General features: G+C 35.4%; 202 protein-coding genes and 3 pseudogenes (1 of these 205 running past the window's edge). 107 read left to right on the top strand and 98 right to left on the bottom strand.

Annotation, left to right across the window (positions count from 1 at the left end; all coding sequences use genetic code 11):
• Positions 1–249 precede the first annotated feature (249 nt).
• The gene (locus ACPUVN_RS05060; RefSeq protein ID WP_426357712.1) at positions 250–639 is read left to right on the top strand and encodes a hypothetical protein; all 390 of its coding nucleotides are present in this window, start codon (positions 250–252) and stop codon (positions 637–639) included.
• Between the two features lie 26 nt (positions 640–665).
• Positions 666–1,019, top strand: coding sequence for a DUF4870 family protein (locus ACPUVN_RS05055; RefSeq protein ID WP_426357713.1), 354 nt, complete (start codon positions 666–668; stop codon positions 1,017–1,019).
• A 480-nt stretch (positions 1,020–1,499) separates the two neighbouring features.
• Here the strand turns inward: ACPUVN_RS05055 and ACPUVN_RS05050 are convergent, their stop codons facing one another.
• From ACPUVN_RS05050 to ACPUVN_RS05005, 10 genes are all read right to left on the bottom strand, one after another.
• Positions 1,500–1,931, bottom strand: a complete 432-nt coding sequence (locus ACPUVN_RS05050; RefSeq protein WP_426370104.1) for a hypothetical protein — start codon at positions 1,929–1,931, stop codon at positions 1,500–1,502.
• 50 nt (positions 1,932–1,981) lie between these two features.
• Positions 1,982–2,179 carry a hypothetical protein gene (locus ACPUVN_RS05045; protein WP_426357715.1) on the bottom strand — a complete coding sequence of 66 codons (198 nt, stop codon included), beginning with the start codon at positions 2,177–2,179 and terminating at the stop codon, positions 1,982–1,984.
• A gap of 495 nt (positions 2,180–2,674) precedes the next feature.
• A complete protein-coding gene (locus ACPUVN_RS05040; protein WP_426370103.1) occupies positions 2,675–2,893 on the bottom strand; it encodes a hypothetical protein in 219 nt (72 codons plus the stop codon).
• Positions 2,894–2,917: 24 nt separating this feature from the next.
• Positions 2,918–3,115 (bottom strand): CPXCG motif-containing cysteine-rich protein, encoded by a 198-nt coding sequence (locus ACPUVN_RS05035; protein ID WP_426357717.1) that lies wholly within the window; start codon positions 3,113–3,115, stop codon positions 2,918–2,920.
• Positions 3,116–3,242: 127 nt separating this feature from the next.
• Positions 3,243–3,536, bottom strand: coding sequence for a hypothetical protein (locus ACPUVN_RS05030; RefSeq protein ID WP_426357718.1), 294 nt, complete (start codon positions 3,534–3,536; stop codon positions 3,243–3,245).
• A gap of 128 nt (positions 3,537–3,664) precedes the next feature.
• Complete coding sequence (locus ACPUVN_RS05025; protein WP_426370102.1) at positions 3,665–4,501, bottom strand: TIR domain-containing protein; 837 nt, start codon at positions 4,499–4,501, stop codon at positions 3,665–3,667.
• 363 nt (positions 4,502–4,864) lie between these two features.
• On the bottom strand, positions 4,865–5,533 hold the full coding sequence (locus ACPUVN_RS05020; RefSeq protein WP_426357720.1) for a hypothetical protein: 669 nt from the start codon (positions 5,531–5,533) through the stop codon (positions 4,865–4,867).
• 29 nt (positions 5,534–5,562) lie between these two features.
• Entirely contained in the window at positions 5,563–6,786 is a 1,224-nt protein-coding gene (locus ACPUVN_RS05015; protein WP_426370101.1) for a glycoside hydrolase family 43 protein, read from the bottom strand.
• A 123-nt stretch (positions 6,787–6,909) separates the two neighbouring features.
• Positions 6,910–8,304, bottom strand: coding sequence for a sugar porter family MFS transporter (locus tag ACPUVN_RS05010; RefSeq protein WP_426360568.1), 1,395 nt, complete (start codon positions 8,302–8,304; stop codon positions 6,910–6,912).
• 155 nt (positions 8,305–8,459) lie between these two features.
• Positions 8,460–9,428 carry a Gfo/Idh/MocA family protein gene (locus ACPUVN_RS05005; RefSeq protein WP_426357722.1) on the bottom strand — a complete coding sequence of 323 codons (969 nt, stop codon included), beginning with the start codon at positions 9,426–9,428 and terminating at the stop codon, positions 8,460–8,462.
• A gap of 186 nt (positions 9,429–9,614) precedes the next feature.
• Between ACPUVN_RS05005 and ACPUVN_RS05000 the strand changes: the two genes are divergently transcribed.
• Both ACPUVN_RS05000 and ACPUVN_RS04995 read left to right on the top strand, forming a co-directional pair.
• Entirely contained in the window at positions 9,615–10,397 is a 783-nt protein-coding gene (locus tag ACPUVN_RS05000) for a ThuA domain-containing protein (protein ID WP_426370100.1), read from the top strand.
• A 330-nt stretch (positions 10,398–10,727) separates the two neighbouring features.
• A complete protein-coding gene (locus tag ACPUVN_RS04995; protein WP_426357724.1) occupies positions 10,728–11,123 on the top strand; it encodes a universal stress protein in 396 nt (131 codons plus the stop codon).
• 175 nt (positions 11,124–11,298) lie between these two features.
• Here ACPUVN_RS04995 and ACPUVN_RS04990 read toward each other — a convergent pair whose 3' ends face one another.
• Both ACPUVN_RS04990 and ACPUVN_RS04985 read right to left on the bottom strand, forming a co-directional pair.
• A complete protein-coding gene (locus ACPUVN_RS04990) occupies positions 11,299–11,925 on the bottom strand; it encodes a methyltransferase family protein (RefSeq protein ID WP_426370099.1) in 627 nt (208 codons plus the stop codon).
• A 138-nt stretch (positions 11,926–12,063) separates the two neighbouring features.
• On the bottom strand, positions 12,064–12,300 hold the full coding sequence (locus tag ACPUVN_RS04985; protein WP_426357726.1) for a DUF2789 family protein: 237 nt from the start codon (positions 12,298–12,300) through the stop codon (positions 12,064–12,066).
• A gap of 411 nt (positions 12,301–12,711) precedes the next feature.
• Here ACPUVN_RS04985 and ACPUVN_RS04980 point away from each other — a divergent pair, with 411 nt between their 5' ends.
• The 9 genes and pseudogenes from ACPUVN_RS04980 (at position 12,712) to ACPUVN_RS04940 (ending at position 28,610) form a co-directional block, all read left to right on the top strand.
• Complete coding sequence (locus ACPUVN_RS04980; protein ID WP_426370098.1) at positions 12,712–13,803, top strand: alpha/beta hydrolase; 1,092 nt, start codon at positions 12,712–12,714, stop codon at positions 13,801–13,803.
• A 492-nt stretch (positions 13,804–14,295) separates the two neighbouring features.
• Entirely contained in the window at positions 14,296–17,304 is a 3,009-nt protein-coding gene (locus tag ACPUVN_RS04975) for an endo-1,4-beta-xylanase (RefSeq protein ID WP_426370097.1), read from the top strand.
• A 543-nt stretch (positions 17,305–17,847) separates the two neighbouring features.
• Positions 17,848–19,306: pseudogene (gene xylB, locus ACPUVN_RS04970) on the top strand (xylulokinase).
• Positions 19,307–19,397: 91 nt separating this feature from the next.
• On the top strand, positions 19,398–20,717 hold the full coding sequence (gene xylA / locus ACPUVN_RS04965) for a xylose isomerase (RefSeq protein WP_426357730.1): 1,320 nt from the start codon (positions 19,398–19,400) through the stop codon (positions 20,715–20,717).
• 156 nt (positions 20,718–20,873) lie between these two features.
• Positions 20,874–21,821, top strand: a complete 948-nt coding sequence (gene tal / locus ACPUVN_RS04960) for a transaldolase (RefSeq protein ID WP_426357731.1) — start codon at positions 20,874–20,876, stop codon at positions 21,819–21,821.
• A gap of 138 nt (positions 21,822–21,959) precedes the next feature.
• Positions 21,960–23,978 carry a transketolase gene (tkt, locus tag ACPUVN_RS04955; RefSeq protein ID WP_426357732.1) on the top strand — a complete coding sequence of 673 codons (2,019 nt, stop codon included), beginning with the start codon at positions 21,960–21,962 and terminating at the stop codon, positions 23,976–23,978.
• A 131-nt stretch (positions 23,979–24,109) separates the two neighbouring features.
• On the top strand, positions 24,110–25,765 hold the full coding sequence (gene pgi / locus ACPUVN_RS04950; protein ID WP_426357733.1) for a glucose-6-phosphate isomerase: 1,656 nt from the start codon (positions 24,110–24,112) through the stop codon (positions 25,763–25,765).
• A 72-nt stretch (positions 25,766–25,837) separates the two neighbouring features.
• Entirely contained in the window at positions 25,838–26,812 is a 975-nt protein-coding gene (locus ACPUVN_RS04945) for an aldose epimerase family protein (RefSeq protein ID WP_426370096.1), read from the top strand.
• 496 nt (positions 26,813–27,308) lie between these two features.
• Entirely contained in the window at positions 27,309–28,610 is a 1,302-nt protein-coding gene (locus ACPUVN_RS04940; protein ID WP_426370095.1) for an MFS transporter, read from the top strand.
• A 101-nt stretch (positions 28,611–28,711) separates the two neighbouring features.
• Here the strand turns inward: ACPUVN_RS04940 and ACPUVN_RS04935 are convergent, their stop codons facing one another.
• Positions 28,712–30,061, bottom strand: coding sequence for an MATE family efflux transporter (locus ACPUVN_RS04935; RefSeq protein WP_426370094.1), 1,350 nt, complete (start codon positions 30,059–30,061; stop codon positions 28,712–28,714).
• A 135-nt stretch (positions 30,062–30,196) separates the two neighbouring features.
• Here ACPUVN_RS04935 and ACPUVN_RS04930 point away from each other — a divergent pair, with 135 nt between their 5' ends.
• A complete protein-coding gene (locus ACPUVN_RS04930) occupies positions 30,197–31,087 on the top strand; it encodes an AraC family transcriptional regulator (RefSeq protein WP_426357737.1) in 891 nt (296 codons plus the stop codon).
• Between the two features lie 226 nt (positions 31,088–31,313).
• On the opposite strand, the gene ACPUVN_RS04925 is transcribed toward ACPUVN_RS04930, so the two are convergent.
• Entirely contained in the window at positions 31,314–32,354 is a 1,041-nt protein-coding gene (locus ACPUVN_RS04925; protein WP_426357738.1) for a LacI family DNA-binding transcriptional regulator, read from the bottom strand.
• Between the two features lie 523 nt (positions 32,355–32,877).
• Between ACPUVN_RS04925 and ACPUVN_RS04920 the strand changes: the two genes are divergently transcribed.
• The gene (locus ACPUVN_RS04920) at positions 32,878–33,846 is read left to right on the top strand and encodes an AEC family transporter (RefSeq protein WP_426357739.1); all 969 of its coding nucleotides are present in this window, start codon (positions 32,878–32,880) and stop codon (positions 33,844–33,846) included.
• A 128-nt stretch (positions 33,847–33,974) separates the two neighbouring features.
• On the opposite strand, the gene fbaA is transcribed toward ACPUVN_RS04920, so the two are convergent.
• Positions 33,975–35,048 carry a class II fructose-bisphosphate aldolase gene (fbaA, locus tag ACPUVN_RS04915; RefSeq protein ID WP_426357740.1) on the bottom strand — a complete coding sequence of 358 codons (1,074 nt, stop codon included), beginning with the start codon at positions 35,046–35,048 and terminating at the stop codon, positions 33,975–33,977.
• A 663-nt stretch (positions 35,049–35,711) separates the two neighbouring features.
• Positions 35,712–36,764, bottom strand: coding sequence for a 3-deoxy-7-phosphoheptulonate synthase AroG (gene aroG, locus ACPUVN_RS04910; RefSeq protein WP_426357741.1), 1,053 nt, complete (start codon positions 36,762–36,764; stop codon positions 35,712–35,714).
• A gap of 382 nt (positions 36,765–37,146) precedes the next feature.
• On the opposite strand from aroG, the gene add reads away from it, so the two are divergent.
• On the top strand, positions 37,147–38,160 hold the full coding sequence (gene add, locus ACPUVN_RS04905) for an adenosine deaminase (protein WP_426370093.1): 1,014 nt from the start codon (positions 37,147–37,149) through the stop codon (positions 38,158–38,160).
• Positions 38,161–38,327: 167 nt separating this feature from the next.
• On the top strand, positions 38,328–39,032 hold the full coding sequence (gene deoD / locus ACPUVN_RS04900) for a purine-nucleoside phosphorylase (protein ID WP_426370092.1): 705 nt from the start codon (positions 38,328–38,330) through the stop codon (positions 39,030–39,032).
• Positions 39,033–39,494: 462 nt separating this feature from the next.
• Here the strand turns inward: deoD and ACPUVN_RS04895 are convergent, their stop codons facing one another.
• Together ACPUVN_RS04895 and ACPUVN_RS04890 are read right to left on the bottom strand one after the other, a co-directional pair.
• A complete protein-coding gene (locus ACPUVN_RS04895) occupies positions 39,495–41,816 on the bottom strand; it encodes a TonB-dependent receptor (RefSeq protein WP_426370091.1) in 2,322 nt (773 codons plus the stop codon).
• Positions 41,817–41,891: 75 nt separating this feature from the next.
• The gene (locus ACPUVN_RS04890) at positions 41,892–43,109 is read right to left on the bottom strand and encodes a phosphopentomutase (RefSeq protein ID WP_426370090.1); all 1,218 of its coding nucleotides are present in this window, start codon (positions 43,107–43,109) and stop codon (positions 41,892–41,894) included.
• 422 nt (positions 43,110–43,531) lie between these two features.
• Here ACPUVN_RS04890 and udk point away from each other — a divergent pair, with 422 nt between their 5' ends.
• The 4 genes from udk to ACPUVN_RS04870 all read left to right on the top strand — a co-directional run bounded on the left by udk (position 43,532) and on the right by ACPUVN_RS04870 (position 46,919).
• Positions 43,532–44,173, top strand: coding sequence for a uridine kinase (gene udk / locus ACPUVN_RS04885; protein ID WP_426357745.1), 642 nt, complete (start codon positions 43,532–43,534; stop codon positions 44,171–44,173).
• A gap of 30 nt (positions 44,174–44,203) precedes the next feature.
• The gene (locus tag ACPUVN_RS04880; RefSeq protein WP_426370089.1) at positions 44,204–45,454 is read left to right on the top strand and encodes a NupC/NupG family nucleoside CNT transporter; all 1,251 of its coding nucleotides are present in this window, start codon (positions 44,204–44,206) and stop codon (positions 45,452–45,454) included.
• Positions 45,455–45,523: 69 nt separating this feature from the next.
• Complete coding sequence (gene deoC, locus ACPUVN_RS04875; RefSeq protein ID WP_426370088.1) at positions 45,524–46,297, top strand: deoxyribose-phosphate aldolase; 774 nt, start codon at positions 45,524–45,526, stop codon at positions 46,295–46,297.
• A gap of 43 nt (positions 46,298–46,340) precedes the next feature.
• On the top strand, positions 46,341–46,919 hold the full coding sequence (locus ACPUVN_RS04870; RefSeq protein ID WP_426357748.1) for a thymidine kinase: 579 nt from the start codon (positions 46,341–46,343) through the stop codon (positions 46,917–46,919).
• Between the two features lie 78 nt (positions 46,920–46,997).
• Here the strand turns inward: ACPUVN_RS04870 and ACPUVN_RS04865 are convergent, their stop codons facing one another.
• The gene (locus ACPUVN_RS04865) at positions 46,998–47,678 is read right to left on the bottom strand and encodes a Fe2+-dependent dioxygenase (RefSeq protein WP_426357749.1); all 681 of its coding nucleotides are present in this window, start codon (positions 47,676–47,678) and stop codon (positions 46,998–47,000) included.
• A 92-nt stretch (positions 47,679–47,770) separates the two neighbouring features.
• Positions 47,771–49,951 (bottom strand): TonB-dependent receptor, encoded by a 2,181-nt coding sequence (locus ACPUVN_RS04860; RefSeq protein WP_426370087.1) that lies wholly within the window; start codon positions 49,949–49,951, stop codon positions 47,771–47,773.
• A gap of 421 nt (positions 49,952–50,372) precedes the next feature.
• On the opposite strand from ACPUVN_RS04860, the gene ACPUVN_RS04855 reads away from it, so the two are divergent.
• From ACPUVN_RS04855 to upp, 7 genes are all read left to right on the top strand, one after another.
• Entirely contained in the window at positions 50,373–51,164 is a 792-nt protein-coding gene (locus tag ACPUVN_RS04855) for a DUF3450 family protein (protein ID WP_426370086.1), read from the top strand.
• On the top strand, positions 51,164–52,609 hold the full coding sequence (locus ACPUVN_RS04850; RefSeq protein WP_426370085.1) for a MotA/TolQ/ExbB proton channel family protein: 1,446 nt from the start codon (positions 51,164–51,166) through the stop codon (positions 52,607–52,609). The genes ACPUVN_RS04855 and ACPUVN_RS04850 overlap by 1 nt, the downstream gene beginning before the upstream one ends.
• The gene (locus ACPUVN_RS04845) at positions 52,602–52,985 is read left to right on the top strand and encodes a MotA/TolQ/ExbB proton channel family protein (protein ID WP_426357753.1); all 384 of its coding nucleotides are present in this window, start codon (positions 52,602–52,604) and stop codon (positions 52,983–52,985) included. Before ACPUVN_RS04850 ends, ACPUVN_RS04845 begins: the two co-directional genes overlap by 8 nt.
• A gap of 1 nt (position 52,986) precedes the next feature.
• Complete coding sequence (locus ACPUVN_RS04840; protein WP_426357754.1) at positions 52,987–53,391, top strand: ExbD/TolR family protein; 405 nt, start codon at positions 52,987–52,989, stop codon at positions 53,389–53,391.
• A gap of 100 nt (positions 53,392–53,491) precedes the next feature.
• Positions 53,492–54,091 carry a hypothetical protein gene (locus tag ACPUVN_RS04835; protein ID WP_426370084.1) on the top strand — a complete coding sequence of 200 codons (600 nt, stop codon included), beginning with the start codon at positions 53,492–53,494 and terminating at the stop codon, positions 54,089–54,091.
• 30 nt (positions 54,092–54,121) lie between these two features.
• Entirely contained in the window at positions 54,122–55,624 is a 1,503-nt protein-coding gene (locus ACPUVN_RS04830; RefSeq protein ID WP_426370083.1) for a tetratricopeptide repeat protein, read from the top strand.
• A 171-nt stretch (positions 55,625–55,795) separates the two neighbouring features.
• A complete protein-coding gene (gene upp, locus ACPUVN_RS04825) occupies positions 55,796–56,422 on the top strand; it encodes a uracil phosphoribosyltransferase (RefSeq protein WP_426370082.1) in 627 nt (208 codons plus the stop codon).
• A gap of 826 nt (positions 56,423–57,248) precedes the next feature.
• On the opposite strand, the gene deoA is transcribed toward upp, so the two are convergent.
• The 3 genes from deoA to ACPUVN_RS04810 all read right to left on the bottom strand — a co-directional run bounded on the left by deoA (position 57,249) and on the right by ACPUVN_RS04810 (position 62,512).
• Positions 57,249–58,562, bottom strand: coding sequence for a thymidine phosphorylase (deoA, locus tag ACPUVN_RS04820; protein WP_426370081.1), 1,314 nt, complete (start codon positions 58,560–58,562; stop codon positions 57,249–57,251).
• 44 nt (positions 58,563–58,606) lie between these two features.
• Positions 58,607–59,023 carry a cytidine deaminase gene (locus ACPUVN_RS04815; RefSeq protein ID WP_426370080.1) on the bottom strand — a complete coding sequence of 139 codons (417 nt, stop codon included), beginning with the start codon at positions 59,021–59,023 and terminating at the stop codon, positions 58,607–58,609.
• A 360-nt stretch (positions 59,024–59,383) separates the two neighbouring features.
• Positions 59,384–62,512, bottom strand: a complete 3,129-nt coding sequence (locus tag ACPUVN_RS04810; RefSeq protein ID WP_426370079.1) for a TonB-dependent receptor — start codon at positions 62,510–62,512, stop codon at positions 59,384–59,386.
• Positions 62,513–63,252: 740 nt separating this feature from the next.
• On the opposite strand from ACPUVN_RS04810, the gene ACPUVN_RS04805 reads away from it, so the two are divergent.
• The 6 genes from ACPUVN_RS04805 (at position 63,253) to ACPUVN_RS04780 (ending at position 69,818) form a co-directional block, all read left to right on the top strand.
• Positions 63,253–63,933 carry a TetR/AcrR family transcriptional regulator gene (locus tag ACPUVN_RS04805; protein WP_426370078.1) on the top strand — a complete coding sequence of 227 codons (681 nt, stop codon included), beginning with the start codon at positions 63,253–63,255 and terminating at the stop codon, positions 63,931–63,933.
• Positions 63,934–63,956: 23 nt separating this feature from the next.
• Positions 63,957–65,150: an endonuclease/exonuclease/phosphatase family protein gene (locus ACPUVN_RS04800; RefSeq protein ID WP_426370077.1), complete on the top strand. Its 1,194-nt coding sequence runs from the start codon at positions 63,957–63,959 to the stop codon at positions 65,148–65,150.
• Positions 65,151–65,178: 28 nt separating this feature from the next.
• Complete coding sequence (locus ACPUVN_RS04795) at positions 65,179–66,585, top strand: alkaline phosphatase (RefSeq protein WP_426370076.1); 1,407 nt, start codon at positions 65,179–65,181, stop codon at positions 66,583–66,585.
• A gap of 550 nt (positions 66,586–67,135) precedes the next feature.
• Positions 67,136–68,011, top strand: coding sequence for an AraC family transcriptional regulator (locus ACPUVN_RS04790; protein WP_426370075.1), 876 nt, complete (start codon positions 67,136–67,138; stop codon positions 68,009–68,011).
• A 196-nt stretch (positions 68,012–68,207) separates the two neighbouring features.
• Positions 68,208–69,242: a YHYH protein gene (locus ACPUVN_RS04785; protein ID WP_426370074.1), complete on the top strand. Its 1,035-nt coding sequence runs from the start codon at positions 68,208–68,210 to the stop codon at positions 69,240–69,242.
• Positions 69,243–69,506: 264 nt separating this feature from the next.
• Positions 69,507–69,818, top strand: coding sequence for a hypothetical protein (locus ACPUVN_RS04780; RefSeq protein ID WP_426370073.1), 312 nt, complete (start codon positions 69,507–69,509; stop codon positions 69,816–69,818).
• Positions 69,819–69,961: 143 nt separating this feature from the next.
• Here the strand turns inward: ACPUVN_RS04780 and ACPUVN_RS04775 are convergent, their stop codons facing one another.
• The 7 genes from ACPUVN_RS04775 to ACPUVN_RS04745 all read right to left on the bottom strand — a co-directional run bounded on the left by ACPUVN_RS04775 (position 69,962) and on the right by ACPUVN_RS04745 (position 77,251).
• Positions 69,962–70,147: a helix-turn-helix domain-containing protein gene (locus ACPUVN_RS04775; RefSeq protein ID WP_426370072.1), complete on the bottom strand. Its 186-nt coding sequence runs from the start codon at positions 70,145–70,147 to the stop codon at positions 69,962–69,964.
• A gap of 46 nt (positions 70,148–70,193) precedes the next feature.
• Positions 70,194–70,637, bottom strand: a complete 444-nt coding sequence (gene tnpA, locus ACPUVN_RS04770) for an IS200/IS605 family transposase (RefSeq protein ID WP_426369983.1) — start codon at positions 70,635–70,637, stop codon at positions 70,194–70,196.
• 598 nt (positions 70,638–71,235) lie between these two features.
• The gene (locus ACPUVN_RS04765) at positions 71,236–71,994 is read right to left on the bottom strand and encodes a putative 4-mercaptohistidine N1-methyltransferase (RefSeq protein ID WP_426370071.1); all 759 of its coding nucleotides are present in this window, start codon (positions 71,992–71,994) and stop codon (positions 71,236–71,238) included.
• A gap of 229 nt (positions 71,995–72,223) precedes the next feature.
• Complete coding sequence (locus ACPUVN_RS04760; RefSeq protein ID WP_426370070.1) at positions 72,224–73,405, bottom strand: cystathionine beta-lyase; 1,182 nt, start codon at positions 73,403–73,405, stop codon at positions 72,224–72,226.
• Between the two features lie 253 nt (positions 73,406–73,658).
• Positions 73,659–74,111 (bottom strand): DUF302 domain-containing protein, encoded by a 453-nt coding sequence (locus ACPUVN_RS04755; protein ID WP_426370069.1) that lies wholly within the window; start codon positions 74,109–74,111, stop codon positions 73,659–73,661.
• Between the two features lie 125 nt (positions 74,112–74,236).
• The gene (locus ACPUVN_RS04750; RefSeq protein ID WP_426357771.1) at positions 74,237–74,473 is read right to left on the bottom strand and encodes a hypothetical protein; all 237 of its coding nucleotides are present in this window, start codon (positions 74,471–74,473) and stop codon (positions 74,237–74,239) included.
• Positions 74,474–74,647: 174 nt separating this feature from the next.
• A complete protein-coding gene (locus ACPUVN_RS04745) occupies positions 74,648–77,251 on the bottom strand; it encodes a DNA polymerase II (protein ID WP_426370068.1) in 2,604 nt (867 codons plus the stop codon).
• Positions 77,252–77,342: 91 nt separating this feature from the next.
• On the opposite strand from ACPUVN_RS04745, the gene dinG reads away from it, so the two are divergent.
• From dinG to ACPUVN_RS04725, 4 genes are all read left to right on the top strand, one after another.
• Entirely contained in the window at positions 77,343–79,421 is a 2,079-nt protein-coding gene (dinG, locus tag ACPUVN_RS04740) for an ATP-dependent DNA helicase DinG (RefSeq protein WP_426357773.1), read from the top strand.
• A 325-nt stretch (positions 79,422–79,746) separates the two neighbouring features.
• Entirely contained in the window at positions 79,747–80,316 is a 570-nt protein-coding gene (locus ACPUVN_RS04735; RefSeq protein ID WP_426357774.1) for an MBL fold metallo-hydrolase, read from the top strand.
• A gap of 12 nt (positions 80,317–80,328) precedes the next feature.
• On the top strand, positions 80,329–80,913 hold the full coding sequence (locus ACPUVN_RS04730) for a hypothetical protein (RefSeq protein WP_426357775.1): 585 nt from the start codon (positions 80,329–80,331) through the stop codon (positions 80,911–80,913).
• Positions 80,910–82,160: a DUF1566 domain-containing protein gene (locus ACPUVN_RS04725; RefSeq protein WP_426370067.1), complete on the top strand. Its 1,251-nt coding sequence runs from the start codon at positions 80,910–80,912 to the stop codon at positions 82,158–82,160. The genes ACPUVN_RS04730 and ACPUVN_RS04725 overlap by 4 nt, the downstream gene beginning before the upstream one ends.
• Before the next feature lie 159 nt (positions 82,161–82,319).
• On the opposite strand, the gene nirK is transcribed toward ACPUVN_RS04725, so the two are convergent.
• From nirK to ACPUVN_RS04705, 4 genes are all read right to left on the bottom strand, one after another.
• On the bottom strand, positions 82,320–83,441 hold the full coding sequence (gene nirK / locus ACPUVN_RS04720) for a copper-containing nitrite reductase (RefSeq protein WP_426370066.1): 1,122 nt from the start codon (positions 83,439–83,441) through the stop codon (positions 82,320–82,322).
• A gap of 86 nt (positions 83,442–83,527) precedes the next feature.
• The gene (locus tag ACPUVN_RS04715) at positions 83,528–83,689 is read right to left on the bottom strand and encodes a hypothetical protein (protein ID WP_426370065.1); all 162 of its coding nucleotides are present in this window, start codon (positions 83,687–83,689) and stop codon (positions 83,528–83,530) included.
• Between the two features lie 315 nt (positions 83,690–84,004).
• Entirely contained in the window at positions 84,005–84,136 is a 132-nt protein-coding gene (locus ACPUVN_RS04710; RefSeq protein WP_426370064.1) for a hypothetical protein, read from the bottom strand.
• Positions 84,136–84,441 carry a hypothetical protein gene (locus ACPUVN_RS04705; RefSeq protein ID WP_426370063.1) on the bottom strand — a complete coding sequence of 102 codons (306 nt, stop codon included), beginning with the start codon at positions 84,439–84,441 and terminating at the stop codon, positions 84,136–84,138. The genes ACPUVN_RS04710 and ACPUVN_RS04705 overlap by 1 nt, the downstream gene beginning before the upstream one ends.
• A 94-nt stretch (positions 84,442–84,535) precedes the next feature.
• On the opposite strand from ACPUVN_RS04705, the gene ACPUVN_RS04700 reads away from it, so the two are divergent.
• Positions 84,536–84,931, top strand: coding sequence for a hypothetical protein (locus ACPUVN_RS04700; protein ID WP_426370062.1), 396 nt, complete (start codon positions 84,536–84,538; stop codon positions 84,929–84,931).
• A 174-nt stretch (positions 84,932–85,105) separates the two neighbouring features.
• On the opposite strand, the gene ACPUVN_RS04695 is transcribed toward ACPUVN_RS04700, so the two are convergent.
• From ACPUVN_RS04695 to ACPUVN_RS04685, 3 genes are all read right to left on the bottom strand, one after another.
• Positions 85,106–85,354 carry a DUF3297 family protein gene (locus tag ACPUVN_RS04695; protein WP_426357781.1) on the bottom strand — a complete coding sequence of 83 codons (249 nt, stop codon included), beginning with the start codon at positions 85,352–85,354 and terminating at the stop codon, positions 85,106–85,108.
• 186 nt (positions 85,355–85,540) lie between these two features.
• Positions 85,541–85,972, bottom strand: coding sequence for a hypothetical protein (locus ACPUVN_RS04690; RefSeq protein ID WP_426357782.1), 432 nt, complete (start codon positions 85,970–85,972; stop codon positions 85,541–85,543).
• A 143-nt stretch (positions 85,973–86,115) separates the two neighbouring features.
• Positions 86,116–86,391, bottom strand: a complete 276-nt coding sequence (locus ACPUVN_RS04685; protein ID WP_426357783.1) for a putative quinol monooxygenase — start codon at positions 86,389–86,391, stop codon at positions 86,116–86,118.
• A gap of 497 nt (positions 86,392–86,888) precedes the next feature.
• Here ACPUVN_RS04685 and ACPUVN_RS04680 point away from each other — a divergent pair, with 497 nt between their 5' ends.
• Positions 86,889–87,581, top strand: a complete 693-nt coding sequence (locus ACPUVN_RS04680; RefSeq protein ID WP_426370061.1) for a VC0807 family protein — start codon at positions 86,889–86,891, stop codon at positions 87,579–87,581.
• A gap of 68 nt (positions 87,582–87,649) precedes the next feature.
• On the opposite strand, the gene ACPUVN_RS04675 is transcribed toward ACPUVN_RS04680, so the two are convergent.
• From ACPUVN_RS04675 to pdsO, 3 genes are all read right to left on the bottom strand, one after another.
• On the bottom strand, positions 87,650–88,063 hold the full coding sequence (locus ACPUVN_RS04675) for a DoxX family protein (RefSeq protein ID WP_426357785.1): 414 nt from the start codon (positions 88,061–88,063) through the stop codon (positions 87,650–87,652).
• A gap of 128 nt (positions 88,064–88,191) precedes the next feature.
• Complete coding sequence (locus tag ACPUVN_RS04670; RefSeq protein ID WP_426357786.1) at positions 88,192–88,728, bottom strand: peroxiredoxin-like family protein; 537 nt, start codon at positions 88,726–88,728, stop codon at positions 88,192–88,194.
• A gap of 404 nt (positions 88,729–89,132) precedes the next feature.
• A complete protein-coding gene (pdsO, locus tag ACPUVN_RS04665; protein WP_426370060.1) occupies positions 89,133–89,981 on the bottom strand; it encodes a sortase-associated OmpA-like protein PdsO in 849 nt (282 codons plus the stop codon).
• 234 nt (positions 89,982–90,215) lie between these two features.
• On the opposite strand from pdsO, the gene pdsR reads away from it, so the two are divergent.
• The 6 genes from pdsR (at position 90,216) to ACPUVN_RS04635 (ending at position 96,374) form a co-directional block, all read left to right on the top strand.
• Positions 90,216–90,962, top strand: coding sequence for a proteobacterial dedicated sortase system response regulator (gene pdsR / locus ACPUVN_RS04660; protein ID WP_426357788.1), 747 nt, complete (start codon positions 90,216–90,218; stop codon positions 90,960–90,962).
• Positions 90,963–91,001: 39 nt separating this feature from the next.
• Positions 91,002–93,350 (top strand): proteobacterial dedicated sortase system histidine kinase, encoded by a 2,349-nt coding sequence (gene pdsS, locus ACPUVN_RS04655; protein WP_426370059.1) that lies wholly within the window; start codon positions 91,002–91,004, stop codon positions 93,348–93,350.
• Positions 93,351–93,999: 649 nt separating this feature from the next.
• Positions 94,000–94,347 (top strand): ArsC family reductase, encoded by a 348-nt coding sequence (locus ACPUVN_RS04650; protein ID WP_426357790.1) that lies wholly within the window; start codon positions 94,000–94,002, stop codon positions 94,345–94,347.
• Positions 94,344–95,483, top strand: coding sequence for a succinyl-diaminopimelate desuccinylase (gene dapE / locus ACPUVN_RS04645; protein WP_426357791.1), 1,140 nt, complete (start codon positions 94,344–94,346; stop codon positions 95,481–95,483). Before ACPUVN_RS04650 ends, dapE begins: the two co-directional genes overlap by 4 nt.
• A 5-nt stretch (positions 95,484–95,488) precedes the next feature.
• Positions 95,489–96,169 carry a M15 family metallopeptidase gene (locus ACPUVN_RS04640; RefSeq protein ID WP_426357792.1) on the top strand — a complete coding sequence of 227 codons (681 nt, stop codon included), beginning with the start codon at positions 95,489–95,491 and terminating at the stop codon, positions 96,167–96,169.
• A gap of 1 nt (position 96,170) precedes the next feature.
• Complete coding sequence (locus tag ACPUVN_RS04635) at positions 96,171–96,374, top strand: hypothetical protein (RefSeq protein ID WP_426357793.1); 204 nt, start codon at positions 96,171–96,173, stop codon at positions 96,372–96,374.
• A 187-nt stretch (positions 96,375–96,561) separates the two neighbouring features.
• On the opposite strand, the gene bamC is transcribed toward ACPUVN_RS04635, so the two are convergent.
• Positions 96,562–97,650 carry an outer membrane protein assembly factor BamC gene (gene bamC, locus ACPUVN_RS04630; protein WP_426357794.1) on the bottom strand — a complete coding sequence of 363 codons (1,089 nt, stop codon included), beginning with the start codon at positions 97,648–97,650 and terminating at the stop codon, positions 96,562–96,564.
• Between the two features lie 567 nt (positions 97,651–98,217).
• On the opposite strand from bamC, the gene ACPUVN_RS04625 reads away from it, so the two are divergent.
• A complete protein-coding gene (locus tag ACPUVN_RS04625) occupies positions 98,218–98,760 on the top strand; it encodes a glycine cleavage system protein R (protein WP_426357795.1) in 543 nt (180 codons plus the stop codon).
• Between the two features lie 58 nt (positions 98,761–98,818).
• Positions 98,819–99,283 (top strand): thioredoxin-dependent thiol peroxidase, encoded by a 465-nt coding sequence (gene bcp, locus ACPUVN_RS04620; protein ID WP_426357796.1) that lies wholly within the window; start codon positions 98,819–98,821, stop codon positions 99,281–99,283.
• Between the two features lie 463 nt (positions 99,284–99,746).
• Here bcp and ACPUVN_RS04615 read toward each other — a convergent pair whose 3' ends face one another.
• The 21 genes from ACPUVN_RS04615 to lrp form a co-directional block, all read right to left on the bottom strand.
• Positions 99,747–100,619, bottom strand: coding sequence for a hypothetical protein (locus ACPUVN_RS04615; protein WP_426370058.1), 873 nt, complete (start codon positions 100,617–100,619; stop codon positions 99,747–99,749).
• A gap of 476 nt (positions 100,620–101,095) precedes the next feature.
• Positions 101,096–101,347 (bottom strand): hypothetical protein, encoded by a 252-nt coding sequence (locus ACPUVN_RS04610; RefSeq protein ID WP_426357798.1) that lies wholly within the window; start codon positions 101,345–101,347, stop codon positions 101,096–101,098.
• Positions 101,348–101,499: 152 nt separating this feature from the next.
• Complete coding sequence (locus tag ACPUVN_RS04605) at positions 101,500–102,147, bottom strand: LysE family translocator (protein WP_426357799.1); 648 nt, start codon at positions 102,145–102,147, stop codon at positions 101,500–101,502.
• 60 nt (positions 102,148–102,207) lie between these two features.
• Complete coding sequence (locus tag ACPUVN_RS04600) at positions 102,208–102,594, bottom strand: TfoX/Sxy family protein (RefSeq protein ID WP_426357800.1); 387 nt, start codon at positions 102,592–102,594, stop codon at positions 102,208–102,210.
• A gap of 17 nt (positions 102,595–102,611) precedes the next feature.
• Positions 102,612–103,496, bottom strand: a complete 885-nt coding sequence (bla, locus tag ACPUVN_RS04595; RefSeq protein ID WP_426357801.1) for a class A beta-lactamase — start codon at positions 103,494–103,496, stop codon at positions 102,612–102,614.
• Positions 103,497–103,598: 102 nt separating this feature from the next.
• Complete coding sequence (locus ACPUVN_RS04590) at positions 103,599–104,204, bottom strand: HD domain-containing protein (RefSeq protein WP_426370057.1); 606 nt, start codon at positions 104,202–104,204, stop codon at positions 103,599–103,601.
• Positions 104,205–104,469: 265 nt separating this feature from the next.
• Positions 104,470–104,910: a hypothetical protein gene (locus ACPUVN_RS04585; RefSeq protein WP_426370056.1), complete on the bottom strand. Its 441-nt coding sequence runs from the start codon at positions 104,908–104,910 to the stop codon at positions 104,470–104,472.
• A 190-nt stretch (positions 104,911–105,100) separates the two neighbouring features.
• On the bottom strand, positions 105,101–105,508 hold the full coding sequence (locus tag ACPUVN_RS04580; protein ID WP_426370055.1) for a GFA family protein: 408 nt from the start codon (positions 105,506–105,508) through the stop codon (positions 105,101–105,103).
• Between the two features lie 375 nt (positions 105,509–105,883).
• Entirely contained in the window at positions 105,884–106,240 is a 357-nt protein-coding gene (locus ACPUVN_RS04575) for a hypothetical protein (protein WP_426357805.1), read from the bottom strand.
• Positions 106,241–106,686: 446 nt separating this feature from the next.
• A complete protein-coding gene (locus tag ACPUVN_RS04570) occupies positions 106,687–109,491 on the bottom strand; it encodes a DUF349 domain-containing protein (protein ID WP_426370054.1) in 2,805 nt (934 codons plus the stop codon).
• Positions 109,488–109,763 (bottom strand): YeaC family protein, encoded by a 276-nt coding sequence (locus ACPUVN_RS04565; RefSeq protein ID WP_426357807.1) that lies wholly within the window; start codon positions 109,761–109,763, stop codon positions 109,488–109,490. Before ACPUVN_RS04565 ends, ACPUVN_RS04570 begins: the two co-directional genes overlap by 4 nt.
• A 185-nt stretch (positions 109,764–109,948) precedes the next feature.
• Positions 109,949–110,275, bottom strand: coding sequence for a hypothetical protein (locus ACPUVN_RS04560; protein WP_426357808.1), 327 nt, complete (start codon positions 110,273–110,275; stop codon positions 109,949–109,951).
• A 90-nt stretch (positions 110,276–110,365) separates the two neighbouring features.
• Positions 110,366–111,850: an alanine/glycine:cation symporter family protein gene (locus ACPUVN_RS04555; protein ID WP_426357809.1), complete on the bottom strand. Its 1,485-nt coding sequence runs from the start codon at positions 111,848–111,850 to the stop codon at positions 110,366–110,368.
• Positions 111,851–112,053: 203 nt separating this feature from the next.
• Positions 112,054–113,178, bottom strand: a complete 1,125-nt coding sequence (locus ACPUVN_RS04550; RefSeq protein WP_426357810.1) for a M14 family metallopeptidase — start codon at positions 113,176–113,178, stop codon at positions 112,054–112,056.
• 64 nt (positions 113,179–113,242) lie between these two features.
• The gene (locus tag ACPUVN_RS04545; RefSeq protein ID WP_426357811.1) at positions 113,243–113,728 is read right to left on the bottom strand and encodes a TlpA family protein disulfide reductase; all 486 of its coding nucleotides are present in this window, start codon (positions 113,726–113,728) and stop codon (positions 113,243–113,245) included.
• A 142-nt stretch (positions 113,729–113,870) separates the two neighbouring features.
• Complete coding sequence (gene serS, locus ACPUVN_RS04540) at positions 113,871–115,151, bottom strand: serine--tRNA ligase (RefSeq protein WP_426357812.1); 1,281 nt, start codon at positions 115,149–115,151, stop codon at positions 113,871–113,873.
• A 17-nt stretch (positions 115,152–115,168) separates the two neighbouring features.
• Positions 115,169–115,570 carry a fluoride efflux transporter CrcB gene (crcB, locus tag ACPUVN_RS04535; RefSeq protein ID WP_426357813.1) on the bottom strand — a complete coding sequence of 134 codons (402 nt, stop codon included), beginning with the start codon at positions 115,568–115,570 and terminating at the stop codon, positions 115,169–115,171.
• Positions 115,551–116,912, bottom strand: coding sequence for a replication-associated recombination protein A (locus ACPUVN_RS04530; protein ID WP_426370053.1), 1,362 nt, complete (start codon positions 116,910–116,912; stop codon positions 115,551–115,553). The genes crcB and ACPUVN_RS04530 overlap by 20 nt, the downstream gene beginning before the upstream one ends.
• Positions 116,899–117,600, bottom strand: coding sequence for an outer membrane lipoprotein chaperone LolA (gene lolA, locus ACPUVN_RS04525; RefSeq protein WP_426357815.1), 702 nt, complete (start codon positions 117,598–117,600; stop codon positions 116,899–116,901). Before lolA ends, ACPUVN_RS04530 begins: the two co-directional genes overlap by 14 nt.
• On the bottom strand, positions 117,593–120,079 hold the full coding sequence (locus ACPUVN_RS04520; protein ID WP_426370551.1) for a DNA translocase FtsK: 2,487 nt from the start codon (positions 120,077–120,079) through the stop codon (positions 117,593–117,595). The genes lolA and ACPUVN_RS04520 overlap by 8 nt, the downstream gene beginning before the upstream one ends.
• A gap of 151 nt (positions 120,080–120,230) precedes the next feature.
• Positions 120,231–120,698 (bottom strand): leucine-responsive transcriptional regulator Lrp, encoded by a 468-nt coding sequence (gene lrp / locus ACPUVN_RS04515; RefSeq protein ID WP_426357816.1) that lies wholly within the window; start codon positions 120,696–120,698, stop codon positions 120,231–120,233.
• Between the two features lie 148 nt (positions 120,699–120,846).
• Here lrp and ald point away from each other — a divergent pair, with 148 nt between their 5' ends.
• From ald to infA, 6 genes are all read left to right on the top strand, one after another.
• Positions 120,847–121,968, top strand: a complete 1,122-nt coding sequence (gene ald, locus ACPUVN_RS04510) for an alanine dehydrogenase (RefSeq protein WP_426357817.1) — start codon at positions 120,847–120,849, stop codon at positions 121,966–121,968.
• A 172-nt stretch (positions 121,969–122,140) separates the two neighbouring features.
• Positions 122,141–122,980: an isopenicillin N synthase family dioxygenase gene (locus ACPUVN_RS04505; protein ID WP_426357818.1), complete on the top strand. Its 840-nt coding sequence runs from the start codon at positions 122,141–122,143 to the stop codon at positions 122,978–122,980.
• A 306-nt stretch (positions 122,981–123,286) separates the two neighbouring features.
• The gene (gene trxB / locus ACPUVN_RS04500) at positions 123,287–124,243 is read left to right on the top strand and encodes a thioredoxin-disulfide reductase (protein WP_426357819.1); all 957 of its coding nucleotides are present in this window, start codon (positions 123,287–123,289) and stop codon (positions 124,241–124,243) included.
• Positions 124,244–124,283: 40 nt separating this feature from the next.
• A complete protein-coding gene (gene aat / locus ACPUVN_RS04495) occupies positions 124,284–124,988 on the top strand; it encodes a leucyl/phenylalanyl-tRNA--protein transferase (protein WP_426357820.1) in 705 nt (234 codons plus the stop codon).
• 48 nt (positions 124,989–125,036) lie between these two features.
• The gene (locus ACPUVN_RS04490) at positions 125,037–125,738 is read left to right on the top strand and encodes an arginyltransferase (RefSeq protein ID WP_426357821.1); all 702 of its coding nucleotides are present in this window, start codon (positions 125,037–125,039) and stop codon (positions 125,736–125,738) included.
• A gap of 129 nt (positions 125,739–125,867) precedes the next feature.
• Positions 125,868–126,086 (top strand): translation initiation factor IF-1, encoded by a 219-nt coding sequence (gene infA, locus ACPUVN_RS04485; RefSeq protein ID WP_011043571.1) that lies wholly within the window; start codon positions 125,868–125,870, stop codon positions 126,084–126,086.
• A gap of 144 nt (positions 126,087–126,230) precedes the next feature.
• Here the strand turns inward: infA and clpA are convergent, their stop codons facing one another.
• Both clpA and clpS read right to left on the bottom strand, forming a co-directional pair.
• On the bottom strand, positions 126,231–128,489 hold the full coding sequence (gene clpA / locus ACPUVN_RS04480; protein ID WP_426357822.1) for an ATP-dependent Clp protease ATP-binding subunit ClpA: 2,259 nt from the start codon (positions 128,487–128,489) through the stop codon (positions 126,231–126,233).
• A 30-nt stretch (positions 128,490–128,519) separates the two neighbouring features.
• Positions 128,520–128,840 (bottom strand): ATP-dependent Clp protease adapter ClpS, encoded by a 321-nt coding sequence (gene clpS, locus ACPUVN_RS04475; protein ID WP_426357823.1) that lies wholly within the window; start codon positions 128,838–128,840, stop codon positions 128,520–128,522.
• Positions 128,841–129,055: 215 nt separating this feature from the next.
• On the opposite strand from clpS, the gene cspD reads away from it, so the two are divergent.
• Positions 129,056–129,280: a cold shock domain-containing protein CspD gene (gene cspD / locus ACPUVN_RS04470; protein WP_304368159.1), complete on the top strand. Its 225-nt coding sequence runs from the start codon at positions 129,056–129,058 to the stop codon at positions 129,278–129,280.
• Between the two features lie 448 nt (positions 129,281–129,728).
• On the opposite strand, the gene ACPUVN_RS04465 is transcribed toward cspD, so the two are convergent.
• Positions 129,729–131,948, bottom strand: a complete 2,220-nt coding sequence (locus tag ACPUVN_RS04465) for an NADP-dependent isocitrate dehydrogenase (RefSeq protein WP_426357824.1) — start codon at positions 131,946–131,948, stop codon at positions 129,729–129,731.
• Between the two features lie 160 nt (positions 131,949–132,108).
• Between ACPUVN_RS04465 and ACPUVN_RS04460 the strand changes: the two genes are divergently transcribed.
• The 5 genes from ACPUVN_RS04460 (at position 132,109) to purB (ending at position 136,649) form a co-directional block, all read left to right on the top strand.
• Positions 132,109–132,819: a pseudouridine synthase gene (locus ACPUVN_RS04460; protein WP_426357825.1), complete on the top strand. Its 711-nt coding sequence runs from the start codon at positions 132,109–132,111 to the stop codon at positions 132,817–132,819.
• 46 nt (positions 132,820–132,865) lie between these two features.
• Positions 132,866–133,354, top strand: coding sequence for an NUDIX hydrolase (locus ACPUVN_RS04455; protein WP_426370052.1), 489 nt, complete (start codon positions 132,866–132,868; stop codon positions 133,352–133,354).
• Positions 133,355–133,417: 63 nt separating this feature from the next.
• The gene (gene mnmA, locus ACPUVN_RS04450; protein WP_426370051.1) at positions 133,418–134,572 is read left to right on the top strand and encodes a tRNA 2-thiouridine(34) synthase MnmA; all 1,155 of its coding nucleotides are present in this window, start codon (positions 133,418–133,420) and stop codon (positions 134,570–134,572) included.
• A 41-nt stretch (positions 134,573–134,613) separates the two neighbouring features.
• Positions 134,614–135,231: a high frequency lysogenization protein HflD gene (gene hflD / locus ACPUVN_RS04445; protein WP_426370050.1), complete on the top strand. Its 618-nt coding sequence runs from the start codon at positions 134,614–134,616 to the stop codon at positions 135,229–135,231.
• Between the two features lie 47 nt (positions 135,232–135,278).
• Positions 135,279–136,649, top strand: coding sequence for an adenylosuccinate lyase (purB, locus tag ACPUVN_RS04440; protein WP_426357828.1), 1,371 nt, complete (start codon positions 135,279–135,281; stop codon positions 136,647–136,649).
• 166 nt (positions 136,650–136,815) lie between these two features.
• On the opposite strand, the gene ACPUVN_RS04435 is transcribed toward purB, so the two are convergent.
• Together ACPUVN_RS04435 and ACPUVN_RS04430 are read right to left on the bottom strand one after the other, a co-directional pair.
• Positions 136,816–137,901: an AI-2E family transporter gene (locus tag ACPUVN_RS04435; protein ID WP_426357829.1), complete on the bottom strand. Its 1,086-nt coding sequence runs from the start codon at positions 137,899–137,901 to the stop codon at positions 136,816–136,818.
• Positions 137,902–137,909: 8 nt separating this feature from the next.
• A complete protein-coding gene (locus ACPUVN_RS04430) occupies positions 137,910–138,131 on the bottom strand; it encodes a sulfurtransferase TusA family protein (RefSeq protein WP_426357830.1) in 222 nt (73 codons plus the stop codon).
• A 461-nt stretch (positions 138,132–138,592) separates the two neighbouring features.
• On the opposite strand from ACPUVN_RS04430, the gene ACPUVN_RS04425 reads away from it, so the two are divergent.
• From ACPUVN_RS04425 to ACPUVN_RS04405, 5 genes are all read left to right on the top strand, one after another.
• The gene (locus ACPUVN_RS04425) at positions 138,593–139,108 is read left to right on the top strand and encodes a M48 family metalloprotease (RefSeq protein WP_426370049.1); all 516 of its coding nucleotides are present in this window, start codon (positions 138,593–138,595) and stop codon (positions 139,106–139,108) included.
• On the top strand, positions 139,068–140,045 hold the full coding sequence (locus ACPUVN_RS04420; RefSeq protein ID WP_426370048.1) for a tetratricopeptide repeat protein: 978 nt from the start codon (positions 139,068–139,070) through the stop codon (positions 140,043–140,045). The genes ACPUVN_RS04425 and ACPUVN_RS04420 overlap by 41 nt, the downstream gene beginning before the upstream one ends.
• 70 nt (positions 140,046–140,115) lie before the next feature.
• Positions 140,116–140,457: an arsenate reductase (glutaredoxin) gene (arsC, locus tag ACPUVN_RS04415; protein WP_426360571.1), complete on the top strand. Its 342-nt coding sequence runs from the start codon at positions 140,116–140,118 to the stop codon at positions 140,455–140,457.
• Between the two features lie 16 nt (positions 140,458–140,473).
• Positions 140,474–140,875, top strand: a complete 402-nt coding sequence (locus ACPUVN_RS04410) for a DUF2069 domain-containing protein (RefSeq protein WP_426370047.1) — start codon at positions 140,474–140,476, stop codon at positions 140,873–140,875.
• Between the two features lie 121 nt (positions 140,876–140,996).
• Positions 140,997–142,949, top strand: a complete 1,953-nt coding sequence (locus tag ACPUVN_RS04405; RefSeq protein WP_426357833.1) for a hypothetical protein — start codon at positions 140,997–140,999, stop codon at positions 142,947–142,949.
• 46 nt (positions 142,950–142,995) lie between these two features.
• On the opposite strand, the gene hda is transcribed toward ACPUVN_RS04405, so the two are convergent.
• Together hda and ACPUVN_RS04395 are read right to left on the bottom strand one after the other, a co-directional pair.
• Positions 142,996–143,718: a DnaA regulatory inactivator Hda gene (gene hda / locus ACPUVN_RS04400; RefSeq protein WP_426357834.1), complete on the bottom strand. Its 723-nt coding sequence runs from the start codon at positions 143,716–143,718 to the stop codon at positions 142,996–142,998.
• On the bottom strand, positions 143,715–144,812 hold the full coding sequence (locus tag ACPUVN_RS04395; RefSeq protein WP_426357835.1) for a DUF2066 domain-containing protein: 1,098 nt from the start codon (positions 144,810–144,812) through the stop codon (positions 143,715–143,717). The genes hda and ACPUVN_RS04395 overlap by 4 nt, the downstream gene beginning before the upstream one ends.
• Before the next feature lie 161 nt (positions 144,813–144,973).
• Between ACPUVN_RS04395 and purM the strand changes: the two genes are divergently transcribed.
• From purM to ACPUVN_RS04380, 3 genes are all read left to right on the top strand, one after another.
• Positions 144,974–146,020, top strand: a complete 1,047-nt coding sequence (gene purM / locus ACPUVN_RS04390; protein WP_426357836.1) for a phosphoribosylformylglycinamidine cyclo-ligase — start codon at positions 144,974–144,976, stop codon at positions 146,018–146,020.
• 6 nt (positions 146,021–146,026) lie between these two features.
• A complete protein-coding gene (purN, locus tag ACPUVN_RS04385; protein ID WP_426370046.1) occupies positions 146,027–146,671 on the top strand; it encodes a phosphoribosylglycinamide formyltransferase in 645 nt (214 codons plus the stop codon).
• Between the two features lie 93 nt (positions 146,672–146,764).
• Complete coding sequence (locus ACPUVN_RS04380; RefSeq protein ID WP_426370045.1) at positions 146,765–147,625, top strand: DUF3108 domain-containing protein; 861 nt, start codon at positions 146,765–146,767, stop codon at positions 147,623–147,625.
• A gap of 110 nt (positions 147,626–147,735) precedes the next feature.
• Here the strand turns inward: ACPUVN_RS04380 and ACPUVN_RS04375 are convergent, their stop codons facing one another.
• A complete protein-coding gene (locus ACPUVN_RS04375) occupies positions 147,736–148,527 on the bottom strand; it encodes a class II glutamine amidotransferase (RefSeq protein WP_426357839.1) in 792 nt (263 codons plus the stop codon).
• A gap of 596 nt (positions 148,528–149,123) precedes the next feature.
• On the opposite strand from ACPUVN_RS04375, the gene fadE reads away from it, so the two are divergent.
• A complete protein-coding gene (gene fadE, locus ACPUVN_RS04370) occupies positions 149,124–151,544 on the top strand; it encodes an acyl-CoA dehydrogenase FadE (RefSeq protein ID WP_426370044.1) in 2,421 nt (806 codons plus the stop codon).
• 379 nt (positions 151,545–151,923) lie between these two features.
• On the opposite strand, the gene ACPUVN_RS04365 is transcribed toward fadE, so the two are convergent.
• Complete coding sequence (locus tag ACPUVN_RS04365) at positions 151,924–153,399, bottom strand: sensor histidine kinase (RefSeq protein WP_426357841.1); 1,476 nt, start codon at positions 153,397–153,399, stop codon at positions 151,924–151,926.
• Positions 153,396–154,109: a winged helix-turn-helix domain-containing protein gene (locus ACPUVN_RS04360; protein WP_426357842.1), complete on the bottom strand. Its 714-nt coding sequence runs from the start codon at positions 154,107–154,109 to the stop codon at positions 153,396–153,398. Before ACPUVN_RS04360 ends, ACPUVN_RS04365 begins: the two co-directional genes overlap by 4 nt.
• Positions 154,110–155,564: 1,455 nt before the next feature.
• On the opposite strand from ACPUVN_RS04360, the gene ACPUVN_RS04355 reads away from it, so the two are divergent.
• Positions 155,565–156,005 (top strand): hypothetical protein, encoded by a 441-nt coding sequence (locus ACPUVN_RS04355; RefSeq protein WP_426357843.1) that lies wholly within the window; start codon positions 155,565–155,567, stop codon positions 156,003–156,005.
• 350 nt (positions 156,006–156,355) lie between these two features.
• Here the strand turns inward: ACPUVN_RS04355 and ACPUVN_RS04350 are convergent, their stop codons facing one another.
• Positions 156,356–158,032, bottom strand: coding sequence for an ABC transporter ATP-binding protein (locus tag ACPUVN_RS04350; RefSeq protein ID WP_426357844.1), 1,677 nt, complete (start codon positions 158,030–158,032; stop codon positions 156,356–156,358).
• A gap of 239 nt (positions 158,033–158,271) precedes the next feature.
• On the opposite strand from ACPUVN_RS04350, the gene ACPUVN_RS04345 reads away from it, so the two are divergent.
• A complete protein-coding gene (locus tag ACPUVN_RS04345; RefSeq protein ID WP_426357845.1) occupies positions 158,272–159,432 on the top strand; it encodes an OmpA family protein in 1,161 nt (386 codons plus the stop codon).
• Positions 159,433–159,560: 128 nt separating this feature from the next.
• On the opposite strand, the gene ligA is transcribed toward ACPUVN_RS04345, so the two are convergent.
• The 3 genes from ligA to smc all read right to left on the bottom strand — a co-directional run bounded on the left by ligA (position 159,561) and on the right by smc (position 166,600).
• Positions 159,561–161,621: an NAD-dependent DNA ligase LigA gene (gene ligA, locus ACPUVN_RS04340; protein ID WP_426357846.1), complete on the bottom strand. Its 2,061-nt coding sequence runs from the start codon at positions 161,619–161,621 to the stop codon at positions 159,561–159,563.
• A 120-nt stretch (positions 161,622–161,741) separates the two neighbouring features.
• Positions 161,742–163,064, bottom strand: coding sequence for a cell division protein ZipA (zipA, locus tag ACPUVN_RS04335; protein ID WP_426357847.1), 1,323 nt, complete (start codon positions 163,062–163,064; stop codon positions 161,742–161,744).
• A gap of 8 nt (positions 163,065–163,072) precedes the next feature.
• A complete protein-coding gene (smc, locus tag ACPUVN_RS04330; protein ID WP_426370043.1) occupies positions 163,073–166,600 on the bottom strand; it encodes a chromosome segregation protein SMC in 3,528 nt (1,175 codons plus the stop codon).
• Positions 166,601–166,943: 343 nt separating this feature from the next.
• Between smc and cysZ the strand changes: the two genes are divergently transcribed.
• Both cysZ and ACPUVN_RS04320 read left to right on the top strand, forming a co-directional pair.
• Positions 166,944–167,693 carry a sulfate transporter CysZ gene (cysZ, locus tag ACPUVN_RS04325; protein ID WP_426357850.1) on the top strand — a complete coding sequence of 250 codons (750 nt, stop codon included), beginning with the start codon at positions 166,944–166,946 and terminating at the stop codon, positions 167,691–167,693.
• A gap of 134 nt (positions 167,694–167,827) precedes the next feature.
• Positions 167,828–168,193, top strand: coding sequence for a hypothetical protein (locus ACPUVN_RS04320; protein ID WP_426357851.1), 366 nt, complete (start codon positions 167,828–167,830; stop codon positions 168,191–168,193).
• 182 nt (positions 168,194–168,375) lie between these two features.
• On the opposite strand, the gene ACPUVN_RS04315 is transcribed toward ACPUVN_RS04320, so the two are convergent.
• Positions 168,376–170,223 (bottom strand): M1 family metallopeptidase, encoded by a 1,848-nt coding sequence (locus ACPUVN_RS04315; protein WP_426370042.1) that lies wholly within the window; start codon positions 170,221–170,223, stop codon positions 168,376–168,378.
• Positions 170,224–170,313: 90 nt separating this feature from the next.
• Positions 170,314–171,180 (bottom strand): flagellar protein MotY, encoded by an 867-nt coding sequence (locus ACPUVN_RS04310; RefSeq protein ID WP_426357853.1) that lies wholly within the window; start codon positions 171,178–171,180, stop codon positions 170,314–170,316.
• 175 nt (positions 171,181–171,355) lie between these two features.
• Here ACPUVN_RS04310 and rnt point away from each other — a divergent pair, with 175 nt between their 5' ends.
• Positions 171,356–172,036, top strand: a complete 681-nt coding sequence (gene rnt / locus ACPUVN_RS04305; protein WP_426370041.1) for a ribonuclease T — start codon at positions 171,356–171,358, stop codon at positions 172,034–172,036.
• Positions 172,037–172,284: 248 nt separating this feature from the next.
• Here rnt and ACPUVN_RS04300 read toward each other — a convergent pair whose 3' ends face one another.
• Together ACPUVN_RS04300 and grxD are read right to left on the bottom strand one after the other, a co-directional pair.
• The gene (locus tag ACPUVN_RS04300) at positions 172,285–172,890 is read right to left on the bottom strand and encodes a peroxiredoxin (protein ID WP_426357855.1); all 606 of its coding nucleotides are present in this window, start codon (positions 172,888–172,890) and stop codon (positions 172,285–172,287) included.
• 109 nt (positions 172,891–172,999) lie between these two features.
• Positions 173,000–173,335, bottom strand: coding sequence for a Grx4 family monothiol glutaredoxin (gene grxD / locus ACPUVN_RS04295; RefSeq protein ID WP_426357856.1), 336 nt, complete (start codon positions 173,333–173,335; stop codon positions 173,000–173,002).
• A 402-nt stretch (positions 173,336–173,737) separates the two neighbouring features.
• Between grxD and ACPUVN_RS04290 the strand changes: the two genes are divergently transcribed.
• On the top strand, positions 173,738–174,319 hold the full coding sequence (locus ACPUVN_RS04290) for a Fe-Mn family superoxide dismutase (RefSeq protein WP_426357857.1): 582 nt from the start codon (positions 173,738–173,740) through the stop codon (positions 174,317–174,319).
• Positions 174,320–174,418: 99 nt separating this feature from the next.
• On the opposite strand, the gene ACPUVN_RS04285 is transcribed toward ACPUVN_RS04290, so the two are convergent.
• The gene (locus tag ACPUVN_RS04285; RefSeq protein ID WP_426370040.1) at positions 174,419–175,351 is read right to left on the bottom strand and encodes a LysR family transcriptional regulator; all 933 of its coding nucleotides are present in this window, start codon (positions 175,349–175,351) and stop codon (positions 174,419–174,421) included.
• 190 nt (positions 175,352–175,541) lie between these two features.
• Here ACPUVN_RS04285 and ACPUVN_RS04280 point away from each other — a divergent pair, with 190 nt between their 5' ends.
• On the top strand, positions 175,542–176,474 hold the full coding sequence (locus ACPUVN_RS04280) for a sodium-dependent bicarbonate transport family permease (RefSeq protein ID WP_426357859.1): 933 nt from the start codon (positions 175,542–175,544) through the stop codon (positions 176,472–176,474).
• Positions 176,475–176,565: 91 nt separating this feature from the next.
• Positions 176,566–179,133, top strand: a complete 2,568-nt coding sequence (ppc, locus tag ACPUVN_RS04275) for a phosphoenolpyruvate carboxylase (protein WP_426370039.1) — start codon at positions 176,566–176,568, stop codon at positions 179,131–179,133.
• Between the two features lie 213 nt (positions 179,134–179,346).
• Here the strand turns inward: ppc and ACPUVN_RS04270 are convergent, their stop codons facing one another.
• A complete protein-coding gene (locus ACPUVN_RS04270; RefSeq protein ID WP_426370038.1) occupies positions 179,347–180,585 on the bottom strand; it encodes a DUF2254 domain-containing protein in 1,239 nt (412 codons plus the stop codon).
• A gap of 1,033 nt (positions 180,586–181,618) precedes the next feature.
• Here ACPUVN_RS04270 and ACPUVN_RS04265 point away from each other — a divergent pair.
• The 17 genes from ACPUVN_RS04265 to ACPUVN_RS04185 all read left to right on the top strand — a co-directional run bounded on the left by ACPUVN_RS04265 (position 181,619) and on the right by ACPUVN_RS04185 (position 196,873).
• Positions 181,619–182,095 (top strand): hypothetical protein, encoded by a 477-nt coding sequence (locus ACPUVN_RS04265; protein WP_426357400.1) that lies wholly within the window; start codon positions 181,619–181,621, stop codon positions 182,093–182,095.
• Between the two features lie 514 nt (positions 182,096–182,609).
• Entirely contained in the window at positions 182,610–183,344 is a 735-nt protein-coding gene (locus ACPUVN_RS04260; RefSeq protein WP_426370037.1) for an HNH endonuclease, read from the top strand.
• Between the two features lie 127 nt (positions 183,345–183,471).
• The gene (locus ACPUVN_RS04255) at positions 183,472–183,873 is read left to right on the top strand and encodes a hypothetical protein (RefSeq protein ID WP_426370036.1); all 402 of its coding nucleotides are present in this window, start codon (positions 183,472–183,474) and stop codon (positions 183,871–183,873) included.
• 113 nt (positions 183,874–183,986) lie between these two features.
• Entirely contained in the window at positions 183,987–184,616 is a 630-nt protein-coding gene (locus tag ACPUVN_RS04250; RefSeq protein ID WP_426369861.1) for a hypothetical protein, read from the top strand.
• Between the two features lie 1,098 nt (positions 184,617–185,714).
• Positions 185,715–186,068 (top strand): hypothetical protein, encoded by a 354-nt coding sequence (locus tag ACPUVN_RS04245; protein WP_426370035.1) that lies wholly within the window; start codon positions 185,715–185,717, stop codon positions 186,066–186,068.
• A gap of 178 nt (positions 186,069–186,246) precedes the next feature.
• The gene (locus ACPUVN_RS04240; RefSeq protein ID WP_426370034.1) at positions 186,247–186,864 is read left to right on the top strand and encodes a hypothetical protein; all 618 of its coding nucleotides are present in this window, start codon (positions 186,247–186,249) and stop codon (positions 186,862–186,864) included.
• A 112-nt stretch (positions 186,865–186,976) separates the two neighbouring features.
• Entirely contained in the window at positions 186,977–187,324 is a 348-nt protein-coding gene (locus ACPUVN_RS04235; RefSeq protein WP_426370033.1) for an Imm8 family immunity protein, read from the top strand.
• A gap of 718 nt (positions 187,325–188,042) precedes the next feature.
• Positions 188,043–188,333: a hypothetical protein gene (locus tag ACPUVN_RS04230; protein ID WP_426357864.1), complete on the top strand. Its 291-nt coding sequence runs from the start codon at positions 188,043–188,045 to the stop codon at positions 188,331–188,333.
• Between the two features lie 815 nt (positions 188,334–189,148).
• Positions 189,149–189,622: a hypothetical protein gene (locus ACPUVN_RS04225; RefSeq protein WP_426370032.1), complete on the top strand. Its 474-nt coding sequence runs from the start codon at positions 189,149–189,151 to the stop codon at positions 189,620–189,622.
• A 119-nt stretch (positions 189,623–189,741) separates the two neighbouring features.
• A complete protein-coding gene (locus ACPUVN_RS04220) occupies positions 189,742–190,206 on the top strand; it encodes a hypothetical protein (RefSeq protein ID WP_426370031.1) in 465 nt (154 codons plus the stop codon).
• 105 nt (positions 190,207–190,311) lie between these two features.
• Positions 190,312–190,608, top strand: coding sequence for a hypothetical protein (locus tag ACPUVN_RS04215; protein WP_426370030.1), 297 nt, complete (start codon positions 190,312–190,314; stop codon positions 190,606–190,608).
• Positions 190,609–190,800: 192 nt separating this feature from the next.
• Positions 190,801–191,016 carry a hypothetical protein gene (locus ACPUVN_RS04210; RefSeq protein ID WP_426370029.1) on the top strand — a complete coding sequence of 72 codons (216 nt, stop codon included), beginning with the start codon at positions 190,801–190,803 and terminating at the stop codon, positions 191,014–191,016.
• Positions 191,017–191,135: 119 nt separating this feature from the next.
• Complete coding sequence (locus ACPUVN_RS04205) at positions 191,136–191,588, top strand: hypothetical protein (protein ID WP_426370028.1); 453 nt, start codon at positions 191,136–191,138, stop codon at positions 191,586–191,588.
• Between the two features lie 729 nt (positions 191,589–192,317).
• Positions 192,318–193,040: a hypothetical protein gene (locus ACPUVN_RS04200; RefSeq protein ID WP_426370027.1), complete on the top strand. Its 723-nt coding sequence runs from the start codon at positions 192,318–192,320 to the stop codon at positions 193,038–193,040.
• A 410-nt stretch (positions 193,041–193,450) separates the two neighbouring features.
• Positions 193,451–193,717, top strand: coding sequence for a hypothetical protein (locus ACPUVN_RS04195; RefSeq protein ID WP_426369406.1), 267 nt, complete (start codon positions 193,451–193,453; stop codon positions 193,715–193,717).
• A gap of 726 nt (positions 193,718–194,443) precedes the next feature.
• Complete coding sequence (locus tag ACPUVN_RS04190) at positions 194,444–194,725, top strand: hypothetical protein (RefSeq protein WP_426370026.1); 282 nt, start codon at positions 194,444–194,446, stop codon at positions 194,723–194,725.
• 1,665 nt (positions 194,726–196,390) lie between these two features.
• On the top strand, positions 196,391–196,873 hold the full coding sequence (locus ACPUVN_RS04185; protein ID WP_426370025.1) for a hypothetical protein: 483 nt from the start codon (positions 196,391–196,393) through the stop codon (positions 196,871–196,873).
• 756 nt (positions 196,874–197,629) lie between these two features.
• Here the strand turns inward: ACPUVN_RS04185 and ACPUVN_RS04180 are convergent.
• The gene (locus ACPUVN_RS04180) at positions 197,630–198,583 is read right to left on the bottom strand and encodes an IS110 family transposase (RefSeq protein WP_426357271.1); all 954 of its coding nucleotides are present in this window, start codon (positions 198,581–198,583) and stop codon (positions 197,630–197,632) included.
• A 334-nt stretch (positions 198,584–198,917) separates the two neighbouring features.
• Here ACPUVN_RS04180 and ACPUVN_RS04175 point away from each other — a divergent pair, with 334 nt between their 5' ends.
• Positions 198,918–199,295: a hypothetical protein gene (locus tag ACPUVN_RS04175; protein ID WP_426370024.1), complete on the top strand. Its 378-nt coding sequence runs from the start codon at positions 198,918–198,920 to the stop codon at positions 199,293–199,295.
• A 507-nt stretch (positions 199,296–199,802) separates the two neighbouring features.
• Here the strand turns inward: ACPUVN_RS04175 and ACPUVN_RS04170 are convergent.
• The gene (locus ACPUVN_RS04170) at positions 199,803–199,979 is read right to left on the bottom strand and encodes a hypothetical protein (protein ID WP_426370023.1); all 177 of its coding nucleotides are present in this window, start codon (positions 199,977–199,979) and stop codon (positions 199,803–199,805) included.
• A gap of 1,163 nt (positions 199,980–201,142) precedes the next feature.
• Here ACPUVN_RS04170 and ACPUVN_RS04165 point away from each other — a divergent pair.
• The 4 genes from ACPUVN_RS04165 (at position 201,143) to ACPUVN_RS04150 (ending at position 203,394) form a co-directional block, all read left to right on the top strand.
• Entirely contained in the window at positions 201,143–201,496 is a 354-nt protein-coding gene (locus tag ACPUVN_RS04165; RefSeq protein WP_426370022.1) for a hypothetical protein, read from the top strand.
• 687 nt (positions 201,497–202,183) lie between these two features.
• Entirely contained in the window at positions 202,184–202,411 is a 228-nt protein-coding gene (locus ACPUVN_RS04160) for a hypothetical protein (protein WP_426370021.1), read from the top strand.
• A 124-nt stretch (positions 202,412–202,535) separates the two neighbouring features.
• Positions 202,536–202,823, top strand: a complete 288-nt coding sequence (locus ACPUVN_RS04155) for a hypothetical protein (RefSeq protein ID WP_426370020.1) — start codon at positions 202,536–202,538, stop codon at positions 202,821–202,823.
• A 112-nt stretch (positions 202,824–202,935) separates the two neighbouring features.
• Positions 202,936–203,394 (top strand): DUF3592 domain-containing protein, encoded by a 459-nt coding sequence (locus tag ACPUVN_RS04150; protein ID WP_426370019.1) that lies wholly within the window; start codon positions 202,936–202,938, stop codon positions 203,392–203,394.
• 29 nt (positions 203,395–203,423) lie between these two features.
• Here ACPUVN_RS04150 and ACPUVN_RS04145 read toward each other — a convergent pair whose 3' ends face one another.
• The 3 genes from ACPUVN_RS04145 to ACPUVN_RS04135 all read right to left on the bottom strand — a co-directional run bounded on the left by ACPUVN_RS04145 (position 203,424) and on the right by ACPUVN_RS04135 (position 205,534).
• A complete protein-coding gene (locus ACPUVN_RS04145; protein WP_426357271.1) occupies positions 203,424–204,377 on the bottom strand; it encodes an IS110 family transposase in 954 nt (317 codons plus the stop codon).
• Between the two features lie 624 nt (positions 204,378–205,001).
• A complete protein-coding gene (locus ACPUVN_RS04140) occupies positions 205,002–205,295 on the bottom strand; it encodes a type II toxin-antitoxin system RelE/ParE family toxin (RefSeq protein WP_426370018.1) in 294 nt (97 codons plus the stop codon).
• Entirely contained in the window at positions 205,295–205,534 is a 240-nt protein-coding gene (locus tag ACPUVN_RS04135; protein WP_426370017.1) for a type II toxin-antitoxin system ParD family antitoxin, read from the bottom strand. Before ACPUVN_RS04135 ends, ACPUVN_RS04140 begins: the two co-directional genes overlap by 1 nt.
• 273 nt (positions 205,535–205,807) lie before the next feature.
• On the opposite strand from ACPUVN_RS04135, the pseudogene ACPUVN_RS04130 reads away from it, so the two are divergent.
• Together ACPUVN_RS04130 and ACPUVN_RS04125 are read left to right on the top strand one after the other, a co-directional pair.
• Positions 205,808–207,388: pseudogene (locus tag ACPUVN_RS04130) on the top strand (transposase).
• Positions 207,389–207,609: 221 nt separating this feature from the next.
• Positions 207,610–207,951 (top strand): PDZ domain-containing protein, encoded by a 342-nt coding sequence (locus ACPUVN_RS04125; RefSeq protein WP_426357877.1) that lies wholly within the window; start codon positions 207,610–207,612, stop codon positions 207,949–207,951.
• 331 nt (positions 207,952–208,282) lie between these two features.
• Here the strand turns inward: ACPUVN_RS04125 and ACPUVN_RS04120 are convergent, their stop codons facing one another.
• From ACPUVN_RS04120 to ACPUVN_RS04100, 5 genes and pseudogenes are all read right to left on the bottom strand, one after another.
• A complete protein-coding gene (locus ACPUVN_RS04120) occupies positions 208,283–208,819 on the bottom strand; it encodes a type II secretion system protein (RefSeq protein WP_426370016.1) in 537 nt (178 codons plus the stop codon).
• 218 nt (positions 208,820–209,037) lie between these two features.
• Entirely contained in the window at positions 209,038–210,585 is a 1,548-nt protein-coding gene (locus tag ACPUVN_RS04115) for a GNAT family N-acetyltransferase (protein WP_426357879.1), read from the bottom strand.
• Between the two features lie 517 nt (positions 210,586–211,102).
• Positions 211,103–214,999 (bottom strand): response regulator, encoded by a 3,897-nt coding sequence (locus tag ACPUVN_RS04110; RefSeq protein ID WP_426370015.1) that lies wholly within the window; start codon positions 214,997–214,999, stop codon positions 211,103–211,105.
• Positions 215,000–215,239: 240 nt separating this feature from the next.
• Positions 215,240–215,507 (bottom strand): annotated as a pseudogene (locus ACPUVN_RS04105) (potassium transporter TrkG); the annotation flags it as partial.
• A 330-nt stretch (positions 215,508–215,837) separates the two neighbouring features.
• Positions 215,838–217,931: a sensor domain-containing protein gene (locus ACPUVN_RS04100; RefSeq protein WP_426370014.1), complete on the bottom strand. Its 2,094-nt coding sequence runs from the start codon at positions 217,929–217,931 to the stop codon at positions 215,838–215,840.
• Between the two features lie 329 nt (positions 217,932–218,260).
• On the opposite strand from ACPUVN_RS04100, the gene ACPUVN_RS04095 reads away from it, so the two are divergent.
• Both ACPUVN_RS04095 and ACPUVN_RS04090 read left to right on the top strand, forming a co-directional pair.
• Positions 218,261–220,048, top strand: a complete 1,788-nt coding sequence (locus ACPUVN_RS04095; RefSeq protein ID WP_426357882.1) for an aminotransferase class III-fold pyridoxal phosphate-dependent enzyme — start codon at positions 218,261–218,263, stop codon at positions 220,046–220,048.
• A 1-nt stretch (position 220,049) separates the two neighbouring features.
• A complete protein-coding gene (locus tag ACPUVN_RS04090) occupies positions 220,050–220,703 on the top strand; it encodes a PHP domain-containing protein (RefSeq protein ID WP_426370013.1) in 654 nt (217 codons plus the stop codon).
• A gap of 25 nt (positions 220,704–220,728) precedes the next feature.
• Here the strand turns inward: ACPUVN_RS04090 and tnpA (ACPUVN_RS04085) are convergent, their stop codons facing one another.
• Complete coding sequence (tnpA, locus tag ACPUVN_RS04085; RefSeq protein WP_426370012.1) at positions 220,729–221,187, bottom strand: IS200/IS605 family transposase; 459 nt, start codon at positions 221,185–221,187, stop codon at positions 220,729–220,731.
• A 452-nt stretch (positions 221,188–221,639) separates the two neighbouring features.
• Between tnpA (ACPUVN_RS04085) and ACPUVN_RS04080 the strand changes: the two genes are divergently transcribed.
• From ACPUVN_RS04080 to ACPUVN_RS04065, 4 genes are all read left to right on the top strand, one after another.
• A complete protein-coding gene (locus ACPUVN_RS04080; RefSeq protein WP_426370011.1) occupies positions 221,640–223,514 on the top strand; it encodes a glycosyltransferase in 1,875 nt (624 codons plus the stop codon).
• A 3-nt stretch (positions 223,515–223,517) separates the two neighbouring features.
• Positions 223,518–224,405, top strand: coding sequence for an archaetidylserine decarboxylase (gene asd / locus ACPUVN_RS04075; protein ID WP_426370010.1), 888 nt, complete (start codon positions 223,518–223,520; stop codon positions 224,403–224,405).
• A gap of 59 nt (positions 224,406–224,464) precedes the next feature.
• Positions 224,465–225,085 (top strand): hypothetical protein, encoded by a 621-nt coding sequence (locus tag ACPUVN_RS04070; RefSeq protein ID WP_426357885.1) that lies wholly within the window; start codon positions 224,465–224,467, stop codon positions 225,083–225,085.
• A gap of 151 nt (positions 225,086–225,236) precedes the next feature.
• Positions 225,237–225,590, top strand: a complete 354-nt coding sequence (locus ACPUVN_RS04065; protein WP_426357886.1) for a Fis family transcriptional regulator — start codon at positions 225,237–225,239, stop codon at positions 225,588–225,590.
• 26 nt (positions 225,591–225,616) lie between these two features.
• On the opposite strand, the gene ACPUVN_RS04060 is transcribed toward ACPUVN_RS04065, so the two are convergent.
• The 5 genes from ACPUVN_RS04060 to ACPUVN_RS04040 form a co-directional block, all read right to left on the bottom strand.
• Positions 225,617–226,744, bottom strand: a complete 1,128-nt coding sequence (locus tag ACPUVN_RS04060) for a HupE/UreJ family protein (protein ID WP_426370009.1) — start codon at positions 226,742–226,744, stop codon at positions 225,617–225,619.
• 2 nt (positions 226,745–226,746) lie between these two features.
• Positions 226,747–227,772: a tetratricopeptide repeat protein gene (locus ACPUVN_RS04055; protein ID WP_426357888.1), complete on the bottom strand. Its 1,026-nt coding sequence runs from the start codon at positions 227,770–227,772 to the stop codon at positions 226,747–226,749.
• Positions 227,773–227,836: 64 nt separating this feature from the next.
• A complete protein-coding gene (locus ACPUVN_RS04050) occupies positions 227,837–228,343 on the bottom strand; it encodes an Ig-like domain-containing protein (protein WP_426357889.1) in 507 nt (168 codons plus the stop codon).
• Positions 228,344–228,354: 11 nt separating this feature from the next.
• Entirely contained in the window at positions 228,355–229,947 is a 1,593-nt protein-coding gene (locus ACPUVN_RS04045; protein WP_426357890.1) for a DUF4331 domain-containing protein, read from the bottom strand.
• A gap of 406 nt (positions 229,948–230,353) precedes the next feature.
• On the bottom strand, positions 230,354–230,686 hold the end of the coding sequence (locus ACPUVN_RS04040) for an anti-sigma factor (RefSeq protein ID WP_426370008.1). It continues 351 nt past the right edge of the window; 333 of the gene's 684 nt are visible here — the last part of the coding sequence; its start codon lies beyond the right edge, outside the window; the stop codon is at positions 230,354–230,356.

Raw genomic sequence — 230,686 nt, 5'->3', positions numbered from 1 at the left:
TCTTTGAGCCTAAATAAAAGTAAAATAAACATAAAAAACTATTATTCTCTTTGCTCTAATAAAAGCATAAAGGGAAATAAGCCGATAACTTTACCGCTTACACTTGATGAGTATTTCCCATAAATAAATTTTTCTTATTGCCAGTAATACCTTAGGCAGCTTAATATACCTTTAGTCATATAAAATTCAGCAATGAATGCAGTTTAATATGACATTCAAAATAATCATTAAATAAAAAGGATAGTATTTATGAACGTAAAATTGATCTCGTGTGCAGCCCTAGTTAGCTTGTTTTTATCAGGGTGTGCATCAGTTGCATCCTCATCAGTTCCTTATGTAGAAACCGGTAAACAAGTTACAGGTTCTATCTACATGACCACAGCTACAGTTCCAGAAAGCGTAGGTTATACCGTTATTGGGCATGTTAAGGCAAACGATCGCCAAGGCTATGCAAAAGTAGAATCGCTATATCCAATGCTTGCTGAAGAAGCGAGAAAAGTTGGCGCAAATGCCGTTATAAACGTTCAGGGCGGCAGAACAGTTGCTGCATTTTCTTGGGCTGCCCCTTTTGTTGGTGGTACTGCAATTAAAATTGACGACGTAAGTAAACTAGAAAGCTATAAAGGCAAAGTTCAGTAAAAAGTTGATAACCCAAAGGAGAAAACATGAACGATGAAATAATAGAAAATGAACCAACCAATACGAATTCAGCCAAAATGGTATATATACTTTATTTGGTAGGACTGTTCTTTGGTATAACAGGTATCATTGGTGTAGTTATGGCTTACATCAATAAAGACGGTGCCCCTGAATGGTTAAAAACTCATTATCAGTTTCAGATAAGAACATTTTGGATTGGCGCACTTTATTTAGTACTAGGTTCTATATTGTCGCTAATTATCGTTGGCTGGTTTGTTCTTTTATTTTGGGTCGTTTGGTTAATTATTCGCTCAGTAAAAGGTATGAAAGCACTTGATGCTAATAGAGCGGTTGAAGATCCAGAACGTTGGATGTTTTAATAACGAATGAGTGAATGTTAGGGTTTAATTTTTAGTACATTACTTTAAATAGTTTACAAACCTAATACTAACTGCATTATAAACGAGCAGCTAGCTTTGATTGTGATTAACGAGAAAAGCTAGCTGTAACTGACAGATTAATCGACGAGTTATGTTTTAATAGTTCGATATAAAAATCTTATAAAAACGATTACACAAGAAATAATAAAAATGCTTATTGGTATTAAAATCAATATTGATAACAAAGGAACATGAGGATGACTTTCATTAATTAAACATATAAATACACTTGATATGATAGATGTAATCATTCCCGTCTTAAAAATCGCTTTAGTAGTAAATGATTTAAAAACACCAACACTAATAACAATTATAGGTAAGGCTATTAAAAATAGATTTACCCAAAAGATATCTAACAATTCCATTCATAATACCTTATTCAAAAACATAACATCATGTTAAGACTGAGCAATCCAAATATTATCTCTTAGATAACTTTATAAAGTCACTCCAATGCAGTGTAAGTACACCAACAGCATCATTATTTTGTATTGCATTCATTGCAATAGCGGTTCCCAACGTCTCGGCAGAGATACTCTTATACTTATTGAAAGATCCTATAAGAATGGGATCAAGCCATGGCATAACTTTAAGAGTAAGCGCTTGCGATAAACCATAACGGTTTGTAGGAGTCATGATCATTGAAGGGTGAAACAAGCTCAACCGCTCAAAGCAAAGATCTTTTAAGCCCTCTTCAAGCTCGCCTTTAGTGCGTAAATATAAAGATGATGATGTAGCACTCACAGCAACTGAACTTAATAGCTCAAAATGACTAACTCCGGCTTTTTTACATGCCGTTGTAAAATCTAAAACTGCATCTTCATCTATTTTAATGAATTCTTCTTTACCCATTTTTGATGGCTGACCAACACCTAATGTACAAATTGCCGTGTCATGTCCATTTAAAAATGTTCGTATGATCCTGGTGAAAAAATATCAACTTCATATTGAGAAACACAAGCACCAACAACATTATCAGCGGGTCTTCTACCAAGTAAAGTGAGTTGAGTAACTGATGGCATTTTAGATAAAACTAAAGCCGTGTGATTTCCCACTGCGCCTGTGGTGCCAAGCATAATGATTTTATTGCTGTGAGACATAAAGTCCTTAAATGATAGTTAACGCCCCATGAAGAGACAAGAAGTTGTTGATTACTAAGAGAGGAGAAATAAACAGCCTGCGGTTTAAATAATGATACTTTCCTTACGCCATTTACTTTTCATCAGGCACATCGTTAATAATTTCGATAATACTATAAAAGAGCGTTACCAAAACACTAACTATACACAATATAGAAACAGCTAACATTGGAAAGAACACCAAACCAAAAGAGCCCTTATAACTAACATAAGCAAATACAGCGCTAATAAAAGCGACCACAAGTTCTCAAGCATTAGTTTCAAATGTATTACTGGCAATAGTTTTTAACGGTTTAACATAAAAATTAACTTTCAAAGCAACTCCATTGCTAAAGATAAATGTAATACTCAAAGAATGAGTTAAAGTTATGAGAAAATCAGTTAGAAACGAACACAACCATATTTTTTGTTCGTTTAATAAATAGTTTGAGTTCTTTATTGAAGCAACTATTTACTTTACACGAAGTAACGTTTAAGTTTTTTCAGAAATAAAATATATAACATTGCGATAATCACGATATAAATCACTAAAGATAATATTAAATATATTGGACCTGAAATATTATTCGAAATTAAAAACAATCCGTATAACGCTAACACCCAATATATAAAACCAACTAAATCATCAAGTAAAGTAAACTTAATTAACGCCTTTAAGGAGTTTTTAAGCTTCATATAAACACCTTACTTGTGTATTTATTAAAACGTATCATCGTCACTGTAAACATTAACGGATAGTTCGCCATCCATGCTTTCAGAAACGATGAAGTTTATGGGTTTACAACATACTTGGCAATCTTCAATATACTGTTGGTCCGAATCGGATGGATCAAGCAACACTCTAATGTTTTCACCACAGTAAGGACAGCCAATGGATTTCTCGGATAATTGATTCAAGCTCTACAACTCCTATGCTGATTTATATACACAAAGCCTCAAACAACGGCTAATAATAGTTAACTAAAGTTATGAATGTAGTGAACAAATAAAATTAATTTGTCCTTTGCTGAGCGTCTTATTAAGTTTAAGGAATTTCAAAGTACGGATTACCCTCTGAATCCACAATACAAGAATAGAATTTATCAGTAAAAATCTTTAGCTCTTGTTCACTTTCTTGATTATTTAAGAACTTACGCCAATCACTTGAAACCATACATTGTTTTATTTGATTCTCAACACCTTCTATACATTTTAGGTCTTCACCGCATAGGTCAATTAATTCGTATTCCAATACCTTTCGAAATGCTAACTCTTCTACGTCAATATCACTACATGACGTTAATAATATTACTGCTGCTAATGATACAACTAGTTTCATACCGATAACCTTTTTGAATATATAATGCCTTCTAAAAAGGCTTAATGGCTAAATAAAATAGTTAGAAATTAAGTATAAACAACTGTTTTGTCTGTTTAAGTAATTAATTAACTTCACTTTAAGTTATATCAAAGCTTTGGAGCTTTCTGTATATAACCTTGATGTGATTTAGGTGCAAAAAGTTCAGTGATTTTTCTTTCATTTTTTAAACAAATATCGACACCATAATCTGTTAATCGATAAGTAAAATAATCATTGCCATTAAAGTCACTACCATTTTCCTTTTCAATTAAACCAACTCTTTGTAGTTTAACTATTGCAAGGTTCAAACTTGCTGATGGTATATCCTGTTGAATCTTATTTGGTAAATCCCAACTTATACAGCCCTCTACATCGTTATTATAACTTTCTAATAACGAGCCTAAAATAATGAGATCTTTCTCTGACAACTCATTTAACACATTATTTAAATCAAGTTTTTGAACTTTAGGTGTATTAATTTCATGAAACACTCCCTTATTATTCATTTCCCTTTTTATTTGAGTTGAAGCATAGGTTAACGATGAAGTTAAATTATCATCGGAACGGTTTGGATCATAATCGGTAGGAGTTATACCAAGTAAGTAACTTGGAAAGTGTAACTCTACATTTCGAGGCTTTATGATAAAGCATCTATCCTTGCCAATAGAACCAATAAATAATCCAAGTTCAAAAAGTACATTATCTCTAACAACGTACTGTTCCCTTGAACGCATAATTGCCAAGTCATCAGGAGAAAATATAAAAGCGGAAAAATCTACAGATTTAGATTTTAAAATAAGATCATCTAACGTGTTACTAGACAGGTTAAATGTGCCGCTGCGCCAGATAGTAACTTCAGCATCAAACTCTAAGTTTTCACCTATTGCATCAGCTATAGGTAAACTCTCTACTGAAGAGCCTATGAATATTCTAGGTTTACTCATCTTTCACTATATCTCCATGTCTGTTGACAACTAACAACTTAATAAAAGGCTTAAAGTCACCTTTCAACAAAGGTTTCCTCACCCTATTCTTTTTCATTGTTATCGAGACTAAATTAATTCTGATTACTAATCAATCATTTAAAAACACAACAACATTAATTGTTTAACTTATTTATGAATTATTTTAAGTAGTAGTTTTATAGATAATTAAGAGGTGGCTATATAGAAAGATATTAGAAGTAGCTGCTTATTAGCTAAACCAAAACCATGATAAAAACATTGGTTATGCTCAAAATAATAAACAGCTTTTATATGTAGTTTTACGATTACTTTCTTAAAAAATTAACTAACGTGAACAGAAGATTACTTCTCGCCCGTTATTAAAGTAACGGCTCTCCATCGTCCTCTTGCCCAAGCGTAAGCTCCATCTTCAGGTATTAAACCATTTGAGGCAACAATGGCTTCAACTTTTATTTCGTCGCCCGCTTTTAAAGAAAAAACTGTTCCTGTTTTGAAATACACTTCATGAAAATCTAGCTCTGTTCTTGGATTGGTAAAATCACCGACTAACTCATCATTTAAAAACAGCTTGTAGTGACTTTCGCCATCAAATTCAGATAAAGATACGAAACCAAGTTCGAATCTACCCTCTTCTTCCGCACCTAAAGTGTAAGTCGCTATTGCATATTGTGTTCTGAAATCTAGATTAGCGGCATCTATTCCTAGTGAGTCAGTTTTTGGGTCATCATAAAATGTTGCATGGCTTAAGCTTTGTTTATGTAAAGTAAAGTCGCTATTGGCGATAAGTACTTTTTCTACATTAGGTAAATTTATAATATCGCTTAGATCCGTTAACGCCTGACTATTCATTGTATAAGCATTAGTGGCTATTTCAGCTTTCCCTGTTTTAGTAAGAGCTTGGGTTTGTAAACTGATTGTTGACTCTTCTTCTACTTTGCTAGTTGCTTTCTCAGCTTGTGAACAACCAAAGCCAGCTAAAATAATTACAGCCATTAAAAGTGAACTCTTCATTTGCTTTCCTCGTGTTTCATTAAAATAAATCATTCGCTGATCTCTCCTAAATAAGCATCAACCGTTTGAATAGTTCCGTCAGGATTATGAATTAACTCAACCATTTTGATATTACGTAAATGGGTTTTTCCGCCACTTAGCGAGGTGTCATGAAAGAATAAATACCATTTACCTTCGAACTCGGCGATTGAGTGATGATTAGTCCAACCTAAAACCGGCTCAAGTACTTTGCCTTTCCAAGTAAATGGTCCGTATGGGCTTTTTGATGTGCCGTATTGAATAAAACGTGAATGACCTGTTGAATAGCTAAAATAGTAGGTGTTTTTAATTTTATGTACCCAAGCAGCTTCAAAAAACTTGCGATCAAAGTCACCTTGTAGAATAGGTTTGCCAAATTCGTCTTGAAGCACAACGTCTTGTAATGGTTGCGCTAAGCTTTTCATATCAGCATTTAACTTAGCTATTTTAGGCATATAAACAGGTTCGTTATCAGCAGGATATTTATCTTCTTCAACGTAACTGCCTGTTTGCCAACGTTGTAATTGTCCACCCATAATACCGCCAACGTATAAGTAATATGAGCCATCGTCATCTTGAAACACAGAAGGGTCAATACTGTAAGCATTTTCAATTGGCTCAGCTTCTGGCACAAATGGACCTGTTGGCGTATCGGCAGTTGCTACACCTATTCTAAAAATGTCGTCTTTGTCTTTGGCTGGAAAATATAAATAATACTTACCGTCTTTTTCAGCAGCATCTGGCGCCCACATTTGTTTAGTTGCCCAAGGAACTTGATCTACATGTAAGGCTTGTCCGTGATCAACAACTTTAGATTGAGTGTTTTCATTCACTGTATCAATTGAGAACACGTGATAATCACGCATATCAAAATGTCCGCCAGATGAGTTTCTAACCACACCACTCTCAATATCGTGAGACGGATAAATATATAACTTACCGTTAAATACATGAGCGGAAGGATCTGCCGTATACATGTGTGTAACTAGCGGCTTTTGAGGGAATAAGGCTTCAGGCAGATGACTTTTAAGCTGATGATGCATACTTTTTTTATGTGCGTTATCGGCTTCAACTAAAGGTTTTTCAGTGCTCATAGCGTTTGAATTAACACTTAAGCTTATTGTTAAAGCTAATGTTAGTCCTACTGCTAATTTAACAGGAATAGTGTGTGCAACTGTTTGAGACAAAACAGCTATTTTACTAAAAGGTTTAACGGGATGGTTTTTTATTTTCATACGTTCCTCCGATTTTTGGGCGAAAAAATCTAGTAGACATAAAAATTAATTTACTCATTTTTATGTCTTACTAAGTTATTTAATAAGGGTTTTTAAAGGCTGATAAAGCTTTTCAAAAAGAGGTTATAAGCCATCCATTTGTTCTAGCTCTTTACCTTTGGTTTCGTTCACAAATTTAAGAACGAAGATAACTGAAAGGCCAGCAAACAGAGCATAAAAGCTATACGCTGCAGCTAAGCCAATTGAACCAAGCATGATAGGAAACATCATGGTTACAGCGAAGTTGGCTGTCCATTGAGTAAATCCACTTACCGCTAAACCTAAGCCACGCACTTGGTTAGGGAACATTTCACCTAACAATACCCACATTACGGGGCCCCATGAAAGATTGAAAAAGAACACATAAGCGTTTGCTGAAACCAAAGCAACAACACCCATAGAGCCTAAAATCAAGTTACCTGATGCATCTACATCCGCTGTAATGAAAGACGCAACTAAAGTAGTAAGAGTGATGGTCATACCTATTGAACCAATAAGCAGTAAAGGTTTTCTGCCTATTTTGTCGATGTAGTACATAGTGATAAAACATGCGGCAATACTTACACCACCACTTAAGATGTTAATCAGTAAAGCGTCTGACTCTGAAAAACCAACAGCTTGCCAAAGTATTGCACCATAATAAAATACAACGTTAATGCCTACTAGCTGCTGTAATGTGGCTAAGCCAAGTCCAACCCAAACAACTTTACGAACTCCACCCGTTTTTTTATTTAATAAGTCTTTAAAAGTTGGTTGATGATTATGTTCGTTAAATGACGCTTGAATTTCGCTCAGTTTATGTTGTGCGTATTCTGCACCATATAAACGTTTTAGAACGGTTAAAGCTTGATTGTCACGTTGTTTTAATACTAAAAAACGAGGGCTTTCAGGTATAAATAATAAAGCGAATAAAAACACTAAAGCGGGTAATAGTTCTATCCAAAACATCCAACGCCAAGCTTCAAATTTCATCCATAAAACAGCCGTTGAAACACCAGCAATATCAGCTAAATAATAGTTACTAACAAACGCCGAAAACAAACCAGAAATAATAGCCACTTGCTGAATAGTTGTTAACGTACCGCGATACTTCGCAGGTGCAATTTCACTAATATAAGCAGGAGCTAATACAGATGCCGCACCTACAGCAAAACCACCAATAATACGGTAAATAACAAACTCGAAAGAGCTAATTGAAACACCTGAACCATAAGCACTTACAATGAATAATACCGCGGTAATAATCAGTATAGTTTTACGACCTAACTTATCAGCCAAGCTGCCTGCAACAAAAGCACCAATAGCACAACCTAGCAACATACTTGCTACGTTAAACCCTGTGCCCACACTATCTGAATTAAAAGCTAACCTTAATCCGTCAACAGTACCATTAATAACACCACTGTCGAAACCAAAGAGAAAACCACCTATGGTTGCAACAACACAGATTAGAAAGATAAAGAACTTATTTTCTTTCATCACAAGTTCTTTATCGGCAAAACCTTCAACACCATTTGACGTTTGGTTATTGTTTAACATTTAAATATCCCCGATCGTTAATCGATCTTTTTTTAAACTTTTATAATTGTTATTAGTGGCTTTAGCGCCAGCTTATTTTTATGATCTGTTTATTACTATTTTTTATATGTACTTCTTATGGCTTCCATTTGTTTTTGTAATTGTTGGCTAACTGCGTGAGGCATATTTGGATGTTCTAACTTATTAGCTAAAACCGCTTCACCTGCCGCTTGTGCTTCGTAATTTAAACCGATACTTTGGCGATCATCTTGAAAGCTATCAACTAAATTATCTGAATGATATAGCTCGCAAGTCTTAGCTCGCCAAAAGTCAGGGATAACTACCGAGCCTTTTTCACCAATAATAATAGCCCAGTTATGTAGCTTACATTGGAACGATGTACCTAGTGTTAGATGAACATCACCGGCGTTCGCTAACATCACTAAATCATCTTCAACGCCATTAGGGGCAAACTGTGGTTTAACATAAAAGTTATCTAGTTCGGCGTCTGTAAACAAGGTTGAAATAGCTAAAGGATAAATGCCCATATCTAACAAACAACCGCCAGCTAAGTCTTCTCTGTAAACTCGTGACTCTAGTTGATACGGCATAGGGTAACCAAAGTCAGCTTTGATCTGTTTAACTTTACCAATGCGCCCTTCTGCTATCCATTGTTGTGCTTTGATAATGGCAGGGAGAAAATATGTCCACATGGCTTCCATTAAAAATACTTGTTTTTGTTTTGCTAAATCGAATAGTTGCTGACTTTCTTCACTACTTACCGTGATAGGTTTTTCGCAAACAACATGTTTACCCGCCATTAATGCATCACGTACATTTTCAAAATGAAAGTTGTGAGGCGTTGCTATATAAATAATATCAACGTTAGGATCATCATAAACAGACTGGTAATCAGCATAGGCATTAGTAATGTTGTATTTGTCGGCAAAAGCATGTGCACTATCAATATTTCTTGAACCTACAGCAGCAAGTTCTCCGTTTTCAACAAAAGCCATATCAGCACAAAAGTCACTGGCTATGTTGCCAGTACTGATAATTCCCCAACGTAATTTTTCGCCTTGCATACTATTTCCTCTACTGCACATAAATAGAACGTAAATATATAACCCAAATTCAGGTTAAGCTAATATTGATTAAAATCTTTAGTATATATTTTTAATCATTAACAATGACTTGGTTTTAAAGTCATGTTATTGTCAAAATAACTATAACATTATTTATTAAATAAGAAACTATAAGGTGCTAAAAATATGAAAACAAGTGGGATAAAAATTCAATGTCTAATACTCATCTTTATGTTTGTAAGCTTATTTTCAGCAGTAACAGTTGCACAACAATTTAACGTATTACTTTTTACTAAAACTAGCGGCTGGCACCATAAAGCAATACCTGCAGGTGTCGCCAATATTGAAGCACTCGCAAAAGAACATCATTTCAATATGGTATGGCACGAAGACGCTTCGCATTTTAATGATAAGTTTTTAGCTGACATAGATGTGGTTATTTTTATGATGACAACAGGTGACGTGCTTAACGAAGAGCAACAAGCAGCCTTTACGCGTTACATACAATCAGGAAAAGGTTTTGTGGGGATTCATAGCGCTTCAGATACTGAATACGAGTGGCCTTGGTTTCAAAAATTAGTCGGCAGAACATTTGTTATTCATCCTATAGTTCAAACCGCTAGACTGAATGTCGTTAACACTAAATTCCCTGGGATGAACCAAGTACCCAATAATATTTTATGGACAGATGAATGGTACGATTTCGGCGATGAAAACAGCAAAAATTTAAACTACCTGCTAACGGTTGATGAGAAAAGCTATAGCGCCCATTCAGATTGGGGAAATGGTGGAACAGGCGATGGCATGGGAGAGTTTCACCCTATCGCTTGGTATCAAAATTTTGATGGTGGTCGTTCGTTTTATACTGCTTTAGGGCACATAAACGCAGTTCATAATAACCCTATATTTAAACAGCATTTGTACGGCGGAATATATTGGGCAGCGACAGGTAAAGGGATATTGGAGTAAGGCTGATCTAGAAACATCATGATCCAAGCTCATTTTTAATACCTTACTTTATCGGTAAGGTATTAAAATTAAACCATCAACCTCTCGAATAGTTAGATGTAGATCAAACATCCTGCGAGTTTATCGGTCTACCCCTTTCTAAAACTTTAGCTTTATGGAATATTAAACGCATCGGTTATTTATTATAAAAAACGCTCGAAAACCTAACATGTATTAATCGTTTAGTTATGTATTATCTGTTTACATCTATTCGTTTTATCTAATACGTTTTTTGTGTCTATACTTTATAAGTAACCTGAATCCAACAGAAATTAATTAAGGAAAAAGTCTATGTATAAAACGATTATTTGCGCAATTGAAGCGAGTAAAGAAGGTGAAGCCGTGCTTGCAAAAGCTCAAGAATTTGCACTTTTATGTGATGCTAAATTGTTTGTTACTCATATTATTCCTTATGCCTTACTACCTAAAGATTATCAAAAAGAATTAAAAGAAAAAACATTACCTAAGATGGAGTCAATGACTGAAGCTTTAGGTATTTCGAAGAAAAATGTATCGGTTAAGTTTGGTAAACCTTATGAACAAATTTGTATGTTGGCCGAGAAGAAAGGTGCTGATTTAATTATGTTAGGTACGCATTCTAAAAAAGGTATTCAGGCGTTAATCGGTTCTACTGCAAATGGTGTAGCTAACTATGCGAAATGCGATGTGTCGTTGTTAAGAATTTAGTTAAGGCAAGATAACTTAAGTGCAACTCATTAAAAGCTAAGTGTAATAAAATAATAAGAAACTATTATGATGATAGTTTCTTATTACATGTTAAGTATTTAAATCCCTTCTCCTACTCATACAAACATCACAAGCCTGCATAAACACCATAAGTCTTATAGGCAGTGACATTCAGTTAAAACCAACGACGTACATCCGTAGCATATGTTTTATATTCATTAGCAAATAGCGTTGTTAAGTGCTGTTCTTCAGACAGGATTTGTCTGTGCAACATAAGTACACCTATCAATAAACAAATTAAGGTGAAAACAGAAGGTAGAGCTAGGAAGAAACCAATTTGAGAAACAACGATACATGCAAAAATAGGATTACGCGAACGTTTAAAATAGCCGTCAGTGATGAGTTGTTGAGGCCCAGCAGTGTCTATTCCTGATCGCCATTTATTTCCCATGCTCAGGTGAATAACAACTGTCATACTAAAACCCACCGTCATTAAGATAAGTCCTAGTAAAATGATAGGGAAAGCTTGTAAAGGCGTTAATATGATTAAGTAATTATCAAGTCCCTCATAAAATACTCTACTTAAACATATCAACCATATACTCGCTCTAAAGAAACGGAACGTCATATGATTCCACCAAGTTGAGGAAAATCGCTCACCAGAGTGTACCAATTCCACTAATTCATTCTTCTGAGTAATAATAATTTTTACCGTATAAAAAAGAGCAACACATGAATAAAATATAGCAAGATAAATACGTGCAAATTCGATGATTGCTGAAGGTGATTCAATAAAATTCATTAATTATCCTTAACGATGAATTAGCTTTAAGCTAATGTATAGAATGAAGCTGTGATTGTTGACTATAGTAGTGCAAACAACAAAAATCACTTAGTATTTCAGTAAAGTAGCGAGAAAATGGATTACTAGAGGCTTTTACTATGGATCACGTAGCAAAATATCTAATTGTGCTACTATTTCAGCCCAGTTTGAATCATCATCTTTTGATTTTTTTATAAAAGCAGATTGATACGGTGTCCAAAATTCAGCTTGGCTAAGTGCAACATCACTATCTAATGGTGCATGATTTGTAATAAAAGTTTCCATGGCTTCTTTGGTACTGGCTAAACCTAGTTGTTCAAATAAATTATGTAAAGAACGATTATGTGCTTTCATGATAAATCCCCAAATATTCTTATAATTTCTTTTTATTAATAAGTTGATAGCATCAAAAACACATTAATTTGAAACTTGTACAATATTAAGTCCGAAAAGCGCTAAGCAACAACCTACCATTTCATAACTGACTAAACATGGAAAGCCTTAACGTCACTGTTATTATCGTTACCTTGATTTGTAATAAGTTTTTATACCTAATTTTATATCAATAGCATGGTTAATTAGGCGTAAACGTTATCAGCTATTGTTTTTTAAATATTGACGGTAGATTATATCTACGCATTGGTTAATTTTATTTAGAAAATATAATTAACAACAAAATTAAGATCTATTCCAATAACTGATAATAAGTACTTGTTTTACGGTTGATGTATGGGAAATTAGACACTCAACTCAATGGTGAACACTATGTATTTAATAACAAACAGAGTCATTAAAAAAGGCAAAGGATTAAGTGTTTTTGGTAAAACACCTAGCCCATTTGGTCCCAATGAATTACGCGCAATTGAAGTTTCTAAACAAGGTACGGGTTGGTCTACCAACAGTGTAGACGACAAGCTTTCAGTACAAGAAGTAGAAAGACTTAAAAGCAAATATCATTTAAATATTGATACCTCCAAAGACTGGTACGGCTCGTTAACGGTTGCCTGTAACTTATTTGAACAAGCCCGCACCGAACGTAAATCTATTTTATTTTTTATTCATGGTTATAACAACGATGTGGGCGATGTATTAAAAACCGCTGATGAAATTGAAAAGCTATACAATGTTATTGTTGTACCTTTTACTTGGCCAGCTAACGGTGGTGGCGCTATTTCAGGTACTGCTTCATATCTTAGTGATAAATCTGACGCACGCGCATCTTCTGGTGCCATCAATCGATTTGTAGGAAAAATCAGTTATTATCACGCCCTACTTACCGAAGCTGCATTAACTGAAATTAGAACTAAGGTAGATGCTAAATATCACGATAATGCTAACCCTATGGCAGCCGCTTCTCTTTACAGTGAATTAGTTAATAAGTCTTGTGTCGTTAAAATAAACTTACTGTGCCACAGCATGGGTAACTATTTACTAAAACATTCGTTAATGACCAGTGATAATGCCACGTCAGATCTTGTATTCGACAACATCTGTCTTGTCTCTGCAGATACCAATAATGAAAATCATGCCAACTGGGTTGAAAGTCTTGATGTACGTAAACGCGTATATATTGTAATTAACGAAGATGATTCAGCTTTAAAAGCCTCAAGAATAAAACCAGGCAAGCAGCAACGCGCACGTTTAGGTCATTATCTTAAAAAACTAAATAGTGGAAATGCTGTTTATATAGATGTAACAGAAGCTGGCGAAGTTGGATCAAATCACAGTTATTTTAAAGGCAGCAGTGTAAATAAAAATGCAAAACTTAAAGCGGTTTTCCACCAAATGTTTAACGGGCTAACAGTTGAGAGAGACTTAGAATATATAAGCAGTATTAATTGTTACCGCTTGCTTTAGTAATTCTATTATAAAGTTTTAATACATAATTTTGATTCCTGAACTTGAGCTAAATTGAATGTGATCTGAACTCACTAAAGCCAACTCAATTAATGCCAGTTCAGTGGATTGATTTTTAAAACCTAGAGATCCACAACTTCAATATTGACTCGCCTTATTACTTATTTCCTTTGTTACTTATTCTCTCTTAAACCTTAACACCCCTAAACATTAATATAACTCAACGCATTGATATAAATATAATTCCTGCACTTTCAACGTTCCCTAAAAGCTGTATTAATTAACTATAAATCACCTCTGATTTATAACCAATCCTTTCGTTTCTTCAGCATTTAAATAACTAATTATATTGTCAATCAATACCAAATAGTCTAGTTTACAATTAGGTTATGGTTTATTCGACCAAAACCTAATTAAACATAAATACTATAAATAAAAAGTTACTTTTCTATAAATAACAAATTCTTCAATAATGTATTTCAGGAAATATAAATGAATCTAATAAATAATAAAATGAAGTTCTTTAAGTCTACCGCATTAAAGACAACGCTCTTCGTTACGCCAGCGCTATTACTATTGTCGGCGTGTGATGATGATAAAAAGCAGCCAACACCACCAGCAGTAACTCCGCCAGTTGTAGAGCAACCACCAACGCCTCCAGAGCCATTAATTACTAATTTAATTGAAGCGGCAAATAAAGCGAATAAAAGAGTGGGTGCGGCAGTAAGTCATGGTGTTTTAACTAATAACGAAACTGATTACATCAACATTCTTAAAGCTGAGTTTAATTACATAACACCAGAAAACATTGGTAAATGGGGCTCTATACAAAACTCAACAGCTGATGTGTGGGACTTTAGTGCATTAGACAGCATGATAGCTTTCGCTGAAGAAAATGAAATGGCGTTTAAAGGTCACGCCTTAGTTTGGCATCGCCAAGCACCAAACTTTGTAAATAGTGATGTAACACCTGAAGAGTTAACTACTCTGATCAATGCTCACATCGACGCTACGGCTCCTCGTTATAGCGGACAAATTTATGCATGGGATGTAGCAAACGAAGTTATGGGTGACGATGCAAATTATCGTGACTCAATATTCTTCGAAAAGTTAGATAAAGACTATATTGGCGATTCTTTTATTAGAGCTCACGCAGCAGATCCAGAAGCCAAATTGTTCTATAACGATTACAGCATAGATAACATTAATGCGAAGTCTGATGCTGTATTTACTATGGTAACTGAACTAATAAATGCTGAAGTGCCTATTCATGGTGTTGGTTTTCAAATGCATTTAGATGCATCAAATGCGCCTTCAACTCAACAAATGACAGATAACTTTCAGCGCTTTGTTGATTTAGATTTAGACGTAAATATTAGTGAGATTGATGTACGTTTATCTTCTTTACCTTGGGACCAAGTAACTAAACTAGCGATTCAACAACAGGTTTACCATCGTGCCGTTAATGCATGTATGAACATTGAACGTTGTGACGCTGTTACTGTTTGGGGCTTTACAGATAAATACAGCTGGATTGATGGCGAGTTTGGACCTGATGATCCACTTTTATATACCGCTGATTACGAAAGAAAGCCTGCTTACTTTGCTTTAGCTGATGGTTTTGTAGGTATTGCAGCTGATGCTTCAGGTGTTATGCCAAACTTAATTGCTAATGGTAATTTTGAAGTGGCTACAGATGGCTGGACGACTTTAGATGAAACAGCCCTAAGAACAACCGTTAACAAACAAAACGGCATAACTTCTCTTATTGCTTCAGCAACAGATGAAGCTAAAGCTACAGCAAGTATTGATATTACAAGCTTGCTTAAGGCAAACAACGTATACGACGTTGAAGCTTGGGTAATGTCGGCTAATGAATCAACACTAGAAAGCTCAATCAATGTAATGCTTGAATGTGTAGGTGAAGAAGCCCAAACAATTGTTATAAATTCAGCGGTTGCTAGTCATACAGAATTTACACAATTATCGGGTACATTAACCATTGCTGAATGTGATTTTGTATCAGCTACTCTAGTTATCGAAGGCCCTGCGGCAAGTGAAGATATTTACTTAGATGCGGTAAGTCTTCGCCCACAAGCGTTAATACCTGATACTGAAGGTTTCAGCGACAACATTTTAACTAACAGCGACTTTGAAGTTGATGCTTCTGGCTGGGAAGGTTACGACTCATCTGAAGTTGCCATAACAACCACTAAAGTATTTGCAGGTTCACAAAGCTTAGTTGGCACTTCTCGTACTCAAGAATTCCAAGGCCCTTCAACTAACATTTTAAGTTTGGTTGAGTCAGGTGCAACTTACCAATTATTTGCAAGAACGGCAGTCAGCGAAGGTTCAACTCAAGTAAAAGCAACAATAAGTGCGACCTGTTCAGATGGTGTTAAATACTTAGGTACGGGTGCTACAGAAGCTAACGCAACGGACTGGTCGTTAATAGCCGGACAAGTCACTCTACCTAACTGTGCAATGAGCGATGCTATACTTTATTTTGAAGGCCCTGCTGTTGGTATCGACATCTATGTTGATAACGTAACTTTTCATAAAGAAGAAAAGAACTTAGGTCCTAATTTAGTATCAAACAACGACTTTGAAGAAAACACGGACGGCTGGGTAGTTTGGGGCGGTACTTTATCTAGCTCTACAAATTATGCAAACACAGGTAATAGCAGCGCTTTACATAGTAACAGAACAGGCACTTGGCAAGGACCTGTATTTAACTTACTGCCTTATGCTGAAACCGGTAAAACTTATGAAATCACTACCTATGCACGTATTGAAAACGCAGCAGAAGATCTACTAAACATTACTTTAAAAACCTTATGTGAAGGCGATATTGAAGAAGATGCCTCTTACACACAACATGGTGCGATAACAGCTACGAATGGCGATTGGACTAAGTTAAGCGGTAGTTTAGTTTTACCTGATTGTGTTCTTACTAGCGCAGTTGTTTACTTTGATGGCCCTGCCATTGGTGTAGATATTTATATTGATAGTGTTTCTATTACGAGTGAAATTACTGTTGATGCTGATAATCTATTTACCAACTCAACGTTTGAGTCAGGTGTAAATGGTTGGGCAACGTGGGGAGCAAATATTGAAGAAAGTACTGAGTTTGCTCATACGGGTGAAAAGTCTGCATTAGTTAATTCACGTGCAAACAACTGGCAAGGACCTGTATATGACTTTTTTGGAACAGGCACAGCAAATACCACTTACGACATGAGCGGTTGGATAAGAGTTGCAGGTTCTGAAAGTGAAGATATTAGCGTTAATATAAAGCAAACTTGTGAAGGTGAAGAAGCAGTATATATTGATGGTGGTCCGGCAGTTACGGTTTCAGATAACGAATGGACTGAAGTGAGTGGCACTTTCACTACACCTGATTGTAACTTAACTGAGTTATCTGTTTATTTTTCTAACGCGGCTGTTGGCGTTGATATGTATTTAGATGATGCTTCAATTAAGCTTGCTTCTGTAGAGTAAATATTAACATTTTAACCGTGCGACTAAGTTAAGCTAGGTTAGTCGCACTAAAAACACATATGGGCTGGTATAAAACTGGCCCATACTTATATTTAGCGTTTGTGTTTTCTTCTACCTTTTGTCCACACTTACAAATAAACCATCTATAAAATACATCCCACACTCTGCCAAAAATTTAAATCACTACAATCATTAATAAACCCTCTAAGCATTAACCATTTTTGCAGTTTACTAATAACCTTATGACAATAAATGTTAGCGCTACCCTAAAACACATATAAAAACATTTATTCTGTAAAAAAAATGTATTATTTATGCCTGATAAATTAAGAAATAATCACAAAGATAAATTAACTAACCTAAACAACAAATAGTCAAACAAACAACAAGTTACAACCTAAAATCTTTTAAATACTAGATAAAACTACACTTTAAGGCATAAAAACCTTCAATTAATTCGTGATCAAAGCATTGCCAAATGATTTTCTCGATGTTAATGTTAGCGCTAACAAATAAACAAATATATTTCATTAGAGAGTTTTTATGTACTTGGGAATTGATTTAGGTACTTCGGGTGTAAAAGTTATATTACTCGATAACAACGATAAGATTGTTGATCAAGCATCAGCTTCACTAGAAGTTAGTCGCCCTGCACCGTTATGGTCTGAGCAAGAACCGAGTGATTGGTGGCAAGCAACTAACGATGCTATAGCAACATTAAAAGCTAAAAACAGCGAAGCACTATCTTCAGTTCTAGCGATTGGCTTATCGGGTCAAATGCACGGTGCAACTTTACTCGATGATAAAAACGCGATTATCCGCCCTGCTATTTTATGGAATGACGGACGCAGCGAAGCACAATGTAAAACCATTGAAGCACGCGAACCTAATACGCGTTCTATAACAGGCAACATTGCTATGCCTGGTTTTACTGCACCTAAGTTAGTTTGGTTAAAAGAAAACGAGCCAGAAAACTTTAACAAAATAGCTAAAGTATTATTACCTAAAGATTACTTACGCTTTTTAATGACAGGCGATTTTGCATCAGACATGTCTGACAGCGCAGGTACTCTATGGCTTGATGTTGAAAAAAGAACAATGGTCTGAGCAAATGCTAGCAGCGACAGACTTAACGATTGATCAAATGCCTACGTTATTTGAAGGTACAGAAATTACTGGTTACCTCAATAAAGATATCGCAGCGCAATGGGGTGTAAATGAAGTACCTGTTATTGCTGGCGGTGGTGACAATGCCGCAGGCGCTGCAGGCATAGGTGTTATTAACCCAAATGAAGCCTTTTTATCTTTAGGGACTTCGGGCGTATATTTTGTAGCAAACGAAACTTACAACCCAAATCCAGATAGTGCTGTTCATACTTTCTGTCATTGTATTCCTAATACTTGGCATCAAATGTCAGTTATTTTAAGTGCAGCAAGTTGTTTAACTTGGGTGACACAGTTGACAGGTTTCAAAGACGAAAAAAGCTTACTTGACGAAGTTGAAAAACTTGATTTTTCAGTGCCCTCTTCAGTGATTTTCTTACCTTATTTATCAGGTGAACGCACACCTCACAACAATCCAAATGCTCAAGGTGTTTTCTTTGGCTTAAGCCATAACACAGATGCAGCGGAACTAGGTCGTGCCGTATTAGAAGGTATTGCGTATGCCTTTAACGATGGCCAAGAAGTATTAATGGCAGCAGGTACTCAGATAGATTCAGTATCAGTTATCGGCGGTGGATCTCGAAGCAAGCTATGGGGAAAAATCCTCGCAAGCGTTTTAAATAAACCATTAAGTTACCGCAATGGCGGTGAAGTAGGTCCCGCTTATGGTGCTGCACGTTTAGCAAAAATTGGCGCAAATAAAGTCGATGCAAGTAGTGTTTGTGTCGCTGGTGAGCTTGTTCATGTTATTGAACCGGATAAAACCATGAGTGATTACTATCAAGCGCAAAAACGTAAATATCAGCAACTTTACCTTAGCTTGAAAGAACATTTTTAGACTGAGTTTAACGCTTTAAATTAACAAACTTATTTTACATAACTGATTTACACAAAAGATTTTATATAACAAATTTAATTAGGAGAAAACCATGACTGAACAATTCTTTAACAACGTAGACAAAATCAAATTTGAAGGTGCTGATAGCACTAACCCACTAGCTTTTCGTTACTATGACGAAAACCAAGTAGTACTTGGCAAAACGATGAAAGAACATTTACGTTTTGCTGCATGTTACTGGCATAACTTTTGTTCAACTGGTTTTGATATTTTTGGTGAAGGTACGTTTGATCGTCCTTGGATACAACCAACAGGTAACCAATTAGAGCTTGCTGAACAAAAAGCGAAAGTTGCATTTGAATTTTTCGAAAAACTAGGTGCACCTTACTTTTGTTTTCATGATGCAGATATCGCGCCTGAAGGCGATTCATTACAAGAGTTCCACGACAATGTAGATCACATTGTGGGTATTTTTGAAAAAGAAATGAAACGTACTGGTATTAAGCTTTTATGGGGTACAGCTAACTTATTCTCAAATGCACGTTTTTGTGCAGGTGGTTCAACTAACCCTAACCCAGATCTTTATGCTTATGCTGCTGCACAAGTTAAACACGCTATGGACGTTACACACCGTTTAGGTGGTGAAAACTACGTACTTTGGGGTGGTCGTGAAGGTTACGATACATTATTAAACACAGACCTTGCACAAGAAGGCGAGCAATACGCACGTTTCCTTAAAATGGTTATTGAACACAAACATAAAATTGGTTTTAAAGGTAAATTATTAATAGAGCCTAAGCCTCAAGAGCCTACTAAACATCAATACGATTACGATACAGCGACAGTTGCTGGTTTCTTACACAAGCACGGTATTGCTGGTGAAGTTCATGTAAACATTGAAGCTAACCATGCAACACTTGCTGGTCATAGCTTCCATCATGAAATTGCAGTTGCATGTGCAGAAGGTGTTATGGGTAGTATTGATGCTAACCGTGGCGATATGCAAAACGGCTGGGATACAGATCAATTCCCTAACGATGTCGCTGAATGTACTTTAGTTATGTATGAAATTTTGAAAAATGGCGGTTTAGATACTGGCGGATTCAACTTTGATACTAAACTTCGTCGTCAATCATGTGAACGTGATGATTTATTTATTGGTCACATTGGTGGCATGGATACTATGGCTAAAGCGTTACTTAACGCAGCTAAGCTAATTGAAGAAGCTCCATTAACTAAATTTGTTGACGAGCGTTATGCTGGTTGGAAAGGTAAACTAGGTCAAAGCATCATGTCTGGTGAGCAAAGCCTTGAAAGTTTATCTAAGTTAGTACTTGAAGAAAAAATTAGCCCTAAACAGGTTTCTGGTCGTCAAGAATTACTTGAAAACATTGTTAATCGTTACGTTTAATACTTACGCTTACTTATCGTAAGAATAAGCTGTAATGAGTTTACCACCGGCTTTCCCCGGGTCGGTGGTAAATACAATTAAATACTAGCAATAAACTATAAATACATTAAACATGAGGTAACCCGCGCTCTTTAATGTTCGCTGGTAAAAAACAAAATGAACCTACTTGAACAACTAAAACAAGTCACTAAAGTGGTAGCAGATAGCGGTGATGTAGACTCTATCAAAGCATTAAATCCTGTTGATGCAACCACTAACCCATCGCTTATTTTACAAGCTGCAAAACTTCCACAATACAAACATTTAATTGATGACGCTATTTCAAAGTCAACAGTCAAGGGTAAAGCCGATATTGACGATGTTTGTGATCAACTAATTGTTAACTTTGGTTGTGAGATTTTAAAGCATGTACCAGGCCGAATTTCTTCAGAAGTTGACGCTAAACTATCTTTTGATACAGAAGCGAGTATTGAAAAAGGTCGTAAGTTAATTGCCCTTTATGAAAAAGCAGGCATTTCTAAAGAACGCGTTTTAATAAAACTAGCTTCTACTTGGCAAGGTATTAAAGCGGCTGAACAATTAGAAAAAGAAGGCATTGCTTGTAACTTAACTTTATTGTTTAGTATGGCTCAAGCGGTAGCCTGTGCTGAAGCTAATGTAACCCTTATCTCTCCTTTTGTTGGTCGTATTTTAGATTGGTACAAAGCCAAAGAAGGTAAAGATTTTACTGGGGCAAACGATCCAGGTGTTCAATCTGTTACTAAAATTTATCAATATTACAAAACTTATGACTACAAAACCGTCGTTATGGGTGCAAGTTTTAGAAACACGTCAGAAATAATTGAACTCGCAGGCTGCGATTTATTAACTATTTCGCCAGCACTATTAACTGAATTACAAAATACTGAAGGCAAGCTGCAAACAAAGTTAGACGCTACTACAGTACAAGTTAAATCACGTCATGCAATTACCCCTTTAACCCAATCAACTTTTGCATGGCAACATAATGAGGATGCTATGGCGACTGAAAAGTTATCTGAAGGTATTCGCAACTTTGCAAAAGACCAAAACATCTTAGAAGCAATGGTTACAGAACTGTTATAAGTTTAACCATTCAATCATTTAATGAAGCTAACCTGGATATACCCCACATTTTATATTCAGGTTATTTCACTATTTCAAAAAGTTATGTGGTTTCATTTGCGAAACTAATTAACAAGACACCTATTTAAGGAATTCATCATGACGTCTTCAAGACAGCATTTAGCGAATGCTATCCGCGCATTATCTATGGACGCAGTTCAGCAAGCAAAATCCGGCCACCCAGGCGCACCAATGGGCATGGCAGATATTGCAGAAGTATTATGGAATGATCACCTAAAACACAACCCAACAAATCCAAATTGGGCAGACAGAGATCGCTTCGTTTTAAGTAATGGGCATGGCTCAATGTTAATTTATTCATTACTGCATTTAAGTGGATATGATTTACCGATTGATGAATTAAAACACTTTAGACAATTACACTCAAAAACGCCGGGACATCCTGAGTATGGTTATACGGTTGGCGTAGAAACCACAACAGGGCCATTAGGTGCTGGTGTTTCTAATGCTGTAGGTATGGCGATTGCTGAAAAAACCTTAGCGGCGCATTTTAACCGTCCTAATATGGATATTGTTGATCATTACACCTACTGCTTTTTAGGTGATGGTTGTTTAATGGAAGGTATTTCTCATGAGGTATGTTCGTTAGCTGGAACTTTAGGTTTAGGTAAGTTAATTGCCTTTTGGGATGACAATGGTATTTCTATTGATGGTCATGTTGAAGGTTGGTTTACTGACAATACCCCTGCCCGTTTTGAAGCTTACAACTGGCATGTGATCAGCGATGTTGATGGTCATGATCCTGTTGCTATTAATAAAGCCATTGAAGAAGCTAAAAGCGTTACCGATAAACCAACGATGATCTGTTGTAAAACCACGATTGGTTTTGGCTCGCCAAATAAATCAGGTTCACACGACTGTCATGGCGCACCTTTAGGTGATGAAGAAATTGCAGCAACACGTCAGTTTTTAAACTGGCCACATGCACCTTTCGAGATTCCACAAGACGTTTACAAAGCTTGGGATAACAAAGAAAAAGGCACCATTTCAGAACAAAATTGGAGCATGGCTTACGCCGCTTACTCAGCTGAATATCCAGAGCTTGCTGAAGAATTTAATCGTCGTGTACTTAACAACGCACTTCCTGAGCAGTTTGAACAAAAAGCTGATGAATATATTGCCCTTTGTCAGAAAGAAGCTCAAAACATAGCAAGTCGTAAGGCTTCGCAAAATGCTATTGGTGTATATGGCGCTTTATTACCTGAGTTATTAGGTGGTTCGGCTGACTTAGCTGGGTCTAACTTAACCTTGTGGTCTGGCTCTAAAGGCATTTCAGCTGAAGATGCTGACGGTAATTACCTGTATTACGGTGTTCGTGAATTTGGTATGAGCGGCATTATGAATGGCTTATCTTTACATGGCGGCTTCATCAATTACGGTGCGACTTTCTTAATGTTTATGGAATACGCACGTAATGCAGTTCGTATGTCGGCATTAATGGGTATTCAGAACATTTTTGTTTATACCCACGACTCTATTGGTCAAGGTGAAGATGGCCCAACTCATCAACCTATTGAGCAAATAGCTAACTTACGCATGACTCCAAACTTAACAACTTGGCGCCCATGTGATGCTGTTGAATCAGCAGTTGCTTGGAAAGCTGCAATTCAGAAGCAAGATGGCCCAAGCGCATTAATTTTTAGTCGCCAAGGTTTACCTCATCAAAACCGTAACAATGCACAAGTTAAAAGTATTGAACAAGGTGGTTATGTATTAGTTGATTGTGCTGGCACACCAGACGCTATTCTTATTGCAACAGGATCAGAAGTTGGTATTGCTGTTGAAGCCGCTACAACGTTAACTGGACAAGGTAAAAATGTGCGAGTTGTGTCAATGCCAAGTACTAGCGTATTTGATCAACAATCTAACAGCTATCAAGAAAGTGTATTACCTAGCGCAGTTAAATCTGTTATTGCTATCGAAACGGCTCATGTTGATTTTTGGCATAAATATACGGGTAGAAATGGCGCAATCATTGGAATGAAAACCTTTGGTGAATCTGCACCTGGTAGCGAATTATTGAACCACTTTGGTTTTACTACCGACAATATTGTTAAAACCACGTTAGACGTAATAAGTAAAAATACAGCCGTTTAATCATGTTGTTTTATCTATAGAAATTACAACTTATTTTTCTTTATGAAAGATAGGTTGTGGTTTCTTTTTTAATCTGAGATCAGGTTTTTTAAATAAGCTGTTAACGCTTAAAAGAAAATTGGAAATACACTATGCAATCAAGAACATCATTAGCTAGCTGGCAAACATTAGTCGAGCATGCACAAGACATGAAGCAAGCACGGATGGGTGACATGTTTAAACAAAACCCTAAAAGATTTGAAGAATTTTCTCTCAAGTTATCTCCATTTCTATTGGATTATTCAAAAAATCTTATCAATGAAAATACCATGGAAAATCTTTTCGATTTGGCCAGAGAGTGTGACATTGAAGGCTGGCGTGAAAAGATGTTTTCTGGAGAGCGTATTAATCCAACGGAAGATAGATCTGTATTGCATATCGCTTTACGTAATCAATCTCAACAAGCCATTATTCTTGATGGTCAAAACATTAATGAAGATGTTCAACAAGCTCTAAACCAAATGAAGTCATTTTCAGATAAAGTGCGCCAAGGTATTTGGAAAGGTTATTCAGGTAAAAGTATTACTGATGTAGTAAGCATAGGTGTTGGTGGTTCTAATTTAGGCCCACAAATGGTAACTGAAGCCTTAGAGCAGTACAGCGATAAAAGTGTGAATGTACATTATGTTTCTAATGTTGATGGTACTCAAATAGCTAACGTTTTACGCCCATTAACGCCAGAAACAACGTTATTTATTGTTTCAAGTAAAACCTTTACTACCACTGAAACCATGACAAATGCTAAAACAGCCATGCATTGGTTAGTAGCTTCTTCATTTGACCCTGCGGCAATTGCTAAACATTTTGTTGCAGTATCATCTAATAAAGAAAAAGCTAAAGACTTTGGTATTGAAGAAGAAAATATTTTTGATATGTGGGATTGGGTTGGCGGTCGTTTTTCATTATGGTCAGCTATCGGTTTACCGATTGCAATAAGCTTAGGTTTTGAAAACTTTGTAGAAATGTTAGAAGGCGCGAACGAACTAGATGCTCATTTTTATCAAGCTCCATTAGAACAGAATGCACCCGTTATTTTGGCATTACTCAGTTTATGGAATTGCACTTTCTTAGGCGCTCAATCACAAGTTATATTACCTTACGATCAATCACTACATATGCTGCCAGCTTATTTACAGCAAGCTGAAATGGAAAGTAATGGTAAATCAGTTAATTGGCAAGGTGATTCAATCGACTACCCTACTGTTCCAACCATTTGGGGTGAGATTGGCATTAATGGTCAACACGCTTTTTATCAATATTTACATCAAAGTAATAATATAGTGCCTGCTGACTTTATTGGCTCGGTTGAAAGCACAACTCCTGTTAAAGGTCATCATCAAACCTTAATGGCTAACTTTTTTGCTCAAACTCAAGCCTTAATGCAAGGGGTTGATGAACCACAAATTCGTGAAGAATTAAAAGCTAAGGGTAATACCCAAGAATATATCGATAAAGTTGCACCTCACAAAGTTCATAAAGGTAATCGTCCTTCAAATACAATTTTAATGCAGCGTATAGCACCACGTACTATCGGTAGTTTAATTGCGTTATACGAGCATAAAATATTTACCCAAGGCATTCTTTTACAAATATGCTCTTTCGACCAATGGGGTGTAGAATTAGGGAAAGGCTTAGCTAATAATATTGAAGCTGAATTAGCTAAAAATATGGTGAGTGAAAACCACGACAGCTCAACACAAGGTTTGATGAGTTATTTCCAGGAAAATAAACCGAAAACTCTCTCTTAGCCCATTCAAGTTGGGTTTAGTTGAATTGAGTTGGGTTTTAGTCGTCTTTAAGAAAACAAGGTAAATTAGCAAATGGTTCAAATTACAACTTATGAAATAACGGGTCAGCAAGGCGATAACATCAATGATCGTCTTTGTATTAGTAATTATGGCGCTCGTTTAGTCAGTTGGCACACACAAGTAGATGACGAGATCCGTAATATTGTTTTAGGCTATTCTAACCTCGAAGATTACTTTACTGATGAGTCTTACTTGGGCGCTATTGTTGGACCCTATGCTAATAGAATTGGAAATTCGCGTTGTAAAATAGACGGTAAAGAAATTAACTTAGCCGCTAATGAGGGTCATAACCTACTTCATAGTGGCGCAAATGCTTTTGCTAATCAATTTTGGCAATGTATTGAGCATACACAAAACTCAGTCACATTAATTTGTACTTTGACTAATGGTTTTAACGGTTTCCCTGGTGATATAAATATTGAAGTAATCTATGAAATATCAGCTGAGAGTGAGTTAACTATCAGTATTAAGGTGAACTCAGAACAGCTGACTATTGCAGGGCCAACGGCTCATCCATACTTTAATTTAAACAAAGAGCAAAGTACGACTCTACACAATTTACAAATTTTTAGTGAGCATTACACTCCTGTTAATAACCAATGTATTCCAACAGGTGAGATAACAGTTGTAGATGATACCCAATACGACTTTAGAACGGCAAGAGAAGTATCGTCAAAAAACAATACTCAGCAGCTAGATCATAACTTTTTGCTTTCATTAACCGATAGCACCACTGAGTTAACAAGCTTTCCTCATGCTTCTATAGAAAGTAGTGATAAGAAGTTAACATTACACGCGAGTTCTAACTATCCTGCAGTGCAAGTTTATACGGGGTTACACTTAACAGCTCCTTTTAAGCCTAATCAAGGAATATGCTTAGAACCTCAGTTTTGTCCTGATAGCCCTAATCAAGCTAACTTCCCTTTTCATTTCACAAGTCCTCAACAACCTTTAGCAACGGTGATTTGTTATAAGTTGTCTAAATAACCGCTCTATAATTTTGTTTTATATAAAGAAGTGTAAATAGTAAAAAAAGACTTCGTAATAAAATAAACATCAAGCATAATGAATTATTGATAAAATATCGTGATGGATATCAGTTACTTCGTTATGTTTGTCTTTTGTGATACTTAAAGAGCTATTAAGTATATTTATAGTGTTATCAGCTTTTCATGCTAATTAACCACATGAATATGACTCTAGTTTTATAAATAACGTGTATAAGCAATTTACATAAGATTATTTAATCTATCACTACTTTATATCCCCTTATTATAAACTTCATTTCTACTTCCCTATTAAGTAATTATTTTTATATTTGAGTCATTGTTAATTTGATTGTTATATAATTATATGTTTATATGTTATTTAAAATAAAATTGTAGTAACAAGATTGTAAAAAATGCAAAGCCACACTTAATAAGAGCAACACATTTAATTATTACAATCTAAGCTAAAAACAAATTCAAAGTAGGAAAGTTATATGGCTAACGTAAAAACTGAGACTGAAGTCGCTGGTGAGTTTAAACGAAATTGGCAGTTACTTGTGGCAGCATTTGTTGGTGTTACCGTAGGTTTAACCGCAGTACCTTTTTATTCTTATGGACTTTTTGTTGCTCCCCTTGAAGCTGAGTTCGGTTGGACACGCCAACAAAGTCAATTACCTATGATTTTTCAAACCTTAGGTGTACTTATCGCCATACCATTTTTAGGTGGTATTTGTGATAAGTTCGGCGCACGTCGAGTCGCTCTAACCTCCCTCGTTTTATTCGCTTTAGCCTTTGCTAGCTTTGCCTTACAAACAGGTCCAGTTTGGCAATATTGTACTATTGCTTTAGTTTTAGGTATTACAGGCGCAGGTACACTTCCAATTACTTGGACGCGTGTGATCGTTGGCGCTTTTGATGTGCATCGCGGTAAAGCTCTAGGTATTATTTTAATGGGTACCGGTTTAACAGGTTTCCTTGTTAGCAAGTTTGTTCCAGAGTTTATTGAAGCAGACGGCTGGCGTATGACGTTTGTATGGCTTGCCTGTTTGCCTATTTTAATAGGTTGGCCTGTTGTTTACTTTATGTTTAAAGATAAGTCTGGTGATCCTGTTGATACTAACAGTGCCGATAGCCCGTATGTTTATGGCCCTTCGATAAAAGAAGCGATTTCAGACAAACGTTTCTGGTTAATCGCTATCGCCTTTATGGCAATCTCATGTGGTATTGGTGGCTCTATTCCCAACTTGCCCGCTTTTTATGCAGGAGCAGGCTTTACGGGACCTATGATCGGAGCAGTAATGTCGACTATTGGTTTGTCTGTTATTTTTGGACGTATAGCTACAGGTTTATTATTAGACCGTTTTTGGGCTCCTGGTGTTGCTGCAATCCTAATGTCATTACCGGCAATATCTTGTTTTTTACTTGCATCGGGTACACCTTCGATAGAAATAGCTTACCTTTCATCAATTTTAATCGGTTTAGCCGCTGGTGCAGAGTTTGATATTATTGCTTATTTAGCGTCTCGTTATTTTGGTACCCGTAATTACAGCAAAATTTATAGTTACCTTTGGGCTGCATTTGCCATAGGTGCTGCTGTAGCTCCGAGCATTTTAGGTGCGGTTTATGATGCAACTGGCGGATATGAAACAGCATTTGTTGCCTTAGGTGTTATCTTTATTGTAGGCAGCTTGATGTTACTTCCACTTGGAAAGTACCCTGTTTTCGCTACAACAAAAGCTGAGGCTGAAGCACAAGAAAATAAGAATAAAGGTGAAGCTGTAGCTGTAGCTAGCTAGCTAACTTATACATTCTAAAAATAGAAAAAGGTTTATAACAGAAGCTGATTGCTGGTTATAAACCTTTTTTTTATACCTGAAAAACAGAAGTGAGAACAATATTAATCGACAGCTAAATTTCTTAACCAGCGTTTCTGACGCATTCGAATAGTAAACATTACAGCCTTACATATCTCTTCTGAATAAGCGGTTACCACGACCCAAAATAAAGGTAAGTTGAAGTAAAACGCCGCTAAAAAAGTCAGTGGAATACTAATGACCCACATACCAACAAAGTCGATTAATAAACAATGTTTAGTATCGCCTCCAGCACGTAAAATCCCCATAGACATAGTCATGTTGAAAACTTTGATACTGGTACCAAAAATAATCAGTAAGAAAATTTCTGTCGCTAAAATAATGGTTTCTTCAGTCATTAACTGAAAAGGCATGAAAACAAAGTCTTGTAATGAATAAAGCACGATAGCTAAAACAAAAGTAGTAATAGGTGCGCCAATAGAGAAAGTGACAGAGGTTTTCCACGCACTCGTGAAATCATCGGCACCTAACATGTTCCCCACTAAAATAGAGCAAGCAGACGAAAACCCTATAAAGAAAGCAATAAGCACACCTTCAATTGGCGTTAACATACTCATTACGGCAAGTTCCGTTGTGCCCATTTGCCCATATATAATTTGATAAACAAAGGTTCCTAACGACCAAACACCAAAGCTGATCATGATAGGGAAAATCAGTTTAATAAACTTCTTCCATGATTTTCGATTGTTAATTTCAGTAAAGCTTTCACGCTTTGGAAATACAGCATGAGAAATGATCTTCAAACAATATACAATAATACATAAATGAAACAGTCGAGATATTGTCGTCGCCCAAGCAGCCCCTTCAACACCCATAGCCTCAACACCTAAACCACCGTTAATTAACCAATAATTTAAAACGATATTCAACCCTATGGCCAAAATACTAAACACCATAGGTAATTTAACTTGCCCCGTACCACGTAAAGCATTTTCAAAGATGATAATAATAGCGATGAAAAATAAACTAGGCATGGTGATCCATAAATAATCCTCGCCAAGCGCAATAACAGAATCATCAGCACTAGCAAGCGCAACAACATCTGCAGCATAGAAAAAATTAAGAACAACGATAGGCACAACAACACATAAAGCAAAAGCAATGGCCATGATGATAGTGCTTTTTATTTTATTAGTTCGCCCTGCCCCATAATATTGAGACGACAGCACTCCAACACCTGAAGCAATACCAGTAACTATCACTAAAAAGACAAAGAATATTCGGTTACTTACACCTACTGCCGCAACTGATGTGTCACCTAAGTGCGAAACCATAATAATATCGATCATACCTAATAAGGTGACCAAAATACTTTGCACAGAAATAGGCCAAGCAAGCTTGGAAGCTTTTTTAATAAAAGTAGCGTCAAACATAATGAGTAAAAACCGTTATAAAAGGAGATGTATTTAGAGAGAATTACAAGGGCGCTATTCTATTTTAATTAATAAGTAATAACGATAAGTACAAATATCATCTATTATGTCTAAAACTATCACTTAGGCTTTATTATGTGGAAAGATATATTAAACATTCATCAAGACTGTGAAGAGTATTTTATCAACTTTGATAAAATACCTGGCAATGCTGATTCACTTATAGCGTGTGCTGGTATATCAAAATTAAGAACTGAATACCAAATTGGAAAAAATGGTACAGGTGAAGTTTTTGATAATAAACAAAGTGATAGGAAAGATGTTCATTACTTACTAGCCACTCAATCAGGCTGTGGAAAAATACGTTTAGAAAGTGGTGAATATTTAATCCCTGAAGGTAGTGTTGTGCTTTTACCCGTTGGCACCCCTTTCGTTTATGAATTAGCAGATGAACATTGGAGTATGTGTTGGTTTTTATTACACGATTGCCCAAAGTTTAAATATATCCATAAACTCAGTGCTTCCGTATTCCAATCAGATAAAGCTCAGCCTATTTATAAAACTATGTCTTTGTTGCAAGATTTTAATTATGTTTCAGGACAACACCAAGCTGAGATCATGTCTGGCTTAATGGATGTTTTGATTTTCCAGATTGAGCAAGCTACCAATGTCAATGTGAATTTAACGCCACAACAAGATAAGTTTAATGCTTTGATTAAGTCGGTGATCAAACAATTGCAATATCCATGGACAGTCGCATTACTCGCTGAAAAAATGCATTTGTCAGAACCACAATTTTACCGTTTATGTAAAAGAGAAAGCGGTCTATCGCCTTTAAAACTCATCACTAAATATCGCCTTGAATATGCTTGTAACTTACTACGCTATACACAATATAATTTAGAACAGATAGCCTTTACCATAGGTTATGCAGACAGTATTAGTTTTGCTCATCGGTTTAAATTATTTTACGGTATTAGCCCCGGTAAATGGCGAACTTTAGAGAAGAAGACCTTGGTTAACTAGGATGTGATCAATGATGGTTAATATGTTCTGATTTATTCTTATCTAGCTTGATTTGTTATGAGTGTCTTGATTTACTTCAACTGATTTTTTTAATATTACTTACTGATAATGACTAACAGAGAGTGACTTACAAAGCGTTATTTGCTTTTGCTCTGATAAGATCAGAGCGTTATTTGGCAAACCTTCTTGTTAAGTATTTTTTAACTGGGTCTAATTCACTCAATGCTTAATTAACTGGTGCGTTGGCAGTAGAATCCCTTTCGATAATTTCAAAATCGAGTACATTCCTAAACTCTCGCGTATTAGCTTTCGACAAATCTGAAAACTTACCTGAAGCAATAATATCAATAGCTAACTCGGCCATTTGATGAATCGGCTGCCTAACCGTAGTTAAGTTTGGCGATACGGTAACAGCAACATTACCATCATCGAATCCAGATATAGATAATTCTTCAGGCACATTAATCCGCGCTATATTTGCGGCAGCCAAAACAGCAGCAGCCATTTCATCGTTAGCCGCAACAATGGCTGTTGGTCTTTCATCAAGTGCTAGTAATTTTTTAGCCGCAATTAAACCAGAATCATAACTAAATAAACCTTGTTCAATATATTCAGGTGGCGTGTTTATTTGATGAGAGCGTAAGGCGTCTAAATAGCCTTGATAACGCAGTCGACTAACACCTTGATTGGGATTACCAATAATATGGCCAATTTTTGTATGACCTTTTTTGATAAGTAATTCAGTCATTTCAAAACTGGCCTGATAATCGTCCATACAAATATAGGGTGATAAGCTTAGTTGAGTATCAGGAGCAATACGCACAAAAGGGATATTAGCAGCTTTCAATACAGCTAATAATTTAGCGTTGTCACATACATGAGGTAATAGAATTAAGCCATCAACACGGGTTTCTTCTATTAATTCATCTACTGATGCTAAAGACTTCTCAATATCATCATCAATTTCGTCAACAACGAGGTGATGTCCTGTAGTTCGGCACACTTTCAAACCTCGTAATAAGAATTTGCTCACGTAAGAAGTGTCTAAATCAAAGTAAAGTAAGCCAATAAAAAAAGATTTATTACTCGCTAAACGTCGAGCTGAAACATTCGGGCGATAATTTAAAGCTTTAACAGATTCTACAACCAAAGCTCTTTTAACATCGCTTACTTTAGGATCTTGATTTAAAACACGAGAAACAGTCATGCTTGAAACGCCAGCATGTTCGGCTACATCTTTAATGCGCGCTCTTTTAGAGGTTCTCACTCAATTAATCCCTTACGTTAACATCGATATTGATGTTAACACTTTAACAAAAATTGGTAGCGATATCATCGTATTAATTACCTATGTATATAAAAAGAAAATCTATGAAATATTATGTTAAAAAACATTATAATCGAGAGTCATGCTTTTATAAGTTTGTGACACAATGAACAGCTCACAATTTCTCTCAATTCATTATTAAATTTGAGTTTATAATTATCCCATTCAAGTTAATTAGCTTTCTTGTATTTGCAATGTAAATAGGAGGAAGTTAACCCCAGTAAAACAATAAGCTTTAGTGCTGTTATTTATAAGTTCCTGTATAATATTTAACGATTGAACAATACGTATTGATAATATAAATGGTAGGCTTTACTGAGCTTATTAATAGTGCTAAACCTTTAGATTTCGTACTTTAAAGGAGGTATTACAATCAATATAAAAACATTGAGCATATCAAAGAAAATAAGTAAAAATCATTAGAACTAAACCATTTTAATTTACATAATAAAAGTTAACCATAATGTCTCAAAATCAAGATTTCTTTTCATTAATACAAGTTGCTCTTAATGTTTCAGCCCCTATTTTTTTAGTTATTACCTTAGGTGTGTGGCTGAGCCATAAAAAATTCATTAATGAAAATTTCATACAGGTATCTTCAAAGCTTATTTTTAATATTGGCTTACCTGTAATGCTCTTTATGAGTACGGCAACTCGCGACTTTCAACAATTAATAAATCTACAGCACATTGCTTTACTGGTTATTACCACTCTTGTGGTGTTCTTCTTGAGTACTTTTACCGCTAAAGGCGCAATAAATGCGGATGCAGATAAAGGTGTTTTTGTTCAAGGTGCTTTTCGAGGGAATTTGATCATTATAGGTTTAGCACTTGCCGCTAATGCTTATGGTGAACAAGGTGTAGCTATTGCGACTTTGCCAATGGCAATTGTGATTATTCTGTATAACTTACTTGCCATTTACACGCTTAATGCGAGCTTAGGCCAACAAAGTTTTTCATTAAAAAAGACAGTGCTCGATATCATCAAAAACCCATTAATTATTGGTATTGTTGCAGGTTTGTGCGTTAACTTTATTAGTTTGCCTATCCCAGACATTATTCTTCAAACAAATAATTATTTAGCTAAGATGACACTACCGCTAGCGCTTATTGGCATTGGTGGTTCATTAAATATGTTGCAACTAAAAGATAACCTTCGCCCTGCTGTGATTTCAAGCATTTGGAAGTTATTAATAAGCCCAATTGTATTAATAATTTTATTAATAATTTGGCCTATTGAACCGATTGCTGCAGGTGTTTTATTTTTGTTGGTTTCTGCACCTACCGCAACAGCAAGTTTTGTTATGGTAAAAGCAATGGATGGAAATAGTGATTTAGCCGCTAAAATCATCATTGTATCAACATTGCTGTCGTTATTTACAATCACACTAGGCTTTGCCCTACTTGTATCATTTGGGCTTATTCATAGCTAACTGACGACGTTTAAGCAATATCATTATGATTTGATAGCGTTGCGATACAAATTACAGACAATAAAAAAGAGACTAAGTGCGAACCTAGTCTCTTTTTTTGTATTTGTTTAACCTTGTTTGAAACTGAATTAGCTACGGTTTAAACAATTTAAATCTTTAAAGCCTTCTTGCAAGCGTAATTGCATGCTTTCTTCAGATTTACGTAACCAAACTCTTGGGTCGTAATATTTTTTGTTAGGCTTATCAGCACCGTCAGGGTTACCAATTTGTTGCTGTAAGTAACCTTCATTTGCTTTGTAGTAGTTTAATACACCTTCCCAACTTGCCCATTGAGTATCAGTATCAATGTTCATTTTGATAACGCCGTAACCAATAGCTTCTGTTATTTCTGATTTAGCTGAACCAGAACCACCATGGAAAACAAAGTCTAAGCTGTTTTCAGGTAAGTTAAATTTCTCAGAAACATAGCGTTGAGAATTTAATAAAATAACAGGAGTAAGCTTAACATTACCTGATTGGTAAACGCCATGGACATTACCGAATGAAGCAGCAATGGTAAATTTATTACTAATAGCACTTAGTTTTTCGTAGGCGTAAGCCACATCTTCAGGCTGAGTGTATAGCATGCTTGAATCAAGATGAGAGTTATCAACACCATCTTCTTCGCCACCTGTACAACCCAATTCGATCTCAAGGGTCATACCAATTTTAGCCATACGCTCAAGATATTGACAACAAATATCAATGTTCTCTTCTAAAGATTCTTCAGACAAATCGATCATATGAGAACTAAATAACGGCTTACCTGTTTGTTCAAAATGACGTTCGCCTTCATCAAGCAATCCGTCAATCCAAGGTAATAATTTTTTAGCTGCATGATCCGTATGCAAAATAATAGGTACAGCGTAAGCTTCAGCAACTGCATGTACATAACGAGCAGCAGCAATACCACCAGTTATAGACGCATCGTCACCACTTAAGTTTGAACCTTTACCTAGAAAAAATGACGCCCCGCCATGAGAAAGCTGGATAATCACTGGAGAATTCACTTTATTTGCGGCTTCTAAAGTCGCATTTACTGAACTTGTTCCAACAACATTAACTGCTGGGTAGGCAAAAGCACCTTTTTTAGCTTGCTCAAATAATGCCTGAACTTCACTACCGCTCACAACTCTACCTAGAGGTGAATGATTGTCTATCATTTTTTATATTTCCTTTAATAATTATTCAGCTAAGTCATTCATTATATTATATCGAGATGTTCTACAGCATGAAAATTGTACAGCTCGATATAGCGAAATGGATGAAGTACATTAGGTAACTTAATGACGTTTTAATGTACATTCAGTAACTTTAGCCAATCAGATTTTTTGAATACTGAAAACTAAAGCCTAAACACAAACTTAATAAAGCTTGAATTCGAGTGCAAGCTTAACTTAAGTACCAATTTAAGAAAAGTTAAAGGTGAACTGACAAATACCGTAATAATTATAATTCTCACTAAAAAAACAATCTAATACATTGAAAATAATCGCCTTAATTTTAAATAACTTAATTAAAATTAAAATGAAATTTTATCTCAGTTGAGCATTTTTCATGGTTTTTTGTGCTCTAGTCTTATACATCTAAGATAAACCCTTTAAAGGACGATTATTAAGTCAATTAATGTGATTTAATCGGATTATTCACTGTTACCGAGAACATAAAATATTATTTTTGTAACAGTGAGTTTTATAAAGTTATTTATTATTTCATTTATAAATTCGTTTAATTATAAATTTTATAATAAAAAACCCGCGAAAAACGGGTTTTGTTTTTATGCACACAAAGTGCATATTTATGAAGTTATTCGGTGTTGTGTGATATTATGAACGACGAGCTTCAACGGCTTCACTAAGTTGAGCTAACATAGTTTCTGTTGCGTCCCATCCGATACAAGCATCAGTGATACTTTGTCCATAAGTTACAGCTTTACCATCAACAAGATCTTGACGACCTTCAACTAAATGACTTTCTACCATCACACCAAAAATGTTGTGATTACCGTCACTTATTTGCTGGCTAACATCAGTAGAAACAAGCATTTGGTTTTCAAACTTCTTACTGCTGTTGGCATGACTGAAGTCAATCATGATGCGCGTATTTAATTTAGATTTCTCTAATAAGCTGGTTACTTCATTTACACTATCGCGATCATAGTTTGTTGTTTTGCCACCACGTAAAATAATATGGCAGTCTTCATTACCTGTAGTTTCTACAATGGCAGAGTGACCAAGTTTTGTTACTGATAAAAAATGATGTGGCGCAGAAGCAGAACCAATAGCATCTACAGCGACTTTAATTGTTCCATCAGTACCATTTTTAAATCCTACAGGACAAGATAAACCAGAAGCAAGTTCACGATGAACTTGGCTTTCAGTAGTACGCGCGCCAATCGCCCCCCAACACATAAAGTCAGCCATGTATTGTGGTGTGATCATATCTAAAAACTCACCTGCCGTTGGTAAACCAAGTTCATTCAAATCAAGTAATAACTTACGGCCTATACGTAAACCATCATTTAACTGAAAACTTTCATCCATGTAAGGGTCATTAATAAGCCCTTTCCAACCAACAGTTGTACGTGGTTTTTCGAAATAAACACGCATAACAATTTCTAAACTATTTTTATATTTTTCACGTAGTTTAACTAAACGTTGCCCATATTCTATTGCCGCTTCAGTATCATGAATTGAACATGGACCAATAACCACTAATAAACGGTCATCTTTGCCTTCAAGAATATTATGAATTGCATCTCTACCTTCTAGAACCGATTTTGACGAATTTTCAGATGATGGAAATCGCTCAAGTAATGCGATTGGAGGTAATAAGTCTTTAATTTTGTTGATGCGCACATCATCGGTTTGGTTAAACATAATAAGGTTCTCTTAACTTTAAATTTAATAATCAGGACGAAGCTACGAAAGCTCTATTAAATATAACAAAATAATAGAATGACTCGCGGAAAACAGTCAGTAAATGTATCAACTATCTATAGGGTTTACTAGAACTAAAGACAATAATAAATGAATTAATAACGATATAAAATGACTTATGTCGCTCTGATTTCAACTGTTAGGTATGTACTTGTATACGTAATTATATCTGTACTCACGTCAACACCCATATCAGGTGATAACAAATGGAGTAAATCATTTAGTATTTATCAAATATTTACTATAATAAACTCTAGGATTAGTGGAGCTTTTTACTGTTCTACAAGACCTGCACATTTAAAAAAACGGAGACGCTATTTTAATGATAAACCCAGACTTACCACTGATAGATTTACACCGTCATTTAGACGGAAACATACGAGCAGAAACCATATGGGAACTGGCTCAACAAAATAATATAACTTTACCTGTTAAGCAGTTTGAGCAATTTATTCCACATGTTCAAATTATAGAAAGCGAACCTGATTTACTCGCCTTTTTGAAAAAGCTTGATTGGGGTGTAAACGTTTTATCTAGCTTAGATGATTGTAAACGTATTGCTTTTGAAAACGTTGAAGACGTATTTACTGCTGGTATTCATTATGCTGAGTTAAGATTTTCGCCTTATTACATGTCAATGGCTTATAAATTACCGATTGCAGATGTTGTTGCCGCCGTTATTGATGGCGTAAATGAAGGCATGAAGAAGTACCCTGTAAAAATTAAGTTGATTGGTATTTTAAGTCGTACTTTTGGTGTTGAACAATGTCAGCAAGAATTAAATGGATTATTAGCCCATAAAGAACAACTGATTGGTATTGATTTAGCGGGTGATGAATATAACTACCCTGGCGAGTTATTTACAGAACACTTTAAGCAAGTTTCTGATGCAGGTTTACATGTTACTGTTCATGCGGGTGAAGCTGCAGGTCCAGCAAGCGTATGGCAAGCGATTAACGATTTAAAAGCTGAACGTATTGGTCATGGTGTTAAAAGTTATCAAGATGAATCGTTACTTGAATATATGCATAAACATAATATTGCTATTGAGTCTTGCTTAACGTCTAACTACCAAACGGGCACAATCAGCGATTTAAGTAAGCACCCTATTACAACATTTTTAAAACATGGATTACGTGTTTGTTTAAATACCGATGATCCTGCGGTTGAAGGTATAGAGCTAAAAGGTGAGTTTGAACTTGCTCGCAGCTTACTTGGCTTTACCGATACAGAAATAAATATTTTACAAGAAAATGCCATTGCAGCAGCATTTATGTCTGAAAGTGAAAGAAAAGCATTAAGACAAAGCGTACTAAATAACCTGAACAAAGGTTAAACAAATAAAACTTTACTCAGGTTAAACTGGATTTACTTTCTAACTTTAAGTAAAATTTATACGAATTAAAAACTAAAAACACATCAGTAAAATACCCTTGATAGCAGGTTTTCAATACACTGGCTAAAAACTTACTGAGATTTTAACAACTAAAAAGGTTATCTCTCATGGCAACTCCTCATATTGAAGCAGCATCTAATGAATTCGCAAAAACGGTACTAATGCCTGGCGATCCACTTAGAGCAAAATTTATCGCTGAAAATTTTCTAGACGACGCAAAGTGTGTAACACGCGTTCGTAATATTTTGGGCTACACAGGTACATATAAAGGACAACCAATTTCAGTAATGGGTTCTGGTATGGGCATTCCATCAATATCTATTTACGCAACCGAATTATATAAAGACTACGGTGTTGAAAATATTATCCGCATCGGTTCTTGTGGCGCAGTTCGCGACGATATAAATGTAGGTGACGTTATTGTAGGAATGTCAGCAAGTACTGATTCTAACGTAAATAGAATGCGTTTAAACCAATGTGATTTTGCTGCGACAGCAGATTTTGGTTTATTACAAAAAGTAGCAAATACTGCAGATAAACTGAATAAAAAAATTCGTGTTGGTAATGTTTTTACTGCTGACTTATTTTACACGCCACAACCTGAAATGTTCGCGTTAATGGAAAAATACGGAATTTTAGCTGTAGAAATGGAAGCTGCGGGTTTATATGGCGTTGCTGCTGAATACGACAAAAAAGCGTTAGCCGTATTTACAGTAAGCGATCATATTAAAACAGGCGAAAGCATGTCTGCAGATGAACGTGAAACATCGTTTAAAGATATGATGGAATTAACACTAGAAAGTGTTTTATAAGAAGTAAGTAGATTGGAGTGAGGCTGAGTTAAATAAATTCAGTCCTACCATTACTTATTTCAAGTTTATTTTAACTTAAATAACCTGAGTTCTGGATAATGAATTTTTAAGACCATGAAAATTAATCAATATTTCAGTTAACGTCACAATGATGATAGTTTATTCGTTATCAAGGCACTTTTACGTACTCAATAACGGGTTATTGATAATAAAAGTAACGCCGAGAACGTTTAAAATAGCGTTATTGTGGAATATTGCTTATCCAGAATTCAGGTTAAATATCACTTTCAAATAAACATAAAAAAACCAGTGATATAGTCACTGGTTTTTTATTGCTTAAAACTAATGGTTATAGATTTTAAAAAGAATAACTGAACCTATTAAAGCTCAGTTTATCTAGGATTAACCTATTACTCTTTAACTTCTAGCTATTTAACTTATGAAAGTTTAAAGCTTATCCGCTTAGAAAAATGCTACTTTAAATTCAGCACCAACAAAACGCTCTTCATTAACAATAGCGGTGTTGTTACTAAAATCTACTGCACCAATAGCTTGTTGTTCGTCTGTAATGTTACGTACGAATAAAGCAACTTCGTATTCTGTATCGTCTCCATCCCACTTATAACCTGTACGGAAGCCACCTTCAAATAACGACTTACCAGTAAATTCTTCAGACTCATATAAGAAGAAGCTAATTTCATCTCTATAAGACCAATCTGTATAAGCGTAAAATTCACCATCACCCAATTCTTGGCTATAACGAGCAGTGAATGAATAAATCCATTCTGGAGCATGAGGTAAGCTATTACCGTCTATAAACGCTCGTCCATTTTCATTAGTCTCATCAAGTACAGTACATTGAACACAAACAGGAGCAGTTAAGTCATCTTGTTTTATTTCAGTTTTGTTATAACTCGCGCTTGCTGTTACTGACCAATTGTCGTTTAGCATGAATTCAGAGTTAACTTCTAAACCATAACCTGTCGTTTTATCTGCGTTAAGTAAACGCGCAGTATTACCATCAGCACCACCAACAGAAGTTAATTGTTGGTCATCCATATCAAAGTAAAATACGGTTGTATTTATACGACCAAAACCATCTAAAATGTCAGCTTTAATACCCGCTTCATAAGACATAATCGTTTCAGATTCAGCTATGGATACTCCATCACCAAAAGCAAATAATGAACGTCCCTGAATACTAGGTGCGCGGAATGTATCTGCAATGCGAGCATAAATATTCACATCGTCAGTGTACTTATAGGTAGCACTTAAATCCCAACTAACATGTGAATCGTTAGGGTTCACGGTTACAGGATCATTAGATCCATTACCTATTGGTCCTATAAGTCGTTGAGAAGTTAATTCTTTGTCATCATCAGAATAACGGAGTCCTGCAGTTACCTGTAATTTATCAGAAAAATCATAATCAAAAGAACCAAATATCGCCCAAGCAGTAGTTTCTTGATGCTGTACAGAATAACCAGTTTGTCGACCACGTTCTGCGGCATCATAGCCAAACGTTACAGGATTAAAAGCTAAACCTAATGGATCATAAGAAAAACTTTCTATATCTAAATCTTCATTAAAGTAGAATGCACCTACTTGGTAGTTAAAATTACCATCAAAATTAGAACTTAAACGAATTTCTTGTGTTAACTGTTGATGATCAGGGATACCATCAGCCGTTTCCGACTCAACCAAAATATCACCAGGTCCTGTAGGTATATCTGAGGCGCAAAACTCCCCATTACATCCATAGCCACCATCAACATCAGAACGAGAGAACAATTCAGCGCTTTCATAACCACTGATTGATGTTAATACATAATCACCTAAGTCAAATTCTAACTTTAAGCTAGCGCCTTCAGTTTCTACTTGCTGTGTTGAACGAGATGCAGAGTCATGTTGCACAGTATCACGATCAAAATCATCCGCTAGATCATTACTTCCATCTTTAAATGCATTTGCATAAAAGGCTACTGGCTTACCATCTAGGTCACGCATGTGATAATTAAATAAAGCACTAAAGTCATCATCTTCGTATAAAAACTGAATTCGAGCAGCTTGATCTGTATAACCACCTAAAACATCATTTTGTTCAAAACCAGGTGCTGTATTGTCAATATAACTATCACGGTCTTGACGCAAAACAGAAATTCGTGCTGATAACTTATCTGTTAAACCACCGCCTACTGCTGCTCTCAAATCAGTTGTGTTTTTACTACCGTATGACAGTGAAGCAAAACCTTCAAAATCTTGAGAAGGTTTAACAGAGTCAAATTTAACAAGACCTGCAGGTGTATTTCTACCAAATAAAGTGCCTTGTGGACCACCTAGTACTTCTACACGCTCTACATCAAATACAGGAAAACCTTTTAAAATAGGATTTTCTTGAACTACATCGTCAACAACTAAAGATACAGGTTGAGAAGCGTTCAAATCGAAATCTGAGTTACCTAAACCACGCATGTAAAAACGAGGAAAAGTACGCCCAAATGATGATTCAACAGTCAAGCTCGGTACACGTGCATTTATGAAACGAATATCCATAGCTGCTGAACTAAATGCATCTAGGTTATCGCCTTGTAATGCTGAGACTGCTACAGGAACTTCTTGAGCATTTTCAACTCTTTTACGTGCCGTAACTTCAATAACTTCTAAGCCTTTTACTTTAGCTTTAGGAGCTTCTTCAGCAGACACAGCTTGTACAGCCAATAAGCTACTTGCAGCAACGATTGCTTGAATACAAATGGCTAAAGAACTTTGTTTAAATTTTCGCATTAACATGTTTCCTCTCTAATGATTTTTAAAATATTTCATGTTTAAGATTTTAAATATAGTTATCTTTAATTATTATTATTTTTTTAAATTCAATTCTTGATAAAAACTTGTTCCGTACTCCATCGCTTCTACATCTAAAAGCTCAGCAATGGTTTGTCCTAAATCAGCAAACGTAGTTCGTTCACCAAGATTTACTGACTCAATATTGTTGTGATACGCGATAATAGGAACATATTCACGTGTATGGTCATTACCTGGCCAAGTTGGGTCACAACCATGATCAGCAATAAAGAACACAACATCATCGTCATTTAACTGATTAAAAATATCAGGTAAACGTTTATCTAAATATTCTAAAGCTTCGGCATAACCTATTGGGTCACGTCGATGGCCAAAGTCTTGGTCAAAATTTACAAGGTTAGTAAAAATAAGACTATTGTCTTTTGCCGTATTGATATGATCAATTGTTGCATCAATTAATGCAGGAATACCTGTCGCTTTAGTGTTTGTGCTAATACCTTGATGAGCAAAAATATCAGCTATTTTACCAACACTGTGCACTTCACCACCGTTTTCAGTATGTTTATCTAATACTGTTTTTGATGGTGGTAATACAGAATAGTCTCTACGATTACCTGTACGAACAAAACTAGAAGAGTCATCACCAACAAAAGGTCTGGCAATAACGCGACCTATATTGTGATCATCAAGTACGGTTCTTACTTTTTCACAATAAGCGTATAAGTTATCAAGACCAAAATGCTCTTCATGAGCGGCTACTTGAAACACACTGTCTGCAGAGGTATAACAAATCGGCAGGTTAGTTTTAATATGATCTTCACCTAATGCTGCAATTATAGTGGTACCTGAAGCATGGCAATTGCCTAACATCCCATTGTAACCCGTTTCAGCATTGATAGTCTCAATTAAAGATGGCGGAAAACTATTTTCACGTTCATCAAAATAAGTCCAATCAAATAAAACAGGAACGCCCATCATTTCCCAATGGCCGCTTGGTGTGTCTTTGCCTGTACTTATTTCAGCAGCATAAGCAAAAGCGCCTTTAGTAGGCTCGCCACCTATATAAGGAAAGCTTCTACCAGAAGCTTCTTCACAAGCTTTAACTAAACCGAGTGATGAAAAGTTAGGAATATTAATCGCTGTTTTCTTTTGGTCAAAAAACTCTTGCGATAAATTAGCAAAAGTATTTGCATTTACATCACCAAATTTCTCGGCATCTGGTGCGTGACCAATACCAAAGCTGTCTATTACAAATATTATTGCTCTTGCCATTTTATTTCTCAGTCATTCTAAAGTCAGTTAAATACTCGTCGTGCGATGATTAATATGTATCAGTTCAAATATCATCCTATACCTTATTATATAAGGTTTAAGATAAGTACCAAGCCATTAAATTTAGCCTAAAAATCCTATCTGATATTAATAATCGTACATAAATTACATTATATACTAGTTTAAACATGACCAATTGGTCAATATGTGATAATTTATATAAATAGATAACGATCAATAGCACTACAATGGTAAATTTACATTTATATCCCAAATGTGAATCTGAATTCAGTTTATTGAGCTAATATTACTCTTTTTAATTGCAACAGTTTGTTATACTCACTGGTTGACAAGTATAGAATTCGCCATGTTATTAATAACATCAACATTATAATGAATACGTAAACTTTAAAGGCACCGTTTTGATACAAAACAAACCTACTATCATAGCAATCGCTGGAGCCTCTGCTTCAGGAAAAACCCTATTTGCTCAAACTATTTATAAAGAGTTATTACCTGAATTAGGTCGTGAAGGTATTTCAATCCTCAAAGAAGATTCGTATTACAAAGCTCAAGACCATCTCAAAATGGAAGATAGGGAGTTAACTAATTACGATCACCCTAATGCCTTTGAACATTCTTTGATGAGTGAACATCTTCATCAGTTAGTAGAAAACAACGATATAGAATGTCCTATTTATTGTTATAAAACCCATACAAGAACAACTGAGACTATACCTGTTTCTCCAACACCTATTATTTTAGTTGAAGGTATATTGTTGCTCTCAAACCCAGAATTACGTGATAGATTTCATATAAAAGTATATATGGATACCCCGCTCGACATTTGTTTGATCCGCAGAATTAAAAGAGACACAGTAGAACGTGAACGCAGTATAGAGTCTATAACTAATCAATATTTAGAAACCGTTCGTCCGATGTATAATCAATTTATTGAGCCTTCAAAACTTTGGGCTGATATTGTTATTACTCGTGGCGGTAAAAACAGAATGGCAATTGAAGTAATTAAAGCAAAAATACGTCAATTAATAAGCCACAAATAATTAATAACAATAAAAAAGTAGAGGGTTTTTATGGATCTTGGTGCATTTAAAGGTATTTTTGGGATAGTATTTCTCATCGCTGTTGCAATATTCCTATCTCATAATAGAGCAAAAATTAATTGGAGAACCGTAGGTTTTGCTTTTGGTTTACAAGTCCTCCTAGGTGCATTTGTACTCTACATTCCTTTTGGTAAAGACGCATTAGTTACAATAACGGGTGGCGTTCAGCAAGTTATTGATAGTGCTAAAGCCGGTATTAACTTCCTGTTTGGTGGTTTAGGCACCGATGCTATGTTTTCTAATGGTGTAGGCTTTGTTTTTGCTATTCGTGTATTACCCGTTATTATTTTCTTCTCTTCTTTAATCGCTGTTTTATATCACTTAGGTGTTATGCAGTGGGTTATTCGAATTATTGGTGGCGGTTTACAAAAACTTTTACACACCTCTAAATCTGAATCCCTTTCTGCTACTGCCAATATTTTTGTTGGTCAAACTGAAGCCCCTCTCATTGTTCGCCCTTACATTTCAAAAATGAGTCAATCTGAATTATTCGCTATTATGGTGGGTGGTTTAGCCTCTGTAGCTGGCAGCATAATGGCGGGTTACGCTGGTTTAGGTATCGACCTAAAATACTTGATTGCCGCTTCTTTCATGGCAGCTCCAGGCGGTTTATTAATGGCTAAAATCATTATTCCTGAGACTGAAAAGCTTCATACAGAAAATAATGATAATGAAATAGAAGAACTTGCAGAAGACGAAAAACCAGTCAATGTCATTGATGCCGCAGCAACAGGCGCAACATCAGGCTTAAAACTAGCGGTAAATGTAGGTGCAATGCTTCTTGCTTTTATTGCCTTAATCGCTTTATTAAACATGCTTATTGGTGGTATTGGTTCTATATTTGGTTACGACCACATTACGATCGAATGGATGTTGGGCTACATATTTGCACCTATAGCTTACGTCATAGGCGTACCTGCTAACGAAATGTTACAAGCAGGTAGTTTCATTGGACAAAAAGTTGTTGTGAATGAATTTTTTTCCTACGTAAACTTTGTTGAAGTTAAAGACTCATTAAGTGTTGGCACACAAGCTATTGTGACTTTCGCTTTATGTGGTTTTGCTAACTTATCATCTATCGCTATTTTATTAGGTGGCATTGGTTCAATGGCGCCTAATCGTAGACCAGATATAGCTAAACTTGGCTTAAAAGCTATGATTGCAGCAACACTTGCCAACTTAATGAGTGCAGCTATTGCGGGTATATTCATTACATTGTAATGAAGAAGCACTACAATAATTTAAATAAAAAATTAACATAAACAATTTTAATATTAAGAAGCTACTAACATGACAGATAAAAAAGAAATTGCCGCCCTATCGTTATCATTAATTGATTTAACTACGTTAACGAATAATGAAAATGACAGCGACATTATTGCTTTATGCCAACAAGCAAAATCGTCTGTTGGTGAAACAGCTGCCATTTGTATTTACCCTAAATACATACCTGTAGCGAAAGCACAATTAGCAAAACAAAACACACCTAATATTAAAATTGCTACGGTAACTAACTTCCCGCATGGTAATGACAATGTAGAATCTGCGGTAAATGAAACACTTGAAGCCGTAAACCTAGGTGCTGATGAAGTTGATGTGGTTTTTCCATACAAAGCACTCATTGCTGGCAACGCTGATATAGGTTTTGAATTAGTTAAAGCTTGTAAAGCAGCTTGTGGTTCAAACGTATTACTTAAAGTTATTATTGAAACAGGCGAACTTTCAACGCCAGAGCTTATTAAACAAGCGAGCGAAATATCGATTAATGCAGGTGCAGACTTCATTAAAACGTCTACAGGTAAAGTTGCTGTAAACGCAACACCTGAAGCAGCAAAAATTATGCTAAATGTAATAAACGACTTAAACCCTAACGTTGGCTTTAAAGCTGCTGGTGGTGTTAAAGATGTTGATGATGCAGAAGTTTACCTGAGCTTAGTATTTGATATTTTAGGTGCTTCTTGGTTGAGTAAAACTCACTTTAGATTTGGCGCAAGCAGCTTACTAGGTAACTTATTAATTACCCTAGACCAAGATGTAGAAAAGCCTGATGCTTCAGCATATTAATTAATACCTATTTGGTATAACACTCTTTTAGGTAAACAATATCATGGCACAGCTTTATTTTTATTATTCAACGATGAATGCAGGTAAATCAACAGACCTATTGCAATCTGCCTATAACTATTCAGAAAGAGGCTTAACGCCTCTTTTATTTACTGCACAAATAGATGACAGATTCAAAGAAGGTGAAATATCATCTCGCATCGGCTTACATGCTAAAGCATCTGTTTTTAATCAAGCCACTCAGCTATTTGATGAAGTAAAAACCCGTAACGACAATAAGAAAGTAGATTGTGTATTAATTGATGAAGCACAGTTTTTATCAAAAGCTCAAGTCAAACAATTAACGGATATTGTAGATAGTTTACATATTCCTGTGCTGGCTTATGGTATTCGAACTGACTTTTTAGGTGAAACATTTTCAGGTAGCGCAGCCCTGCTTGCTTGGGCAGATAAATTGATTGAACTGAAAACTATTTGTCATTGCGGTAAAAAAGCTAATTTTGTTATTCGTACCGACGAAAATGGTCTTGCGGCAACCGTTGGTGAGCAAGTAGAGGTTGGCGGAAATGAGCGATATGAACCCTTGTGTCGAGCTCATTTCAAACAACTTGTTTGGCAATAAGTTATAAACCAGCATACAAGAATAGTTAAATCAGCCCGTCACCTTTAAACCTATAACACTTATCTGTATAACTGCTGATTAAGTGTTAGACCATTCTCTAATTAAATTATGATAAACGCCTGTTAACTTAATAATTTCAGGACTATCTTTTACTTGTTCATGTAACGTTTGAATAGAACTATCTAAATCAAACAAAATTCGACGTTTTTCATCGCTATGTACCATGCTTTGTAACCAAAAGAATGATGCTAAACGACGACCTCTGGTTACCGCTGTAACTTTATGTAAACTCGTTGATGGATAAAGTACAACACTGCCTGCTGCAAGCTTTACTTCATGAGAGCCGTAAGTATCTTCAATCACTAATTCGCCACCATCATAATCATCAGGATCATTAAGAAATACAGTCATCGATATATCAGTACGAATTTTTACGGGAGTTCCAGGCACCTGCCTAATCGCATTATCAACATGTATACCAAATGAGTGTCCGCCTTGATAACAATTAAATAGTGGAGGAAATATTTTCAAAGGTAATGCTGCCGACATGAACAAATCACTTCGCGCTAAAGCAGCCATTATAATGTCACCTAATTGGCGAGCTTCTTGGCTATTTTCTGGTAACTGTATATTATTTTTTGCTTGTGATGATTGATAACCAGCCGTTACATTACCATCAGTCCACTGAGCGGCTAATAACACTTGTTGACATAAAGTTAGTTCATCACTCGTTAGCAAATTAGGTATTTTTAATATCATGGTTTTTCCTGAATAAACAGACAAACCAGCAATTGCTGGCTTGTCTTAATAAAGTAATATATATCTTTAAATATATTCTACTAGATCATTATTTAAAATGAATAAGTACCCGTTAACGTTATGTAACGACCTACACCAGGAATAAAATGTCCACCGCCTAAATCATCTTCATAATCTTCGTCGGTTAAGTTTTCCGCATTTAACTGAATACTGACTCTTTCAGAAGCTTGGTAAGCAACCATCACGTCAAAAATCAAATAATCATCTGCAATTTCTCGACTTAATGCATTGGTATTATTGTAGCGTTCATCCACAAACTGAGCACCAAAACCAGCAGACAGCTTATCGTTAAACTGATATTTAGCCCACAAGTTAGCGGTATGATTTGGTGTTCTTGCAAGCTCTTGGCCTAATGCACCAATATTGTATTCACTTTCTTCAGATACTTCACTGTCTTGGTAGGTATAAGCAAAAGTTACTGACAACTCAGGAGTTACTTGCCCAATAGCACTAAATTCAATGCCTTGTACTTCATTTTTACCTGTTAGTTCAAAAGTATCAGCATCTACTTGCGAGCGAGCATTATCTTTAATCGTTTTAAAAATAGCGGTGTTAAGAGCTAATTTGTCATCTAACAATAACCATTTAGCACCCATTTCATAACTCGTTGTTTCTTCTGGATCTAAATCGGCTTCGTTTCTACGTGTTGATACCGTTAAATCCTCTGCTGATGGGCTATGGGAATTACCTGCACCAAAGTAAACACTTGAATTTTCGCTTGGCTTATAAACAACATCAAGGTTCCAACTAAATAATGAATCGCTTGTATCAAGGCTTAATGAAGGATCTGAATAATCATATTGGTAATCAACATCAAATTGATCAAAACGTAAGCCAGCTGAAACTTCCCACTGTTTATTTAAAGTGACTGTATCAAAAACATAAATAGCTGTATTTGTACTTTTAGCTTCAATACTTGTTCCGTCTCGACCATAAGCTCCAGTAAAAGCTATCTCTGCATTAGGGTTATATAAGTCATTTAGCTCAGGTGTGCTGTCTAAGTTATCATCAATAAGATCAACGAATGCCCAACGTTTATGGTCTTCTTTAGCAAGTTCCACACCTGTTACTAAATTATGTGTAAAACCTGCAACGTCATATTCACCGATTAAATCAAATTGTAGTGCTGTTAATGAGTCTTTCGTATCACGTGTTTTTTCATCACTTAAACGTACATCAGTTGAAGTAGTTAAATCAATGAATCGTGGAGCTGTTACAACAGATTCACGACTTACTGCGCCTACACGGGCTTGTGCTCGTAAAGTGGTACTTTCAGACATATCATATTCATATCGCGCTGTTGCTGAATAAACTTCAATTTCTTCGTAATCACGATTGATATTTCCGTAAAAATTATCAAAATCAACAGGAGGTGCTGAACCTTCATAATCAGCTAATTCTGCAACAGGATCACTCGTTGCACTATTAGAAACCCAAGGGATGCCGTAATCAGGAATATTATCTTGATCTTCATAATCAACATTAAGTGTAAATCTACTCTTAGTACCCAAACCTGTTGCTAATGAACCTGCAATAGCTTTTTTACGGTTTTCTATTTCATCACGACCTGCAACATCGCCATCATCAACCAATACATTCACACGTAATGCAGTTGTCTCGTCTATCTGTAAATTACTGTCTACTTGTATACGAACATCACTTGCATTACCTATACGAGCTGATAAATCGGTAAATTGGTCTAATGTTGCCGTTTTTGTTTCTAAGTTAATACTGCCACCTGTAGAACCACGACCTGAAACCGCCGAACTTGGCCCTTTTGATACTTCTATTGATTCAACATTATAAGTATCACGAGAATAACCAGCGATATCTCTCATACCATCAACAAAAATATCAGTTGTCGCACTAAAACCACGAATAGTTAAACTATCTCCAGGAGGAGCACCACCTTCACCAGCGGCTAAAGAGATACCTGAAACACTTCTAAGTGCATCTCCTAAGCTATCTATATTTCGATCTTTCATTAATGCTTTGTTAATAACTGTAATTGTTTTAGCCGTGTCTAATAAAGGTTGGCTATATTTATGAGAGCTAGATTTTTCAACTACGTAACTCGAATCAGACTGAGTTGTTGCTTTCGTAACATCTAATTCTTTAATGTCTTGAGCTTGTGTGTATGTTGATAAAACAGCTGTTATTGCAGCAGCGATAGGCTTGCTAGAAAACTTATTTTTTGAATGTTTAAGAGTCATTGTATTTCCAATAAAAGATTAATCATGTTTAAAGTGTGTGTTTCATTTATAAAACATCTTCCATGAGAGTTTTTAACGTTGCAGAAGACATATTTCTATAATAAAAGCGAAAAAGAGCATAGCATCAAATAACAATAAAGCAAATGATAATCATTATCATTTGCTTTATTGTTATCTTTTACTCATAATAGCTCCATAAATCAATAGACATAATTATGTTTAAAACAGAGAAAGAGCGATTTATTAATTAATACATTAGTTATAACAAGTGATTTAGTTAACGCTTTTTAAAACTAATGTACTGCGTTCTTATTGCTCGCTTAACATGTAAGGTTCAATTTAACTAATGTATACAAACGTCTGTAAAAGAATTTCCGCGTTACTGCCCTGCCTAACTTATAGCGCTAACGTATTAATTATTATGATAGTTTTTTGTATTTTTTTATTTAACGTAAATAATGCACAAGCAAGTACAAATCAATTAATGTCTCAACACAGTAGTCCGGTTAATGAGCTAGAGCAGTTAGTGCAACGTTGGTTGCAAATTGAGCGACAAATAAGTGAATTAACTGTGGACGGAATTCAGCAAGAAAGCAGCATGAAGCAAACGCTACAATTGCTCGAAATTGAATATCAACAACTCAGTGCCTCTAATAAAAGTGGTCAGAAAAACCATAGTGAATTAACAGAAAAACGTACCGAGTTGATTACTCTGCAAAGCGAATTAGAAACCTCTCAAGACTTATTGTCAGCGCAATTAAAGAAAATTAATCAGCAACTTATTTCTCTACAGGTTCAATTGCCACCTCCCCTATTAACAAGCTGGGAAAATGTTGGTGATCTAAATAATGATTCTTTAGAAACAACTGAAAAATTACAAATTGCGTTAGACGTATTAACACGGTTGATTGATTTCCAAAACCGTATATCTATTCACGAAATGGCTATTAAGCACCCTAATGGCAGTGAAATATGGGTTACTCAACTCTATTTAGGCGCCGCACAAGCTTGGTTTGTTAGTAACGATTTAACTTATGCCGGCATTGGTTACCCTGATGTTTTGGGGTGGCAGTGGGAGTTTGACGAAAATATTGATGCTGACCAAATAGCAAAAGGTATTGCCGTACATAAAAAACAACGGGCTGCCCAATGGATCAAACTGCCTATTTACACACATACCAATAACATTGCAGCTCATGGGGCTTCAGAATAATGATAATTTATCTACCGCGTTTAAATTTGCTTGAACGAACAAAACAAAGCCTTTATTTAATCATTAGCCTATTTATATTAATTACTGTAACGAGTGTTAATGCTGCTGAAACTAATAGTAATTCACATACAAAGGTCGTGAGCAGTTTATTAACCGATATTAAAACAGCAGAACGTCAGTTAAACACTAAACAGGTCGCGTTAGCTAAACAACAAAAAACGTTGTCTAATAAAATATTTAAACAACAACAAGCATTATCTGCATTGCGTAAGCAAGCCTCGTTAAATAGACGATTAGCTGATGAAGACACCTTGAGTTTAGATAAACTACAAACACGTTTAAATGAATGGCAGCAACAGCAACAATATCAATTAAATTTACTTAATCGTTTTGTACGTCAGTATGGTGATAAAAGCAGTACTCAGCAAAAAACGAGTAATAAACAGAACGAATTGCTACAACAGGTTGTAACCTTAATAGAACAGCAATCAACCCACTTATATCCTTCATTCCAATCACAATCTGTTGTATTGGAAAATGGCGAGTTAACTCCTGCTCATACTTTACAAGTTGGACCTGTTGCTTGGTTCACTGTAGATAATACTAATACTATGGGTTTACTCGATTTAGAAAGTGATAGTAATGTGGCAAAAGTCGCTTTGATCCAATCAGATTCTAATGAACATTCGCTAAGTACAGCCTTAAAAACATTAAACAATAATAGCCAACCACAAAAAATAATCGCTGACCTTACTTTTGACCCTAGCTTAAACCATATGGTTGCAAGCCAGTCTCAAGAAGAAAATGCATTTGAACATTTACAAAAAGGTGGTTTGTGGGCAATTCCTATTATTGCTTTTGCATGTTTCGCACTCATTATTGCACTTTTAAAATCAATTCAATTAATACGTTTAGCAAAAATTGACGTTTATTCACAAATACATCTGGTATCACTGTATAGCCAAAATAAGCTAAGTCAGTTTAAAGGTATGCAGCGTAATTTATTCCAATTATCGATTGATAATAAAAAAGGCGACTTACGAGACGATCAATTATTTAATCAATTATCTCGCGATAAACATACATTAGATAATTGGGTAGGCGCTATTGCAGTAACAGCAGCTGTAGCACCTTTATTAGGTTTGTTAGGTACAGTTAGTGGCATGATTGAAACATTTAAAATGATGACATTATTTGGTTCTGGCGATCCAGAAGTAGTGTCTGGAGGTATTGCTCAAGCATTAATAACCACAGAGTTAGGTTTGGTTGTAGCGATCCCAGCATTGATATTAAACGCTTTATTGTCACGTAAAGTTAAATCTTATTACAGCCAATTAGAAGCATTTTCTATTCAACTTAGCCAAGTAGAAAGTAATACCGACACCAATGTTCACCCTATAAATTGTCATAAATTAAATAACAAAGTCGAGGAAGACCATGTTTGAACAACTATTAAGTAACCCCATTTGTTGGTTTATCATCATTTTGGCGCTATTTGTTTATCAATTAATTTTTAATGACATTCTTTATTTACGTAGCTATCAAACACAACGTAAAGGTTATTGGCAAGAAGTTAGCTCTATCTTAACTGCTGCATTACCCTTATTGGGTTTGTTAGGGACTATTATTGGCTTACTTGATACCTTTAAAGTGATGTCACTTGGTCAAAATGAATTAATGAGTGAAGCCATAGGACAAGCATTATTAACCACACAATTAGGTTTAGTTTGCGCTATACCTGCATGGTTAATGCAGTCGTATCTGGTTAATGCTCAGCGCAGTTCTACATTACTTACTCATAAGTCGGCAACAGGTAGTTAATATGCAAGGTCGATTAAAACAAAGATTAGAACAGCAAAACAATCAACATATCGATATGTCGCCCTTGTTAGATGTTGTTTTTATTCTGTTAATATTTTTTATTGTTACTACCGTATTTGTGAAAGAAAGTGGTGTTGAAGTAGACAAACCACAAGCTGTTTCAGCAAGTAGACTAGAACAACAAGTTATATTTTTAGCGATTACAGATGCTCAGCAAGTGTATTTTGATGGTAGTCAGATTGGTGTAGCGGGTGTGCGCAGTAGTGTTGAGCAAATGTTAAAACAACAACAACGTCCAGTCGTTATACAAGCAGATAAAACAGTACCTACCGAATTGCTTGTACAAGTTATTGATGAAGCTAAGCTCGCTGGTGCGGCTCAAGTTAATTTAGCGACTAAACAATAATATTATGACAATGAACATAAACAATACACTAACCTCCTCTGCTAAAAGTGACAAAAAGACGAGTCATTTAAAGCTACCAATTTACTCTTTTGCATTAAGTATGTTGGTATTAGGATTTGCGTTATTACTATTATGGCTAGGTCAATTAGCTGAAAGCATAATAGAAGATAAAGTTATTGTACGTGAGGTCGCGTTAGTCTCTTTACCACCGCCTCCTCCACCATCAGTTTCTCAAGCAGCCTCATCAAAACCCTTACCTAGTTTAATGGTACAAGGTGCAGGTGTTGCCATTCAAGCGGTGGAAATTCAAATTGAAAGCTCATTAGATTTAACAACACCAGATGCTCCTAATGTTAAAATGAGTACACCACAGTGGCAACCCATGTCAGTTAATTTTGATGCGTTTAGTTTAGATCAACTGGATGGACTTCCAACGTTATTAACTAAAGTAAAAGCAAAGCTTCCAAAAAGTTTGGCTCGCGAATTGAGCTTACAAAATATAGACACATTTGTTGTAAAACTTGATGTACTTATTGATGAAAGTGGCAATGTAAGCCTTATTGATATTGTACAAAATCCTTATTCGGAATTAACACCACAAATCAATCAAATTATTCGCAGTAGCCGATTTAGTTCACCTAAAAAAGAAGGTGAAATAGTAAGTGCTCGTTTTATTTGGCCAATTGAATTTACGCCTTAATTACTCTATTTTTTATCGAAAGTGAATCACATGAAAACATATAAAAATAAATCACCATTTAAACAGTCTTCAGGGCTATTCAAATGTATAATATTTAATACGCTTATATTAAATACCGTATTACTTAATGGTGTTTCGTTTAGTGCAATAGCCAAACCCGTTTCTACAACATATAAAACAGAACCACTACAAGTATCTTTAGCCTTGAAGAAAAGTGAGTGGACGCTAGCAATAAACAATGAAATATTAAGCCCTTTTGAAGCAGAAATTGCTTCTCATGAAAAAGGCTTTGCACGACAAATTCAGCCTCTGCTTTCTAATAATCAATATCAAGAAATTGCTACGTTATTTAATAGTCGACCATTAGCTGATGACAGTACGGCACTACAGCTTTTAAGAGCACAAATATTATTAGTATTGAAGAAATTACCTGACGCTGAAAAAGCATTTAACAGTGCATTACAAAAGATGCCTGATTTAATAAAAGCTCATCAAGGTCTAAGCTTGCTTTATATGCAACAGCAAGAATATAACAAAGCACAGCCACACTTAATTCGCTCAATAGAATTAGGTCATGCCGATGATCAAATATATGCGCAACTCGCTTTTATTCATGTTAAAAATCATCAACCATGGAGTGCTATTGCAGCATACCGACAAGCATTAATGTTAGCGCCAGAACAAAGCCAATATCAACAAGGATTATTATATGCGTTGATCGCTGCAGGTGATTTATCACAAGCTAATATTTTATTAAATGAACTGATCAATCAAACCCCTAATGATGCCCAACTATGGTTGCAACGCGGACAAATCGCGCTACAAAGATCCGATAATAAACAAGCATTAGCAAGTATTGAAATTGCACTAAAGTTAAAACCTAACGATACTAATAATCAATTATTAGCGGCTCAATTACACATAGCACAAGGCAGTAGCGAAAGAGCTGTAGAGTTAATAAAACAAAGTTTATTGCACATACAAAAAAATGCTAACGAACACACAAATCAAGATGAAGTTGCCAATATAACCTTACAGACTATTGCATGGTTAATCACTAAACAGCAATGGAACTTAGTTTCAGAATTAATAGATAAAACCAAGCCTTTTCTCAAAAAGCGTTTTAACGATTCAAATAGCAATAACGCTATATTTTCTAAAAATCAGCAAGCTCAATTTTCAGTTTATACCGCTCAACTATTAATGAATAAAGGACAAACTACGCAAGCAATAAAAAGCTTAAAACAGGCACTTGCCGTTGATCCAACCTTAGGTGATGCATTAATAAGCTTAGCGAACTTATATAAAGAAAAGCAGCAATTAACTCAAGCAAGACTCATGTATGTTCGTGCTCAAACATTACCTGAATATCAGTTACCGGCTTGGTTAGGACTTGCTCAAATTGAAATTGATGCTCAAAACTATAAAGCGGCATTAACATTACTTAAAAAAGCTTTTAGCGCTGAACCATCAAGACAAGATTTACTCACGAATATTAATGCCCTAGAAAAACTTGTTCTTCAGCAGAGTTAATGAACAACCTATTTCTGTTATAAATTTAATGTTTATGAGGGAAATAGGACGTTATGTGAACGTTTAATACAATTAAGTTTTTATTCAGCTTTTTATTGTAGTTAGGTTACTCTGGTTATTGATATATAATCATAAGATAAAACCTTCACACGCGAACAAATAGAGGAAAGCATGAACATTTTCGAAAGCACTCACCCACTTGTTAAACATAAAATAAGCTTATTAAGAAAAGATGCGATATCGGTAAAGTCTTTTAGAGAACTAACTAAAGAATTAGCCACCATGCTAACCATGGAAGCAACAACCACTTTAACCTTGTCTGACCAAGCTGTTGCCTGTTGGTCGGGCGATATATCTGTTCCTATGTTGGCAGAAAAACAACCAACATTGATTCCGATATTAAGAGCAGGTTTGGGTATGTTAGATGGTGCTTTAACCATTCTACCTTGTGCAAAAATAAGTGTTGTTGGTTTACAAAGAAATGAAGAAACGCTTCAACCTGAAAGCTATTACGAAAACGTAGTGGCTGATGTTAATGTGCGTACAGCTATTATTATTGATCCTATGTTAGCGACAGGTGGTACAGCTTTAGCAACAATAGAGTTATTAAAAGCATCTGGTTGTAAAAAAATTAAAGCAATTTTCTTAGTTGCCGCACCTGAAGGCATAGCGCTATTACAAAAAGACCATGCTGATGTTGATTTATTTATTGGGGTTATTGACGATAAATTAAATGAAAATGGTTATATTTTGCCTGGATTGGGCGATGCGGGTGATAAAATATTTGGTACTTTGTAATTCAAATTACACATCTAAATATATTAGGGCCTGTTGATCTTTCAGGGTTAAATTTTATTCAATTTAAAACGGATTTAATCGCGATGTGAGCTTTGTCTAATAGTCATTCTCGGCTTTGTCTCCTGAGTCGCCCTACCTTCTGCATCCATGCAGTCGTATTAAAAAAGCGAACACGGGTTATACGTTCCAACATAACCCAAGTACCTACATCCATGTAGGCAGCAATGAGTAAATTCGTTTTAAATGAACCCAAAGGGCAGCATGTGTTTGAAATTCCTAACTTTGGGTAGACAGGGCGTTATCGTCTGTTCGAGTAGGCAGCTACACGTCACATACTCTGCCTTGTCTAAATATCAAACACCTTGCTGTAAAAATAATCTCGAAAGATAAACAGACCCTAGGTTTAATGCCATTTATCTGTTCACATAAAGCTAAATTAATTTAAATAACCTGAACTCTGGATAATGGGTTTTGTAATGTATTGATTATCAATGCTTTATAAGTAAAGTATTGCAAAACCATTTGTTTAAATGATTTATTACTCTCCTAATGTTGGAATTTAATTCTATAACAAGGCATTTTTCTTGACTAATAGCTGGCTATTAGCAATAAAAATACAGTTTTTTTATTCCCGATAAAAACTAAGTACCTGCATCCATGCAGGCAACGACGTTAGAGGGTTAAATAACAATATTAGGCATAACTGCTTATCCAGAGCTCAGGTTAAATATTATAAAACAGATACTAAAAGAAAGGGCGCTATATACATAGCGCCCTTCTTATTTGTACTGCGTATGATTATGCTCATACATAAGCTGTCTGTAGATTAATCGATAATCTTATAAATGACAGGTACTGCTTCTGGTTTAGTTTCACTAATAGATAAAGCCGTTAAGTACTCTTGGCTCGCTTTAGCTGCTTGGTCGTCATCAGCAGCATGAATTCTAGCAACTACATCACCTCTGTTGATCACTGTGCCTACAGGTAAAATACGATCAAAACCTACGGTGTGATCTATCATCTGACCATTCGCTGTTCTTCCACCTTTCATACCAACAATCGACATACCAATATCGCGTGTTTGCATTGCTGAGATGTAACCTGAATGTGTAGCAACAACATCTTTAATCACTTTAGCTTTATTCATTGATTCCCATGGCGCTTCCATCAGGTTGCTTGGTCCGCCTAAAGCAGCAATCATTTTAGAGAATATTTCTGCCGCAGCACCACTTGATAATGCATGGTTAATTTTAGTTTTCGCTTCCTCTTCAGTAGCGGCAACTTTAGCGCTGATTAACATAGAGGTAGCTAATGCCACAACAACCGCATGTAATCTTGGCTCTCTTTGTTTACCATTTAAGTATTTAACTGTTTCATACATTTCAACCGCGTTACCTGCCGACGTACCTAACACTTGATTCATATCGGTAATAATCGCTTGCGTTGGAACACCTGCTCCGTTAGCAACGTTAACTATGCTTTGCGCAAGTTGGGTAGCTTTTGTCATATCAGACATCATAGCGCCGTTACCCATTTTAACATCCATCACTAATGAATCTAAACCAGCTGAAAGCTTCTTAGACAAAATAGAGGCAGTTATTAAAGGAATAGACTCAACTGTACCGGTTACATCTCTAATGCTGTACAAACGCTTGTCTGCTGGTGCTAGGTTATCTGTTTGCGAGATAATAGCGACACCTACATCTTTAACAATACGTTTAAATTCTGCAATGCTCGGTTGAACATTAAAACCTGCAATACTTTCTAACTTATCTGATGTTCCGCCTGTATGACCTAAGCCACGTCCTGAAATCATAGGAACATATGCACCACAAGCTGCAACAATAGCAGCAAGCATAAAGCTAACTTTATCGCCCACTCCGCCTGTTGAATGCTTATCAACTACAGGTCCATCAAGTTCAGGCCAAGATAAAACATCGCCTGAATTCATCATCGCTTTAGTAAAAGCAACAACCTCTTCAATTTCCATTCCTTGTTGAAAAATAGCCATTGCCATAGAACCTACTTGCGCGTCATTAAAGGTTCCGTTAACTAAGCCATCAACAAAGCCTTGAATTTTATCTTCAGACAAAATCAAACCATCGCGTTTTGTTCTAATAATCTCTTGTGGTAATAACATATGTTTTCCTTAATCTTTTATAATTATTGGGCAAAGCCTCTGAATTAAATGTCTAATAAACTCTTGGGTGTAAAAGCGTCTGGTAATAACTCTGCAACGCTCCACAACTGGTAATCACCTAAATGATTAGTAGACATAACCTCAGCTTCTTGAGATAAAAATTCAGCAATAACTTGCCTACACGCGCCACATGGCGGTGTTAATTTAACTTGTTCCGTGTAAACAACTATTGATTTTATATTTTGCTCGCCTTGTATAACGGCATTAGCAATACAATTACGCTCTGCGCATACAGTTAGTCCATAAGATGCATTTTCAACATTGCATCCATTAACAACCTTTCCTGAATCTGTTAATGCTGCAGCACCAACATGAAATTGACTATATGGAGCATAAGCTAAAGCATAAGCATGTTTTGCTGCTTCAACTTGTTGTACCCAATATTCTGGAATTTGTGACATGACCGCACCTTTTATTTGACCATCTAGTCAACTTATTATATTTAAATAAAAAATAAGTGCTAGCTTTTTATTTAACCAAAGCTTAAATAACAAACGTAATTAGCTACAAGTACTAATTCTTCTTCGTTACATATATAACCATATCATTAAACAAAGATGATTATTTTCTTTATTTATAGAGCTTAATCAGTGAAATATACTTAAGTGACACTCTTCAAAAGCTATTAATTGATGTTTTGATGATTCAGTAACCTAAGAGCTAGTTTCATATTTAAATTTTTAAGTACGTTAAAACAAAAAAACACTAAATAACAATGTTATTTAGTGCTTTTATTAAGCGATGATTTTACGAAATTTTAATTAAAATTCGTAACTTACACCCACTTTAATTCTCCACGTTGAATCTTCTGCGTAGAATTTATCATTCACATAAGAACCATCGTTATTTGCGCTGATTGGGCTCGTATAAACATATTGACGATTACTAGGGTCAATAGTGAACTCGGCTAATTCTTGAGTACCAAAATCGTTACCGTAAACTTTACCTTTACTACTATCAAGTAAGTTTAATAAGTTATCTACTGTGAAGTAGAATATACCTTTATGTCCTTCCATTAATCCTGGGATTTCTTGACGAACACTTAAGTCTAATGTAGTAACCCAAGGAGTAGTGTAAGTTCCTTTAGGTGAGTAACCACCAGCATATTGATCTAAACCTAAGCTATTAATAGCTGAGTAAAAATTAGCGCTATCTTCTGCAGAAGCAAATGTTACGTTTGTATCGCCTACTGTAGGGATATAAGGTAAGAATGAATCAGAAGTAGTACCAGGGCTTAATAGATCATATGGGTCATCTAAACCAGCGAAATCGTCACCATCTATGTAAAAAGTAACTGGTTTTCCTGATTTACGCTCAAAGAATAGGTTGATGTTTGTATTATAACCTTCAAAAATCTCAGTTTTGTAACCAAGGTTCAATACTAGTCTATGTTCTGTTTCAAACGTTGAACGACCAACAACAGATTCATTTCGGTTAATTGCAGTATTAAAGCCATAGTTACTACCAGCAGTAGATGAAGTACTTGTATGCGAATCAGTAATATCTTGATTAGTGTAAGAAGCAGTCATGCTTACACCGCTATCCCAATTTTTATTTAATACAAAACTAAATATTTTAGAACGACCATCGTCATCAGCATTTGTAAGCATCAAGTCATTGGTGTCACCATCGGCATCATTATAAATGATACGTCCGCCATCAGAAGTGAAACCATCTTCGTCTCCAAATAATGATGCGTCTTGCCAAAATGCAGTATTTTCAGCTTTTTTGTATAAATACTCAGCTGTGAATAAGAAGTTATCACCTACACCTGGGATATCAAACGTATAATCCGCTGCCAATTGGAAGCGCCAATCTGAAGGGATTTCAAAATTTGGATCTGTAAAGTTAGTACCAGAAAACTCTGTAGAGTTAGCTACTGTAGCTTCATCTTCAGCACGAGGACCATTAATATCTACATTTTCAAAACTACCGTTTAAGAATACATCACCGATACCAACACCAGGATTTGAGTAGGCATTAGAAATCCATACAGTTGGTGAGCCACCAGCAAATCGACCAGCACCACCACGTACAACTAAATCATCACTAGCATCCCAGTTAAATGCAAAGCGTGGTAAGAAAATATCTAAGCCATCTAAATTTTCGCTGTTGTCAAAGCCTGTACGATCAAACATTTGTTGGTTAAATGTAGGTTTATCGCTAGAAGTTAATCGTTCATATCTTAAACCAAAATCTAATGTTAGATCATCAGAAAATGCCCATTCGTCATGAATATAAATTGCATGTTCGTCTCTCACAAATTCAGCAGCTGCATCATTAGGATCTAAACTTGTAGCATTTTGATAGATAATACGTTCAGCAACTTGGTTTTCAAAATCTTCAATACTATCGAATACATAGTCACCTTTAGTATTTTGTAAAAACAAGTTAAAAATATCTAAACGTTTGAATTGATAACCCGCAGTAATGCTGTGATCACCGATAAGGTAATCCGCATCAAATGCCATGATAAATGTTTTCTTCTCTAATTCGTTAGAATGACGAGAGTGATCTGAACCTAGAGTGATGTTACCCGACTCTGCTTGAACAGTTACATCTGAGTAATCACTTAATGATGCTTGAGTTGTAGGGTTTTTTGTATAAGTTAAGCTAAACTGTGTTGATAAGTCGTCTGACCAATCTGAATATAGTTTAAATGCGTAACTATTTAATTCTTCAGTTCTATCGTACCAGAATGAAGATAAACGTAACTCAAAGTCAGCAGTTGATTGGTTACTTGTACTGTTACCTTTATTGTATTGGTAAGTAAATGCAGCACGATGTTCATCATTAATGTTCCAATCTAATTTTAATAAGATTTTTTCATCTTCTACAGGTGGAGCTAAGTTCCAGTCGCCCGCGTCAACGCCATAAACATCTCTTGCTATACGTTGAACTTCAGCAACGTCTGCAAGGTTAGCTTGGGTTTGGTTTGAAACGTTAGCGCCAGCAGGTCCCCACTCGACTGAAGATGTTGCATCGTAATATTCATATGAAGCAAAGAAAAATAATTCATCTTCAAGGATTGCTCCACCTAAAGTACCGCCCCAAGTTGTTTCATCAAACTCTAATGGAGCTTCAATACCATTATTATTAGCTTTTCCTGCCATGCTATCGTTTTGAGTTTCGTAAAAGAAACTACCTGATAACTCGTTAGTTCCTGACTTAGTTACCGCATTAATTTTGGCACCTTGGAAACCACTATCTTTTGCATTAAATGGAGAAGTATCAATAGTAACTTGATCAATTGCACCTAAAGAAATTGGTGAGCGAGTGGTTGGGTAACCGTTTGCATTAAGACCAAAATCATCGTTTTGAGCAATACCATCAACACTAATACTGTTAAAACGAGGGTTAGTACCCGCAACACTTAGCTCTCCGTCTTTAGAAGAAAGAACCGCTAGAGGGTTATTACGAACGATATCTTTAATGTCGCGGTTAAAACTAGGAGCATTAGTTATATCGTCAGAACCGAAGTAACTATTACCGCCTGTATTACCACTAAATATTTGACTACCTGTTACTGTGATAGTTTCTGTTTGTTGGTTTTTACTAAGCTGAGTGTTCAACTTAAAGGTTTCACCTAATGTAAGGTAAATATTATTCTGTGTACTAACACCATTAGCACCAGTAATAACAACTGTATATGGACCACCAACACGTAAACCTTTGCTTGAGAATGAACCCGAGCTATTGGTAGATGTTTCTGTTTTAGTACCTGATGGGATGTGCGTAATTTCAACTTTAGCGTTTGCAGATATTTCACCTGCTGGGCTTAATATGCTTCCTCTAATTGCAGAAGAAGTATCAGCAGCCATAGCTGATGTTGACAAACCAAGTGCTAAAATTACCGCACCTGTAAGTGTTGAGAGACGATGAGCTTTCATCATGTAATCCTTGTTTAAGTTTAAATTTTTGTTTTTTTAATGTTTACGTAAAATCTTGTGCAATTAGTTATATTTATTTTTATTATTATATTTTCGAGTCTGATTAAAGCAAAGTTTCGTTACATTTTCATTACATGTTTTTATACCAGCCTCAGTTTGAGATAAAAAAAAGTTAGGTTGTTCTATAATAAAAAACAAAAGCAAAGGATAATAGCATTAAAAAACAATAAGATAACGCAAAGTAACGAGAAAAAAATAAAAATTTAAATGTTCAATATTGATATTAAAAATTTATTTTTTAAAACAAAAAAATATAGTAAATACACACAATTATTTACAAACCAACTGGTCAACTTCTTAAAATAAATTTTCAAATCCTATTTATAATCAGTTATTTCACTCTTATATAAAATAGACCTTAAGAACAATAAAATAAAAATATGATATTTATGGGGTAATAATCTACAATATTTATTTCTATCATTAATATTTATTTCTATCATTAACAAAAGTATTTTAATTATGACTAAAGTGCTAAATTAGCCTTTAGCCTGATAAAATTAAATTCATATTTCTGTCATTAAATTGTTTTAAAATAGTAACCATGATAAAAATCTATTAGCTAAAAACAAACCAATTAGTCAACTGTATTTAATCGATAGATATATTAATAGTAGTCATATAATAAGAAAAATAAAGGTCTTCAATTCACTACTTTGATTAATGGAGTATTCAAAAGAATGAAAAATAATAATAATATCAAGCAAAATCACTTTGAAAAACATGAGCAGAACATCAAAACGACAAAACAAGGCAGTATCAGAGAAAAAAGCCAAGATAAAATATTAGCTGCCGCCCAAGAAGAATTTATAATACAAGGCTATAAAGGTGCGACAGTTCAAGCTATTGCCGATCGTGCAAAGTTGCCTAAAGCGAATGTACTTTATTATTTTAAAAATAAAGAAAACATTTATCATGCTGTGTTAGAAAGAACATTAGCTATGTGGGATGACGCGATTGGTGATATTGATCCCGATCATGGTCCTGCGGTTGCTATTGAAAAATTTATAGCTTCAAAAGTGCAATTATCTTTTAAAGAACCTGATGCTTCTAAAATTTATGCTATGGAAATCATTCAGGGCGCACAACATTTAAAAGATTTTACTCGTACTTATTTACGTAAGTGGGTGAGAGAGAAAACAGCATTGTTTCAGCATTGGATAGATAAAGGTGAGATGAATGATGTTGACCCGGTACATTTGATTTTTCTTATTTGGTCTACCACTCAGCATTATGCAGATTTTAACAATCAAATATTAACAGTTATGAATCAAGCTGATTTTGAAGATGAAGATTGTGAACGTGTTACCGCATTTTTAACTGATTTTATACTTCGCGGTTGTGGTCTTAAAAAAGACTAATCTTCTAGCATTTAGGAAAAACATTGAAAAGAATATCTCTACTGTTAACTATTGTAACTCTACTCACTTCAGGTTTAAGTATGGCTAACGAAAATCAATCACTTCAACAACTTCGTATAGCAACATTCAATGTAAGTATGGAAGCGCTAAATTACCTTCCATATGTTAAGGGGCAAACTCCTTCAGTTAAAGGCAATGAATTAAGTACGCAATTAAAAAACAATCATCAACAAATTAAAAATATTGCTGAAATTATTCAACGTGTAAATCCAGATATTATTTTATTAAATGAATTTGACCGTGAAGATGACTCTCATCAAGCCATTAAATTATTCTTATCTCAGTATTTAAATAAAAGCCAACATAGTCAAACAGCAATAAACTTTCCCTACTTTTATCAAGGTGCTGTAAACACAGGTGTACCAACTCCATTTGATTTAAATAACGATAAAATAAGTGGCGACCCCGTTAACGATACTTACGGCTTTGGATACTTCCCTGGACATTTTGGTATGGCACTATTATCAAAATATCCAATCAATGAAAAAGACATTAGAACTTTCCAACACTTTAAATGGAAAGATATGCCAAACGCTTTGAAACCCGTTGATCCTAAAACCAATAAAGCATGGTACAGCGACGAAGCTTGGAATAATTTCAGACTATCATCTAAATCTCATTGGGACATACCTGTAACCATTGACGGTAAAACACTTCACATATTAGCAAGTCACCCTACTCCACCGGTTTTTGATGGACCTGAAGATAGAAATGGAAAACGTAACCACGACGAAATTCGCTTATGGACCGATTATATAACACCAAATAAAAGTAACTACTTATACGACGACAAAGGCGTAAAAGGTGGAATAAAACCTAATAGTGCTTTTGTTATTATGGGCGACCAAAACTCTTCAAATGTTGATGGCGATGCCATTAAACAAGGTATCACCAATTTATTAGCGCATCCTAATATCCAAGATACTAAGCCTCGTAGTAATGGTGGTAAAGCTCACAATGTAAATAACCCGTACAGTGAGAATCATACGGCACATTGGGGTATGCGAGCAGATTATGTTTTACCTTCAAAAAACCTTATTACCGTAATTAACTCAGGTGTATTTTGGCCACAGCCAAAAGAAGATGAATTTAGGTTAGTTAAAGACCGAGCAGCATCTTCAGATCACCGTTTAGTTTGGGTCGATATTAACCTATAACCTTTAAAAATATATTGGATTACCTTTAATGAATAAAATATTAATAGCATTAACTATTGCTGGTTTAACCATTTCGTGTGGCAAAGAAACACAAGAAGTTGTAACTCAAGAAGTTCAACCAGCTCCTGTGGTATCAACACCTAAAAACATTATTATGATTGTAGGTGATGGTATGGGCCCAACTTATACAACGGCTTATCGCTACTTTAAAGATGACCCATCAACACCAAGAGTTGAAAACACGGTATTTGATAGACATTTAGTGGGTATGAGTAGTACTTACCCTGATACGCATCACAATTATGTCACTGATTCTGCGGCGGCGGCTACCGCTCTTTCTAGTGCTATTAAAACTTACAACGGCGCTGTTGCTGTTGATATGGATAAACAAAACGTTGAAACCGTATTAGAGCGTGCTAAAAGTCTTGGTATGAAAACAGGTGTTGTTGTTACTTCACAAATTAACCATGCAACGCCAGCGTCTTATTTATCTCATAACGATTACAGATATAACTACAATGCGATTGCAGATAGTTATATTGATAATGGAATTCAAGCTGACCTTTATCTTGGTGGTGGTTGGAAGTTTTTTATCAGAGAAGATAGAAACCTTGTAGAAGAGTTTGAAGACAATGGTTTTAATTACATCGATAGTTACCAATTGCTAGATAGTGTTTCAACAGACAAACCTCTTCTAGGTTTATTTGGTGATAAAGGTTTACCTTGGGCGTTAGACGATACTAATAAACATCGTTTATCAGCTATGACTAAAACAGCCACTAAACACTTAGAGAACGAAGACGGTTATTTTCTTTTAATTGAAGGTAGTCAAATAGATTGGGCTGGTCATTCAAACGATATAGCTTCAGCGATGGGCGAAATGGATGATTTAGCTAAAACGTTAGAATACTTAGAGACTTATGTGAAAGAACATCCTGATACTCTAGTTGTTATCACCGCAGATCACAGCACAGGTGGTGTTACTTTAGGTGTTGATGGTGTTTTCCAATGGGATCCAAAAGTATTAAGAACAATGAAACAATCACCTAATTCAATTGCTAACCTACTTGAAAAAGTTGATATCACCACTGAATATGCGAATTCTTTGTTTAACTTTGAATTAACTGACGAAGAAATATCTAAACTTATTACAGTGAAAAACGATACTGCAACAGCAATTAAAATTGCTGAGGTAACTGGAATCGAAGATGCGAGAAGTGGAAAAGAATATGACCCATTCACGGTTAATAATGAACTATACAAAGCGATTAAAGAAGTTATAAACGCTCGTACATTTACAGGTTGGACATCGTCAGGACATACCGCTGCAGATGTACCTGTTTTCGCAATGGGTAATAACAAAGCTTTATTTAATGGCTACCAAGACAATACTGATATTGCTAAAAAGATATTCACTTTGTTAGATAATAAATAAACATTCAAAAGCGCTAGCTTGTAAATAACGAAAATAAATTAAAAGCTGAATAGAAATATTCAGCTTTTTTTATATCTAAAAAACAGCATTAAATAGCAAGAACTGTCAGGTAAGGCTTAATTATTTATGGCATCATCAAGTTTCATAAAACATCTACTTAACCTGAACTCGGCTTAACAAATGTTTCTCTAGCATCTATTTTTCCTTATACCAATTTGATTAACTAAGTGATCTACTTTTTCATGAGGGAAAATGGATAATTACAAGGCATAAAATTTAGTAAGTAGTTATTCTACTTATAAATTTTATAACGCCGTCATTATTAATTTTAACCGTTAAAAATGAGTAGTTAATTAATCAACTTGGTATTACTTCTGAGTTAAATTTACTTGCAATAGGCTTGCTATTGACGCGAAATTTGCCTTGAATTAAGAAAAACTATTAAGCTAGAGAGTCAATTAAAAAATGATTACTTATTTTTAAATTTGTTAAATATCTATTAAACCGAGTTCAGGTTACTTATTAACACCTAATAAAAGAACAATATTATATGAATATGAACAAAGTACCCTTTCAAAAAGTCTGCGAGTATATCGATCAACATTTAGATCAGAAACTAACTTTAGATTTACTTTGTCAAATTGAGCATTTATCTAAATATCACTTTCATCGATTGTTCCACCTAGAAATTGGCTTACCTGTTTTTCAGTATATTCAAATACAACGAATGAAAAAATCAGCTAACCAAATATATTACCATCATCATTTATCCATCACTCATATTGCTTTCGATGCAGGTTTTGAAAATACAGAATCTTTTTCTAGAGCATTCAAAAAAATATTTAACGTAACACCAACACAATTTAAAAAATCGCCCAATTGGACGCCTATTTTACCAAAGATAACGAGAAGGAAATCATCTATGCAAACGTCAATAGTCACTGATGTCAAAATACAATGGTTTGATAAAACAAAAATAGCCAGCTTACCTCACAAAGGCTCACCTCAGAACCTTCATATGAGTATTAAGCGCTTTATTGATTGGCGAAAAGCACACCATACTCCACCGGGAGTAAGTAGAACTTATAATATTTTGCATAACGATCCGCATACAACACCAGCAGATGAATATCGATTGGATATAGCGACGAACATCACAAAAAAAAATTTAACCGCAGAAAACAAACTAAAAGAAAATGAACAAGGTGTTGAACTTGATGAAATTCCAGGGGGCTATTGCGCTGTTTTAAGAACCACTGGAAGTGATGATAATTTAGGTGAGCTGATAAACGCACTCTACAGCCATTGGTTGCCGCAAAGTAATAAAAAGTTACGCGACTTTCCATGTTTTATAGAACGCGTAAAGATGTTCCCTAGCGTTAATCAAAATGAAGCGGTTACCGATATTTATTTACCAATTCAATAAACGAATATGTAAAAAGATCAATTATAAAGCGCGCAAAACTTACAAGTTTGCTAATATACGTAATAGTATTTATACCTATATACTATTTCTACTGAACGCTTTATTCTTAATCAGGTCTGTTAGATCCCATCCTTATTTAATAATTAATTGACTTACTATTAGAACCATCAAATACTGGATCACAAGGACATAATTTATGACTCTTCTAAAATATAGCCAAATAACGGGTATTGCTTTTTGCATTTCCGTATTAGCAGCCTGTAATGATACCGAAATAAAAGCAGAAAGCTCAGCATCACCTCAACCCGTTAAACAATCTGCTAATCTAGGCATTGATTTATCTGTTTTCTCACAAGGCGCATTCAGCCAAACGCCTAAAATTGTAGACTGTGAAACGGCTCAAGGCACAAAAACAACGTGTTATGAAATAATTACAACTGGCGCACCAGCAGGTAGAGTTCCAGGTCCATTTTGTCCTCGCACTACAACCGATGGAGCTGAAGTCGCAGGTAAATGGTTCAGCAAAGAAGGTAAAGGTGATCTTGTTGATCTAACAGGACAATTTATTCTTAGCCTTGACGAATATTATGGTGATGAAAAATGGGTACTTTACGATGCAGAAACCAATACAATTCGCTATACAGCAACTAAAGAATCTTGCTCTGGTGCTGCTCGCCCTGACGTAGAAGAACAATACAAACAAAACTGTATAGAGTGTGAATTATCTTATCTTGAAGATGACTTCAGCTTAACTTATCTTATTCCAACAACACCTATTCCTGCGGAAGAAACAGGCAGAGTATCAACTGTAGGCTTAGCGCTTGACGGAACTGAGTTATCAGCTCCGGCTCCAATAGAAGCTATATTAGGTAGTTATACCATTGCTGCTTTTGATGACTGTGGTGGTCATATTAATTTACATCAAGGTTATCATTATCATTCCACAGCAGGATGTACCGATACTCAAACATCTAAAGATGGTCATGCACCACTTATAGGTTATGCGGTAGATGGTTATGGCATCTACGCGATGAAAGATATACAAGGTAACGAAGAATCACTGGATGAATGTCGTGGTAATACTGATGATGCACGAGGTTACCATTACCATGCAGCAAGCCCAAGCGAAAACCTGTTTATTGGTTGCCTTCATGGAGAATCAATTAGTGCTGGCGGACCTCCAGGTGGTGGTGATGGAAAGAAAGGACCTCCTCCAGGTCATAGCCACTAGATAAAAAGGCACCTAAAAAGGTTAGTTAACCGGAACTCGGGATGATGGATTTCGTAAGGCATAGATTTATAATGCCTTACCTCTAAATTATGAGGGTTAACTTATCTAAATGATTTTTACTTCCCTAATGTTGGTATTTAGTCCGTATACCAAGGCCTTTTTATTCCCGATAAAAACTAAGTATCTACATCCATGTAGGCAACGACGGTAGTCGGTTAAATAACAATGTTAGGCATAATCGCTTATCCTAAGTCCAGGTTAGTTATGACAATTAAATTTAGAAAAGCTCTTACGCTGTTAGCATGCAGTGCTTTATTTTTTACCTTAGGACAAGCTAATGCTCATTCAGGACCACTGAATGAAATTGCAGTAAAAGCTTGTACGAGTAAAGAAAAGTCACAAATGTGTCAATATGAAGGAGGTCATAACGACCTTTATCTAGGCACCTGTCAATACATGGCAGATGAACTTATGTGTGTTAGAAATCAGCCTATTCAGTTGATTAAGCCCGTTGAAGAGAAAGATAAAACACAACATACACATCAGCATAGTGACAATCAATATGGGTTTAACTAAGCTAAGTTAAGTTAAACCTAACATATATAAAATAAACTAGCTGAGCATAGTTATGACTAATTATTCTCAGCTCAAATTCATCAAGTCCTGCTTAGTTCAACCTTTACTTAATCAAAATAATATAACGTAATTCCCTATTTCATTTATTTAAATTTATAGCCAACACCATAAACAGCAGAAATAGGATTTAAACCGTCTTCAATGTGGTTTATCTTTTTACGTATATTTTTAATATGGTTATCTATATTGCGATCCGACATATCTAACGCTTGGTTATAAAGTGTATTAATAATATCTTCACGCGTAAACACTCGCCCAGCGTGACTCACGAATAGCAGAAATATTATAAAATTCTCGGCCGCAAGCGACCGAGTTTCAAAACAAGTTCAGTGGATCGCTATTAATTTCTTTACCATCTAATTCGATTAACTGTTCTTGAACATATTTCCTGATAACTTCTTCTGTTGCGTTACCAATCGTTTCAACAAAAAAGCTTTGTGTCCATAATTTACCGCCCCAGAAATACTGCTTTTTAATTTCAGGATAACTTCTAAAAAACTCACAAGCAGTTATACTTTTAATTATTTGCATAACATCGCTTGGCGACTGTTTAGGGATCCCTCTAATAACCATATGAATATGGTCACTCGGAATTTCTAACTCTACGATATCAATATCGTAGTCATATCCTACTTTTTGAATAATTGCTTTCATTGTTGAACGATAAGGTTCAATGAAGACTTTGTGTCGATACTTTGGTATCCACACAAAGTGGTACATTAATCTAAAGACATGATGTGTATTTCTTTGAAGTTCCATATGAAGAATAGCATTTACTGGGGTCCCCCCAGTATACACTATCCAGCACGGGGGCAAGCCCCCGAGATTTACGCTTCGCTAGTTAAAAGCCTGATAATTTATAGAATAAGGTGATAAATAAGCACCTTATTAGCTCTAGACCTCTTAGTTTCTCGACCCTAAAGGTAAAACATAAAAGCGCTAACTAAATACAAAATTTCAGGAGTTAATCCGAAGGCGAATAATACTTATTTAATTGCAGTAGCTGATTGTTCTAAGCCTACTACTACTCGATATGAATCCCCCCCCTTGAAAGTACAATACCCACTAAAAGTGTATCGTCCAAACCAAAACCTATTTTATCAGCAGCTAGCCATACCGAAGAATAAAGACTCGCTCGAGTTTAAGTTACTTACCATTTATTTTATTCAGTGCCTTTAATTTATTAATTTGTTATGGCACTTGTATTTACATTAATGAAATGGGAAGTAATCAAGTGCTCTGATATAAATACCAGTACAGAAAAACACTAGCACGGAGATAAACCCTACCAGCACCAATGCTTAGCTTAACCTTTGAAATGTAAAATATAAACTAACAACTCAAGGTATTAATTCGTTTAACGTATACGTTTCCATATCGTCATTTGAGCTAATGTATGTTGATATTTTCTCGCCGTTTCACGAATAACAAAAGGTACATCTCTAGGGGCCTCTAACATTTCAAAATTCGCACCTAACGTTTCTTTCAAACCATCTAGTGACGTTATTTCATCGCCATGAGCATTTTGATAACCACCTAACCAGTTTTCCTTTTTTGTATAATCTTCTAACCAGGTATAAGGAGAAGTTAAGATAAAAACACCTCCAACATTTAACCGAGAATGAATATTTAACAAAAATTGTTCAGGTGAATGAAGACGGTCAATCAAGTTCCCTGCAAAAATAAGATCATACCCTTTATACATATCGTCAAGATCACAAGCATCACCTTGTTTGAATGAACATTTGTCTGCATATTCCGTATAACCTAAATCAGCTAATTGAACAGTTTTATGTTCAACTAAATGTCCTTCTGTTTTGACATGATAATCTTTACACCCTTTTGTTTTTAGCTCTATAGCTGTAGTGATAAATTGGTGAGAGTAATCAACAGAATCAACTTTCTCAAAATATTTTGCTAATTCAAAACTAGTACGACCCACAGCACAGCCAATATCTAACGCTCGTCCCGTCTGCTTTTGCTCTTGAGCAATACTTCCGCATATTTCGCCACAGACTTGGGCAAAGTTATCAACACCAAAATAAGTGTCACCATAATGAAAATCTATATATTGAGAGACCAATTCTTCGGCTTCATAAGGGTTAATAATATCCACGCAATATCCTGTAATTAAATAACTTAGTATAGATTAAGAACGGATTAAGCCAATTTAGTTTTCAATTAAAATATTTAAGATGAATGGCATGACTAAAAATGAAGTGAGTTACTGATTGAATAAACATTTAAGCTTGTAGTAAAGATGTGAAATAAGAGCTCAAATAAAGACATTTGAATAAGTCATTATTCGAGCTCTTATGAAAGGATATAGTGAGATTTAAATAAAATTAAGCTTGATCTAAAACCGCGTTAAAGCGTTCGAAACCTTTGGTTAAATCTTCAATTAAATCGTCTACATCTTCTAAACCAACATGTAATCTAATTAATGGAAATTCGTATTTCCATTTGGTTTGAGTACGCATAGATTGCACGTTTGAAATCGCTAAAATTAAGCTTTCAAAACCACCCCACGAATAGCCCATTTTAAAATGCTCCATATCGTCAAGTAATGCAGTAATTGCAGCTTGTGTTCCCTTGTTTAATACAAAAGAAAACAAACCATTTGAACCATTAAAGTCACGTTCAAAAAACTCATGACCAGGGCATGAAGGTAAAGCTGGATGAAGTACTGTTTCAACTTCTGGACGAGTCGCTAGCCATTTAGCAATTTTAAGCGAGCTGGCTTGATGCTGCTTTAAACGAACACTTAACGTACGAATACCACGTAAAGCTAAGTATAAATCGTCTGGCGAAGTGCACTGCCCCATGATGTAACTATTCTCACGAACTTGTGGCCAGTATTTTTCAACAGCTGTTGCTGTGCCCAACATAACGTCTGAATGACCAACAATGTATTTAGTCGCCGCTTGTACTGAAATATCAACACCATGATCGAATGGCTGAAAGTTAACCGCTGCACCCCATGTATTATCAAGCATTACAATACAGTCATGTTTATGAGCAACTTCCGCAATACCTGGAACATCTTGGATTTCCATGGTGATAGAGCCTGGAGACTCTAAAAATATCAGACTCGTATTTTCTTGAATAAGCGCTTCAATACCTATACCAATTAACGGATCATAATAAGTGGTTGTAACACCCATTTTAGCAAGAATTTTTTCACAGTAATCACGTGTAGGTTCGTAAGCGTTATCGACCATTAAAATGTGATCACCCGTTTTAACAACCGAGATAATAGCGTTAGTAATAGCTGCGGTACCTGAAGGATATAAGGCACAGCCAGCACCACCTTCTAGTTCAACCATAGCGTCACTAAATGCAAACGAAGTCGTAGTGCCGCGACGACCATAAAATAAGGTTTGATTGGTTTTATTAACCGCCGCTTCTTTCATTTGTTTAACAGACTCGAATACCACGGTTGAGGCACGTTGTACGGCTGGGTTTACCACACCATTTGTCCATTTTGCAGCGCGTCCTGCTGATACGACTTTTGTTTCAGTTTTCATTTATATGATCTCACTTATTCAAAGCTTATAGCTATCTAGCCATCTATAATGTATTTATAACCTGATTAGATCAAAGGTGCACTAACTTTATCAAAATTAAGTTATCTGGAGCGTACGTAACACTGAGTAAAAAAACTAGGTAGACAAAATTGTTTAGCTTAAAAATTTTAGTGAAAATTGTTAAAACTAATAAATCAAAGAAGCTTACCTTCATCTGTCTTATAGATTAAATACTAAATTTATTAATCGTTATCTATTTAACTACAACAGCCTCAGACAACTTACTCAACACATCTAAAACCTTATTAATAATGGCATCACAACCATTCATATCATGTCTTTTTTGTAAATAATCAGGGTTATTGTATGTTAACCAAACTTTATTATTCGCGCCTTCACTCACCATAACCTTTTGAGGTAAATCGATCGCTACGCTTTGAGCACATACCATTAAAGGTGTGCCAACTTTAGGGTTTCCAAAAATAATCACTTCTGTTGGTCGCAACTCTAAATTCACACTTTTCGCATTTTTTTGATGATCAATTCTCGCGAATAAAGTTAACCCTTTTTCCTTAACAATATTTTCAAAACGATCAGCGGTAACTTTTACTGAATAAGGACTTTCGTATTTAACTAAACCATTATTAGCAATAACAGAAAATGATGTACTAATTATGACTAAACCTAGTAATAATAACTTTTTCATTGGTATGCCTCTATGGATTAATGTCTTTTATGAATATATAGCTTAACGACTTGCTGCTAATAATTTATTCATTATTTGTTACTAAACATTTTTAGATGATTAAAAGTAAATGACTAAACAATAAACTAATCATTACAAGCTGTAACTGCTGGAATATATGTAAGTTTACTTTGCTGAAACATTGTAAATACCAAGCTGAGCTTACTTTCAACATATAAAACAAGATCAGCTTCACTATCTGGATAAGCACTAACTATATTCTCATGTAACCAGCCACCATACCCAAAACCGACTAATGGTAAATCATTAGGTTCAATCGCATGTTCTTCCGCAATTTCTACAATCCATGATTTTGCCGTCAATTCAAAATACCATGCATGACTATGGACTCGGCCATTCGCTTTGACATTACCATTTATGTATAAACTTCCAGACCAATTTATTCCTGACAATATAATCATATAATGATCTCAATAAAATTAACGTTGTACCTATTTTACATACTTGCTTAGGGTTATTTATTTTTAGGCACGTAACTAAAACAACCCCATTTGCTTATTTGTCACTTCATTAAAACTCGATCCAACAAAAGGTAAAATACCATCGGCTACCGCTTCTAATTGTCGGTCTATATAAAACTGATAATCTAACGGCGCGGTTAGGTATTCTTTTGCCTGAGGTCCATTTAAGGTGATGTAGTATTCGATCCTGCCTTTGTTCTGATAGCGTAAAGGTTTACCCTGCTCTTGATTGATCATATCAGCCAAGCGTGCGGCTTTTACATGCGGAGGAACGTTTTTAACGTATTCATTTAAACGACGGCGTATACGCTTTCGATAAATTAATTTCTCATCAAACTCCCCTGCTAAGGTGCGCTCTACAATATCGAGTATGTAATCAGCTGTTGGTTCATCATTAAACACTTTTAAATACAAAGCTTGCTGAAATTCTTTTGCAAGGTCTGTCCAATCGGTTCTTACAGTTTCTAAGCCTTTGTAAACCATTTGCTGACGTTCGATGCCGGTTGCTTCATCACGAACTAATATCATGCCTGCGTAGCGTTTTTTGGTGCCTACATCCAATCCTCGGATTGTTGGCATTAAAAATTTACTGAAGTGAGTTTCAAATTCAATTTCTAATTCGCTATGCACACCATGTTCGTTTAACAATAACTGATCCATCTTAGTATTAATCAGTTTTTGTAGCTGTTTACCTAAAACCAGACTTTGCTCTTGGGTTTTGTCTAAGCCAACATGTACAAATATAGAATCTGTATCGCCGTAAATCACCTTATAACCTTCAGTTTCAATCCACTTTGAGGTTATTTTTAACAACTCGTGGCTACGTTTTGTAATTGAGCCTGCTAAGCGTGGATCGAAAAATCGACAGCCCGTTGATCCTAAAATTCCATAGAACGAATTCATGATGATTTTTATCGCTTGAGATAAAGCAGCGTTTTTCTCAACTTTCGCTTTATCACGTTCTAACCATAGAGATTGAATAATGTCAGGCAAGAAGTGATTTTCTCTTGAGAAATAAGCACCGTCAAAGCCTTTTATCGGATTATTACGTTGATGTTTGTCGTCTTCTAAACCTTCAATTAACCCCATAGGATCTACATTAAAAGTACGAATAATACTTGGATATAGGCTTTTATAATCAAGCACTAAAACGTTGTCGTATAAACCTGGCAACGAATCCATAACAAAGCCACCTGGCGATACTAAACCCGACTCGCCATCACCCATATTCGGCGCTACATAACCACTTCGATGAAGCTTAGGTAAATACAAATTCGTAAAAGCTGCAACCGAGCCGCCAATCCTATCTATAGGTAATCCCGTCAGTTGGGCACGTAATATGGCAAATTCAAGCAGCTGTGTTTTTTCAAAAATCAACCAAACTAAACGGCAATCTTCAAGGTTATAAATAGCGAGGTCTTGTTTGTTGTTATGAAAATTATCGGTAATTTCTTGAACACGGTTATCTACGTCTTTTACTTTTTTACCGGTATTTAGTAGTGTATTTGATACATTTTCGAGGGAGAAGCTCGGAAAGTTATAAGTCGCAGTTTTTAATAAGTCGATACCATCAAGTACGACTCTACCCGCTATTTCTATAAATTTTTGGTCACTGTTAGCATTTTCTCGCCAATAAGGTTCACTGCCATCTCTGCCGATTGATAATTTGATACCGAGTAAATCGCAGCGTTTTTGAAACAAACTAAAGTCAAAGTTAATCACGTTCCAACCGATCATAATGTCGGGATCATAAACCCGTATCCATTCAATAAAAGCGCTCAGTAAAGCTGATTCAGATTCAACCCAGTGAATATACTCAAGCTCGGTTTCTTCTGGCTCGCCAATCATAAATACGCAATTTATATCTTTACCGTTTTCTTTTGCATATAAACCTATCGAATATAGCTCACCTTTCATCGAGCATTCTAAATCTACCGACACCATAGTTAAGGCGATATTTTTATCGGCTTGGTGATATGGCAAGGCTTTACATTTTGCTTTTGAATACGCTTTGTAATTAGTCCTGTTCGTTTGATCTGAAGTTGCTTGAAAGTTCGCTTTTTCCATACCGATAAAACTTAAGTTAGCGGTAATGAAGCGTTCCATTAAAAAACGATCGTCAGGTCTAAAATCGTCTTCATAACATTTAATTTTGTGATGTTTTAATCTATCGCGTGCGGCATAAAAATCTCGCATCGATTTAAAATAAATGCCTGTAACAGGTTCTTGAGTAAACGTTTTCAGCTGTAAAGGAGATACTTTTTCAACCTTTATTGAAGCATCGCTTAGCGCTTTAATCGCTTCACCTTGTTGTAACTGAGTAACAAAAAACACCGATAGCTCGTCAAGTACTTCTAATTTCACAGGACCAGTGGATGTTTTTAACCATAAAGTAATACAAGTTCGTCCGAAACGATCTTGCGATTGACGAGTTAAAATGAAACCTTGGTTAACTTCTTGCTGAATATTTGTGTTTTTTGAATGAGGTTGTGCACTTAACCCAGCCTTAGCTTTAAGTGCTGAGTTTGTTTGAGAGGCTATTTCAAAACCAACGGAAGAGCCAGTTGATGTGCCGACTGAAGCGTTGTTTGCAGAATTATCTATGTAATTACTCGTCATTACTAAAAAGAATACTCGAAAAAGGCACAGTAAAACTGTTAATATATACAGCAGTGTAAATGATACCGCCCATTATGGAAACCTCCTTCCCATGTTAAGTGACAAAATAAAGCAAGTTATACGCACCAGCTATAAAGCCATTGGCGAAAATATGACGAACTTTAACCCGCGTAAACAGCAAACCTTTTTAATTGCTGAAATAGCTAAAACCCTTGCAGGCGAATACGATAAAAACCGAAAAATTATTGTTATTGAAGCTGGCACGGGTACAGGTAAGTCACTGGCATATTCATTGGGCTCTATTCCGCTAGCTTTATCTCGCGATAAAAAAGTATGTATTTCAACCGCTACTGTTGCGTTACAAGAACAGTTAGTTGATAAAGATTTACCCTTTTTGAAAAAGCATTCAGGTCTCGATTTTTCATTTACGTTAGTTAAAGGTCGTCAACGTTATGTTTGTCGACAAAAATTAAGTGCTGCCGTTACTAATGGTGACGACCCACAAGCTGGTTTTACTTTCGCACAAAAACCTAGTGCTACCGATATTAGAATACTCGCCGATATGCATAAAAAGTTGGGCGATAATAGCTGGCAAGGCGATTTAGATTCATGGCCTGATAGCGTGCCTCATTACATTTGGCAGCAAGTACAATGCGACAAACATAGCTGCTTAAAACACTTAGCTGAACACACACATTGTCCGTTTCATAAAGCCCGAGAAACCATGGATATGAGTGATGTATTGGTGATTAATCACAGTTTATTATTAGCCGATTTAGAACTAGGTGGTGGTAAGATTTTACCTGCACCAGAAGACGTTTTTTACATAATTGATGAAGCGCATCATTTACCAAAAGTTACGCGTGACCACTCTAGCGCCAATATTTCCGTGAAGGGAGCCATAGAATGGCTTACTAAGCTCAAAGAAACTGGCGATAAGATGGCTAAGCTCATTAAGTCACAACGCGCTATTTCTCCAGCCTTAAAGTTGGGTGACGATTGCCAAGATTTATTAGTAGAACTACAAAAAGTTTATACCTTTATTGAAAACAATAAAGAAGTGTATTTTCCGAAAGAAAAACAGTTCAGATTTGAAAATGGCATCATTCCAAAATCATTAAAAAATTGGGCAGAAGACATCAGCGAGCTCAGCAAAAAATGTCTCGCTCATACCAATAAGCTTTATAACTTATTAATGGAGTCTACCAAAGATGGCGAAACCCAAATGTATTTGGCAGAGCCATTATTAGCTGAGTCAGGATTTATGATCCAACGACTCGAAAACCTTCATTCTCTTTGGCAGATGTACGAAAAAACAGATAACGAAAAAGGTGCCCCTTTAGCACGTTGGGTTGAAATTTCAGAAGGTAAACGTTCCGACTACGTGCTTTCAGCTTCACCTATTGAAGTTGGTTTTACCCTTGAAGATAATTTATGGAGTAAATGCGACGGTGCGGTTTTATGTTCAGCCACTATTTTAGCGTTAAACTCTTTTGAACATTTTAGATTTCAAGTCGGTCTGCAAAAAAACGACGGGACTCAATATCAGCAAGTGAACTCGCCTTTTGATTATCAAAACAATGCTGAGCTGATTATTCCACAAATGAAGTATGAGCCAAGTGCCGACCAATTTACTGATGAAATAATTGAAAAGCTACCAGAGATAATAGATCAAGGTTTCTCAACACTCGTATTGTTCTCATCTTATTGGCAAATGGAAAAAGTTGCTGCGGCTTTGCGTGAAAACAACAAGTTAGAGATTCAAGTACAAGGCGAGCAATCACGCCAGCAGATTATTGAGAAACATAAAAAGAATTGTGACAGCGACAAACAAAGTATTATTTTTGGTACACAAAGTTTTTCTGAAGGATTAGATTTACCCGGTAAATACCTAAACAACTTAATAATTACCAAGCTACCTTTTTCAGTGCCAACGTCGCCTGTAGAAGAAGCTCAAGCAGAATATGTTACCGCGAAAGGTGGTAATCCGTTTATGTCGTTATCTGTGCCTGAAACTTCTAAAAAGCTCATTCAAGCAACAGGTCGATTACTACGTAATGAAAAAGACGAAGGTACAATTACCTTGCTCGACAGACGCGTAGTAAGCAAGCGTTACGGTAAGCAACTACTCGACTCGTTACCGCCTTATAAACGCACCGTAAAATACTAGCTACCTCTTAGCCTTTTTAAAACAGCATCAACATATTATTTTCAAAACAATACTTGATGCTGTTTGATTTTCTCTTCTTAAAAGCTCAACACTCATTATCTTAACTAAGTCATTCAGTAAGTCATTCATCTGAACCTTTCACTACTCCATTCAGCAAGCATTAATCTTAGCTCTATAAACTAGCCTAAAGATTTGTAAATTCGTCTAAGAATACACAGCCGAATTTGTACAATGACTATATGATATTCATACCACTTTAAGATTCGAATTTCAGGTGGCATGAGTATTTAACTCCATAATGGTTAATCAAAGTTTAGGTTTTACTATGAAAAAAATTATCACTGTATTGTTGTTATCAACGTTACTCGTTTCAACAACATCATTCATTAATGTGGCTAAAGCAGCAAACCAACTTACAGCCACCATTATTGGTTCAGGCTCGCCTATTTTTAATGAAAACAGAGCCAGCGCTAGTACTTTGGTTTCAGCAGGTAATACGCATATTTTGGTGGACATGGGCAACGGCACACAAGCTAATTTGAATAAGTTAGGTTTTGATCCGAGAGACTTATCAGCATTAGTTTTCACTCATCATCACCTTGACCATAATGAAGAGTTTGTTCCTATGTTTATCCGCTCGATTTTAGGACGAAATAACTTCTCTATCATAGGTCCACCTAACACAGTTAAGCTTGCCGAATCTAATCTGGAGCTTTATAACGAAGATATTTCATACCGTTTAGGTAAAACTCAACGCACTTTAGCTGAACGTGAAAAAGCATTTGATGTAAGAGATTTACAAGGTGGTGAGTCATTCAAAATAGATGACATTCTTGTTACTACTCTACAAGTTCCACATGCTATTCATACCATTGCTTATCGCTTCGACTATTAAGGTCAATCTATTGTGATTACAGGTGACCTAACTTATTCAGACGATTTACCGACTCTCGCTAAAAACGCCGATTTTATGATCATTGATTCAGGCGGTATGGTAATGGAAGACGGACGTCAAAAAAACAAAGGTAAGGCAGGCAATAAATCAACTAAAAACAAAGACAGCAGTAATAGAAAGAAGAAAGGTAATGCGCATCTCAACCTAGCAGAATCAAGCAGTATGGCTAAACAAGCAAACGTTCAAAACTTAGTTTATACCCACTTCAATTCTACAATTGTTGATACGGCAGCAAGCTTGAAAGAAATTCAAAAGAATTACCGTGGTAATGTGATTTTTGCTGAAGATTTAATGGTAGTAAATAAAGAAGCGACTAAAACATCAGCAACTCGCTCATCATCAGCTATAACCTCTGCCCTCCCTATAATAGAAAACAGCTACGCCATAGTTGATTCAGGACAACGTATTTCTTACAGCAACAATAGCGCTATTTCATTGCCTAAGCAGGGAGATGATTTTTCGGTCAAGATGCTAGTTATATTATTAACCCACCTTCTTACACCGACAATCAAAATGGCACAATTACAGATAACGTGACAGGACTTGTTTGGCAAAAAGACATGGGACAAAAGCTTACCTTTGAAGAAGCCTTACAAAAAGTTAATAGCACGAATACAGGTGGCTATAACGACTGGCGTATACCTACCATTAAAGAGCTTTATTCTTTAATGCAGTTTTCTGGCACGGTTAAAGGTGACAAAGCGCTAACGCCTTTCATCGACACAACTTACTTTAATCAACCTATTGGTGATACCAGCACTAAAGAGCGAGAGATTGATGCACAAACATGGTCAAGTACTGAGTATGTTGCAAAAACCATGAAGAACGACGATACGGTTTTTGGTGTTAACTTTGTAGATGGTCGTATCAAAGGTTATCCAAAATATAATCCGCGTAGTTCAGCGCCTAATAAAATGTATTTCAGATTTGTTAGAGGCAATACCGACTACGGCAAAAACAGTTTTGTAGACAACAACAATGGCACGGTTTCAGATAAAGCAACGGGCTTAGTTTGGCAGCAAAGTGACAGCCTAAAAGGTTTAAACTGGCAACAAGCTCTGCAATACGCTCAAGAGTCAACATTAGGTGGCTACAACGATTGGCGCTTACCTAATGCCAAAGAGCTACAAAGTATTGTTGATTATACGCGGTCGCCAGAAACATCAAACTCAGCAGCGATTGATCCTATCTTCAATGTATCATCTATTAAAAATGAAGGTGGCGAAAAAGATTACCCATACTACTGGAGTTCAACAACTCATCTTGATGGTCCCGTACAAGCCGAAGGCGCTGTATATGTAGCTTTTGGTAAAGCCATAGGCGAAATGCGTGGAAAAACCATGGACGTTCATGGCGCAGGCTCACAGCGTAGTGATCCTAAAACAGGTGAACCAACATCGAGAGGCCCACAAGGCGACATGATCCGAGTAGACAATTATGTACGTTTAGTTAGAGGCGGAAACCTTGAGATAGCCACAGGCGAGCTACAAGAAAATAGATATGAATATACCGATATTAGTACCTCAGCTGCAGGTTATGTAACTACAAGTAGAGCGAGTAATACAAAAAGCAATACGCAAAGTAATACACAAAGAAATCAAACGACAGTTAGAAGTACTAATGGTAATAAATTCATCAATCGTTTTGATAAAAACAAAGATGGAAAAGTAGCACTATCTGAGTTTAAAGCTGGAGAGACTCGCTTCAATCATTTTGATAAGAATAAAGATGGGTACATCAGCGAAGATGAAGCACCCACTGGACGACTTAAAAATGAGCGTTGATTGGCTTAGTTAATTAAGTAAGTTAGTTAAGTTTGATTGTTTTAACAGAAAAGGAGCTTATGAAAATAAGCTCCTTTTTACTTCAAAAATCAGATCACAATACGAAGATTTAACCTAATTCACTTTTATATAAGCACTTTAGCAATGTTTTCTAGTTACTCATTTAATAGGACTAGGTTTAGAAAGCTGTTCCATTAAGTCATTATTCCATTTTCCTTCTACCGATACTTCAGCTAAAGCACCCAACATAACGGCTTCAATTAAGTTATGGTTAACATAGGCATAAGTACCAGGTTGTTTAAAGGTGTACATTACTGCAGCACCTGCTCCTCCAAGTACTGACCATGTTTCTTGGTTCGTGAGCGGTCTGTCATCAAATGAACCTCCTGGCCAAACAAGATCGCCATGACCACCAATCAAATGGATACGAGTGTCACGATTCGCTTCTGAATGTAGAAATAAAACCGTTTCACCCACTTTGGCTGTCATCACATTTTCTCCCGTTAAAGCGCCTACTTTTCCATTAAAAGTAATATGTGTCGGAATTAAACCTCGCATTACAGCCATAGTGTCAGCCATACTTTCTGCAGGTGAGTTATAACGTTTGTATTTACCACTCTCATCTTTAGGCAAATACCAATCTTGCTCACCGACGTAATAGGCTTTGTCATAACTTACAGATTGACCCTTCTCATCTTTTAAACCTTCACGAGGTAAAACCATAATAGCGCCATTCATACCTGAAACTATATGGAATGGGATCATTACGCCACCTGGCGCACAATGATAAACAAACACACCAGCTTTAGTGGCTTTAAAACGAAGTACAACTTGTTCACCAGGAGATACATGGGTTAAAGTCCCTCCACCCAAGGCACCTGTCGACGCATGAAAATCTATGTTATGGAGAAGTGTATTTGTTTTAGGATTTTTCAGCGTTAGTTCCACATAATCACCTACATGCACGACAATCATTGGACCAGGGTTTGAACCATCAAAGGTCATTGCTTGAACAAATGCCCCTGGTGATATTTCAATTTCTTTTTCAACCACTTCCATGGACATGGCAATAATTTTAGGGCCGCCTTTAGCCACTTGATCATGCTCAGGTAAAAATGGTGGGGCTACTAATGTTTGTGTTATCCGTTCAAGTCCTTGCGCCTTTGATGCAATGCCTACTTTAGCAGTATCAAGTGTCTCACCAGCATAGGACCCTACTGAAAAGGCTACAAGTATTGTAGCAAGTGCGATATTTAGGGCTGATTTTTTAAAAGGATTCATCGTTATGTCCCCAAGGTTTGTTATCAATTACGCTCTAACCAACGCGAAGTCGTCATCATACCTTAAAGCATTTATGCCTCATTGATTCAGATCAACAGAGCAACGGATAAACCTAAATCATTTAAACGACATTGATAATGCATTTCACAACGTCTAAATAACAAACTAGGTAAGTATTGGGTGATATGTCTTGTTTTTACTGGCTTGCCTGTAAGATGTAACATTGCAGTAGTGTAGCTATTAGACATACTGAATATTTTTAATGTTAACTGTCCTTTAATATACCTCTAAAATTAGCCACACTTTGAGTATAAGTAATATAAATAGCCTATCCGATATATGTAATCCATAGTGTTAACAGAAAAATATTTGCTTATAGCGAAGACATCAAAGCAAAAATATAATGGCTTCATTTTCGGATATAGCAGACGTTTAGTTTAAAGTACCTATTACTTCTTTGGTGGCCGCTTTATTGGGGGAGGATGACGACTATGTTACGAATGATTGTTATGGAATAACTCACGTTATTAACTACTCATGTCATAACAATTAACTGGGTCTACTTATAGATATTTCCCACTAACTAACGCTTGTATTTTATTAAGATTATTCACAGTAGACTCAATAGCTTTGTTACCAAGTTGTTGATTAAGGATCTTATCCATATCTGCCAACAGCTGCCTTGCATCAGACATTAACAACTCGCCTGTTTGAGTAAATACAATTTTTTTTGTTTACCTACATCATCTAGCTGCTCTAAATATCCTGCTAAACATAATTCTTTAACGGTTTTAGCTGCCATTTGACGTGAAACACCTAAATTTCTGGCTATTTCAGACGCATAATTAACGCCGCATTCTAATGTACTTAAAAAGTTTAATGCTGAAGGTGACGCAAATTTATAACCTTTTTCTTTTAAAGCATTAGATAAATATTTTGATATTAAATCATTAACTTGGCTAGCACCAAGAGCCAGCTTTAGTGACTGACTTTCTACCATGGGGGTACCTTTACTTGTCAACCTTATTGACATAAATAACTCTCTACTTTAATCTACTCACGTCTATGTCAACCTAGTATACATGAGAGTAAATATGTTCACACTTAAAAACGTCTTAATGGCAAATGCCATAAGTTGCATAATATTTGGATTGATATTTATATGCTTGCCAATAAAAGTCGCTGTATTTTTAGGAGGTGATACCCACTTTCCTGAATTGATATTACAGATTCTAGGTGTTGTGTTAGTAATAAATGGACTTCATCTAATTTGGGCTTCATTGCAACAAACACCAAACAAATGGTTAATCTTGTACTTCTCATTTGGTGATTTTTTATGGGCTATTAGCTCTAGTTTTTTGTTGCTTATGCGACTTTGGATAACGACTATGGCAGGGATTATTACTACGATATTAGTTGCTTTAATGGTTACAGTATTTGGCATTATGCAAATAATAAAAAGCAGAGAAATGTGTAACTTTCATGATTAGAGTTAAAAAGCATATTTAAAGAAATCACCTACAGAAAAATAAGTAACTTATTAAACGCCTTAAGTCAGAAGATACATAATTTAGGCAAAAAAATACCCAGTATCGAAACAACTCGTTATTGGGTATTGTATTTTTGGTTGAACTAAATTCTAGCTAAACCTTCTCAGGTATTGATTACTTATAAAAAGCGTCAACAGTACCTTTAAGTTTTATCAACATAGGTTGTCCGCGACGATCTAATGCTTTAGGTGAAGGGATTTTTACCCAACCTTCGCTGATGCAATACTCTTCAACATTGAAATGTTCTTTGCCGTTAAGTGTAATACCAATCGTATGCTCAAAAATTTCAGCTACATGATGTGGGCTGCGAGGATTCCCCGAAAGTTGATCTGGTAAAGCTGGTTTTGAATTAGTGTCGGTCATTTTAACGTTCTAACGTAAATAAAAAAGTGCGTTATTGTAGACAATAAAATCCTAACGCTCAAGAAAGACAGTTAAGTTTAGAAGATATATTTTAAGCTTTTGTTTATTCTTTATTAAATCAATATTGTAAAACAATATTTAAAAACATAGAAACCAACAGTTGATGATTCAGCTTGAAGCTTTAGTTTAAGCGACTCTAACGGCTAATTTAATATGAACAGCTAATAAAGTATCTTCACCTATTAACTCAGCCGTGTGACCATGAATTTCATCGTTAAAGATTTCATTATCTTGTAAATAATCTTCAGCAACAAACATATCTCCCGCAGAAAAGTCGCGGTATTCCCCATTTCGCAGTGTCATACGTAAAGTACCTGAGCGAACAACAATAAGAGTTGCATCGCCAGCCACATGCCAAGAGCTAAAGTATCCAGGTTCACTCATACGATGACGAAAGTTTTGAGCTCCAATTCTGTCAGTAATAAATAAGCCGTTATAATCTTCAATCGAATATTCGATGTCGTTAAATACGGAACAACCTGTGTTTATTGTTGTTTCGCTTCCATCTTTGTTTTCAATTATTGGTGAACTTAGAACTGCTAGGCTAATAGTTTTCAATTTACATTACTCTAAAGTATGAGGAAGGATAATATGCTTAATTAAAGCTAGGGTTTAGTTTTACTTACTTATATTTATTCACTCGTTATCACTATGTTTTGATTAGCAAAGTCGCGTGATGCCGATTATTGAGCCTTTATCGACTAACTCTCTATTTCATACTCATTAACTTGAAAAGATTCGACCATAGCGAATAGATCGTTTGCTGGAATAGCAACTCTGAAAGCATCTAAAGCTTCAAGTGAATTCCATTTTTCAAAGATGTTTACTCTGTTTTCTTCTAAAAGATCGGGAGATACAGAAAAGTCTTCACAGCTTTTATTATCTCTTGCTATTGATACCGACTCTAACGATTCAATAATAAATCTATCTCGTAAACCCTCTTTAATAATGAGTTTTCCTGCAACAATAATTGGCATGTAATTTTCCTGAAAATAGATAAATAGTTCGATGATAACCTCTAATACAGACAGTATCTCATAAACTATACTTTATGATAAAGATGCTAGTAGGGTCTGTTGATCATTAGTGTTAAATTTAAAACGGATTTAATCGAGGCATGGCTTGTCTATAATAGTTATTCTCGGCTTTATCTCCTGAGTCGCCCTACTTTCTATATCTATGCAGCCCGATTAAAAATAGCGAGCATGGGTTATAGGCAGCAATGATAAAATTCGTTTATAATGAAGCCAAAGGGTTGCGCTTGTTTGAAATCCCGAACTTTCGATAGACAGAACGTTATTTTGTGTTCGAGTTACAAGCTACATATCACATAACCGCCTTGTCCATATATTGATAAAGCTACTGTAAAAGCAATATTGATAGATTATCAAACCCTATGTAATCGTTAAAATTTCAGAACAACTTAGCTTGATAAAACCGCAATTAAATTTAAAACACAGAGTAGAAATAAATAATGGCCACGGAAAAACCAAAAAACAAACCCTTTATAGAAATCATTTTTAATGTAGCTTTACCTTCGTGGATCCTAATGAAGTTTTCCAGCCCAGAATATTTTGGCGTTGTCGTGGGATTGATTGTCGCTTTATCATTTCCGCTTGGCTATGCCATTTATGATTACTTAAGAACTAAAGAAATGAACCTGATATCTGCATTCGGTTTTTTTAGTACCTTATTAACGGGTGGAATTGCACTGTTTGAGTTAAGTGTACAATGGCTTGCTATAAAAGAAGCATCTATACCTACGCTAATAGCATTATTCACAATATTTACAGGTATGTATGGTAAGCCATTAATTGCAAAGCTATTGTTGAATGAATATATGTTTAAGGTAGGATTGGTATATGAAAAGTTAACTGAAAACGGTAAAACCGATGTATTTAGAAACAAGATAGGTTTTGCTAACAAATTATTAGCATTAACATTCATCTTTTCTGCTGTAATGAATTATGTGCTAGCAAAGTGGCTTGTAACAAGTCCTGCAGGAACAGTAGAGTTTAATGAAGAACTTGGTCATATGACCTTAATGAGCTATCCAGTTATTGTAATACCATCAATGTTAATGCTTGCAGCTCTTATGTACTATGTTTCCACAGTAATAAAGGATTTAACGGGTTATAAGCTTACTCAGTTATTGGTAGAACAATAATTATTTAAAAAAATAGAGACAATGAGTTATGAGTACCCATATAACTCATTGTCTAAAGATTTAGTTTTTTAATCAGTCCAACGACCAAATAAATTCTTTGATGGACGACCTCGTACTTTATTACCCAATAAATACGAAATAGGGATAGCAATCATACCCGCCAGTGCATGTCCGTAAAAGTCGCCATAAACAATATGCCCTACTAGCGCCATTGCCATATTAAGAAAATAAGCAGCATAAGCCATATCTCGTAAGTCGTTAAATTTATGACACACAATAACCAAAATAGCGGCTATTTTTAGATAAGCTAATGGATAAACTAAATAAGTTGGGTATCCGAATGCTGTAAAATATGAAGCTTGTGCATCATGCATTACGTGGTATGAAATAGCTGCAAAGGTTAGTAAAAATAAAACAATACCTGTACTTAACCAATATAATATTTTGATAAATAAATGAGGGCTGTGTTCTGAGTCTGACATGATGATTCTCTATATGAAAAATAACTTAGGTATAACTTCCCGCATTATCTTCTTTTACTGAATCAATACTCAAGTTAAACGTTTGTTTTTCTTCTATCAAGATTACGCATGTCAGACTACTTATCTAATTAATAAGCTAACGTTCCGCGAATTGGGTAGTTATTTTCTGGATTACGTATAAAGCCTATTCCATTAATGACTGATATAAGATTAGGTCTTAAGAAAGGTGCGTTTGAAATATCAATTAATTGAATTTCTTTTGACCCATTAATAACAAAAAAACCTGGTTCAGCAAACGGATGGTCGGTTTCTGCTTCAGATCTCGGGTTTGAAATATATAAGCCGAGTGTTTGCATTTGTTCAAGTGTTAAACCATAACCTACATCGAAACTAGGATTGATTTTGTTTATTTGTGTATGTGCTTGTTCTTCTGAGTCGCCAGAAATTGCAACAACACCAACACCTAATTCTTGAAACTTAGGTAATAGTTCATTTAATTCTGTTAGATATTTCGTACAAAGAGGACAATGTTGTCCTCGATAAGCCACGACTAAAAGCCAATCAAAATTACCTTTAGGGTTCAAAAAATCTATCTTCCCGCCATCAAGCTTGTTAACTGATAATGTCGGAAATTTTTGGCCTGCACTTAATTTTTCATTCGTCATTTTATTATCTCTTCAGTCTTATCGTACTAATAATAGTGATGGCGAAAAGTTAAGAATCAAGCTTATGTAATAAACAATTACAAAGTTACAAAGCATGAGCGCTTTGAGTTTTATAAAGCGAAAGTTCTAGATAGAGGGACATAGGCATTAATGTTAAGTGTTTTTCTTGTGTGAGTATCAACGGTATAACTGAGGTCGGTAATATAGAAAGCTATTATGAGGGTAAGCTTTACTTAAAATAAAAAAATTCTAGTTGATGATACTCAACTAGAATTTTTGAATTTCACCTATCTCCATCGAGGCTAACTCTACTTAAACTGATAACTATAAAATTAAATCACCTCCTTAGAATATTTCTATATTCTGTTAATTAATCATGAAAAGCTTACAGCAGTAAAAACCACTTAAAAATTTTGTGCCGTTTGCCCTTCTTCTGTTTGATGTAATTTAATCACTACTCTTCTGTCATAAAAGCTGATTTCTTTTTCTGTACTTGCTACTACAGGTTCTGATTCACCCAAAGCAAATATTTTAATACGGTCGCTTTCAACACCACCATCTATTAAGGCATTTTTAACAGCGTTTACACGAGCTAACGATAAAGCGTGATTTAATATTTCATCACCTTGTAAATCGGTATAACCAGAAAGGTCTACAGACAAGTCTGGCGATTGCTCTAACATTTTGGCCAGTGACACTATTTGTTGTTGATAATGCGGTTTAACTTCGCTTGAACCTGTTGAAAACTGTAAGCTCATTAATAAGTTCTCTGCTTGCAGTTGCGCTGACTGTTTATAGTTACTTTCTAGTGATAACAACTCGGCTTGGTAAGATTGCTCAGTTGCTTGTAACGACTTTTGATGCTGCGCTATTACTTTATCTATATTTTGTTGTGTACTTACTAAATTAACTTCTAAATCGTCGATGGTGTTGCCAGCATTTACATTTTTAGCAATAAGACTTCCCACTAAACCCGCTACGAATGCACCTACTGGACCAGCAACTACAGCACCGATAAGAGCACCAGAACCAAAGCCAATTTCTACGTTAGTATTGGCTTGTTCTACTTTTTCTTGTGGCGTTATTGCTGTGCTTGTTTCATCAAAAGCATAACTTGGTGCTGCCATTAATGAACCAATCACTAACAAGCTCATCACTGATTTTTTAGATTTAGATAATTTGGTATGTAATGAGCCATTAATGTTAGTTGATTGAGCTGCTGTATTTTTAGAATTAATTTGTAAAGAGTTCATGTTTATTTCCTTAAGTGGTTTAGTTTGTTTTAATTTCAATCGAATGACTTCATCCGTTTGGTGTAGCTATTAAACAAAACAAGTCGGACTAAATACCGACGCAAAAAAGGAAAATCGACGAACAAATGTGGCAACAATATGGCAATATCAATAAAAGCGCGAACTTGGGTAAATAATTAGATATATTTACCTCATAAAAACAGGCTTAGTTTAAATAGAAAGGTAAAAGCAGAAATGAGTAAACGTATTGCGATAGTTGAAGATGAAGCAGCTATCAGAGAAAACTATGCTGATGTGCTTCGTAGCCAAGGGTATCAAGTTCAAACTTATGCCGATCGCGAAAGTGCTACCCAAGCATTTACTTTACGCTTGCCCCATTTAGTTATTTTAGATATTGGTTTAGAGGAAGAATACGACGGTGGCTTTATTTTATGTCAGTGGTTAAGAACCTTATCGACTACTTTGCCTATCATCTTTCTAACCGCTCGAGATAACGACTTTGATACCGTTTCGGGTTTACGAATTGGTGCTGATGATTATTTAACAAAAGACATTAGCTTGCCACATTTAAGTGCCAGAATATCAGCATTGTTTCGTCGACAAGATGCGATGAAAGAACCTCAACAAGTTGATCATCTACTTAATGTCGGCTCAATGACAATAGACAGCCAACGCATGAGTGTGATGTGGAAAAACCAGCTAATTGATTTAACTATTACAGAGTTTTGGATGGTTTACGCTTTAGCTAAACACCCAGGACATGTGAAGAATAGAACGCAATTAATGCAAGATTCTAATATCTTTGTTGATGACAGCACCATTACTTCTCATATAAAGCGTATTCGTAAGAAGTTTATAAAAACAGATTCAGCCTTCGATTACATAGAGACGATTTACGGCATGGGCTATCGCTGGAATGAAGACTTTCCTACTGAAGCTAACGGCTCAACAAATAATACAGGTTCAACCCATAATGCTTAATAAAGTGAGCAAGCAAAAATTAAGCGTGAAGTTGTAACTATGCCCAATAAAAGTAAGTCTTTTTTTAGATTTGGGTTACGTATTAAATTACTTTTACTCTCGTCGTTTTTATTCAGCCTACCTTGGTTTGGTTATCAATACGTATGGGAAATGGAAAAGTACCTACGTTATGGACAAGAGCAAACCATAGTAGGAACCGCTCGTGCTTTAGCGACCGCTTTACATGAACGCCCTAACCTTTTTAATAACCAAGCGAGTTTTCTACCTAATGTAGAAAAAGGTAAAGACCTATATAGCTACAAGTTAACTACAGCGATTCAATTAGACGGATTGCCAATCGATTGGCCTTTGTTTAACTCACGCGCTCATTATTATGGTGAAAAAAATCAGTTAGTTAAACCGTCATCACTGCTAGTTACAAAGTCAGGTACAGAGTTAAAGTCTTATACGAACTCGACTTCAAACTTATCAGCTAACAAAAGCTCATTGCACTTTAATGCAACGGTTGGTCAGTATGATAAATATCTATACATGATGTTTACTGTTGTTGATAACAAACTGGTATATAGAAATAAAAATGCACGCGGCATATTTAAAAATGATCATTTAGAAATAGGCTTAAGCGATCCGCAAAACAACTTTAACCGCTTTATTATCAGTAACAAAAAGTCAGGCTGGTTAGATGCTTATAAAGTTGAAACACAAGTAGTTGAAACTGCTGGTGTTGAAATAAAGAGTTTTGATTACTCAGCACAGAACCCAACTATTAAAGAAATTATCACCGTAGCCCCTAAAATACAGGGGCATTGGTTAGAAACACCTCAAGGTTACAATGTAGAATTACGTATCCCTATGGAGATAGTAGGCGACAATATCGCGTTCGCTTTTCATGATGTGGATACCGAGTTTACCGATGCACTAAGTATTGTAGGTTCAGCTGATCCGAGTACTGCACAAACCTTAGGTACGGTATTAGTACCCTCGCCTGAAATTGAACGTATCGTTAAAGGAATGAGTTACACCAACTCAAGTGTTTGGGTTGTCGATCAACATCAACGGGTTTTAGCAAAAGCTGGTAATTTAAAACAAGCCAGCGGTGTGTGGAATAAAAGAACGGCTTCAAATTATTCTGGTTCGAATGACTCAAACGACTCAATGATTACCTCTTTATGGAATTCAATTGAAGAAAATTGGCTTTTACCTTTTTATTATAAATTCCTTACCAAGCCTCCTAAAGACTTTATCGATGAGCTTTACGATGCGCAACATTTAACAGGTAAACATATTAAGAGCGCGCTGGAAGGTAATGCGCATTCACAATGGCGTTTAACCACAGATCAGCAAGCTGTTGTGCTTTCAGCCGCTTATCCTATTTATATTAATAACCAGGTACACGGTGCTGTTATTGTAGAAGAAACCACAAATGGCATTAGAACACTACGAAATCAAGCCCTTGAAAAGCTCTTTACTTCCATAATCGCCATTATGTTATTGGGCGCAACCTGCTTCTTTTTGTTTGCTTCACGTATATCTAACCGCATAAGAACATTACGCAATCAGGCAGAATCAAGTATTGATGAAAATGGTCGTATCAATAATCAACTGGTTGCTTCAACAGCTAACGACGAAATTGGCGACTTATCACGTAGTTTTTCGACGGCAGTTAATCGCCTTAGCCAATATAACCATTATCTTGAAGGTATGTCGTCACGCTTATCACACGAGCTTAGAACACCGATTGCCGTTGTTAGAACATCACTAGAAAACCTAACGATGCAGCAACTACCTGAAAGTACCACGCCTTATCTAGAACGCGCACAAACAGGTATTAATACTCTAAATTTGATCTTAACGAATATGAGTGAAGCAACAAACTTAGAACAGATGTTAGCCACCACTGAACGCGTGCCATTTAACTTACAACAAGTACTGGTAGGCTGCGTACAAGGTTATAAACAGATTTACACAGATGTAGAGTTTTCACTTAATGGTTTAGTGAGCGAAGATAGCCACCTAAATGGTAAACAATCGCCCAACATACAAGGCTCGCCTGAACATATTGCACAGCTGCTTGATAAGGTATTTGCCAATGCAGTGGAGTTTAGTAACGATCAAAAAGTGAGTATTAGCTTGCAAGAAACCCAATCGACCTTTTTGATCCATATTAGTAATAACGGTAAACACCTACCTGAATTAATGAAAGACAGATTATTCGATTCGATGGTGTCGATGCGTGACACTAAACGACAAGCCCAACCGCATTTAGGTTTAGGACTTTATATCGCAAGGTTAATTGTAGAGTTTCATCAAGGAAGTATTAGCGCTAATGATCATCATAATCCAGCAGGTGTAACGTTAAGTATTACTTTGAATAAAACGGGTGTTTAACAAGTTACTTTTCATTTCTACTATTTTTATATAAATGAAAACCTTTATTCATGGCTAATCTACATCAAGTCATAATGCCTTAAAAGCAGTCATGTAAACGGACTTATACGCCAATCTAAATACAATTATTATCAAATAATAATTGAATCGATAAAGATCATTAGATCCAAAGTTTATATGGGTAAATTATTTAATTTTCGAATAATTACACTAAATCAAGACTGGGCATGAATGGCTATTTTGTTCATAAGTTCGATATTTAATCCACAAGCCTGCTCATTTTTCTTCTACGTAGAGGATATTGAATACAATACTTGTTGATAAAACAGGCAAAACCATAAGCGTTCAAAAACAACACAACTAGATAAATCAACTTTATAACAGTTACTTACAACAAATATAAAGACTTGCTAACAATGATATCCACAGGTTTTGTGGATATCATTGTTATATTGATGAATAACTAGATATTTTTATACTCAAAATAGATCCCTTTATATCTTTTAGATCCTTATTAACACTTTAGTACCCTACCTTTTGTTAAGGCTTTAATGCTAAAATAATTCCATTAAATAACGAGTTATTAGCTTATCTGAACTCTGATTGATTAATAACTAGGTTTAAATTTTAAAATACAAAGCAAGGGTTAATGATGACTACCATCTACGGCATAAAAAACTGTGACACAGTGAAGAAATCACTTAAATGGTTAGATAAAAACAGCATAAAATTTACATTTCATGACTTTAGAGTAGATGGTTTAACACCTGAATTACTTTCTTCTTTTGTAGAACGCAGTGGTTGGGATGTATTATTAAATAAACGCAGCACAACATTTCGTAATTTGCCTGCTGAAATTAAAGATAACTTAACCGACGACGTTATGTTTAAAGCAGTTTTAGAACAACCTACCTTATTAAAGCGCCCTATACTGATCAAAAATAACGTAACGTGTGTTGGCTTTAAAGACGATTTATATCAGGAAAATTTATTATGAGTAACAACACACCAGTAATTGAATTAACTAAAGACCTTATTTCAAGAAAGTCAGTAACGCCTGAAGATGCTGGTTGCCAAGATCTAATATCTACTCGTTTAGATGCTTTAGGTTTTAATAACGAAAGCATGGTTTTTGAAGACACAACTAACTTATGGTCAAGAAAAGGTACACAAGATCCTGTATTTTGTTTTGCTGGCCATACTGATGTTGTACCTGCTGGTAATTTAGATTTATGGAATACGCCGCCGTATGAGCCGACTATTATAGACGGTATGTTATATGGTCGTGGCGCTGCTGATATGAAAGGTAGTTTAGCTGCCATGATAATAGCGACAGAACGTTTTGTAGCTGATTATCCAAATCATAAAGGTTCAATCACTTACCTCATTACAAGTGATGAAGAAGGTCCTTTTATTAATGGTACAACTCGCGTAATCGATACTTTAGAAGCACGTGATGAAAAAATCACTTATTGTATTGTGGGTGAACCATCAAGTACTGATCAAGTAGGCGACATTATTAAAAATGGTCGTAGAGGTTCTATCTCAGGTGAATTAACAATTCATGGTAAGCAAGGACATGTTGCTTATCCTGAACACGTAAAAAACCCGATTCATAGTGCAATGCCAGCTTTAGCTGAACTGAGCCAATGTGAGTGGGATAATGGTAACGATTTTTTCCCTGCTACGAGCTTTCAAATTTCAAATATTAATTCAGGTACTGGAGCAACTAACGTTGTACCAGGTCATATAACGGCTTTATTTAACTTACGTTATAGCACTGAATTAACCGATCAGAAGATTGTAGATAAAGTTCATGCATTACTTGATAAGTATGATTTTGAATACAATATTGATTGGACTTTCAACGGAAAACCTTTCATTACAGAGCCTGGTTCTTGGTTAGGCGCAGTAACAGATGCAATAGAAACTACTATGGGTAAACCAACTGAGTTATCTACTGCTGGTGGTACATCTGACGGTCGATTCATAGCACCAACAGGCGCTAAAGTTATTGAATTAGGTCCATGTAACGCGACTATCCATCAAGTAAACGAAAGTGTTTCTTGTGACGACTTAAACAACTTGGTTGAAATTTATTATCAAACACTTGTAAATGTTTTAGGTAAATAAAGAGTATGTCACTTGATCACCAACAACTTTGTGGGCTAAATGATTCACACATCATTTGGCTTTCAGACAACCTTGGTATTCATAAAGAAATGCAATTAGCGTGGCAATCACTGAGTGATGCTGCGCTAGCAAAAGGCTTCGATTTAAAAATTGCCAGTGGCTACCGCAGCTTCGACCGACAGTTATCTATTTGGAATAGAAAATTCAAAGGTGAACTTGCTACCAGAAATAAAAACAATGAAATTGTTAACCTTAGTCAATTATCTGATGATGAAAAAGTTGATGCTATATTAACTTACTCAGCCTTACCTGGAACTAGCAGACATCACTGGGGAACAGATATAGACATATATGCTGAGAACTTACTGTTGGCAGATAAGAAGCTTCAATTAGAACCTTGGGAATATCAACAAGGTGGTCCATTTGAACCGTTAAGTTTATGGATTGAAGAGTATGCAAAATCGTTTGGTTTCTTCCTTCCTTACGACAAAGACCGAGGTGGAGTTGCAATTGAACCTTGGCATTTATCATATGCGCCATTAGCACAACCTTGCTTATGCGATATTTCGATTGAAACATTAGCGCAAACTATCCAGCAAGCAGATATACTAGGCAAACAGGCTATTTTAAATAAATTACCGACAATTTTTTCGCAATATGTACAAAACATAAATAAAGGAACATAAAATGGGTGAATGGCTTATTCCTATCGTAATTATCGGTGTGGTGTTATTTTATATAGGTAACTTAAGTACCTTACAAAAAAATGCGAAAACACCTTTACGTAAAAAAGGCTTAAATGATCTTAAAGAAACCCTACCGCGTAATAAGAAAACCGAACATAAATTACCAACTGTTGAAAGTAAGCCAAGCTCGCCTTATAAAAAATAACCAACAATTTATATTACCCCTTCTTATTTATCATTGTCTCTAAGTATCTATCTAAAATATTCTTCATAGCTAGGTCTAACTCTAGTTAGATTCAAACCTAGCCTGAAGTTTTTCTTCTTCACAAACAAAAAAGCTCTACCGAAGTAGAGCTTTAAATAAGTCGTTAATTTACCGAATGACTAAAACTTTAAAATAAGCTGTCGAAAGATAAACCTGTTTTAATTGCTGGTAAAATTATATTTAATGTCGTTGATGATAATGGCTCACCGTCTTCATCTAATATCGTAACGATTGTTTTATCTTCTGACTCATTAAATAAGAACTTATACTTTCCATCAGGAATGTTAAGTGTTGTTTCTTCATCATTCCATAAGTTATCCCAGAAGCTAGGCTCAGGTCGCTTATATGTAGTGAAGTAAATATTCTTACTTTCATTTAAATCAGTTACTTCAAAATGATTTTCTCTGAAGAAAGTTGGAACATTTGTCCAAACAGAATCTAAATCCATATTGACTAAAATAGCTGGCTCATTTTCACCATTTGTACTTAATGATGCATCTATTTGCTTAGCTTTAGATTGCAATAACTCATGAGAGTAAATACGGTATTGGTAATCAACTTCACCAATCAAAGTATTTAACATCGACATTTCTGCACGATGCTTTTCAATTGAGTTAATGTCAGTGGTAGAATTTAGTAAGTCTTCTTTCTTGTAATCAATGAGTTCAACACTAATTGCCACACTACGACCATGTGATTTTTGTTCAAGTGTATATCTAAAACGTTTAGATTCAGTTTCTACAACACTTTTAAAGAACCAATAACCACCCTCTTTTTCTTTAATGAACCAACCAGAGTCAAATACCAGATTGTCGTCACCTACTGAGGTAATTTCAACACCATCTGTTTTTAGCTGAGACTTAACAGCATCTCTTATGAAATCTAATAAAACTTGATCATCAATAACCTGATCAAACCAAACTTGAGGGTTGCCATCATTCCCTTCAATTCTTGAAGAGGCAGCCATTGGAATAACTAATGATGGCGCTCTAATATCCATTTTTTCTCCAACAGGAGAATTTGTATCAGGTACTTCAGGAATATAAAATTCATGTTTTTGTCTAGGTTCAACTAAACCAACAGGTGTTATTAAAGACTTTGCTTCTTCTTTATTTGCGTAATCAAAATTACCTTCGGCTTGGGTTCTGCTAACATTAGTACTACACGCTGTTATAGTTAAACTTAATAGCGATAAACAAAATAATTTACGATTCATTAAAACTCCTGCGGATACCATCTGAATCTTTACAGTAACGGTCAATTAAATAATATGATGTTAACCGAATAGAAATATATGTTGATAAGTAAGTGGAATAATATTTATTGAAACCTACTTATTATTTAATAATTTATATTTTCGAACTAGAGCTTGGATAACAAATAAAGAATTAAGTTCAAACAAAAACTCAATCTATTCAGCCATTCAAAATAATACAACATGGTACTTGCCTGATTTTACAAACACAAGAAACCATATTAATAATATGTTAAATAACTCTAAAGAGATCTCACTAAGTGGAGGTAGATTTTATATAAAGGTTAAAATTCGTTCAATTTAATCAAAAATAAACAGATTAGTTATATTGATGACATTTTCTTAACCTAAAACACGTCATCGAGACAAATGATAATGTATCCAGCATTAACTGAATAAATATAAATCTATTCGATGAAAAAACCTCCCCCTAATGTATTTCTCCTAGTGTTTAATGAAAATGATATGGGATACAATACCTATCTGAAAAACGATTAAACCATAAAATATTAAAAGGTTACTTCATTAATGTCTCAATATTTAGTGCTAAACGCTATGGGATCAGATCGTACTGGTAGTGTTAGCGAAATCATAAAACTTGCGAGTAAATGTGGCTGTAATATTATTGACAGTAGAATGGCAATTTTTGGTGAAGAATTTACGATAATTATGTTGTTAGAAGGCAGTGCAAAATCTATTAATTTAATTGAGTCAAAGTTTCCTATTATGTCTCAAAAATTAGAATTAATAACCATGATGAAACGCACTTCTGGTTATAAGTCGCTTGATTTCACTCACCATTATGAAGTTGAATATGCAGGTATAGATCAGCCAGGAATACTTAAATCAATCACGGCTTTCCTTACAGCCCGTAAGATTGATATTTCGTCGTTAAAATCTAAAATCAATCCAAAAGATAACACCACTAATGCCACCATTTTAATAGCGTTAACAGAAGATACGAGCATTGACGCTATTGAAAGTGATTTTATTGAATTATGCGCACAAATTGGTGTTCAAGGTTGCATAAAACCTGCAAATGTAAATCTCTTAAAATACTTTTCTTCTTAATTTTTTATGTAAAATAAAGCACGCAATTCTTTACATTTTAACTATATAAAGGTTTCTTATGAACACTCTTACTGTTGGTGATAAAGCACCACAATTTACTCTACTTGATCAAAATGGTTCAGAAGTAGCTTTAGACTCATTTAAAGGTAGAAAAGTACTTATTTACTTTTACCCAAGAGCTTCTACGCCTGGTTGTACTGTACAAGCATGTGCATTAAGAGATAGTAAATCAGAACTCGATGCCTTAAATGTTGTTGTATTAGGTATTAGCCCTGACACTCCAAAGAAGCTGACTAATTTTATTAATAAACAAGAGTTGAACTTCACATTACTATCTGATGAAGATCATGCGACCTGTGAAGCCTACAATGTTTGGCAATTAAAAAAGTTTATGGGACGTGAAAGTATGGGCGTTGTAAGAACGTCTTTCCTTATCGATGAAGACGGTAACTTAGAACATATTTTTAATAAGTTTAAAACTAAAGATCACCACGAAGTTGTTCTTGATTTTATTAAAAACTAATTATTTATTTTCTAATAAATAACCTTATAAAATAAACATATAAAAAGCAGTCTTTACTCTATAAGTAAGACTGCTTTTTTATCTAGGGTCTGTTGATCTTTCAGGGTTAAATTTTATTCAATTTAAAACGGATTTAATCGCGATGTGAGCTTTGTCTAATAGTTATTCTATTAAAAATAGCAAACAGCAATGAGTAAATTCGTTTTAAATGAACCCAAAGGGCAGCATGTGTTTGAAATTTATACCACGTTATCGTCTGTTCGAGTAGCTAGCTACACGTCACAGACTCCGCCTTGTCTAAATATCAAACACATTGCTGTAAAAACAATTTCGAAAGGTCAACAACCCCTAATCAAAGGCTATTTTTTTTCGTTATATATCCAAAGCTTGTTATAAAAGTATCTATTAGCTGCAAAGAGATTTTACCTCTATTTAAAACTCTTACAGCGTTGTAAGGAATTAACTAAAAGTAATGAATAGCAGAAAGATCACCAAAAAATGTTTCAACATGTCTTCCTTTCTTTTGCCAACCTCTTAAAAGAAATACAGTTTTCTTTGATGCCATAGTCCAAGAAATACCAGCCCCAAGAGAATAAATATCTTCATTACCAGAACGTTTGAGTTGTTCATTTTCTTCTAAATTACGAAAGTAACCTTTACCAAATTTGGCTTCTGCAAACATATGTATGTTATTTTTTAAATTAACAGATAGAAGTGGTCCAATAGAAACATCAAATGATTCAGCTCTAATACGATCAACTGTGCCGATACTATTTAAGTAATCTGGTTTAAAGAGTAAATTATCTTCACTTTCTAATAATAAGTTTTTATATGACCAACCACCCGTTAAGCTTAAACCGAAACCAATTGATTGACTCAATTTAGGACGGTTTAAAAAGAAATGATCAAATAGTGATTCACCATAAAATGTATGTAAATCATGAATACCAAGCAGTTCAAATTTAGTTGATTTAGTGCCTGAAGAAAAACGTGATTCTTGTTGCGACTCATTAAGTAGATTGAGTGCATTTGTTTCAAATCCCTCAAGTGTTTGGTAATTGAATGTAATTTTAGAGTGTTTAAAGCCTTTATAAGAAAAGAGAAAATCTTCAGTTTCAGTTTGTGTTGTATCATTAATAAAATCGGTAGCATAACCTATCTCAATACCGTTTAAGTCAACAAAAACGCCGAATCGTTCATTGTTTATAGGCTCTAATTCAAAGTTTATTTTTTCTCTACTTGGATCTGATCTTTGAATAAAGAAGTGAATGGAAAGTTTGAGGTTTTGAAAAAGTGAAACGTATTGAGTTAACCTTCCAATCAAAAGTATCGGCATTCGAAAAAGTTGTAAAAAAAATTAAAGCAGAAAACAATAATACACGCATTATTTGTTCCGAAGATAGTAAATATGATTGCAGATAATATACGATAATCACCAGTAATGATTACGCAAATCATTCTGAATTTATAACATTTCTATCACATTTAATGAGTGAAGGTTTTTTGTTCTATCAAGTATGCATTGGAGGCAATCCATCAAACACATCGCCTTCTAGCCACAGCATTGGCATTAGTATTAATGGAAAAAAGAACAACATTTAGGAATAAAGAGATGTATGTAGTTAAAAATAAGGGGAAGCATAATTAAGAAGTAAAGCCTATTGCTCTTATTCCCTTTACAACTTGAGTACGTATGCGATGCAGGCAGCAGCGAAAAGTAAAATACACAGATAAGCCTTGTACTACAATGCCTGCTAAGGAAAGGCTTTATATTTGATATTAGTGGCTTAAGCAATAATAGCTCTAAACGGTTTATTGTTTATCTAAAATACTTTGAGCCTCAGCTTTTAAACGCGTTAATGCATCGAAATGAGTATTAGATGATGTTGAGCCCTTCTCTTCCGCTCGTCTAGACTGCGAAAACTGAACAATACTTAATGCGATGTTTATTTTCTTTAATAGCTCAGTCGCATCATCAGGTAGAGGATTAATCCATTGTAATGAAGATGTTAGGTCTTCAGCACCACTTTTTGATAATAATGTTATTAACTCGTCAGATTTCATAAATAGTCTCTTTTTATTGCCGAACTTATTGTTGTCGTTATGGTTGTAGTTATTCTTGCCGTATTTGTGCTGATAATGGTTAAATTTGTTTTCAAATAAACGGATATGAACTTATAAAATACCAGAGTATTCAACCACACTTATCGCTTTATTTATATTTTTTTACTGATAATTGTTGATAGCGCTAAAGCTCCACCTAAAAATATAAATACACTGCCCACCATACGATTCACTAAGTTCATATTACTCTGTTTAGAGAAAAAAGGACTGATTTTTGAACCTAAACACACATACATAAACATAGAGATACACTCAAGAATAAACCAAGTGCAAGCTAATATAATATATTGTTCAAAAGCTGGAAGCTCAGCATTCATAAAGCTAGGGAACAAGGCAATAAAAAATAATAAATCTTTTGGGTTACTTATCCCTATCATAAAGCCTTTTTGATAACGCTTAATCGCAGAGTAACTGACTAATTTATTTTCAGTTGAGGTGCTTTTTTCAAGTGTGATACCGCCTTCTTTCCACGCCATCCAACCTAAATAAATTAAGTAAACAGCACCCAGAAGTTTAATCACTAGAAATAATGTTGTTGATGCAGCTAATACAGCTCCAAGACCTACTGCCGAAATAGTCATAAGTACAAGTGCTGAAGTTGCACCGCCTAGAACCGTTGGTATGGCTTTTTTATGACCAAAAGTTAAGCCATCAGATAAACATAATAAACCTGAAGGACCAGGGCTTAACAGCAATACACTAATAACACTGATGTACAATAACCAGGTACTTAAATCCATGTCACTCTCTTCGAATAAAGGTAAATCTGTTTCACTAAAAGCAGAGTTAAGTTAGCTAGTTTAGATGCTCTGCTCTTTTGTTATTTTTGGTTTCTTTTTTTGTTTAGCTTTTTTAGGTGCTTTAGGTGGTAATGAGTCAACAAAACTTATGCAAAAGTTTATCCAATAACTTAGGTCGTCATCCGACTCAAAACCCTCAGGTAATATATAAACCAAACCTTTTACAGGCTTACCCGTAAAATCCATTTCTGTTACATAAGGCTTATCTAAGCATTCAAAGTAGTTATGAGGTCCAACACGCGCCATAATTTTATCATCAATAATGGCACAACACATATGCTCAGAAAGAATAAAACATAAACCACCAAACATCTTTTTTACAACTAAGTCATGACGAGCCTGAAAGTGTTCGTAAAGTCGCTCTTCTAAGCCTCGATCAAAAGCCATAATGTATTAATCTCTTTTTAGTTATTATAAAGAGCGAAAATTTCTTTACCGATATTGGCAATGGTTTTGTTACGCTCAGACAAAGTAGCTTTCGTTTGTGTTAAATAAATACTGATAATTAAGGGTGAACGCGTATCACTCCAAACAACAGCAGTAATTGCTCTTGATCCAAAACCACCTGAGCCTGAGCGGTCTGCAATTAACCAAGTATCAGGTAAAACAGAACGTAATAGATTTCCAGTGATTTTGTTGTCTATCATCCATTGTTTTAATTGAGTTTTTGCATCTTGGGATAATACCTTACCAAATAATAAAGTATGTAAGCTTTTCACCATAGCATTAGGTGTTGTCGTGTCACGTTTATCGCCATCTAGGGCTTCATTTAACTCAGGCTCTATTCTATCTAACCGAGTCACATTATCACCAATCGAACGCATAAATGCGGTTAACTCTTTCGGTCCATTAATAGCATCAAGTAGGATATTACTCGCGGTATTATCACTCATGGTCATAGCTGCTGAGCACGCTTGTTTTAACGTGATTTTCTCACCAATGAGTTTTTCAGTAACAGGCGACCATTCAATTAAAGAGTCTGCAGATATAACCGTAGAGGAATTTAATAATTGCAGCCCTTTATCAACATCCGATAACAATTTTGCACAGGCGAGTACTTTAAAAGTACTCATTAATGGAAAACGACTATCTCCATTGTGATCCCATACTTTGTTAGCAGAAACATCGTAAACGGAAACACCAATTCGTCCGCCAAGTAGACGTTCCTGTTCTTTGATCACATCCGTTAAGGTATTAGCACTTACATTAAAGATACAAGCGAAGCTAAGCAGTAAAGATGATAAATAAGAGTTGTACTTTTTAAAATGAGTTTTGAGGTTAAATGTCATAAATAATGATCTACTTACTTATTAGTTTATTAAGGTAGGGAGCGAAAATAAAAGACATAAAGTAAAGCCACTACAATACATCTTTCATAATACTTATAAGCGCTATTCGTCAATCAACCAACCTTGATTCACAGCATGCTCAATTTGGCTACATACATATAACCATAACTTAGGTGCTAGCCCATCAAGAAAACGGTTACGTTTCAATACTTGAGATTTTTTTACTTTATGCCTTGCCCAGCTTCCTCCACTATTACGCATATTCTGTAGTAGAGGCAACACACTATCCATCGCTTTAGCAAATCGTGCATCAACTGTTTCAGCTTCTTCAAACTCTAACCAAAGTTGGTTGAATATTTGAAATTGCTTTTCAGGTAATAAACCAAAAATTCGTTTTGCTGCAGCCACTTCTTTATTGCCTTGTTCAATAAGAGATTGTTCATCTGAAAACGCAAAGAGATCTCCCGCATCAATTTCAACAATATCATGAATAAGTAACATACACATTACACGCGAAACATTTACGTTTTCAACGGCATATTCATGCAATATGTGAGAGGTTAATGTTATATGCCAACTGTGTTCTGCACTATTTTCGAATCTGTTCTTATCTGACTTAACAAGCGCTTGTCTGTAAACACCTTTAAGTCGATCTAATTCAATAATAAAGTCTAATTGCTTGTCTAACTGAGAGTTTAGTTCTTCCATTAATTTTCCAAGATGTAGTTATATTAGTTATGTGAAGTTTTACTTCAACGATAATTAAGGAGTAATATTTTAAGAAATTCGTTCAGTGGTCTAATCACTGAATCATGTGATGAATAATAACTTAACCTCAGCATAGGTTAAGTTATTTTTATTAGTAGGATATTGGAAAGTGGTATTGAAGCGAGTAAATATGGGCTAAAGCCATAAAATAAAAAATGTTACATAATGAATCAGCCGATAATAAACCTATTGTTCAGGCTTTAAGTTATTTGTTACATGTTTTTGTATCTAAAGATAATTCAGTAATAAACGCACCACTTTTTCCTAAGTAACGATAAACCATCACAACACCTAAATCGATAAAGCCCTTCATTTCTTTGTTTGGGCAAATAGTATTAATAACGTTATCAGTAATAACTACATCGAGTTGCTCGGGATCCATTTGATCAGCACTATATTTAGTTAAGGTGTGATTATATATAAATTTATTTCCTACGGTTGCCACACTATCTAATCGAGTATCACCATCTATTATCATAGGTAGCTTATCTGTTATCACTTTAACGGTTTGCGTTAAAACTTTAGATATTTCGCGCTCTTCATCCGTTTGTTGAGCAAAGGAAAGATGTGATGTGAAAAAAGAAATAATTAGTAGTGTAAAAGCTGAAATGCGCATAGGTATAGCTCCTTTATAAATAATACTCATTTTGAATCGTTGTAAATATTCTTTAAATAAAAAATCAAACATAAAACTAAGTTTAACTTAAAGCTGCTTATTAATTGTCTTGTTCTTCTATCATTATAATACAAAATTCATATTACAAACTTTGTATTAAAAATTTAGGCTTAAAGCATTATCAAAATACAAAATTGATAATGCTATATTAAGGCATGACTTATTTTGGAAAACCAGACTCTTTATTAATAGTAATACCTACTTGATGCCAATCAGCTTGCTCTGCACAAAATATTTGAGCATCTACTACTTTACTAGGCTCAGCATTTAAAATACCTGCAGGAACAATTAAGGCTTTACCATTTTGTGATAGGAAAGGTAAGCCAGAGCCACACTCAGTACAGAAAGATTTTGAAAATGAGCGTTCAACGTGATCATAACGTTTTACTTTATCAGCGCCTTTAAGCCACTTTATGTTATCTGGTGAAGTAAACAAATTAGATGCATGTGCACTACCAGTTAATTTTCTGCATTGTTCGCAATAACAAAAGAAAAACTTACTAAAATTATCTTCAATAGTAAAAGCAACTTCACCACAACAACAGTCGCCTGTAATTACATTAGCCATAATATATTTTCCATATTTGATTTTTTATATAGTATCAACTCCAGTAAATAATTGATCATTTTACTGAATAAAGCCACACACTATATTGATTATTAATAACTTACTAAAAAGTTCATGAATAAAAAAGTAATAAATGTATAGCTGGATACTCTTTATTGATTAATATTTATAACTTATAGAAGCTAACAAGAACTTATAAAAAGGAGTATAAAAGACAAATCACGTTAAGTGATAAATATTAGGATATTTGAAATTAATGGAATTTGTAAGATGGTTTGTTAAAGGTGTTTATTCGTAACTTTCACAAACTAATAGCGGTAATTAGTAGCTAGAAATTTGTGAAAATATATAGATAAGTATAAGTATTTAGAAAAACTAACTAACACCAGAACAAGTAATAAAACGTTTTACGAGTACTTTAACTTCACTTATATTGGTTAAACTTTTATTTTCGTGACCAAAGACTCGGTCTTCACACATGGATTTAAAAGCCAAGTATCTGTCAGTACATGCTTCAACACTACTACCCCCAGTTTCTTGGAAAGTTGCGTCGTTACAAAAGGATGTTGTGAGTAAATTAGCTCCGACTTTTATTTCATCAAGGGATACGGCTTCATATTCAACTTTCTTTAACAACCCTTGGTAACTATCTATTTCAACATCAACAGTGGGTGCAACAAGATAGAGGTAAGCACATGCGCCAAGTAAAATAATCAAAACTAAATTTTTCATATATCATCCCTAATTAGGTGTTTTTTTTATCAACATACTACCCTCACATTAATCGAGCGTAAAGTAGGCAAGTGAAAAAATAGTTTTATTTACTATTCTAATCATAAGCTTATTAAAAAAACCATGTAACCAACCTTAGCTAATAACTCGCTATGCTTGAAATCTGTGCGATTTACCTCCCCAAACGAAGTGGCTAATTAATAAACACTCAAAGAGATGTTATTTAGTAAAAAGTGATGGAAACACATTTATTTTATATGTATTTGTTGTTCAGCTTTGATAAAAACATGGAGTGTCTAACTGAAAAATTCATGACAAAGGTATTGTCATCCTCCCTAATAATAAAACATAAAAAAACCAACTCAATTGAGTTGGTTTTTAAAATGCTTTCATTTATCTGTAAACACTAAATATATGAATTATTCAGATTAATTAAATAGCTTAAATTAACAATAAATAGGTTTTATACGCTCAATTAACGTTAAATCAGTTTCGTTAATACCGCCCTTTTGTAACCATGAAATAAAGCTAGCTTGTAAATCAACGCTGTTACCTGAAACCATCTGCTCTTGCATTAACTGCACTTGAACTTGCATTCTTTGTGCTTTAAATGAGGCTGGTGATTCTTGTCCAGCAAAGATCTCAAGCTTTAAGGTTTCTTCTTGTCTATCTACAACTTTAGGTTGTTGCATAACATCAGTTAAACGCTTCTTCCATGCTGTTGATAGCAGGTTAAAATCATCTGTCGCTTGCATGTCTTCAACGCTAACGTCATCTTTAGCTACATTCTCTAATACAGTGAAAATAGCCTGCCATGTTTGCTTGTCTTTATTGTTATGTATTTGGCTGACTTTTATATCAATCGTTTTTAAACTTGTTTCAATTTTATTAACGAATTTTTTATTTACTGGCTTAATTGATAATGCTTGATTCAATATTGTTTGCGCAGTTGCTTTAGATGCCTCTAAGTCTTTAACACTTTCGTTAGTTTTAACAAGCGTTTGCAAGTCATCTAACTGAGTATTAAGTTGATCTAATAACGTTTGTTGCTGAGCTTTATTTGATTCGTTTAAGTCGTCACGTTTACTAAATAAAGTATCATTAACGCCTCTAAACTCTTTCCAAAGTTTATTTTCATGTTTAACACCGCTATAACCAATGTTTTTCCATTGATTTTGCAAACCTTTAACAGTTTGAATAGCAGCAAAAACATCTTCGCTTTGTGATGCTTCAATAGCACTCGCGACTAAGGCTTTCTTTAATACTGCATTTTCGTCATTGTATGCACGTAATAACTTTTTGATCGGTTGAACAAGATCATTATATTGAACTTGAATCTCTTTATATTTAGTACGTTCAACTTCACCTGCACTTTGCCATTTTTGTTGAAATTTATTAAGTTGTACATCAACATTTTTCCAATCTACAGGCTCTTGTCCATAAGACTGGCTAAAGGCACTAACATCGGCAATAACAGCTAAACGCGCCGCTAAGTGTTGTTCTCTAATTTTTTCTTGTTCTTTATAATACAAACGACACGGAGCAAAAGCTTGCTCACAATATTCATTAAATTCGTTATTTAATTTACGTTCAACATCATCGTCAGCATGACCTAAAGAATTCCATATTTGTCTGTATTCTTTAACTTTAGCGGCTTGGTCGTTTGGATTATCAAGCGGCACCTCAACCAATTGCTGTATGTCTTCAATCAGTTTTTGTTTACGTGGTGTGGCTATGTAATGTTCCCAATCACTTAACTCTGCCATTTTTTCGCTAACAGCATCGTAGTCTTTTTGGATCCTAAGTTTTTGCTTTTCAGAAAGTTGTTCAACAATCTTTTCTATGCGTTTAAATACACCAAAAGCTATATTAAATTTACCACTAGAAATAATACGTTTTAACTCATTAATTTTCTTTTGAGCTTGGGTTAGCTGAGATTTTTGATCTGCTATAAATGGTGCTAGACCTTTATTCCATGATGCAGTAATTTCTTTTTGAGCGTTAGTAATCGATTCAGGTAAAACACCTGATGATTGCTTTTCTACACTACGCCATTGTTCCAACCAGTCAGTAAAAATGGGTTGGCGTTCATTAAATTCTTGATTATTTGTTGGTAAAGCTAATTGAGATATTTTGGCAATTAATTGTGTTGCATCAGTAACAGATTCAGCAATAAGAGGTATTTGAGTCAGCTTATGTTGCTCTTGCTTTAATGCTTTTGAAATATGACCTTTATCACCATTGCTTAACACAGAGTCATTTAGCTGCTGCATAAGGCTTGTAAAGGTTAATTCAAACAAGGTTTCATCAACTTCTACTTGTTCGAATATAGCTGTAGTTAATGATTGGCTAATTTTAGCAATTTCAGTATTAAAAAATACTTTAGCGTCTTTTTGATCTTGCTCTAGTTTTTCAGCAATAAGTTGCTGTTGGTAAGCTTCAGCCTTAGGTGCAAAAAGTTTATCAAGTTGTATTTCTATTGTTGCATGTTTAGCGATGAAAACAGTTTTCTCTTGTTCAGCTAAATAATCAAACTCACTTGTTAAAGTTTGCCACTCTTTAAGTAATAGCTCTTTCTTACTTACCATTACGCCATAATCGGCAATGTCCGTTAAGGCTAAAAACTTAGACAAGTTAAGCTGTGTTTTTTTACTGATGCTTTTAGGTAGCTCGATTAAACGATCTATCTCAGTAATTTTAGCGCTTATTTCTGCTGAAACTGCATCGTTACAAGCTTTTTTAAGCAGCTTTTCAAGTTGAGACTTTTCAGTCACTTGTTTGAGCAAATAATGCTGAATATCTGCTTGTGGTTTTTGAGAAAACAGCGACATTAACAACTGAGGTTTATTAATTTTATCAAATAAGGCAATAACAAGACTCGTATCAGTTTCTGATGTTAACCAGGATTCTAACCCTGCTAGGCTTTTTACCGTTTGAATATACTGTAGCTTCTTATCGCTTGATAAGGTGATTGTATGTTCACCCGTTAATATTTGAGTGACTTGTTTTTGTGAAAACTCTTTAATCTTTTTATTGCTGTTGTTTTCACTTTCATTTAAAAAGGTATCGAACTCAGCTAGCTTAAGTAATGCTGTGCGTCTAACAAGTTCGTTTTCGTCTTGTTGTAACAAGTCTTTTAGAATAACGGCATGTTCTGGCGTACTTACATCTAAATCATTATTTATAGCGGTTATACGTACATTGCTGTCTTTGTGCTGCCATTTTGCTTTGAAAAAATTGGAGAAAATCATATATCAGAAAACCTAGCAATATTATTTTGATCGGAAAACTCTTTTTTAAGTTCACGTTTAGTTTTAGTAACAATTTCACCATCTGCACCAATCGTTAACATTTCATCTGAGTCTAAGTGTTTAGCTTGATATGCCATGACTATTTGCAGGGCTGAATCTCGCTGAGTTTGTTCTACTTTTGTGCCTTCTGGCCATTTACCTGTTTCTGCTGCATGTTTAAGTCGTAAATACATGCTTTCATCCATATTCTCAACAAGCTGTATAATATTCATACGTGTATTATGTCCAAGGTTACTTATATTAATTTTGATGAATTAAAGTGATTTAATCGACTTTTTATAACGAGCTCTATTATCTATCAAAGGTGTTCTGCTAAGTTAAAATAAACCTAATCGGTATGAACATCGTTGTAAGACATTTATACGGATCGCGTTTTAAACCTAATCTCGAGGTCAGATTACTTATTTCGCTTTAAAAGAAGAAGTCTTACGCGCGTTACAAGGTAAAGAATAAAACCTAAAACCGTGCTCGCAATTGATATTATGTATTCAATAGTTCCTGGTTGAGCATCTTTTAAGTAAAAGAATAAGAAGCCACCACAGAATAACAACATCGCAATGAAAGAGTGCGTCATTAAGCTTTGTTGTTGCTTAATCGCATTGGTTTGCTTGATAAGCGCTAATTTATCTTGATCGATTCCTGAAATCTGCATATTGCAATGATTACAAGTTTTAGCTTTATCAGATATTTTCTTTTTGCAGCTAGGGCAATTAATTACGGCCATAATATTCTCACACAATAAATTACCCTGTATTCTACAAAAAAAAACGCCTCGATGGGCGTTTAATTTAAAGATTTTAGGTAAAATTATAGATTATTTTTTAAATCTCTTTTCCCAAAATGTAGCATTCTTAATTCCAAGCGACTCAGGATCGAATGTGTATGTTTTTACACCCGCTTTTTGTTGATTTTCGTAATCTCTTAATGCCGCAATAGCAGGTTTAGCAATAAAGAATATAATAATAATACCTACAATATTTAACCAAGCCATTAAGCCTACGCCAACATCGCCCATACCCCATGCAACATCTGCCGCTTTAACCGTTCCGTAAAATGTCGCCGTCATAATAAGTGCTTTTAAAGCAAACATCATCCCTGGGATTTTTACAGTACGTCGTATGTAAGCAACGTTGTTTTCTGCAATAAAGTAATAAGCAAGAATGGTAGTAAAAGCAAAGAAGAACAATGCTAAAGCAATGAAAGGTTTACCAAAGCCAGAAAAAATGCCATCTACAGCGATTTGAGTAAACGCTGGACTATTTGCTGCAATATCACCTGCTATGTTCTGAACAATAAAGCTACTCGTACCTTCTAATTGAACATTATAAGACTCAGTGATCAAAATCATGAATGCTGTTGCAGAACAAACAAATAGCGTATCAATATACACTGAGAATGCTTGTACTAAACCTTGCTGTGCAGGATGCTCAACTTCTGCAGCAGCTGCAGCATGAGGGCCTGTACCTTGACCCGCTTCGTTTGAGTATATTCCACGCTTAACGCCCCAACCAATTGCAGCACCAATACCCGCCATAGGAGAGAAGGCATCGTTAACAATTAGCATAAATACGCTAGGTAAACGATCGATATGTAAACCAAGAACCACACAAGCAATAATGATATAAGCAAAAGCCATGAATGGAACAACAACTTGGGTAAAGCTAGCGATACGTTTAATACCACCAAATATTATAAAACCAAGCATTAAAACGATGGCAAGAGCTGTAAGCAGTTTAGTTAAAGCGATCTCACCAATAACAGTATGAATAATATCGCCAGTGCCAAATACCATAACAACCGCTTCACCAATACTATTTGATTGAACGGTAGGAAGTAATGCACCACAAGCTAATATGGTAGATAAAGCGAATATCCACGAATACCACTTTTGTCCCATTGCCTTTTCAATATAATAAGCTGGACCGCCTCGGTATACGCCGTTATCTTCTTCTTTATAAATTTGAGCATTTGCAGATTCAACATAAGCAGTTGCTGCACCAAAAAATGCAACCACCCACATCCAAAATACAGCACCTGGACCACCAAAGCCGATTGCGGCTGCGACACCAGCAATGTTACCTGTACCTACTCGACCAGACAACGAAACAGCTAAAGCTTGAAAAGATGAAATACCTTTTGCTGAGCTTTTACCTGAAATTAACAAGCGCCACATTTCTTTTATTTGGCGTAACTGTACAAATCGAGTTAATACAGTAAAAAATACGCCAGCACCTAAACATAAATAAATTAATGCTGGGCTCCAAATAAAACTATTGAGTGTATTGACTAATTCTTGCACTAAATTCTCCTACCTATTTTTATCGTTCTTATTTTTTTCATTTAAACAGTATGTTTACCATAATGAATAAGCTATTAAAGTCACTTTTAACAAAGATGATTTGTTAAAAAACATGAGTTTTCCCAAAAAACTCTGACTTGTATTCCCCCGTTAAAACTTTCTCCTAATTATGATTTTTATTTTATTATTTTTTAATAAGGTTTTTAAATGTCATCGCTTACATGATAGATGGCGGTTAAAAAGTCGCGTCCAAATAAACTGCTTCTTTCGTCAGACCAACCAACACTTGGATCAGGTAATAAGTCATTATCTTTAAAAGGCATTTCAATAGTATAAGATAAACACTTAAATTGCTCGCCTACCCAGTTTGACGCTAAAGTTAAATTAGCTTGACCAGGTGCATCTTTCTCATAACCTTTATCGTCTTGAAATTCAGGCGTTACAGCTAAAAGAATGGCTTTAAATTTATCTTCTAAGTTTTTTAAGCGCTCATCGTACGATGGAATACCTTCACCACCGGCTAAAAAGTTGTAAGGTAACGCTTCGTCGCCATGTACATCTAAAAATAGATCAACACCTGTTGCTAGCATTTTCTCGCGTACTAAAAATACTTCAGGGCTTTTATCTAGCGTGGGTGTTTGCCATTCTCTATTTAAATTTACACCTGCGGCATTTGTACGTAAATGACCTCTAACACTACCATCTGGATTCATATTAGGCACAATATAGAATACGGCTTTATTTAATAAAGCGCGTGCTACACCATCGTCGTTATCAAGTAAGCGATCGATAAGTCCTTCCATAAACCATTCAGCCATAGTTTCGCCTGGATGTTGTCTTGCTGTTAACCATATATTCTTTTTACCAGCACCTGGTTCACCAACAACAAGTAATGACATATCACGACCATCTAAGGTTTGACCTAAAACGTCTAACTGACAGTGTGTATTTAATTGGGCGGAATGAAGAAGATCTTGGTGACGTTCGTAACTGTAAGGGCAAAAATAAGCTAAATAAACGGCATCATATTCAGGCGTTAAGGTAATACTTAATTGTTTACCATCGAACGTTGTTGGAACACGGAACCATTCTTGGCGATCATAAGATGCAACGGCTTGATAATTCTCCCAACCTTTAACGTAAGCTGACTGACCCGCATTCGTTAGATTTAGAACATGCTCACAACGCTCAGTATTATGTAATTTGAAATGAAACCATTGAAAGTATTCTGATTGGTGATCTTGCTTGATTTCTAATTGAATATTTGACGGGTTAGAAGCATCTACGACATGGATATTTCCACTGTCGAAATTAGAGGTAATTTGCATAGAATATAAGCTTTCGGAAATTTAAAAATATCAGTGTACACAATCATTCAGCAAAGCAGAAGTACTAAAGTATTCGTAAATACATTCCTGCTTCTGTTGAATATCCAACTGATTTAGAGATAACCGTATTATTTTCATCAAAAACGTAATAACTAGGATAAGCACCTATGCTAAATTTATGTTTAATTTTCTCGGTACCCAATGCTATAGGAAAGGTTAATTGGTGCTCTTGTGTAAACGCTCTTACCTGATCAACATCCATATAATCTAAAGCCACAGCTACAACATTAACATCTTGATTTTCTAAGTAAAACTCTTCTAAGTTCTCAATACTTAAATGACAAATTTGACACCAAGGTGCGAAAAAGTAAATAACCGTTTTTTTATCTTTTGATAATAATTCAACAGGTGTGTTCATAATGGTATTTAATACCAATGACTCCTCTGTCATTTGCGTATCATTCGACAACATTGAAGTTGTTTTAAACCATGAAACTAGATTAAAAATCCCTACAAATATAACCACTTGAATAGCAAGATTACGTACCACGACATGTCCTTAATAAAAATAACAAAAAAATTTAAAGCTTTGATAGCTATATGACCAGAATTTTGTAATTAACATTCATTTTATTTTGAACAAAAAAAATCCGATGATAAACATCGGATTTTTGTCGGTTAAAACATGTGAATTAACCTATGCTTTTTAAACCTTTCATATAAGGTTGTAGTACTTCTGGAATGGCAACACTACCATCTGCTTGTTGATAGTTTTCTAACACAGCAACAAGTGTACGACCAACAGCTAAACCTGAACCATTTAATGTATGAACAAGTTCTGGTTTTTTAGAATCAGTACTTCTGTAACGAGCTTGCATACGGCGCGCTTGGAAATCGCCCATGTTTGAACATGATGAAATTTCGCGGTAAGTATTTTGTGCAGGTAACCACACTTCAATATCAAACGTTTTTGTTGCGCTAAAACCAATATCACCTGTACATAAAATTACAGTTCTGTAAGGTAAACCTAGTTTTTCCAGGATAGCTTCTGCATGCCCTGTTAGTTTCTCTAATGCTTCAAAAGAGTCTTCTGGCTTAACAATCTGTACCATTTCAACTTTGTCGAATTGATGCTGACGAATAAGTCCGCGAATGTCTCTTCCGTATGAACCAGCTTCACTTCTAAAACATGGTGTATGAGCACACATTTTAATAGGTAAGTCAGCTTCTTCAACAATTTCGTCTCTAACAAGATTCGTTAGCGGAACTTCAGCTGTAGGAATAAGTGAGAAAGTTTTATTGTTTAAATCGGTATGAAATAAGTCTTCACCAAATTTAGGTAACTGACCTGTACCAAAAAGCGAATCGTGATTCACTAAGTAAGGTACATACATTTCTTCGTAGCCATGCTCTTCACTATGCGTATCTAGCATAAACTGAGCTAATGCACGGTGTAACTTAGCAATATTGCCACGCATTACAGCAAAACGTGTTCCTGCCAGTTTAGCACCACTTTCAAAGTCTAAACCATTGCCTATTGAGCCACCAAGATCAACATGATCTTTAACTTCAAAATCAAATTCGCGTGGCGTACCCCAACGTTTAATTTCAACGTTATCATCTTCAGATTTACCTTGCGGTACTGATTCATGAATTAAGTTAGGTACTGCTGCAGTGATGTCATTAATCTTTTGTAGAATTACATTCTGCTCTTCTTTAGCTGCTTCAAGTTCATCACCTAATTGGCTCACTTCAGCTAGTAATGGCTGAATATCTTCACCACGTGATTTTGCTTGTCCAATCGATTTTGAACGCGTATTACGTTGGCTTTGTAAATCTTGAGTTTTAACCTGTATTTCTTTACGTGTTGATTCAAGCTCTGACAATGTTGCTGTATCAAGTTGATAACCACGTAAAGCTAATAATTCAGCTGTTTTTTCAATATCTGTTCTAAATAATTTTGGATCTAGCATGAGAAGTCACGTTTTCTTTATTTGTTAAAAATGGAGACAAGGAATAGACCTAATGCTGCAGCTACAATACATAAGCCAACATTAAGAAAAACATTCATTATCGCTTTGATATATTCACCCTGTTGTAAAATCAACACGGTATCTAATGAAAATGTTGAAAAGGTAGTAAAAGCCCCTAAAAACCCAACACCAATAAGGGTTCGGTAGACGGAAATTTCAATAATACCTTGTTCAATGAGTCCGTATAACACTCCCATTACAAGAGAACCCGAAATATTAACCGCCAGCGTCGCAAAAGGGAATCCTTTTCCTCCCCAATTCAAAATTAATTGATAAACAAAAAATCGTAAACTGGCACCACATGCGCCACCTAATGCGACAAAAAGGTAGAGTGATAAATTACTTATACCTGTGCTCATTACTATTCCTATTGAGTGAATTCAAATAATTGAGTTTTTCTCTCAGCTGTTTTTCTAAGCCGCGATCTGTGGGTTCATAAAGTTGTGTACTAGCAATTTCAGGCGGTAAATAACATTCACCCGCAGCAAAAGCATTAGGTTCGTTATGAGCATATCGATATTCAGCACCATGACCTAAGTCTTTGGTAATGGAACTTGTGGCATTTTTCAAATGAAAAGGCACATCAAGATCTGAAGTCTGTTTAGCAAGTTCTTTAGCATTATTAAACGCCATATAAACAGCATTACTCTTTGGTGCTAATGCCATATATACAGCAGCTTGTGCAATTGCCCGCTCACCTTCGCTTGGTCCAACGCGATGAAAAGTATCCCATGCATTTAGTCCTAGTTGCATAGCTCTAGGGTCAGCATTACCAATGTCTTCACTGGCAATGGCAAGTAAACGCCTCGCTACATATAACGGGTCGCCACCGCCTGTTAATATTCGGGCATACCAATACAACGCAGCATCGGGATCTGAACCACGTACCGACTTATGAAAAGCGCTAATTAAGTCATAAAAAGCATCGCCACCTTTATCGTACATAGCAATTTTATCGCCAGCGACTTTAATAACGGTTTCAATATTAATATGTTTTTGCTGATTAAGGATTTCAATAACTTCTAAGCTGTTTTCAAAAAGATTAAGTAAGCGACGAGCGTCTCCACTAGCGCTTGCAAAAAGTTGTTTTTTTGCACCTTCATCTATTTTAATTTTTAATTGGGTCGCTGCACGGCTTTCTTCAAACTGAATGGCTTTGGCTAATACGACCGCTAAGTTTTCTTCGCTAAGCTTTTTAAGGGTATAAACTCTGGCTCGAGATAATACCGCTTGGTTAAGCTCAAAAGCGGGATTTTCAGTTGTCGCACCAATAAAAATAATAGTGCCATCTTCAATATGAGGTAAGAAAGCATCTTGCTGACTTTTATTGAAACGATGGACTTCATCAACAAATAAAACCGTTCTTTTTTTCTGATGAATAGCACGTTGCTTTGCACTATCAATAGCTTGACGTATTTCTTTAATACCAGAGGTTACTGCAGACACACGTTCAATTTCCGCATTAGAATGGCTAGCAATAATTTCAGCTAATGTGGTTTTACCTGTACCTGGTGGGCCCCAAAAAATTAAAGAATGACAACGCCCCTGCTCAACAGCAAGACGTAATGGCATTCCCATACCGAGTATATGTTCTTGACCAACATAATCAGCTAAGGTTTTAGGTCGTAATTTAGCGGCAAGCGGAAGAAATGGAGGATCTTCTTGAAAACTTAAATCAAGAGTGCCATTAGCGCTGGTCATCTAAATGAGCGCCTTCAGGAATAGTAAATGTAAATAGTGATGGATCTAAATTTGTCGATAAGTTCATATTGTTAAGTGATACTTTACTTAACTGCCCTGTGACATCAAGAAAGGTAAAACCTGATAATTCACTTTTATCATTAAAGTTAATTTCTAAGGTTTTAATACGGCTATTTACATCATTAGCATGTATTACATAATTGTTAGCTGATGAACGGCTTACTGAGTATTGTTCCCATAATGCGGTGTCATTACTCGTGATCAGCAAAATAGGTGTATTCGCGATAGCACCGTCAAGTTTATAAGCGGTTACTTGTTCTATAAATGGGTCAAACAGAAAAATAGATTCACCATCAGATACAATCAAAGATTCATCTGGCGATGTGGTATTCCAATGCACTAGATTAGGACGTTTAACGGCTAAATCGCCGCCACCTGTTTGAAGAATGTTACCCTCATTATCAATAATCTCTTGTTCGAACACTGCGCTAAATTGATTAATGTGACTCAGTTTTTCCATCAATTCTTTTTTGTATTCCACTGAAGTTGTAGCAAGTGTATTAACTTGTTGAACTACAGCTTCTTTAGCAACAGGTGGAAGACTCAAATCAGCAGCACTACTCGGTAATGTAATAAACTGACTAATAGATAAAACTAGCGCAGCTATTGTAAAATTCTTTTTATTCATCGTTAAAATCCTTAATAGGAGGCGGAGCTAATACTTCTCGAGCGCCGTTATTACCTGGTGTGGTTACTATGCCCTGCATTTCCATTTGTTCAACAATACGTGCCGCTCGGTTATACCCGATTCTAAATTTACGTTGTACGCTTGAAATAGATACTCGGCGTGATGCAGTAACAAAGTTAACGGCTTCATCAAATAAAGTATCTAGCTCTTCATCTTCAGAGCCTTCTGAAACTTCACCGGGTAATAAAATTTCTTGATCGCTACCGCCTGACAGAATATCTTCAATATAATTAGGCTCTGCTCTTGATTTCCAATCACTAACCACTGCATGTACTTCATGGTCATCAACAAAAGCGCCATGTACTCGAATGGGTACAGCTTCACCTGGCGGTAAATAAAACATATCACCCATGCCCAAGAGTTGATCTGCGCCTTGTTGATCTAAAATGATGCGCGATTCTATTCTAGATTGAACTCTTAACGCCATACGCGTCGGAATATTGGCTTTAATTAACCCCGTAATAACATCAGCAGATGGACGTTGCGTCGCTAGAATTAAATGAATACCTGCAGCACGTGCCTTTTGTGCAATACGGGCAATAAGTTCTTCAACTTTTTTACCTACAATCATCATCATGTCAGCAAACTCATCAACAATAATCACAATTGACGGCAGTTTTGTTAATAAGGGTGGTGTTTGGCTAAAGGCATCCTTGGGTTCCCATAAAGGATCAATTAACGGTTCACCGGCCTCTATCGCCTTAGCAACTTTGTCGTTATAACCTTTAAGATTTCTGACACCAAGCTTTGACATTAACTGATAACGTCGCTCCATTTCTCCTACACACCAACGCAACGCATTTGCTGCTTCTTTCATGTCAGTAACTACCTCAGATAATAAATGAGGTATACCGTCGTAAACTGATAATTCTACTTGCTTGGGATCTATCATGATCATACGTACATCTTCAGGCGAAGATTTATATAAAATACTGACAATCATGGTATTAACTGCAACAGATTTACCTGAGCCTGTGGTACCCGCAACGAGTAGATGTGGCATTTTAGCTAGGTCAGCAATAACAGGCTCTCCTGATATATCACTACCAATGGCCATCGCCAAATTTGATCTTGACTCAGAGAATTTATCACAAGAAATAACGTCGGCAAAGAATACGGTTTCACGGTGTTTGTTCGGTAATTCGATACCGATCACAGACTTACCTTCGATAACTTCAACAACACGAACACTTTTTGCTGATAGCGACCGAGCTAAATCTTTCGATAAGTTGGTGATTTTACTGGCTTTAACGCCTGGGGCTAAATTCAATTCAAACCGGGTAATTACCGGTCCAGGGAAAATACCAACCACTTCGGCTATAATCCCAAACTCAAGTAATTTCTCTTCGACTAAGCGAGAAACTCGATCGAGTTGTTCTTGATCAATGGGGTGTTTGGCACGGTCTGGGCGATCTAATAAGTCAAGTCCAGGCATTCCTTTGTACTTGTCTTTTATTTCTGTAGATGGCGATTGAGCTGCTGGCTTAGTGGAAACGGGCATTACTATCTTTTCTACATCTTCAAAAGCAGCTGTAATTTCATCAGCATTTACATGCTCTTGAACATTAATTGCTAATGGCTCACCCATGATGTCGTTAATATCAACAAAAGGTTCAAGCTCATCGTCTAACTGATATGGAATGTCATTGTTACTTGGGCTGATCATTTCATCGCTATTTTTAGCCGAAAGAGATGAGAAGGCATGTTCAACATCGTCTTTATTTTTCTCGATGTCTGATGGCTCTTTCTTCGCGGTGATTTTCGCGGCTACACTCGATATTTTCTGTTTGAATTTAGAAGGTGCCGAAGGTGTTTTATCTTCTATAGCTACTTTTTCAGGTTCTGTTGTATCAACTTTGTCTGTTTCTTCAGTACCTGAAGTGCCAAAGTGTTCTTTTAATAAGCTAGGAAGATTAGCTAAATACTGCATACCTCGTATGGTATATAAACCAACAGTGTCGATAAAAGCGAGTAATGAAAAACCTGTTAATAACACAAAGCCTGTGCCGCAAAGTAAAAGGAAAATTAAGGTACTGCCCACAAATGAAAAGTAAGGCAATAATGTATTACTTAATATATCTCCTATAATTCCACCTGCAGAAAAATAGAAAATATCGTCAAAGTTCATACTCGCTATAGATGTTATACCAACGTACAACAAAATAAAGCCAATAAACTTTAAACCTAACGTTAAGTAATCAAGCTGCATTAATTTGTGATATTTTTGGAAAATTAACCAACCCGTTAAAGCAATAACAAAAGGTAGAGTATAAGCCACTAGGCCAAACAGATTGAGAAGTAGATCAGATAAGTATGCACCTACAGCGCCACCCATATTACGAATTTCGGTTTGATAACCCGTTTGTGCCCACCCAGGATCTGCCGAATCAAAAGTGAATAAGATGAGCATCATGTACATAGCGAAAACACATGAAACCAATAAGCCAGCTTCAAGTAGGCGTTGAACGCCGTTTAATTTAGAAGATTCCTGAGACAATATATCTACCATGAAAAAAAGAAGAATTTAATACCTTATAAAATAACAAAATATTGGCCATATTAACATTTTTTTAGCGTTTAATTGGTAACACATTGTTAGCTTTTACTTCTTCCATAACAACATAACTACGACTTTCGCTTACAGAAGGTAACCTAAGTAAAGTTTCTCCAAGTAACTCTCGATACGCTGACATATCTTTTACGCGTGTTTTAAGTAAAAAATCGAAGTTACCTGAAACCAAATGGCATTCTTGTATTACGTCTAATGTTTGAACCGCTTTTGAAAAGTCATCAAACACGTCAGGGCTGGTTTTAGTTAATGTAATTTCAACAAACACTAATAAGGCTGCATCTAAGTAATCAGCATTAAGTTTGGCGCTATATCCTAGAATAAACTTATCAGTTTCTAAACGCTTTACTCTTTCTAAACAGGGTGTTGGACTTAGCCCTACTTGCTTAGATAAATCGATATTAGATAATCGACCATTTTTTTGTAATTCATAAAGTATATTTTTATCAATACGATCTAACTTTCTCACCTAGACACCCTTACAATATATTTATCTAAAGAATAAAACCTAAACAGGATAATACTCCAATATAAATAAAATAACGACAGGTTAATCCAGTAAAACACAACTATACTAGCTTTAAATAAAACACTCACAAAAAACAGAGAAAACAATTATGATCATCGGTGTACCAAAAGAAATAAAAAACCACGAATACCGTATTGGCCTAACACCTGCTGGTGTTAAAGAGTTAACTGTTAACGGCCACGACGTTATTGTAGAAAACAATGGCGGCGCATCAATTGGCTTTGAAAACGAACAGTACATAGCTGCTGGCGCAAAAATCATCGATACAGCTGAAGAGATTTTTGCAACTGCTGATATGATAATTAAAGTAAAAGAGCCTCAACCAAATGAATGTAAAATGCTTCGCCCTGGCCAAGTATTATTTACTTACTTACATTTAGCACCAGATCCTAAGCAAACTGAATTATTAGTTGCTTCTGGCGCAACTTGTATTGCTTACGAAACAGTGACTGCTGCTTCTGGTGGTTTACCATTATTAGCTCCTATGTCTGAAGTTGCTGGACGTATGTCTATTCAAGCTGGCGCTCACGCTCTTGAAAAAGCACAAGGCGGTTTAGGTGCATTATTAGGTGGTGTACCTGGTGTTGCTCCTGCAAAAGTATTAATCGTTGGTGGTGGTGTTGTTGGTACTCAAGCAGCTCGTATGGCTGTTGGTATGGGTGCTGACGTTACAATTCTTGACCGTTCACTTCCTCGTTTACGTCAACTTGATGTTGAATTCGATGGTCGTTTAAAAACAGTTTATTCAACTGCTGACGCTATGGATCAATTAATTGTAGAAGCTGACTTAGTGATTGGCGCTGTATTAATCCCTGGTGCTGCTGCTCCTAAACTAGTAAGTGCTGAACACATCAAAATGATGAAGAAAGGCGCTGTAGTTGTAGATGTTGCGATTGACCAAGGCGGTTGTTTTGAAACGTCTAAAGCAACAACTCATCAAGATCCAACATATGTTGTTGACGATGTAGTACATTACTGTGTAGCTAACATGCCTGGTGGCGTAGCACGTACTTCAACAATGGCGTTAACTAATGCAACTATGCCTTTCGCTGTTACTTTAGCGAACAAAGGTGCTAAACAAGCAATGCTTGATGATGTTCATCTTATGAATGGCTTAAATGTTTTAGGTGGAAAAATCACTTACAAGCCAGTTGCTGATGTATTAGGTTATGACTACGTAGCTCCTGAACAAGCAGTTGCATCGTTATAGTAAAATGAAGTCAAATTAAATAGCACGACTAGTTGGTGCTATTTAAATAGTATTTAAGAACCTCTGTTATATTTAACAGAGGTTTTTTTTTACATAAACCTTAATACTGACCATTTGGTTAGGTTATGCTATATTCCAATAAACATGAAAAATTATATAGAGGAAACCAATCATGCAAATTCAGGTTGTCGATTATCAAGATAAAGATGCTGGAAAATTATTTGTTCAAAGCTTAAGAGAAACTGGCTTCGGTGTATTAATAAACCACCCTATTCAGCAAGAGCTTGTTGAATCGATTTATAAAAATTGGTATGAATACTTTAGCACTGAAGAAAAGCATGAATTAAGTTTTGATCCGAAGAAACAAGACGGTTACTTTTCATCTGAAATTTCAGAAACAGCTAAAGGTCATGCTAAAAGAGACATAAAGGAATATTTTCACGTTTATCCTTGGGGAAGAATACCAGAGCAATTAAAAGAAGAAATACTAACTTATTATAAAAATGCTTCTGATCTTGCCGCTGAATTACTTGACTGGGTAGAAAAATATAGCCCAGAAACCGTATCTTCAAAGTATTCAGAAAAACTTTCTAATATGATTAAAGATACACCGAATACCTTATTACGAATTTTACATTACCCTCCTCTTATCGGTGATGAAGAGCCTGGAGCTGTTAGAGCTGCAGCTCATGAAGACATTAACTTATTAACTATATTACCTGCTGCTAATGAGCCTGGACTGCAAGTACAACAACAAGATGGTTCATGGGTAGACGTGCCATCTGATTTTGGTAGTTTAATTATTAATATTGGTGATATGTTACAAGAGGCGTCTGGTGGTTATTTTCCTTCAACCAGCCATCGTGTAATTAACCCTTCAGGAAAGGCGAGTGAGAAATCCAGAATATCATTGCCATTATTTCTTCATCCTCGTGGTGAAGTTGTTCTATCTGAACGACATACTCAAAAAAGTTACCTTTTAGAAAGATTAAAAGAACTCGGCGTTAAATAGCCATTTTTGATGGCATATAAGAAATTACACAATAATAAAGGTCAATCACATCGTTATTTATTTAATAATTAAAACAACTAGTTATTAAAATAAGCACCTTTTTTTTGATCGTTTATTCTACGAATAAAGTAGATTGATTTAATAATACGTTTGATATTCTATGCCATCGCTGTACACATAAGCTTGCACTTATAAGATTTATTTATCAAAAAAGTAATTTACCCTCTTGTGATCTTTGCTTAAACTCCCAATTAATATCTTATATTTATTTTTCTCTTTACCTTTATCAATTTTTTGGAGTACACCATGAGCGAAACCAGACATTGTCCATTACTTATCCTAGGATCAGGACCTGCTGGCTACACTGCTGCAGTATATGCGGCACGAGCAAACTTAAATCCTGTAATGATCACTGGTATGCAGCAAGGTGGACAATTAACAACAACAACTGAAGTTGAAAACTGGCCAGGTGATGCTGACGACTTAACAGGTCCAGCACTTATGGATCGTATGCAAAAGCATGCTGAAAAATTTGATACTGAAATTATATTTGATCACATAAGTGAAGTAGATTTCAGCGTACGTCCTTTTAAATTAAAAGGTGATGTAGGTTCATATACATGTGATGCACTTATAATTTGTACTGGCGCATCAGCTCAATACTTAGGTTTACCTTCTGAAGAAGCTTTTATGGGTAAAGGTGTTTCAGCATGTGCTACTTGTGATGGTTTCTTTTACCGTAACCAAAAAGTTGCTGTTGTTGGTGGTGGTAATACGGCTGTTGAAGAAGCATTATACTTAGCTAACATAGCTTCAGAAGTACATTTAGTTCACAGACGTGACACATTTAGTTCTGAGAAAATCCTTGCTGACCGTTTATACAAAAAGGTTGAAGAAGGTAAAATAGTTCTACATTTAGACCGTACCCTAGACGAAGTATTAGGTGACGACATGGGTGTTACAGGTATTCGATTAAAAGACACTAAATCTGATAAAACTGAAGATTTAGAAGTAATGGGCACGTTCATCGCCATTGGTCACAAACCAAATACTGATATATTTAAAGATCAATTAGATATGAAAGATGGTTACTTAACGATTCAAAGTGGTACATCAGGCAATGCAACACAAACAAGTGTTGAAGGTGTATTTGCTGCTGGTGACGTAGCTGACCATATTTACCGTCAAGCAATCACTTCTGCTGGTGCTGGCTGTATGGCTGCATTAGATGCTGAACGTTATTTAGATGCTAAAAACTCTTAATCCTTAATATCACTCTATTAATAACGATAAGTCTATTGATATGAACCAAACTCTTGAATTACTTAGCAACGAGAGTTTGGTATTCCCTCCTCTAGAAAATGCCTTAACCGAACCTAATGGTTTACTTGCCATGGGTGGCGACTTAAGTGTTGAACGTTTATGTAGCGCATATGCTCATGGTGCTTTTCCTTGGTATTCAAATGGCGAGCCGATTATGTGGTGGAGTCCTGATCCTAGAGCTATCATTACCACGTCCTCGATTAAAATAAACCGAACCTTAAGAAAAGTGCTAAAGCAAAAGAACTTCACCGTTTCAATCAATAAAGCTTTTAATCAAGTTATCAACCTTTGTGCTGATGCACCTTTTAGAAAAGAAGGGACTTGGATTGTGTCCGACATGAGTAATGCTTATAAACAATTACATCAACAAGGTCATGCTCACAGTATTGAGGTATGGCAAAATGATGAATTAGTTGGCGGCCTGTATGGCGTAGCAGTGAACGGATATTTCTCAGGCGAGTCTATGTTCTATAAAGTAAGTAATGCCTCTAAAATTGCACTTGTAGCCTTAACACAACACTTAGAAAGCGTTAACATCGGCATGATAGATTGTCAGATGTTAAATCCATTTTTAGAAGATATGGGCTGTACGGAAGTTTCTCGAGACTATTTTATTGCACTACAGGAAAAACATTTATCAATGACAGTTCCTGAAGACTTTTGGCTACCACAAGAAATTAACTAACTGCAAAGTAACCTTGAAAGATCACAGCCCCAAAACTAGGTCTATTATATGTCTGACGATTATAAATTCGGAATAACTCAACCTTTCACCTGTAATTATTTACCTGATGAAGAAGAGCGCCTGCTTGTGGCTGTAGATGAGCGATTACATAACACTGATCAATACTCTTGGTTAATGGAAAACGGCTTTAGACGCAGCGGTGATCAAATTTACCGACCTCATTGTATCAATTGCAAAGCATGTAAATCTATTCGAGTGATCCCTGAACTATTCAGCCTATCAAAAAGTCAAAAACGTTTACTTAATAAAAACAAAGGTTATGTTTTAAAAATATCTAACGAGCCTAAAGAAGGCTATTACACGTTATACGAAAATTATATTAATACCATACATCACGATGGCAGCATGTTTCCTGCCACTATAGCGCAGTATGAAACCTTCACTAAAAGTAGTGTATCTGAACAACTATTTATTGAAACTTGGGATGAAGATATTCTGATTTCAGTTGCCGTTACCGATGTATTAAGTAACGCCCTTTCAGCTGTTTATACTTTTTATCATCCTGATTATCGAACAAAAGGTTTAGGCGTGTTTTCGATACTCAATCAAATAAAATTTACTAAACTTCATAAGAAAGAATATTTATATTTAGGTTATCAAATTGATAGTTGCCAAAAAATGAATTACAAAAATAAGTACTATCCATACCAAGAATTAATAGAAAATAGATGGATAACAACAAATAAATAGCACATTCGCTTTACTTTAGGCGCTCAATTCGGCATCATCTGCGCAGCTTTTTATACATCATTAATTAGACCGTTTCGAATTAGACACATTGCAATTGACGGTAGATCAACTTTAGAGGTTTTACGCCCAATGGCGAAAGAAGAAAATATTGAAATGCAAGGCACTGTTTTAGACACGTTGCCAAATACTATGTTCCGAGTTGAACTTGAAAATGGCCATGTAGTTACTGCACACATTTCAGGTAAAATGAGAAAAAATTATATCCGTATATTAACGGGTGATAAAGTTACTGTTGAGTTAACTCCATACGATTTATCTAAAGGTCGTATTATCTTCCGCGCAAGATAATAACTTTATAATACAATTAAAAAGCCCAGTTGATTACAACTGGGCTTTTATTTGTCTGAAATTTAAGAATTAATCTATATTTTATACCAATCGAATGAAGCTAGTTTACTCGATTGGTATTAAATGCAACAACGCTAACTCAGATTAATGCTCTACTAGCTCTTTCTTCGATTCACATTGAATAACAAGCTTGTCTTTCTTCACATCAACTTTAGCAACGCCGCCATTGGTAAGATCACCAAATAATAACTCATTCGCTAAGTTCTTCTTCAAATGTTCTTGAATCAGTCTAGCCATAGGTCGTGCACCCATATTCTTATCGTAGCCTTTTTCAGCTAACCAATCTTTGGCTGCTTTTGAAAGCTCTAAAGATACACCTTTTTCATCTAATTGCGCTTGAAGTTCAACAATAAACTTATCAACAACTTGATGAATAATATCGGTGCCTAAATGGTTAAACCAAACAATGTTATCTAAACGGTTACGAAACTCTGGTGAGAATACTTTATTAATCTCATCCATTGCATTTAAACTCGTGTCTTGCTGTTTAAAACCAATAGACTGCTTAGTTGTTTCAGTAACACCAGCATTAGTCGTTAATACAATAATAACGTTTCTAAAGTCAGCTTTACGTCCATTGTTATCAGTTAACGTTCCGTGATCCATAACTTGTAAAAGAATATTGAACACATCAGGATGCGCTTTTTCAATTTCATCAAGTAAAACTACTGAATGTGGGTGTTTAAGAACAGCATCAGTTAACAAACCGCCCTGCTCATAACCAACATAGCCTGGAGGAGCGCCTATAAGTCTACTTACTGCGTGTTTCTCCATGTACTCAGACATATCGTAACGTAGCAATTCAACACCTAAGGTTTTCGCTAGCTGTTGCGTAATTTCTGTTTTACCGACACCTGTAGGTCCAGCAAACAAGAACGAACCAATCGGCTTCTCTTCATTACCTAAACCAGCACGAGATAAACGAATAACAGATGTCAGTTCATCAATGGCATGATCTTGACCAAAAACCACCATCTTAAGGTTTCTATCTAGCGTTTTAAGACTGTTAGTTTCTGTTGAAGATACTGACTTCTCTGGAATACGCGCCATTTTTGCAACAATGGTTTCAATATCGGTATTGTTGATGATTTTTTTACGTTTAGATGCAGCAACTAGTTGTTGTTTTGCACCTGCTTCATCAATAACATCTATCGCTTTATCAGGTAAGAAGCGTTCGTTAATATACTTAGCCGATAATTGAGCTGCAGCTTTTAACGCTTTGTTGGTATAACGAATTCCGTGATGGGTTTCGTACTTCTCTTTTAAACCTTGTAAGATTTTAGTTGTATCATCAACACTTGGCTCAGCTACATCAATCTTTTGGAAACGCCTTGCAAGCGCACGATCTTTCTCAAAAATACTGTTGTACTCTTGATAAGTGGTTGATCCAATACAGCGTAACTTGCCTGAAGATAATAACGGTTTAAGTAAGTTAGAAGCGTCCATCATGCCGCCTGAAGCAGCACCTGCACCAATTATTGTATGAATTTCATCAATAAATAAAATGGCATTTTTATCATTTTCTAATTCTTTTAAAACGGCTTTAAAACGTTTCTCAAAATCACCACGATATTTTGTTCCTGCTAATAAGGCGCCCATATCTAACGAATAGATAGTTGCGTCAACTAAGAACTCAGGTGATTTGTCTGAAATAATTAAATTAGCTAAACCTTCAGCAATTGCCGTTTTACCTACGCCAGCTTCACCAACGTATAACGGATTGTTTTTGCGACGACGGCTCAGTACTTGAAGTGTTCTTTCAAGCTCATCTGTTCTGCCGATAAGCGGATCAATATTGCCCTTTAATGCTTCTTCATTAAGGTTAACGGCAAAGTTATCAATCGTACGTGCTTCTTCTTCAACTTTCTGATCAACGTCTTCTGCTGAATGTAATGGTTCATTACTTTCAATTTTAGAAATGCCATGAGAGATGAAGTTAACGATATCTAAACGCGTAACCTCTAATTTTTTAAGGAAATAAGCGGCTTGTGATTCTTGTTCGCTAAAAATAGCGACAAGTACATTGGCACCATTAACTTCGCTTTTACCTGAAGATTGTACATGAAACACAGCGCGCTGTAATACGCGTTGAAAACCTAAGGTAGGTTGTGTTTCTCTTTCTAATTCGCTTTCAGGAATGACAGGAGTCGTTTCCCCGATAAAGCTAAGTAATTCCTTACTTAATATGGAAATATCTGCTCCACAAGCTGTTAGGGCTTCTATAGAGGCTGGGTTATCTAATAATGCGAGTAATAAATGCTCTACCGTCATGAATTCGTGACGAGAATCTTTAGCTTGACGAAAAGCTAAGTTTAATGAACTTTCTAAATCTTTATTTAGCATACTTTACTCCACTGTCAAAAACATACTACATTACACTTTTTCCATTTTGCACTTTAATGGGTGCTGATTTTCTGTAGCGTAACTACTTACTTGGCTTACTTTGGTCTCTGCAATTTCTGCAGTAAATGTGCCACAACTACCTTTACCTTTATAATGTATATCAAGCATGATATCTGTTGCTCGATCTGAATCCATATTAAAGAAAAGTCGTAACACCTCTACAACAAAATCCATAGGCGTATAATCATCATTTAACAATATAACGTTATACATCGGAGGTTTCACGTTATCTATTTCAATAATTTCTTCAAGTAGCTCTTGGTTGTCCGTAAGCTCTTTCCATTTACTCATATTTATATATTAGCCTGTAGATAATAATTTTGCTGTAATTTTTAAGACTATTTTAATGTTTAATCATGTTAAAAAATAGTGAAATATAACTTGACTAATAATCAAAGTATTCTAGGATTTAAGTGTGACGTTATTTTAGTCACGACTTGATTTTTAAGGTGCTTAAGAAAGACAAGTATATACCTAGTTGATTTTAAAAAAAAGGATGTAGAAGTATGGCTCAGGGTACAGTTAAATGGTTTAACAATGCTAAAGGTTTCGGTTTTATTCGCCCAGAAGAAGGTGGTGAAGATATATTTGCTCATTACTCAACTATTCAAATGGAAGGTTACCGCACGTTAAAAGCGGGACAAGACGTTAATTATGAAATAGATGCAGGACCTAAAGGTCATCATGCAGCAAGTATTACCCCTACAGATATCGAACCTACTGAAGATTAAGTTATAGGGGGAATAAAACCTTTTAGGTTATGTTTTGTTCCTCCTGACTTTTTTCATTTCAAAATGGCTTATTATTAACTTAACTAAGCTTCATATAACATCACTTCAATTTTCACTATCAAAAATTAAAACAACATATAGACAAAATCTATTCTCAAAAAAACCATATCCATTTAAATAATAAATTGATGAATTTATTACATCCCTAAATAGCAGATTCCTATTTCTATTCCTATTAACGATCTTAACGATCGCTATCAATAATTAATTTTATCGAGCTAAAGCTAAGGTTGAGGTTAAGAGTGACTTTTATTGTAATAATGTATTGAAGTGATTGTTTAGCGTTATTTATTAAGAAGGCTTACAGCTTTAATTATTGGAATAGGTATATTTTAGACAAAAAAAAGCTGAGTTCACACTCAGCTTTTTAGTATTTCTGAAACGAAGACTATGCAGAAAGTATAGCGTTTAATGTTGCACTAGGACGCATAGCTTTAGAAGCTAAAGCAACATCAGCGAAGTAGTAACCGCCGATATCTTGTGCTGGACCTTGAGCACCATTTAATTCTTGAACAATAGTTACTTCTTGTTCAGTTAACTTAGCAGCAATAGGAGTAAACTCTGCTTTTAAGTCAGCATTGTCTGATTGAGCAGCAAGTGCTTGTGCCCAATATAAACCTAAGTAGAAGTGTGAACCACGGTTATCAATTTGCGCTAACTTACGAGCTGGAGATTTGTTTTCAGCTAAAAACTTAGCTGTTGCAGAATCTAATGTATCAGCAAGTACTTGTGCTTTAGCGTTATTAGTAGTTTGTGCTAAGTGCTCTAAAGAAGCAGCTAATGCCAAGAACTCACCTAGTGAATCCCAACGTAAGTAGTTTTCTTTTTCAAACTGTTGAACATGCTTAGGAGCAGAACCACCAGCACCAGTTTCAAATAAACCACCACCGTTCATTAGTGGAACGATTGAAAGCATTTTAGCTGAAGTACCTAATTCTAAGATTGGGAATAAATCAGTTAAGTAATCACGTAAAACGTTACCTGTTACAGAAATAGTATCAAGGCCATCTTTACAACGTTTCAATGTAACTCGAGTTGCTTCATCTGGAGATAAGATTTTAATATCTAAACCAGCAGTATCGTGATCTGCTAAGTAAGTATTAACTTTCTTAATCATTTCAGCATCATGTGCACGATTTTCATCTAACCAGAAAATAGCTGGTGTTTCAGATAAACGTGAACGGTTAACCGCTAGCTTAACCCAATCTTGGATCGGTAAGTCTTTCGCTTGACACATACGGAAGATATCGTCAGCTTCAACGTTTTGTTCCATAAGCACAGTACCAGCAGCGTCAGTTACTTTAACAACACCGTCAGCAGACATTTGGAAAGTTTTATCGTGAGAACCATATTCTTCAGCTTTTTGCGCCATTAAACCAACATTAGGTACTGTACCCATAGTGGTAACGTCAAATGCACCATTTTCTTTACAGAATTCGATAGTTTCTTGATATAACGTTGCATAACAACGATCTGGAATTACAGCTTTAGCGTCTTGCTCTTTATTTGCAGCATTCCACATTTTACCGCCACCACGGATCATTGCAGGCATTGAAGCATCAATGATCACATCGCTTGGTACGTGTAAGTTAGTAATACCTTTATCTGAATCAACCATTGCTATTGCAGGGGCATCAACATAAACAGCATCAAGGTCAGCTTTAATTTCGGCTTGTTTAGCTTCATCTAAAGACTTAATTTTTGCGTAAACATCACCAATACCGTTATTTACATCAACACCTAACTCAGCAAATGTTGCTGCATGCTTTGTAAGAACGTCTTTATAAAATACAGATACACATTGACCAAACATAATTGGGTCAGAAACCTTCATCATGGTTGCTTTTAAATGTAATGAGAATAAAACACCTTTTGCTTTAGCATCTGCAATTTGCTCAGCTAAAAATGCTTTTAATGCTTTAGAGCTCATTACTGATGTATCAATAATTTCGCCAGCTAATAATGGAGTAGATGCTTTTAATACGTTTGTAGAACCGTCTTTACCAAAAAATTCTATTTTAACGTCTGTCGCAGCAGCAACAGTAACTGATTGCTCGCTACCGTAGAAATCGCCACTTGTCATATGAGCAACGTGTGATTTTGAATCAGCAGCCCATTTACCCATACGGTGAGGGTTGTTTTTAGCAAATTGTTTAACTGAACCAGGAGCACGACGGTCAGAGTTACCTTCACGTAATACTGGGTTTACAGCTGAACCTAAAACTTTAGAGTAAGCCGCTTTAATCGCTTTCTCTTCATCTGTTTTTGCATCTTCTGGAAATTCAGGTAAAGCAAAACCTTTAGCTTGAAGTTCTTTGATTGCTGCTTGTAACTGTGGAATAGAAGCAGAAACGTTTGGTAATTTGATAATGTTAGCTTCAGGTGTTTTTGCTAATTCACCTAATTCAGCTAATGCATCAACTGTTTTTTGCTCAGCAGGTAAGAAATCAGATAAGTTAGCGATGATACGAGCTGCTAAAGAAATATCACGAGTTTCAACATCAATATTTGAAGATGCAGTGAAAGATTGAATAATAGGTAATAATGAATATGTTGCTAAAGCTGGTGCTTCGTCAGTAATAGTATAAATAATCTTAGATTTAGTCATTGAATGTCCTAGTCGAGATTGACTTGAAATTACAACATTTGAAAATCAAATGAGTCATTTCACGTTTAAAATAAAATAATAATTAGAAACATTTTATCGGATTTAAAAATACTTTAATATAGCTATCGCTATCATAAATTCAATATTCGAGATTAATTACGTGAATGACCCCATAAAAATAACAAATAGAACTAGCCAACCTAGCGCTAATAAAAGAAATAATTCGCGTAAGCTTCCTGTTAACGAAACGAATAAAAATAATAAAAGTTCTAAGTACTCGGGAAAATGGAATCAAAACAAAACGGCTAAGCCTCAAGTAAAAGCATTATCAGAGGCTGAACGTAAAATTGTGCTTTTTAACAAGCCCTTTGACGTATTGAGCCAATTTACCGATGATCAAAAACGTAAAACCTTAGCCGACTATATTAATGTGAAAGAGGTATATGCGGCAGGGCGATTAGATAGAGACAGTGAAGGTTTACTACTATTAACTAACGACGGTAAACTACAACATAAACTGGCTAACCCTAAACAAAAAACAGAGAAAACCTATTGGGTTCAAGTTGAAGGCGCACCGTCACAAGCACAGTTATTAATGCTACAAGAAGGTGTAAACCTTAAAGATGGTTTAACGTTGCCAGCTAAAGTTTCAGTGATGAACGAACCTGATATTTGGCCAAGAGATCCGCCAATAAGAGAACGTAAAAACATTCCAACAACATGGTTAAGTATTTCAATAAAAGAAGGCAGAAACCGACAAGTACGTAGAATGACGGCTCATATTGGCTTTCCTACTTTACGACTTATCCGATACTCTATTGGGCAATACAACATCAATAACATTAAAAATGGCGAGTTTAGCCTTATTTAAAACGCTATAAGTAAATTTAAACTTATCTAAATAAAAGGTGTATAGCATGAACTCTATGACAAATGCTCATGGTGACGATCAATTCAAACCCAATACAACTGTTGCTGCTGTTATTGTATGTGAAGATAAATACCTACTCGTTGAAGAATTAGAGAATGGTAAAAAAGTCTTTAACCAGCCTGCAGGTCATATAGAATCGGGCGAAAATTTGATAGCTGCAGCTGAGCGAGAAATTTTAGAAGAAATAGGTCTTTCCCTTTCGCCGCAATATTTAAATGGTATTTATTATTATCACCGACCTGATTTAGCGCTTTACTTCATGCGTTTTTGTTTTGTAATTGAAGTTAATAGCCTTGCCCAAGGCATTCCTCAAGATGATGAAATCATCGCCACCCATTGGTTTACCTATGAAGAAATAAAATCCAGAACAGCAGAGCTTAGAAGCCCTATGGTTTTGCAATGTATTGAAGACTACTTAGCTCATAAAAAGCTAGGACAAAAAATACCGTTATCCACATTAAAAAGTAATATTTAGTCTGTTTACTCAAATGTACACATGCTATAATTGCGCGCCTTATTTTCTATGATTTAATTTTTGATGACTACAAACTCTACAACACAAACGCCTCCATTGAATAACATTGATCTGTCTACTAAACCGCCTTCAGAAACTAAGGTTATTGTTGGTATGTCTGGTGGTGTTGATTCTTCAGTTTCAGCTTATTTATTGCAGCAGGAAGGTTACCAGGTTGAAGGTTTATTCATGAAGAATTGGGAAGAAGACGATACCGAAGAGTATTGTGCTGCTGCTCAAGATTTAGAAGATGCTAAAGCTGTTTGCGATAAATTAGGTATAAAACTTCATACCATTAACTTTGCTACAGAATACTGGGACAATGTTTTTGAATATTTTCTTGCTGAATATAAAGCAGGAAGAACCCCTAACCCAGATATTATGTGTAACAAAGAAATCAAATTTAAAGCATTTTTAGAATTCGCTTGCGAAGATTTAGATGCTGACTACATTGCTACAGGTCATTATGTGCAACGTGCATATCAAGACGGTAAATGGGCGATGTTACGTGGCTTAGATGATAACAAAGATCAAAGTTACTTTTTATATACCTTAAGTCACGAACAAGTAGGTAGAACTTTATTCCCTGTAGGTAATATTGAAAAGCCTAAAGTACGTGAAATAGCAGAACAAGCTGATTTAATTACTCACAATAAAAAAGATAGCACAGGTATCTGTTTTATTGGTGAACGTAAATTTAAAGACTTTCTTGCTCAATACTTACCTGCTCAACCAGGTAATATAGAATCAGCTGAAGGTGAAGTTATTGGTAAACACGATGGTTTGATGTATCACACATTAGGTCAACGTAAAGGTTTACGCATTGGTGGTTTAGCTAACTCAGGTGAAGAACCTTGGTATGTTGTTGAAAAAGATTTAATACGTAATGTATTAATTGCTGGTCAAGGACATAATCACCCTCGCCTATTTTCAAAAGGTTTAGTGGGTAATCAATTACATTTGGTTAGTAGAAACGAATTAAATGAGCCAATTAAATGTACAGTTAAAACTCGCTATCGCCAAGATGACGTAGCTTGTCACTTATCTCCTATGGCTAATGGTGAATACCTAGTTATGTTTGATGAGCAACAAAGCTCAGTTACTCCAGGACAATCTGTTGTATTTTACCAAGATGATATATGCCTAGGTGGCGGTATTATTAATACACTTATCCGTTAATGGCTTTTTAAAGACTCACAAGAGAAAGTATAGAATTTATAATGAAAGAACAAACTCTCACATTAGCAGCCATATGCCAAGTAGCCTACTGGGTTCAAAAGTTATCTCGTTCTGGTCAAATAGATGAAGCAGAATTAACCATCTTACTTAACAGCATAATGAACACCTCTCCTTCTAGTACTTTAGATGTATATGGTAACGACGTTGCCAACCTAAAAGTGGGTCTTAATACACTGGTTCAGCATTTAGGTAATAAATCTAAAAACAAAGATCCTGAACTGACTCGATACGTAGTGAGTTTATTAGCTTTAGAGCGCCGTTTAAGTAAAAGTAATCAAAAGATGTCTGCCCTTGGTGACAGAATCGAACAATGTGAACGTCAGTTAGCACATTATGAAATAAACAGCGAAACACTTAGCTCAAGTATTGCCAGCATTTACAGCGACATCATCAGCCCTTTAGGCACACCAATCCAAGTAGCTGGCGAGCCTGACATTTTAAAGCAACCAATCAATCAACATAGAATTAGAGCTTTATTATTAGCGGGGATACGTTCAGCCGTATTGTGGAGACAAGTTGGCGGAAAACGTCGAAATATTTTATTTGCTCGTTCAAAAATAGTTGAATGCGCAGAAACATTACTAAAACAAATAGCGTAATGCTGTTGTTTTAAAACATACTATTTAATTTTAATTTGGGAAATATCATGGAACTTTCAGCATTAAGTGCTATATCACCAGTTGATGGTCGATATGGCAGCAAAACTAAAGCCTTACGTCCTATATTCAGTGAGTTTGGTTTAATAAAATACCGCGTTACTGTTGAAGTACGTTGGTTACAAAAATTAGCAGAAACAGCTGAGATTGCTGAAGTTCCAGCTTTCAGTAGTGAAGCAAACGCTGTATTAAATGCTATTGTAGATAATTTCTCAGAAGAAGATGCACTAAGCATAAAAAAAATTGAAGCAACCACAAATCACGATGTAAAAGCTGTTGAGTATTTCTTAAAAGAAAAAATTGCTGATAACGCTGAATTAAACGCAGTAACAGAGTTTATTCACTTTGCTTGTACTTCTGAAGATATTAATAACTTATCTCACGGTTTAATGTTAACTGAATGTCGTACAACCGTATTATTGCCTGTTATTGACGAAATTTTAGCTGAAGTAAAAGCTTTAGCCGTTGAATATCAAGCTATGCCTATGATGTGTCGTACTCACGGTCAACCTGCTTCACCTAGTACTATGGGTAAAGAAATGGCAAACGTTTACGTACGTTTAAAACGTCAACGTGATCAAATTGCTAGTGTTGAAATGTTAGGTAAAATTAACGGCGCTGTAGGTAACTATAATGCTCACATATCTGCATATCCAGAAGTTGATTGGCACCAGTTTTCAAACGAATTTGTTACCTCTTTAGGTTTAACATGGAATGCGTTTACTACTCAAATTGAACCACATGATTACATTGCTGAATTGTTTGATGCTATTGCTCGTTTCAATACCATCTTAATTGATTTTGATCGTGATATGTGGGGCTACATTGCACTAGGTCACTTCAAACAGAAAACAGTCGCTGGCGAAATTGGTTCTTCAACCATGCCACATAAAGTTAACCCAATTGATTTCGAAAACTCTGAAGGTAACTTAGGTATTGCCAATGCTATATTTGGCCACTTAGCACAAAAACTACCTATTTCTCGCTGGCAGCGTGATCTAACAGATTCTACTGTGTTACGTAATTTAGGTGTTGGTTTTGGTCATGCTGTTATTGCTTATGCGTCAACATTAAAAGGCATCAGCAAACTACAAGTTAACGAACAAGCATTATTAGACGAATTAGACAAAAACTGGGAAGTATTAGCAGAACCAATTCAAACGGTAATGCGTCGTTACGGCATTGAAAAACCATACGAGAAACTTAAAGAATTAACACGCGGTAAACGTGTTGATGCTGATTCAATGCGTGAGTTTATCGCTACATTAGATATGCCTCAATCAGCTAAAGATGAATTAGCACTGATGACTCCAGCGTCTTATATTGGTCGCGCTATCAGCTTTATTGCTGAACTAGACTAGTTAAAGCAAGGTGCTTTTCGTTAAGTTTAAGCCTACCGTTAAGTACTAAGTTAATAACAAATTAAGCACATTAAAAAAGCTAAGTAATATGATTACTTAGCTTTTTTGTTTCTAGTACATTAACTATTTCATTCATGTTAACTCAGATGTCAGTTAACACTCTAAATTACACCTTGGCGGTTTCACTTTCTGCTGATAATTCTGTTTGTGTGGAAGACCAAGCATTTAAAATAGCTTTAACTAATGTCGCTAACGGAATAGCAAAGAACACTCCCCAAAAGCCCCACAGTCCGCCAAAGAAGATCACCGCGATAATGATAGTAACGGGATGTAAGTTAACAGCCTCAGAAAATAATAAAGGCACTAATAAATTTCCATCAAGCATTTGAATAATACCGTAGGCAATCATTACATAGCCAAACTCAGCCGAAAAACCAAATTGAAATAAAGCTACAAGTACAACAGGTAATGTCACAATAGTAGCGCCAACAAATGGCACAAGCACTGACAAACCGACTAACACACCAAGTAATACCGCATAATTAAGCCCTAAGAATATAAAGGCAAGTGTTGAGGTTATACCAATAATGAGTATTTCAATAACCTTACCTCGAATGTAATTCATGATCTGTTGATTCATTTCATTGCCTACTTGCAACGCCATTCTTCTGTCTTTAGGTAAGAACTTAGTAATGTTTAATAGTAAGGCTTTTTTATCTTTCAAAAAGAAGAACACCATCAAAGGCACAAGAATAAGGTAGATCATTAAAGCCACTAAATCCGAAATTGAATTTAACGAAGCTTTTAAAATAACTTTACCCCACTCTATTAGTTTTTCATTCACCATTTTGATCATACTTTCAATTTGATCAGGCGTTACAATCTCAGGGTATTTATCTGGAAGCGTTAATAAATACGTTTGTCCTTCAGATAACATATGTGGAAATTCTTGTACTAAATTACTGGTTTGTTGCCACATTACAGGCACTAACCCTAACATCGTCATTAACGTTAAGGTGACAAAAGCACACACCACGATAGTAACTGACCCCGTACGCGAACCACCCACTTTCTGTAACTTGTTTACAGGTAGGTCGAGTAAAAAGGCAATAGAAATAGCCACAAAAACAGGCATCAAAAGATGACTTAAAAAATACACGAACAATGAAATACTAATTAAAACCATCAGTAATGCGATAGCACTTGGATCAGAAAAGTGGCGCTTATACCAATTAGTGAAAAGTTGAACCATAAATAAACTTACCTGTTTTCTATCAGTAATTCGACAATACCATTATCTGATACTGTACTTGAGAATGGATATCCTGCTTGTGTTAAATACTTAGGGATATCATTTTTTGAACCTTTATCTGCAATACTAATCAAACATTTATCATTAATTTGCATTTTTTTTAAAATCACGCGCATTTTAACTAAAGGAAGTGGACACTTTTCATCTGTTGCATCGTATTTATGTAACATAAACGCTAACTTACCTCCTTTAGTTTTATATTTAAAAGACGCTCTAAAATATAGAAAATGAGACTTATAAACAATGACAAAAGTTAACATATAACAGACTTGTCGGATATATAAATAATTTACTTAAATTCGCCTTAATCAAATGTAACAAAAAGGTAATTTACAAGGTCTATTCATTATTACAGTATGTTTTTAAGTTCTCGTTTAATAAAACGATTATGCAAATGTTACGAAGAATTTTGCATTTAAAGTAAAAGTATAGGCAATATATTTTTAACAATAGAAGTCAATACGAATTACATCAACAAGCTTTCACTTATTTTGATATTATTGTGCTCTAATAGCTAGGTATATATGCTATAAAATATAGATGCACTGTTATTTCTACACATTACTAGAGGTTATTGATTTCAATATTTATTTCGAGTGTAAATGTTAAATCAAAAAATTTAATTATCAGTATGTTAAAAACAAAAAAATTAATCTTATCGATGGGGCTATCACTAGCTTTAATTACGATTCCTACAATTGCTCAAAATAGTAAAAACAAGTTGCCTTCAATTGGAGCAGCGGGTTTTAGTGCTTTATCTATAGATAAAGAGCAGTTGATTGGTAATGCAATGATGAGACAAGTACGTGCATCACAACCTATATTGCATGATCCTGTTTTAATTGAATATATTAATAGCTTAGGCAACTTACTTGTTAAAAATGCTAACGATGTTAATTACGCTTTTGATTTTTTCATAATCAATTCAAAAGAGCTAAACGCTTTTGCATTTTTTGGTGGTCACATTGGCATACATAGTGGTTTGATCACAACTGCCTCTGATGAAAGTGAGTTAGCATCAGTTATTGCTCATGAAATATCCCATGTTACCCAAAGACATTTAGCCCGAAGACTCGAAGAACAAACCAGAAACTCAATCTTTATCAATGGCAGGTATTGCCAGTGGTATATTACTCGCCTTGGTTAACCCTGGTTTAGGAATGGCAGCTTTAAGTACCTCACTCGCTTTAACTCAACAAGCAGGTATTAACTATACACGCGGCAACGAAAAAGAAGCTGATCGCGTCGGTATTGCTTTACTCGCAAACAGTGGCTTTGATCCAAAAGGCGCGCCTAACTTTTTTGGCAAGATGGCTGAACAGTACCGATACGTGAGTAAAGTACCCGCTATGTTATTAACGCATCCATTACCTGACTCTCGTGTGTCTGATGCGAGAATAAGAGCACAAAACTACCCGAGTGTTAATCTTAAGCCAAGCTTAGCCTTTGAATTAACGCAAGCAAGAATAACTGCACGATACGAAAACAATTCAAAAGCTAATGTGAGTAAGTACGAAGACATATTAAGAACACAAGAATACAAAATTAAAGAAGCGGCTCTTTATGGATTAGCCCTTTCTCATTATGAAAATAAGTCGGCTATTAAAGCGAGAGAAATATTAGAAAGCTTACTTAAAGCTGATCCTAATAATTTATATTATGTTGATGTACTTTCAGATGTTTATATAGAGACTAAACAATTTGATAAAGCCATCACCTTACTCAGCCGTTTAAATTCGCTTATGCCGAATAATCAAATTGTTGCTCTTAACTATGCCAATGTTTTACAAGAAGCCAATGAATTAGATAAAGCCAGTCACATCTTACAAGACTTGTTAATTGCACAACCCGAGCATTTTGTTGCATACGACTTATTAACAACTATTTATAGAAAACAAGATAAAGTCGGTTCTATGCATGCAGCTAAAGCAGAAGTTTTTGTATTATTAGGTATTTATCCAAAAGCGATAGATGAATTACAAAATGGAATTAAATTTTCTAAAGATACCCCCTTGTTTCAAAAGCGTCTAAAAGCGAGAATACTCCAGCTAAGAGAACAAGAAGAAAAACTGAAAAGATTATAAAATAAAACAGGCTGAATAATTAACCATTCAGCCTGTTGCTATTCAATATTGAAATAACATTAAAGAGTCAATTATGTACACTATTTACCACAATCCTAGATGTTCAAAAAGCAGACAAACCTTACAATTAATGGAAGACAACAAAAAAGAAGTAACGGTTGTAGAGTATTTAAAAACGCCACTCAATAAAGCTCAAATCAATGAACTGCTTAACTTATTAAACATATCTCCTATTGAAATGATGCGTACAAAAGAAGCTGAATTTAAAGAACAGAACCTTAAAGGTGCAAGTAACGAAGTGCTTATTGACGCTATGGTAAATACACCAAAGCTTATTGAAAGACCTATCGTTACAAGTGCAACATCTGCTGTTATCGGCAGGCCTCCTGAAAACGTATTAACTTTGTTTTAATTGAGTAAAAATAAACATGATAAAAGCAACAACCTTTTCACTTAGCACACTTAAGAATATAGCTTTAACAGGATATTTTGGGCTATTATTTTTTATGCCGTTATGGCTAGTCGTACTTAATCCTTCAGAAGGTTTAAGCATTAACTTATCTTTAGTGTTTTTTACTTTGCCATTACTGTTTCCATTAAAAGGTCTACTTCAAGGTAATCCTTTTACTTATGCATGGTCTAACTTCATTGTTATGATTTATTTTTTGCATTCGTTAACCACATTATGGGTATCTGCTGGCGATACACTTTGGGCAATAATAGAATTGATCTTTGCTAGCTTAATGTTTTTTGGCGGCACTTATTATGCGAAATTTAAAGGCCAAGAATTAGGTTTAAGTTTAAGAAAGAAAAAGGACGAGGAAGCTTAATTCATCTCAATTTTGGCTAATCAACTGCTCGATATAAGTTAAACAGAACTTAAAAATAGGTTAGCCTTTATTATTTAATGACATAACATCAAATAACACTAACCTCAAAATAGGACACGCAATGAAGCGCGCTAATAATTTATTACTATTGAGTACTTCTGTCCTATTTTTATCTGCTTGTGGCGGAAGCGGTAGTGACTCATCGAATTCAGCTAACACGCCAATTAGTAGTACAACCACCTCTACAATCCCTTTAAGTGAAAATGATATCAATGTATTTGATGATAACGTTTCAATTAACCAAGCGACTGAGTTGTTCTTATATTTTCCTCAGTCTGAACTAAGTGATATATCCTGGGTTCAAACATCAGGTGACTCTGTTACTTTTCTTACACCGAGCAGTAAAGGTATTGCTTTCACGCCGACTTCTGCGGGTAGTTACACCTTTGAAGCATCTTTTACAACACAATCAGGTAACACTGAAACTCGCGTGCACGAGCTCAATGTATCAAATGATACATCTTCTATATCTGCTCGATTAGGGCATGTAGTCTCTGAAGGAGCTGATGTTTCATTACGAGCAAGCCTTAATTCAACGAACATAAGTTCAGATCTAACAACAAACTCAATAATATGGACGCAAACTTCAGGTCCTACTGTTAGCTTTACTGACACAACTTCTGGTCAAACGGCTGTTTTCTTTACCGCACCTGATGTAGACCAAGATACTTTTATAACCTTTGAAGTGAGCGCTTCAAATAACAGCGCAAGCTTTACTGATAATGTCGCTGTTTTAATAGAAAACAAAAATGATATATCAGCTAGCGCTATTTTTGATGAAAGAGTCAGCGATACTTTTGTATATAACGAAAACTCGCCCTACAAAAACAACTTGATTGACTGCTTGTATAGCAATGAACTAACGGTGAGCAATATATGCACACTCAATACTTTACCTTTGATTGCACACGATACTACAAGCCCTACTGTTGACGACATTATGGATCGAGTTGTAGTTTCTCATGCATGGATGGGAGATAGATTTAAAGAGTTTTTAACGGCATATGACACCAATAATGATTTAAAAAACATGCTTAGAGCAACAACGGGCATTGTTATTTCTTACGATGTGAGACCTTCTTTTTACTGGGCTGCAACAGGTGCTATTTATTTAGACGCTAATAACTTTTGGTTATCTGTTGATGAACGAGATACGCTTAATGAAGCACCCGATTTTAGAGCTGAATTTGGTAGCGATTTACAATTTGATATACCTTGGCGTTATGTAAGAAACAACGACTATTTAAGTACGTATATCTCAGAAGAAACGCGAAGATCACGCGATAGTGAAGAAGGTGTTTATAGTATTATCAGCCTGCTATATCACGAACTTGCACACGCTAATGATTACTTCCCTAAAAGCTATTGGTTTAATATTGATAAAAGCCAAAAAATTATAGATGCGATCCCTAATACAATTCAATCTGAATGGTTAAGTCACACTTATCCATTATATGGTTCTGAAATGCGTAGTTTAGCTAGTGTAAGCTTTCATGGTGATTCAGCAACAGCATTAGAAAAATCTTATATCCCTTCAGATGTTACTGCCTTATTTTCAGTTGAGTCTGCGCCACAGTTTTATAACTATTCGAGTATTAATGAAGACTACGCCATGCTATTTGATGGCTTTATGATGAAAGCTAGATACGATATTGACCGAGACGTTGCGATAACAAACTATGTGGGTGCTGGAGGTTATGCAAGTGATTACATTGTTGACTGGGGACAACGTGGACGCATTGGTGAAGAGAATATAAAACCGCGCATAGCTTTTGTTGTAGAAAGAGTTTTACCTGAATTTGATGACTATCAAACCGTGATTGATAATTTACCAGAGCCTATACAAATGGAATCTGGAAAGTCTTGGGTTGATAACTTAGATATTAGCCCTAGTGCGGCGCCTAAGTCATTAGCTAAAGCTCAAATATCCTCTCAAACAATAAAAGATAATCAAGAGCGACCTATAAATGAATTCAGTTCACTCTTTGCAGAAAAGCCATTACCTAAAAAGTAAGGGGTAATTTAAGAGTGAGATTAAATGATGTAATCTGTATATCTAACTAATTAGATATATGAGGAAATATTTCTTTAATAAATGGAATAGTTATTTTGCGTTGTTCTCTAATCGAGGCTTTATCTAGTTCATCTAACGCGCCAATCAAATTACTCATTTCTCTTGATAAACGTGTCAGTAAAAACTTAGCTGAATCATTCGCTAAAATTAAACCTCGTTGTTCAGCTCGATATTGTAGTGCTAATATTTTCTCATCATCATGAATAGGTTTAACTTGTTCTGTTAATCCCCAGCTTAATCTTGATAACAAGTCAGGTAATTTTATGGTTAAGTTACCCACATTTTGATCGCCTGAAATTATAAGACACTTACCTTGTTCGGTTACGCGATTAAATAAGTCAAATACTGCACGTTCAAAGTCATCATTACCTGCAATTAAATGAATATCATCTAAACAAATCACATCTATTTGCTCTAAACCGTCAAACATTTTAGTAGAAAGCTGAGCAAGTTCACAAAACGATAAGTTTAATGAAGACAAACCAAGCTCTTCAGCATAAGCGCAACTTGCATGTAACAAATGAGACTTCCCTACCCCTTTTATACCAAACAAGTATAACGCGGTAGGATGAGCTTCTTGTTTAACAACAAGGTCAATAAACTGTTTAAGCTGAATAACAACAGCTTTATTATCCTCACTTTGAAAACTTTGAAAGGTTTCATCATCAGGTAACTGAACAGATAAGCTCAATTGTGAGGTATATTTCACTCAGTTCCCCAATAAAACACAGGAACTTCATTAATACGTTGTCCAATTAATGGGTCAACATACTGCTTTAATTTATTATTTAGCTGTAAAGAAGCAAAAATACTTTCAGGCGTCCCCATCAATGTAAGTTGGAAACGTCGGTTATTACCTTCAGCTTTAAGTAATTTAACAGAACTAATGGCTGAAAGTTTTTCAAGAAATTCACTTACTTCAACATATTTGGTTAACGAATCAATATTAGCAACATCAATAATTAATTCATGATCGCTTTCAGTGGTTAATGCATACTTTTTCGAAATAAAGGTAGTGATGTCAGACATAACCGTTTTCATTAAAGCTACTTCATCTGAACCTTGATATTGATTTCCAGTAACAACCTTATTACTTTGAGTCATAGCAATATGCCAATCAATTGTCACACTTGATTGCAAACATGCCATGTCACATTCAGGTGTTATATCGTCAGTAGAGTAATTGTTTCTGTTTTTAGAAATTCTTATAATTACAATTGATTCAGGAGCATAACGTTCTGAAGCAAGCTGAATAGGATCAATAAATCGTCCCCATAAATCTGACATTTCAATGTTTTGATTATCAGTTAAATCCATTAACGGTAAAACAATCGGTAAACCACGTTGCTCTGCAATAATAGAAATTTCATTATGTAATGGTGATTCATCGGTTTCTGAAATGACATCTCGGTTTAAACCGTCTTCGCTAACAATCCAAAAAAGTACCAACGGACGAAGGCGTCCCCATAATGGAATATTTTGTTGGAAAAAGAGCTGAGTAATACGCGTTTCATCAAACGAAGCGACTAAATGAGTCTCGCCGTTGTCATTAATATAGTTAAATTGCGTTAAGTATTTTGCGTAACTAGGTGTTTCAGACCTTACAAATTCATTCGATAAAATGGCTTCATCGCCCGAAACTTTAACCAACACAGCCTCTAAAGCAGCTTTAAGTGCGCTGTTTTGATCTTTCTGTGTTTGTGAATTTAAGGCAACTTTAGCCGTGTATAAATCAGTTACTTCTACCGCAGTAGCTGATTTACATAAAAAAAGAAGAGTAAAAACAATCCAATATCTAAACATATCAAAATAAATAAAAAGTATAATTGTGAAAATATTAACATATTGTTGTTATATATAGGCACATATTAAAATAATTTATTATAAAGATTTTCACCAAGCGCTCGCGCTGATAGAATATGCGCCACAAACATCCCATTAGTAATTTTATTGAGGTTTCCACTGTGAGTGAACAAAAACAATCCCTAAGCTATAAAGATGCTGGCGTTGATATTGATGCGGGTAACGCACTTGTTGAAAATATTAAAGGCGCAGTTAAACGTACTACTCGTCCTGAAGTTATGGGCGGCTTAGGTGGATTTGGCTCTGTATGTCAAATTCCTACAGGTTACAAAGAGCCTGTAATGGTTGCTGGCACTGACGGTGTTGGTACTAAACTACGTTTGGCTATTGATTTAAAAAAGCACGACACAGTAGGTGTTGATTTAGTTGCTATGTGTGTAAACGACTTAATAGTTCAAGGTGCTGAACCACTATTTTTCTTAGATTATTATGCAACTGACAAACTTGATGTTGAAGTAGCCTCTGCGGTTGTTTCAGGTATTGCTGATGGTTGTGTTTTATCAGGTTGTGCTCTAGTTGGCGGCGAAACAGCTGAAATGCCAGGTATGTATCACGCTGGTGATTACGATATTGCTGGTTTTTGTGTTGGTATAGCTGAAAAATCTCGTTTATTAGACGGAAGTGCAGTTGCATCAGGCGACCAACTTATCGCTTTAGGTTCTTCAGGCGCTCACTCAAACGGTTATTCACTTATTCGTAAAGTGTTAGAAGTTAACAACACAGATACAAACGAATTATTAAACGGTAAGTCAATTGGCGACCATTTAATCGAACCAACTAAAATTTATGTTAAGTCTGTTTTAGCTTTACTTAAAGAAGTTAATGTTCACGCTTTATCTCACATTACAGGTGGTGGCTTCTGGGAAAATATTCCAAGAGTTTTACCTGAAAATGCTCAAGCTATTGTTGATGAAAGTACTTGGGAATGGCCTGAAATTTTTAACTGGTTACAAGAAAACGGTAACATTACTACACACGAAATGTACCGTACATTTAACTGTGGCGTAGGCATGATTATTGTTGTTCCAGCTGAAGAGCTAGCTAAGAGTATTGAAATTCTTAACAATAACGGCGAAAAAGCTTGGCATATTGGTGCAATCACCGATTTACCAGCAGGTGAAGAACAAGTTATTATTAATAAAGGTTAATCATCAATGACTAGCCGAATTGTTGTTTTAATTTCTGGCAGCGGCACTAATTTGCAGGCAATTATAGATGCCTGCAAAGCTGATGGTTATCCATGCGAGGTAGTGGGTGTTGTTTCTAACATTCCAACTGCCTACGGCCTAACCCGCGCTCAAGATGCCAATATAGAAACTTCTACTTTATCTCACAAAGATTTTGACTCTAGAGAAGCCTACGATCAATCTCTCATAACAGTAATAGACCAATACAAACCAGACGTTATTGTGCTTGCTGGTTTTATGAGAATATTGACGCCTGCTTTTGTTCAACATTTTCAAGGAAAATTATTGAACATTCATCCATCTTTGTTGCCTAAGTACCAAGGTCTAAATACTCATCAGCGTGCAATTGATGCTGGCGACACTGAACATGGTGTTAGTGTGCACTATGTAACAGAAGAATTAGATGGTGGTCCTGTTATTTTACAGGCTAAAGTGCCTATTTTTGATGGTGACACCGCTGAAGATTTAGCTAGCCGAATACACGAACAAGAACACCGTATTTACCCACTAGTGGTTAAATGGTGTTGTTTAAAGCGCGTAGTTATGCAAGGTGAAAAAGCATTATTTGATGGTGATATCATTCCAGCTTCAGGTTATGCTAGCGAAGAATAGCTATAGTTTAATTTGATTGATGCAGTTTTGTTTATGTTCTATTCCTGTTTTCTATAAAACAAGACGTAAGCAAACTGCATTTTAGGAAATGTAATGTTAAAGCACGTTTATCCATGTATTTTATTATTATCTGTATCTGCACATTCTTGGGCTCAATCAGAACCAACTCAAAGGGTTCTTGAAACTGAAGCTAAGCAATTATCTGATTCAACAATTCCAACCTCATCTGAACCTCTAGTCGCTCCTTTTAAAGCCAGTTATTCTGTTTTACATAAATCTAAAAAAGTCGGTACTGCCATTAGAGAGCTAGAAAAATTAGCTAATAATACTTACCGTTATAATTATTCTACCGATATAGAATGGTTGATTTTTGATGACAGACGCGCGGAAGAATCGATAGTCACCATAGAAAATAATAATGTTATCCCTCAGCATTATAAATATACACGTGAAGGTACGGGTCGAGATAAATTTTATGAATGGTCTTACGACATTGCCAATAACTCAGGCACAAATATTAAAGATAAAAAAACAATGTCGATTGAATTTCCTGAGTATATTCAAGACAGCCTAAGCTACCATTTACAACACAGATTTAATTTAATTAAAAATCCTGAGCAAAAGAACTTTATTTATCCTGTAGTAAAAACATCAGGAGATATAAGAGAATATGCTTATGAGTATGATGGCGCTGAAGAATTAATGTTGCCGTATGGTTTAGTTAAAACCATCAAGCTAAAACGTGAAGTTACAGAAAAAGAACGCGTAACTTACGCATGGTTCGCCCCTGAATTAAATTACTTATTGGTAAGGCTTTATCAATCGAAAGGTGGGACAGAACAATTTGAAGCGCAATTAACAGCGGTAGAATCTGATTCTGACACTAATTCTGATGCTGACAATCTTAAAGAAATACCGAAAGTAATAGAACCAGTAACTGAATCAGTAAAATAGATAAAATCCATTATCCCGAGTTCAGGTTATATAACCAATAAAATTAAAGGCGAATATTTATAAAATACTCGCCTTTTTCGATCTACGTACTTAGAATAAAAACTTATAAACTAAGTATTCGATTCTTCGCCACAAGCGATTGAGCAACCTAATTTGAATAAATGCCACTGCCCTTTCGACATTTTGTGCCACTCTTCATCATTCGTTAATGGTTGAGTTGCAATAACCGTCACAATATCATTTTCTGTAGTTTCTTGATTAAAGTTAACTTCCATTTCAGCATCGATCAAACTTGCTTTACCAAAAGGTGCTTTACGTGTGATCCAATGTAAATTGTTATCACAATAAGCAAACAAGCACTCACCATTAGTAATAATGATATTAAATACGCCGTTGCTATTTAATTGCTCGCTCAAACTAGCGATATAAGTAAATAACTCAATATCATTAGGTTGTTGTGCGCCATATTTAATATGGATTTGATCTAACAACCAGCAAAAAGCAAATTCACTGTCCGTTTCGCCTACAGGTATATGATATTTTATGCTTAACTTATTATGAACATCTTTTAATTGACCATTATGAGCATAAGTCCAGTGTCGTCCCCATATTTGGCGGGTAAACGGATGTGTATTCTCTAAACTGATACCGCCCGAGTTAGCTTGTCGTATATGACAAACTACAGATTCACTCTTAATGGGATATTCAGTCACTAATTTAGCGATAGGTGAAGCTGAGCTAGGTAATGGATCTTTAAAACTTCTACAGCCCTTACCTTCATAGAAAGTAATACCCCAACCATCTTTATGTGGCCCTGTATTACCGCCTCTTTGCATTAAACCACTAAAGCTAAAACAAATATCGGTAGGGACATTGGCACTCATCGCCAACAATTCACACATGATTAATACTCCTTACTACATAAAAATGGGCTAAAATAATAAATTAGGTATAAATAATGATATTTACTACTATTATTTAGTCTGAAAGGTTAGGGTCTGTTGATCTTTCGAGATTGTTTTTACAGCAATGTGTTTGATATTTAGACAAGGCGGAGTCTGTGATGTGTAGCTAGCTACTCGAACAGACGATAACGTGGTATAAATTTCAAACACATGCTGCCCTTTGGGTTCATTTAAAACGAATTTACTCATTGCTGTTCGCTTTTTTAATAGAATAACTATTAGACAAAGCTCACATCGCGATTAAATCCGTTTTAAATTGAATAAAATTTAACCCTGAAAGATCACAGGCCCTAGTTTGATCAATACATAAAACTAATAAGTTAAACATATAAATCAGAAAATAATTTTGGTGCTGAATATAAGCGCATCATAATAGCACGATAACTAGTGAGATTATTCTATAATAATCAGGTTGTTATTTATCAATTTAGCGCGACTTTAACTTATATACATACTATTATCTTAAATCGTTTTACACACTATCTATTATGTTTACCTCAGTTGAGAACACATAATAAATTTGGGGAGATCATATGGAATTTTTCACTTGGGTTGTTATTGTCATAGCACTTTGTATATTTATGGCATACAACAGAGCTTCGCTCTCAACTTTCAGTTTAGCATTTATCGCCTTAATGGCGCTTGGTACCTTCTTAGACATTGTTAGCTTTTTTGGTTGGTTCTTTTTCGCCATTATTGCCATACCGCTTAACGTATCAAGTATAAGAAAAGAATATATCAGCGCACCTTTGCTTAAAGTATTTAGAAGCATAATGCCTGATATGTCAACGACTGAGCAAGAAGCCATTGATGCAGGTACAACATGGTTTGAAGCTGAATTATTTAAAGGTAATCCTAACTGGACGAAACTCCACAACTACCCTAAACCTAGATTAAGCGCTGAAGAGCTTGCCTTCTTGAATGGTCCAGTTGAAGAAGTATGTGCCATGACAAACGATTGGGAAGTGACTCATGAACTTGCTGATCTTTCTCCTGAAGTTTGGCAGTACCTGAAAGACAAAAAATTCTTCGCTATGATCATCAAAAAAGAATTTGGTGGACTAGACTTCAGTGCATTTGCACAATCAAGAGTATTACAAAAACTGTCTTCTGTTAGTTCAGTTTTAGCCAGTACGGTTGGTGTTCCAAACTCTTTGGGCCCTGCTGAGTTATTACAACATTACGGCACAGAAGCACAAAAAAATTATTACCTTCCGCGTTTAGCAACAGGTGAAGAAATACCATGTTTTGCTTTAACAAGCCCTGAAGCTGGTTCAGATGCCAGCTCTATTCCTGATTTTGGCGTAGTATGTAAAGGCGAATTTGAAGGTAAAGAAGTATTAGGCATGAAGTTAACATGGGACAAACGCTATATTACTTTAGCGCCTGTAGCGACAGTATTAGGTTTAGCCTTCAAATTAAGAGATCCTGACCATTTAATTGGTGAAAAAGATGATTACGGTATTACTTGTGCTCTTATTCCTACAGATATAGAAGGTGTTATTACAGGTCGTCGTCATTTTCCATTAAACATCCCTTTCCAAAATGGACCTACTCAAGGTAATGAAGTATTTGTACCTTTAGACTTTATTATTGGTGGTGCTGAAATGGCTGGCCAAGGTTGGAGAATGTTAGTTGAATGTTTATCAGTTGGTAGAGCTATTACTTTACCGTCTAATAGTACAGGTGGTGTTAAGTCACTTGCGCTAGCGACAGGTGCTTACGCAAGAATTAGACGCCAATTCAAATTGTCTATAGGTAAAATGGAAGGCGTACAAGAGCCATTAGCACGTATTGGCGGCAACGCATATTTAATGGATGCCGTAACCACTATGTCTACGGGTGCGATTGATTTAGGTGAAAAACCTTCCGTTATTTCTGCTATTGCTAAATATCACCTAACCGAGAAAATGAGACAGTGTGTTTCAGACGCAATGGATATTCATGGTGGTAAAGGTATTTGTATGGGTAAAGGTAATTACCTAGCCAGAAATTACCAAGGTGCTCCTATCGCTATTACCGTTGAAGGTGCCAACATATTAACGCGTAGTATGATCATTTATGGTCAAGGCGCTATTCGTTGTCATCCATATGTTTTAGCCGAAATAGCTGCCGCAAAAAATGAAGATGCTAAAGAAGCATTAGATGATTTTGATCATGCTTTATTTGGTCATATTGGATTTTCAATTAGTAATATTTGCCGTAGCTTGTGGTTTTCATTTACAGGTTCACGATTACAGAAAACACCTTTTAGTGATCAAACAACTCGTTACTATCAATTACTCAATAGATTCAGTTCTAACCTTGCTATGTTGTCAGATATCTCGATGGCGACATTAGGTGGTGAGTTAAAAAGAAAAGAGCGTATATCTGCACGTTTAGGCGATGTACTAAGTTATTTATACTTAGCGTCTGCAACCCTTAAACGTTACAACGATGAAGGTCGTCAAATTGAAGACTTCCCTCTTGTTCAATGGGCGTTAGAAGATAGCCTATATAAAATTCAGGAAGCGATAGATGATCTTATCTCTAACTTCCCAAATAAAGGCGTTGCGTTGTTTTTAAGATTTACCATATTCCCATTAGGTACGTGGTTACAAAAACCTTCCGATGCTATTGATCAAAAAGTTGCTGAAATTTTACAAACACCGAGTGAAACCAGAAGCCGAATTGGTAAATGGCAATACTTGAAACGTGATCCAGCTTTCCCTATGGGGCAACTAGAGCAAACGTTAGAAGATATTGTTGCTTGTGAACCTATTTACACTAAAGCGTGTAAAGGACTAGGTAAATACTTACCGTTTTATAAGTTGAACTTAGTTGCAGAAGAAGCGTTAGCGGCAGGTATTATTACTCAAGAAGAAGCTGACTTACTATCTAAAACTGAGATAGGACGAAAAGCAGCGATTGATGTAGATGACTTTGATTCTGAAGATTTACGTTTAAAGAAGTAGGCTTTAAATAGGAAGTAAAAAATAGAGATAAACAAAGAACAATCACTTTGTTTATCTCTTAAAAAGGTGAACTAATAAATTCCTCAGTTCACCTACCCAACTAATAAATGTATTATACCAAACGGATTAATTTATTACTCACTTAGCGAGAATTTAAAGGCTTAGAGACAAGGCATTGATTGAAGAGAATGGTTATTCCCTTGTCAAAATCAATAACGCGGCATATTAGCCTTTAAATTCTCGCCCTTCGGGAGCTCATTAGCAAACTAATAACATCACAAAATTGAAGAAATATAGAATAACTATGTTTAATCAATTTTGCTTGTTCTAAGCTTGCTAATGTAGCTCTAAGTTGCTCAATAAATTAATCCATTTGGTATTACTGCGTTTTTAAATTCAAGCTAAAAGATGTACCTTTACCCAACTGGCTTTGTACTCTTATTTCACACTTCAACAACTCTAATAATTTTTTAGTGATCGCTAAACCTAAGCCTGCATGTTTGTTTTCACTCTGAATGGCATTACTTGCACGGTAGCGAGCATCAAATATGTAGGCTATTTCTTCAGCTTTAATACCTGTGCCATTATCTTTAACGACTAAATAACACTGCTCATTATTTACATCAGAAATCTCTAATTGGATATTGCCACCCTCTGGTGTATGGCGTAATGCATTATCAATTAAATTACTTAATACACGTTCTAATTTACCAATATCACTATAAATTTGAATAGATGAAAACTCTGGAATAATGCTTAATTTAATATTTAATGCATCAGCTTTAAGTTGAAACTTAGCCATGACATCATACAAAAGCTCGGTTAAATTAAAGCTTTCTAAATTAATTGAAACTTGCCCACCTTCCAAATGCGCTAATTCGAATATTTGGTCAATTAACATTTTTAATTGATTTGAATTTTTAAGTGCCGTTTGCATAAACCGACCTCTTGCTTCTTCATCTATAGAATCCCCTTTTATAGCAATTGTTTCCATGTAGCCTTGCAATGATGCTAAAGGTGTTCTTAAGTCGTGAGAAATGTCTGCTAGAAGCTCTCTACGGTGAATGTCAGTTTGTTTAAGCTTTTCTATTTGGTCATTTATTTGTTCAACCATGTCATGAAAAACACTGCCTAATTGATGAACTTCATTTTGACTGTTATCCATCCAAGAATGGAGTTGCACTTGCGAACGATCAAAGTTCACTGATTTCAGAGCATTTATATCAACAATTAAATTACGTAAAGGATTAGTAAAGTATCTAAACAGACCTAACATGATCATGAATAAAAACAGTAACGCCACTACAAAAAACACCAAAGAAAGCTCCATCTGGCTATTCTCTTGCTGCTTAGTGTAAGCCGATTCATACTGCTCACCTGCTACAATGACATACAAATAGCCTTGTAACTGTGTACCGTTAAATACAGGAGATGCTGAAAATACTTTTTTACGAGTAGGATGCTTAGGATCATCACCATACACAGGCAACTTTACTTGATTTCTAGTTAATTGAATTAAAGGAATTAAGTTAACTTTCTTTCTTTTAATTAAAGAACTATCAATAGAATGAGTTAATAGATTGCCTTGAGGATCAAGAAAGTAAAACTCAAAAGCAGGTCCTAATATCATTAGAGTATGAAATAAGTTTTTAAGGGCTGCATAATCATACACACCCTGTTGTAACAGAGGATTATCTCGCGCTAAATTAGCAGCTAATGATAAATGTAACTGCTGCTCAGATTCATAACGTGTATTCTTTTCAACCTCTTGAGACCAAAAATAAAATACACACACAATAGCGATAAAAACGCCAAATAATGAAAATGAGAGCCGTTGATATAATGATAACTTCATGCACTTACGCCTTGTTTACAAAACTTATAACCAACCCCCCATACTGTTTGTACTATTTCAGGGCTAGTCGCATCTTTTTCAATCTTACTTCTTAAACGATTAATATGAGAATTAACCGTATGTTCGTATCCACTGTGGTGATAACCCCAAACGGAACTTAATAGCTGTGAACGTGAAAAAACTTGTTCTGGATGTGATGCCAAATACAAGAGTAAATCGTATTCTGTTGAGGTTAACTCTATATTTTTACCTGCTAATGTTGTTCGGTGAGAAAGGTGGTCTATTTGTAAATTACCTACCTTTAAACATTCGTCAGATTCAGCTGTTTGTTGCGCATTACTTAATAAATGCGCCCTTCTTAATAAACTTCTAACTCTTGCTTGCAATTCCCTTACGCTAAAGGGTTTTGTCATATAATCATCAGCGCCTAATTCTAGCCCTAATACTCTGTCTATTTCAGAATCTCGTGATGTCACCATCAAAATAGCTTGCTCAGGTTTTTGCTCTCGTAACTGTCGACAAACATCTAAACCTGAAATACCAGGCAACATTACATCGAGAAGTATGACATCGTAATTGTTACTTGACGTTAATTCTAAAGCTCTTTCTCCTGTTAAACTGTGTGTAACTTCTAACGATAATTCTTCTAAATTCAACTTAATTAAATCTGCTATATCTTGTTCGTCTTCAACAACCAAAATGTTATCCATTTGGTAATCCTTCGATCATTAATAAGAAAGCTTATGCAATAATTTGCTGCTTTTCTTTAGCACTATTATAACCCGTCTAATATTGATGCTTATGCTGAATAAACAAACCTGTATATTTTTTATTAAAGAGAACGTTAAATATTGTTTAACTGTCTATTTGATAAAAAACACTTAAATGCATTACTGCATAATCAAGTTTATTCTTAATATTATGCGATTCTTTTCCTCTGCAGAAGGAGTAAGAATAATCGACATAAGCTCACTATTATTATCGGTACCTGAGTCATATGAACTTGTTAATGAACAAATACTTTCGTCAAAAACAAAATAACTTAAACTAAATGTAGGCTAAATATAAACTAAAGCGCATTTGGTCTGTTTATTTTGTTCAGTTAACAACCAAAAGTTAATGATTAAAAACAATACCTTAATGCTAAAAACGTATAAGTAGTTGATACATGTTTCTAAACACAGTAAACCATTAACTCAAGAGTTTTTTATTTGGTAATAAATCAATAGAATATAATTATGAAAGAAAACAATCTCGATCGCATCACAGAGTTATCACAAAAGCTTCACAATTCATGTCAAAGAATTTAACCAAGAATGAGATACTTAAAGGAAAAAACACTAAGTAATTGATAAAAAAGACTTTCACCTAAAAATCAAACACTATCAAGATTTTTAGATTAGTTTTATAGACATTTTTGGGGTCTTTAATTTAGGTAATCCAGAGTATATGGCATGAAGATAGCTGTTCAAGTAGGCGATAACGTCATATAAATTTAGACAGCTATTACCCTTTAAGATTATTTAAAACTTAACCCTGAAAGATCAACAACACCTTGATATAAAATATAGAATACTGAAGGCAAGGTGACTGACGATTAAATATCGAATGTAGAACATCCTACATAAGCCATGAAGGCTGAAAAATTAAAATAATATTGAATGATAACTGCATCTTAAAAGGGAATTTAGCTATACTATAATTATCAACCATTGTATTTCACGCTATTTAGGTATTCAGTCGTAAACTTTATGAAGTATTTGTTAACGCCCCATATTTTTAATCAAGTCGCCACTATTTTCTGGCATAAGCGTTGGCGGTTATTACAATGGAGCTTATTCAGTTTTATTCTTTTTTTGATACTTCAAAATCAAATAGAGTTATCTACGCCTGCTCCACTTGTTTGGTTAGCTTTATTTATAGTGTTTTTTGCTTTACAGATGTTGGTGTTTGCGTCATTTATTTTTTTCTTTAAAAATTTACCTTCAAAAAAAGCTAAAAACCCATCTTGGTATAACTTTTATCGAACAATAGAATGGTGCGAAGCTCTTATTTTTACATTACTTATTCCGTTTCCAGCACTCATTTATTTATACATGTTATTTATTTAGTAGATCATTGAGTTATAAATTAAAAAACAAGCTTTTAAGAATCAAGGACTGACATTGAAAACATCATCAGATAATACACAATCAACAACGTCTAATCGAAGTGTTAAAAACGATCCCGTTATAAAGAATTTATTATCGCGTATGCCTAAAAAGGTTGCTGAAAGTTTTGATGATGAGCAACTCACGAACTTGATGACAGCAATTGGCTCAAGAAGTTGGGGAAACCATGCAGTAGATAAACGTGGTACGTTTAAAATTCCATTTTATCGTTGGCGCTTTTATTATGTAATGCTTATTGGACGTAACCACAGAGAACTAACACGTCAAGAAAAACGCTTATCACTTGTGACCTCAGCAATATTTTCTTCGATATTTTTAATGTTCTGTGCAGCGCTTGGCTTACTTGTGTTGTATTTAATTAAGTCAGCTCTTGGTATAGATTTATTGCCTGGGTTTTCATTTGGGATTTGGACTTGGTTTAAAGGGCTTTGGTAAACTGAAATCTGACAGGCTTTGTCTACTAACTTAAACTAAATATATATTCAGTTTAAGTTAGGGGCTGTTGATCTTTCGATATTATTTTTACAGCAAGGTGTTTGATATTTAGACAAGGCTGAGTCTGTGATGTGTAGCTAGCTACTCGAACAGACGATAACGCCCTGTCTATCCAAAGTTAGGAATTTCAAACACATGCTGCCCTTTGGGTTCATTTAAAACGAATTTACTCATTGCTGTTCGCTTTTTTAATAGAATAACTATTAGACAAAGCTCACATCGCGATTAAATCCGTTTTAAATTGAATAAAATTTAACCCTGAAAGATCAACAGACCCTAGTAAGCTGAAGTTAATTAATATCAACTAATTTTCCATTCTCAATCGTAACAATCCGATCCGCTATTTCAGCTAAATGTTTTTCATGTGTAACAATAATCACGGTTTGATCTTTTAATAACGTGGCTAATTGAGAGTTGAAATCTGCTTTACCTTCTTTATCTATCATAGAAGTAGGTTCATCAAGCAATAATACCGAGGGTTTAGCCAATAATGCTCGAGCTAATGATAATCGTTGACGTTGTCCTCCTGAGAGTAAAGCTCCATTTTCACCAACTTGAGTTTTATAGCCTAATTCTAGCTCACTAATAAACTCATGAGCTCCTGCTTTCACTGCTACAGCTTTAATCTCTTCTTTTGTTGCTTGTGGATAACCATAAGCAATATTGTCCATTATTGTGCCATCACATAAGGCTATATCTTGAGAAACAAAACCTATGTATTTTCTTAATACTGATAAATTAATTTCATTAATATTAGTATCGCCAAGAGTAATAACACCTGTTGATGGTTCAATAAAGCGCATTAATAAATGCAGAACGGTTGTTTTACCTTTACCATTTTGACCAAGAATAACTAAGGTTTCACCTGATTTAATATCAATATTTACGTTATTTAATAATCGCTCGTTTGAGGTATAACTGAAGCTGATATTTTTGAAAGAAATCATATTGTTTGAAATACTTTTCTCACCTTCCTTATTATCAATAGGCTCTGGAGACATATTAAATACATTAATTAATCGCTTTGATGCACCTAATGCTTGCTGGACTTGACCATACAAATTAGCTAATGCACTCATAGGGCGAGCAAATAACAAACCGTACATTAATAAGGTAATCAGATCAGGCATGGTTAACTTACCTGTTTGATAATGTATAGCGCTCACTACAACCACCATCAATACGCCAGACGTTACCAATAATTGAATTAAAGGCGATAACACAGCTTGGATTTTTAGTTGTTTTCGACGAAGTTCTTGAATTTTGTAGGCATTATTTTTAAATCGATTCGATTCTACATTTTCTCTTGAAAAGGCTTTTACTAACTTAATAACCCCAAAATTCTCACTCGCAATTGCCACTGACGTTGCTTGCCCTTGCACTATATCTTCAGTTAAAGGTTTAATGCCTTTTCCTAAAACCTTCAATAAAATAAAGAAGGCTGGCACCATACAAATAATAATCATGGTAATGGTCAAACTAATAGACGCCATCAGCACCAAAGAGCCTATTAATATAAGTAATGATGGAACTAAGCTGGTGATAATGCCTGAGAGAAAATAACTAATAATGCTTACATCGTTACTTAGTAAAGCCAGTGTTTCGCCTTTTTTATTGTTATTAAAGTATTTAACTGGCAGTAACTGAATATGGTCGTAAAGTCGACAACTCAACTGAGTTAAAATTTGCGCACCAATATAGTTAATTTTATAGGTTGAAAAGAAACGTAGAATAGCTTGGAGTACAAATAAAGATAACCAAATAAGAGCTAACCATTTATAACCAAAATCGAAAAAAGTCTGGTTTTCTAAAACACTTTTCGAAAATTTACCTGCAAACCAAGGAACACTCAAACTGACGAAGCTTTCTAGCACCATCAAGAAAATAACAATGAGCACGCCTTTCTTATATTGCTTTAAAAAAGAGAAAAAATAAAAGAAACTCATTTTATTTGTATTAGTTTTCAAAAAAATCCCTATTCGTACTATGTTTAAACAAGTTATTTGATGTAACGCAGATAAATAACTCAATATGCTATATATAATATCACTAATTAGCACTACCGACGCTTTACTTTAAGAAAATGTAGATTCGATATATTCATATAAGTTTACATTTAAAGTTGAACTTTTAAATGTAAATATATTGTTAACAGAAGAAAGTTTAGCTACAATCCACACAATTATTTTAATAGAGAAACAAAAACATGAAAACATCAACTATACGTAATGCAGTTGCAGTAGCAATTTCGTCTTTATTTATATCAACTACTGCTTTAGCAGAACAACCAAAAGCAGAAGACTTAGTTGGTACAGCTTATGCTGGTATTCATCTTTACCATATTCATACAGATAACGAACGTTTATTAACAAGCGATCCTGCATCTAAAATTAATAATGGTGATGGTTTTGGTGCCGAATTAGGTTACCGTTTAAGCACTACAACAGAATTAAGATTAGGTTATACTCACATAAACCTAGACTCTACAAGAAGAGGTTTTGACGAACCTAATTCATCAAGTATCGCGTTAGATGTTTTATACTTCCCAACAGAGCAAAACTTCTATTTAGTAGCTGGGTTTAGCGAGTTAGATATTGTTGAATCTGAATTATCTGCTAACTTAGGTTTAGGTTACAGACACTACTTAAGCGAAAAAACAGCGATATACATCGAAACTAAAGCACATTACCAATTCGATGAGTATTATGATGATATATCAGCTCAAATTGGTTTCACTTACTTTTTTGGTGATGCTAAATCAACTCCAGTATCTACAGCTGCTAAACCTCCAACAATGATCGATACTGATAAAGATGGCGTTACAGATGCTAACGACCTATGTCAAAACACACCAATTAACGCAAAAGTAGATGCTACTGGTTGTGCTGTTTCTATGTCTGATGCTGATAAAGATGGTGTTGCAGATGCTAAAGATCAATGTAAAAACTCTCCTATGGAATATAAAGTAGATGCTACTGGCTGTACTTTATACATGGAAGATGATGCAACAATGAACCTTTTAATTAACTTTGATAATAACAATGCTGTAATTAAACCTAAGTATTTTGATAAAGTTGAAGAAGTTGCTGATTTCTTAAAAACTTACGAATCTGTAAACATTGTTATTGAAGGTCACGCTTCAGCTCCTGGCGAAGCAGTATTAAACAAAACGTTATCTCAATTACGTGCTGATTCAGTAGTTAACTTACTAACAAGTAAATACGGTATCGATGCTGACAGATTGACAGCAATTGGCTACGGTGAAGAACGTTTATTAAACACAGCTAAAACTAGAGCGGCTAACATTGAAAACCGTAGAATTGTTGCAAACATCAGTGTAGATAAGAAAACTCCAGTTAAACGTTAAGAGTAAATACTAACGAATATGAGGTTTTAATACTTTATTTTAGTTAATTACACTTTACGAATAGATATTAAAAAAGGCTAAAATAATATTTTAGCCTTTTTTATGTTCAAAATTTATAATTTATTAATTTAGAAATCAGTAATATTATGTTCTTTAAAGAGTTGAACTAGTTCATCTTCTGTTAATACTTCTACGCCAAGATCTTGTGCCTTAGTTAACTTAGAACCAGCCTTTTCACCCGCAACTAAATAATCCGTTTTAGCAGAAACACTACCTGAAACTTTAGCACCTAAAGACTGTAGAGCTGCTTTAGCTTCATTACGTCCCATTTGGCTAAGCGTACCTGTTAACACAAAAGTTTTATCTAATAACGGCTGTTCATCAGCAGATACTGTTTTAATTTCAGGCCAACTCATAAAGTCGGTTAAGTCTGAAACCACTTCAATATTATGTTCTTGCTTGAAGAACTGAAGGATATTTTTAGCAACAATAACGCCGACATCAGGAACTTTTTGTAAAGTTTCTTCATCTGCGCTTTTAAGTGCATCAAAAGTCAAAAAGTAATGTGCTAAATTATTTGCTGTGGTTTCTCCCACTTCGCGAATACCTAGCGAATAGATAAACTTAGGTAAGGTTGTTTGTCTTGCTTTTTCCATTCCAGTAATTAAATTCGCTGCTGATTTTTGTCCCATTCTTTCTAGAGTGCTAACACTTAACTCAGTCAACCTAAATAGATCGGCAGCAGTTGCGATAAGCTTTTCATCAACCAATTGTTCAACTAACTTATCACCTAAACCGTCAATATCAATGGCTTTTCTTGAGGCAAAGTGCTTTATGGCTTCTTTGCGTTGTGCGCCACAAAACAAGCCACCTGTGCAACGCAATACCGCTTCACCTTCCGCTTTTAACACTGCCGAATCACACACAGGGCAACTGGTCGGAAAAAGAATCTCTTTGGCGTTATCTGGACGTTTGTCTATTACAATGCTCACAATTTGAGGTATAACATCGCCTGCTCTTCTGATAATAACCGTGTCGTTTATCTTAATACCTAAACGGTCTATTTCATCTTGGTTATGCAACGTTGCATTACTGACGGTTACACCACCAACAAAAACAGGCTTTAAACGTGCTACTGGCGTTATTGCACCTGTACGGCCGACTTGGAATTCAACATCTTCTAGTATCGTTAATTCTTCTTGAGCTGGAAATTTATATGCCATTGCCCAACGTGGAGCTTTAGCAACAAAACCTAATTTTTGTTGAAGTGAAATATCATCAACTTTAAGTACAGTCCCGTCAATTTCGTAAGATAAATCAGATCGGCTATTTAAAATGTCTTGGTAGAAACTTTCACATTCATCTGTATTTTCAAGCAATCTAACTTCAGGGCACATAGGTAAACCCAGCGCTTTAACTTGACATAAACGTTGATGATGAGAGTTTGATAACCAAGCCGTATTTTCAACAGCTTGCTCGTCAACAAAATCTCCCACAAAACCTAAGCCGTATGCATAAAAAGCTAAGTTACGTTGCGAGGTAATTTTAGAATCGAGTTGTCTTAAACTTCCTGCAGCAGCATTTCTAGGGTTAGCGAAAGTTTTTTCGCCTTTCTTTATTGCGATTTCGTTAAGTTTTTCGAAGCTAGCTTTTGGCATAAATACTTCACCACGAACTTCAATAATGTCAGGGTGATCATCACCCGTTAAACGCAGTGGAATACATTTAATGGTTCTTACATTTTCTGTAATGTTCTCACCTGTCGCTCCATCACCACGTGTTGCAGCTTGAACAAGAATGCCTTTTTCGTAACGTAAACTAACCGCTAAACCATCTAATTTAGGTTCTGCACATATTTTTAATGTATCTGTTTTGCCTAAGCGATCATTTAGTCGTTTTACAAAGCCGTTCCATTCATCTTGCGAAAATACGTTATCAAGAGACAACATAGGGATTTGATGGGTAACTTGAGTAAAAACCTTAAGCGCTGCACCACCTACCTTTTGGCTAGGCGAATCAACTTTTTTTAATTGTGGATGTTCGGTCTCAAGCGCGATGAGCTCTTTCATTAATCTATCGTATTCAGCATCAGGAACACTCGGTTCATCTAATACATAATACTGATTGTTATATTTGTTAATTAAAGTGTGTAGTTCATTCACGCGAACGATTAGCTGATTATTTGGCATAATAAAACGACGATTTACCCAATATTAAAAAATAAAAAAGGCTCTATTAAACTTTACTGTTCCATATATGATTATTTGGAAGGGTAAAGTATAGAGCCCAATAATTAACTGTTTATAGCGTTAGTTTCTTGAGTTTATCTCAGAGAGTGCTATACGATTTTTTCTTTCAAATTCTCTAATTTTACTAATGTAATGTTGTTCTGTTTGTTTAGTCATAACACTACGTTTGTCATCAAGAAGTTGCGCACCAAATTCTACTGAAATTTGTTTCGCTGCCCCTATCATGTGACCAAAAACTTCAAAGGCATCGCCTGCGTTAGGTAATGTCATAAAGAAGGTTAAACCACAGGTCGTAAAACTTTCTAATGCATCTAAATCAAAAGTGCCTGGGTTCATAATATTAGCTAAACTAAAGGTTACTTTACCATTGCCTGCATTGTCTTGATGACGATGAAAAATATCCATATCACCATAACGTAAACCTAAAGTAAGTAAGGTAGGTAGTAACTCTGCACCTGAAATAACTTGCCCTTCAGGCATAACAATTGAAATCACTAATACTTCAGGCTCAAGCGGTTCAAGTTTCTTCTGTTTCTCAACTTTACTTGCGCTATCTATTGCTGACATTGAAGGCATATCGCTTGTATCAATTGGGTCACCAAAGTTCAACTCAATTTGATTACGCTTAACCGATTCTTTTTTCGTGATATTTGGTTTGTTTTTCGCTTTAGGTGTTACTGCAGCTGTAGTGATTTTTTCTCGTTCTGGTTTAGGACGAGTAATAGGTGTTTCATATAAAGGTTTTTGAATAACCTCTGGTTTTTTCACCACTTCTTCAACAGGCTCTTGCTCTGCAGCAGATTCGTCTGTTACGCCGTAATCGAAATCGGCAATATCATCACCAATGTCAATTGATGCATCATCAATATCAGTGTTTAAATGCTCAACACCTGAGTCAGTTAAGCTAATGTCTGCCGTTGTTGATTTGTGCTGATTTGCTGAAACGTTTTCACTCGTACTTTCAGTTTCATTTACATCATACTGAAACTCTTCTTCAACATTTTCTACGTTATTAACATTAGCGTCATCAACTATTTTTGTAGCACTATCCTCTGTATTTGCAGACGCCTTAGAATCGAAGAAAGACGGAAAGCTAGGATCAACTTTATTAGCTTTCTTTACAGGTGCTTTGTGAGATGATTTTTCTTTCATCGGTTTAACTGATGAAGGATATTTATCACCTATAACGCGCGGTTTACTCACGCCGTCTTGATCAAAGCCTGAACCATCAAAACCACGTTCAAGTGGTTCGATTTTCTCATTCGTTGTTTTTAGTTTATACGGATTTTTATTTCTTCGTATTGTAATAAAGCCGTGAATAAATATAACTGCAATAATTACAGCACTTATGATTATCAGGGTATTTCTAAAATCGCCTTCCATTTCTCAACCTACACTATTTCTGCCATAGCAACAGCCTCTTCAATATCAACCGCAACCATCTTTGAAACACCTGGTTCAAACATAGTTACACCTGTTAAATGAGACGCCATCTCCATAGCTATTTTATTATGACTTATATAAATAAACTGAACGGTTCGTGACATTTCACGAACCAAATTACAAAATCGGCTAACGTTAGCATCATCTAACGGTGCATCAACTTCATCCAACATACAAAATGGTGCTGGATTCAATCTGAAAATAGCAAAGACTAATGATAATGCGGTCAGCGCTTTTTCACCACCAGATAATAGATGAATAGTACTGTTTTTTTTACCAGGTGGTTGCGCCATTATGGTAACCCCTGTGTCTAACATATCAGTACCTGTTAACTCTAAATAAGCCCTTCCCCCTCCAAACACCTTAGGAAATAGGCTTTTCAGGTCTTTATTCACCTGTTCAAATGTATTTTTAAATTTCTGTCGACTTTCTTTATCTATTTTTTCAATGGCAGCTTCTAATGTACTAATAGCTAACATTAAATCGTTATTTTGCGTATCTAAGTATTCTTTACGTGATAATTGCGTTTCATATTCATCTATCGCGGCTAAATTAATTGCCCCTAAACGCTCTATATCTTTCGATAATCTAATAATATGTGCTTGCCAAATACCTTCTTTTGCATTTTTAGGCATGTTTTTCAGTATTTCATCGAAGGATTGCTGAGTTTCTTTAAGTAAATCTAATGATGACTCAGCACGTAATTTACAGCTTTCATAATCAAGATGATACTTAGCTGACTTTTCTCGTAATGCTAAAATTTTATCTTGGTTATGTTTTTGTTCAAGCTCTAAAGTTTTCACGTCTAATTGAGCTTGTGAAATATTGAGTTGTAGCTTATTTATCTCATTATCTATTTCAGACATTTCTTTAAGCCATTGTACTAGCTTTTCTTCATCAAGTTTCAATGGTTCAAGGCTATTATCAATAACATGTTGATTAGACATTTGTTGTTCTAGTAAGCGTTCTATTGTTTTTTGAACACTTTGAATACTTTGTTGGCTTTGTTCTTTTTCATTTTTGAATTGCTCAACGTTAATCGCTATTTTATGACGTTGTTCAGCTAAGTCATTGACATCTTGTTGTGCAATTTTAAGTTCTTGAGCCAGTTGTTCTTGTTGTTGTTTTAACTTATCAAAATCAATATCTGCAGGAGCAACTAGATGATCACGTTCACTCACTAGCTGTTTTACATTATTATCAAAGGCTTTTAGCTGTAATCTTTGTTGTTCAATATCATGTTTTATTTTATCTTGTTGCGCTAAATAAAACTGCTGATTCTGTTCAGCTAACGCTTCTGCTTGTTTAGCATTTTGCAAAGATAACTCTATCGCTTTAGCTTCGTTAGCTAACTGACTTTGCTGTATTAATGATTGATTAAGTCGTTGTTCTTGTTCAATTAGAGATTGTTCATGATGATTAACAGCTTGCTTCAATTGAGTAACTGATAAGGTGAACTGTTCTTTTTTCTCAAGCAATAATAAATAATTAGGTGTTGATTCAACCGTGCCTTTACGCACAAAGCCATGACCTAACCAAGTTGTATCTGCACAAATAATAGATTCATCGTTGTTAAGCTTAGGTAATAAGCTTTGCGCTTGTTCAATATTAGCAGCGAAATAAATTCTATTTAGAAAAGAAAATGCGATAGGTAAGTTTTTAATTTTTTCAGCAATACTTCCCTGTTTAACCGCTGTTGTAACCTTATCCGTTGAACTTTTAGCACCTGATTCAATGAATAATGCGGTATTAAGATCTTTAAGCACAGTGATTGAATCAACCACAGAATCGACTATTTCAGCTTGAGTCCAGCTTAGTAATAAACTCTCAACCGCTCGTTCCCAGCCTGCTTCAACTTTTAACTCTTCGACTATGGTTCTAATGTCATTATTAGGTGTAACGCTTGTCTTGCCTAGATGTTCGAGAGCTTGATGTTGTTGTAACTGCCAACTTTCTTTATTCGTTAGTTGCTCTTCAATATTAAGCATATTGTTGTTTAAAGCAATTAACGAGGCTTTATCACTCGCTAATGTCTGTTTACTTTCATTAATAGTATGCTGAGTCGTTTGAATTTTCTCAGTTGACTTAACGTGCTCATTCACCTTTAAGTTTAATGACTTTTCAATACGGCTACTGGCTTCAATATTTATAACGTTATTAGATAAGATTTTTTGCTGATGCTGTTCATCTATCAAAGTTAGCTGAGCATTTAACGCATCAATTTGTGTTAGAGCTTGCGATTGTTTTTGTTGTTCTAATTCAATCTTATTAACAAATGCTGCACTTTTCTCTTTAAATTCAGTCATTGTTTGGAAAGAAGTGTTCCATAGTGCTTGTGCTTCATTTTGCGAAGTAGATAATTTTTCTAGTGTGTTTTTATGTGCAACTAGATCTTTTTCTACATCACTTAACTTAGGTAAAATAACCGATAAGTTTTTATCTAATTGGGTACGTTTTTCTTGTTCTGTTTTTAATAAAGCTTGCGCATTTAATAGCTGTTGCTGAGTAATATCATTATTTTGATTAATACTGCTACTCTGCTGCTTTAAATGTTTAATGTTTTGTTCGGTACGAGCAATGTGATTAGTGAGTTGTAACTTACGGTTATTTAGCCCCGTGATACTTTCAGTATCTAACTCTACTTTTTGCTTTGCTTGAAACAAGGCAATGTTCTGCTCATCTTGAAGTTTAGCTATTGCTGCTATTTCAGCTTTTGCTACGTTATAAAGTTCTTCTTGCTGCTTACTTTGCAGATCAAAACCTTGCCAACGTAAAACAGACATTTCGGCTTTGTATTTACGTTCTTGAGATTTTAAGGTTCTAAAACGTTTAGCGGCTTCTGATTGTTTATGAAGTTTATCTATTTGTAAGCTGAGTTCTGAACGAATATCGTTAAGGCGTGATAAGTTTTCGCGGGTATGACGAATTCTGTTTTCAGTGTCTTTACGGCGCTCTTTGTATTTTGAAATACCAGCAGCTTCTTCGATAAACACACGCAATTCATGAGGTTTAGATTCAATTAAACGGGAGATGGTGCCTTGTTCAATAATCGCATAGCTACGCGGACCTAAACCTGTGCCTAAAAATATATCGGTTATATCTCTTCGACGACATTTAGTACCATTCAAAAAATAGGTATTGGTACTTTCTCTATTAACTAAACGACGAATAGATATTTGACTGCGATCTGCCATATTGCCTTGAATACGACCATCTATGTTATCAAATACTAACTCTACGCTTGCTTGACCGATAGGTTTACGACTTGCTGCGCCATTAAATATAACGTCAGTCATAGCATCGCCACGTAAGTTTTTAGCTGAACTTTCACCTAAAACCCAACGTACGGCATCAATAATATTAGATTTACCACAACCATTAGGACCAACGATTGCCGTCATTTGCTGTTCAAATGGCACTTTAGTTGGATCAACAAAAGATTTAAAGCCAGCCAGTTTTATATGCTTTAATCGCATATTATAAACAACTCCTTTTAATCATATGTAAATGTCACCTAAGTAATTCAAAATAGCGGGTTGATTTGTGTGTAATTGTTGGCTTATTTCTATTCATTAATAATAAGATAAACAAACACTTGGTTAATCTATGTTCGTATTAATAATAACGCCATACTATAAAGGCTAACCTTACCAGATGTTGCTCTGATTTGTAACAATTCAATGCGATTATGGTGTAATGAAACGTTTAGAAAAAATAAAATATTTAATGGTTTTCGCCTAAGCTCGAACTCGCATAATGAAGCCCTTTAAGTATATAATCGACTCAGTAATATCAAACAGTTAGGTAAACATTTAGAAGATGACAAACAATACTTCTCAAACACAAAACATTAGTGGCGCAGGCTACTTTTTTAAAGGTTTTGAACTTATCCAGAAAAAAGGCATTAAACGCTTTGTTTTTATTCCTTTATTTATTAACTTAGTTTTATTTAGTGTGGCTTTTTACTACCTGTATATGCAGTTAGATCACTACATGACAAGTTTTACGCAATGGCTACCGAGCTGGTTAGATTGGCTAAGCACGGTTTTATGGCCTTTAGTGTTAATTGCTGTTGTGGTGTTATTTTCATTTATATTTAGTACCGCAGCCAACTGGCTCGCAGCACCATTTAATGGTTTACTCTCTGAAAAAGTAGAAGCTATGCTAACAGGTGAACCAAGCCCTGACGGTGGCTTTAGCGACATTATTAAAGATATTCCACGTACGGTAGGTAGAGAGTGGACTAAGCTTTGTTATTACGTACCTAGAGCATTAGGCTTCTTTTTAATTATGTTTATCTTGCCTGTTATAGGACAAGTTATATGGTTTATCTTTGTTGCTTGGATGATGGCAATTCAATATAAAGATTTTCCTTTTGACAATCATAAAATATCCTTCACTGATATGAAGAACGCGCTAAAGGAAAAACAAGGATTAAGTTATGGTTTTGGGTTTACCGTAGCTATTTTTTCTATGTTACCTATTGTGAATTTGATTGTTATGCCTGTCGCTATTTGTGGTGCAACAAACTTGTGGGTTGATCACTACAGAAAGTCGTTTATTCGCTAAGTAATCAAATAACGAGATGTTTAATTAAAGCTAACCATTTGTTGGCTTTAATTAAAAGATCCGCACTCAATCAAAAAAACTAAACATGATATAAACTAGTTATACTCATATTTTTACTCTAATAGGGAAATACCGTGGCTAAAAAAACACATAAAGCGCTACTATTTTCAATGCTCTGCTCTACAATTTTCACAGCATTGGTAAGCACAAAACTATATGCAGCTGAAACAGATAAACTAACCATTGAAGTCATGAGCGATGCTAAAGTTTTCGCTAAACTTGATGATGAACTACCAGCTGTAGTTAACTATTTCACCAAAAGAAGTGAAAATAGCATTCTTGCTTTTTATGAAGAAAAATATGGCAAAGCAATTTCATCAAACAGAAAACGTGGTCACTTAGAGAATTCTTTTATAAACAATAACCACAACATTACCGTGATTGTTTCTGAGCGAAATAATCAAAGACAAGTTGATGTTATGGTAACTAAAGTTTTATAGAGTTAACTTTGGGTCAGCCGTATTCACTTAGGCTAATGTCTTTAATCATTAATTAGCCAAGCTTATAAAAATCAAAAGTTAGACAAACAAAAAGGAGCCTAGGCTCCTTTTTTAATCAGTTAAGTAAAATATTTCAAATCAAATGAATCATTCGACTCTTAACCTTATTTAAACAGCAGTAACTAAAGATTAAATACGCCATCAATAGTGCCTTGCGCTAATCCGTGATAACCAGGTCGTGCTTGTTTATAAACTTCTAAAGCCCATGATTTACCTGCTTCAGTAGTCACTAGCTCTTTGTACAATGGCACAATCAACTTACGTCTACCGATAGATTTTAAATACGTCGCCATTTGTGGGTACACATGCATATAACCTGCTTTGATTGATAATAAATACCAAGCATGTGCAATTTCAGCATTCGTACTTACTGTTAAATTAAAGCGCTTATCTAAATCACTCATAAATGATTCATTTACATCTAACGGTAAGTTATTGATGAAATGTAACCATTCATGCAATGTCCAAGCTTTTGTATTAATTTGTTCAACAGTAATAGCTTTAGTCACTAATTGTTGAGTTAACTCGTCAATAACATTAAAGGCATTAGACGTTGGTTTAGGTGTTACGCTAGGCAAGCCTTGTCCGTAGATCCATTCTTTAAGCATTTTGTCTGATACGACATTTAGATATTTATGAGTTAAGTTAGCTTTTAAATAAACAATAAAATCTTCAGTACCTAAACTTTTAAAAGCATGGTGATTAAAGTAATCAAGAATAAATACGTCAAACTTATCACGACCGAACTTCTCTTCTAAATACATTAAGAACAACTGCCCTTTTACATAAGGAACACCTGAAAAAGCATCATCAGGATCACGGCCTTTCAAATCGATATAAAGTTGAGTATCACCTGGCGCTAATTCTTTTATCTCAGCATTAAGGTCTTGTGCACCTAATGCTTGTTCCATAACCGCGCGGTCAGTACCAAATACGGCTTCCATAATTCTGTTTTCTACATAGCTTGTAAAACCTTCGTTTAGCCATAAGTCTCTCCAGCTTTTGTTCGTCACTAAGTTACCTGACCAAGAATGTGCTAACTCATGAGCAATAAGGTTTACTAAGCTTTTATCGCCTGCAATAACGGTTGGTGTAATAAAAGATAAACGTGGGTTTTCCATGCCACCAAATGGGAAGCTTGGCGGTAAAATAAGTAAATCGTATCTGCCCCAACGGTATGGTCCAAATAGTTTTTCAGATTCATCAATCATCGTTTGAGTATCATCAAACTCGGCAACAGCGGCATCTAAAATAGACGCTTCTGCATAAATACCTGTTTGCTCACTCATGGCTTTAAATTCTAAATCGCCTACGCCTATCGCAATTAAGTATGAAGGCACAGCTTGAGGCATAGAAAAGAAGTAATCGCCATCACGCTCAGTATTAGGTTCATTAAAAGCACTCATTACAGCAATTAAATCTTTATCTGTTGTTATGCGAGCGTCATAAGTCGTACGAACGGTAGGTGTATCTTGAATTGGTATCCATGAACGTGCATGAATCGCTTGGTTTTGGCTAAATAAGAATGGGTGTTTCTTGCCTGCAGTTTGCTCTGGCGACAACCACTGTAAGCCTGAAGCTTTTTCTGTTGAATGATAATAAACACGAACTTTTGATGCTTTAAATTTAGGTGCAATAGTTAACTTGGCACCTAATACATCATCACGTTTAGCAAGCTTGTGTTGAACACTCACCCAATTACCCGCTGTGTTTTGTGCCATAACACGCTTGATCACTAAGTCTCGTGTATCTAAATAGATAGGCTGTACATCATTCACTAACCATTTTAATGACAATTCAGCAAAACCACTTAATGATTTTTCTTGAAAGTCGACATCTAAGTCTAGATAAATGTGTGTGGTAGTAACTTGATCGTAATTCGAATAGGTGTAGGCATCTTTAAGTTCTGCATTAGCAAAATAAGATAAACTGACTAGCACTAAGGCTGAGATTTTTAATAATAGCTTCATTATATAAACGTCCATAAAAAATAAGCCTCTAGATTAAGATAACCTAGAGGCCTATTCAACTGAATTACTTCATTTATAAAATATATATACTTACGGTTTATCCATTCGGATAACAACACGTCTATTTTTTTCACGACCTATTATTGTATCGTTTGAGGCAATGTGGCGTTTTTCGCCATAACCATTGGCTTCAATGCGGCTTGGATCAATACCCGTTTTAACAAATTGTTCTCTGATGTTATTAGCGCGTCGTTGCGACATTTTATAGTTCGCGTTTCTTGGGCCGTAGCTATCTGTGTATCCATCAATCAATACGAGTTCTAATTCAGTGTCTAAACTTAAGTATTCAGCAATCATCGCTAACTTGCGTTTAGAAGACTTAGTTAAGTCGTCGGTACCAAATTGATAATTTAACACGGTATAAGAAATATCATCAAAATTGTAATCAAGTAGGTTACCCACACAACTTACAAACTCTTGATAGGCGCGTTTAAATTTAGCGGTTGATAAACCTACAGAGATTTTTTCACTGCTACGATACCAATCGTTGTAGTAAAACGTCGGACTCATGCCTTGATCTAATTCGTTAAGCATAGTCCAAGCAACCTTTTTAGGTAAGCTAGGCGCGAATTGCTTGTGCAATTTCATATTTGCTAACGTATAACCTGCAACACCTGGTCGCCATTTAGGAGCAACGGAGCGTACTTCGGCTAAGGAATAGTTATCAGGCAAACGCATCATGTCTAATTCAAACTCTAAATTAGATTTACGGTCTGCCTTACTGTAAAACTTGGCTTCGCCGTAATTAGGTATGTTGTGAGAGAGTGTGCACTCTAAACGAGATTCATTAGATAATTGCCACATGGAGTTATCTAAATTTGCCGCATACTGCCTCATACCTGCATTTGCATTGCAAACAGATACTAATAAAACAACTGGAAGAAAGTATTTTTTCATAATCAATTATATTTTGTTTTAAATGACAGTAACTTTATCGACAATTTATTTAATAACTTTAGCATCAATTACCCTTTAATATTTATAAAAGTAAAAAACACTAAATCCTCGTACTTATTTTAGCTATTTTCTGAGATAATTGTTAATAATTATCAAAATAAAAAGACATTCTTGTATGACTGATCTAAATTCATCTTCTGCCACGCTGTCAGAAAATGGAAAAACACCTTTTGCTGAACGCTTTAGAGGTTACTTCCCTGTTGTTGTTGATGTTGAAACCGCAGGTTTTAATTCGCAAACTGATGCCCTACTTGAAATAGCCGCTACAACTTTAGCCCTTGATAAAGACGGTAATTTCTCATTAGATAAAACAATACATTTTAATGTTGAGCCATTCGAAGGCGCTAATTTAGAAAAAGCTGCTTTAGAATTTACAGGCATTGATCCAACTAATCCACTTCGTGGTGCCGTAAGTGAAGAAGATGCATTAAAAGCTATATTCAAACTTATACGTAAAAAAATGAAAGCTGTTGGTTGCCAGCGTGCAGTTATGGTTGCTCATAATGCGTCATTCGATTTAGGTTTTGTTAACGCGGCTACTGAAAGATGTTTAATGAAACGCTCTCCATTTCATCCTTTTGTAAGTTTTGATACTACGACTCTTTCAGGTTTAGCCTTGGGTCAAACGGTATTAGCTAAAGCATGTATTGCTGCAAAAATAGATTTCAATAACAGTGAAGCACATTCAGCATTATACGATACTGAAAAAACAGCTGAGCTATTTTGCCACATTGTAAATAAGTGGAAGCACCTAGGCGGTTGGCCTATGGTTGAAGATGAGATAGAAGAGAAATAATTATACCAAACGGATTAATTTATTGAGCAACTTAGAGCTACATTAGCAAGCTTAGAACAAGCAAAATTGATTAAACATAGTTATTCTATATTTTTTTAATTTTGTGATGTTATCAGTTTGCTAATGAGCTCCCGAAGGGCGAGAATTTAATCTGTTTGGTATTACACTCACATTATTTCAGACATAAAAAAAGCCACTTAACTAAGTGGCTTTTTTACGATGTAAATTATAGTTTGTTTAAAACAATATTATAATTTATCAGCGTTATCAGCTAAGTATGCAGCAACACCGTCTGGAGAAGCAGTCATACCTTTATCGCCTTTGTTCCAGCCTGCTGGACAAACTTCACCGTGTTCTTGGTGGAATTGTAATGCATCAACCATACGGATCATTTCATCAACGTTACGACCTAATGGTAAATCGTTAACTACTTGATGACGTACGTTACCTTCTTCATCAATTAAGAAAGAACCACGGAAAGCAACACCAGCTTCTGGATGCTCAACATCGTATGCTTGACAGATTGTATGCTTAGTATCAGCAACTAAAGTATATTTAACTGGACCAATACCACCTTCGTTTACTGGCGTATTTCTCCAAGCATTATGAGAAAATTGTGAATCGATAGAAACACCAATTACTTCAACGCCACGGCTTTTGAATTCATCCATACGGTGATCAAAAGCTAACAATTCTGAAGGACAAACAAATGTAAAATCTAAAGGGTAGAAAAACACAACGGCTTTTTTACCTTTAATCGCTTCTGACAAAGTAAAGCTATCTACTATTTCACCAGTACCTAGTACTGCTGCTGCTGTAAAATCTGGTGCTGAACGACCAACTAATACACTCATTTTATTCTCCTTTTTTATAAATTTTAAAAACCATAAAGGTTAAATTATTTAGTTAACACTCATAAATATTGTGATGAATGTTAACTTTTCAAGACTCTTTTTAAAAAAACTAAGCGTCTGCTGAACTATTTTTTGCTGCAGACTCTTTAATTAAAGTCTGTAATTCGCCTTGTTGGAACATTTCGATAATAATGTCACAACCGCCAACAAGCTCACCATCAACCCACAATTGTGGGAATGTAGGCCAATCAGCATACTTTGGTAATTCAGATCTGATTTCTGGATCTAGTAAAATATCTACGTATGCAAACTTTTCTTCACATGAAATAAGTGCTTGAGACGCTTGAGAAGAAAAGCCACAGCTAGGAAGCTTAGGTGAACCTTTCATGTAAAGTAATACTGAGTTTTCAGATATTTGTTGCTTAATACGTTCGATCGTATCCATGGTAACCTCTATATTTAATGAACTTGACTGTATGATATATATACCCAAACCACCTATAACGCTGGTTATCTATTGCTACAACTAACTATAAGTAACCTAAGCATTAAATCTTAATGCTGTCATAATGTTGAAGTAGTTTGGGTATAGTCTCGACTATATAATGGTGGCAAAATACATTTATACAATGCCATTATTTGTAACAAACCTTTTTACAAATAAAATTGTTATATCTTAAAACTTACTAACCTTGATAAAATCAATGTTAATCCCAATATATTGGGTTAAACTAAGTAAGGTTTATTAATACCCGAGTAGTTTACTAGGTTTAATATAAAAACAAACTAATTCTTTAATATATCGTATAAGAATATATATTTTTAATTACTTTTTCTGGAGAGAAGAATGGCTATTGAATTACCAGCATTACCATATGCTATAGATGCGTTGGCACCACACATTTCACAAGAAACTTTAGAGTTCCATTACGGTAAGCATCACAACACATACGTTGTTAAGCTTAACGGTTTAATTAAAGGTACTGAGTTTGAATCTAAATCTCTTGAAGATATCGTTAAAACTTCTTCAGCAGGTATTTTTAACAATGCTGCACAAATTTGGAACCATACTTTTTACTGGAACAGCTTAAGCCCTAACGGCGGCGGCGCACCTACTGGTGCTTTAGCAGATGCTATCAATGCTACTTTTGGTTCTTTTGCTGAGTTTCAAGCAAAATTCACAGACAGCGCAATTAACAACTTTGGTTCAAGCTGGACATGGTTAGTTAAAAACGCTGATGGTTCTTTAGCAATCGTTAACACGTCTAACGCTGCTACACCATTAACTGACGAAGGTGTTACACCTATCATCACTGTAGATTTATGGGAACATGCTTACTACATTGATTACCGTAACTTACGTCCTAGCTACATGGAAGCATTCTATGCTTTAGCTAACTGGGAATTTGCTTCAGCTAACTTTGCTTAATTAAACCTGTAGCTTAATCGCTGCTGTTTATTAACTAAGTACTGAGCACCTTATTAAGAAGCCTTCGATTTAATCGAGGGCTTTTTTTATGTCAATTTTTTAGCCCTGAGTTTTTGCTTTCGCTATTTTCTGTAAAGTCGACAAACCTTCTTGCTGTAAGTATTCATGAAACAACTCAGCTAATACCGTTTGATTTCTATTTTTAGTGCGCACCAAATACCATTGGCTTTTTAAAGGAAAATGCTCAACGTCTAATACAGCTAAACTTGAATCTTGCATGTAATCTAATGTGTGACTACTCAATATAGCCAAACCTAACTCAGCAGCAACTGAATGCTTAATAGCAGCATTACTTTCAATCGTCATTTTCGCTTTTAGTTTTATTTTATGTAACTTACAAAAATCATCGATACAACGACGAGTTCCCGAACCTTTCTCTCTTAATAAAAAAGGGTAATGTGCTAAACGCGTTAAACTAATAGGCATTTTTTTAGTGAGTTCGTGATTAGCAGGCGCAACCACAACCAAAGGGTTATCTAAAAACGGTTCAGCTATCACATTATCCGATTCTGGATATTGGCTAAACACATAAAAATCATCTTTGTTCTGATTAAAGCGTTTAATAATGTCTTGTCGATTACCAACATTCAACTCAACATCAATCAAAGGATAACGTTTACAAAATTGCCCAAGTAAAATAGGTAAAAAGTATTTAGCCGTTGAAACAACCGACAGTTTTAAAACCCCCGACTTAATACCTTTTAAATCATCTAACTCAATATGTAACTTGTCTAACGAAAAAAACATTTCGCGTGCACTATTAACGGTGGCTTCTCCTGCCTCAGTTAATTCAACACTACGTCCATTCACATTATAAAGCTGCATGCCCAACACATCAGTTAGGTTTTTCAATTGAATAGAAACAGAAGGCTGAGAGATATGTAAAGCTTCAGCAACTCGAGATATATTCTTATGCTCAGACAGCGCTAAAAATATCTCTAACTGACGTAACGTGGGGGCTCTATTCGCCATATAGAGCTAAAACCTTTTCAAGAGATGAATAATCATGAATAACCTGTCATTCAAAAATGCAATAAATATGAGTATACCAAAAAAACTATAGATAAATACCTATACTTTACATAAAAAATATATATTTTTAATTATCCATAGAGCTAAGTAATATTCAACTACACATTAATAACCTGATAATTTAATCGTAATGGCTCACTTTCTTCCCGACATTCTTGCTTTCTTCTTTCTAATGGCTCTTATCGCTCAACGTTTTTCCGTTGATTTAAGACTACCTGATGCAGCTTACCAACTAATCACCTACATTTTATTAATCACTATAGGTTTGAAAGGCGGACAAGCAATAAATGCAAATGCTAGCGTAGCGTTAGTAGGTCAAAGTACTTTAGTTATTGTGATGGGGTTGTTTATTACCTTAGTAGCACTCATGTTTATTAAAGTAGGATCGAAACTAAATAAAACAGACTCGATAACCTTAGCAGCACATTACGGTTCAGTTAGTGTAGGTACCTTCGCTGTTGCAGTGAGCTTTTTAGACCTGCAAGGCATTGATCATGAACTTACGCTAAATTTATTTGTGGCATTACTCGAATTACCCGCCATTATTTTAGGGCTATATTTATTAAGCGATAAAACGAACAAGTTAAGTGTAAAAACTATTTTAGCCCATAAGAGCTTAGCGTTAATTCTTATTGGTATGGTTATTGGTGCTTTATATGGCGATAGTGCTAAACCTATGACACACGACTTAAAGCCAATGTTCAGTGTCATGCTAGCCCTTTACTTAGTTCATATGGGAGCACTAGCGGGAAGTAAAATATCAGATATTGGTCCAAATAAAGTATTCATTATCAGTTTTGCTATAGTCATGCCATTAGTTGGCGCAAGTATCGGGTTATTTACCGCATGGTTAATGTCATTAAGTCATGGCGGAGCAGCATTACTAGCCGTGTTAGGTGCAAGTGCTTCATACATCGCAGTACCAGCCGTGTTTGAACAAGCGCACCCTAAAGCCAATGTAGCACAAGCTTTGTTTGCATCATTAGCTATCAGTTTCAGTTTTAATGTTATCTGGGGAATTGAATGGTATACAGCTGCGGCTAAATACATCACTCAACTTTAATATTAAATTTAACAAATCATTAAAATAAGTAAAACACGTTAAAATAAAACTAATCACAGTTTACAAAATATCCATCATTTAGAGAGGTCATATGTTAGAGAATATTCAACAAAATGTGCGTGAACTAGGCACATTACTTGGTCAAACCATTGCAGACGATCAAGGTGCACAATGGCTTGAAAATATAGAGAAGATGAGACTACAAGGTCGCGAAATTGCTTCAGGCAATACGTCTATAGTTAAACAACTTCAAGAATCTATTGCTACTTGCTCTGAAGATGAGTTAATCATTTACGCTCGAGCTTTTAGCCAATTTTTGAATTTAGAAAACGTGGCTGAACAACAATATACAACTAGCCCACAAGGTTTAGCCGAGCTAGAACTTGCACATCCGCTAGAAGACTTGAAAGAAAAGTTAACCAAAGCAAATACTTCACCTGAAAAATTCAATCAGGCATTAGAAAAACTCCATATAGAGTTAGTATTAACGGCGCATCCTACAGAAGTGAATCGTCGTACGCTTATCCATAAGTTTAATCAAATTGCACAAGCATTAGATGAAGATAACAAAGCATCGTCACCACGTATTGCAGAGTTAATTGAACAAGCTTGGTACACAGATGAAATTCGTCAGCAACGCCCTACTCCATTAGATGAATCTCGCTGGGGCCTTAATGCTATTGCTAATAGTTTTTGGTTTGCTGTGCCTAAATTTTTAAAAGAATTAAATGAATTAAGCCAAGAATTAACAGGTAAAGATTTACCGATTGATTACAACCCAATTACGATGGCAAGTTGGATGGCTGGCGACAGAGACGGTAACCCATTTGTTACAGCAAAATTAAGTGAGCAAGCATTATTAAATGCTAGGTTAATGGCTGCTCAACTCTACTTATCTGACTTTGAGCGTTTATCGTTAGAGCTTTCAATGCGTAAAGCGACACCAGAGTTAATTGATGAAGATGCAGATAACATTGGGCCATATCGCCAACAGTTATTACCTGTCATTAAGTTACTAAAACACAGCATTGAACAACTTAAAGACGGTAAAACTGAAGGTGCTTTAAACAGTTCAGAACAATTAAGAGCTCCACTTATTGCCTGTCGCGATAGCTTACTTGCTGTGGGTTTAAAGTATGCAGGTAACTCTTTAGTTTTAGACATGATCCGCAAAGTAAATTGTTTTGGTATTTCATTAGTTAAACTTGATATACGCCAGCACAGTGAGCGCCATGAAAGTGCTGTTCAAGAAATTACTCAATCTTTAAATATTGGTGATTTTGCTGCTTGGGATGAAAAAGAACGCCAACAATTTTTAGTTGATGAATTACAAAACCCTAGACCATTATTACCTAATAAGTCTTGGACTAAAGATACACAAGAAGTATTAGATACTTATACAATGATAGCCAAACAGCCATCAGAATTGTTTGGTATTTATATTATCTCAATGGCAAGTAAAGTAAGCGATATATTAACAGTAAACTTGTTAATGAAAGCAGCAGGAATTAGCTGGAAAATGCCAATTGCGCCTTTATTTGAAACCTTAGACGATTTAAATAATGCGCCAGCAGTGATGGCAGAGTTATTTACGTTAGATACTTATAAAGAATATTGTGATCAACAACATCACGTCATGATTGGTTACAGTGATTCATCTAAAGATGCGGGTGTTTTAGCTGCAACTTGGGGTCAATATCAATGCCAAGAGAAATTGGTTGAAGTATTTGCTGAAAACGACATTGTACTTAAACTATTTCACGGTCGAGGCGGCACAATTGGACGTGGCGGCGGACCTGCACATGCGGCAATAGCGTCACAACCTCCAGGTTCATTAGATGGTGGCTTACGCGTAACTGAGCAAGGCGAAACTATTCGTCATAAGTTTGGTTTACCTAACTTAGCAACACGTAGCTTACACCTATACGCATCAGCAATATTAGAATGTTTAGTAACACCTCCGCCAGCACCTAAGGCTGAGTGGCGTAAACTTATGGACGAAATGACAACCAAGAGTTGTGACACCTACCGCTCTTACGTTCAAGCTAACGAAAACTTTGTTAAATACTTCAGACAAGCAACACCTGAGCAAGAATTAGCATCGCTACCTTTAGGCTCTCGTCCAAGTAAACGTAAGTCAGATGGTGGTATTGAATCACTTCGTGCTATTCCATGGATATTTGCATGGAGCCAAAACCGTTTAGTGGTTCCAAGCTGGTTAGGTTTAGGTACAGCCATAGAAGCCGCTTACAAAGATAACAGTAAATTGATGCACGATATGCTAACAACTTGGCCTTATTTCAAATCTAGAATGTCTTTGACAGAAATGGTCTATACTAAATCTGATAGCGAAGTTTCTGCGCTTTATGATGAAGCTTTAGTTGAAGACGATTTAAAATATATGGGTGAAGATTTACGTGCTCAATTAGAAGCTGATAAAAAGACCTTATTAAACTTATTAGGTCAAGATAGCTTCTTGAAGAATGACCAATGGAATTACAGTTCTTTTGACTTACGTCGTGGTTATTTAGCACCGTTACACTTAATACAAATTGAAGCATTAAAACGCCTACGCGCACAACCTGAGCACCCTGATAACGAACAAATATTGATGGTGACTATGGCAGGTATAGCAACAGGTATGAGAAATACAGGTTAATGACTTGTATACAAGAATTGAACTAGCTTAGTTCTATTTAAAGCGCTCTTAAAAAATGGATTTTTAGGAGCGTTATTTTTTTATATGACTTACTACATTTTAATTAAAGAATAAGAAATACATTACAAAATTAACTATAGCCATTCCCTCTATTTAATATTCTAATCAGCTGAGTTAAATTTAGTCGCTTTTTCAACAGCTAAATAATCTTCTTCAATACTCATAGCTAACTTCGAATCTTTTCAATGCCAAGCGACTGTAATATTCGGCAGCCTCTTTCATTTCATGATTATTGCCTTCAAAATCTTTTAATGAAGCTAATGAAACAAGCGTTTTTTGTAAACGAATAGATACTTCTACTAAACCTGCTCCACCTCTTGCTATAGCGGTAAAGGCATCATCAAACATATCTTCTACCATAATCTCTGGCACTTCCACATTCTTGTAACAATTAGGTTTTATTTCATCTTTATCTACAGGCTCATTCCATTGAGTAAACAGTCTTAGCAATGTACCTATAACATCTATTGCCGTACCGGGATCATTAACTGCTGGAGATAGAGCTTTACTAGCAATTTCAGACAAAACAATTAAACCAAAGCGAGGGTCGTTATCAAAAACTCGATTACCACCAATTTGAAATGAATCAATAAGACAATCAAAGTTATCTTCTTGAAGCTTTCCATCAGGAGAATAGACATAAGCTAAAGGTCTATCTGGGGCAGTAAATGTTCCAGGTAACGTTGCCACTGCAACACGAACTTCAGCCTTAGAAGCCCATTTATCTATTGCTTCAATATCAATATGTTGAATATAACCAACACATCGAGCATAAATAGGCTCGCCTTGTTTTTCAGACTTAACAGCCACTCCACATAATGTCGGTGCTCTTTTGCGAACAATAAAAGCATTTTTAGTCGCGTACTCTACTTTGTCGATTGTTGAAATAATTCGTCCTAAACGAGCAATTCGATCTACCCAACGAACAAACATAAAAATCACTAAAGTAAATACAGTAATAGTCAGAACAAAAAGAATAAAAATACCCGCATTTTGAAAGTAGTTATTTTTAACAGCAGTAAGGGCCACAATACTAAAAATAAACGCCCCTACAAAAGTGGATAATGCATTCTGCGATGCATCATCAGCTACAACTAAGCTAAAAGATCGAGGTGTTGCTGTACTGCTTGCTGAAGCATAAGCAGATACCATGGAAGTAACAGATAATGTTGCAATAACCAACATGCTAGAAGCCATAATAGAAAGCAATGTTTCAATAGCGTCTGAAGTGATACTTGGAACAATATCTATTAACCTCGTATCGTCAGCTAACTTTGCAATAAATGCCGCTGCAATTGAAAGTAAGCATACGGCTAAAGGTTTTACCCAAAGCCTTTCGCGAAACCTACTTAGCAGAAACTTAATACGGTCCGTATACATATTACCCAGCATTATTTTTCCTTTATATGCTTATATCTATAAATGAAACTACACTTTACTACAAAGCTAAGTCTTCTAATAAAGTTTTAGTTAAAGACAGGTTCACTAATTAATTAGTGAACAACAAGTAAGATATTTATATTAGGATCTTTTGAACTTTCGCGGTTACTTTTACAGAAGTTTATTTGAGATGAAGGCAAGGCAGACCACATTATACATTTAATACAAACGCTGACTTTGGCTTCATTTAAAATGGCTTTACTCATTGTTGTTTACATCGATGTAGATACTTGGGTTATGCTGGAACGTATAACCCCTGATCGTTTTTTACATAGAATAACTGATCTAAAAACCTCGCACCGCGGTTAAAACCGTTTTAAATTGAATAAATTTTATCTCTGAAAGATCAATAGTTTCTAAACTGGAAAATATCTAGTATCAGTGCCACCTAATTGCACTTACCTAAGCAAACCAATTACATTTAACTCTGCCATAATATATTGATATTAAGATAGATGTGATCTTTAGATATATTGAACACTGATAACGCACACTTTTGCCACAAAACAGACGCTTTCATGGACTAAACCCACTTTTTTTAATGATCACTTTGAAACGTTAGCTGACGTTGTAAAAATTTTAAAGGGTAAGTTTATTGAAGATAATTTTTTGACAATAACCTATTAAGCTTGAATTGTTTTTTTTTGCGTAACGCGCTAGTCGAATTTTTGATCAGAAATATAGTTCATATAGGGGATGGCATTTATAAATTTTTTTATAATTACTACTGATTTTGTATACAGGCCGCCATACATCCTTCTTTCCACAAGTATGCTGTTAATCCCTGACGAAAAAAACGAGCGGAAGATTTTATTCTGTAATTATAAATAATTGATTAATATTCAAAATTAAATTATTGTGGATTATAATTATTAAATCATAATGATGTTAACTTCGGTGTAGAAACACGGGTGTTTGCCTCATATTAAACTGTTAGGGCTACAGTGTAGCCTTGTTAAATTTTAATTATCAAAAGGAAATGTAAATGAAGAATTTAAAATTACTACTAATATCTACTTTAAGTGTAGTTTCGATAAGTTGTAGCACTTTGCCTTTAAAGGCCGAAATTAAAGATAACCATTTTCGATTTGAAAACTTTAAAAGAGATAATAGTTCAAAATTAGAATATGTTCACTTAATGTGTTTTCACAAAAAGCCTATTTCCTGGGTTGAGCCTAAACAATATTTGAGTGGCGAGCATGATTTATGGGTTAAAGCTAGTATTTCAGAGCGAGACATTCCGAATAGTACCAAAGAGGCTTTTGTCAATTTCAAAGTAAAACTAGAATCAAATAAAAGCTATATGCTAAATCGTAAAATAGTAGATGATAAAATATCTCTTTGGATACAAGAGGTTGATACTGGCATAGGTGTTTCGGACGTATTAATTTCTGATTTAAAAAATCCTTTAATAATTGACGATTCTTTACGAAAACGACAATGTAAATCAGGTTCGGTTTAAACGCAGCCCTAACAAGAACTTCAAACGGAAAAAATACAGTTGGCTGTTTCACTTCGTTCACATTATAGCCAACTATATTTTTCCGCTTAAGTAGGCGTTATGCGTCAGTTTAATTTAGTTATATTTCTTTTTGTTGGTTAGCGTTTTATAACTAGTTTTGTACTTGTTGCCTTTTCTTTGACTTGGTAACTTACGTGTAAATAAAACTGTTTAAGCTTTTGGCCAAATAGTTTTTCGCCAAACTTGTTTTGGTTATAAAAGTTACTTTATTTAAGTGGCTCAAAATTCACGGTTTGGTGTTTAACACTGAGTAGCTTTTTACTCATTATTTTGTTGCCACTAAACCTTATATAAATTGGGTAGTTTGTTGTTGTCGCTAGCAAGCGCATAACAAGCCATTCAAGCAGGACAAAAAACAGTTGGCTGTTTTCGTTCCTCAACATTTTAGCCAACTATTTTTTGCCTCTTAATGGGGCGTTATGTTTCCTGAGCGTTACCACTGTGAGAAGGTTGAATGAGGCAATTAGTTTTAAAAAATATTTATTCATTTGTTTCTATTATTGAGGACTTCGTCGGCCGTGGAGAGCGATTTTATAATTTTAATGAGGATTTTTTTATAGAAGCTTCATTAAAATTTTCCAAAGAGACTCTCTTACACCAATATATTTTTGTTTGTTTATTGAATTATCACAGACAAGATTTTAGAGCCAATGGTGATTTATTTGACGAAGATACTTATGATTGGTGGGAGAATCTTTTTTTCTCTTACAAAGTAGACATGAAGCTTCCCGAATTCAGTGATGAATATTTAGCTTTTGATTGGATCAACGATAATCAAGATGTATTTGAGTCTTTGTTTGAGAAAATTACAGATGAAGTGTTTTTTATTCTTTTTTCTAATCGTGTGTTATTACTTAATTTTAACCTCTTAACTGCTTTGGAAGTTAAGGAGGTAGTTTATCCAGACTCTGCACTTACAGAAAATGGGACAATTAAACGATGTAGATTACCAACGTGGGTTAAACAAGCTGTATTCCATAGAGATAAAGGACGATGTGTATTTTGTAATACGGACTTGACTGGGATTGTAAATACTTTAATAGTTAAGAATTTTGATCATATTTTGCCACTTGATTTGTTTGGTGCTAATGACGTTAGTAATATTCAACTAACTTGTGAGAAGTGCAATAAAAAGAAATCAAACTCTCAAGCAAAAACGGGTAAAAAATATCAGCCATGGTGGTCATAAAGGAAACATAACAAGGGTTTTCAAGGCGGACAAATTACAGTTGGCTTTTTGTTCGTGCCTCACTTATTTTAGCCAACTGCAATTTGCCGCTTAAAACGGCGTTATGCATCTACGGATAGTTTTGAACATGGAAATATATCAAAGAGTAAAGTCGATACCTGTAATTTTAAGAACAGTATTTTTGGCGTCATTTTTCATAGGTGTATTTCAAATAGTTGCACTGATTTTTCCTGAATTATCTCCAAAAATGGAAGGTGAAAAAATTTCTTCTTCCGTCCTTATGGTATTTATGGGTGCTATTCATCTAGCATTAGGTTTAGGGCTTTTTTATCGTAAAAAGTGGAGTATTATCTTGTTGATCATTTTTCCTATAATGCAATACTCAATTTACTATTTAGATACCTCTTTACCAGCAGCTGATAAATTACAAATTGATTTGATTTTTTCGTTTATATGGGCATTTTTTTTTGTTGTTTACATCTACGGTTTTAAATATAAGTCATATTTTTACGAGGTTCCCGATGCATAACAAGTTGCTCAAAAGGACAAAAAACAGCTTGCTGTTTTCGTGCCTCAAACATTATAGCAAACTATTTTTTGCCTCTTAGCAAGGCGTTAGATTTTTAGGAGAGTTTAGTGAATATGGATATATTATCAATTCTTTTGGGTTGGCTTTTAGGTATGTTAAGCCCTGTAATTGTTAGTAGAATCTACAGACATTATAAAAAGAAAGACTTACATGTGGGAATATCTAAAGAGATAAACCATGTAACAGAGAGATTAATTTTGACGTTACAATTAATCTCTCACCGAACAGGATCTTTTGATCGTGAACTTGTCGCTTGGTTATTAGAACATTACGAACAATTAGAGATTACAAATCCACAAAGAATAAAAGTGTATCGAATACAGCTTAAAGCTAACGATAATGATTTTAAAAAAATAAAATCAACTTTACACACATCGCCTGACTCAGGACTAACATTACAAAAATTTCCTTTACTGTTTATAAATATGCATCTATCAGATTTTTCTTTATTTTCAACCGAGCTTCAATCAGAGATATTCGAATTAAAAACTCGTATTGAAATTTTAAATTCAGGAATATCTTCGGCTGAAAAATATTTTTTTATGACTTTTGATTCAAATGTATCAGCTGAAAATCAATCAATAATAAAAGATGATTTAACTAATAAATATCGTCAAATAGAAGGCATGATTAAAAGGACTGTTGAACAAATAGAAAAAGTTAACAGTATCAAAAAAATCTAACAAGTCGCTCAAAAGGACAAAAAACAGTTGGTTTTTGCTCCTGCGTCGCTTATTTTAACCAACTATTTTTTGCCTCTTAGCGAGGCGTTATGAGTCTGCTGCTTTTTGTTTGTTATTTTTTTGTAAGTCAGAGTGGTTTTAACAAGTAAACTTTGTGCTTATTTCATACGAGTTTCGCTAGTTAAAATTTATCAATAGTCACTAATTGGCTTTGCCTTTATAAAGAGACTTTTGTGGCAAATCCATCAGTTCGTAAATGTGTGTTTAATAGCTCAAGTTAGGCTTCATTTACAAATTAGGTGTTTACTAATAGTGTAGTGTTTTGGGTTAACCTAAGTTACTCATAACAAGCAAATTAATAGGAATTTTACAGCTGGCTGTTTCGTTCCTCAACATTTTAAGCCAGCTATAAAATCCCATTATTTGGGCGTTAGCAGTCTTATTCAGTTTGTATAAATCAGGGATTGGTTTTTAGTAAAAAGGTTTTACGTTTCTATTTACCTCTCCCTAATTAAAATTTACTTAACGTTAATATCATAGTGTTGTTTTCTTGGTGTTAATTTTTAAGTAAAGTGTATTTAAATAGCGTTAGTTGTATTATTAGAAAGTTATAGCGGTAAACCGCCAACGTTTATCTTCCACGGCTAACAAGGCATTGCAAAGGACTAAAAACAGCTAGCTATTGCTCGTGCCTCGCTATTTTAGCCATCAATTTTTAGCCTCTGAATGAGGCGTTATGTGTATTTTCCAGTTTGATTGTTTGTGGTAGCTGAATCTTTATTTATAAACGCTAACTTTTACATTGGTTACTTCTCGTTTTCGCTAATGTAGTTTTGCAAAGGTCACTAATAGACTTTGCCTTTTTAAAGAGACTTTTGTGGCAAAGCCATTAATTCGTACTTAGTTTAGTTAGTAGCTCAAATTGTTATTTCATTTAATAATGCGGGTGTTTACAATGAGCTTTAGTGAATGTGTTTAAGTTTATCAAACACATAACAAAGCAATTCAACAAGGACTAAAAACAGCTGGCCATTGCTCGTGCCTCGCCTATTTTGGCCCACTATTTTTAGCCTGTTAATATAGGCGTTAGGTTTTCATATGAAACTGTTCATGATTCTAATTATATTATTTAGTTCTCAATTAAAAGCAGAAAAACTTTGTCCAGTAGATTCTGATGTAACTAAGATGTACGCAGTTTTTTTTAATATCGCGTATAAGCCTGATGGTGTTGATCTTGATGCATTCCAAGTTAATTACCCCGACGCAAAACAGAGTGATATTGCATGGTCTTGTTTAATCAAAGCTGCATCACTTGGCAGTTGTGACGCTTTAAAAGTTATTCCACTATATTATGAGTTTGGTATTGGTGAATCTTTAGGTGTTAAAAAAAATATTGAAGCATCAAAAAAATATAAGAATCTATACCAAAACCTGTGTAAAAAGAAAACCTAACAAGCAATTCAACAAGGACAAAAAACAGTTGGCTTTTTGTTCACTACGTTCACTTATTTTAGCCAACAATTTTTTGCCTGTTAATTGGGCGTTATAACTCAAGTCAGGCTTCTGCATATATTCCATATGAAAATATCATGCGATAATTAACCTACTTGGATATCAATATGGAGAAACTATGGAACCTTTTAGTTCATTAGCGACAATTCTTGGACTTGTTTCAATATGGAAGTCAGAGGTGCGTGCTCGTAGTGGAGATGAGTATAATGATTTTATCCAATGGCTTAGTGAAAAGAGACACAGTAAGTTAATTGACAACCTAGAAAGTAATTATTCATTGGGTTTGCAAATCAAGCAGCTTTTAGCCAAAAATCACGCTGAACTTGAGAAAAGCTTATCTAATCTGGATGCGATGTTGTTGCAATTGGCTTCTCAAGTTGATGAGTTTAGAGAAATAGCCAAAATAATAGATCCAAAACAGAGTGTTTCAGATCAAGCTTTGTATATATTAAAATGTATGATCACTTCTACTTCTTCGTCTATTCAAATGAAATCAATTAATTTTTTGGATGTTGATTGGGGGGCTAGTGATAATGAAGAGCACGAAGTTTCAATGGGTTTTGTCGATGGCTCAGAGGCTATTTCAATTGACGAGCCTAAATTTTTACAAGATGATTTGAATACCTTAGTTAAATTAGAACTACTACTCATAAGTGAGGTGGGTACAAGTTTACCTACATATACAATTACAAGGTTTGCTGCTAAATATATTGAACAGCTGGAAATTGAGTTATAACAAGAAAATCAACAAGGACACGTAACAGTTGGCTACGTTTCGCTTCGCTACACAATTTTAGCCAACCATTACTTAGCCTGTTATTTAGGCGTTATACGGTTAAGGAAGATTTGTGATACCTATCATTATCAGTTTTGATTGCGCAGATTATGATCCAATAGATTCATGGATATTTCCTGATCTAAACCGTGTAGAATTTTGGGTTAATTTTACTATCGGTCCTAATCGAAAAGGTGGAGACAACTTCCTGCTGCATGTTGTAACAACTGAAATTGCTCAATCGAATCAGTCGTTAGCTAATGCAGTCATATTAGATAGTTATAGTTGGGACGCAGTTCTTCTAAAAGTGAACGAAATACTGAATCAAAGTAGTGGTGAAAACTGGAATATAATCAGTACCAAATTATCTAAACGTATGGCTTGGGAATTTGAAGATTACCAACCCTATAATCCGGTGTAAAAACCGTATAACAAGGCATTCAAACGGAAAATTTACAGTTGGCTGTTTTTATCTGAGTAAGGATGCTAATCAAATATGTTATCAAATTTAAAATTGGTTGATTACTTTCTAGCTTTCTTTGGTGCGCTTGCATTTTGGTACTCTTACTACTCAATAACTATTAATGAAATTTCCGTTAGGGGAACAAATGTAAGCTTCTCCGACCAACCAGCAATGTTTGTATTTCTAATAGGTGTTGTAATTTGTAGTGGCATTTATTGTTGGTTTTTAATAATAAAAGAGCTGTTGGGTTCTGGCATTAAAAAAACATAACAAGTCATTAAAGCAGGACAAAAAACAGTTGGTTTTTGCTCGTGCCTCGCTAATTTTAACCAACTATTTTATTGCCTCTTAATGAGGCGTTAGCAGTCTTATTCAATTTGTATAAATCAGGGATTGGTTTTTAGTGAAAAGGTTTCACGTTTCTATTAACCTCTTTCTAATTAAAGTTTATTTAAAACTATACACTTAGTGTTGTTTTCTTGGTGTTAATTTTTAAGTAAAGTGTATTTGTAATAATGCGTTGTCTTATTAAATAGTTATGGCGGTAAACCGCAAACGTTTATCTTCCACGGCTAACAAGGCATTGCAAAGGACTAAAAACAGCTGGCCGTTGCTCGTGCCTCGCTATTTTGGCCAACAATTTTTAGCCTCTGAATGAGGCGTTAGGTGTACAAAATTGAGTTACGAGAAAGCGTATAAAATATCACTCATTTTCTTTTTAATGATTATTCTTATAGCTGTATTTGTAACACCGCAAGTCGAAGGTTATGGGGATTCAGTGGCAAGTGTTGCAATACTTGCTCTGTCAGGTCATTGGATTATTCATAATGTTATTGCTTTTAAATTTGATCAAATAGATATTAAAGGCTTTATGGTACACCGTACAAAAAATCCCAAGTCGTTTGGGTTAATATTGTTTTCAAAAGGTTTATTTTCAACATTATTTATATATCTGGTTTTGCGTTAAAGTACACCTAACAAGGCAAAGCAGCAGGACTAAAAACAGCTGGCCGTTGCTCGTGCCTCGCCATTTTGGCCAACAATTTTAGCCTCTGTTTGAGGCGTTAGCAGTCTTATTCAGTTTGTATAAATCAGGGATTGGTTTTTAGTAAAAAGGTTTTACGTTTCTATTTACCTCTCCCTAATTAAAATTTACTTAACGTTAATATCATAGTGTTGTTTTCTTGGTGTTAATTTTTAAGTAAAGTGTATTTAAATAGCGTTAGTTGTATTATTAGAAAGTTATAGCGGTAAACCGCCAACGTTTATCTTCCACGGCTAACAAGGCATTGCAAAGGACTAAAAACAGCTAGCTATTGCTCGTGCCTCGCTATTTTAGCCATCAATTTTTAGCCTCTGAATGAGGCGTTAGCTGTTTAAATAATCCGTTGTAGTTTCATTCTTTATTTTTGAAGCTTTTGAGTTTGTAATACGCAAATTGTAATAGCTCATTATGCTCGTAGTGTTTTTGGAAACAGCGGTAATTGTCGCATTAAATTCGCTAACCGCGAGTTTTGTATTTATTACCTATCGTGCCGGTTAACGTTGGTAAATGTATTTGCGGTTACAGTGAATAATTTGGTTAAATTACTTTATTCGTTTACGTTGTAAGCCTTATATTGCTTAAAGTGTTAAGCAAACATTTTTAATTACTGCAACTTGGTAGCCTAAAACAGCTAACAAGTTGCTCAAACGGACAAATAACAGTTTGCTGCGCTCGTGCCTCGCACATTGTAGCAAACAATTATTTGCCCCTTAGCAAAGCGTTAGGTGTTTATCAGAATGCGGTTAATGTTAATAGTTTTGTCGATATTTTATAATTCTTCTTCATTTGCTAATAAAGACACTGGAGTTTATATCCAAAGTGACGGCTCTTTGTTTGGTCTTCCAGAAAGCTATAGTCCTGCATTCTTGGATCTAAAATCACTAACACTGCAAATTGCAGATAAAAGGTTAGTTTTACCTGAATGTCTTTATAAGTATTTTGGTGAAAATGGTAAGTTTACTTATTCAATTGATATATCGGCTTCTTGGTACCACGATCAAACACGTTTACCTCCATATTTAAGTATTACACTGACACCAGATGAAGAAAATATTGAATATACGATAATGTTTAATATGAACACTTTAAAAATAATAAAAGGGTATAGTTTGCCTAAAGAAAGAAATGCTCAGGGGGTGAGTTATATGCTTGAACCTCTTGGGTTTACATCAGAGTGTTTATCATCCATTAAAGTTGGCTCGGTAAAGTAAACACCTAACAAGCCGCTCAAGCAGGACAAAATACAGTTGGTTTTTTGCTCGTGCCTCGCCTATTTTAACCAACTATATTTTGCCTCTTAGCGGGGCGTTATGTTGCAAAAGGAGTTTGTGTGAAATATTCACTTTTAATCTTTATAATTTCAATTATGTTTGTGCCTCAAGAGGTAAGTGCTTCTGATGTTCAAATTGAAACCGCTGAGAAAGCAGCAAAAGCAATCTCTATTTATAGAGAATCAAGAACTTCAGATGTAGGTTTCGCTGCAATGGCAGCGTTAATGGAGTTCGCTGAACAAAGTGATTTAGTTTACCTCGAAATATCAGAAGAAAATGCCCCATGGATCTCAGATAACAACATAAAAGAAGAACTTAGGCACATAATGCTAGCAGCATATGTTATAGGTAATGTTGCCAAACAAATTGAAACTAGAACAAAAGAAAACAACCATTGTGCGGGTGCAATAGAAGTAGCTATGTTAATTGAACAAGTTAAAGGGTTATTATCCGAGTCGCAAATTAAATTAGCGAAAGCTAGCGTGGAACAATCAATTAACATTGGTGCGTGTACTGCAACATAACAAGTCGCTCAAGCAGGACAAATAACAGTTGGCTGTTGCTCCTGCGTCGCACATTATAGCCAACTATCATTTGCCTCTTAGCGAGGCGTTAGCAGTACAAAGCATATGTCATTAGAGTTGTGTGAATTTAAAAGCAGTAGAGTTGGTAAACTACTTTTATATATTAACGATGAACAATATCCGGATATTTTAGATGTTTTAGAGTTATATCGCTTAAAATCAGGAATAGTAATTGATCAGTATTCTGATACAGAGTTAAGTTCAGGGTTAAATATTCTTATTACTTGCGCACTTGAGGCAATTAATTCGAGCACTGGTAGCAAGCAGATACAACAAGAGTTTCTGTCTGTATTACAGGCAGCAGAATCCGAGAATAAAAGTATAATATTCCTCGGAGAGTAGTACTGCTAACAAGCAAATCAACTAGGACTAAAAACAGCTGGCCACTGCTCGTGCCTCGCTGATTTTGGCCCACTATTTTTAGCCTGTTATTTGGGCGTTAGCTGTATAGTGCATGGAGCCATTATCAAATATATTGTATTCTTAATTATTGCTTCATTCTTGGTTCTATTTCTCTTTTGGGGGTTATCAGAAATGACTATCGGTTATCAACCGAAACCTGAATTTCCTGACATGTTTGATGATTCTAATATGTTTGCGCCAACACCAACTTCAATTTGTGATTGTTATTATCGAGCCGGTGAAGGTTCATTGGCTCCTGCACACCAAGGGACTGGCTGTAATATTTTAACTATGGACAATATCGATAAAACAAAAATACCTGAGTGCTTGTCAGAGGTAATGCGTTAAAATACAGCTAACAAGGCACTCAAAAGGACAAATAACAGTTGGTTTTTGCTCCTTCGTCGCTTATTTTAACCAACTATTATTTGCCTCTTAGTGAGGCGTTATGTTGATAAGGAGTATCTGTGTCAGATCGCGAATTTGAATTAACAAAAATATCTAATGCTGCTAGAGAAAAAACTACATATTTTCTTATGGCGGCCTCTGGTTCTGGTATAGGTTTTTCTCTTTCTCAAACTAAGTTGGAAGCTCTAGTTCCACATCATTATATTTGGCTATTAGCTGTAGCTATTTGGGCAATAAGTTTTTGGGCTGGAATTCGTTTAACAATGAATGCCAATAATGTGAAATTTAAAAATGCATCATATATTGGTAGCCTTAATTTATTGAAATCCCTAGAAGCTAATGAAGCTAGCAAATTAGAATCTCTTGCTAAAGAAAAATTTGATGAGGCTGTTGGTAAGCATCAAGACAGGATGGATATCTGGGGGCGAATTCAAATGTATGGCTTGCTACTTGGTGCTGTAACTTATGTTGTCTGGCATTTGGTTCGTATGTCTTTACAAGTATCAACATAACAAGAAAATCAACAAGGACACGTAACAGTTGGCTACGTTTCGCTTCGCTACACAATTTTAGCCAACTATTACTTAGCCTGTTATTTAGGCGTTAGCAGTCTTATTCAATTTGTATAAATCAAGGGTTGGTTTTTAGTGAAAAGGTTTCACGTTTCACTTAACCTCTCCCTACTTAAACTTAACTAATCGTTAATATCGTAGTGTTCTTTTCTTGGTGTTAATTTTTGAGTAAAGTGTATTAAATAGCGTTAGTTGTAATATTAAAAAGTTATAGCGGTAAGCCGCCAAAGCTTATCTTACACTGCTAACAAGGCAAAGCAGCAGGACTAAAAACAGCTGGCCGTTGCTCGTGCCTCGCCATTTTGGCCAACAATTTTTAGCCTCTGTTTGAGGCGTTAGCAGTCTTATTCAGTTTGTATAAATCAGGGATTGGTTTTTAGTAAAAAGGTTTTACGTTTCAATTAACCACTCCTAATTAATGCTTATTTAAAACTAAACATTCAGTGTTCTTTTCTTAGTGTTTATTTTTAAGTAAAGTGTATTAAAAAGCGTTAGTTGTATTATTAGAAAGTTATAGCGGTAAACCGCCAAAGCTTATCTTCCACGGCTAACAAGGCAAAGCAGCAGGACTAAAAACAGCTGGCCGTTGCTCGTGCCTCGCCATTTTGGCCAACAATTTTTAGCCTCTGTTTGGGGCGTTAGCCATCACAAATCAGCTTGGAGAGTATCTTGCAATTTTATAAAGAAAAATTTAATAGCGCAGGCTGGTTTATTCCTCCTTATGTCAGCATCGGTTATCTTCAAGAAGTTGTTAAAGATATAACGGAAAATGGAAATGCAGATTTAGAATCTAGTTTGGCTTTTATATATAACGAAAAAAATTTAGCCGCAATGGTTACTGAAAGGTATCCGGAAGTTCCTATTGTAAATGAATACTTGCAAATAATTAAAGAATCAATTGAAGCTCACTTTATTGGTCTTGATCATGTTGCAGTCTCTGGCCTAATCCCTGTCGTAGAAGGAATCGGGCGTAAGTTTGCAAAGGCGAATGACATTAACGAATCATATGTAAAAAATGTATTTGTTAAATTTGCAGAGCATTGTAAAGAAGATGTAACTACCAATCGGATTGGTGTTGTAAATGAAATTGTCGCAATGCTTGACTCCTTCGTACATTTTGCTAAAGAAAATTTGTATGTAAATTCGGATAAATATCCCCATAACGACAATACAAATAGGCATGGGATATTACATGGGGCATTCAGTGATACTGATTATGGTTCGCCTTTAAATTTTTATAAGGTTATTGGCGCGGTTGATTTCTTGTGCTTTGTGGTATCAATACGTGAGCCGATTTCATTTTTGGGCCCAGACACTACGCTTAACTCTATTTCGCTAGAAAAATATTATCGTATGTTGTCGGCGCTTAAGTCGTTTAAAAGTAATGGCTAACAAGACGTTCAAACGGACAAAAAACAGTTGGCTGTTTCACTCCGTTCACAATTTTAGCCAACAATTTTTTGCCGCTTAACGTGGCGTTAGCAGTCTTATTCAATTTGTATAAATCAGGGATTGGTTTTTAGTGAAAAGGTTTCACGTTTCTATTAACCTCTTTCTAATTAAAGTTTATTTAAAACTATACACTTAGTGTTGTTTTCTTGGTGTTAATTTTTAAGTAAAGTGTATTTGTAATAATGCGTTGTCTTATTAAATAGTTATGGCGGTAAACCGCAAACGTTTATCTTCCACGGCTAACAAGGCATTGCAAAGGACTAAAAACAGCTGGCCGTTGCTCGTGCCTCGCTATTTTGGCCAACAATTTTTAGCCTCTGAATGAGGCGTTAGCAGTTTCAAAGGTTCTGATGAAAACTATTATTTTAACGTTCATTTTAATGTGTTGTAATGTTTATGCTGTAGTGCCAAGCACTCAATATTATATTGATGCTCAAAAAACAATAGTTGTACTTGAAGCTGAATTAAAAGAAATTAAGTCTAATTTCACTACCACTAGTCCTGAAAGTTCGCAACTCAAAGACAATATTGAGAATGAAATTAAGCTTATTAAGCAGAGAGTCGAGTTATTCAAAAAATTAGAGCGTAAGCAACTCATTATGTATTCAAGTTCATGATTTAACTAAAAAACTGCTAACAAGGCGTTCAAACGGACAAATAACAGCTGGCTGTTGTTCGTGCCTCACACATTTTAGCCAGCTATTATTTGCCGCTTAACGTGGCGTTAGCAGTCTTATTCAATTTGTATAAATCAGGGATTGGTTTTTAGTGAAAAGGTTTCACGTTTCTATTAACCTCTTTCTAATTAAAGTTTATTTAAAACTATACACTTAGTGTTGTTTTCTTGGTGTTAATTTTTAAGTAAAGTGTATTTGTAATAATGCGTTGTCTTATTAAATAGTTATGGCGGTAAACCGCAAACGTTTATCTTCCACGGCTAACAAGGCATTGCAAAGGACTAAAAACAGCTGGCCGTTGCTCGTGCCTCGCTATTTTGGCCAACAATTTTTAGCCTCTGAATGAGGCGTTAGCAGTCTTATTCAATTTGTATAAATCAAGGGTTGGTTTTTAGTGAAAAGGTTTCACGTTTCACTTAACCTCTCCCTACTTAAACTTAACTAATCGTTAATATCGTAGTGTTCTTTTCTTGGTGTTAATTTTTGAGTAAAGTGTATTAAATAGCGTTAGTTGTAATATTAAAAAGTTATAGCGGTAAACCGCCAAAGCTTATCTTACACTGCTAACAAGGCAAAGCAGCAGGACTAAAAACAGCTGGCCGTTGCTCGTGCCTCGCCATTTTGGCCAACAATTTTTAGCCTCTGTTTGGGGCGTTAGGTGAAAATGTGGATCGTGATAGATTTGAGAATGATGGAGGTGATACAGAAGTTGCTTTTCTTTATGCTTTTTTTCTCTGGTCATTAAGCGCTATTCTAGGTTGGCTAACCTATCTTTTTTACAAAAGTTGGGAACAAGGCGAACCATACTTATTTACAACTAGAAAAACTGAGTGGTTAAACATATTACCAAGCTATATACATTTTTTATTAGTGTTAATTGTTTTTATAATAATGATTTGTTTTTCTATAAAACCAACCATAAAGTTTATTCAGCTATTTCGCACCTAACAAGTCACTCAAAAGGACAAATAACAGTTGGTTTTTGCTCCTTCGTCGCTTATTTTAACCAACTATTATTTGCCTCTTAGTGAGGCGTTATGAGTCTGCTGCTTTTTGTCTGTTATTTTTTTGTAAATCCGAGTGGTTTTAACAAGTAAGTTTTGCATTCGTTTCATACGAGTTTCGCTAGTTAAGGTTTATCAAAGGTCACCAATAGTATTTGCTTTTGAAGAGACTTTTGTAGCAAATACATCGGTTCGTAAATGTGTATTTAGTAGCTCAAGTTAAGCTTCATTTACAAATTAGGTGTTTACTAATAGCGTCGTGTTTTGAGTTAATGTAAGTTACTCATAACAAGCAAATTAATAGGAATTTTACAGCTGGCTGTTTCGTTCCTCAACATTTTAAGCCAGCTATAAAATCCCATTATTTGGGCGTTAGCAGTCTTATTCAGTTTGTATAAATCAGGGATTGGTTTTTAGTAAAAAGGTTTTACGTTTCTATTTACCTCTCCCTAATTAAAATTTACTTAACGTTAATATCATAGTGTTGTTTTCTTGGTGTTAATTTTTAAGTAAAGTGTATTTAAATAGCGTTAGTTGTATTATTAGAAAGTTATAGCGGTAAACCGCCAACGTTTATCTTCCACGGCTAACAAGGCATTGCAAAGGACTAAAAACAGCTAGCTATTGCTCGTGCCTCGCTATTTTAGCCATCAATTTTTAGCCTCTGAATGAGGCGTTAGCAGTCTTATTCAGTTTGTATAAATCAGGGATTGGTTTTTAGTAAAAAGGTTTTACGTTTCAATTAACCACTCCTAATTAATGCTTATTTAAAACTAAACATTCAGTGTTCTTTTCTTAGTGTTTATTTTTAAGTAAAGTGTATTAAAAAGCGTTAGTTGTATTATTAGAAAGTTATAGCGGTAAACCGCCAAAGCTTATCTTCCACGGCTAACAAGGCAAAGCAGCAGGACTAAAAACAGCTGGCCGTTGCTCGTGCCTCGCCATTTTGGCCAACAATTTTTAGCCTCTGTTTGGGGCGTTAGCAGTCTTATTCAGTTTGTATAAATCAGGGATTGGTTTTTAGTGAAAAGGTTTCACGTTTCTATTTACCTCTTCCTAATTAAAGTTTATTTAAAACTAAACATTTAGTGTTTTTTTCTTAGTGTTTATTTTTAAGTAAAGTGTATTTTTAATAATGCGTTGTCTTATTAAATAGTTATGGCGGTAAACCGCAAACGTTTATCTTCCACGGCTAACAAGGCATTGCAAAGGACTAAAAACAGCTGGCCGTTGCTCGTGCCTCGCTATTTTGGCCAACAATTTTTAGCCTCTGAATGAGGCGTTAGCAGTCTTATTCAGTTTGTATAAATCAGGGATTGGTTTTTAGTAAAAAGGTTTTACGTTTCAATTAACCACTCCTAATTAATGCTTATTTAAAACTAAACATTCAGTGTTCTTTTCTTAGTGTTTATTTTTAAGTAAAGTGTATTAAAAAGCGTTAGTTGTATTATTAGAAAGTTATAGCGGTAAACCGCCAAAGCTTATCTTCCACGGCTAACAAGGCAAAGCAGCAGGACTAAAAACAGCTGGCCGTTGCTCGTGCCTCGCCATTTTGGCCAACAATTTTTAGCCTCTGTTTGGGGCGTTATGTACCAAATGGAGATTGCGTATGCTCAATATGATCGAAAAACTAATAAATGAACATGGTTCTTCCACTATCCTGAAAGAACGTATTCTTCTTATTTCTGACAAATATGATGCTCTTGATGAAAAATTAAAAATGTCTGATCAAAAAGTAGAGTTTCTAGAACGAGAAAATAGCTTCTTAAAAAATAAAGTCGATAGCCTAGAAAGCGAAATCAATGCCACACTCCAAAGCTCTTCAGGTACTCCTAAGTTAGATGATGTAAAAAACAACATATTAAAAATATTATTTTCTGCATCCGATGGGATTTCCAAGGAAGATATGGCGAATAAATTATCATTAGAAATTGGTGTGGTTAATTATCATTTCGATGAACTAAAGGACATGAACTTTTTAGACTTTCCTAGGCTAGTAATGGGTAGTGCTTTAACTGGAAATAAAGGTGGGCAATTCCAGAAAATCAGCCAAGAAGGCAGGAAATATGTTGTGGAAGTAGTTGGTACATAACAAGTTATTCAAACGGACGCTAAACAGTTGGCTAGCTTCGTTCCTCGCAATTTTAGCCAACTATTTCACGCCGCTTAATAAGGCGTTAGCAGTCTTTATTCAGTTTGTATAAATCAGGGATTGGTTTTTAGTAAAAAGGTTTTACGTTTCACTTTACCTCTTCCTAATTAAAATTTACTTATCGTTAATTGCTTTGTGTTGTTTTCTCGGTGTTAATTTTTGAGTAAAGTGTATTAAATAGCGTTAGTTGTAATATTAAAAAGTTATAGCGGTAAACCGCCAAAGCTTATCTTACACTGCTAACAAGGCAAAGCAGCAGGACTAAAAACAGCTGGCCGTTGCTCGTGCCTCGCCATTTTGGCCAACAATTTTTAGCCTCTGTTTGAGGCGTTAGTTTTCCCCACGAAATCGATCTTATTTAATTATGCTTTTGTCTTTATTAAGTAAATAGGGCGCTTGTTTCGTTTCAATGTTGTGGTAAGTTATGTGTCATTAAATCTGTTGTAGCTTTTGGCTTATCAGTTTTTCGCCAAGTAGGTTTGGTGTTTATCGCTAAGTAAGTTTTGCGGTAATAATATGTTTCAGAGTATTCGCTTAATAAGTAAGGCGAGTGGCTCAAAAATCAATGTTTGGTGTGTCGTGGGGCGGTATTTTTTAACTCTATAGTTCAAGTCACGCGATGTTTGGTGGGTTTGGTTATTGCAGTGCTTGCCATTACAAAATCTAACAAGTGACTATGGTGTCAAACCTTAATGTTTAATTCATTTTAGGATCCCAATAGACACCATCTCTTACCATCGAATTGAGTGTAATAACTAGCTTTCTAATACACGCGATTATTGCTACTTTCTTAGGTTTTCCTGCCGCAACTAATCGTTGATATGTTGCCTTAAAAACTGGATTACATTGGATTGCTGACATCATTGCCATGTACATCGCGGTTCGAATTTGTGAACGTCCACCTCGTATCATGCGTTTACCTTTATAGGTTCCACTCTCCCGATTAAAAGGCGCAACCCCCACCAATGATGACGCTTCTTTATTAGTTATATACCCAAGTTCCGGCATTTCACTAATCAAGTTGAAAGCAACGACATTACCTACTCCAGGAACACTCTGAACAATGTCATTTTTTATTTTGTAATCATCACAACTTTCAATAAGCTTATGCAATTTATTGTCTATTTTTTCTAACTGATTTTTGAGTACCGTTAACACTGGACTGATAGAAGATAGGATTTCTTTGGGCATGATTTGAAGACGGTTTTTTTCCATTGTTTGTATACCCATAAGCTGACGACGACGTGATAGTAAATCACTCATTAGCCTTATATCATCTGCTTTTAACTTAGATAGGTCAGGCTTAACCATCTCGGCATAATGTGCAATTAATTTAGCATCGAGCTTATCTGTTTTGGCTTTTTGATTAATTACTCCAGCAAAACGTTTTATTCTTACAGGGTTAGCCACAACAAAAGGGATCTTTGCTTTAGCACACGCCAAAATAAAGGGCTGCTCTAACCGTCCGGTTGCTTCAATGACTACACGAGTCACCTTGTGTTTTTTGATTCTCATGATGGCTTCTTTAATACCAACTTCATCGTTGCTCACGACAAAATAAATATCTAAAGGGCGTATATAAATATCGAGTTGAGTTTTACCTGTATCGACACCGACGTTAATTTCATTTTGATTATTTATGGTATTCATATTAAGCTGACTCTGCCTTGCTATTCGGGCTCGAGGCCCAGTTGACTATCCGAGTTTAGTGCTTGGAGTTTTATACGGCGTTCTTTCTTGTTATCGGTCTCTCAACAGAGGAGCCTGCAATTAATCGAACTACCATATAAAAGGCTTTGGTTGCAGCCAAAGCTTGGGCCTCACTTTACCTAAACTGGTTTAAAAAGAACTAAAAAGATGGATGTATTATCCATACAAGCCAATTAAAAGGACAAAAAACAGTTTGCTGTTTTCGTGCCTCAAACATTATAGCAAACTATTTTTTGCCTCTTATTGGGGCGTTATATTACTAGATAGGTGTCGCATGGAAGTCCAAGTATTTATATCAACATGGCTTGTTCCTGTTGGAGCAACATTGCTATCAATTTGGTTTGCTGTTTCTGCAAAGCGAGATTCAGATAAATCAGCACAAACATTAAATCAAGTAAATGAAGCTATACAGGGGTGGCAAAGTCAAATAATGCAATCCACTGCGTCTATTCTAGACTCTACACCTCAGGTTATCGAGGCGAAAGTAAGATTAGAAAAGGTTGGTGCCGCTAGAGCTATAATCCAATCAATGCAGACCGCTATAGAAATATCAGCGTCAGATCCAAAAGGCGGCGCTTCTGGGCACACGCAAGTTGAACAGCTAAAAGAAATGGGCAACCAACTATCAAAAATACTTGAACACATGGAATAAGCAACTGAAGCAAAAAACACTATTATTAATAATTTTATCAGTTGCGGCGCTTCCATAAATAACTCTGTGACATACTTATTTTTTGTTTTCATTGTAGCTCCAGTGTAAACGTAATATAACAAGTCGTTTAAAAGGACTAAAACAGTTGGCTACGTTCGTGCCTCACTATTTTAGCCATCCATTTTTAGCCTCTTAACGAGGCGTTAGCAGTCTTATTCAATTTGTATAAATCAGGGATTGGTTTTAAGTAAAAAGGTTTTACGTTTCACTTTACCTCTCCCTAATTAAAGTTTACTTATCGTTAATTGTTTTGTGTTATTTTCTTAGTGTAAATTTTTAAGTAAAGTATATTAAAAATCGTTAGTTGTAATATTAAGTAGTTACAGCGGTAAACCGCCAAAGCTTATCTTTCACTGCTAACAAGGCAAAGCAGCAGGACTAAAAACAGCTGGCCGTTGCTCGTGCCTCGCCATTTTGGCCAACAATTTTTAGCCTCTGTTTGAGGCGTTATGTGTTTTTTATTTCATACATGGTTTTACATTCGCATTTAGGACATACGTTGTCGTTACATTCAGTACCATACTTTTTAGTGTCTTTTTTGTTGAGTTTTTTTGTTAAGTCGCTGTAGCCACCCTGCCACTTACATGCCCTAACTCTTGTACATTCTATTTCTGGTTTGCTCATCACATTCTCCATTTATCAATCTAGCCAACACATAACAAAAACTTCAAGTAGGACTACTAACAGTTGGGTTTTTGCTGTGCGTTTATTTGTTTAATTAAGTTACTCAAGGACTACGTTAGTAGCCTCTTAAGTAGCGGTTATGAGTCTGCTGCTTTTTGTCTGTTCTTTTTTGTAAAACAGAGTGGTTTTAATAAGTGAACTTTGTGTTTGTTTCATACGAGTTTCGCTAGTTAAGGTTTATCAAAGGTCACCAATAGTATTTGCTTTTGAAGAGATTTTTGTAGCAAATACATCGGTTCGTCAATGTGTATTTAGTAGCTCAAGTTAAGCTTCATTTACAAATGGGGTGTTTACTAATAGTGTAGTGTTTTGAGTTAACCTAAGTTACTCATAACAAGGCATTCCAAAGGACTAAAAACAGCTGGCCATTGCTCGTGCCTCGCTATTTTAGCCAACAATTTTTATCCTCTGAATGAGGCGTTAGCAGTCTTATTCAGTTTGTATAAATCAGGGGTTGGTTTTAAGTAAAAAGGTTTTACGTTTCACTTAACCAGTCCTAATTAAAATTTACTTATCGTTAATTTCTTTGTGTTGTTTTCTCAGTGTTAACTTTTAAGTAAAGTGTATTAAATAGCTTTAGTTGTATTATTAGAAAGTTATAGCGGTAAACCGCCAAAGCTTATCCTACACAGCTAACAAGGCAAAGCAGCAGGACTAAAAACAGTTGGCCGTTGCTCGTACCTCGCCATTTTGGCCAACAATTTTTAGCCTCTGTTTGAGGCGTTAGCAGTCTTATTCAGTTTGTATAAATCAGGGATTGGTTTTTAGTAAAAAGGTTTTACGTTTCAATTAACCACTCCTAATTAATGCTTATTTAAAACTAAACATTCAGTGTTGTTTTCTTGGTGTTAATTTTTGAGTAAAGTGTAGTTAAATAGCGTTAGTTGTATTATTAAAAAGTTATGGCGGTAAACCGCAAACGTTTATCTTCCACTGCTAACAAGGCAAAGCAGCAGGACTAAAAACAGCTGGCCGTTGCTCGTACCTCGCCATTTTGGCCAACAATTTTTAGCCTCTGTTTGAGGCGTTATATGCCCTAAAGGAAGTTGAGGTGTACTATTAAATCGAAGAATATAATTGCACTCCCTTGTGCAGTTCTAGCAATGTACCCCGGCTTTTTAGCTTCAACACTTGCTAGTGAATACTATGACAAAGTTGCAGTTTCTACTTTAGTAGCCTTAGTGGCAGCATTCTTTTTTTATCGTAATTTAGCTATTTACCAAAAAGCGGATGGCTATCTAAAATGCTTTTTTGTTTCTACTTTTTTATTAAGTGGTAATTTTAGTATTCCTGTTTGGTCGTCTGCGGCAAAAAACGATGCTAGTAATTTAGTCTTCTTGTTACTATTTCCAGCGATGTTTATAGTCAATTATCTTTTAACTAAGAGCGAACCTGCAAAACATGCTGTAGCTTTGTATAATCGGGCATATAACAAGTCGTTAAAGCAGGACAAATAACAGTTGGCTTTTGCTCCTGCGTCGCTTATTTTAGCCAACATATTATTTGCCTCTTAACGAGGCGTTAGCAGTCTTATTCAGTTTGTATAAATCAAGGGTTGGTTTTTAGTGAAAAGGTTTCACGTTTCACTTAACCTCTCCCTACTTAAACTTAACTAATCGTTAATATCGTAGTGTTCTTTTCTTGGTGTTAATTTTTGAGTAAAGTGTATTAAATAGCGTTAGTTGTAATATTAAAAAGTTATAGCGGTAAACCGCCAAAGCTTATCTTACACTGCTAACAAGGCAAAGCAGCAGGACTAAAAACAGCTGGCCGTTGCTCGTGCCTCGCCATTTTGGCCAACAATTTTTAGCCTCTGTTTGAGGCGTTAGCAGTCTTATTCAATTTGTATAAATCAAGGGTTGGTTTTTAGTGAAAAGGTTTCACGTTTCACTTAACCTCTCCCTACTTAAACTTAACTAATCGTTAATATCGTAGTGTTCTTTTCTTGGTGTTAATTTTTGAGTAAAGTGTATTAAATAGCGTTAGTTGTAATATTAAAAAGTTATAGCGGTAAACCGCCAAAGCTTATCTTACACTGCTAACAAGGCAAAGCAGCAGGACTAAAAACAGCTGGCCGTTGCTCGTGCCTCGCCATTTTGGCCAACAATTTTTAGCCTCTGTTTGAGGCGTTAGTGTGAAAGTATATGACTAAGTTTAATCGAGGCAAACTAGGTTTAATTTTACTAGGTATAGTATTTTTATTATTTGCCTTTAAGCAATATCAAACTGGTGTTGTTACAAAGCGACAAGTTGAGGTGCACAAATCTGAGAATCCAATTTGGTTTTCAGTCGAGATATCATTAACGTCTGGTTTAGGTCTAGTTCTTATTGGTTTTGGGTTGTTTGGTAAAGTAAAAAACAAAGACGACTGAGCAGTTTACACACTAACAAGTTACTCAAACGGACGCTAAACAGTTGGCTAGCACTCGTTCCTCGTACATTTTAGCCAACAATTTCGCGCCGCTTAGTAAGGCGTTATGTGTCTAGGAGCATCAGGTGAAGCGTTTTGATCACGAAAGCATAAAAACACAAGTTGTTTCTGATTTTGGAATGACGTCTGAGTTATATATTGAAACTGGTAATCCTTCCATAGATAAAGAAATCGATTATCCATTATTCAAAGTTTACGCAAATGAAGAAAACGAAATTAAATATGTAGAGCTTTCAACTAACGGCAAACTAATCCAGATTCCAATGTCAGCTTTAAAATCATTTATTGAGTTTTCAGAAACAGAAGTACACTCAGAGGCTTGGTATAATAAGAATGTATTTAATGAGCAATAGCCACATAACAAGCCACTCAAGCAGGACAAATAACAGTTGGTTTTGTTCGCTTCGCTCTCTATTATAACCAACTATTATTTGCCTCTTAGTGGGGCGTTAGGTAACACCAAAAATGATTCGCATCGTTGAACGTATGAATGACAGCATAAAGGTGGGATATCTTTATCTAATATTAGGGTTAGCATGCATTACCATATGTATATTTGTTAGTTTTAATACTTATTCATTTCTCGAAAAAGCAAATTCAACGAATGGTGTTGTTATCGAGCTAGTAAAAAAGCATTCCTCAAAATCATCTTTATATCCAAAAATTGAGTTTAAGGATCTTAATGGTAATTCAATTGTGTTTACTTCCAGTTTTGGTCTTAGTCCCTCAATCAATACTTATCAAAAAGGTGATGTAGTTAAAGTTTTATACCAAAGCAATTCAACTGATTCTGCCAAGGTTTCCAGTTTCTTTTCACTGTGGGGGATCAGTTTGCTATTATTTATCGTTGGCAGTGTTTTCACATTTTCAAGCATTAGAAAAGTTGTTAAATTAAACGCAAGCACTGTGGATAGTGTTACCTAACAAGTGACTATGGTGTCAAACCTTAATGTTTAATTCATTTTAGGATCCCAATAGACACCATCTCTTACCATCGAATTGAGTGTAATAACTAGCTTTCTAATACACGCGATTATTGCTACTTTCTTAGGTTTTCCTGCCGCAACTAATCGTTGATATGTTGCCTTAAAAACTGGATTACATTGGATTGCTGACATCATTGCCATGTACATCGCGGTTCGAATTTGTGAACGTCCACCTCGTATCATGCGTTTACCTTTATAGGTTCCACTCTCCCGATTAAAAGGCGCAACCCCCACCAATGATGACGCTTCTTTATTAGTTATATACCCAAGTTCCGGCATTTCACTAATCAAGTTGAAAGCAACGACATTACCTACTCCAGGAACACTCTGAACAATGTCATTTTTTATTTTGTAATCATCACAACTTTCAATAAGCTTATGCAATTTATTGTCTATTTTTTCTAACTGATTTTTGAGTACCGTTAACACTGGACTGATAGAAGATAGGATTTCTTTGGGCATGATTTGAAGACGGTTTTTTTCCATTGTTTGTATACCCATAAGCTGACGACGACGTGATAGTAAATCACTCATTAGCCTTATATCATCTGCTTTTAACTTAGATAGGTCAGGCTTAACCATCTCGGCATAATGTGCAATTAATTTAGCATCGAGCTTATCTGTTTTGGCTTTTTGATTAATTACTCCAGCAAAACGTTTTATTCTTACAGGGTTAGCCACAACAAAAGGGATCTTTGCTTTAGCACACGCCAAAATAAAGGGCTGCTCTAACCGTCCGGTTGCTTCAATGACTACACGAGTCACCTTGTGTTTTTTGATTCTCATGATGGCTTCTTTAATACCAACTTCATCGTTGCTCACGACAAAATAAATATCTAAAGGGCGTATATAAATATCGAGTTGAGTTTTACCTGTATCGACACCGACGTTAATTTCATTTTGATTATTTATGGTATTCATATTAAGCTGACTCTGCCTTGCTATTCGGGCTCGAGGCCCAGTTGACTATCCGAGTTTAGTGCTTGGAGTTTTATACGGCGTTCTTTCTTGTTATCGGTCTCTCAACAGAGGAGCCTGCAATTAATCGAACTACCATATAAAAGGCTTTGGTTGCAGCCAAAGCTTGGGCCTCACTTTACCTAAACTGGTTTAAAAAGAACTAAAAAGATGGATGTATTATCCATACAAGGCAATTAACAGGACTTTTACAGCTGGCTGTGCTCGTTCCTCGCAAATTATAAGCCAGCAATAAAAGCCCGTTATTTGGGCGTTAGCAGTCTTATTCAGTTTGTATAAATCAGGGATTGGTTTTTAGTGAAAAGGTTTCACGTTTCACTTGAACTATCCCTAATTGAAATTTACTTATTGTTAATTGCTTTGTGTTGTTTTCTCGGTGTTAATTTTTGAGTAAAGTGTATTTTAATTAATGCGTTGTCTTATTAAATAGTTATAGCGGTAAACCGCAAACGTTTATCTTCCACGGCTAACAAGGCATTGCAAAGGACTAAAAACAGCTGGCCGTTGCTCGTGCCTCGCTATTTTGGCCAACAATTTTTAGCCTCTAAATGGGGGCGTTATATTTTTCTAGAAGGCGGAGTTAACATCCATACTTTTATGCAATATACGGATAATTAATATCTGGTTTACTTGATGTGCTTTGTAATAAACTACGTGACTAGCTTGAGGGTATTTACTGTAACCCTCTCTAATATAATCACAGTTTAATCCTAGTTCTGGTTCCTCTATTAATAACTGAAATGTGTTATCTAATATTTTTAAATAATCATTTCGCTGGGCTGTTCCCCACGTAAGTTGAGTGTACCTAGCTATTTTAATTAAATCGGATTTCGCTTTAGCTGATAATACTAATTCTTTCATTAGTGGTTTTCTTTATCCAATTCAGTTAATAAAGAATCATAACTATAATCAACTACTCCACTTTGTTCCCCTTGGATAAGCATATTGCGTAAATTTAGCAGTTTAGTTTCCTGATCTTCTAAGGATCTTAATCCTGCACGCACAATTTCACTCGCTGAACCGTAACGACCTGTGCTAAGTTGTTGGTTAATAAATTGATCAAAGTGATCGCCTAGTGTAACGCTAGTATTTTTAGCCATGATTAAACCTTTGTTTGTACCAATATATATTAGATTATGGTATAAAAAATATAACAAGGCAATCAAACGGACAAAAAACAGTTGGCTGTTTCACTCCGTTCACATTATAGCCAACTATTTTTTGCCGCTTATTGCGGCGTTGAGGCTGTAGAATTTCTCCAAAAAGGAACTATTTCACGTTCCTTTTATTACCTTTAGGTTGTATGTTTTTTAACCTTGTGCGGTGTTCTTATCTGTGATCTAATAGATATTATCCTGCTAAAGTTAATTAACATGGCTAACTACAAACCCGATTTATCCTGTCAAAGTAAGTTCATTCCCATCGATTTCTCACAGCAAATTATCCCGGGTACGTTTGAATATGCGCTTGCGCATATTGTTGAAAATCACCTTGATTTATCAGGCTTTGAACCGTGGTATCAAAACGATAAAGGCGGCGCAGCCGCCTATCCACCATCAGTGATGTTAAAGATTATTCTATTTGGCTATTCTCGTGGTTTTATCAGCAGTCGCCGCATTGCCAATGCCTGTGAAACCAACATTACTTTCATGAGTTTATCGGGCGATGTTCAGCCGCACTACACCTCTATTGCCGCATTTGTTACGCGAATGAAAGACCAAATTGAGCCGCTATTCACTCAAGTATTAATGATATGTGATAAGGAAGGACTCATTGGCCGTCACATGTTTGCCATCGATGGTTGCAAGATAAAATCCAATGCGAGTAAAGAATATAGTGGGACATTTGACGAGTTAACTCGCAAGGAAGAGAAGCTACGCAAAGCTAGCCAGCGCATTCTGGCAAAGCACCAAGCACAAGATGGTTTGAGTGAAGATGAAATCAACCATGACTTAAAACAAAAAGCGAAGCTTGATAACAGCGCCACAAAAATCAGTGATTTCTTAGCGACCAACGAAGAAAAGCACGGTAGTACAGGCAAGTCCGTTAAAAGTAATGTTACCGATAATGACAGCGCTAAAATGACCACCAGTAAAGGTACCATTCAAGGCTACAACGGCATTGCGATTAACGATGCTCGCCTTTCATTGCCATCCATGGCATCAAGGCATTAGTAAATCCCTTTACGTCAGCATCAAATCATTCTTCAAGCTCAAACTTGGGGCAGTGTTGGCGAGCAACAAACATTAAAACCCGCCATAGAACAACTCAACAATCAATTAAGTAAACTTGGTACACCAAACGCATTTGAAACCGCTAAGTTCACCGCAGATAGTGGCTTTCACAGTGAAGCTAATCTGGAATATATGGCGACAACAGGGTTAGACAGCTACATAGCTGATACGCAATTTAGAAGTCGAAATCCACTCTTTAAAACCAGTGAGACCTACCATACAGAGCAAGAAAAACGGCGATTAAAACGCAGTAAAGGCAGGGCGCGACGCTTTACACAAGACGATTTTAACTTTGACCCAACCAGCAATAGCTGCATTTGTCCTGCGGGGAAAACACTTTGGCGGCAAAGTACAAGTATCATCAGCCAAGGTAAAAGCTACGTCCGATTCACGGGCTATTTGAAAGACTGCCGATTTTGTCCACTGCAAAAGCAATGTATGCGAAAGCCGCCCAAATCAACCGGCCGACAAGTCCAGTTCTTAACGAAACTGGTACAAAATGTCAGTCACAGTGACCGAATGAAGGTAAAAATAGACAGCCCCATTGGACGACGGCAGTACAGTAAAAGATTAGGGGCAATCGAACCGGTGTTTGGCAATATCACGGTTAATAAAGGCATGAATAAATTCACCTTGCGTGGGCAAGATAAAGTGAACACCCAATGGCAAATGTATTGCCTTGTTCATAATATTGAAAAGTTAAGAAACAATCTGCATTAGGGCCTAAAAGCCCAACATCACACGAAAAACCAGCCTCAAAACGACATAAACCACTTCATCATCACTCTTAATAAACCTTTAACGATGCACAAATAAAAATCGTCCAAAAACGTAAACGTTTTTGATTGTTAAAAGAAAATAATCCAGTTAGAGTATTTTGATTAAAAATTAAATAAAAAACGAGTAATTCTACAGGCTCGTTAGACTTACAAGGATTGTTTATGCATATTTTCAAAGTTACAATTATTTTAATTTCAATTACATCATTAGGTGTTTTAGCTGGTGAACCTGTAAAACTTGGTATTTCTGGAGAGGTTGAAGCTGATGGTTTTTTTAGCCCAACTCTGGTTTCCTATACCATCAAGAAAGTAAAGTCTAATTCACCAGCTGAAAATGCAGGGATTATTGTAGGCCAAAAAATTATTTCTGTAGAAAACTGTAAAATCCCAGGTTGTCCTGCAAGTGAAGCAAAAAAATTAATGCGTAAAGAAGCTGGAGATATCCTAGAGTTAATTTTAGAAAACGAGGATGGTAGCCAAGTGCCTGTGAAAATCACTTTCTAGACATGGTAAGTCTAACAAGACGCTCTGAGCGTCGACATGATCCCCCTCCGATAAAACGGACACTAAAATCTAATGTCAGCTATTGAATAGAGTGAGTGTAGTTGAAGTAGATATTTCATTATTTTTAATACTATAATTTACGAAATCAACGAAGAAAAATTGAAGTGTTAGAATTAATAACACATTTGAGATGGGCGCTTAGTTGAGTAACACTTACTAAGAAAAATTAAACAAAGCTTTTATTAAATGCGGTTTTAACGTGATTTAAGCACTTTCATCTCGAAAAATTCAACCTGAAAAACGAGGGGCATCATGAAGGCTTTATCAGTAACTAGCACCCAGTATTAATAACTTCGACTACAGGTGATTCACCAAGCGCGGTTGCCCCTACATAAGTGATATAGCAATTAGTGTCAGATATGTGACTACGATTTACATACAAGCCCGTTCTTCCACCTAATGTAGCAGTTGTAATATAAAACACATTGTTTGAACCATTACCCGACCAAGTCCAGTCATCTTCTGAAATATCTAATCCATTTATAATACCTTCAGATCTATGTGCGTTAGGGTAACCATATTTAGTTGCTATATCCGTTGCACCATCACCATCTAAATCAACCTCCCCCGTAGCTTCAGTATGTAGGCCTTGTATAATGGATTTGGTATAAACCAATTGCCCACTAGATTTCATAGTGCCAGCAAGACTATTTAGTACAGATTCGTTAGCATCTCCTGTTAAATCTATAAACTTTGGAGCCGCAGTAGCAGCCAAAATTCCTAAAATAACAATAACAACAACTAATTCTATTAGGGTAAATCCATTACCTTTCGATATATGCCCTATGTTTCTAGGTTTTTTAGTCATAGATAATACATCTCTCATTCATCTAAGTTTGGATAGTTTAATCATATAATGTCTGAAATTTTGCTACAAGTACTTGATTAAATATCAGACAAACAACATTTGAGGTTATCTGATGGCACTTATTTAAAAAATAATGCAATAAAGAGCTAGTTAAAAATAACCTAGCCCTTTCGCTTCGTATAACTCTAATTACTCAACGCTTTTAATTTCTAACGCTTCTAATCTCCTAGCCAACCTATTTTATAAAGATCACGACGGCGATCTAAGTAATTTCTAACCGAACCTTCATTTTGCAGTTTGTTTAGTTTATCTAAATCTAAATCAACAATAATGGTCATTTCAGTATTAGGTGTTGTCTCAGCCATAATCGCATCATGAGGAAACGAAAAATCAGACGGCGAGAAAACCGCAGATTGAGCATATTGTATGTCGGCACCATCTACTTTAGGTAAATTACCCACACTACCCGCAATAGCAACGTAACATTCGTTCTCTATTGCGCGAGCTTGCGCACAACATCTCACTCTTAAGTAACCATTTTTAGTGTCTGTCCAGAAAGGTACAAATAATATTTGCACACCTTGCTCTGACAATAAGCGCCCTAGCTCTGGAAATTCAATATCGTAACAAATCAAAATTCCTATTCTGCCAAAGTCTGTATCGAATACTTTTAGCTCGTTACCTCCTTGCATGATCCAAGCGCGTTTTTCGTGTGGCGTAACATGGATCTTATATTGTGAGTCAATCGTACCGTCACGACGACATAAATAAGAAACATTAAACAGTTCATCGTTTTCAATAACAGGCATAGACCCTGCGATAACATTAATGTTGTACGACACGGCTAATTTTGAGATAACTTCGACAATCTCTACACTGTACTCAGATAAAGCTTTAATCGCTGCTATAGAGGTTTGATGGTTCTCAATTCCCATGAGTGGCGCATTAAAGAATTCTGGAAATAGCGCTAAATCACATTGATAGTCAGATAACGCATCAATAAAGAACTCCACCTGCTGCGACAACTCTTCAACTGAAGAAAATGGGCGCATTTGCCATTGCACACAACCTACACGAGCGGTTGTTTTAGCAGCACCAATAAGCGGAGCTTTTTCAGGGTCATAATAAAGGTTTGTCCACTCAAGCAAAGTTGCATAGCCGTGAGAGTCTTCATCTTCTGGTAAGTAGTTTTTTAATACACGCTTAACTTCAAATTCGTTAGACAATTGAAAGGTAAGGATCGGATCATACAATTCTTTACGCTTCACTTTTTCAATATAAGCTTGAGGCGTTAAATTAGCCGCATGATCTTTATATTTTGGTATTCTGCCGCCCGCGACTATTGATTTTAAGTTCAGGTTTTGACAAATTTCTTTACGTGCTTCATAAAGACGTCTTCCTAAACGCATGGCTCTGTAATCTGGCGATACAAATACGTCAACACCATAAAGTACATCACCTAACGGGTCATGAGTTGTTAAGTAAGCATCACCTGTAATTTCATCGTATGTATGCTGATCACCAAACTTGTCGTAATCAACAATAACGCTAAAAGCTGCTGCAACAACAACACCATGGTCTTCAATACAAATTTGTCCATCAGGAAAGACTTTAAGCTGAGCTCTAAACTTATTTTTTGGCCAAGCGCCGCCTAAACCAGGATAAACCGCATCCATTAAATCTTTTACGTAGTCATAATCGTCAAGAGTTAAATGTCTTAAATTAAGTTTATGTTCGGTGTCTTCCGTTAACGTATCATCTGTCATATTTTTCTCATTATTTAAAGGCTGGATTCTATATCCAGGACTACCCATATTTAACCAAACAATGATCTGTACTAACCTGTGTTTTTTCTCCAAAAAACAAATAAAAACCCATGCCATATCAACAGCTCATTTCGGATGATAGATATAAGGTAGCTTTGGCTAAAAGACAAGATTTATATTATAAAAAACACTAAAAAAATGAAGAAAATATCCAGCGTTTAATTTTTGAATAAACAAAGGGATAATTCACTGAGGAATGGATGATATTTCATGATTAAAAAGAAAGGGTTTTCAATGAAAATAGCACAAAACTTTAAAGGAAAAATAAAGCCTTGCACGGATAAAGATGTTCGAATAGTTATGTGATCATAACTAAAGTGGTTTTGTGTGTTTCTATTTACTTTATTCTGCAATCACTGATATTAACCTGCTTAGTTAATATGTTTAGTTAAAGTGATTAGTTAAATATGCATAGCGTTAAAGCGCTTAACTAAGAAATATAGTTATACCAAACGGATTAATTCGCTTGGTTCATAAAAATTTGCAATGTATTGCATATTTTATCTTTATTAATTGGTTTCACTAAATAATCATCCATACCTGCATCTAAACATTTCTGTTCATCACCTAACATGGCATTAGCCGTCATCGCGACAATAGGAATATTTTGATAACAAGCACCCGCAGATCCTTCTCGGATCATCTTAGTCGCTTGGTAGCCATCCATTTCAGGCATTTGGCAATCCATAAAGATGAAGTTAAAAGGCTCATCATCACTTGATTTTAATTTTGCGATAGCATCCAAACCATTAACCGCTACAACAACATGCTTAATACCTATTTTCTTTAATACGCCGAGCGCTACCATTTGATTAACTCTATTATCCTCAACCAGCAATAACCGTGTACCCTGCTTCCAATTACAATCTTTATCATTTATTGAAGTGGCTTTTTCACTTTCATCTGTGCCTTGCTCAACTGGAGGGAGGTTTAATGTCGTATTTAATGCTCGATATAAATCATCTACTGTAACAGGTTTAGGAAAGTGTCCACTTATGCCTATTTTGACTAAATCAGCTAAATCATTCTGACTTGCCATAAGAGTCATAAACATGATTTTTAATCCGTCTAGTTCTGGATGTTGACGGACTTTTTTAGCGAAAACCAGTCCTTCTTTATCTGCCAGATGACGATTCATAAGAATTAAATCAAATTGCGGACTATCTACTTGAGAGATTAATAACGACAAAGCTTCTTTTCCATTAGAAATAAGCTGTACATTCATTTGCCAATGTTCAAATTGGCGTTTAATCACCTCGCCACATGTAGCATTATCTTCAATAATCAGTACACGTTTATCTTGTAGTTGTTTTTCTGGTAGAGATAAAAGAGTGTCTTTTGACTTTTCTAAAAGCAAATCACAAATAAACACACTACCTTTACCTTCAGCACTTTCTACTCGAATACTTCCTTGCATACAGGCACAAAGTTTTTTAACAATAGCCAGACCCAAACCTGTACCACCATATTCACGCGTAGTAGAAGCATCTACCTGACTAAAGGCTTCGAATAATGCAGTTTGTTTGTCTTCTGGAATGCCAATACCTGTATCACTGACTTCAATAGTAATTCGCCAATGGCTATTAGAATGATGTTGTTGCCGAAGTCGAATAACCACTTCGCCCTGCTTAGTGAATTTAATCGCGTTTGCCACAAGGTTGGTTAATATTTGACGTATACGATTTGAATCACCAACAACAAGTGACTCCTCAACTTCAACGGTATCAAGTATGAGCTCTAAACTTTTACTTTGCGCTTGCTGTGCTGAGGCGTCAGCTAAATCTCCAGCCATTTTAATTAGATTAAAGCTGATATTTTCTAGCTCTAATTTATTTGCATCTATTTTAGAAAAGTCGAGCACGTCGTTAATAAGTGACAGCAATGACTTGGCACTTTGTTGAGCAATACCAATACGATGTTTTTGCTCTTGGTTCAATTTTGATTCTTTCACTAAATCGAGCATGCCTATAACACCATTCATTGGCGTTCTTATTTCATGGCTCATACTCGCAAAGAATTCATTTTTAGCCGTTACCGCTAAGTCAGCTTGAACTTTAGCTTTAGTTAACGCTATCGCGTTTTCTTCACGTTCCGTCAAATCATAATTTACGCCAATAACAGAAATCGGCACCTCAGCATGATCATAAATAACCGTAGCGGCGGCTTTAATATGCTTAATGGTTCCATCAGGCCAAATAATTCTGTATTGAGTATCAAATTTTGATTTATTTTCAATAGCATACGATAACTCAGATACTGCACTCTCTTTATCATCAGGATGTAGGCTGTTTTCCCATAAACTAAAAGGACTTTCTTTTACATCGGGCGATATACCGTAAACTGTGTACATCCAATCATCCCAGGTAACGTTATTATCAATGAGGTTATATACCCAAACCCCGAAACCAGCAGAGTCTGCAGCTAATCTCATACGTTGGCTATCCTCAGACATTTTTTGCTGAGCGAGTACTTTATCAGTAATATCTTGGAACGAGCCAAACATACGAACACACTTACCGTTTTCTAAATCAGCTCTTCCTCTTGCTGATACCCAAACCTCGTTTCCTTTAGCTGTGACAAGTTGTAAGTCTTTTTCAAAAGGTGTACCCGTTTTAATAGTTTGCTCTACTAATTCAGTAATAGTATTTCTGCTATACCCCTCTTTATAGAAATTTATAGCTGTTGACAAGTTAGGTTGATAATCAGAAGGAACTTCATGAATGTCTTTAGTAACATTAGACCAATAAATGGTTTCATTAATCATGTTTATTTCCCAAACACCAATTCTCGCCTGTTTGCCAATTTGCTCCATTAATGATTGTTGTGCCAGTAATTCATTTTCATGATTCGCACGTGTTAACTCAGAGCCTATCCAATGAGAAAACAATTGAATTAAATCTAATTCACGAGCTGTGAAAGGCTTAGGTGAAGGCTCAACACCTGAAAAGTTTAAGGTTCCAAAACGTTTACCGTCAACAACTAATGGCACACCAATGTAACTTTCTAAACCAAAGTTTTCATAACAAGGGTGCGACTTAATCGTACTATCTCCAGCTTGATGAAATGCAATAGCATGATCAGCCAAGTAAGTATGAAAACAGTAAGTATTGCTTAACTCAAAAACAGTGCCTGATAGAATTTCTGCATTGGGTGTATCACAATACAAAACCTTATACTCTTCATTATCAATTTCACTGATCAAAGCTAACGGTAAATTAAATATTTGCTTACCTAATGCGAGTATACTTTGGATTTTCTCCCCTAAAACCTTGTCTTGATTTGAAGTAATATAATGTAATTGTTGAAGAACGAACTCTGTATGTTTTATCTCACTAATATCATTTTGAATTACAATAAAAGATTCTATTTTATTATTATCGTTTTTTAGAGGAACAATCGTAGTACTTAACCATAGCTCTCTGCCACCTTTGAGCTTATTAATAGATTCGCCATGCCAATACTCATTTTCAGCACACTCTCTAAAAATATTCTGTAAGTAGTTCGAATCATAAGTATCACTACAAATACTCATCACATTAAGACCAATAACTTCCTCTTCGGTATAACAAAAAAACTCACAAAAACGTGAATTAACTTCTGTAATACTGCCATCATTTTCAATTCGGTAAACGATCGCATGTTTATTTATCGCAAAACTTAATTCAACACTACGCTGCTTAGACGTAAAGAGAGATAGATAACTTTTTTTGATTAGCTTTTGTAGTGGTCGAAAAATAAAGAAACTAAAGGAAACAAGTAATACCATTGCCACTAACCAAAAAACAGTTTTTAACATTTCAGAAAAAGTAATACGTGCATTTATGTGTTGTTCTATTTTCGAAACAACCTGATCAAGATCATGGAGTAATCCCTCAACTGATTTGGGTTCAAACTGGTCCATAACTATGCCTTTAGCTACTTCCTCATCAGAGGTTTTACTCAAGGCAATAGCACTTTCGGCATAACGCTCAATTTTGTTATTAAGGTAGATAGGACCATGGATATAAATTGAAGCAACTTCTTCGGGTATAATATCTGGCTGGTTATTAGCAATAACAGTTAGCCGTTCTTGATTAGTAGAGAAAGCGTAAGCACTTTCAAGTAAATCTTTATTAATACTTTGGTCTACAATATTGAGACTGAGGTTTTGATGGTGAATATAAGAAAAGTAAGCGATTTTCTGCGACAACATTCTTTGGCTGCCAGCAAGGTTAATAAGCTCTGCATCTTCTTTTTGTTGTTTGAAAAGTATAATCAAACTCAAAAAAGAAATGCTAATTAAAACAACGATAAGTGAAATCACATACAGATTTCTTACTCTAATATTCTTTTGTAATGTTTTAATATCAGCCATGATTTTATTATCTGTATCCCTGAAAAACTTTCAAAAGCCTGTAAACATTAACTATTGTTAAATACATAACTTCTCGTGGAATTTTATAAACTTTTAATGAGTATAGCTACAAAATGAAGTTCATGTTTAAAATGATAAATATTTATCCTAGACAAATCCGAACAAATTACAGATAAAAAAGAATCAATATAGAAACATAAACACCTAGAACCGAGAAATATCAGCAATAAACGTTATTATTTACCCAATAGTGAGTATTGTTGTCGAGTATATTAGGCGACGTGTTCTAGGACTTGCTAAAAAGTAAGCTAAAGTTAGTGGACCTAAACGACCAATAAACATCAGTAATATAATGATTGCCTCGCCAGCACCTGACAAAGATGTCGTTACACCTCTTGAAAGCCCTATTGTACCTAAGACTGAAACTGCTTCGAAGACGATATCTAAAAAAGGCGCCTCTTCACTTAATAATAAAAAATATAGATATCCAAGTAACACCAAGGCACACAAAACACCTTTCAGAGTTATGACTATTCTGTTCGATGAAATAGATACCACGACAACAGTTAACTGCAAAAGCGTAACTATAACGTTTTTTATTGAGTAATTTAGTTAGCATGTTAAGTATCGCTGTTTATGAAATGATCAATCTATAAGATAAATATAATTGTAACGATTATTTTTAACGCTCGGCGTAAAATTTGCGCTAAATATTTAGGGATGAATTTTTTGAGTGAAAAAAAGTGGCTTTCTATCAGGAACAGAAAGTTGTTGTAAAAATTAGACGCTATGAATGTTTATGTTTACCCGTGAGCTTAAACAAAATTTGATACTATACTTACTGACAAGATTTTTTATTATAGTCGGCTGAAAATTTTAAAAATTCTTTAGCCGGTATTGGTTTACTATAGTAAAAACCTTGCGTGCAATCACAGCCTAATTTATTCAATAATATCAATTGATTTTGTAGTTCAACACCTTCTGCTACTACAGCTAAATTTAAACTATGAGCCATAGCAATAGTTGCTTTAACAAGATCACAATCAGATTTATTTATAGTGATACCATCGATAAAGCTTCGGTCTATTTTTAATATATCAAATGAGTATTGTCGTAAATAACTTAGTGATGAATAACCTGTACCAAAGTCATCCATCGACAGTTTAATACCTAACTCATGTATTTTAGATAAGACTTCGTCAATATAAGACTTACCTATCATCAATACTCCTTCGGTGATCTCAAACTCAAAATGTTCAGGTTTAATATTGGCCTCAACAAGTGATTTTTGGACGAAACTGAATAAGCTTTTATCTCTGAACTGACGCGGTGACAAATTAACAGCTATGGTATAGTTTTCTTGCTCAGTCATTTGCCACTCTTTTAAAAATGACAACGCCTGCTTAATAACATACTGACCGATAGGAATAATTAATCCTGTGTGTTCGGCAAGGGGAATAAATTCATCAGGCGTTATATTACCTAAAACGGGATTATGCCAACGAATTAATGCTTCAGCACTAACTATGTATCCAGTTTTAACATCAAATTTAGGTTGATAATATACTTCAAATTCATCACGTTCCAATGCGCCACGCATTTGCTCTTCAATTTCAAAACGCCGGATCATAGTCACATTCATTTCTTGAGTAAAAAACGAATAAGCATTACGCCCTAAAGCTTTAGCTTGATACATTGCAGTATCAGCATTACGTAGCAAGTTGGAAGCATTTTCACCATTTTCAGGATATATCGCTATCCCTATACTTAAGGTGATCATGAGTTCTCTTCCATCGATATTAAAAGGCTTTCTAAATACTTCCAGCAGATGCTCTACAAAATCGAGTGCGTTATTCTTATCGGTTAAACCGCGTAATAAAACAATAAACTCATCACCGCCAAGTCGACCAACGGTATCTTCCTTACGTATACTTTGACTCAATCTATTAGCAGATTCTATCAGAAGCTTGTCACCTATTTCATGACCAAGAGAGTCATTCACTTTTTTAAAATCATCTAAATCTAAAAAGAGTATGGCTGTTTTTTCATGATTTCTTTGCGCTTCGTTAATCATTTGAGATAAACGATCTAAAGCTAAAAAGCGATTAGGTAATAAAGTTAAAGTATCGAAATAAGCATGATGACGGATTATTTCATCCGTTTTATGCTGCTCTGTAATATCTCTAACAATAACAACAATCTGATTATACTGGGGTAAGTGGCTAACTCTTGCTTCATAAAAAAGTAAACTATGAGGCAACTTAAGCTCATATTCAAAGCTAGAAACACCTTGTTCTTTTAATGCTTTCTCAATATAAACTTTAAGTCTATTTCCAATTCCATCGGGTAAAATATCCACCATAGACTTACCAATAAATTCTTCAGGAGTGACATAGAGTTCCTTTTGATTACAGGCATGAAAGTCAATAATAGTGCCATCTTCTTCCATAAGAAAAAACAGATCTGGCGTAGATTCAAGTACAGCTTTAAGCATATGTTCTTTAAATGCTGCATGCGCCTGTGCTTGCCGAACGTCGTTTAAATTGATATCAATACAGTACATCTGCTTTGTATTATGTTCATTAATAAACATCACATGGCTTGAAAATACACCAACTTCATTACCATTTTTATGGCGTAAGGTAATTTCAGACGCTGGAATTTCAATATTTTTATGGATCCAATCGTGATGTGCTGATATGACAATATTTCTGAGGGAGGGGGGAATAATAAGTTCTTCTATTCTCTTACCTAAAGCATCAACTTTGCTATAACCGTAAAGTAATTCGCTGCCTGCATTCCAATAAATAACGCGACGTTCTTCATCGTAGCCTTGTACAGAAACAGCATCAACCACATCAAACAATTGATGTACTGAGTCATTTATTAATGTGTGATGCCTAAATATATTGCTAATAATATTTGCTTCCATGTTGAAAAAATGAAAACGCTTATCGCCTTTTCCTTAATATTAGACACTAATTTTTATTTTGCACCGTTTACCAATAAAATTGAATACAATAGTCTATTTATTTAGACCATACTCCCTTCGCACAAAAACAAAATTAACCGCAAGCTACCTTAATCGCACTTCTAATTATTTAGCACACCCGTGTCTTTTTTCTAAAACAATACTGTTACACAAACGACATATATCTGAAATAAAACCTTCAAATATGCTTGGTAACCTCGTTGTTAAAGGAATAGTCGAGATACCCTATGAAAGAGAGTTATTTGTTATATATTTTATGCGTGATCATCGTGATTTATTTTTTAAATCTTGTTCGAATACGTTTACAGCTATCAAAAGCAAAGCACCCCTCACTACGTGGTCATAGCAAATGGTCGCGACGCATAACAAGTAAAATCCCATATTTCTCTTATAACGAGGCTCATTACTTTACCTGTGATGGCGCACCAGAAAATATTGGATTGCAACGCAAAGAAGCTTTACGTAATTTGGCAACAAACCTAAATCAAAGCTGCGCTAAATCCATTGATTATTGCAACAAACTTGAAAAAAGCGTCTCAGATATTCAATTTACCAGCAACTATCGCATTCCCTTCCCTTTTCAAAAAGGCTTACCTAAGGCATTTAAGCTTGGCTCTATTGTTGATGAAACCTTAGGGACAAAAATAAAAGATTTAGATGGTAACTGGCGCTTCGACTTGTCTGGCTCTTATGGTGTTAACGTTTTTGGTTACGATTTTTACAAAGATTGTATGGATAAAGGTTTTGAACAAGTTAAAAATTTAGGCCCCGTATTAGGGTCTTATCATCCTATTATTGCTGAGAATGTTGAATTAATTAAAAGTATCTCAGGATTAGATGAAGTGTCTTTTCACATGTCTGGCACAGAAGCGGTGATGCAAGCCGTTCGACTCGCCAGATACCACACAAAGAAAACACATTTAGTGAGGTTTTGTGGTGCATATCATGGCTGGTGGGACGGTGTTCAACCTGGCGTAGGTAACCGTCGTAAAGTAGATGATGTGTATACATTAGCCGATTTAAGTGACAACACACTGAAAATATTAGCCCGCAGAAACGATATAGCCTGTGTATTAATAAATCCTCTGCAGGCATTTCACCCTAATTCAGATTCAGGCTCAGATTCAACTTTAGTAGCCAGTGATAGAGCTACAAATTTTGATAAAGAAGCCTACAGCACTTGGCTTAAGAAGATTCAAGAAATATGTAATCGACGTAACATAGTGCTTATTTTTGATGAGGTATTTACTGGTTTCAGATTAGGTTACCGAGGTGCTCAAGGTTACTTTGATGTTCAAGCTGACTTAGTAACTTATGGTAAAACCTTAGGAGGTGGATTACCTGTAGGTGTATTAGCTGGACAAGGCTATTTGATGAAACGTTTTAGAAAAGATGCGCCTGCTGATGTGTCATTTGCACGTGGAACTTTTAACTCTCACCCTTATGTAATGGGTGCGATGAATGAGTTTTTAAATCGAATTCAAACATCTGAAATTCAAAACATATACCAAACCATTGAAGACATTTGGAATAAACGCGTTGAAAAGTTTAACAACAAATTACAAGCCAATAGCCTGCCTATAAAAATAACCAACATGCATACCGTATTATCAGTTTTGTACACAAAACCAAGTCGATATAACTGGATGCTGCAATTTTATTTAAAGGCCGCAGGTTTAGAAATGAGTTGGTTAGGTTCAGGACGAATGATCATGAGCTTTAATTTTACCGAGGAAGAGTTTGAAGAAGTCACTCATCGTTTTGTTAAAGCTGCATTAGCCATGAAAAACGATGGTTGGTGGTGGCAACCTGCTGCGCCTGCAGAGCAACTGACTAATAAGAAAATAAAACGTCAGTTCTTATACGACATGCTATCTGACCTCTTTCCTGTGCTGTCTAAAATAATCTCTCCACCGATTAAGTCGATAGCATTAACCCACACAAAATTAGACACCACAAAAACCTCACACCAGAAAACAGCTGATATTACACCGATAAAAGAGTCGTTAGATAACACGCCTGAAATAAAAGACACGATAATTAAAAAGGTATCCTAATATGCTTCAAGTCTCTAATAATATGAATGGAACAACTCCTTTAAAAAAGCATGTGAGTAAAAGCTCTTTTAGGGAATCTTTGAAACATGAATACGATGAATATTTACAATCACAAGCGAGTAGATTCAACACTGAAGATTGCTTAAGAGTAGATTTACATTGTCATGACCACAACAGCGATGTACCTGACGAATTATGGGGACGTATACTTCGCCTACCAGAAACTTGGTTAAAAACCAAAGAGTTGGTTGCTTTGCTTCAAAAGAACAAGATGGATGTTGTTACCGTAAGTAATCACAATAACGCACGTTCATGTTGGCAATTACTCGACCAAGGAATTGATGTTTTAGTAGCGGCTGAATTTACCTGTTACTTCCCTGAATACGAGTTATACATTCATGTATTAACGTATGGCTTTAGCAAAGAGCAAGAAGTTGTATTAAACGAGAAACGCCAAAACATTTATGACTTTCTTCGTTACACAACTCAGGCTAATTTACCTGTAATAATGCCGCATCCCCTTTACTTTTATACCAAAAATGAAAAAATAGATTTAAGTTTATTTGAAAAACTGGCTGTGATGTTTCAACGCTTCGAAGTAAGTAAAAAACCCCGCAGCAAGCTGTCTCGCTTAGGCTCGTCTTTCACTACGTGAAAGCGGGGTATTAATTAACCCTCTATCACCATAGTTGGAATTGATCATCTGTTATTGATTCTCGCTTAAGTTTTTTATAAGAATCATCTCCTTGATTCTTCACATAATCTTTTATTATTGACTCATTTCCATGCTTACCTACGCTGGTAATAAAGTATCCATCTGACCAAAACTCCCCTCCCCATAATTCCTTTTTAACAAATGGGCATTTCTTAAAAATCTCTCTTGCCGTAATACTTTTAACTATTTGCGCTATTTTTTTAGGGCTATACATCGGGACTGATTGAATCAAAAAATGAACATGATTTTTATCTGTTCCTATTTCTATGAACGCAATTTCATACCTTTTAGATATTTCTTCACAAACACCTTTCAGTACCTGATCAACTTCATCAGTAAATATCACTTTGCGATATTTAGCTGGACAAACAAGATGATACATTAGAACTGAAACATTATGACTTTTATGGAGAAATATACTCATCCTAATACTTTAGCGCTTATCCCAAATCGCAGCAAGCTGCGGGGAATTAAACCCCAAAGAGATTAAATGGGCAGCGCGATCTTTGGCAAAGTGTACTGACACTCAATTGGGCACAGAGCTTAACGGCAGAGAAAATAGCCGCTTATGCTACAAAGCACAACTTAGCTCCTGCTGACTTTGGCGTAGATCCCAATAAACCCAAAATACTCACAGGCGGATCGGACGATCATACCGGTATTTTTGCTGGCCAGTGCGGTTCAAATCTTTATATACCTAATTTAGCAAAACGCTTAGAAACTGAAAAGCCATCAGACCTCGCACTTGAAGCTCTTAGAGAAGGTAATGTATCGCCTTTTGGTCAAATAGGCGAAAACCAAAAACTTAATATCGCCCTGCTCGATTATTTCTCACAAGTTGCCACCAAAATAACTGATCCGGGTTTACTGCGCATTATGCTGCATAGAGGGTCAGCATGGGACAAAATTGGTTGTTTTACCATTAGTAACTTTTTGTTAGAAATGCAGAAAAATAAAAAGGCGATGAAGTTTTTCCAGTTTATTCACGATGCTTTACAAGGTAAAAAACCCAACAAATTAATAAAATGGAAAACCTCTAAAAACTATCGTTTTTGTTTCGAATATTTAGAACAAATAGCTGACAGTAAAAATAAATCACCTGAAGAATTTGTGACTACCGTTAACGAAGTTATTGGTCACTTATTTAGTTATTTAAATAAGCTAATGGCAACCAAGATTGAAGAAATCATTGGTAGTAATGTCAGTAAAAATAAAGACACAAAACTACGTAATATATCTACCGAAGAAATCACTCGAAAGTTTGAAGTACCTAGTCAACTTACTGCTTTATTTTTTGGTAATAATGTTAAAAAAGACAACATGAGTAATGTGAAGATTGAAAAGCTACTCGATCACCTTTCATTCCCTTTATTAATCAGTACATTTTTGGCCGGTGCAACTTTAGCTTCTACTCGTGTGCTGTATCAAAACCGTAAGCTGTTAAACGACTTTGCTGAGCACTTAGGTAAAAATCGTCACCAAAATAAAGCTTTGTATTTAACCGATACATTACGCGATAAAAACGGTGTCTCTAATTCCCTATCGGGCAAACTTAAAGAAGTTCAAAAAGCTGATTTACCTATCGACTTTTTAATTTGCCACAGCGATATAGCACCAGAACCTCACTTGTTTGTTGTTCGACCTATATCAAGCTTTTCGGTGCCGCATTATCATGATCAAGAAATCCGTTTACCTGACTTAATAGAAATAGCGCGCATATTTTATGAAGGAGGTTACGACCGTATCGTTTGTTCAACGGAAGGTCCTATGGCTGTAGTGTCGTTATTCTTACAACAAATGTTTAATGTGCCGAGCTACTTTTTTATGCACACCGACTGGATCGACTTTATAAAACACGGCACCGATTTAACCCAATACGAGCGAGATCGAGTACGTCGTTTATTACGCGCTTTATATAATAGATACGATGGAATATTTGTATTGAATACTGAGCATAAATCTTGGTTAACCGACCACGAAATGCAGCTTGAAGCCAGTAAGGTATTTCTCACTGCACATCACACACAACCAAGAGATGAAACAATTAAGGCGATGCAAAAGTCAGACATCATTACTGATGCCACTGACGATACACCAATTTTATTTGTTGCTTGTCGAGTGAGTAAAGAGAAAGGCTTATTCGACTTACCCGAAATAATCGCTAAAGCTAAACGAAACATTCCTGACTTACGCTTGGTAATAGCAGGTTCAGGTCCTGCGACACAAGAGTTAAAACAGCAACTACCTGAGGCTGTGTTTTTGGGCTGGCAAAACAAAGAGCAATTAGCTGCTTTATACCTCACTCTAGACTTGTTTATATTCCCTTCTAAGTTCGACACTTTTGGCAATGTAATTTTAGAGTCTTTTGTTCATGGCATGCCTACCTTAGCTTATAACTGCAAAGGTCCTAAAGATATTATCCAACATAATATTAATGGTTACTTAGTTGAAACTATTGATGAAATGGCAAATAAAGTTGTAGAGTTTTTTAGCAACAAGACTCAACGCCAGTTGATGAAAAACAATGCATTAGTAAGAGCTTTACAATATCAGGCACAACCCATAATGCATCAGTTTATGGGTGATTTAGGTTTAGATATCCCTGAGCATTACACGATAAAAAGTAATGTAACGGCTATTCCCTGTACATCGACAAACAGCTTTATTCTCGCAGAGGTCGAGTACGCCTCTTGTGATAATGAAAGTATCCCTTTAAAAACAAACAACCTAACAGAAAAAACGGTGGCGTAATTTATGACAAAACTTACTCATACGTTAACTAAGCAAGAACAGCTGAACTTCCTCATAACCAACCGTATTCCAAGGCGTTGGTTAACACAATTTATGGGATGGTATAGCGCAATTGAAAATCCAATACTCACTAAAACGTCTATCGCACTTTGGCAGTTATTTTCAGAAGATTTAAAACTTAAAGATGCGAAAAAGCAAAAATTCAAAAGCTTACAAGAGTGCTTTACCCGTGAACTAAAAAAAGGCTTACGCCCTGTAGATGCTGATAAAAACCTAGTTACTAGCCCGTGTGATGCCATTATTGGGGCTTGTGGGAATATCGAAGGCACAAGGATATTTCAAGCAAAAGGCTTTCCTTATGAGCTTAGTGATTTAATACCTGACTTTCATTTGAACAAAAAACATCGTAACGGAAAGTTCATTACGCTTAGGCTTAAATCCAGCATGTATCATCGCTTTCATGCTCCTATAACTTGCTCGGTTCAAAAAGTTAATTACATTTCAGGTGATACATGGAATGTAAATCCTGTTGCGTTAAAACGTGTAGAAAACCTATTTTGCAAAAACGAACGAGCCGTAATCGAACTAAAAACTGACGACCCAAATAGCAGTATTACTTTAGTGCCTGTGGCGGCAATTTTAGTGGCTTGTATGAAGTTCAATTTTTTACCCAAACCGTTAGACATCAAATACAAAGGACCTAATTACATTCATTGCAATGCTCGGTTTAAAAAAGGTGATGAAATGGGCTATTTTCAACACGGCTCAACCATCATTTTATTTGCAACAGCTAATTACGAATTTTGTGAAGGAATAGAAAATGGTCAACGAGTCAACATGGGACAAGCGTTAATGAGCGGGCATAACACACAATCAAATGAGCAAGATTAGAACTGAATATAAAATATTTTAACAACTTACTTTAACTCTGACATTAAAATAGGATATTTATGAAATTTTATGACGAACTGCAAAAACAACGTTGGGATGATCACCGTTTTTATCATCATAATCGCATCAATCAATTTTTACATTTATTAAGTGCTTGTTGTTTTTTAGCCAGTTATGTTTTGGTGTTTTACTACCCTGCTGCAGCGGCTTTAGTGGGTTGGTTATTAGCCATGACTTTACGCCAAACAGGTCACTTCTTTTTTGAGCCAAAAACCTACGACCAAGTGAATCAAGCAAGCCACGAACATAAAGAAAGCGTTAAAGTCGGCTACAACTTACAACGTAAAGTGGTATTACTTTCTATTTGGGCGCTAGTACCTGTTATTTTATTCTTTGAACCCTCTTTTTTCGGCATGATGCAGGAGCATACAGAAATAATGAGCTTTATTAATAACATGGCTATAATTTGGTTAATTGTCGGTTTTGTCGCTGTAATATTTAGAACCGTGCATTTGTTTAAATTAATGGGAGTTCAATCAGGTTTAGTGTGGTTTACCAAGATCCTAACTGACCCATTTCATGATATAAAAATTTATCACAAATCTGTTTATCATTTAATGAAAGGTGAAATGTATGACGACATGACAGATTGGTACGAGGAAACACCAAAAGCAAACTAAGATTCTTAAGCAGTAAACTCCATCGAATATAAAATGTAGAGCCAAGTGTTCTACATTTTTGTTTTATATAAAATCACATCATTGACAAGTGTCATTGATGTTCTGCTATTTTGGCACTATTATTATTAAAAACGTCCTTAATAAGAACAAGATGAACAAGCAAGATAAAAAATTTGAGAAAGAACTCATTAAATCCCTTACCCAATGTTGTGAGCAATTTAAACCTGAAGTTGATGGGTTTGAATGGCTAACCCATACCCTAAACTTTTCTAATATAGCGCAAAGTATTCGAATTATTTGTGTGTTTGAAAGCAATGTTCAATTGAGTAATGCGATAGATAATGACGATATAACCAGAATGAGTAGAGAGTTAGTAAATTGTTTAGAAAAATTCGGCATCACTATTAAAAAACCGACGCAGCACATTATTTTTGACAGTGAGGAAAACTGTAACGCCTCGCATCAAGGTAATTGGCAACAAAGACTTAGCCAGCAATATAGCTAGCTAAGTCAGTAGTTTCTTATTCTCTTTTAAAAGCGTTCAATACACCACTGCACAGCAACAGACGCTATTGCTAAAGAGCCTAAAGGCATCACCCACTTCTTATACCAATTAAAGTTTCGAGCCCAAATTAATAAAGGTAAAGCTACTACTAAAATAGCAAGCTGACCTAACTCCACACCTAAATTAAATGCCAGTATACTCAATAGTTGAAAGTCTTCAGATAAACCGAGTTCGCTTAAAACACTGGCAAAACCCATTCCGTGTAATAAACCGAAAGCAAAGGTGATCCAACCTAATCGTAATATAAGTGGCCACACATTATTAAATGCGGTTAACAATACAGAAAATGCAATACCCAGCTCAACCCAACGACTGCTAAAGGAGATAAGATTTAATGCAGTTGCTGTTAGCGTAATTGAATGCGCCAGCGTAAATGCAGTAATGATCCAAGCAGTTTTCTTGAATATTTCTCGTTTAGATGGATTAGCCTGCCAACTATCTTTGTTACGAATTAAGACAGAGGTTAGTAATAAAGTAATTAAAAATAAAACATGGTCTATACCCATCCAAATATGCAAAACACCTTGATAGGTATACTGAGTAAAGGTGGTCAAGTAATCTGGTTTTTCAAGATTAAGAATTTGAGATGGATTAGATTTACTTAATACACGACTCGCATTGTTCAGGTTAATAATCGCTTTATGATTATCGTCAATATCAAAAAGAGCACTATAGGTGATCCTCACCTCAGTATCTGATGTACAAGTAAAAGTGACAGGAATAACCAAGTAAGCTTCGTTGTAATGATTATCAACTTTGTAATCACCGATATTCACTAACGGACACTGAGTAGTGCCTTGTTCTAATTGAATACTGTTACCAACAAGTTCGTTAATGGTGGACGCTTTAGACTTTATTTCATACCAACTGACTTGTTTATCTTCATCAAGATCAAAGGAAACAATTTGTTCTAAATCAGAAATTTGTATCTGCCAGTTTCCTGTGTATTGATCATTGTCTTTATTGTGCTCAAGATTGAGATAGCTCGTACTAAGTTGATGAGCTTGCACAGATGACACACTGAAAAAGAATAATAAACACATAACTAAACTTGTGGTTATTAAAGACCTTGTGTTGAAAGAACTAAAATTCATTACTACTCCGTACCTTTTAACTGAGCTTCAACTAATAATTGCTTGTCGCTGCTCATTTTTGCTTGTTTTAAATTGATTGTAGCCCAATAAATAGCTTTGCTTGTATTAGGCTCTACTTCTAAATAATATTTGGCGAGATCACTGGCGTGAAAAGTATCTTGTCTTAGTTCGCGAAGTGCTATTCGCTTTTTAATTAACGTTTGCCAAGTAGTATTTTGAGTAATTTTTTCAGCTATTGCTAATCTTATTAATAAAGAATCTTCTAAATCATCAATATTGTTTAATAAACCACCTAACGAACTAAGTACTTTCTGATGATTATTTAAGGCTAGTTGAATATCTGCCCATAGCGCAATTAAACTTATAGGTGATTGATTAAGTTGAATATTATTCAGGTGTAGTAAAGCGTCATCATAGCGTTTAAGTCGGTAAGCCATCTCACTTAATACTTGTAATGTGTATTCACTTATTTCTTTGTTACGAGTTATTTTTAGTAGTGAATTATAACTTTGTTCTAACTGCCCTTCTTGGCTACGTATATCTAATACACAAGTCGATGTAGTCATAATACTTACGCTGCCAATAAGCGCAGTACAATGTTGTTTAGCTTGGCTGAATTCACCTTTTATCATCAACATATTCGAGAGTAACATGTGGGTATTACTTTGTTGTTTTTTTGTGGCAGGTTTTATCGTTAATGTTTCTTCGGCGATAGCAATGGCTTCATCAAATTGATGCTCTTTTTGCAATACTCTCGCATATAAATAGCCAACTTTTAGCGTAGGTTCTTGTTGATATAATTTTGCTAAACGAACTTTAAGTGCACCTTGTAAACGTTCGGTTTGACCAACATTTTGACTGTTTAAAACAAGTTGCTCTATTTCATCAATAGATAACTCTACTTTAAGCAATGAATGTGAAGCAGTAATAATGTCATTATCTTTAGGTGTGTAAGCCGTTGCCAAAGCATAATGGGAAAATAAAAGACTAGCGAATAGAAATGAGTTTTGAATCGTTTTGGTTATCATTACAGTTGTCCTAAAAAGCCATCCTTGGCATGAGGTCAAAAATCCAATTTATAAAATTTTCTAATTATTGAACTAACAAGTCGTCAAAGTTAACTTCTTCACCAGCGTTAAAGTAAGCTCTACCATTAACGGTAAGTGGTTCAGCATCCGTACTTTGATTAAATGCATCATTAGTAAACTGAATAAAATCAACATCTAATGTTTCAATAGTTATACTTACTGCCGCTATCGCTGTTTCGCTCGAAGGATCTTGAGCAATAAAGCTAAAACTATCGGCTCCAATAACACCTATATTAGGTGTGTAGGTATAACTGCCTGATTCAGTAATAACTACGCTACCTAAAGCAGGCGCTGAATCTAATGAAAATGTAATACTATCTCCATTAGGATCTGTTGCCATAAGCATGTCGGTAATAGCAACTTCAGTTTGTGTTGTTACTGTGGCGTTTTCAGCTATTGGCGCTTTATTAACTTCAGGCTTTTTATCATCACTATTACACGCACTTAATGCAGTAACAGCGATACATAACCCTAAATAATTAAGCTTTTGTTTTAAGTTTACGTTAAGCATAGTAATACTCCTTATTTAGAACCAGCAAGTGGAGTAGCTAAATACGGAAAGCTTGCATCCATCATAGTTGCATGAATTGGCGCACCATCTGTAAACGGAACAGTACCAACACTTGCATCTTCAGGAACACATAAGCCTAAGTCAGTATCAACGCCACCAACAGGAATTGGATGACATAAACGTCCCATAACAACACGCAATGCGATATCAACTACATCATCACCTGGGCGACGACCATTTGGAAAGCCAGCTAAATCGTTACCAACAACACCAAATGTTGATTGGTCAGCTTGAGCGGTAGCAGCAATACCTGTATTTAAACGTAACATTTCAGACGGTGTAACTGTTGCCTGTTGATTAACACCAGCAAAACCAGTTAAGAATGCTGTAATTAAATCAGTACGTGGAAAGTTAGTTGGCGCTAGTGTTTCAATTTCAGCACCTAAAGTGGTATTTACAGCATCTTTAAATAGAATATTTAACAATTCTGGTAAAGCAGGATGCGAAACATAATCTAAAAACTGACCATCGTCTTGCGGATGTGATGTAGAAAATGCATCTTTATCTTTAATACCAATAACCAATTCATTCACTAATGGGTTACCTAAACGAGATACCTGCGTAAGTGCCCCGCCATTAGCGGCATTATTAGCAAAGCTAGCATCAGGGTTCAAAATACGTGCCTGTGGCAAACTTGCTGTTGTCCAAGAACCAATAACACCGTTACCGTCATCTGTTAAACAACTTTTAGGTACTTCAATAGCGATAGAGGTAATGTTTTTATCGACTAAATCATCGTTATCCATTGATTGCGTAATACCACCTGGGAAACCGCCAGCATCTCCAGCACCTGGAGCACTATCACCTTCAACAGGTACATAGTTAACTAAATCGAATGTTTTACCTAGGTTCACAACAAATGGGTCTTTACGTTGCCCAACAAATACTTTTGCCATAGATTCACAACCTGGTAATGCTACGTCGTAAACATATTGGTCAGCATACGTTTGATAATTTTGTTCTGAAGTAAAAGTTTTGTTACCAATGTAATCAAGTGGCTTCATAAAGCTGCCTGATGTTGAAGAAGAGTTAGTTAATGTTGCTTTAGTACCTGTCGCTTGAGGACCGCTTACCATAGCAAGGGTATAACTCTCACTGAAGTTAGTTGCACTATCGTCTCCAGCAGAAACACCACCAATATTTTTAAGAGGTACAGAAACGGTACGTTGATTACCATCTGGACCAACCGTTAACTGCACGCCTTGATTGTTATTAGGTAGCATACTAGTGAAGTTAAATTGGAAAGTGATATCTTCCATCGCATCACCATCATTATCGATGTGAATGCTATAAGTTGCATCTGGGTCCATAGCAAAGTAATTAGGTCCGCCGTATGCATCTTGCAATGGAATATAGTTAGCAATAAGTGTTACGAATTCGCCACGACCTTGCTCATAACTATTAAATGCATAGAAATCTGTAGAATCTAATGTTGGAAAACGACTAATGTTTGGAGCTTCTCTGTGACTTGAAGCTTTGCTTGGTGCACTTACTAAGGTACTACATATTACTATCGCTAAAAGCGAAGGAGTGAAAGCTTTCATGGGTGTTCCCTTTATTTTTAATTAGTATCAATAGTAATAACGGGCGAGTTTTCATATTGGATGCAAAGTAATTAAAATTAATTATTTAATATTAAAACCATCAACTAACCTATTGAATAAATTAAAAATAAAAAATCATTAATATAAAAATAACGAAGCCTCATAACTAACCTCATACTTTTAATATTTATTTTAAGAGAGATGAAAAATTTAAAGGGAATATTCAATGGTATATATGGAGGGTTTTATAACTACTTGGGTAAAGCTAATTTTAAAGATACAAAGGTGAGGATTATAAGAGCGTAGATTATTACTTTTTGCCTAAATTACGTTGAGCGTTAGTTTATTTATCCGCAAAAAAATATACGAATAAATAAACCAACGAATACTCTGACCAAATATTTACTTATAAAGTAACAAGTTTACTTGTGTACAATACTTCTGTTGGCGCACCATTTGGCGAACCGCCTAAAGGCTCTAAACTTACGGCTAATATATTAATATTATCAACAACAAAGTACTGATTTCTAGCCAACAACATTGTACCATTTTTAGGTAGTAGCCCTAAAGAAATAGGAGCTTCTTGGTCTTTAACAATCATCCATAGCTCATAATCTTTACCGCTTATCGCATCTAACTGACTACTTGCTCTAACCGACAAACCTTGTTCGCGCACATCAATAAACCATAATGCTTGCTTAGCTTCATTCTCTACTAATGCAAACTGCTGAGTGCTTTC

This window comes from Pseudocolwellia antarctica, from assembly GCF_049933045.1.
GTDB lineage: Bacteria > Pseudomonadota > Gammaproteobacteria > Enterobacterales > Alteromonadaceae > Pseudocolwellia.
Note: the sequence above shows the minus strand (reverse complement) of the source record. Positions and strands in the feature narration are given on the sequence as shown.

Excerpts from the sequence above, each read along its gene's own strand:
- bamC (WP_426357794.1), bottom strand. The coding sequence starts at position 97,650 with ATGAATCGTAAATTATTTTGTTTATCGCTATTAAGTTTAACTATAACA.
- bla (WP_426357801.1), bottom strand. The coding sequence starts at position 103,496 with ATGACATTTAACCTCAAAACTCATTTTAAAAAGTACAACTCTTATTTA.
- pdsR (WP_426357788.1), top strand. The coding sequence starts at position 90,216 with ATGAGTAAACGTATTGCGATAGTTGAAGATGAAGCAGCTATCAGAGAA.
- ACPUVN_RS04865 (WP_426357749.1), bottom strand. The coding sequence starts at position 47,678 with ATGATATTAAAAATACCTAATTTGCTAACGAGTGATGAACTAACTTTA.
- ACPUVN_RS04265 (WP_426357400.1), top strand. The coding sequence starts at position 181,619 with ATGAAGAATTTAAAATTACTACTAATATCTACTTTAAGTGTAGTTTCG.
- ACPUVN_RS04790 (WP_426370075.1), top strand. The coding sequence starts at position 67,136 with ATGAATATGAACAAAGTACCCTTTCAAAAAGTCTGCGAGTATATCGAT.
- add (WP_426370093.1), top strand. The coding sequence starts at position 37,147 with ATGATAAACCCAGACTTACCACTGATAGATTTACACCGTCATTTAGAC.
- ACPUVN_RS04135 (WP_426370017.1), bottom strand. The coding sequence starts at position 205,534 with ATGGCTAAAAATACTAGCGTTACACTAGGCGATCACTTTGATCAATTT.
- ACPUVN_RS04345 (WP_426357845.1), top strand. The coding sequence starts at position 158,272 with ATGAAAACATCAACTATACGTAATGCAGTTGCAGTAGCAATTTCGTCT.
- ACPUVN_RS04855 (WP_426370086.1), top strand. The coding sequence starts at position 50,373 with ATGATAGTTTTTTGTATTTTTTTATTTAACGTAAATAATGCACAAGCA.
- ACPUVN_RS04255 (WP_426370036.1), top strand. The coding sequence starts at position 183,472 with ATGGAAATATATCAAAGAGTAAAGTCGATACCTGTAATTTTAAGAACA.
- ACPUVN_RS04890 (WP_426370090.1), bottom strand. The coding sequence starts at position 43,109 with ATGGCAAGAGCAATAATATTTGTAATAGACAGCTTTGGTATTGGTCAC.
- ACPUVN_RS04835 (WP_426370084.1), top strand. The coding sequence starts at position 53,492 with ATGTTGGTATTAGGATTTGCGTTATTACTATTATGGCTAGGTCAATTA.
- ald (WP_426357817.1), top strand. The coding sequence starts at position 120,847 with ATGATCATCGGTGTACCAAAAGAAATAAAAAACCACGAATACCGTATT.
- dinG (WP_426357773.1), top strand. The coding sequence starts at position 77,343 with ATGTTAAGTGACAAAATAAAGCAAGTTATACGCACCAGCTATAAAGCC.
- ACPUVN_RS04530 (WP_426370053.1), bottom strand. The coding sequence starts at position 116,912 with ATGACCAGCGCTAATGGCACTCTTGATTTAAGTTTTCAAGAAGATCCT.
- ACPUVN_RS04150 (WP_426370019.1), top strand. The coding sequence starts at position 202,936 with ATGATTCGCATCGTTGAACGTATGAATGACAGCATAAAGGTGGGATAT.
- ACPUVN_RS04795 (WP_426370076.1), top strand. The coding sequence starts at position 65,179 with ATGAATAAAATATTAATAGCATTAACTATTGCTGGTTTAACCATTTCG.
- ACPUVN_RS04160 (WP_426370021.1), top strand. The coding sequence starts at position 202,184 with ATGACTAAGTTTAATCGAGGCAAACTAGGTTTAATTTTACTAGGTATA.
- deoD (WP_426370092.1), top strand. The coding sequence starts at position 38,328 with ATGGCAACTCCTCATATTGAAGCAGCATCTAATGAATTCGCAAAAACG.
- ligA (WP_426357846.1), bottom strand. The coding sequence starts at position 161,621 with ATGCCAAATAATCAGCTAATCGTTCGCGTGAATGAACTACACACTTTA.
- ACPUVN_RS04145 (WP_426357271.1), bottom strand. The coding sequence starts at position 204,377 with ATGAATACCATAAATAATCAAAATGAAATTAACGTCGGTGTCGATACA.
- smc (WP_426370043.1), bottom strand. The coding sequence starts at position 166,600 with ATGCGATTAAAGCATATAAAACTGGCTGGCTTTAAATCTTTTGTTGAT.
- rnt (WP_426370041.1), top strand. The coding sequence starts at position 171,356 with ATGACTGATCTAAATTCATCTTCTGCCACGCTGTCAGAAAATGGAAAA.
- ACPUVN_RS04590 (WP_426370057.1), bottom strand. The coding sequence starts at position 104,204 with ATGGAAGAACTAAACTCTCAGTTAGACAAGCAATTAGACTTTATTATT.
- purB (WP_426357828.1), top strand. The coding sequence starts at position 135,279 with ATGGAACTTTCAGCATTAAGTGCTATATCACCAGTTGATGGTCGATAT.
- ACPUVN_RS04430 (WP_426357830.1), bottom strand. The coding sequence starts at position 138,131 with ATGTTACATAAATACGATGCAACAGATGAAAAGTGTCCACTTCCTTTA.
- ACPUVN_RS04945 (WP_426370096.1), top strand. The coding sequence starts at position 25,838 with ATGGTTCAAATTACAACTTATGAAATAACGGGTCAGCAAGGCGATAAC.
- ACPUVN_RS04805 (WP_426370078.1), top strand. The coding sequence starts at position 63,253 with ATGAAAAATAATAATAATATCAAGCAAAATCACTTTGAAAAACATGAG.
- ACPUVN_RS04210 (WP_426370029.1), top strand. The coding sequence starts at position 190,801 with ATGACTATCGGTTATCAACCGAAACCTGAATTTCCTGACATGTTTGAT.
- ACPUVN_RS04165 (WP_426370022.1), top strand. The coding sequence starts at position 201,143 with ATGTACCCCGGCTTTTTAGCTTCAACACTTGCTAGTGAATACTATGAC.
- ACPUVN_RS04650 (WP_426357790.1), top strand. The coding sequence starts at position 94,000 with ATGATGACTACCATCTACGGCATAAAAAACTGTGACACAGTGAAGAAA.
- ACPUVN_RS04045 (WP_426357890.1), bottom strand. The coding sequence starts at position 229,947 with ATGAAAGCTTTCACTCCTTCGCTTTTAGCGATAGTAATATGTAGTACC.
- ACPUVN_RS04640 (WP_426357792.1), top strand. The coding sequence starts at position 95,489 with ATGTCACTTGATCACCAACAACTTTGTGGGCTAAATGATTCACACATC.
- ACPUVN_RS04990 (WP_426370099.1), bottom strand. The coding sequence starts at position 11,925 with ATGAATTTTATTGAATCACCTTCAGCAATCATCGAATTTGCACGTATT.
- ACPUVN_RS04300 (WP_426357855.1), bottom strand. The coding sequence starts at position 172,890 with ATGAGTGTATTAGTTGGTCGTTCAGCACCAGATTTTACAGCAGCAGCA.
- ACPUVN_RS04810 (WP_426370079.1), bottom strand. The coding sequence starts at position 62,512 with ATGAAAGCTCATCGTCTCTCAACACTTACAGGTGCGGTAATTTTAGCA.
- pdsO (WP_426370060.1), bottom strand. The coding sequence starts at position 89,981 with ATGAACTCTTTACAAATTAATTCTAAAAATACAGCAGCTCAATCAACT.
- ACPUVN_RS04195 (WP_426369406.1), top strand. The coding sequence starts at position 193,451 with ATGAAAACTATTATTTTAACGTTCATTTTAATGTGTTGTAATGTTTAT.
- deoC (WP_426370088.1), top strand. The coding sequence starts at position 45,524 with ATGACAGATAAAAAAGAAATTGCCGCCCTATCGTTATCATTAATTGAT.
- ACPUVN_RS04815 (WP_426370080.1), bottom strand. The coding sequence starts at position 59,023 with ATGTCACAAATTCCAGAATATTGGGTACAACAAGTTGAAGCAGCAAAA.
- ppc (WP_426370039.1), top strand. The coding sequence starts at position 176,566 with ATGTTAGAGAATATTCAACAAAATGTGCGTGAACTAGGCACATTACTT.
- ACPUVN_RS04840 (WP_426357754.1), top strand. The coding sequence starts at position 52,987 with ATGCAAGGTCGATTAAAACAAAGATTAGAACAGCAAAACAATCAACAT.
- ACPUVN_RS04635 (WP_426357793.1), top strand. The coding sequence starts at position 96,171 with ATGGGTGAATGGCTTATTCCTATCGTAATTATCGGTGTGGTGTTATTT.
- ACPUVN_RS04285 (WP_426370040.1), bottom strand. The coding sequence starts at position 175,351 with ATGGCGAATAGAGCCCCCACGTTACGTCAGTTAGAGATATTTTTAGCG.
- ACPUVN_RS04625 (WP_426357795.1), top strand. The coding sequence starts at position 98,218 with ATGTCTCAATATTTAGTGCTAAACGCTATGGGATCAGATCGTACTGGT.
- ACPUVN_RS04830 (WP_426370083.1), top strand. The coding sequence starts at position 54,122 with ATGAAAACATATAAAAATAAATCACCATTTAAACAGTCTTCAGGGCTA.
- ACPUVN_RS04425 (WP_426370049.1), top strand. The coding sequence starts at position 138,593 with ATGTTAAAAACAAAAAAATTAATCTTATCGATGGGGCTATCACTAGCT.
- ACPUVN_RS04675 (WP_426357785.1), bottom strand. The coding sequence starts at position 88,063 with ATGTCAGACTCAGAACACAGCCCTCATTTATTTATCAAAATATTATAT.
- ACPUVN_RS04760 (WP_426370070.1), bottom strand. The coding sequence starts at position 73,405 with ATGAAAACTGAAACAAAAGTCGTATCAGCAGGACGCGCTGCAAAATGG.
- ACPUVN_RS04985 (WP_426357726.1), bottom strand. The coding sequence starts at position 12,300 with ATGAAAGCACATAATCGTTCTTTACATAATTTATTTGAACAACTAGGT.
- ACPUVN_RS05015 (WP_426370101.1), bottom strand. The coding sequence starts at position 6,786 with ATGAAAATAAAAAACCATCCCGTTAAACCTTTTAGTAAAATAGCTGTT.
- ACPUVN_RS04290 (WP_426357857.1), top strand. The coding sequence starts at position 173,738 with ATGGCTATTGAATTACCAGCATTACCATATGCTATAGATGCGTTGGCA.
- deoA (WP_426370081.1), bottom strand. The coding sequence starts at position 58,562 with ATGTTATTACCACAAGAGATTATTAGAACAAAACGCGATGGTTTGATT.
- ACPUVN_RS04870 (WP_426357748.1), top strand. The coding sequence starts at position 46,341 with ATGGCACAGCTTTATTTTTATTATTCAACGATGAATGCAGGTAAATCA.
- ACPUVN_RS05060 (WP_426357712.1), top strand. The coding sequence starts at position 250 with ATGAACGTAAAATTGATCTCGTGTGCAGCCCTAGTTAGCTTGTTTTTA.
- ACPUVN_RS04550 (WP_426357810.1), bottom strand. The coding sequence starts at position 113,178 with ATGCAAATTACCTCTAATTTCGACAGTGGAAATATCCATGTCGTAGAT.
- aat (WP_426357820.1), top strand. The coding sequence starts at position 124,284 with ATGAACCAAACTCTTGAATTACTTAGCAACGAGAGTTTGGTATTCCCT.
- ACPUVN_RS04860 (WP_426370087.1), bottom strand. The coding sequence starts at position 49,951 with ATGACTCTTAAACATTCAAAAAATAAGTTTTCTAGCAAGCCTATCGCT.
- ACPUVN_RS04745 (WP_426370068.1), bottom strand. The coding sequence starts at position 77,251 with ATGACGAGTAATTACATAGATAATTCTGCAAACAACGCTTCAGTCGGC.
- ACPUVN_RS04735 (WP_426357774.1), top strand. The coding sequence starts at position 79,747 with ATGAAAAAAATTATCACTGTATTGTTGTTATCAACGTTACTCGTTTCA.
- ACPUVN_RS04615 (WP_426370058.1), bottom strand. The coding sequence starts at position 100,619 with ATGCCGATACTTTTGATTGGAAGGTTAACTCAATACGTTTCACTTTTT.
- dapE (WP_426357791.1), top strand. The coding sequence starts at position 94,344 with ATGAGTAACAACACACCAGTAATTGAATTAACTAAAGACCTTATTTCA.
- tal (WP_426357731.1), top strand. The coding sequence starts at position 20,874 with ATGAACCTACTTGAACAACTAAAACAAGTCACTAAAGTGGTAGCAGAT.
- ACPUVN_RS04065 (WP_426357886.1), top strand. The coding sequence starts at position 225,237 with ATGAACAAGCAAGATAAAAAATTTGAGAAAGAACTCATTAAATCCCTT.
- ACPUVN_RS04270 (WP_426370038.1), bottom strand. The coding sequence starts at position 180,585 with ATGCTGGGTAATATGTATACGGACCGTATTAAGTTTCTGCTAAGTAGG.
- ACPUVN_RS04610 (WP_426357798.1), bottom strand. The coding sequence starts at position 101,347 with ATGAAATCTGACGAGTTAATAACATTATTATCAAAAAGTGGTGCTGAA.
- ACPUVN_RS04175 (WP_426370024.1), top strand. The coding sequence starts at position 198,918 with ATGGAAGTCCAAGTATTTATATCAACATGGCTTGTTCCTGTTGGAGCA.
- cysZ (WP_426357850.1), top strand. The coding sequence starts at position 166,944 with ATGACAAACAATACTTCTCAAACACAAAACATTAGTGGCGCAGGCTAC.
- ACPUVN_RS04600 (WP_426357800.1), bottom strand. The coding sequence starts at position 102,594 with ATGGCTTTTGATCGAGGCTTAGAAGAGCGACTTTACGAACACTTTCAG.
- ACPUVN_RS04930 (WP_426357737.1), top strand. The coding sequence starts at position 30,197 with ATGTGGAAAGATATATTAAACATTCATCAAGACTGTGAAGAGTATTTT.
- ACPUVN_RS04245 (WP_426370035.1), top strand. The coding sequence starts at position 185,715 with ATGAAACTGTTCATGATTCTAATTATATTATTTAGTTCTCAATTAAAA.
- ACPUVN_RS05040 (WP_426370103.1), bottom strand. The coding sequence starts at position 2,893 with ATGAAGCTTAAAAACTCCTTAAAGGCGTTAATTAAGTTTACTTTACTT.
- ACPUVN_RS04920 (WP_426357739.1), top strand. The coding sequence starts at position 32,878 with ATGTCTCAAAATCAAGATTTCTTTTCATTAATACAAGTTGCTCTTAAT.
- ACPUVN_RS04605 (WP_426357799.1), bottom strand. The coding sequence starts at position 102,147 with ATGGATTTAAGTACCTGGTTATTGTACATCAGTGTTATTAGTGTATTG.
- ACPUVN_RS05000 (WP_426370100.1), top strand. The coding sequence starts at position 9,615 with ATGAAAACAAGTGGGATAAAAATTCAATGTCTAATACTCATCTTTATG.
- ACPUVN_RS05025 (WP_426370102.1), bottom strand. The coding sequence starts at position 4,501 with ATGAGTAAACCTAGAATATTCATAGGCTCTTCAGTAGAGAGTTTACCT.
- pdsS (WP_426370059.1), top strand. The coding sequence starts at position 91,002 with ATGCCCAATAAAAGTAAGTCTTTTTTTAGATTTGGGTTACGTATTAAA.
- ACPUVN_RS04060 (WP_426370009.1), bottom strand. The coding sequence starts at position 226,744 with ATGAATTTTAGTTCTTTCAACACAAGGTCTTTAATAACCACAAGTTTA.
- ACPUVN_RS04755 (WP_426370069.1), bottom strand. The coding sequence starts at position 74,111 with ATGAAAAAGTTATTATTACTAGGTTTAGTCATAATTAGTACATCATTT.
- ACPUVN_RS04280 (WP_426357859.1), top strand. The coding sequence starts at position 175,542 with ATGGCTCACTTTCTTCCCGACATTCTTGCTTTCTTCTTTCTAATGGCT.
- purN (WP_426370046.1), top strand. The coding sequence starts at position 146,027 with ATGACTAGCCGAATTGTTGTTTTAATTTCTGGCAGCGGCACTAATTTG.
- ACPUVN_RS04435 (WP_426357829.1), bottom strand. The coding sequence starts at position 137,901 with ATGGTTCAACTTTTCACTAATTGGTATAAGCGCCACTTTTCTGATCCA.
- ACPUVN_RS04700 (WP_426370062.1), top strand. The coding sequence starts at position 84,536 with ATGTTCACACTTAAAAACGTCTTAATGGCAAATGCCATAAGTTGCATA.
- crcB (WP_426357813.1), bottom strand. The coding sequence starts at position 115,570 with ATGAGCACAGGTATAAGTAATTTATCACTCTACCTTTTTGTCGCATTA.
- ACPUVN_RS04405 (WP_426357833.1), top strand. The coding sequence starts at position 140,997 with ATGAAGCGCGCTAATAATTTATTACTATTGAGTACTTCTGTCCTATTT.
- ACPUVN_RS04895 (WP_426370091.1), bottom strand. The coding sequence starts at position 41,816 with ATGCGAAAATTTAAACAAAGTTCTTTAGCCATTTGTATTCAAGCAATC.
- asd (WP_426370010.1), top strand. The coding sequence starts at position 223,518 with ATGACAAAACTTACTCATACGTTAACTAAGCAAGAACAGCTGAACTTC.
- ACPUVN_RS04680 (WP_426370061.1), top strand. The coding sequence starts at position 86,889 with ATGGCCACGGAAAAACCAAAAAACAAACCCTTTATAGAAATCATTTTT.
- ACPUVN_RS04715 (WP_426370065.1), bottom strand. The coding sequence starts at position 83,689 with ATGTCTAATAGCTACACTACTGCAATGTTACATCTTACAGGCAAGCCA.
- ACPUVN_RS04315 (WP_426370042.1), bottom strand. The coding sequence starts at position 170,223 with ATGAAGCTATTATTAAAAATCTCAGCCTTAGTGCTAGTCAGTTTATCT.
- infA (WP_011043571.1), top strand. The coding sequence starts at position 125,868 with ATGGCGAAAGAAGAAAATATTGAAATGCAAGGCACTGTTTTAGACACG.
- ACPUVN_RS04380 (WP_426370045.1), top strand. The coding sequence starts at position 146,765 with ATGTTAAAGCACGTTTATCCATGTATTTTATTATTATCTGTATCTGCA.
- clpA (WP_426357822.1), bottom strand. The coding sequence starts at position 128,489 with ATGCTAAATAAAGATTTAGAAAGTTCATTAAACTTAGCTTTTCGTCAA.
- trxB (WP_426357819.1), top strand. The coding sequence starts at position 123,287 with ATGAGCGAAACCAGACATTGTCCATTACTTATCCTAGGATCAGGACCT.
- lolA (WP_426357815.1), bottom strand. The coding sequence starts at position 117,600 with ATGAATAAAAAGAATTTTACAATAGCTGCGCTAGTTTTATCTATTAGT.
- tnpA (WP_426370012.1), bottom strand. The coding sequence starts at position 221,187 with ATGAGTATATTTCTCCATAAAAGTCATAATGTTTCAGTTCTAATGTAT.
- ACPUVN_RS04215 (WP_426370030.1), top strand. The coding sequence starts at position 190,312 with ATGTCATTAGAGTTGTGTGAATTTAAAAGCAGTAGAGTTGGTAAACTA.
- ACPUVN_RS04260 (WP_426370037.1), top strand. The coding sequence starts at position 182,610 with ATGAGGCAATTAGTTTTAAAAAATATTTATTCATTTGTTTCTATTATT.
- ACPUVN_RS04240 (WP_426370034.1), top strand. The coding sequence starts at position 186,247 with ATGGAACCTTTTAGTTCATTAGCGACAATTCTTGGACTTGTTTCAATA.
- ACPUVN_RS04580 (WP_426370055.1), bottom strand. The coding sequence starts at position 105,508 with ATGGCTAATGTAATTACAGGCGACTGTTGTTGTGGTGAAGTTGCTTTT.
- ACPUVN_RS04575 (WP_426357805.1), bottom strand. The coding sequence starts at position 106,240 with ATGAAAAATTTAGTTTTGATTATTTTACTTGGCGCATGTGCTTACCTC.
- ACPUVN_RS04110 (WP_426370015.1), bottom strand. The coding sequence starts at position 214,999 with ATGGCTGATATTAAAACATTACAAAAGAATATTAGAGTAAGAAATCTG.
- ACPUVN_RS04420 (WP_426370048.1), top strand. The coding sequence starts at position 139,068 with ATGGCAGGTATTGCCAGTGGTATATTACTCGCCTTGGTTAACCCTGGT.
- ACPUVN_RS04670 (WP_426357786.1), bottom strand. The coding sequence starts at position 88,728 with ATGACGAATGAAAAATTAAGTGCAGGCCAAAAATTTCCGACATTATCA.
- ACPUVN_RS04850 (WP_426370085.1), top strand. The coding sequence starts at position 51,164 with ATGATAATTTATCTACCGCGTTTAAATTTGCTTGAACGAACAAAACAA.
- ACPUVN_RS04080 (WP_426370011.1), top strand. The coding sequence starts at position 221,640 with ATGCTGCATAGAGGGTCAGCATGGGACAAAATTGGTTGTTTTACCATT.
- zipA (WP_426357847.1), bottom strand. The coding sequence starts at position 163,064 with ATGGAAGGCGATTTTAGAAATACCCTGATAATCATAAGTGCTGTAATT.
- ACPUVN_RS05055 (WP_426357713.1), top strand. The coding sequence starts at position 666 with ATGAACGATGAAATAATAGAAAATGAACCAACCAATACGAATTCAGCC.
- ACPUVN_RS04785 (WP_426370074.1), top strand. The coding sequence starts at position 68,208 with ATGACTCTTCTAAAATATAGCCAAATAACGGGTATTGCTTTTTGCATT.
- grxD (WP_426357856.1), bottom strand. The coding sequence starts at position 173,335 with ATGGATACGATCGAACGTATTAAGCAACAAATATCTGAAAACTCAGTA.
- ACPUVN_RS04185 (WP_426370025.1), top strand. The coding sequence starts at position 196,391 with ATGCTCAATATGATCGAAAAACTAATAAATGAACATGGTTCTTCCACT.
- bcp (WP_426357796.1), top strand. The coding sequence starts at position 98,819 with ATGAACACTCTTACTGTTGGTGATAAAGCACCACAATTTACTCTACTT.
- ACPUVN_RS04375 (WP_426357839.1), bottom strand. The coding sequence starts at position 148,527 with ATGTGTGAATTGTTGGCGATGAGTGCCAATGTCCCTACCGATATTTGT.
- pgi (WP_426357733.1), top strand. The coding sequence starts at position 24,110 with ATGCAATCAAGAACATCATTAGCTAGCTGGCAAACATTAGTCGAGCAT.
- ACPUVN_RS04880 (WP_426370089.1), top strand. The coding sequence starts at position 44,204 with ATGGATCTTGGTGCATTTAAAGGTATTTTTGGGATAGTATTTCTCATC.
- aroG (WP_426357741.1), bottom strand. The coding sequence starts at position 36,764 with ATGTTTAACCAAACCGATGATGTGCGCATCAACAAAATTAAAGACTTA.
- ACPUVN_RS04090 (WP_426370013.1), top strand. The coding sequence starts at position 220,050 with ATGCTTCAAGTCTCTAATAATATGAATGGAACAACTCCTTTAAAAAAG.
- ACPUVN_RS04360 (WP_426357842.1), bottom strand. The coding sequence starts at position 154,109 with ATGGATAACATTTTGGTTGTTGAAGACGAACAAGATATAGCAGATTTA.
- ACPUVN_RS04465 (WP_426357824.1), bottom strand. The coding sequence starts at position 131,948 with ATGACTAAATCTAAGATTATTTATACTATTACTGACGAAGCACCAGCT.
- ACPUVN_RS04125 (WP_426357877.1), top strand. The coding sequence starts at position 207,610 with ATGCATATTTTCAAAGTTACAATTATTTTAATTTCAATTACATCATTA.
- ACPUVN_RS04710 (WP_426370064.1), bottom strand. The coding sequence starts at position 84,136 with ATGTCTGATGCAAGGCAGCTGTTGGCAGATATGGATAAGATCCTTAAT.
- ACPUVN_RS04570 (WP_426370054.1), bottom strand. The coding sequence starts at position 109,491 with ATGATTTTCTCCAATTTTTTCAAAGCAAAATGGCAGCACAAAGACAGC.
- ACPUVN_RS04070 (WP_426357885.1), top strand. The coding sequence starts at position 224,465 with ATGAAATTTTATGACGAACTGCAAAAACAACGTTGGGATGATCACCGT.
- mnmA (WP_426370051.1), top strand. The coding sequence starts at position 133,418 with ATGACTACAAACTCTACAACACAAACGCCTCCATTGAATAACATTGAT.
- ACPUVN_RS05045 (WP_426357715.1), bottom strand. The coding sequence starts at position 2,179 with ATGTCTCACAGCAATAAAATCATTATGCTTGGCACCACAGGCGCAGTG.
- xylA (WP_426357730.1), top strand. The coding sequence starts at position 19,398 with ATGACTGAACAATTCTTTAACAACGTAGACAAAATCAAATTTGAAGGT.
- ACPUVN_RS04050 (WP_426357889.1), bottom strand. The coding sequence starts at position 228,343 with ATGCTTAACGTAAACTTAAAACAAAAGCTTAATTATTTAGGGTTATGT.
- ACPUVN_RS04995 (WP_426357724.1), top strand. The coding sequence starts at position 10,728 with ATGTATAAAACGATTATTTGCGCAATTGAAGCGAGTAAAGAAGGTGAA.
- ACPUVN_RS04520 (WP_426370551.1), bottom strand. The coding sequence starts at position 120,079 with ATGTACATGATGCTCATCTTATTCACTTTTGATTCGGCAGATCCTGGG.
- ACPUVN_RS04505 (WP_426357818.1), top strand. The coding sequence starts at position 122,141 with ATGCAAATTCAGGTTGTCGATTATCAAGATAAAGATGCTGGAAAATTA.
- ACPUVN_RS04310 (WP_426357853.1), bottom strand. The coding sequence starts at position 171,180 with ATGAAAAAATACTTTCTTCCAGTTGTTTTATTAGTATCTGTTTGCAAT.
- cspD (WP_304368159.1), top strand. The coding sequence starts at position 129,056 with ATGGCTCAGGGTACAGTTAAATGGTTTAACAATGCTAAAGGTTTCGGT.
- ACPUVN_RS05050 (WP_426370104.1), bottom strand. The coding sequence starts at position 1,931 with ATGGGTAAAGAAGAATTCATTAAAATAGATGAAGATGCAGTTTTAGAT.
- ACPUVN_RS05005 (WP_426357722.1), bottom strand. The coding sequence starts at position 9,428 with ATGCAAGGCGAAAAATTACGTTGGGGAATTATCAGTACTGGCAACATA.
- ACPUVN_RS04695 (WP_426357781.1), bottom strand. The coding sequence starts at position 85,354 with ATGACCGACACTAATTCAAAACCAGCTTTACCAGATCAACTTTCGGGG.
- clpS (WP_426357823.1), bottom strand. The coding sequence starts at position 128,840 with ATGAGTAAATGGAAAGAGCTTACGGACAACCAAGAGCTACTTGAAGAA.
- ACPUVN_RS04225 (WP_426370032.1), top strand. The coding sequence starts at position 189,149 with ATGCGGTTAATGTTAATAGTTTTGTCGATATTTTATAATTCTTCTTCA.
- ACPUVN_RS05020 (WP_426357720.1), bottom strand. The coding sequence starts at position 5,533 with ATGAAGAGTTCACTTTTAATGGCTGTAATTATTTTAGCTGGCTTTGGT.
- ACPUVN_RS04940 (WP_426370095.1), top strand. The coding sequence starts at position 27,309 with ATGGCTAACGTAAAAACTGAGACTGAAGTCGCTGGTGAGTTTAAACGA.
- ACPUVN_RS04410 (WP_426370047.1), top strand. The coding sequence starts at position 140,474 with ATGATAAAAGCAACAACCTTTTCACTTAGCACACTTAAGAATATAGCT.
- hflD (WP_426370050.1), top strand. The coding sequence starts at position 134,614 with ATGAAAGAACAAACTCTCACATTAGCAGCCATATGCCAAGTAGCCTAC.
- fbaA (WP_426357740.1), bottom strand. The coding sequence starts at position 35,048 with ATGATAGACAATCATTCACCTCTAGGTAGAGTTGTGAGCGGTAGTGAA.
- ACPUVN_RS04705 (WP_426370063.1), bottom strand. The coding sequence starts at position 84,441 with ATGGTAGAAAGTCAGTCACTAAAGCTGGCTCTTGGTGCTAGCCAAGTT.
- tnpA (WP_426369983.1), bottom strand. The coding sequence starts at position 70,637 with ATGGAACTTCAAAGAAATACACATCATGTCTTTAGATTAATGTACCAC.
- ACPUVN_RS04180 (WP_426357271.1), bottom strand. The coding sequence starts at position 198,583 with ATGAATACCATAAATAATCAAAATGAAATTAACGTCGGTGTCGATACA.
- ACPUVN_RS04115 (WP_426357879.1), bottom strand. The coding sequence starts at position 210,585 with ATGACAGATGATACGTTAACGGAAGACACCGAACATAAACTTAATTTA.
- ACPUVN_RS04455 (WP_426370052.1), top strand. The coding sequence starts at position 132,866 with ATGAACTCTATGACAAATGCTCATGGTGACGATCAATTCAAACCCAAT.
- upp (WP_426370082.1), top strand. The coding sequence starts at position 55,796 with ATGAACATTTTCGAAAGCACTCACCCACTTGTTAAACATAAAATAAGC.
- ACPUVN_RS04490 (WP_426357821.1), top strand. The coding sequence starts at position 125,037 with ATGTCTGACGATTATAAATTCGGAATAACTCAACCTTTCACCTGTAAT.
- ACPUVN_RS04560 (WP_426357808.1), bottom strand. The coding sequence starts at position 110,275 with ATGGCCGTAATTAATTGCCCTAGCTGCAAAAAGAAAATATCTGATAAA.
- ACPUVN_RS04250 (WP_426369861.1), top strand. The coding sequence starts at position 183,987 with ATGGATATATTATCAATTCTTTTGGGTTGGCTTTTAGGTATGTTAAGC.
- ACPUVN_RS04100 (WP_426370014.1), bottom strand. The coding sequence starts at position 217,931 with ATGGAAGCAAATATTATTAGCAATATATTTAGGCATCACACATTAATA.
- serS (WP_426357812.1), bottom strand. The coding sequence starts at position 115,151 with ATGCTAGATCCAAAATTATTTAGAACAGATATTGAAAAAACAGCTGAA.
- ACPUVN_RS04685 (WP_426357783.1), bottom strand. The coding sequence starts at position 86,391 with ATGCCAATTATTGTTGCAGGAAAACTCATTATTAAAGAGGGTTTACGA.
- ACPUVN_RS04565 (WP_426357807.1), bottom strand. The coding sequence starts at position 109,763 with ATGAATATTATACAGCTTGTTGAGAATATGGATGAAAGCATGTATTTA.
- ACPUVN_RS05010 (WP_426360568.1), bottom strand. The coding sequence starts at position 8,304 with ATGAAAGAAAATAAGTTCTTTATCTTTCTAATCTGTGTTGTTGCAACC.
- ACPUVN_RS04845 (WP_426357753.1), top strand. The coding sequence starts at position 52,602 with ATGTTTGAACAACTATTAAGTAACCCCATTTGTTGGTTTATCATCATT.
- ACPUVN_RS04140 (WP_426370018.1), bottom strand. The coding sequence starts at position 205,295 with ATGAAAGAATTAGTATTATCAGCTAAAGCGAAATCCGATTTAATTAAA.
- ACPUVN_RS04120 (WP_426370016.1), bottom strand. The coding sequence starts at position 208,819 with ATGACTAAAAAACCTAGAAACATAGGGCATATATCGAAAGGTAATGGA.
- ACPUVN_RS04935 (WP_426370094.1), bottom strand. The coding sequence starts at position 30,061 with ATGTTTGACGCTACTTTTATTAAAAAAGCTTCCAAGCTTGCTTGGCCT.
- tkt (WP_426357732.1), top strand. The coding sequence starts at position 21,960 with ATGACGTCTTCAAGACAGCATTTAGCGAATGCTATCCGCGCATTATCT.
- ACPUVN_RS04395 (WP_426357835.1), bottom strand. The coding sequence starts at position 144,812 with ATGTTTAGATATTGGATTGTTTTTACTCTTCTTTTTTTATGTAAATCA.
- nirK (WP_426370066.1), bottom strand. The coding sequence starts at position 83,441 with ATGAATCCTTTTAAAAAATCAGCCCTAAATATCGCACTTGCTACAATA.
- ACPUVN_RS04055 (WP_426357888.1), bottom strand. The coding sequence starts at position 227,772 with ATGATAACCAAAACGATTCAAAACTCATTTCTATTCGCTAGTCTTTTA.
- ACPUVN_RS04780 (WP_426370073.1), top strand. The coding sequence starts at position 69,507 with ATGACAATTAAATTTAGAAAAGCTCTTACGCTGTTAGCATGCAGTGCT.
- ACPUVN_RS04365 (WP_426357841.1), bottom strand. The coding sequence starts at position 153,399 with ATGAAGTTATCATTATATCAACGGCTCTCATTTTCATTATTTGGCGTT.
- fadE (WP_426370044.1), top strand. The coding sequence starts at position 149,124 with ATGGAATTTTTCACTTGGGTTGTTATTGTCATAGCACTTTGTATATTT.
- ACPUVN_RS04975 (WP_426370097.1), top strand. The coding sequence starts at position 14,296 with ATGAATCTAATAAATAATAAAATGAAGTTCTTTAAGTCTACCGCATTA.
- ACPUVN_RS04585 (WP_426370056.1), bottom strand. The coding sequence starts at position 104,910 with ATGAGTATTATTTATAAAGGAGCTATACCTATGCGCATTTCAGCTTTT.
- ACPUVN_RS04170 (WP_426370023.1), bottom strand. The coding sequence starts at position 199,979 with ATGAGCAAACCAGAAATAGAATGTACAAGAGTTAGGGCATGTAAGTGG.
- ACPUVN_RS05030 (WP_426357718.1), bottom strand. The coding sequence starts at position 3,536 with ATGAAACTAGTTGTATCATTAGCAGCAGTAATATTATTAACGTCATGT.
- ACPUVN_RS04980 (WP_426370098.1), top strand. The coding sequence starts at position 12,712 with ATGTATTTAATAACAAACAGAGTCATTAAAAAAGGCAAAGGATTAAGT.